Genomic DNA, 230,686 nt, shown 5'->3' on the forward strand with positions numbered 1-230,686 from the left:
CCAATCCTGGGCAGGCCGGCCTGGGCCAGCACGCGCTGGACGGTGCCGCGGTGCACGCGCAACTGGCGCGCGATGGTGCCGCAACGCCACTTCTCCACGTGGTAATAGCGCAGGATCTGCGCCTCGAGTTCAGCTCCAATGGTCATGGGTCGTTTCCTGTTCTGTCAGTAGTAGTACGAACATCACGGAAGACCCGACGGCGCAGTGGCCCGATGCGTACAAGGCCCGAACAGATGCGGCGACAGAAGCAGCAAGGCGTCGATCCGGGCGCGGCGACAGTGGATGTCGATGCGGTGGCCGTCGTCGTCGAAGTCAGTGGCAGTAGAGCATTGGCGACGGGTGTCGGGGAACGCTGATGCGTCACTTTATTGAGGCGCTGACGATAGCGACGCATCCGTTCGGCATGTGCAAAGCGGCCACGACGACTGAGTTGATAGCGTTGGCCAGCCTCGCGCAGGCGGGCGCGGCGCGAGGCCTGTGAGCAGTCGCCACCGCAGTAAATCTGGCCGCGATCGCAACGGCGGCACACGACGACCTGCGCCCGGCAGCGGGCGCACAGAAAGAGGCGGCCAGTGGCCGGCATCGGCAGTCCCCGTCAATGCCGAAGCGGAATCGACGAGGCGGATCAGCCGTGCCATACTGGCCCGGCACCCGTACCCCGTTGTGCGCGTGTGGGGCTCGACACTGGAATGAACTTGGCGGTTAGGACCGGTGTCGGGCCTGTTTCTTCGGCGGTCAGTTGTAGTCGTTCTTCTACCGCATCCCGATTCCCGCGTCATCCCCCTGCCGAACCGAACATCCCCGGTGCGTCTGCGCTCGCCCTACGGGCTCCCTCCGACGCACCCGAATGTGAGCCTCATGAAACGTCCCAGAGTCGCCGGGCTGAACAGCAATCGCGTCGCCCGGCTGTCCGACGCCGCCATCCAATGTCGGATTCCGACCGCCATTCACACCTGTCACCGATGTCGCTAGAACCGCATACTTCGCATCCCACCGGATGATGGTGACGTACATGATCGAGTCCGCACCGACCATGGGTCATTTTTACATCGGCGCTAACACGAAAGGGAGGGCTTGCCTGCGCATATGACCGCAGCCTTCTCGACGCGATGGCACCAACTGCCAGATGTGGGTTATTATGTGGATAAACATGCGCATTGTTCGCACGGAGAATTCACCATGGCACATGCAGCAACAGGCGGGGCGCGCAAGGCGACGAATGTCACGCTGCCCGTGGATGTGTATGAACGGGCGAGAAGTCTCGGCATCAACTTTTCCCGCACCTGCGAGCAGGCCTTGCGCGAGGCGATTCAGGTCGAAGAAGGCCGTCGCTGGGCTGAGGAACACGCCGAGTTCATCAGGCACACGAACCAGTGGGTCGAAGAGAACGGACTTCCCTTGGCGCAATACCGGATGTTCTGATGGCGCGATTCGACGTCTATGCCAACAGCGGTAGAGGCCGCGCCAGTACACCGTATCTTGTCGACGTGCAAAGCGACTTTCTAGACGGTCTGTCGACCCGCGTCGTCGTACCGTTGATTCAGGCTGATGCTTTTCCGCCCGGGAAGCTCCCGGCGGACTTCTCGCCATCATTCGATATCGGCGGCATCCGGTGCATCCTGCATCCGGCGTTCGTCGCGGCCGTGCCCTTAAGCGAACTGGGGCCGAAGACCGGTTCGCTTGTCGAACACCGTGACCGGATCACGGCCGCGCTGGATCGCCTCCTGGGCGCTTACTGATTATTCTGGACGGTAGACACGCCGGGGCAGGACATTCCCGCTATCTCAGGCGGGGGAATACCAGAGTCGCCGAGCTGCGCCGTCTAGCTTGTCGAGAAGTGTGGCAGCGTGCGAGCACGGTGTTTATGCAACCGGCTGTTGCACAAATTCCCAACGGCGAAAGGCTTGCGCGCGCATGTACGCAGTATTGGCGCACTCTATCGCATCGAAGAGCACATTCGAGGCAAGCCGCCCGAAGAGCGACGGCCCATCCGCCAGGCACACGCCGTTGCGCTGCTTGATGACATGAAGCGGTGGGTTCGAGGCGACGCTTCTCACACTCTCAGCGAAATCGGACACCACCAAAGCGATCCAGTACTCGTTGAATCGCGATACCGCTGGATGCAGAGATAGCCTATCAGCACGACGGCGATCGACACGATCAGCAGTTTTCTCACTTGCTCTCCTGTTTCGATTTTGGTCGGAATCCCATACCGTTTACATCGGGTAGGTCTTGATGTTGATATCGGCTGCAGAGCGATGACGTGCTGATCGCACTGAACGCACAGGAATTGACTGGTTCCGAGACACGCGCGAAGGGGGTGTCTGCCTATATAACGGACGGATCCTGAGCGAAATCAGTGACGTAGTGCCATGCCGAAAAGCGTTCGTCGAGTTGTTTGCGGTAGAGGGCGGCGCAGTGAATGTCTTCGCTCGGCCTACGCTTGTACATCTCGCACCGACTATCTGTAGTACTTGGCATTCTCTAGCCACGCCGCTTAAAGCGCGTCGATGTCAGAAGGCTCGCATGCGCATCGTCTATCTGAGCCAAGCCGCGCTCGATCAAACGCGGCTGGAGATAACTGAAGCTTAAGCGTACACGGGCTGCACCGCTCGGTCCATGGTGCTTTCCATCGACGAGTTTCACATTGTGCTTCCGGCGCACCTCGCCGACCAATTCGGCGGAATCGACGCCTTCGGCAAGCGAGACCCAGAACGAAAATCCACCACTCGGAATCTCGTAATCCGGTTTGCAGAATCGGCAGGCCTGTAACAGCCGATGCATTGCGTCGCGCTTGCTCCGGTAGTGCGTCCTTAGGTGTTCGACGTGAGCGTCCAATGACGACGACTGCAATAAGGCGAGCGCCATATTGCTGACAATGGGACTCACACCTCCATCGCATTTCAGGTGGGCTAGGCGGTCGACAATTTCCGGCTCGGCCAGCACCCAGCCTACGCGAAGCCCGGGGCCTGAGATTTTGGAGAAGCTATGCACATTGATGATGTTGCCACCCGCCTGCAGAATCTCGGGTGACGCGCCATCATAGGGCAACTCGCTATAAACCAGATCCTGCACCAGCCCCACGCCGTTGCGGGACAGTAGAGCCTCCACCTCGACCATATGCCGGTGTGCAAAGTATCGTCCAGTCGGATTGTGGAACGCCGGAGTGGTGTAGTACAACTTGGCTCGCCCCTTTGCGTGCCGCAATGCTTGTTCGAGCAGATCGAGGTCGACACCCGAGGAATCCGCACCTACTTGAACCACCGTCGCGCCCGCAATAGAGAAAATGCGCAACGCGCCGAGATAGGACGGGTCCTCGGTCAGCACGACGTCTCCTGGGTCGATAAAAGCATCGGCGAGCAGTTGCAGGGCTTGTGAAGCGCCGTTCGTCAGAATGACATTGCCACGCGCCATCCGGTACCTTTGGCCAAGCTGTCCGCGCAGTTCGGGAAGGCCATAGGCGTCGGTGTACTGCGGTAGGTCGGAGATGCTGACGCCCGTCTCGACGGAAAGCGGGTCCGGCCATTGCAGGCGGGCGAACGTCAAAGGATCGGGAAGCCCATAGGCGAAGTCGACTGTGTCCTTGCCTGAGGTGTAGTCGAATACCCCATAACTGAGCGAAGTGCGACTGCGCATCGACATGACTGGCTCCATCGTTGGTTACGCGGCATCGACGGCGCGCTGGAAGCGCGATTGATATTGACGGATGAACGAGTCGGCAATCGGCATTCCGAACGGCGGAAATTCGGCCGTCGCTCGGGGAGGCGTAGCCAATAGCGTGGCGTTTGCGCCGAGTGCCGGTGTCCAATTCTCGCCAAAGAACACGTTTCCATAGCGTTCGGCCAGCACTGGCATCACGGGATGGAGCATGCTCAAAAAGACGGATACGTGCACCGGCCGCCACGTTTCCGGGCTCGTGCCGAAGCCCGTCGCGACGAAGTATTCGTCAATCAGATCGAGGGCGTTCCAGAAGCGTACCTGGTCCATCGCGGTGATATAACGTTGGACTATGTCGTCGTGCGCCGGCGTAAGACCGCTTCCATCGACATTCGCCGAGTGCAGTGAATCGCGGCGGAGGGCGCTTTCCCACGCAAGGATGTGCGAAGCCGACCGGATCAGTTCGCCGATCTGGAAATCGTTATTGTTGGTGCCGAACGGCTTGGCAATCCGAGCGAGCGCATAGCGCAACACACTCGGGTCGACCTGCCGGGATACTTCATCTGCCCAGAGTGCATGGTCGCGGCTGGTCGAGAATTTCTCGCCCTCCAATTTATAGAAGTCCTGGATCGAATGATTTGCCGGAAGCGGGTAGCCGCGCGCAAGCAGGCTGCCAGTCACGCCGATGGTGTAGTAGAAGCGGTTATCCTGGCCCATGAAAAACAGGAGGCGTGTATCGGGGTCGCGCATCACGGTGTCGTAGTTGACCTCGTCGCGCGCGCACTGCAAGCGGATCCCCGTCTCGAAACACCAAAGCCCTTCGAACCACGTCATCAACGTTTGCCCCGCAATCTTCGCGGGCGCTTCAAGTGTCACACCCCGGTCGAAAATGCGCGACATAGGCAGCGGCCGCAATTCGTCACGCAACCATGCACGCGCTTTACGCTGGATCGTTTGATCCCATTCACTCCCCTTGATCGCATCGTCAAGCATGGCTGCCATGCGAGGGATGTCGAAAACCGCCTGTTCGATGGGGCGAAGCGATAGCGGTTTGCCGCACGACGTGTGGACTGGCGCTCGCAATTTCGAGTGCTGTTGCGCCAAACCGCAGTTTTCGCACAAGTTGCTGTCGGTGGACGCATCGCACGCGGGGCAGAGGCCGACGGCAAGCGAATCGGCCACGAACTCGTCACAGTTTTCGCAGTAGAGTTGATGGCCATCACGCACATCAATGTAGCCTGCAGCTTCCAGCTCGCGAAAGATCTTCAGACTGTTCTGCTTGTGCGTAGCGTCCGTTGTTCTGATGAAGACATCGGGCTCGATGTGCATTGCCCGCAAGCAATCCATTATCTCGTCAATATGCAACTGCGCGACTTCGTCAATCGGACGACTGAGCTTGCGCGCCTTCACTACCATATAGGTGCCGTGCTCGTCCGCACCTGTGACGTGGTAGGCGCGGTGACCTCTCATGCGTTGAAAGCGAACGAAAAGATCGGTGAGCAGATAGACCCCGCCGATATGGCCGAGATGCAGCTTGCCGTTCGGGCAGGGCGGTGCGGGGCAAACGAAAAAAGTGCGTGTGTTCACGTTAGTCCCACCATATCGATAGAAATTTCAGGCTCGCCGCCGGATCGGCATTGCGAATCGCGTGCTCCTGATTCGGCTCGATATAGAGCAGCGTTGAATCTGCGACTGGCCGCGCCTGACCATTCACCTCGAAGACTCCCTTGCCTGAAACGAGTACCCACAGTTCATGCTCGGAATGGGAGTGCAGATTGACAGCGCCCGCCGGCACGACCTCAACAATCGACGTGCCGAACGCTGTTGTCAGGCCAGCGGGCAGATGTTCGAGCAGCCGGCAAACAAGAACGCCGTATTCCGGCCGCATCATGGATGGGTCAATCTGCTTTGTGTACACGCACATCCTCCGGTGAATTACATTAGGTGCGATAGAAAATGCCATTTGGCGGCTTCAGATCGTGGATATCCGATTCCTTGCCTTCGGGTGGGTTGTAGGCACGCTTCAGTTTGTTGTATTCCGTACGCGTGGGGCCACCAGTTGAGGCGCGCTGGAACACCAGATAGAGCGTGCGGCGCGAACGGTTACTTTTGTTGGGCTGCGAATAGTGCGGCGCGTAGTCGTCGAAGACGAAGATGTCGCCGGCCTTCCAGGGCACGGGTTCCCACTTGAACGTCTCGGCCACTTCCGGATGAATCACGCCGCCGGCGTCCATCGGAAACACACCTTTCTGATGGTTGCCCGGACTGAAGAACAGGCCGCCGTTGTCCGGATCGGAATCATCGATGCCGATGGCGACCACGGCATGCACCATGCGTTCAGGAATGTTGTGCGGGATGTGATAGATGTCCTGATGCGGACGATAGCCGCCGCTGTCCGGGTACTTGAAGATGAGCAGTTCCTTGAGCATGCGGGTATCTTCATCGAGAAGCGATTCGACAGCCGTCTGGATACGCTTGTCGGCCAACAACAGATCGCGCAGCTCGTTGTTGAAGTCCAAAAAGTTCTCTACCTTTGAAACGATCCTGCGGTCGTCCTCGGTCTTCTCGAACCACATCATCCATTTGCTGTCGCTGATTTCCCAGCGCGAGACATCGTTGACCAGAGCAGAAATCTTTTCGCGGGTGCCCGGATCGAAAAAGCCCTCTACTTTTAGATATCCATCTTCGTGCCACTTGGATTTTTGCGTTTCATTCAGCATACGAACCACCTCGTTAAGGAACGGAGTTTTCAAGGAGAAGTCAGGCGGCGAAATGCGCCTTCATTCGCATGACGCCGAGTAGCACGACATTGGCGAGTACGGCGCCTAGCAGGGCGACGAGCATTGCATCGGCGCCGAAAACGTGAATCAGGGCGCCACATAGGAAAGGGCATCCGAACAGACCGATGAAATAGGCAAGCGTAAAGATTTGCGAAGTCACCGGCACCGAAACGGCGTGGTCTCCGGCGAGGTTCACGGCCATGCCGTTCAGGGTCGAGTAGCTCAGTCCGTAGCCCGTGGCGAACAGCGCGGTAGCGACGATATAAAGCGTCGTGCTGCCGTGGTTCAACAGGAACAGTACGAGCGAGGCGCCGGTCAGCAAAAACAATGCGAGCGCCAGTCGCGCGGGCTTGATGCGTCCCATGGTTCTCGCGAGCGACAAGCGCAGTGCCACGCTGGTTATCGTGAACGTCAGGAAGAACAGGTCTGGCCTGAGGTTACGCGAGACGGCATAGGGTGTCTGGTAAGTCGCCAGCCCGGCGAAGACACAGGCTGCCAATGCGATCATTGCGATCGGCACTGCTGTTCGTGCCCTGAGCAGGGCCAACGTGTCGGTCGCGGTAATGGCCACGCGCGTCATCGGCAAACAGGACCTCTCCCTCATCGCCTCGCTGGCGATCTTGACGCAGACTGCCGCCACCGCGCATGCCGCAGCGAACAGAAGGTAGGCCAGCGCGATCGAGCCGGTATGTTGGGCGATCAGGCGGCTCAAAGGCGCCGCCATGCCCAGGCCGGCCATTTGCGTGCCGGAGACGAAGGTCAGGTACTGGATACGCGCGTTGGGGCACAGATGATGGATGATTTGCAGCGGCGCGAGTATGAAGAACACGGACCACCCAGCGCCCAACAGCAAACCGCCTGCATAGACGGCACGAATGTCCATTGGCGCAGCGGCGAAGCAGAGCATGCTGCCCGCCATGACGAGCGAGGCCAGCGCGATGGTCGGCATGACACCGATACGCTGGGCTATGCGCCCAGCCACGCAGCAGCAGATCATGGTCGAGAGCATGCCGCTCGAAATCACGGCGCCGGCGACATCGCTCTTCATGCCCAGGGATTGCAGGTACTCGGGCAGGAGAAAACTCGTCCCGTACGAAGCGGCGATCACCAGTGACGCGATCAGAAACGGAATGAACGCCCGTAATTGGAGGGATGCCGGCAAGTGCTCGGCGTGTGAGATCGCACGCTCGCCAGTCGATAGATAAATGGAGGAGCCAGTCATGCGCTTACGCCACTGCCGGTTGACGCGAGGCCTGAGGCGCGTCGCACAGTACCGATCCTGCTTCAGTCTCCTGATCCTCAAGGCTGTCGAGCAGTTGCCGGTCCGGAACATCCGGATAGAACGCACGACCTAGCAGACTGTTGATGATGCGGCTGTTCCTGTACGCGACCAGCGAAAGATTGACGCTTTGCAGGCCATGCTGCACGCGGCTTTGGTTTTGCAGATACACGGGACCGGGCATTGGCGCATCGAAGCGCACGGCGTAATCGGGATCGAGCGTTGGCAGACCGTCTTCACGGCTTGCGCCGTCGAGCAGCTTCTGAACGAATGGCAAATGGCGCGGCTGAAAACCGGTTGCCAGGATGATTCTGTCCGCGCTTATGCCGGTGCGCTGCGACGTGACGAGCGAGGTCAACCCGATATGCCAGCGACCGCTGCGGCGTGTGATCTCGTCCATCGTCACCGAAGGCAACAGACGAAAGCAGTCGGCTAGCGTGCCATGGACGCTGCGTTCGTACAACGCTTCATAGAGCCGGTTGCACAGGCTGGCGGAGATGCCGTCGCTGGTGAGCTTTTCGCTTTCGACAATGGCCCGGCGCTGCTGGATCGGCAGCGTGTGAAAGCGTTGGCTATAACTGGGCATGTATGCTTCATTGACAAATGCGTTGTCGTCCATCGCAAACAGATTGGCGCGCGACGTCGCCCAAGTGATCTTGTCGGGACCTGACTCGGTCAGCATGTGCTCGACGACTTCCGCGCCGCTCTGCCCGCCGCCCACCACCAGCACATGTTCGTCTTCGCTGAACGGTCTCCGGTTAAGGTAGTCGTCTACGTGATAGACCGTCTCGCCAACCACCTGCCGCGCACATGCCGGCACCTTGGGTTCGACGCCGACCCCGACCACTACCGCGCGCGCATGATATGTGCGCGCGGTAGTGGTCACGCAATAGCCCTTATTGCAAGGCCTGATATCGATCACCTCCTCGCCGAATCGAAGCGTGTCCAGGCATTGCGCGACCCATTGGTAATAGTGGGTGAACTCACGTCGCGACGTGCTGTTTCCACCTTTATTCACGAAGCTGTACAGGCGTCGATGTACAGCGAGATAGTTGAGAAAGGAATATGGGCTTGTGGGATTCACCAAGGTCACACAATCCTTGAGCGGCGACACCTGGAGTTGACTTTGGGGCAGCATGAGCCCCGGATGCCAGGAGAATTTGATGCGCTTCTCAAAGAAGAGCGCTCGCAAACCGGTGGGCTGAATGAGCGCCGCGAGGCTTAGATTGAACGGTCCGATACCAATACCGATGACGTCTAGCATGTCCATAGGAACTTGTTCCGCCGTTAGAGGGGAATTGGCCAACCGAGATAGTGCAGCGCAATTCCCGTGGACTAAGATTGAGGCGGTGATGCCGACGTACTGCGTAGCCGATGCCCGCTGCAGGAAAACGAAAGCCGTAGATGACGATCGCCTTTCTTCCCAATGGCGGCATTCTGACCAGCACTATGCTTGGTTTGACATTACCTCGGGCCGCCTGAGTGAATCATACGAGGAATTGAGAAGCTGAACACTTTGAACATACGCAAACCTTGCGGTGCGTCAATTGTTCACGCGGCGTTGTCGGATTCAGACGCCGGATCACCCGCAGTCCAAAGAGAGTTGTCACGTTGCTCAGTGGTTCGGATAACATCCGGGACTCAGAACATCGAATCGGTCTATCGTGGCCGTCGCCTTCCGGCGATCGTCATCAATCGTGTCGTGAGACGGTGAGGCCGGTTGAAAAAAGTGGACGCCAACATTCCGTAAAATTGAGGAATGGAGGCATTGATGAACCGAATCCCAAGGCTGTGTACACGAAGGAATTTCGTGAAGAAGCAGTAAAGCTGGTAACAGCCGATGGCCTCGGCGTGTCCGAAGCCGCGTGTCGATTGTCAATTTCGATGAAGACGTTAGCAAACTGGGTTCTGCTGCGAAGGACGGCAAGCTGGAGAATGTTGGGCAGCATCAGAGACCACTGACAGAGGTTGAGGCCGAGCCGGGGCGGGTCAAGCGGGAATTGGCCGAAGTAAAAATGGAGCGCGATCTGTTAAAAAAGTTCGCAATGTACTTCGCGACGGAGTCGCGGTGAAGTACGGCGTAACTGAACAGATGCGACAGCAATATCCAGTGCGTTTAATGTGCCGCTTCCTGGGCGTGTCCATCAGTGGCTAGTTTGCCTGGCGCAAACGGCCGCTGTCGTTACACGCTCAGCAAAAGCGTCGACTCGAAGCACAGGTGCGTGCAGCTCACGAGCGGACGCGAGAAACCTTTGGCCCGGAACGGCTACAGAACGATTTGGCGCACCACGGCGTCCAGATTGGTTTTCACCGCATCATGCGTTTGCGCACGAAGCTCGGCCTGCGCTGCAAGCAAAAGCGCAAGTTCAAGGCGACGACGAATTCAACGCACGACCTGCCAGTCGCGCCGGATATACTAAACCAGGACTTCCGTGCGAGCGCTTCGAATCAGGCCTGGCGTGGTGACATCACTTACGTCGCGACCGATGAGGGATGGCTGTATCTGGCCGGCCCCAAGGACCTGTTTACGGAGAAGTAGTCGGCTATGCGATGAGCGAGCGCATGACAAAACAGCTGGTAATGCGTGCGCTTTTTCGTGCCGTCGCGTCGCACTTATCACCGGCCGGTCTAATTCAGTATGCGGACCGCGGCAGTCAGTACTGCGACCATGCCTATCAGAAGCTCCTCAAACAGTCCGGCATGCAGGCATCAATGAGCAGACGCAGAAATTGTTTCGATAACGCACCAATTGAATCATTCTGGGGCTCACTGAAAAATGAGCTCGTCTATCATCGCAAGTTCGCGACCCGCGACCAGGCCCGCAACGAGATCACTGAATACATCGAAATCTTTTACAACCGGCAGCGCACACAGGCGCGTCTGGACTATCTGTCGCCGGCCGCTTTCACGCAGCGATTCCATTTGAGTAAAACCGCTGCTTAACCCATTGGCGTCCACGAATTCCGACAGACCTCACAGTTGGTCAGGTCGGCCTGTCGCACCAACGGGTGCTTCAGGCTGATCTGCTCTCGCAGCGGCTGGCGGAGAAATCTTGTTCCGGCACAGGCGTCTTCGGACGCATCTGCACCTCGTCGAAAAATGCAGGATTTACGCGTCAATATGCCAGGTTCCCGCAATTCCAACGACACCATTTCGGCCCCAAAGCCATGCCATATAAGGCTCGCCGGATTGTTCAGGCTCGACTGATTAGCCGCCGATTTTCAACTTTAATCTAGAAGGTCGTTCGCATTCCGAATCTAAACACGCGTGCCGTGGAGTTGGGGTATGCCGGTTCCCCGTAATATAGGGCTTGCCCCAACGTGTAAGCGGACCCGTTTTTATTTTTTGTTTGTGCGTACCCGATATATATACTGGTGTTTTTCAAAAGAGAATAAAAAACACCTAGTCCTACAATGTACGAATTTTTTGACTGAGTAATTCCATTCGAGGTGTCAATCAATTTGATAACTTGTGCCATTAATACGGTCGAATGGGTGATTTGGTAGCTCGCCCCAAGATTGGCGATTGCATACCGCAACGAATTATTCAACGATGCTGCGCCAGGTATGATTGAATAGTCATCTTTAGTGTATCCGAGATACACCCTTACCGCGCCCAATCCCATAGTTACCGCCGACACCCCATGCTTTGTAATATCCCTGATCCAATGCGTCTCTCTGATAGACATATCCGGCATGAAACGTTGCGGGCCCATTGGTGTAATTGATTGCCCCGCTAAAAGTTGTTCCGCCACTTGTAGATTTCGCAACACCGCCGAGACCGTACATCAACCCAACCGAGAATCCATAAATTTTCGGAGATGAGTAAAGAACGGAATTATTAACGCGGCACGTAATGACCTCGGTAAGGAGCGTAGCTTGGACGGTACCATTAGGCAAAGTGCGATCAACGCCCCAGATGCTCCCTCCTAAGCCTCCCAAAAAAACGTCGTTGTCACTCATAGCAAGAAACTCTGGCGAGTATTGACGACCAAAAGTTAAAGTCCCTTCAGGACCTTCGAAGCCAATATACGCTTGCCGGCCGAAAAGTGCACCGCCCTGCTGTATGGTGCCGGCATTAGGCGCGAAACCACTCTCAAGTCTGAAAATAGCTTTGTAACCGTCACCGAAGACTTCGCTACCCATAAGGCCAAGTCGCGATCCGAACGTGCCGCCATTCGACATTTTAGTTAAGGTTCCTCTGCCCTGATTTGAGATATCAATGAGAACATCTAATGCTCCATATAGCGTAACGCCACTCTGCGCTCGGCTTGAATCGCACGCTAATCCAAAAAATACTCCCATCAACACTGCGTATACCGATTTTATCATTTGGAAGCCGAATTTCTTTTTGCTTCTGATGAGCCAATATCGTGGTCATTGAACAAATCCGACAGAGAGTGGAGTTGGATGGAGTAACCGCCAAATCTATGCCATGCGCACTCCGTTACTATCTTCACGCCTCGATAACTGAGAATTGGGAATCCAGGCCCGGCATGATGCTCCAAGTTGCAGTCGTGAGCCGGGGGGCACCGGGCCTGGCGGGGCAGGTGATCGCTAATAGGAGTTCAGCCGGAACATCGTTAGGCCATCCAGTACGTGAATGCGGAGACTTGCCGCCGATGTTGCAGACCGAGCCGTGCAACGTGCGAAGCCCGCGATGCATGAAAAGCCAACAACATCGGTTAGTCGACCCATTCATGAGCGTTGACGTAGGCAAAGGTCACCATCACCCCGTAGCCCTCGGCCGAACCCGAAAGCGTTGGTACAGCAAAGCGCTGGCCCGACGATGAGGCCAAGCTGTGCACTCATCTCCGAACTGAAGACGTTCGGTGAAATTTTGTTCGTCGTAGATCACCCTCACCATCGAAGCATTGTCCGTGACAGTCGCTCCTGACCTTGGTGTCCTAGTCGCATCCTTACCAGCCTGGCTATGCGCCGCATTGCCGACCTGCTCGATGGCAATGCCAAGATTGATGCGCTCAATGCCGCTTACACTGCGCTGCCTCCGACTGGCTGATGTACTGCTCGCCGCTATCACCATGCTGTGCGGCCGCCACAACCCACGCAGCATGCAGAGGTGTGGAAAGAGGACGCTCGGTTCATCGTCAAGGCCGAGCCTCAAGGGTTCACTCCAACTACAGGCTCCGGTAGCTCAATGCGGATGCACCACGCAACGAACTGGAAGATGCTTCGGGCCGCTCACGAAGCTGGACGCAACGAATTCGATTTCGCCCGCCGGCTCAATAAGCCGTAACCTCGGGACCAGTTCCTCAAACAAGATGCGCATTTCCATGTTCGCGAGATGCTGACCCAAGCACACGTGGGCGCCGACGCCGAAAGCGAGATGCCGGTTCGGTTTGCGGTCGATATTGAATGCGAACGGCTCAGGGAAGACTTGCTCGTCACGATTTGCCGAGCCATAGCAGAGCATCAGCCAATCGCCCTTGCGGATTGTCCGACCCCGGACGTTGGTGTCGGCAGTCGCTGTACGCATGAAATGACGCACCGGCGATGCGTAGCGAAGGGTTTCGTCGATAAACTGCGGAATCAGCGAACGATCCGCCTGTAGTCGCGGCAGTAGCTCAGGGAAGCGGCTCAACGCCCACATCGCGACCGATATGGACGACGAAACCGTATCATGTCCTGCTGCGGCGATGATTACGTAATAGCCGAGACGGGTCGCTTCATCGATAGGCTGTCCATTGATCACCGCGTTGGCCAGCAAGCTTGCGATATCGTTACGTGGGTTCTTCCGGCGGTCTTCGGTCAGGCGGTCGAAATAATCCTTGAAGTCGGCCACAATGGACAGCAGAGCCTTGCCCATCGCACCGCCCGCATCGCCTTGGCGCTGCACTTCGCGCTTGTATTCGGCATCCTCGCTTCCGAACATCTCCTGAGTCAGCGTCAACATGCGCAGGGAATCTTCCTGCGGAACGCCGAGAATATCCATGATCACGTTCAGTGGGAAATGCAATGCAAAGTCATTCGCAAAATCGATCACTTGCCCGCTGTGATGCAACAGCTTCGCGATCGTCATATTTGCCAGCGATCGAATGCGGTCGTCAAGCTCGAGAATGCTGTTCGGCATGAACCACGACTGTGTCAGCGCACGTAGACTCTTGTGCTCGTCGCCGTCGACGTGCACGAGCGATCGGACGATGTTTGGACTACCGGTGGTGGAAATGACATGCTCAATCGACGCTCTTGGCCTGCAGACGACAGAATAGTCGCCGTTGCGGAACAAGACATTGTCTCGTGAGATCATGGAGACGTCGGCGTGTTTCGTGACCACCCAGAACGGATCATGTCCGTCCGCCATTGCACGCCCGACAGGGTTGTTTGCACGCGCCCAAGTATAGGTTTCATGGAGACGATTGAGGTTGGTATAGGACTGCGGATCAACCAGATGGTTTGCTATGTCTTTCGGTAAGTCGTAATTTGGCATGCTCATGATATTGATAGTGCGGTTTGTTGGTGGACGGGCAGCACCGTCCAGGCAAGAGAAGGGCGCCACTTCCCGCCCCATTTCGCTATTGGGCTCCCCGCGGACTCAATGACTGGTCTCAACTGCGGATTCAACCGGCCGCTCGCTCGCGTGTACTGAGATCCTTTCCACGGGCTTTGAAGTAGCATTTATGTATAGAGCTTGCTGTCACCAGATATCTGCAGAACGGTCCCCCGTTGGCGTAGGCACTGCAGCGTTCGCATCGGTAATGTGGGTGAACTGGCGTGACGGACGTCGATATCCGCCCGTCGTATTCCTTCATACTATCCGCGGTCTCCCTGAGTACCCTTAATCTAGGTCAACTCTTCTTGGTTAAGTGATCGCTCAGGTGGTCCTTGAGGGCTACTGTTTGTCGGGCCAGTACGCAACAATCTGAGCCGGCCCCAGAGGAGGCGAGGCTTGAGCAGTTTGTGTTCGTGACCAAATGCGCTGGCGCATCGAGCGCGACTATCGGGACCTGAAACAGGAGTTTGGGCTCGGTCACTACGAGGGGCGTGGCTGGCGTGGCTTTCACCACCACGCCAGACTGAGTACCACTGCATATGGGTTTATGATGGCTCAGCGACTCAGGATAGGATCAGATGAAGGCGATAAAAAAACTTCCTTGAACGCACGCTGCCTGTCCTTCCCCCGGATTACATCCCACGGGGCAGTCGAGCGCGCACAACGCCACGTTCCTGATTTGTTACCACGTTGCGTATTCTGCTTGGACTACGCCTCATACAAAGATGGCACTCTTCCTGTGCGGAAATAGAATACACAACTAATTATATGATGCAGTAAGACTTAAGCCTGATGCGATCGGTTTTTTCGCTTCGTTCGCTCCCGCACAAACAGTCTTTTCGTCGAATTGATTGAACATCTACTGCAGCCGCTTCATCGATGCAGATACCCGGACGTCGGGTGTGGACGTTTGCATTCGTAGCCCATCTGGCTGGCACTGTCAACTTGAGACCGCTGCCAGATAGAATGTCGGGATGAAGCAGAGCAAATCACCGTACCACGGCTTTCATTTCCCGGCGGCGATCATCAGTTGCGCGGTTCGTTGGTGTTGATATGACTTTGCATGTCAATCACGACATTGGTTTTCAGGTTGTTGCCTCGACGCATGAATTTCCTGAGGGCGGCGCAGCAGTATGTCTCGACGGTGGATCACACTTCTATGAGCGAAACTCTGTCAAGACCGCCTATGCCAGAGGTCGGGTGCACATTCGTCAGTTCGCGCACATCTCGCCGAACAGCATCGCCTGGTGACCGAGGCGTTGGGGCGAAGTGGACCTCCTGAATCTTCCAGTGTTAGCAATCGTGGGGAAGATGGCGTATCGGAGAAGCCGGAAGCATCTACCAGGTGACGAACTAAACGGCTCGCTCCGGACCGAACTCGGCCAGATGTTATCTATGGCCGGAACCTGTCCGTGGCCATCGAACTCAACAACCTGGTAAGGCCGCGTAGCTGCCGGCGTGGTCGCCCGTCGATACGCGGCAGCCCTTTAAGGTGCGAGGCGCCGGCAGCGCCTGCTGCCGTGCCGAAGCCGCTCAAAAATTCCACCTTTACGCGCGGTGACAGCGACCGGATAGCGCGGTTTGAGTTGACCCGGTTCGACGGATAGACTTGCAGTCGAGTCTAATGCGGTGCACGCCCGAACAGGTCACCTCGGTGAGCGTTGACATGTCGCCGGCGTTCATCAAGGGCGTGGGCGAACATCTGCCCAATGCGCGGCTGACATTCGACAAGTTTCACGTCGTCGCCCACGCGTCCAGGGCGCTCGATACGGTCCGCCGCCAGCAGCAGAAAGCCGATTCGGAACTCAAGGGGATGGGCTGGACGCTGCTCAAGGACGTGAACAAACTGAATCTGGCGCAATTGACCGACCTCGAGGCGCTGGTCAGGCAGTACGCCACCAAACGCACCGCCCGCGCCTAGCTGTATCGCGAGCAACTGCGCGAGATTCTCGAGCGCAAGCAAATCCATGTTGTTTCCGCGATGTTGCGGCAGTGGTGCACCAACGTCATGCGCTCGAAGGTCGAGCCGATAAAGGAAGTGGCGCGAATGATTCGCCAGCACTTCGACGGCATCGTCGTCTGGACTCAGACCCGCCACACCAACGGCTTCATCGAGGCCATCAAGGCTTGTTTCAAGCTGCCAAGCGCAAGGTTCGCGGTTACACGCGCTTCACGACGATGCGCACCGTCCTCTTTCTCATCGCTGGCAAGCTCGATTTCTCCAGCTTCAACCCGGATGCCCCGTGAGCCCCGTTACCTGTTGACGGCGGCGTAAATCCGCACATAAATGGCGGCACAAGGTTCACCAGGACCGTCAACAATGAAGCGCCGTTGACGGCCTCGGTCGGGGTGGCCGGTCCCAATCAGAATGGATCGCCGATGTCGTTGAGATTGGGATCCTCGGGAGGGGAATGCTGTTCGTGCAGCAGGTCATGCAGGGCGAGGTCATAGTGCATGCAGATCCGGGCACGCAGATCCCCGATGAGTTCGACGACGGCGAGCGCCTGTTCCGGCGACCAGTTGTCCGGTATCAGGAAGTCGAGCCCACGGGTGATGCCCGAAGGCAGGTGTGCCAGGCGCTTCATGATTTCTTCTCCGCACGCGCGCTACTGCGTCTGCTGGCGCGTTGCTCGGCCCTCTCGCGCGCTTCCTTGACCCGGTAGGACTCGCCCTCGATGGCAATGACTTCGGCGCGATGGACCAGCCGGTCAACGAGCGAGACGACACAGGCGGCGTTCGGGAACACCTCGTGCCATTCGGAGAACGGTCTGTTGGTTGTGACCACGGTACTTGCCGATCCGTACCTGCGGCTGACCAGTTCGAACAGCAGATCGGCGTGGCGGTTTGAGTACGAGAGGTAACCGACCTCATCAATCACCAGGACGTCAGGGGATGCATAGCGGCGCAGGCGTCGACGCAGCGCCGAATCGCTGTCCAGTGCGGCCAGTTCGCCGAGCATCTGACCGGCGGTAGTGAACAGCGCGGTGTGACCGTGCACGAGCGCCTGATAGGCGAGATTGAGCGCGAGGGTTGACTTGCCGACACCATTCGGGCCGATCAACACGACGTTGGCGGTATCCCTGACGAACCCGAGCGACATCAACTCTTCAACGGCAAGCCGGTCGCAGCGCGTGGGCCAGCTCCAGTCGAAGTCGCACAGCGGCTTGAAGTTGCCCAGGCGGGCATCGCGGATACGTCGCTCCAGTGATCGGCGGGCGCGCTCATCCTCTTCCCACTGCAACAGCGGCGCGACCCACTGTTCGGCGGCCACATCGGTCCAATGCGCGAGCAGTCCGTACAGACGCAGGGCGTTCGCGCGCCCATGAAGGTTCTCAGGCGTGTTCATCGGCGCCTCCCGCAAGCTGGTCGTAGATGTCGAGCCGGTGTGGTGTCACCAGCGTGTCCTTGTTGCGCACGTGTTCGGGCAGGATGAGGGTGACTGGCGGCGGGGCCTGCCGTGCCTCGCGCCGGCGCTCAAGCGCCAGACGTACCGGATTGGGATGAGGCGCCGCGTCGCTGGCAAGGGTTTCCTCGATCGCGGCCTGCAGTTCGGCCGGGCCATAGCGGTCGAGCAGTCGCAGCAGGTGCGTGGTGATATTGCCCAGATTGCCGCCACGCTCAGCGGCGTGCAGCATCAGGGTCCGGCTGGCCGGCGCAGCCCGGGCCAGATGATCAAGACCGCGATGGTGACGGGCCTCGTGCTTCCTTGCGACGAGCGCATCGATGTGTGCGGCAATCTCGATCTGCGCGCCGCGATCGTAACTGCGTTCATGGGTGGCGAGCAGATCGGCGCCGTCGAGAATGCGTACGCGCCGGGGATCAGCTCGTACCGTGAGCGTGCGTCGCACATGGGTATACGGGATCGTATAGTCGTTCAGGTCGAAGCGCACGTAGGGCGTCTTGCCGACCTTCACGGCGAGAAGCAGCTCACACGGGTACGGATTCTCCGGCAACGTGAGCAGGCTGGGCTGTTCGCGCCCGAAGGCCTCGCGCACGGTGATCATGGGTTCTTCGCGGCAGGGCCGCTCAGCAGCGGGTCCCGCGCACCAGATTGCCGCCTGGGCGTTGAGATCGTCGAGGTCCGTGAATCTGCGAGCGGCAAAGAAGCTCTCGCGTACAAAGCGGATTGCCCGTTCAACGCGCCCCTTCTCGTTGCCCCGTGCGACAGCCACCGGACGAGGCTCATAACGATGATGCGCGGCGAACGCGAGCAATGTCGGGTGGAAGCGGATCGCATCGCCCTGACGCTCAAGCACGGCGCTACGCAGGTTATCGTAAAGCAGAACCCTGGGGACCCCGGACCATGCTTCGAAGGCGCCGGCATGTCCTGCCAGGAAACTGTCCATACGGGCATCGAGGAAGAAGCGCAGATAGATCTGCCGTGACCACGACAGCACCATCACGAAGGCCATCAGCGGTCGTCGTGCCCGACCGATCTGCAGGTGACCGAAGCTGGCCCAATCGACCTGCGCCTGTTCCCCGGGCAGCGTGCGCAGGCGCAGGTAAGCCTCAGGTACCGGGCGTGGCCGGTGCAGCGAGATCAGGTGCCGGAAGTGGTGGTGACTGCCCCGGTAGCCGCGCTCATACACCATCGCATACAGGCGACTGGCCGTGAGCGAGGGAAACTTCTTTAGCGTCTCGTGGATGAACGGCAGGTAAGCATCGATCTGTGAGGCTCGCTGCACGGCGCCAATCCTGGGCAGGCCGGCCTGGGCCAGCACGCGCTGGACGGTGCCGCGGTGCACGCGCAACTGGCGCGCGATGGTGCCGCAACGCCACTTCTCCACGTGGTAATAGCGCAGGATCTGCGCCTCGAGTTCAGCTCCAATGGTCATGGGTCGTTTCCTGTTCTGTCAGTAGTAGTACGAACATCACGGAAGACCCGACGGCGCAGTGGCCCGATGCGTACAAGGCCCGAACAGATGCGGCGACAGAAGCAGCAAGGCGTCGATCCGGGCGCGGCGACAGTGGATGTCGATGCGGTGGCCGTCGTCGTCGAAGTCAGTGGCAGTAGAGCATTGGCGACGGGTGTCGGGGAACGCTGATGCGTCACTTTATTGAGGCGCTGACGATAGCGACGCATCCGTTCGGCATGTGCAAAGCGGCCACGACGACTGAGTTGATAGCGTTGGCCAGCCTCGCGCAGGCGGGCGCGGCGCGAGGCCTGTGAGCAGTCGCCACCGCAGTAAATCTGGCCGCGATCGCAACGGCGGCACACGACGACCTGCGCCCGGCAGCGGGCGCACAGAAAGAGGCGGCCAGTGGCCGGCATCGGCAGTCCCCGTCAATGCCAAAGCGGAATCGACGAGGCGGATCAGCCGTGCCATACTGGCCCGGCACCCGTACCCCGTTGTGCGCGTGTGGGGCTCGACACTGGAATGAACTTGGCGGTTAGGACCGGTGTCGGGCCTGTTTCTTCGGCGGTCAGTTGTAGTCGTTCTTCTACCGCATCCCGATTCCCGCGTCATCCCCCTGCCGAACCGAACATCCCCGGTGCGTCTGCGCTCGCCCTACGGGCTCCCTCCGACGCACCCGAATGTGAGCCTCATGAAACGTCCCAGAGTCGCCGGGCTGAACAGCAATCGCGTCGCCCGGCTGTCCGACGCCGCCATCCAATGTCGGATTCCGACCGCCATTCACATTACCCACTGCATTTTGAAAAGATGCCAAGTTTCCGAGGATGGCACCGAGGTTCCGCGGGTCGATGAGCAACCTCCGCACGGGATAAGTGCTTGCGAAAATCGAGCCGAGGGAGGCCGGCTGATCGTCTTCGGACCGTAGCGATAGAGCGAGCTGCCGGGACAATTGACGGCGTCGTACTGACCACTGAGCTGCAACGTCAGCGATCTTCGAACGGCGACGTAGCGAAAAGTGTTTCGTCGACGGACGGCGACAGACCAGTCCTGGTCAGTAACAAACCATCGCACCACACACGTTCGACGCGTCCCCACGCACAGGCTGAAGCAGCGTCCGGGAAGAAACCTCGTCCGTGATAGTTGGCGCTCGTGTTGCAGAGCAACGGAATACCCGTCAGTTTTTCGTATTCGACCAGAAGTTGCGCCACCGGATGCTCGGAAGTTCTTGAAATGGTCTGCAATCGGGCAGATCCGTCGAGATGCACGATGGCAGGGATTTTTTCTCGCCATTCCGCGCACGTCTGATGATCGAACAACATATAGGGATCAGGGCTCCCCGGGCTAAAAATGGTCGGCGCACGATCCTCAAGGCAAATTGGTGCCACGGGACGGAAGTGCTCTCGAAACTTGATGTCGTTGAGATGATCCTTCATTGTGTGCAAAGTCGCGGCGGCCAGAATGCTTCTGCCCCCCAATGCTCGTGGTCCGAGCTCGGCTCGGCCGGCAAGGAAAACGACGGGCTTGCTACTGGCGAGTATGCTGGCGAGTTCTGCAATGGAGCAAGTAGACGCCGTCCATCCGGGCGGTACTTGGCAACCTTTTAAGGCCGGTCCGCTATATACCGACCACTCCAGCGGCACGAAGCCCTTCTCGGCTGCCAGCGCGCAACAAGCGGCGCCAATCGCCGACCCGCTATCGTTGGGAAACGGCGGCACCCAGATTGCGTCGAACAAACCGCTCGCGCGCAGGGCGCTGTTCCATTTGATATTGAGTCCGCATCCGCCAGCGATGCACAAATTTTTCGGGCCCGCAATCGAATGGCGCTGCAGCGCGATACCCATTTCATGAACGAGAAGACGCTCGAGGAATACATGGAACGAGGCGAGTACGTCTTCGGGCGGCTTGGCTTCCAGTCGCAGCGCGCTTGCTTCGAAGAACTCTCCCACAGCCGCTAGTGACGCGTCCGCGCTGTGGATGTTCTCGCGATAAGCTTGCGCACACTCCGTGTCGCCAGCAAAGCGTGCCTGATAAAGCCCGCGAAATACCTCAACGATATCTTCGTCAACGGAGCCCAGCGCGATGTAAGCCATCAGCTTGCCGGCCACACCCAGATCCCACCGGGCGCCGCCCGGCTTCTTATAAGGACCAAAGTGATGACCCGCCGCAGCATAGATGTGACCTATTACGGGGAAAAGGCAGTCAACATGGCGGGCGTGGTGGCGTTCTACATGATAGAGGCGTGGGACGATGCCACCATCCCACACCAAACAGAATGCAGGTTGCCCGCTTTGGGCAAAGGGACTGGTGCAGTACGCGGAGGCCACATGGCCTGACACGTGAGGATAGCTTTTATAAGGAAAGGACTGGCCGCCGACAAGCAGTCCGGAGCCGTCGAGCGAAGCGAGAAGATCATCGGCTCGGCGTTCGGCATAAGGGGCCCCTTTCAGGCTGACGGGAATCGACCCACTGAGGACCCGAAACTCCGACTCGACTACTCCGTCCCAGCCGTCGATGACAAACTGATCGATATCGTGCGCATCGAAACCATGCTCGGCCAATGCGATCGCGATCGCATCGAGGTCGTCGATCGCCTGATACCGCGGATTGTTGTCTAGCTTTTCCTGCTCCACGCAAAAAACCAGTTTTCCATCCTCGACAAGGGCGATCGCTCCGTCGTGCGTCAGTTTGATCCCACAGATGCGCATAATATCTCCCGGCCTAAGGCTGGTAAGTTGGTCCACACGAAGGCGAAGCCGCGTTTCGAAAACAGGCGAGCAGACAGTCTTCATTCGACGACTGACCGACGCACCTCAAGCGATCGATTTCAACCAGCTCTTCTTCCAGGATGGCTATGACCGTCTCGGCTCCGGCAATGTGGCCCCATCGCCGGCAATTGGCGTCACGTGCCGATCCGAAAACCAGCTGTCCAGCGGGCGCAAGCATCCGTGCTAAATTGCGGACAGCCGCGCGCACCTCGGCGCTGCCGTCGAGGTAATAGAGAACCTCCGCCACCACGATCAGATCGAACTGTTGCTCAGTCGAAAAATGCTGGACATCGGAGACGATCCAATTGATGTGTGGTGAGTCCATCATGCGTTCGCGTGTCCTGGCAATTGCGCTTGGCACGATATCGATCACGGTGAGCCGTTGGCAGTGCGGTGCCAATTTTTCCGTGAAGGCTCCGCCTGCGCATCCGACTTCGAGCGCATTTGTGACGGATCCCTGCGAAAGGGCCATCCGAAGCATTTGCCTGTGGCGCTCGTGCTCAAAGGGATTGCTGTCGAGCCGCCATGGATCGTCTGCGTCCAATTCCCGACGCAGCAATTCGAAGTTCGTTTGATGTGTCAATTCCGTCTACCTTTATGGTGCGCCGCTGCGAGTGTCCGGACCTTGGGCCGGGACTGGTGCTCCGTTGAAAACCGGCGTGTTGGTACAAGAACTGCACGGCGGCCAAACGCTATTGTTTAACGTTCTGGAAAAATAGCTCGCGAGTGCTGTTACCTAGTTTCAGACCTTCAGCAACTCATTGGAGGCGCGTCGTTACCGTGACAACGCCCGTGAGGGATGTAGCCGAACCCGACGCTGTTCCCACAATCCGTGCAGCTCCTTGACGAGGGCTTCACGTCGAGTCTGCTCAGGCGTAATTGAATCGAGAAGATGTCCGAGCACGGCTTCGCCTTCGATCCGCATCAGCAGATCGAACAACTCATGTGAAATACGCACACTGTCATAGTTGGAGCCGCCGGTGCGAATTTCGCACACCGTCTCCTGACGATCCAGCGCTGTGTGAGCGCGGACCCGATAGAGCGATGCATAGGGCGGCAGTGAAACCGCGAGCGCAGTCCAATGTTCCTGCGTTGCGAGCCGCTTTTTGACGAGGAACGGCCCGACCACAAGTCCATCCAGCTCTGTCGTCAGAAATGTGGCAATTGCGTCTGCAACCGAATCTACGATCGGCTCAGCGTTGTTATTAAAGGAAGTATTGAGCAGAATTGGGATTCCTGTCCGCTTCTTGAACGCATTAATAACCTCCCAGTAGGCGGGATTGGTCTTGCGCGATACTGTTTGCAGCCGCGCTGTACCGTCAATGTGCGTGATGGCGCCGAGCAAGGCACGCTTGGAGTCGCGCACGCGAACTACAAAATTCATAAAAGGGAATTCGCGGGTGCCCTCTGGGAGGTCAAAAAATTCGCGCGCATCGTCCTCGAGCACTGAAGGCGCGAACGGTCGGTAACCCTCACGCTTTTTGACCATGGCGTTGATCCGGTCCTTGTTTGCCGCCGGCCTGGGATCGGCAAGAATGCTGCGGTTGCCAAGCGCGCGTGGCCCGAACTCCGAACGACCCTGCACCCAGCCGATCACGGCGCCATTGGCCATCCAGTCCGCTGCTCTGCCTGCCACGTCATCACTGCGTTCAACGTCGAGATGTCCGGCCCACGCATTCAATTCTTGCTCCACGACCAGATCGCTCCCCAGATCGGGCCCCCAATAAACCTCCTGCAATCGCTCACGCGGCGCGGGCCGACCGAAGTCGTTTGACATCATAAGGGCAGCGCCTAATGCGCAACCGGCGTCATGCGCTGCGGGCTGCACGAAGATGTCTTCGAAAAGTCCCGAATACAGCAGCTTACCGTTCATGGTGCAGTTATGAGCTACTCCTCCGGCTATACACAGCCGCTTCATACCGGTGACCTCGCGATGATGGCGGAGAATGTGAAACACGATCCGCTCCAGCGCTTCCTGCAATGAAGCACCCACATCTCGATGCTGCTGTGTGAATGGCATTCCCTTTCGCCGGACCTGGATGCTGCGGAGCAACGTCGGACCGATGCGGTCCAGGTGGACGCGGTACTCACCGTTGGCGGACAGTTGATAGAATTGCTCGAAGAGCCCGCGATAGGGAGCGGGATCCCCATAAGGTGCAAGCCCCATGACCTTGTATTCGTCGAACAAGCCGTAACCGAGATACCGGATTGTTTCGAGATAAAACAGCCCTAGAGAATTATGCTCTGCGAAAGTCGCGAGTTGCGTAATTTCGGTTCCAGATCCGAGCGCCAAGAGCCCCGAGAGGAAATCACCGCCGCCATCGACCGCGAGGATCAGACTTTGCTCGAATCCAGACATCGCAAACGCGCTCACGGCATGCGCCAGATGGTGACTCACGAATGAGACTCGCGAAGGATCGACCTCGGTACCGAATTCCCGCATTAGTAAGTTACGCAGAAACAGCTTGGCATCCACCGGAATGGAGATGTTCGGCTGGGAGAGGAACAGGCGTTCGAGCATGACGTTGCAATAGGCCTCGGTAGCGTAAAACGCGATGTGGTCGATATCGCTGAGCTGAATCCCTGCGGATGCGAGGCAGTATTGAATTGAACTGCTCGGGAACTTGTTAGAGTGCTTGATCCGGTTGAGGCGCTCCTCTTCGACGGCCGCTATTACGCGTCCGTCCCGGACAAGCACCGCAGCGCCGTCGTGCAGAAATGTGTTCGGCAGTTCGAGTGAATTTTCATGAACTTTGTCTAGCCCGCCGCTCACTCCTAAGCACAGCATGTTTCTCTCCTTCATCGTGGTAGGAAGGCCCTACTGGCAAGACTCGAACCCCTACCACATAAGTAAGGTAGGGTATCGCTCGCCGCTGCGAACACTGGTCAGAGGTCACCAGCCCAAAGAATCTCGCGTAGGGTCCGTCTGCAAAATGGCGCCGCAATTCATGAAAATTCTGTACCGTTTGGTCCAGGGTCGCGTTTCCTGGCGCTGAAGGATGGCGCGACCAGAAAGCTGAAGCGCTGGAACCTCGAGGAAATCCGCAATCGTTGCCAAACATGCGGCGGGTTCGCGAGGAGGGCTCCCGATGCATGTGATTGATCGACAACTGCTGCAACGTCATTTCCTCGGCTTCGCTCAGTTCTGCGACACACTTCATCCACTATCCCGGCACCACGAAGGCGCCAGCAGGTTGCGAAATTTAAACGGATCTACCAGGAACACTATCCTCCATGCCGTACAATTCGTAAAATCGATTGTTTTGATGGAACACATCTACATTATGGATAACTTGGGATCATGCGTTTCAAGGGCCTCGATCTAAATCTCCTCGTCGCGCTCGATGCTCTGATGACCGAGCGTAATCTCACCGCGGCGGCACGCAGCATCAACCTGAGCCAGCCGGCCATGAGCGCGGCCGTCGCCCGGCTACGCGCCTATTTTTGCGATGAACTATTTACGATGAGGGGCCGGGAATTTGTCCCAACACCGCGTGCAGAAGGGCTCGCTGCTCCAATCCGCGAGGCGCTGGTGCACATCCAGCTCTCCGTTATTTCCCAGGACGTCTTCAACCCAGCCAAATCGGATCGCCGCTTCAGGATCATCCTTTCCGATTTCATGGCAGTCGTATTTTTTCGAAAGATCGTGGAGCGTATTGCACGGGAAGCTCCCGCCGTCAGCTTCGAGTTGCTGCCACTTGCCGATGACCCCGATGAGGTTCTCCGGCGCGGCGAAGCCGATTTTCTTATCTTGCCGGAATTGTTCATGACGAGCGCGCACCCTAGAGCGAAGCTGTTCGAGGAGACGCTCGTGTGCGTAGGCTGCCGCAGGAACAAGCAGCTATCAGGGCAGCTTACATTCGAGAGATATATGTCGATGGGGCACGTTGTGGTCAAGTTCGGGCGTACGCGGCAGCCCTCCATCGAGGAATGGTTTTTGCGTCAGCACGGTCTCAAGAGACGGGACGAGGTCATCGTGCAGAGCTTTAGCATGATCCCGCCTATGCTATTAAACACTGACCGTATAGGGACGATGCCCTTGAGGCTGGTCAAGTATTTCGAAAAAACGATGCCTCTGCGGATCGTCGAACTTCCGCTGCCACTTCCCGCATTCACCGAGGCCGTCCAATGGTCTGCCCTTCACAACAGTGATCCGGCAAGCAATTGGATGCGGGAGATAATATTGCAGGAGGCGTCACGCATGACTCCTCCGCGTGAGACCACGCGAAGACCAATCCACCCAAGTTAGAAAATGGCATTTTTCAGCAAGGTTTTTGCGGCATGGATTTGTGGGGTTTCGAGGGTTTTGTGGCGATAAGTGTTCCTGGTAAAACGGTTTGACTTTGGCTAACCTGGCGTCTTGGTCGGTGCCGGGGTCGTGGATGAAGTGTGTCGTAGTGTTGAAGGCAGTCGAGGAGCTGACATTGCAGCAGATGTCGATCAATCACCGTCATCGGGATACGCGCACACGCGCGGCGGGCCTGTTGATGCTCGGACGTGGCCTCAAGGCCCGCGCCATTGCGGCGCAACTGGGCGTGAGTGGCCAGAGCGTCTACAACTGGTCGCACGCATGGCGCGAGCGGGGCATATGCGGCTTGATGGGCGCACATAACGGCGGCCGGCATGCGCTGCTGACTGAAGCCCAGATCGCTGTGGCCCTTGAGATCGCCCGCGCCGAACCGCTGACCCTTGGTGGCATTGCCCAGCGCGTCGAAGCCGCGCTCAACGAGCCGCTGCCCTGCAAGGTCGAAACGCTGGGCGAAGCTCTCAAGCGCAACGGCTTTTCGTTCAAGCGCAACCGCTACGCGCTCAAAAAAAGCGCAACGAAGAAGCGTTCGCAATGAAACAGGCCACACTCGAGAAACTCCAACAGGCTGCACGCGGGGACGCCGTGCGGTTGGTGTATCTCGATGAGGCGGGCTTCCATGGATCGCCGCCGGTTCAACGTAGCTGGTCACCACGAGGCTTGCCTCACCAGGTCGAACCGAACCATCACTGCCGCCGCAGCGTGATCGGCGCACTGGACTTCGGCGAAAACACGCTGATCCACGCCGCGCATACCGGCACCATTAAAGCCCAGGATGTCGAGTGCTTCATCGACAGTGTGCTCGCCACCGGGAACGGTCTGCCCACGGTGATCGTGCTGGACAATGCCAGCATCCATCACGGTATCAGCGACGCGACGCGCCAACGTTGGCTGCTCGAACATAAGGTCATCCTGTTTTACCTGCCTGCCTATAGCCCCGAGCTCAACATGATCGAGATCGTCTGGCGGCACCTGAAATACCGATGGCGTCGAGCCCTCACCTGGACGCGCGAGACCATCGATGCCGAACTCGCAGCACTGCTAAGCAGGTACGGCGCCGATTTTCAAATCAATTTTTCCTGAACACTTATAACGTATATCGTCACACCACGCCTGATTCAGCACGGTGACGGCAAACGCCTGATCGAGCAGGTTCGGCGCGATCGGCAAGCTGTGTGTCAATCTGGTTGTTGCATGAATGGCGCCGCGGTGATGGACAACGCTGCAACTGCGCGATCGCTGGGTGCTGAAGATCATCATTAATGAAGTCTATCGCTCACAGTACGCGTGCGGTGCGCCACGGGGACTGTCGCCGGTCGACGCTAGCGGCCGTTATGTGATACAGGTTCTCGGACGGTTGTGAGTGATCGCGATGGTTCGGCAGCCTGCCACCACTCCGTGCACCGAACTCACGACTTAACGCCGGACTTCCACGGCCAGCGGGCGCTGGTTTCAACATTTTCTCGGTCCTTCTGGATCTGCTCGCCGTTGAGCCTGGCTTCGCTGGGGGCCTCAACCTGGTTCGTCGAGATTCGGTCGGCGTCGGCTTCAGTCGATGCCGCATGCACCTCCTCGCTAGCCCTCAACAACGGCAGGCCGACGCCAAACCGCGAAACTTCGCCCTTTAACGCGGCGATATCCGCCCGCCATGTCTCCGCGTTACCGACAAGCAGACTGCGCTGGACTGTGGAAGTGAGACGCTTGCGATTCAACTCAGGCGCCAGCTTCACTCCCTACAGGGAACAAATACTTGGTAATTTGTTCCCGAGTATGTTCTATCTCGATGACATCAGTAATCAGCCCATTAATTTTCAACAATTCGGGGTTTTCAATCTCGTCGGTCAGTTTTCGCATTATGGATCTGGTGGTCTCATCAGATTCACACATTACTTTCTTCATCGTGTCCGGGCTGAAAACCCCGATGTGGGCCTGCGGATACGCCAGTACTGCCACAGGGTCAAATCCAGGACCACACATGGCGTACACGCCTCCCGTATACGCTTTTCTGGCAACGAGCAGTAACTTTGGTACCTTGCATCGAACATGTGCTCTGAATAATTCCGCTGCAGCCGAAAATATGCCACTATTTTCAGCTTCTCTGCCGATCATAAATCCCGGGATATCGGCAATGAATATGATTGGCATGTTGGTTTTTGCGGCAATATTTATCATTTTTATCATTTTTGAGGCGGATTTCCGATAAATTGCACCTCCATTATGTCGAGGGTTGTTGGCAATAATTGCAGCGAAATTTCCTTTGATGCTCGCGTAGGCGGTCAACACTTCCTCCGCGTATTCGGCGCTTATTTCCGTAAAGCTGCCTTTGTCGATAAAGGAATGCAGCAAATGATGCATATCATAGGGTGCGCGATGATCTGATGGAATTAATTTTTCAAAATCAGCCGCGTCGGGTTCTTCATATTCAAGACCATGGGGTGCGTTGCCTTTGAAACTTCCGTGCAGTAATTTTCTTATGCACTCGAATAAACCTTCTTCATCTTTGAATACCAGTTGAACCGAGCCCGAGCCCTTGCTGTGAACGTCTGTTCCACCTAGCGAATAGAGATCGGACTCCTGGGCCAGCATTGCCTTCACCATATCCGGACGGCCCATACATAGAGCGCCTTTCTCAGTCATCAACACCAGGTCTGCGAGCATCAACGGTAAAGCAAGTGGACCTGAGGTCGGACCGAGTATGGCGGAAATTAGCAAATTCCCTTCTGCAAATTCGGCGAGGGATGCACTGACCCTGCCCATTCCAAATGGGGATAAAAGTAGTCTGGCCATGTCCGGCGAGAGCACTTTCGTGGTGTCGAAACTGCCTGTCCCTCCTGCCTTGTCCTGAATGTAGATTAAGGGGGCGCATTTATCCCGGGCCTGAGTTACTGTGCTGATGATCTGCTCGGCAGTGCGCCACTGTCCGCCTCCCTGAAATTCACAGTCTCCTCCGCGATTCATGACCAGAAACGTTTTTACCGAATTTATGGTCCCTTCGCCGCAGATGAAATGACTTTTTGCGGCAGGTTGACGGTCAACAAAACTATCTGCGTCAAAGAGCACGTTTATTCTTTTCAACGAAATTTGCATTAGCTATCTGCCTCCTGGCAATGCGTATGAATGTTTGCTGTTATCGGTGCCGTGCGTCTGTGCGGTGTTGAATAGCAGCCTCATTTTCAGGAAGCCAAAATGTCTTCTATAGACGTTGCTGCGGCCAGAAGACGGCGGTCCTGACCCCGCGCGGCGTCAATACTCAACCCCACCGGTAATGCATCATCGGGAGCAACTGGAAGGGTGATAGAAGGTATCGCGGCGTTGCTGGCCAGGTCGGTGTTACGTATCACTTCGGCAAACAGTCCCGGCCTGCTGGCATCGCTCAGATGAGGGACGCTACGCGGAACTGTCGGGTACACGAGAAAATCGATGCCTTGAGTGCTGAACAGCGAGTCTATTTGTAGACGTAAGACGCCTATATTCTGGATCGCTGATGAATAATCTGCGGCAGAGATAAGCTGTCCACCAAGATTGGCGTGAATGATGTCGCGGACAATTTTGTCGCGAATGTTATCAAATACGGCATTTATCCTGTTTCCCCATCCTAGGGAAAGCAATGTGCGGGGAAAGTCCGTGAAGAATTCGTAAACCGGAATGGTGAAGGTTCCGGTTCTATTCAGGTCAGCAACAACCGCGTCATCCAGTTCAACGCACTGGAAACCAGCGCGGGTCAATCGCTTGACGGCATGCCAGCAATACTTTCGGACATCATCCTCCAGGTCAGTCCACATGGAGGCCGGAAGGCCTATTCGGCCGCGAGTATTTTTCTGTTTTGTCGGAAGGTGGCTATCGGGGGACAGCAGATCATATAGAAGCAATGCATCTTTCGCCGTCCGCGTCAGAAGGCCCGGCGAATCCTTCGTGCGAGAAACTGGAATGATTCCGGCCGAAGACCAGCGACCACTTGTGGGCCTGAAGCCGGTGATACCACAGAAGGCGGCCGGTATCCTTACGGAGCCGCCGGTGTCCGTTCCGATCGCCATCGGAACGATACCGGCTGCCACGGCAGCGGCACAGCCGCCACTGCTGCCACCAGCCAAATGCCCTGGAGCCGCTGGATTTCCGACCGTTCCCCATTGAGGATTGACCGATGTGATACCAAAGCTGAGTTCATGCATGTTGTTCTTGCCGGCAACGACAGCACCGAGCGATCTCAGCTTTCTGACAACAAGCGCATCGCGCGTGGCTATACAACCTTCCATCCCCGGTGTCCCGGCGGTAACAGGGAGCCCCTTAACACAAATATTGTCCTTTAAGGAAAAGGGAATGCCGTAGAGCGGTGCGCCTTTCAGGGCATCATTCGCTTTAGCGAAATGCGCGTCCGGGCCGCAAGCACGGATGAAGCAGTTGAGCTTTTTCAGATGCGCATCAGCGCTGAGTGCACGCTCCCGGATTTCAGCCGCAGAAAGTGCACCGGTACGTATGCCACCGCAAAGCGATTCCACAGTGTTTTTCGAATACATAAAATTTCCACGAATAGGAGGTCATCGTGTGCGATATCAGTAACGATAAGCACTGCGGATCTCGTCAAGAGGATTGCCCGGTAAAAGATTTCCTCCTGCGCTGCGTATGACGGCGCAGGCGCTATTCACAGCCGTCTGCACAGCTCCCTCAATCCACCCTCCGGTAAAAGAGCAGCCACATCCTGCCAGATAAAGGCCGGAATCCCATGCGGGATCATTCGCGGTCTTGAACTGAAAGAAGAGACGCTGCGAGTAAACATCTTCGCCCGGATAGTTGAGCTTAAAGGCACCCGAAGAATGCGGATCGGTCAGCCAGTCATGGTGCAGGACGCTACGTTCATAGTCATCATCGGCGGGAACAAGGTGGCGCGCAAGTTCTGGATGGAATGTTGCAAGGTCGTCAACAAAGCACTCACACCGCTGTTTTTTGTCGGGAACACTCAGTAGCTTGTGAGCGTCATCCTCCCAAGTGTAACTAAGCAGAACCACACCCTGACCATCTGGCTTATCGGGTTCGTAATCAAGGCAATATACTCCTCTCGCAAAACTGTCAGACTGGATGGTGACTGGCAGGTCTTTCGTGATCCAGAACTTGTCGCGGGTGAGCATGAACAGCTTTGAGGAACCCGTAAGATGCGTTTCCCTGACGGCTCGTGAGACGTCGCGGCTGAGAAACGTTTCGTCGTCGGTCAGGCAATGAACCATCTGCATTGCCCTGTTGTTGCTGGTGACGATTACTCGGTCGAAAACCAATGCCTCGTCTTCATCAGTTACCAGCTTTATCTTTCCATTTTCTTTGTAGATGCGACCCACGCTATTGAAGCGAACCCGTTCAGCAACGGAGCGCCCTGCGATCTCCGCTTCCGCCAGGCGCTCAGCCAGTGTAGAGATTCCGCAGGAAATCAGGCGTTGATCATCCAGATAGCCGTTAACGACCAAGCGCAGTATTTCGGTGAATCCGGCCTGATAAACAGGTAGGAAACCGCCGGATCCTATTCCCAGAGAGCCAAACAGCTCAAAGTCATAAGGCCTTTCCCAAGGGACGCCTCCGGGGGGGCGAGGACCAGTGAAAATCGCGACAATGGCGGCATAGAAAGAACTGTCACGGAAGACATCGAGCCACGTTTGCCATGCCGCACGCGCTTCCTGAAAGCGATGTGACTTCAACATGACCGTGATTTCTGCCGGCGCTACAAGAGATGTGCCATTGATCACGCACCCATCCTGCAAAAAGGCCCTCCAGCCTTCATGAACGAGCCTGAACAAAGGCGGCGGCGAATCCCCCGCCGGCCAGGTATGGCGAGTGCCGCGATAATGCAATTCGGTATCAACCACTCCTGGATCGGGGAAAGACGCGGTCGTGGAAATGCCGTGTTTGTTCAAATAATGGAAAAGACCGGTTGCACTCGGAGGGACCCGCATTGCGCCCATTTCAGCAATAAGGTGCGGGTGGCGCGGATCAAATACTTGTGACCATATTCTTCCTCCAATGCGATCGCGGGCCTCAAAGACCGTAACGTCGTTTACGCCTGCCCGCATCAGTTCAGTGGCCGCCACAAGACCGCTGATACCGGCCCCTACGATGGCAACGCGCGGAGTTGGGGTGCGTGATGAAAAGGAGCCGATTCCCCCTTCAGACTCGCAGAGCTGGAGGAATGGCGCGTAGTCATACAATAGGTCAACAGTCGGTGATGGACTTTGTGAAGATGCGACATGATTCTTCATGGATTTTCTCCTTTATGGCGATGCATCCACCTGAGGAACGATCATGGCTGGAAATAGCGCAGGGACCTCTTCCGGCGGCGATTATCGGGACGCGGACTGTGCGAGCAAGGCTTCCACGACGTCCAAGCCTATGCAATCGATCGGGTCCAGCCTGCGCAGCTTGGCGATCAGCTTCAGTGCAACGGCGCGCTCACCGCGCCGCACGCTAATGAACGCAAGCGCCTTCAGTGTGAAGAGCCAGAAGCGGCCCGGACCAGGAATGGTGAAGTCGGTGTCGCCCGGCTGTACCGCACACCAGTCGCTGTCGAGCGACGCTTGCCGGGCGGCGACTGCCAAAGCCTTGGTCGCGACCTCCTGCGCCTCGCCAAGTTCACCCCGGTTCGCATGGAACTTATACAGCAGATAGTAGGGTGGCAGGCAGCGCGGGTACGACAGGACCGCAGTCCACAACGCGGCGGCCACATCGTCATTGCTGCCGCCGTGGGTTCTCTCGATCAACTGTAGCAAGGGGGGAGGGACGTTGCCGCCGAACAGATCGGTCGATTCGATACCAGTAGTGAGATTCATCAATTTGCTCCGATATGGTGAGGCGTCCGGCCGCTTTTGCGGCGCTCGGAAGCCGATGTGACGATGGATGTGTTTGTCTACGCGAACCTGAACTGGATGCGATGCCCGCCGCGCGGACACGCCCATTCGAGGTTGTGATGGTCCGTGCACAGAATGCGGCAACTACGGGTCAATGTTCAGCTCAGTGCAGTCGGCGGTGAGGCCGGTCAAAAGCGTCGTTGCGACAGATCCGGCGAGATCCCGGGCCATCGAGGTTGCACCGAGCAGCAGAATCTCGGAGCGGTACTTGTTGACCGGGTCGGTCAGCCCCTTCGTGAACGGTTCGTTGCGATAGCCGAGCGACACAGGGTCGTGAATCACATACGCTTTGTCCGCGCCGAAACTGAACGCCTCACTGGCAACCTGCTCAAGCGGCTCGTCGGTACCGCCGAGCACGGCCACAGCGACACGAGTGCCGAGTTTGTCGGCGGGCTTGCGCGCCTCACCGGGCAGCTCCCACGACACGCTATGCACGTGGCCGCGGTCGTGCTCGAGAAAGACCCAGACGCCCTGGTAGGCTTTCAGACGTTCGGGCAGATCGAGGTTACGGCCGGCGGCCCGATTGACCGGCGCGGCCGGCTTCTTTTCCGAGGCAGCGGGCGAGTTCATGGGGCCCTCTTCATCAACAGGTCCGCCTCCAATGTCGGATGGCGAGCGAATATCTTGTGCACGAGTTTCAGCGACACGTCGCGCAGGCTGGACGCTTTGAAGACCTTTTGCTCCGCGGGCGTGGATACAACGAAGTCGTTGTCGGCCTTCTGCAGTAAGCATCGATAGACGGCGAGCACGGCCGTCGCGTTGTTACGCGGCAGTTCTTTCTGTTGCTCGATATACTGAAAGAAGCGCTTGAGGATGTGCAGGCGGCTCACGTTCACCACCTTCTCGTCGAATGCGATGTCGAAGAATTGCAGGAAATCCTCGGCCGACGAAAGGTGACGCAGTTGTTCGATAACTTCTTGCATGTCGTTATTTCTATTGGACAAGTTTGGCCGCCATCACCACACTCACGACACCTTCACCCGCGTGCTGTGGGCTTGGGTCAGGAAGCGGCGCAGATCGCTTGCATTCGGCGCCTGCTTGTGCTGCGTGACGAAAGAGCGGATGCGCGCAAGCAGAAGCGGGATGAGCCGCTCCGACACGCTCACGCCTAGAGCGTCGTAGGCCTCACGCACACTTTGAGATCCAGAATGTTTCCCGAGTATCGTCGACCGGTGCCGGCCGAGCTCTGCTGGATCGAATCCCTCGTAGGTCGTGGGGTGCTTCGCGAGGCCGTCGGTGTGAATGCCCGACTCGTGAGTAAAGATGCTCCTACCGATGATGCTCTTGTTGAAGGAAACTGCGCGGCCTGAGGCTTGTTCGACCAACGACGAAATGTCGGGCAGCGCTCTGGTGTCGACGCCAGTGTCTCGTCGCAGCAGGTGCCGCGCGCCCATCACGACTTCTTCCAGCGCTGCATTGCCGGCGCGCTCACCCAACCCGTTGACGGTGGTGCTCGCATGGGTCGCGCCGGCCCCAAGGGCGGCCAGTGTGTTGGCTGTGGCGAGCCCGAGGTCGTCGTGCGCATGGATTTCGATCTCCAGATCGACGGCGACGCGCAGCGCTGCAATGGCGTAGAAGGTCTTAAAGGGGTCCAGGATACCGACAGTGTCGGCAAAGCGCACGCGCTGGGCCCCGTGCTGCTGCGCGCATTGAGCCACTTCTATGAGAAATGAGGGATCCGCGCGCGAGGCGTCTTCCATGCCGAGGGAAATCTTGGGATGGTTTTTCGCTGCCTCGTCGACGACGCGTGCGATCTGCGCTAGTACCCAACTGCGCGACTGCCGCAGCTTGTGTTGCAAATGAATATCCGAAACGGGAACCGAGAGATGAACGATATCGGCATCGCAGCGCAATGCCGCGGTGAGATCCTCGTCGGTGAGGCGCCCCCAAACCGTCAGGCGGGCGTCGAGGTTCAGGTCGACGATTGCAGCGATGCACGCCATTTCGTCTTCGCCCATGGCAGGAATTCCGATTTCGAGTTCGGCCACGCCGGCTTGCGACAGTGCGGCGGCGATCGCGCATTTTTCCTCGGTGCGAAACGCGACGCCGGCGGTCTGTTCGCCGTCACGAAGTGTCGTGTCATTGATGATCGGATTGAGCATGTCAGGTCTCTTGAGTTGTCGGCGATGGATCGCAAGCGTTGTGCCAAGCGAGCATCTACAGTCGGAGCACAATTTGCGGAATGTTGACCGGCACAATGTCGGGTTATGGCGGTGCATCGTCCGATTGTTCGTGTTGCGAATGTTACGTTCCGGACAATGCGGCCCCGCGCTGGAGGTGGCTCGATCGGTTCCATCCGCTAGCGGACAGAATGTCGAACTGATGTCGGTGGCGTCCCGCAGCGTTTTCGGAATTTCCGGTAGCTCGGCATCCCGATACGCGTCGCCGACAAGCGGGTCTGGCAATGCCAGCTTCTCGTCGATGCCCGCAAGACCCGCCGCGATCAGGGCCGCAAAAGCGAGATACGGATTGAGATCCGCACCGCCAATGCGGCACTCCACGCGGACGGCGTCCGAGCCTTCGCCGTAAAGGCGGAAACCGACCGTCCGATTGTCTTGGCTCCGTGCGACCTTGGTCGGCGGAAACGTACCGATCTGGAATCGCTTGTAGGAGTTGATGTGGGGCGCCAGAAAGAGGGTGATGTCCTTCGAATATTTCTGCAGGCCCCCAAGGTAATGGTGCATCAGATTGAGACGTTTATATGCGGATGTGGTACGAACGCTTTGCCGCGCGGCAACGTTTCACAGGGGAATCTTCCTGTCCGCGCAAAATCTGGCGGTGGGCGAGTGCCGAACTGCTTGCGGTAGGGCTCAGTAGCTCCCAGTTTTCACGGAGTCGACGGATGCACAAATCGTTAGTCGGTAAAGGATCTCGATCAACCCGGTCAACAAGGTGTCGCTCCGGTTGCTGGCGGTCAACTGACCCATGGCCGCGCCGATCGCTGGATTTTGCATTTTCAATGCAAGCTTCGTGACCTCGTCTGAGCCGATTATCGTGTCCGAGTCGACGTTAAGCACCAAATCTCCTAACGAGCGGCGTATCGAGATTCGCAGAACCATCATCAACCACATAGACGCGCAGTTTTCCGGCGTAGTCCTGGTTTGCAATGGACTCCAGGCATGCCGAAAGCGTGCGCGGGTCCTCGTTGAAGCAGGGAACGATGACATCCACGCCCGGCAGAGTGTCGGAGTCGACCAGGCCGTCCGACAGCGATGACACGTTTGTCGGCTGAGCATAAAGCGCGTGCGTGCTTTTATAGACAGTCGAGAGCAGCGCATAAAACGAGACAGCGACAGTGCTAGTTGCGGCAAGCATGTTCATAGGGTGTCTGGTTTGTCCGGTTAGGTTGAGGAAGCGATCGGATTGCAAACCCCCGGTCATGCAATGCTGGAATCATGAGGGAAAGCGCCGTGAGGGTCTGCTCGCGCCGACCAGCGTGAGTGCATCGTCCCAGCTCATCGGGAGGGCATCCGTCGTGCAAGAGCACAATTGCACCCGGCCGGACAGAGGCCAGCACCGCACTGACAATCGCGTCCACGCCGGGACGAGACCAGTCTCGCGGGTCTACCGACCAGTGGAGGGGCGCCAGACCAGCGCTCGCTGACGTAGTGAGCACTGCTTCACTCCACATGCCATACGGGGCACGCATATACCGCAGCGAAGCATGGGGGCTCGCCATCCTGATGACCCGGCTTGCCGTTAGTATTTCCTGTTGCACTTCGGTGGGTTCGCATCTGGACAGGTCCGGATGAGTCATCGTGTGGTTTGCGACCTCGTGCCCTTCTGCGATCATCCGTCGGATCAGCTTCGGCTGGTCCGCTGCGTACGCACCGATGACGCAGAAAGTCGCTGGCACCCGGTGTTCCGCCAGCACATCGAGGACGTCCGGTGTGCAAAGTGGATTGGGGCCGTCGTCAAACGTCAAATAAACGCTGCGACGTCCGGTGGTGTCAGCGCACTCGCTGCGCGCTTCGGATAAGCAGTGCCTCACAGCTCTGGCCCGTTCCGATCAATTATCGTTCCGGTCGGCCAATCGCTCATTGACCGTCCAATCGGTAAGACGACAATGAGCACGTCCTCGATGCGCGTGGGCGGCCTGTCGAGATGCACTTCTCGAAGGGTCGACCTCACGCGAACTCCAGACACAATAGTCGCCAGACCGGGTCGGCCGAGCAGCCTTGCAATATGTTGCCGCAACGCGAGGCGAACCGTGCCGAAGCCGAATGGAACGTCAAGTTCCTGCAACACGGGATACATCACGCGCATTAATTGAGGGATTCCGAGTCCCTCAAGATCCGGACGTACCGCGTACAGTCCTAGTTCGGCCACTAGTAGATCGACTGCGCCAACCTTGATGAAACGACGCAGTGCGCCGACATGAGCCGCTACGCCGCGCGCGTCGTAGCCGATTGCACGGACCTCTGGCCTCGCACCAGCCCAACTGTGATTGCCTTCGAATGGTTTTGCATTAAACGCCCCGGTCGGTCCGTAGGTCTTTCGGAAGAACTCGGACAGTTCGATGTGGTCGGCGAGTCGCAACTCATTTTCCCAAACCAGCCTCCACCGCACCTGAGAGCGCATGGAGAGAGGTCCTCTATCTGTGGACACGGCCAAATTCACGACTGCCTCCTATGCGCCGTCCGGCCTTTGAGGATGGACCTGACACACGCGAAGGACTTGCTGAGAAAGCGGTGCGATTTCAAGAAATCATCTGCACTCTGGAACAGTTCTGGGATGAAGCCCGAAGAAAAGAGTATTTCCGTCAACGCTTCACGGACCGATTGAACCTCTTCCACGATGGAGATTACATCGAGTGCGCGTGCCTTTCGCACCGGATCTACCAAAGACTTCCCCCGCATCTTTCGCACGATCTGACCGCGATTGACACGAGATCCATTTGGCCGGGTCGCTGAAGCATTTGGCACCTGCAATCGGCTGCTCCCGATTTGTCGCGAAGCCCAGCCGAAGTCGAGGGTTGCCTCAACTGTACGAAGGTAAGCGGCCGATATAGAAAGGGTTTGGAGAACTATGCGAAGTTTTGCCGGTAGTAAGCGCCTACGCGACCTGCCAGACGCTTGTCGCGTCGTGTCGGCGCGATCCAGCTTGCCCACGCCGCCAAAGACCGTGCCCGCATTGGACATGTGCCTCGGTTGATGCTCGGCGTACCCCTGAGGATTTTTCTCGGCGTCAGGGCAAAGATCGACAACCATCTTGATATGCCCAAAGTCTATTTCTCCGGCCCGACGTTTTGCTACAGTATTCATGAGAGCGTCCACGAGAAATTGACTTGAAATTCGGTGCCGTATCCGCCGAGAAAGTTCAGCGAGTTCGGCATCGGCGGTTTCCTTCGTCCAGGTGATGAAGCGTCGCGAGTGGTGCTTCATGTGCCCACCGTTATGGCCGCCCATCGGGCCGGACACGCCGCTGTTGCGCCATGCGTGAGCCAGTCACAGATCGACTGCCCGCTCACACCGAGTTGCTCGGGGGTGAGCTTGCGCTTGATCCTGTGTCCGAGCGGCGACAGGGCCGCCGCTCGCGTGCGCGTGTCCCGATGCATGTGATTGATCGACAACTGCCGCAACGTCATTTCCTCGGCTTCGCTCAGTTCTACGACACACTTCATCCGCTACCCCGGCACGGCGAAGGCGCCAGCAGGTTTGCGAAATTGAAATGGATTTACCAGGAACACTATCCTCCATGCCGTACATTTCGTAAAATCGATTGTTTTGATGGAACGCATCCACACTATGGATAAGTTGGGATCATGCGTTTCAAGGGCCTCGATCTAAATCTGCTCGTCGTGCTCGATGCTCTGATGACCGAGCGTAATCTCACCGCGGCGGCACGTAGCAAGGCCCAACTCAACGTCGTTCGCTACGCCGATGACTTTATTGTGACCGGTATGTCGAAGGAAGTGCTCGAATTCGAGGTGCTTCCGGCGCTCAGGCAGTTTATGGCCGCTCAAGATCTGGAGCGCTCGGAAGAGAAGACCCGGATCACGAACATTGCAGACGGTTTCGATTTCCTTGGCCAGAACGTGCGCAAGTACGACGGCTACTGGCCCAGCGCCTGTGAAGATACTTGGGGTCGCCAAAACAATAGAGGTATGAGGATGGCTGGCACCTAGAGTCCGGCGGGGCCTTTCTTGCACTTGAAACGCTACGCTAACGCAGCCATGACTTACCAAACCAGATTGATCGGACCGATAGGCTCGCATCTAACGATCTGAAAACAGTTTCCCTACGTCCTCGGCCAGTTCAAGACGGACATTTTGTCGCCCGACACGGAAGCGCTTCTTGTGCCAAATATCCCGCTGCGCCGGGTGGGCACGCCCGAAGCGGTCGCAAAGATAGATCATCTTCGTCCTATGCTCGGATGCGGCGAGTTATCTCACGGGCGCCGAGGCAGCAATCAATGATGGACGACACCTGTAATCGGCTGCACCTGGAGTAGACAAATCGCAGTTGATTTGAGCGACATCAAGGGAACTCGCGTTCCTAACGGAATCCACGCAGCGAAATCGCAAAAGCAGAAAATAAGTACATCAGGGCACTACAGTTTCACCGTCCTTCCATGAAAGGGCATTATCTTTTGAAGTCAGCCCGTGAAATTGGGCGCTAGATCGAGGATGATATGCAACACAATGCCCGCAAATCCGAACAAGGTGACGGGGAGCACGGTCCCCACAACGGGGACGTCGTCATGCTGCATATCGCTTCCGTACGCGAAAGGCCTGGCTCAAAGTCCGAGACGGACCACGCGGTTCCTATTGTGCAGTGGCACGAGAGCGTGCTTACCGGCATCTTCGAAATATCGAAGGTACTCACCGCCCCCTACCGGCTCGAAGTCACGTTGGCCAACGTCATCGATCTCCTGCAATCGTTTGTTCAGATGCGGCTCGGTATCGTCTCTCTCTTCGACGATGATGGCGTACCGGACATTACCGTTGGCGCGGACTGGAGCGAAGGCAGCGATGAGCACTACCGGATGCGCCTGCCGCAGAAGGCAATTGACCAGATCATGGCGACGGACAGGCCGCTCGTCGCCGAGAACATAGCGGTGCATTCGGGCTTCAGTGCCGCCGACATGGGCGTGCTCGGTGCCTCCGACAACATGCGAGTATCGTTCATTGGCGTCCCTATTCGCATCGACGCGAAAGTCATCGGCACGCTGACCATCGACCGCATCCTGGACTATGGGTCGAACTTCCGGCTCGATTACGACGTGCGGCTGCTTACCATGGTCGCCAACCTGGTGGGGCAGACGGTGAAGCTGCATCGCTTTTTCAAGAGCGACCGCGAGCGATTGATGGCGGGGAAGGACGGGCTGCAAAAGCCATTGTCCGAGCTCAAGCACCCTGCAGGTGAGCGTGAGAAGTTTCAGATCGAGGGGATCATTGGCGACAGCCCGGCGCTGCGCGGGCTGCTCGCGAAGATCGCGGTGGTAGCCGAATCGAACAGCACAGTTCTGTTGCGCGGCGAATCCGGTACCGGGAAGGAGCTGGTCGCCAAGGCCGTTCACGAGCTGTCGCCGCGCGCCAAGCGGCCCTTCATCAAGCTCAATTGCGCGGCGCTCCATGAGACGGTGCTGGAATCCGAATTGTTCGGTCATGAGAAGGGTGCCTTTACCAGCGCCTTCAATTCGCGCAAGGGGCGCTTCGAGCTCGCCGACAAGGGGACGCTGTTTCTGGACGAGATCGGCGAGATCTCGGCCTCGTTCCAGGCAAAGCTGCTGCGCGTCCTGCAGGAGCAAGAATTCGAGCGCGTCGGCAGCAACCAGACCATTAAGGTCGATGTTCGCGTGATTGCCGCCACGAATAAAAACCTGGAAGAGGCGGTGGCAAGCAACGAGTTCCGTGCCGACCTTTATTATCGCCTCTGCGTGGTTCCCTTGCTGTTGCCGCCGTTGCGTGAAAGGCGCAGTGATATTCCGCTCCTCGCCGTTGAGTTTCTCAAGAATTTCAACAGCGAGAACGGCCGTACGCTGACCTTCGATGCGAGCGCGATTGAAGTATTGATGAACTGCGGTTTTCCCGGCAATGTCCGCGAGCTCGAGAATTGCGTGCAGCGGAGCGCGACCCTGGCGCCGGGACCAGCGATCGTGAGAAACGACTTTGCCTGCTGCCACGGCCAGTGCCTGTCCGCGATGCTGTGGAAGAGCCGATCGGACGAAATTGCGCTGCAGCCCGGGCGAATCGTACCAGTGCCCGTGAAGCCGGCTACGCCGCGGGCTGAGGCTGTCACGTCGGGCGCAGTTGCGGTCCAGCCTGTCGGCAGCGAGCGGGCTCCGTTAGCGGCTGGCGGCGCAGTCCTCGGAAGTGATGCGAAGATGACCAACCGCGAGCGTCTCATCGCCGCCATGGAAAGATCCGGCTGGGTGCAGGCAAAAGCGGCGCGGCTGCTTGGACTGACGCCGCGCCAGATTGGCTACGCGCTGAGGAAATACGGTGTCGAGATCAAGCGTCTCTGAAAGTACTGTCGGACTTGCGGGGTGTCGGGGCCGCGACATCGCGACTGAGGCGAATGGCTCGGAGAAGTCAAATCTGGATTTGGCGCGGACCTTGGCACGATCACGATCGGAAGTGGCCCCCGTGTCGGTGCTAATTCGGTAAGCGTCGAGAACGGCACGTCCAACCTTCAAGGGCGGTCCGTATCTCGACTAAGGTGATGCGAACGCGGCGCTGTCATCGCCGGTTCGTTGGCCATGTCGCGCTCAGCGCACGGTCGACTGCTGCCACGCCGCCGGCTGCCAGATTGTCGCCGGCCAACGATGCGATGGCGGGCTGTTTGGACATCGTGTGTCTCCTCAGACGGACCGTTGCAGCAACGCTTCCACTACGCCGAAGCCGAGCTGATCCGCCGGATCGAGCTGCCGTAGTTGTGCGATCAACTGTGTGGCGGTTTCGCGTTCGCCGCGCCGCAGGCCGATGAAGGCGAGCGCCTTTAGCGTGAACAGCCAGAAGCGGGCGGGACCGGGCGCGTGGAAGTTCGCGTCGCCGGCTTGTACCATCGGCCAGTTCTCATTCAACCCGGCGGCATGCGCAGTTGCTATTGGTCCCAGATGGGCCGCGCGGCGGCGGCCGGTTCTCGGTGCAAGCAAACACATGTCGTTCTGGTCTGGCAATGACGATGTTCCTCAACCGAACTTGAACAGGATGCCGTGACCACCGCGCGGGTAGTCCCACTCGATATTCTGGTGGTCGGTACAGAGGATGCGGCAACTGCCGCATTCGAGGCAGCCGTCGGTGATCAGCGTCACCGCGCCGTTGCCTTCGGCTTTGTAGCACGAGGCCGGGCAGACGAAGGTGCAACTCTTCGCGCTGCATTCGCTCTGGCAGACGTCGGCATCCTTGATGTGGACGTGCGGCCGTCCTGCATCGACGCGATAACGGTTCTGGAACAGCTTTTCCTCTACGTTGACGGGTAGGGTGCTCATCGGAAGGCCCTCAGGAGTTTGTAGGCGTCGCCCACGATGCCGGAAAGCGAACGGGCTGTGCGGAAGCTCGAAAAAATCTCGCGCTCCTTGCTTTTCTTGTCCTTACCGTCGACCGTGATCATCGTGCGCGCGGCGCGCGCCATGAGGTCGGGGTAGGTCGTGAAGAACTGCGGATTCTGGTGCAGCACGGCCGGCATGTCGCGGTACTTGTGCAGGTCTTTCATCACGAAGCTCTGATCGAGCGCGGCCTTGTAGGCCTTGAGCGTGCCGGCGCGGTAGCCGTGGCCCGCGGCTTTCGCGTGGATCACCGTTTCGGCGGCGAGGCGTCCCGTGGTCATCGCAAGATTCGATCCTTCTCGGTGCGCGGCGTTCACGAAACCGCCTGAATCGCCAACGATCATCCAGCCGTTGCCGTAGACCTGCGGGATTGCGTGAAAACCGCCTTCGGGAATCAGATGCGCGCAATACTCCTTCATCTCGCCGCCCGCAATCAGCGGTGCGATCGACGGGTGCTGCTTCATCTTTTCGAGGAGCACGTAGGGGCTCGTGCGGTTGGGGTTTTTCTTGAAGTCGCTCAGCATGCAGCCCACGCCTATGGTGAGCGATTCATTGTTGGTATAGAGGAAGCCAGTGCCCATCATGCCGTCGGTGATCCTGCCGACCATCTCGATCACGACGCCGTCGTCCTCGCCGACGTTGAAGCGTTGGCGGATCGTCTCCTCTGGCATGAAGAGAATCTCCTTGACGGCGAGCGCAACGTTGCCGGCCCCGATCTCTCCATGAAAGCCCGCCTTGCGCGCGAGCGTCGAATTCACGCCGTCGGCGAGCACCACCACGTCGGCATAGACATCGCCGTGCTCGCGGTCGCACTGCACGCCGACCACCACGTCGCCGTCCATGATCAGTTCCTTCACCGTGGTCTCGCAGAGCAGCAGTGCGCCGGCTTCGCGCACTTTCGATGAAAACCACTTGTCGAACTGCGCGCGGATGATCGTGTAGCGGTTATAGGGCGGCTTGTTGTAATCCTCGCTGCGCACATGTGTACCGACAAACGACGTATCGTCGAGCATCCACATCCGCTGCTCGATGATGTGGCGCTCCAGCGGCGCATCGTCGCGGAAGTCCGGGATGATCTCTTCGAGCGCCTTCGCGTACAGGATCGCACCCTGAACGTTTTTGCTGCCCGGATATTCGCCGCGCTCGATCTGCAGCACTTCCAGACCTGCCTTGGCCATCGTGTAAGCGGCAGCGTTGCCGGACGGACCGGCGCCGACCACAATCACATCGAATTGTGAAGGTTTTCTCATCGTGATTCTCCTCAGGCAGCCTGCTTGCGGCGCCGGCTCAAATGCTCCGCAAAAGCCTGCTTCAGCGCGGGCAACACTTGCAACGCATTGCCGACAATCCCGTAGTGTGCGAAATCGAAGATGGGTGCGTTCGGGTCGGTGTTGATCGCCACGATCACATCTGCGCTTTCCATGCCCACGCGGTGCTGGATCGCGCCGGATATGCCGGCGGCGATGTAGAGCTTGGGCCGCACCGTCTTGCCGGTCTGTCCCACCTGGCGCTCCCCCTCGACCCAGCCGGCCTGCACGCATGGCCGGGTCGCACCCACTTCGCCGCCGAGCACGTTCGCCAGATCGAACGCCAGCTGGAAGTTTTCCGGGCTCTTCAACCCCTTGCCGCCGCTCACAATCACATCGGCATAGGACAGGTTGATCCGGTTGCTGCTCGCATCCGGGATAAAGTCGAGCAGCCTCGTGACGATGTCCGTCTCGATCATCCCCAGCGTTCCATGGACGATGTTGCCGGTGCGTTCGGCGTCGCGCAGCGGCATCGGCATCACGCGCGGGCGCACCGTCGCCATCTGCGGACGGTACGCGAGCGTCATGATCGTGCACAACAGCGAGCCGCCGAAGGTGGGGCGCGTCGCCGCCAGCGCCCGCGACGCGGGATCGATGTTGAGTCCGGTGCAATCGGCGGTCAGCCCGGTCAACAGGGTCGTCGCTACGGAGCCGGCGAGGTCCCGGCCCATTGACGTCGCGCCCAGCAGCAGGATCTCGGGCTGATGCCGGTTGACGAGATCGGTCAGCCCTTTCGTGAACGGCTCGTTGCGATAGCCTTGCAAGACCGGGTCGTGGACGATGTACGCATCGTCCGCGCCGTAAGTGAAGGCTTCTGCGGCGAACTGTTCGAGCGGTTCATTTGCGCCACCGAGCACCGCGATGCCCACTCGGCTGCCGAGCGTGTCGGCCAATTTGCGCGCCTCACCGAGCAGTTCCCACGAGACGCTGTGCACGTGTCCACGGTCGTGCTCGATAAAGACCCAGACGCCTTTGTAGGCCTTCAGGTGTTTCGGCAGTTCGAGATTGCGTCCTGCGCGGCCGGCGGGTTTCTTCGCGGGGGCGGCGGGTGCGTTCATGAACCCTCCTTCATCAGCAGGTCAGCTTCCAGGGTAGGATGGCGCGCGAAAATCTTTTGCAGCAGGTTCACCGACACGTCGCAAAGACTCGATGCGTCGAGGTCGAGCATCTCCGCTTTCTCGCTGCGCGGCGTCGGTCCAAAGACTTTGCTGACCACTGTCGGCGAGCCCTTCAGGCCGATCTTGCTGAGATCTTCGATGCCGGCCTGTTCGCAGTTCCATTTGTGCACCGGATAGCCGGCCGCATGAATCATCGCGGGCAGCGTCGCAAAGCGCAGTTCGTTGGTGTTCTCCAGCATTGTGATCAGGCACGGCAGCGCAGTCCTGAGCACGTGCACGCCGCCCTCGGCGCGGCGCTCGACGGTGATCGTGCGCGCATCGAGAGCGGTCTCGACGATGCGCGACACGTAGGTCAGCAGTTGCAGCCCGAGGCGTTTGGCGATACCGGGGCCGACTTGCGCGGTGTCGCCGTCGATCGTCTGCTTGCCAGTGAACACGATGTCCACCGCCTGCTCCTTCGCGATCTGCTGGATACCCGCTGCCAGCGCGTACGACGTAGCGAGCGTATCCGCGCCAGCGAATGCACGGTCGGTGAGCAGCACGGCGTCGTCCGCGCCGAAGCTGATGCACTTGCGCAGCGCTTCCTCGGCCTGCGGCGGGCCCATGCAAAGCAACGTGACCTTGCCGCCGAAGCGGTCCTTCAGTCGCAGCGCCTCTTCGAGTGAAAACAGGTCATACGGGTTGACGATCGCCGGAACACCCTGGCGCATGATCGTGTTGGTGACCGGATGAACGCGGATCTGCGTCGAGTCCGGGACCTGCTTGATGCAGACGACAATGTGCATGGTCTTAACGATGTGCATGGTCTTGCTCCACCTGTCAGGCAAGGGTGCGCGCGGGCAGCGACGCGCGCAGACTGTCGAGTGAAACGTGCTGCTGCCCATTTGTGTCCCGGAACACCTTGAACACTTTTTCCTGCGCCGGCGTGGAGGTGACGAAGTCGCCGTAAGCCTTCAGCAGCAGCGCGTGATATGACGCGAACAGCGCGGGTTCGTCGCCTTCCGGCAGCGCGTCCTGTTGCTGGATGTACTGAAAGAAGCGCTTGAGGATGTGCAGTCGACTCACGTTGACGACCTTCTGGTCGAACGGAATGCCGAAGAACTGCAGGAAGTCCTCGGCTGAGGACAGCGCCTTGAGTTGCTGGACAAAGCTTTCCATCGCGTTTACTCCTTGCAAGCGGATGAGGATAGGTGTGGACAGAACGTCGGCTCGGCGAAGTACTTGTCGCAGGCGCCGCTGGTGGCGCACGGCGTCGTCGTGCCCGACTGTTCGGGTTTCGCGACGCACCTCGTGAAGCCGACCACAGCGCCGCTCATGACAATTCTCCGACGGTGTAGCGCACCTCGATCAGGAAGCGATACAGGTCGGCGGCGCTGGGCGTTTGCTTGTGCTGGGCGGCATGGTGGCGGATACGGGTCAGCAGCAGCACGAGCAGCTTTTCACTGACGGCCAGGCCGAGCGCGTCATAAGCCCGGCGCACGCTTTGCGAACCCGAATGCTTGCCGAGCACGACCGAGCGTTCGCGACCGAGTTCGACGGGATCGAAGCTCTCGTAGGTCGATGCATTCTTCGCGAGCCCGTCTGTGTGGATGCCGGACTCGTGCGTGAATACGCTGGCGCCGACAATACTTTTGTTAAGCGCGACCGGGCGTCCTGAAGCCCGTTCGACAAGCCGCGAGATGCTCAATAGCGCGGTCGTGTCGACGCCGGTGTTGCGACCCATGATATGGCGCACGCCCATCACGATCTCCTCCAGCGCGGCATTTCCGGCGCGTTCGCCGAGACCATTGACAGTGGTGTTGGCGTGGGTTGCGCCGGCGCGCAGTGCGGCAAGGGTGTTCGCGGTCGCGAGCCCGAGGTCGTTGTGCGCGTGGATTTCGATTTCCACATCGACCGCGTCGTGCAATCGCGCAATCGCTTCATAGGTCGAAAAAGGATCGAGGACGCCGAGCGTGTCCGCAAAGCGGATGCGTTGCGCACCGCACTGTTGCGCGTGCCGCGCCACGTCGGCAAGGAACGAGGGGTCCGCGCGCGAGGCATCCTCCGCGCCCAGCGAAACCTTGCGGCCGCTTTTGACGGCGGCGCTGACCACGCGATTCACCTGCGCGAGCACCCACGAGCGCGGCTGGCGCAATTTGTGTTGAAGTTGGATATCGGACACGGGAATCGACAGGTGAATGATGTCGGCATTGCAGCACAAGGCCGACGCCAGGTCCGCGTCGGTGAGACGGCCCCAGACCATCAGATCGGCGTCGAGATTCTGTGCGACGATGGCCTGGATGCAATCGATTTCCTCGGCACCCATCGCGGGGATACCGATTTCCAGTTCGGGTACGCCGGCGCTTGAGAGCGCCTCGGCAATCGCGCATTTTTCGGCAACCGTGAATGCGACGCCAGCGGTCTGTTCGCCGTCGCGCAGTGTGGTGTCGTTGATGGTCGGATTCGACACGGGAAGTTGTCCTTTAGGCATTTGATCATACGGTTTGCAAGTACTGCGCCATGCACGGTTAGTGCGAATAGCCGCTTGCCGCGGGGCTTTCCGGTGTTCGCTGGCGCTGTGATGAAGCGGTTCCAACGAAGACCTGTCGCGAATGTCCTGTTTCGAACAGCCAGGTGTAGCGATGAACACGGCGCTGCAGAAAGCGATGCGCGATGCGATGGGCGTGGTCAGCCAGGATGTGCGGATGCGGTCGGCGCGATGCAAACGCTGTAGGGATTGGCTATCCATCGGCTATCCAAGGCCCCACGCATTGTCGAACTGGTTGTTCCCCTCGTCGTCGGGAGGCGCCAGTCAGTGAGATTTCATGATTGCCTCACACGGAAAACGAACTGCCGCAGCCACAGGTGCTCTGCGCATTGGGGTTGTGAATGACGAAGCGCGAACCTTCCAGGCTGTCTTCGTAGTCGACGCGCGCGCCGGGCAGGTATTGCTGGCTCATCGAATCGACCAGCAGCGTGACGCCGTCCGTGACGATCTGCACGTCGTCGTCCGCCACCTGGTCGTCGAACGCGAAGCCGTACTGGAAGCCCGAACAGCCGCCGCCGGACACGTACAGCCGCAGCTTCAGGTTGGGATTGCCTTCTTCCTCGATCAGCGAGGCCACTTTCGCAGCGGCCTGAGGCGTGAATTCGAGTAGGTCGGGCATGACGCCGGGTGTGGCGGAAGCCGATTGGGTGAGCGTTTCCATGGAGGTTCCTCTCAGGCTTGAATGGACTCACTTCGGGTTAGACGAGCAGGTCGGTTGCTCGGCGAGTTACAGGTCGTCGGCTGCTGCGCCTCGAATCGTCTGGCGCGAGCGAAAGTCAGACACGGCCGACTTGATCGCGTCCTCGGCGCGAGAATCGAGCAGTGGATCTCGACCGGCGGCAATGGCAGTTCCTCGACGATCTGATGCGTGCACAACGTCCCCGAACGCATGCCGCGCTCGTGGACGCCGCCGTGCATTTGGCACGCGATCCGCATGCGCGTCCGGAGCCCCACGAGGTCCAGACAATCTCGTGCGGGTCCCCGTTGACGAGCGAGCTGACCTGCTCGCGGGCCAGTTCCACCGCTTCTTCGCCGACCCAGCCATAGGCATGCGAACGGCCGGCGGGATTGCCGTACATCTCGGTCAGGTAAGGCAGCATGCGTCTGATCACGCGCGGATCGACCGGCGTGGTGGCGGCATGATCCAGATGCACCGGGTTGGCGCCGCGCGGATGGAGGCCGGTACTCACGCGTTGGAAATCCGACATCGCAGGCTCCTGAAAGCGGGGTAATGCGACCTTCAGGGCAACTTCCATGCCAATGGATTTTCACGCTCTAGTGGCCTCTTTCAACTGGGCCGCTGTTGTTTCGCTGTTGTTTTTGTGTCGATGCGCCCGACGAGTGAGGATTGCCGCCGTTCTTTTTGTCGGATTTGTCGTTACGCGCGCGGGATTGACACGCGCGATGGCTGAATCGTCAGGCGTAGAAATGCGCTTACTTCAAACGCTGTGTCTTTGGGTCGATCGTGCGCCTTGCGCTGGTACATCGAAAGCGCGCAGCGCACGAAGGGGAAGTCAACGGTGAACATTCAGGCAAGCGTTGGACGGCGTCTACGAGGTGAGCAAGACGCTGGTTTCGTCGCTCGATGTGGCGAAAGCCTTCCGCGAGTCCCTGAACTATCTTGTGCAGACGATGGAGTGGCGGCGCGCCTTTGTGGTGCTGGCCGAACCGGAGGGGCAACTGCGCGGCCTGAGCGCTACGGGTCTTTCGCGTGACGAGCAGCAGCGGACGATTACACGTTCGCGACATCGCAAGCCGGGGAAGCCGGAGGGTGAACGCGAACGATTGATCTGGTTTGTGCGGGTCCATCTCGCTGGTTCAGAACATGCTGTCCGGGTCGTGTGAGATTTGTCGCAACACCGACACGACGCAACGAGATTGTAGGGATACGTCGCGCGCCGGGATCAAACAGAACTGCGAAATATATCCTAACCCGTTGATTCCTGGCGTTCTTGTCGAGTGGCATGGATCTGGCTCTATGGCTTGCGCGCGGCCGCCGTTGGTTGCGAGGAGATATCCATGCAAGCGAGTTCTAATGCGAGCGACTTGCCCGCAGCGGCCTATATCAGCATCGGGCAGATTAAACCGCTCGGCGTGAAGATCGAAGACCCGTCCACCGGTGGCGGCTGCGGCACGCACGGTGGCGAGGGTAGGGCCAGCTGCGGCGCGTCGGATAGTCTCGACGACATGCCGCCGGACATCTGGGAGAAGGTCAAGAATCACCCATGCTACTCGGAAGAAGCCCATCATCACTATGCGCGCATGCATGTGGCGGTGGCGCCGGCTTGCAACGTCCAGTGCAACTACTGCAACCGCAAATACGACTGCGCGAACGAGTCGCGTCCCGGCGTGGTCTCTCAGAAGCTAACGCCGCAACAGGCAGTGAAGAAGGTCGTGGCGGTCGCAAGCGAGATTCCACAGATGACGGTGCTTGGCATCGCCGGTCCCGGTGATTCGCTGGCGAGCCCGAAGAAGACCTTCGAGACGTTCAGGATGCTGCAGGAACAGGCGCCGGACATCAAGCTGTGCCTGTCGACCAATGGCCTGGCGTTGCCCGACCTCGTGGACGAAATCTGCAAGTACAACATCGACCACGTGACAATCACCATCAACATGGTCGACCCGGCGGTGGGCGAGAAAATCTATCCGTGGATTTTCTGGAAGCACAAGCGCGTGACCGGTTACGAAGCAGCCCGCATCCTTCATGACCGGCAGATGAAGGGTCTCGAGATGCTCACCGCACGCGGCGTGCTGACCAAGATCAACTCGGTGCTGATTCCCGGCATCAACGAGGAGCACCTGATCGAGGTCAACCGCGACGTCAAGAAACGCGGCGCGTTCCTGCATAACATCATGCCGCTGATTTCGGAGCCCGAGCACGGCACTCACTTTGGCCTGAGCGGCCAGCGCGGACCGACTGCGCAGGAACTCAAGGCCGTGCAGGACGCCTGCATGGGCGGCGCCAACCTGATGCGTCATTGCCGCCAGTGCCGCGCGGATGCGGTTGGCCTGCTGGGCGAGGACCGCAGCGAGGATTTCACGCTCGACAAGATCGAGCAGATGGAAGTGGTCTACGACCTCGACCGCCGCCGTGAATACCAGAAGCGCGTCGAAGCCGAGCGTCAGGCGCAGCACGACGCGAAGCAGGAAGCGCTGGCTGTCTCTCGCGAGATCGACGTCGCCGACGACATGAAGGTGCTGGTCGCGGTCGCAACGAAGGGCGGCGGCCGGGTCAACGAGCACTTCGGCCACGTCACGGAGTTTCAGATCTTCGAGGTCTCGGCGGCCGAAGCGCTGTTCGTCGGCCATCGCCGGGTGGACCTGTATTGCCGGGGCGGTTACGGCGACGACGAGCAACTACCGTCGGTCGTGCGCGCGCTTCGCGACTGCCACGCGGTGCTGGTCGCGAAGATCGGCGCCTGCCCGAAAGACGAACTGGCGCAAGCGGGCATCGAGCCGGTCGATCAGTACGTCGGCGAATTTATCGAAAAAGCGCTGCTTGCCTGGTTCAACGACTACCGCAGTCGCATCGCCAGCGGCGCCATCGAGCACCGGGACCGCGGCGATGCTTCGATCCGCCAGGGTGCTTACACCTCGTCAGCCTCAGCGGCGTGACAACCCACACCCTTCCAGACAGGACAACAGGAGAGCCTCCATGCCTCTGAAGATTATCGCGTCCACCTGTACGGGATGCTCGGCCTGCGAACCGGAATGCCCCAATGTCGCGATCAGCGACAAAGGCGGCGTGTTCGCGATCGACCCCAAGAAATGCACCGAATGCGAAGGCCACTTCGACGACCCGCAGTGCGTCGCCGTGTGTCCCGTGGACGGCTGCATCGTTCAGGTTTGAGTCTGGCTCGTGGCCGGGCCGGCCATTCATCCATCAGGAGACTACGCATCATGCTGTCCAACGTAACTGTTACGAGCGCCGCCGAGAAGTTCATGCGTCGTATCGTGCGCTTTTCGGGCCTGCCGGCTGGCGCCGGCTTTCGTCTGGTGGTGAGCGCCGGCGGCTGTTCCGGCTATACCGCGAAATTCACCGCCGAGCCGGCGCTGCAACCAGGCGAACAGGAACTCGACATCAACGGCCTGCGCGTATTCCTGCCGGCTGAGAGCCGGCCGATGCTCGAAGGCATAACGATCGATTTCGCCGACACGCCAACCCAGTCCGGCTTGATCTTTTTCAATCCGAACCAGGCTGCTTGTGGTTGCAGCAGCAGTGCGGAATCGGCGCCGCCGGGCGTGGCGACCATCGATGTCAGCGCGATTGGCCGTGGGCGGCCGCCGCTGCCGCGTCAGATCTCCTGAAGAGGAGCGATGGCGATGGAGTCCGGCGACCGTGCCCTCGACGACGTAATGACCGCGTTTGCGAAGAGCGCGATTGGCGGCGGCTTGCCGTCGGGCGTCAATGCATTGATCGCCGAGGCGGGTCGGTTGCGCGAGCGCCCCGACGAGGCGCTCGCGCTGTTGCAACGCGCCCGCGCCGCTGCACCGCGCCATCCGGTGCCGTTGATCGCGCTGTACCGCTTTTACTTCTACGGCCATCAATTGGCGCAGGCGCGTGCGATCGGCGAAGACGCGCTGGCGGTCGCCCGCACCGCGCTGGGCTCAGATTTCGGCGACGAACCGCTTGCGGCCGCGATCGTGACCACGCGTTATGACGCGGCCGCGCGTTTTTATCTGTTCACGCTGAAGGGCCTCGCGTACCTCAACATGCGTCTCGGCGACTTTGAAGAAGCGCGCATGCTGCTGCGCGAATTGCGCCGGCTCGATCCCGAAGACCGGGTGGGGGGCGCGCTGCTTTCGCAAGTCTTGGATCGTCATGAGACCGGCGTCGGGTCCGACGATGTAATGAATGCGCTGAGTGCGTATCCGACGCGCGGCTGGACGGGGACGCAACCATGAGCGTACAGAACGTGCGCGAAGAGGTGCGCGCGCTCGCGCGGCAGCGCCGGCAGTCGGGCGAGGTCGCTAACCTGATGACCACCGGACAGACGCAACGATCAGCAGGAGTGAAGCATGGCTGACATCAACCGCGACGACGACCTGATCGAGGTCGCGTTTCCCCCGCGCTTCAACTACGGCGAGCGCGTGATCGCACGCGCGGTGATCCGCAACGACGGCACCTACAACGGCAAGGACATCGGCGAAGTGCTGGTGAACAAGGGCGAGATCGGCTACGTCACCAACATCGACACCTTCCTTCAGCAGTTCTATATCTACGCGGTGTATTTCGTCGAGAGCGGCCACCGTGTCGGCATGCGCGCGAAAGAGCTATGCACGCTCGACAACCTGCCGGACGACGTGCTGCAAGGCTTGGGCGAGCGGGCCGAAGCGCTGCACAAGATCGGCACGCGGGTCCAGCCGGAAACGTCGCAACCGCAGGAGCCGTCAGCATGAGTATCGAACCGGTTCAGCCTGCTTATCAGTGGGGCATGCGCGTGATCGCGCTGGATGACCTGTGCAACGACGGCAGCTTTCCGGAGCGCGGCCAGGACGATTGTCTGGCCGAGGCGGGTACGGTCGGCGAAATCGTCAACGTCGGGCAGCTGGTTGAGAGCGGCGAGCCGGTCTATCTGGTGGAGTTCGGCAACTGTGTCGTCGGATGCACGGAGAATGAAATTGCGCCCGCACCCGCCGGCCTGCTACCCGAAGAAGGAGCCATGTCATGACGGTTCAGGCGAGCGCGCCAGAAGCGGCGCCGCCGCGCGACGGTTTGCGCGCGGGCCGCCCGTTCGACCTGACCCAGCGCCAGATCGAGCAAGCGTTGCGCGAGCGTACCCGCTACCGCTATGTGCTGCCGCGCGTGCTGCGCGACGGGCAGGGGTTCCGTGTCGAGAGCCCGTGCTGCTCCCGCAATGTCGACGCGAATGGCGGGCTGATCGACATAGCCTGGCTCACGCGCGATGAAGACGGTATGTGGCACCTGAGCGCGCGCGATCATGCGTCGCACCGATGGATGCCCCAGCATGAGAGCACCGATCTGGCCGAGCTGCTGGACACGCTGTGCATCGATCGCGAATGCGTGTTCTGGCCGTGAAGCAAACTAACGGAGCCGGGCGACGATCTATCTCGACCACAACGCGACCATGCCGCCAGCCTCCGCCGTGGCAGGCGATGCTGTCCATCCTGACGGATGTGTGGGGCAACGCGTCGTCGCAGCATGCCGTCGGGCAGCAGGCGAAGGGCACGCTCGCTGCGGCCCGCGCGACGATCGCGCGAGCGCTCGATTGCAAGCCCGCAGAGTTGATCTTCGCCGGCGCAGGCACCGCGTCGGCCCGGCACCAGCTACCTGCGCTTCGGCGAGCTTCCCGCCGAGGTCGTGTTGCAGCGGTGCGGCTGTCGCTCGGCGAAATCACTACGGCGCAGGACATTGAGTACGTGCTCGCCCATCTACCGCCGTTGCTTCGTCCACTGCTGGAGGAAGCAGCGCATCCCGCTTGAAGCTGGTTTGAACCTGTCATCAATCTCCGGAGTCCGCAACCATGAAAGTCATGATCCGCAAGGACAGCAAGGGCGCGCTGAGCGCCTACGTGCCAAAGAAGGACCTGGAAGAGCCCATTGTCGCGATGGCGCAGCCCGGGATGTGGGGCGGTCTCGTCACGCTCGCGAACGGCTGGCAGCTCGAATTGCCCGCGATGGCCGACGATACGCCACTGCCCATCACGGTCGAAGCGCGGCGCATTGCTGGCGTGGAGGAGTGAGATGAGCCTGAACGCCGAGCAATTGGACTTCGCGGCGGACCTGCTCCGCACGGCACCGACGCTACGCGACGCTGCCGCGCAATGGCACGAACGTTATCCCGAGGTGCGCACAATGCATGTCAGCGCAACGGTGATGCGCGACGAGACAGCAGCGCTCCGGTTCAGTGTGCGCAGTATCTATTTCGCGATATCGGCCGGGTATTACAGGACCATCGCGCAGCGGCCTGAAGAGGCCGATGCGTTGATCCTGACCGAGGACAAGGCGCATGGAAATCGATGAGATCGCGCTGAGCGAACCGGCTTGCGCGGCGCGCGAGATCGATCTCGTCAACGCGGTGCTGCAATCCTCGCGTTGGAGCGACGGGCCGATGCTTGATTCGTTCGAGCGCGCGTTTGCGGGCTGGGTTGGCCGGGAGTATGCGGTCGCGGTCGCGAGCGGCACGCTCGCCACCTGGATTGCGTTGCGCGCGACGGGGATCGGCCCGGGAGACGAGGTGGTCTGCGCGTCGCACACCTGGCATCAGGTGGCGCAGGCGATCACGCTGGCGGGAGCCGTGCCGGTGTTCGCCGACATCGACTACTGGAGTGGTTGTCTGAGCGCCGAAAAAGCCGCGCAGAAGATCGGCCCTCGCACGCGCGCCATCCTCGCCGGCAATACCAACGGCCACCCGGCCGCGTGGGCGCTGCTGCGCGAACTGGCCGACGCGCAGCGCTTGCGGCTGATCGAAGACAGTACTGAGGCGTTGGGCTCGCGCTACCGGGGCCGCAACGTCGGCTGTTTCGGCGACGTATCAGTGTTCGACTTCTCCAGCCCGTCCGCGCTGTGCACAGGAGCGGGCGGCATGCTCGTCACCGACGATGACGAACTCGTCCATGAGCTGCGCTATCTGCGCGAGCGGCGCGTCACGGACCGCGCGTCCGTCTCGGTCGGCTCGCGGGTGCCGCTGCAGGCGGGCATCAGTGATCTGACCGCCGCGCTCGGTCTCGCGCAACTGGCCGAACTCGACACGCGCCTCGCACAGCGAAAGCAGGTCGAGACCTGGTATCACGAGGAGATGCAAAGCTTCGAAGGGATCAAGCCGGCCTACGTGGCCGAGGACGTCGAAGAAGTGCACTGGATGCTCTATGTTGTGCATTTGGGCAAGCGTTTTACGCAGAGCGCGCGCGCCCAGATGATCGACGACATGAAATCTTGCGGCATTGAGACGGTGGCCTACAGCCATCCGCTGCATCAGCAGTTCCACTACATGAACGCGGGCGATGCGATCGGCCGCAAGAGCGGCCTCTTGCCCGACACCGAGCGCATCGGCGATCGCGCGCTGGCGCTGCCGCTGCACACGCTACTCGACACCGACCAGGTCAAGTACATCGTCAAGACGCTGAAAGACACCGCGACCAACGTGGGCGCCGGCGCCGCCATTTATCTGTGAGGCTGCCCGACGACCCGACGCGTATGGAGGCGCGCTTTCTCGAAGAGCAAGGCATCACGTGCATCGCGATGCCGCTGGGCGGGTTCGCCGAAGCGTTGGTGGATGCCTTGCAACCCGCACTGGCCGCGTGAAGCGTGGCCGCTATCCATCGTTCTTTATCCGTAGCCCTTTATCAAGATCGCCGTCATGACCACATTGACCGTACTGCCTTCGGGCAAGACCTACGGCGTTGCCGCCGGCGCGACCCTGCTGCAGGCAACTCGGCCTCGCGCTGGCGCGCGTACTGCATGCGCAGGACGTTTCCGTCGTGGTCATCGAAGCGCGCGAGCGTGAGGGCGGCCGTGCTGACGCAATGTTGCGAAGCCACGCGTCGAGATACGGGCAGATGCCCTTCGCGCGTTCCAGCAGGCTGTCGGCGGTGGCCTGATCCAGCGTGCCGGCCATCAAGACGGTGAGACTGAGTGCCATCCCGTAGGCGCCCTCGAGGTTCATATACATCGACAGCGCGATTCCCCGTTGGGCTCAGCGCAGCAGCTTGTGGCGCTCGGCCGGCGAATAGTTGCTGAGGTGCCCTTCGCGCGCCGCCTGACGCCGCGCGCGGGAGATGATCGCGCGGCTCTTGCCGGGCGAGGCCGGCGCGCTGACCTGCTTGTCCAGCGCGGTGCCGCCGCATTGCGGGCAGACGGGCGTGTGGCCGGCGCGCACCAGCGTTTCGAATGCGTGGCCGCAGGCCGCGCAGCGGTAGTCGTACAGGGGCATAGTGATCAGATCTCCGTTTCAGGTGGATGGGGCGCAGCGGATCGCCCGTTGGTGCGAACTGTGGTCCGTCATTGCGCCCTCGCTAGAACTTCATCCCGACGCCTATTCCCAGTACCAGTGGGTCGATGTCCAGCCGGCCCAACGAACTATCGCCGAGCGAGGCGTCCGTGTGCATCCAGATCTTCTTGATATCCGCGTTGAGAAAGACGGTCTTCGTGATCTGCACGTCGACGCCAGCCTGCACCGCCGGACCGAAGCTGCTGCGTGACACCTGGATGCCTACGGGGCCCGCGCTCAGGCCGTCGTTGTAGAAGTACGTGTAGTTGACCCCCGCGCCGACATACGGTCGGATCATGCCAGCATGGTTGAAGTGATATTGCAGCAGCAGCGTCGGTGGCAGCACGTTCACGCCACCGAGATCGCCGAGGTCGGACGTCACGTGGTGCCGCGAGGTGGCGAGAATCAGCTCGATGCCGATCGCGTCGCGGATCATATAGGTCAAATCCAACTCCGGCACGAGTGCGTTATTGACACCCACGCCGAGCGACGACAACGTGCCGCTGGTGTGTACTTCGGGCTCGATCGAGATGGCACGCAGACGCACGAGCACGTCACCGGCGTGGATCCCATCCGCCGGCACCTGGCCTGCCATCGTGCTTCCGTTCGCGCTTACGTCATCCGCGTATGCCAGCACTTCGAACAAACCGGTAGTGCACAGGCTTGCCACGATCATGACGGCCTTAATCATGTGCTTCATCGCTTTCCCCTTGTTGACGTATGCGGGGAATTGTCGACGCGCAAATCAGGGCTGCCCTTGCGCAGGATCAACCGGTCCCGATCCCGAAGTCAAGATGCGACATCGGGTCACGCGTAGGAATGTCGAGATAGCGGGAGCCTTGAGGCCGGACCGGCTGCAGCCGCCGAACGGCACGCAGATCACTCTGCTACTTCTGCGCATGCAACAAGGTCATTACGCAGGACCATGGCTGCAGCGCTAGATATCTGAGCTACCTCGTTCGTGAGATGGACCTGGTCGCGTCACATCTCGGACCTGACCGGCGAACCGTGCAGCTGCATCTGGGAGATGGAACGCCGACCTTCTTCCCTGTTGCCGAACTCGAAGAGCTTGTCCAGCAACTGCAGAACCGCTTCGCGTTCTCGATCGACGCAGAACTTGCCATCGAAATTGATCCGCGAACCGTCAGCACCAAAACGCTTTCACCACTCGCGCGCCTCGGCTTCAACCGGGCGAGCTTCGGCGTACAGGACTTTGCTACCGACGTTCAGCAGGCTGTCAATCGCATCCAGCCACTCGATGTGGTGAAACGCGCACTCAGCGGCGCACGCGATGCGGGATTTCTCTCAATTAACGTCGACCTGATCTACGGTTTGTCGCAGCAGACTGTCGCCTGATTTAGCCCGCGCACTGCGTCAGTGCACCGCACCCCGCCGCTTTGTTCGTCCTTGATCGACATCAATCACAAAGCTGGCCGGTTGTCGGACCATGATGCTGCGAGTGTGATGCCGCATGCGTCAAGCCAGCTTCAGGTCAAAAGTGCCACAACCCGGACTTAACCACTATGACAGACAGAAAAGCCTTAAGGAAACGGTCGATAGCCATCGTCACGACATTGAGCGCCTGTCTATCGGGATGTGATCTGACTGTGCTTGATCCAAAAGGGAGCGTCGGCGCGGCCGAGAAGTCGCTGATCGCCACCGCCACGTGGGCGATGCTGATCGTCGTGATCCCGGTGATCCTGCTGACGCTGTTCTTCGCGTGGCGCTACCGTGCGTCGAACCGTCACGCGATCTACGCACCCAAATGGGCGCACTCGACGGCGATCGAGATCGTCGTCTGGACTATCCCCGCCCTGATCATCCTGTACCTCGGTATCCTGACGTGGCGCACCACGCATGAGCTCGACCCGTACCGGCCGCTGCAGTCGAGCGTGAAGCCGATCGACGTCGAGGTGGTCGCGCTCGACTGGAAGTGGCTCTTCATCTACCCGGACCTCGGCATTGCGTCGGTGAACCAGCTCGCCGTGCCAGTCGATACGCCGGTGAATTTCCGGATCACGTCGGACTCGGTGATGAACTCATTCTTCATCCCGCAACTCGGCACCCAGGTGTATGCAATGGTCGGCATGCAGACCCGTCTGCACCTGATCGCGGATGCACCGGGAAATTTCGAAGGCATGTCCGCCAACTTCAGCGGCAAGGGATTCACCGACATGAAGTTCCGCACGCTCGCGACGAGCGCCACCGGCTTCGACGCATGGGTGCGGAAGGTCAAGGCTTCGCCGGACCGCCTGAGCATGGACGAATACGCCGAAGTCGCGAAGCCGAGCGAGAAGCAGTCGGTACGCTACTTCTCATCGATCGACCAGTACCTGTTCCGCAACATCGTTGCCCGATACAACAACGGCAACGTCACGGCCTTCCGCGACGCCGCCTGTCGCACGCAGACCACGGAGTAAGCCATGTTTGGAAAACTCACGCCCGGCGCGATTCCGTTCGATCAGCCGATCATCATGGGCGCGGCCGCGTCCATGGCGCTCATCGTACTGGCGGTCATCGTCACGCTCACGAAGCTCGGCCGCTGGAAGTGGCTCTGGACCGAGTGGCTGACAAGCGTCGATCACAAGAAGATCGGCATCATGTACATCATCGTCGCGGTGCTGATGCTCGTGCGCGGTTTTGTCGACGCCGTAATGATGCGGCTTCAGCTCGCGATCGCGTTTCACGGCCCCGGTTACCTGCCGCCGCACCACTACGACCAGATATTCACCGCGCACGGTGTCATCATGATCTTCTTCATGGCGATGGCGCTGATGGTCGGCCTCTTCAATCTTGTCGTGCCGCTGCAGATCGGCGCGCGCGACGTCGCCTTCCCGTTCCTGAATTCGCTGAGCTTCTGGATGACGGCGATCAGCGCGATCCTGATCAATCTGTCGCTCGTGATCGGCGAGTTCGCGCAGGTCGGCTGGCTCGCGTATCCACCGCTGTCGGAGCTGCAGTTCAGTCCCGGCGTCGGGGTCGACTACTACATCTGGAGTCTGCAGCTCTCCGGCGTCGGTACGCTGATTACCGCGATCAACTTCTTCGTGACGATCGTCAAGCTGCGCGCGCCCGGCATGACGCTGATGAAGATGCCGGTGTTCACGTGGACCGCGCTGTGCTCGAACGTGCTGATCATGGCAACGTTCCCGATCCTAACCGTGACGCTCGCACTGCTCGGCCTCGACCGCTACGCAGGCATGCACTTTTTCACCAATGAGCTCGGCGGCAACGCGATGCTGTACCTGAACCTGATCTGGGCGTGGGGCCACCCGGAGGTGTACATCCTCGTGCTGCCCGCGTTCGGCATCTACTCGGAAGTGATCGCGACCTTCGCGAAGAAACCGCTGTTTGGCTACAGAACGATGGTCTACGCGTCGTGCGCGATCACGGTGCTCGCATTCCTCGTGTGGGCGCACCACTTCTTCACGATGGGTTCCGGCGCGGACGTCAACGCGTTCTTCGGCATTATGACGATGGTCATCGCGATCCCCACGGGCGTGAAAGTCTTCAACTGGCTGTTCACGATGTACCGCGGTCGCATCGAGTTCACCGCACCCGTGCTGTGGACGATCGGCTTCATGGTCACGTTCACGATCGGCGGCATGACGGGCGTGATGATGGCGATCCCGGGCGCGGACTTCGTGCTGCACAACAGCCTGTTCCTGATCGCGCACTTTCACAACGCGATCATAGGCGGCGTCGTGTTCGGCTATCTCGCAGGCTTCCATTACTGGTTCCCGAAGGCGTTCGGCTTCAAGCTTAACGAGAAGCTCGGCAAGCGGGCGTTCTGGTGCTGGTTCGTCGGCTTCTACGTGTCGTTCGTGCCGCTCTACGTGCTCGGCTTCATGGGCATGACCCGGCGCCTGAATCACTACGACAACCCGACCTGGCATCCCTGGCTGTTCGTCGCCGCATGCGGCGTGGTGCTGATCGCACTCGGTGTCGTGCACCAGATCGCCCAGGTCGTCGTGAGCGTGATCCATCGCAACGAGCCGGAATACGGCGACCTGACGGGCGACCCGTGGAACGGCCGCACGCTCGAATGGGCCACCGCGTCGCCGCCCGCTGTCTACAACTTCGCGCGCATACCGGTCGTCCACCAGCTCGACGCGTTCGCGCACATGAAGGAAAGCGGCGCAGCAAATGCCGCACTGGCGCATTACGAGGACATCCACCTACCGTCGAATACCGCGGACGGGTTCCTGATCGGCGCATTCAGCCTCGTGCTCGGCTTCGCCGGCGTCTGGCACATCACGTGGCTCGCCGCGCTGGCCTTCGTCGCGATCGTCGCCGCGCTGATCGCGCGTAGCTTCCGCGACGACCATGGCTACGTGATTCCGGCCTCGCGCGTGCGCGAAATCGAAGCACGACGCGGCAGCGCACCCACCCCGGCCGCCCTTGAATTACCCGAATCCGCGGAGACCTGATCCATGACGCAATCTGCATTACTCGTCCATCACGGCAGGTCGAGCGCTGACCACGGCCCAACGCCCACCGTGTTCGGCTTCTGGCTGTACCTGATGACCGACTGCATGCTGTTCGCGTCGCTGTTCGCCGTGTTCGCCGTAATGGCGCACCAGTTCGCGGGCGGCGCGTCCGGACGGGACCTGTTCGACATCCCGGGTGTTGCACTTCAAACCGGCGCGCTGCTGCTGAGCAGCACTACCTACGGCTTCGCGATGCTCGGCGCGCAGCGCCAGGGGCGTGGTGCCGTGATCGGCTGGCTCCTCGTGACGTTCGTGCTTGGCGCGCTGTTCCTCGCGTTAGAGCTGCGCGAGTTCTCGCACCTGGTCGCCGACGGTGCTGGGCCCAGTCGCAGCGCCTTCCTGTCGTCGTTCTTCACGCTGGTTGGCACCCACGGCCTGCACGTGACAGCCGGCCTCGTCTGGATGGCCGTGCTCGTCGTGCATGTCGTCCGCTCGCCTGAACTGTCCGGTCGCGACCTCACGAGTCTGACGTGCCTGAGCCTCTTCTGGCACTTCCTCGACATCGTGTGGATCTGCGTGTTTTCGTTTGTCTATCTCGGGAGCATGCTCTAAATGGTCCATTCACACTCGACGTCCACGACCGCCTCGCGTGGTGACGTCGCCGGTTATATCACCGGTTTCGTGCTTGCCGTGGCGCTGACTGCTGGCTCATTCTCGATCGTCACGCAACGGTTGCTGCCGTCCGGCTCCGCGATTATGGCGCTCGCGTTGCTGGCGTTCGTGCAGATCGTCGTGCAACTGGTGACGTTCCTGCATCTCGACCTGTCGCGCGGCCAGCGCTGGAACGGGCTGGCGTTATGCTACACCGCGCTCGCCGCGCTGTTCCTGATCTTCGGCACGATCTGGGTGATGCACAATGTCAGCATGAACATGATGTCGCGCTGACTCGCCACCAGCGCGAAACGGTCTGGTCACATCATCGCGGACACGGCATGCAGCCGTCGGCCGCGTGCGTAGTGTTGTGCTGCACCGCTCTACCGGTCTTTCTTCATGAACAGTCCGAATCACCCCGTTCCCGCCAATGAGCCATTGCCCCATCGCAAGGTCATCCGCTCGTGGCTGACACCGTTCGCCGAACGCCGCACCGCCTACGCGCTTCTGCTGCTCGTGTTCGACTACGTTTTGCTATTGTGTGCGCTCGCCGCGAGCGTGTTCGCGCACGGGTTCGTGCTGAAGACCGTATTCGGATGCATGGCGGGCTTCGTCATCGGACGGCTCTTCGTCATCGGTCACGACGCATGTCATGAGAGCCTGACCCGGCACCGCACGCTCAACCGCTGGCTGGGCCGGATCGCCTTCCTGCCGTCGCTCACGCCGTACAGCCTGTGGCAAGTGGGTCACAACGTGGTGCATCACGGCTACACGAACCTGAAAGGCGTCGATTTTGTGTGGGCACCGCTGACGATCCAGGAATATCGCGCCTTGAGTGGGCCACGGCGCGCACTGGAACGTATCTATCGCAGCGGCTGGGCGCCCGGTCTCTACTACATGATCGAAATTTGGTGGACGAAGATGTTTTTTCCGTCGCGGGCCGCCATGCCGACGCGGCGCCCCGTGTTCTTCCGTGACTGCACGCTGGTATCGGTGTTCGCACTGCTGTGGATCGGCGCGCTCGCGTGGATCGCTCGCGCGACGCAGCGGGGGGTGGTCCCGTCAATCGCATGCGGGTTCGGGGTGCCGTTCCTGTTCTGGTGCGCGATGGTGGGTTTCGTCGTGTACGCGCACCACACGCATCCGCAAATCCGCTGGTACGACGATCGCGCGAAATGGGGGCGTTCGGATCCGTTCGTATCCACGACGGTGCACTTGACCTTTCGCTGGCGTTTTGGCGCGCTGTTTCATCACATCATGGAGCACACCGCGCATCACGTCGACATGAGTCTCCCTCTATACGGGCTCGTCGGTGCTCAGCGAACCCTCGAAGCGATGCTTCCGGAACGGATCGTCGTGCAGCGGTTTTCGTGGCGTTGGTACTTCGACACCGCACGAGGCTGCAAACTATACGATTTTTCGACTGATCAGTGGACCGATTTCGCTGGTCGCGCGACGCACGTTCCTTTTACTAATTGAGTTCGTTACGTGCGGCCACTTCAGGTCGCGTTCAATGCAATTTGAATTTAATAGCGAGGGTAAAAATGCCGGATATCAGCGGAAATGCGACAGCAATTGGCGATGCAAACACTCAGCAAATGGGTGCTGCCCTGACCGTTCAAACCTATGCAAATAGCGTTCTCGAACAGCCCCAGGTGGATTTTTCTGGCATCGACGGTCTGTCGCAATACCAGACACAAATCAACGACGGGCTCACCACCGCGAAAGGCCATGCGATCTATTATCTGGACACGCTGCAGCCCAGCCTGATCGAAAACATGGCAAACATCGACAACTACTACCAGCTCAACAAAGCACTACCGGCGACGCTGCCGGCAGGCTCGACTGTTGCTGAGTGGACAGCCGCCCTCACGGCGGTGCAGCAGGAGTCGGTGAAATACCAAGGCGCCGCGAACCAGATTGTCACCAACCTCCAGACGCTTGGCGCGAATCTAACGACGGACTCAGCGGACTTCACAACCACCGTTACCAATATGAATAGTGCGGTTGGCGGAGCAGACGGGATTCTCGACACCATCAAAGGAGAACTCAGCAAAGCTCAGGCAGAAATCGACGGCGCAATCGCCGGAAGCGTTCTGAGCGGGCTGACTGTCGTAGGCGGCGTATTTGTCATCTGCGTAGGGGCGATCGCTGATTTTGTCACCGCTGGCACGTCTACCACTGCAGTCATCGGCGGCATTGGCATTGTCGTGGCGGGAGTCTCCGGTGAAGCCGGCTCGGCAGCCGTGCTCGTCGCAGCGAATAAGGCGAAGGCGTCGCTGCTCACTGAACAAGCGGACCTGAAGGAAGAGGTAAAGCTCGCTACGGCGATTAGTGGCGGCTACACATCACTTTCTACGCAGGTCAATGGTGCCATTACTGCAGCATCGGCGATGGCAAACGCGTGGGAAAGCATCACATCTGATCTGGGCGACATCATCGCCGATTTGAACAACGGGATTTCGAATGCGGACGAGATCCGCACCCTGTTCATAAACGCGGCAAACGACGAAATCGGGACGCTCCTGGCGGACATCCAGACGGTCAAGGGCCAAATGGCTGGCGTAACCGTGCAATCGGCCGCCGCGCAACAGACCGTAAGCGATCTCATCGCGAAGGTCGCCAATCTGCCCGCTTCAGCAGGAGTGGCGTAACGCGATCCGCTAGCCCGTGCGGCCTCCGTCGGGATTGATTCCAACGGAGGCGGCCCCGTCATACCACAACGAAGGAAAGAGACAACATGGGTCCTTTTTCACAGACTTTGGCCGCCCTGAACAGTAGTGTCTCCAAATTGCGGTCCATCCAAGGATTGCCCGGCGACGCGGTGCCAATTCAGAACTCCGTCTGCAATTCTCTTATCGGCATTCTGAAGGACGCCGCTCCTTTTTAGACGGCCCTGCTCGGCTATACCGGTTCGGCAATCACCGCGCTGAATGGTGCGCTCGCTGACCTTAAAAAAGGTGCAAGTCCGGGCTCGATAGCCAAAACTGTCTCGGACGTCGCTGCCACCATCAGTACGTACCAACAAAGCGCGACATCACTACTCACCCAATCGAACGCTGCCGCGGCTCTCATGTCGTCGTCGGTTACGCAGCTAGCCCACGTCGAAGGCTCTATCCAGAGTCAGATGACGACATTGCAGGCACAGGAAGGCGCGGCACGGGGCCAATTGGCTGCCGCCGAGGCCTCCAGCCTTAGCGACCTGACAAATCTGAAGACCGCGATCGATGACACTGCCGCAGACTTCACCGTGATTATTAACGATCTCAATCAGGACCCGTCTCCCTTCGTCGTTGAGCTTCGTTTAACCACTTGTATCGCAATGCTCGGCGTTCTACAGGCCGACGCTTCCTGATAGTTCGAAGCTTTCGCGCTACTCATCGGTGGCGGAAGCCACCGATGAGTAGCAACCAGCGTGCCATACTGAACGCATCTCAAGACGTGCCACCGGGGCTCGGGGTGAACATACCGTGTTTACGCCGACCGAAAATTCGGCCACATGCCACATGTAGGGATCGCGCCGACTGAAAATTGAGCCGGGCAATCAACCTATCCTGCTAGTTTTTCTGGCAGGGTGTTTGGGGATGATCCCGATGACGATGATTGGCAAGGTGCGGCGGATGTTCCACCGCCAGAACAGGTCGGTACGCGAGATAGCACGTCTCACAAGCCTGTCGCGCAACACGATTAGTAAATATCTGAACATGGATGTTCAGGAGGAGCCGAAGTATCAGCGGCGCTCCCAGCCGACCCGGTTGACGCCGTTTCATGAGGCGCTGGTGCAGGCGCTCAGTGTCGACGCGCGGCGGTTGAAGAAGGAGCGGCGCACCGCCTGGATGCTGTTTCAGGAGATCAAGGCGGGCGGCTACGACGGCTGTTACTCGCGGGTGACCGATTTCATCCGGGGCTGGCGGCAAGGCGAAGGCAAGGCGGTTTCGAAATCGGCGTTTGTGCCGTTGCGATTCGAACTGGGCGAGGCATTCCAGTTTGACCGGTCCGAGGAAGGACTGGTTGTCGGCGGCATTTACCGCAAGCTGCAGGTGTCGCACATGAAGCGATGTGCGTCGCGGGCGTTCTGGCTGGTTGCCTATCCGAGCCAGCGGCACGAGATGCTGTTCGATGCCCATACGCGCTCGTTCGCGGCCTTCGGCGGGATGGCCCGCCGGGGCATCTACGACAATATGAAAACGGCCGTAGACAAGCTTCACAAAGGCAAGGGTCGCACGGTCAATCCGCGTTTCGCAGTGATGTGCTCGCACTACCTGTTCGATCCGGACTTCTGCAACGTCGCCAGTGGCTGGGAGAAAGGCGTCGTCGAGAAGAACGTGCAGGACAGCCGTCTGCGCATCTGGATTGAGGCGCGTGCGCAACGCTTCGGCAGTTTCGCTGATCTGAATGCATGGCTGGCGACCCGGTGCCGGTCGTTGTGGGATCAGGTGAAGCATCCGGACTATCGTGACCTGAGCGTCGCCGACGTGTTCGAGCAGGAGCGCGCCCATCTGATGCCGATGCCGACACCGTTTGACGGTTACTGTAAGACTCGCTAACAAAGCCTGTCATCCGAAAGCAAGCAGCAGTTGCAGCCCGAGGTCGGCTGCCATGTCGTGCGCGCTGCGGCCATCCGGTGCGCACAGTTCTGCGTTCGCCCCATGCGCAAGCAGCATCTGCAGGACGTCGAGGCGAGCGCTCGCGGCTGCCTGCATCAGGCATGTGATGTCGTCGTCGTTCACATGGTCGATCGGCGCGCCGGCGTCGATCAGCCGCAGGATGGTCGCGGGGCCGCCGTGCAGGCACGCGAACCAGAGCGCATGGTTGCCGTCGTCATCGAGCGCGTCGGCGCGTGCGCCGAGTGCGAGCAACGCTTCGACCACCGCGTCCTCGCCATGCTGCGCGGCGCGCATCAACGGCGTTTCGCCGTTCACGCAGCGCGAATGGGGAGCAGGGAAGCCGTGGTACGCCAGCCAGGTGGAAAGTGCGGCGGGCACGATCGTTTCGAGTTGTGCATCGGGGTTCCGGACAACGCGCGAGGCCAGGCGTTCGCGGACGACGAAAGCAGTGTCAGTGTGCATGATCATGGTCGCGTTCGGGTGCAAGGGAACATCGGTTGGCGCAGCCGCGCGGGCGGCAGCCGCAGGGACCCGCGCCTCAGACGGGCCGGTTCTCGTTGGGGTTGCGCACTGGCCCCATCAATTCAAGTCCTTCGCTGTAGGTGATCGTCTCGAAGGTCACGTCGAACTTGATGGCCGCGTCCGCTACCGCATCCAGCTTGCCGCCTGAGTCCTTTTTCTTCAATTCGTTCTTTTCGAGGTACAGCAGTTCGAGCATCTCGTTGTAGACGGTGGACTCGAGAATCGGCAGCACATAGAACATCGCGCCCTTGTACGGCACCTGATATCGCTTGCTCAGGTCGATGTTGTCGCAAAACAGAAAGTACTTGCCATCCGCCGAGAGCGTGTCGCTGAGCACCTCGGCCACGTCCTTCAGATGCTCGAAGCTCAACAGATACCCTGCGAAGAACGGCAAGTGCTTATGGCCGATCGTCGCGCATGCCATCACCTGATCGCAGGTCAGCTCCGGCGGCCGCGCTTCGTCGGCGAGCTTTGGGGCAAACCGCAGCGCAAGTTCGCCGCGGAAGCCGACCCGGCCGAACTTGTTCGTCAGCCCCTTGAGAACCGGGTTGAGCAGACGGCCTTCATGTTCGAGACGGGCGAACGCGGTGTCGTCGATCTCCTTGTGCGCGAGCGTTTCGGTCATCACAGATCCTTGGGTTAAACAGCGTTGAAGAGGGATTCACGTCTGCGTATTGCGCATCCGGTCGGCGATTTTGAAAAACGCCTGCATCAGTTCATCGCGTAGCACCGGATCGACACCCGTCTCGTCGAACGCGGCGCGCATGCAAGCTAGCCACGCATCCCGTTCGGCGGTGCCGATCGCGAATGCGGCATGACGCGTGCGCAGCCGTGGTTGGCCGCGCTGTGCCGAGTACCGCTTGTCGGCGCCGAGCCATTCGCACAGATACAGCACCAGCACGGCCTTCGTCGAAGACAGGTTCGGGTGATGCATCGCGCGAATGCGCTGCGCGTCGGCCCGCATATCCATGTGCCGATAGAACGCATCGACCAGGCGGATGACGGCGGTCTCGCCGCCTAGACGGTCGAAGTGCGTCTCGCGCGGTACCGGTCGCGAAGCTTGGGTGGCTGGTGTGTCCATGGCGCGATCAACGCAATAACCGAACCAGGCCGCAACCCGGCGATTGTCCGGCTGCACGCAGGCCAATGCGACAGAAATCGCACGACAAACGCGCCCGAATGGTTTCATTGGCGACGAAGTTCGCGTGGTTTGTCGCGAAATCGACAAGACAGAAGAGGAGTCCGCAAAAGTCCCGAACCAACCGCCGCAGCGCGGCGGGGCGGACGCGTCGCAGTACCGCTGGTGACGTGGCACAGAAGCTGCGTTTGGAGTCCAGCGCGGACACAGGTCCGGCCGATGCGTGGCTCGATATAAGAAGACCCATACAGGCACGACAGGCTGACATGGTCGCGGTTACGCAACCCTGATTTCAACCCTTCTTCCTGAATGGAGAAATGCAATGTCTAAACTTCGGCAAATCGCGTTCTACGGTAAAGGCGGTATCGGCAAGTCGACCACCTCGCAGAACACCCTGGCAGCCCTGACTGAACTCGGGCAGAAGATCCTGATCGTCGGCTGCGATCCCAAGGCGGACTCTACCCGCCTGATCCTGCATGCAAAGGCGCAGGACACCATCCTGTCGCTAGCGGCCGAAGCCGGCTCGGTGGAGGACCTCGAACTCGAGGACGTGATGAAGATCGGTTACCGCAACATCCGTTGCGTGGAGTCCGGCGGTCCGGAACCGGGCGTCGGCTGCGCGGGCCGTGGCGTCATCACGTCGATCAACTTCCTCGAAGAAAACGGCGCCTATGACGGCGTGGACTACGTGTCGTACGACGTGCTCGGCGACGTGGTGTGCGGCGGTTTCGCAATGCCGATTCGTGAGAACAAGGCGCAGGAAATCTACATTGTGATGTCCGGCGAAATGATGGCCATGTATGCGGCCAACAACATTTCAAAGGGCATTCTGAAGTACGCGAACAGCGGCGGTGTGCGGATCGGCGGGCTCGTGTGCAACGAGCGTCAGACCGACAAGGAACTCGAACTCGCCGAAGCGCTGGCGAAGATGCTCGGTTCGAAGCTGATCCACTTCGTGCCGCGCGATAACATCGTGCAGCACGCCGAGCTGCGCCGCATGACGGTGATCGAGTTCGCGCCCGAATCCAAACAGGCGGAAGAGTATCGCCAGCTCGCCACCAAGGTGCACAACAACGCGGGCAACGGCACGATCCCGACGCCGATCACGATGGATCAACTGGAAGACCTGTTAATGGAGCACGGAATCATGACGTCCATCGACGAATCGCAAGTCGGCAAGCCTGCAGCGGAACTGACCGCCTAAGCGAGCGCCGCTGCGCGCGGCCCGGTGTTCTTCTTCACGCGATGAACCGGGCCGTGCCGGCTACCCGCTGCCAGGCTTGATACTCACCCTATGGAGCATTCCCATGAGCGTCACTGTTGAAGAGCGCAAGGCCGCGAACAAGGCCCTGATCGATGAAGTGCTGAAGGCCTATCCGGAGAAGATGGCCAAACGGCGCGCCAAGCATTTGGGCACCTTCGAGGACGGCAAGCCCGACTGTGGCGTGAAATCAAACATCAAGTCATTGCCGGGCGTGATGACGATTCGCGGTTGCGCGTACGCCGGCTCGAAGGGCGTGGTCTGGGGGCCCATCAAGGACATGATCCACATCAGTCATGGTCCGGTCGGTTGCGGTCAGTACTCGTGGGCCGCGCGTCGCAACTACTACATCGGCACTACCGGTATCGACACCTTCGTGACGATGCAGTTCACGTCGGACTTCCAGGAAAAGGACATCGTCTTCGGCGGCGACAAGAAGCTCGACAAGATCATCGACGAGATTCAGGAACTGTTTCCGCTGAACAAGGGCATCTCGATCCAGAGTGAATGCCCGATCGGCCTGATCGGCGACGACATCGAGGCCGTCTCGAAGACGAAGAGTGCGCAGTATGAAGGGCACACCATTTTGCCGGTGCGCTGCGAAGGTTTTCGCGGCGTCAGCCAGTCGCTGGGCCACCATCTGGCTAACGATGCGATTCGAGACTGGATATTCGACAAGGCCGATCCGGACAAGCGGCCCGAATTTGTTTCGACGCCTTATGATGTTGCGATCATCGGCGATTACAACATCGCCGGCGATGCCTGGTCGAGCCGGATTCTGCTCGAAGAGATCGGCCTGCGCGTGATCGCGCAATGGTCGGGCGACGGCTCGATCGCCGAGCTCGAGAACACGCCCAAGGCCAAGCTCAATTTGCTGCATTGCTACCGCTCGATGAACTATATCAGCCGGCACATGGAAGAGAAGTACTGCATTCCGTGGGCGGAATACAACTTCTTCGGCCCGTCGATGATCGAGAAGAGCCTGCGCGAGATCGCCAGCCACTTCGACGACACCATCAAAGCCAACGCGGAGAGGGTGATCGCCAAGTATCGTCCCCTGGTCGATGCGGTGAACGCGAAGTTCAGAGCGCGCCTGCAGGATAAGACCGTGATGCTGTTCGTTGGGGGCCTGCGTCCGCGCCACGTGATCGGCGCCTACGAAGACCTCGGCATGAACGTGGTCGGCACCGGCTACGAATTCGGCCACAACGACGACTATCAGCGCACCACGCACTACGTGAAGGACGGCACACTGATTTACGACGACGTGACCGGCTACGAGTTTGAGAGGTTCGTCGAACAGGTCCAGCCCGATCTGGTCGGCTCCGGCATCAAGGAAAAGTACGTGTTCCAGAAGATGGGCGTGCCGTTTCGCCAGATGCACAGCTGGGACTATTCCGGTCCATATCACGGCTACGACGGCTACGCCATTTTCGCGCGCGACATGGACATGGCCATTTCCAGCCCGGTGTGGGGGCTCGCCAAGGCGCCCTGGAAGAAAAACCCCTAACGCCGGCCACCGGACTGATCACCGGACGGCAGGCCATTGAATTGAATATCAGGAGCATCCCGTGCCCCAATCCGCAGACCAGATTCTCGACCAGGAACTCCTGTTCCGTGAGCCCGAGTACCAGAAAATTTTTCGCGCGAAAAAGGAAAATTTCGAGTTCAACCATTCAGACGAGCAGGTCAAGCAGATCGTCGAGTGGACCAAGAGCGAAGACTACCGGCAAAAGAACTTTGCACGCGACTCGCTCACCATCAACCCGGCCAAGGCCTGCCAGCCGCTCGGCGCAGTGTACGTGGCCAACGGCTTTCACAAGACGCTCAGTTTTGTGCATGGCTCGCAGGGCTGTGTAGCCTTTTACCGCTCGCACTTCTCGCGTCACTTCAAGGAGCCGACCTCGTGCGTCAGCTCGTCGATGACCGAGGACGCGGCGGTGTTCGGCGGCATGAACAACATGATCGACGGCCTCGCAAATGCGTACAACCTGTACAAGCCCGACATGATCGCGGTCTCCACGACCTGCATGGCGGAAGTGATCGGCGATGACCTCGACGCGCTCATCAAGAGCAGCAAGCAGAAGGGCAGCGTGCCGGAAGACTACGACGTGCCGTTCGCGCACACGCCGGCCTTCGTCGGCAGCCACGTGACCGGCTACGACAACGCGCTGCTCGGCATCCTCAGGCACTTCTGGGACGGCAAGGCCGGCACAGCGACGCCGCTTGAGCGCGTGCCCGACGAGAGCGTCAACTTCATCGGCGGCTTCGACGGCTACGTGGTCGGCAACATGAAGGAAATTCGCCGCATCTTCGATCTGTTCGGCGTGACGGTGAACCTCATCTGCGACCCATCCGAAACGTGGAATACGCCGACCGACGGCGAGTTCCGGATGTACGAAGGCGGCACGACTAAGGAGGAAGTCGAGCGCGCGTTGAACGCGAAGGCGACCTTCGTGTTCCAGGAATACTGCTGCGAGAAGACCAGCAAGTTCATTGGCGAGCATGGCCAGGAAGTGGTGGTGCTGAACTCGCCGGTTGGCGTCGCGGGCACCGATCAGTTCCTGATGGAAATCTCGCGCGTGACCGGCAAGCCGATTCCGGCGCAACTGGAGAAGGAGCGAGGCCAGCTCGTCGATGCGATGGCCGACAGCCAGGCTCACCTGCACGGCAAGCGCTTTGCACTCTACGGCGACCCGGACCAGATGCTGGGCTACACGCGGTTCCTGCTGGAACTCGGCGCCGAGCCGGCTCACGTGCTGGCGACCAACGGCAACGAAACCTGGGCTGCGAAGGTGCAGGCGCTGTTCGACGCGTCGCCCTACGGCGCCGGCTGCAAGGTGTATCCGAAACGCGATCTGTGGCACATGCGCTCACTGCTGTTTACCGAGCCGGTGGATTTCCTGATCGGCAACACCTACGGCAAATATCTGGAGCGCGATACCAAAACGCCGCTGATACGCATGGTGTTCCCGATCTTCGATCGCCACCATTACCATCGCTTCCCGACCTGGGGCTATGAAGGTGCGTTGCGGGTGCTGGTCACGCTGCTGGACGAGTTCTTCGAAGCGCTCGACGCCAACACGATCGACGTGGCGAAGACCGACTACAGCTACGACATCATTCGCTGACGAGGAGAGCGCGGCCATGGCAGACACAGCGGATGCATCGGGCGCGGCAGACGCAGCTCTGGTCAAGATGACGCAGGACGGCCATAACGTCGAGGTCATCAACGACTAGGTTTGCCTGGCCGGTGTGGGCGAGGCCGGCCACCTCGTCCCGCTGCCCGAACACCGGAACCCGCAGATGATCGCCCACGTGCTGCCCGGGGGCCCGCGCATGTGGCCGGCCGGCTGCCATTGACGCACGAGGAGATTGCGATTGCACAGGGTGCGATGTCGGCGGCTCGACGGCAGTTCGACGCGAGCCCGGCGGGCATCGCGCCGCGGTTACCTCGTGCGGTGTGGGCGAAGATTGCGGCGGAGGGTGTCGAGTAGCGGGGCACCGCTGAAAACGAAATTGCTGCGCTGTATGTAGCTAGCTGTAGCGACTCGTTGTTGCGCGTTCGCATCGGTACTTGGCGCCCCATCTAATATCAAAGAGTCCGTTCATGAACCAGTTCACCGATATTGATCACAAGAACCTTGACCCGGTAAGGCAGCAATTTGCATGGGAAGCGCTAGCTGCGCATTTTGATGATCGGTCCCCGGAAGAGCTCACCTCCTCGCAGCGGCAGTTTCCCCATCACACGCGCCCCGAGCTTCAACAGACGCTCTCCCGCCTGCTGACGCCGTTCGCTCCGCGCCTTCTCGGCCTCAATCAGGTTCATGAGCGGTTTCCGTTGACAATTTCCTCGCTGTTTGTGCAGAGTACCGGCCCGATGTCTACCACGGTGTCCCTTGCTCCTGTGAAATACCGGGATGTCGATGTCGGAGAAGAAACACCGGTCGCGGTACTCGACAACGGCTTGTGGCTGATCACCGATGGCGAGCTGAGAGCCGCTGTGCTGTTCGAGCAGCACATGGAAGGAATGAACACGTCTATCGCGAGCGTGGAGATTGTCAGTCTGCCCAACGCGCGCGGGCTGGCCTTCGGCAGCGAGGTGTATGCGGGGCTGGAGCAGGCAATTCGCGAGTCCCGTCTGTACCGGGGCAAGGTTCTTTCCCTCGAGGTAACCGAGGATTATTCAGGCCAGCCCCGCAGCATCGTCGTGCACCGTCTGCCTGCCGTGGAGCGTCAGGACGTCATCCTGTCACCGCAAACCATGGAGCTGCTGGATCGCAATATTTTTGAATTCGCACGCACCAGAGAAGGATTAAAGATATTACGCCAGTCGTTGCAAAAGGGTGTCCTGCTGTACGGGCCGCCCGGAACGGGCAAAACCCATACGATCAAGTACCTCGCCAGCAATCTGCCAGCGCATACCACCCTTCTGATCAGCGCCAATCAAGTGGGGCAACTCGACAACTATATGCTGCTGGCCCGGTTGCTACAGCCAAGCATGGTGGTCATCGAGGACGTCGATCTGATCGGGAGACATCGCACCGAGATGCGCGGCCCGAAGGAAGAGAGTCTGCTCAACCGCTTGCTCAACGAAATGGACGGACTTCACCAGGACGCCGAGATCCTGTTCGTGCTTACCACCAACCGGCCGGAGGAAATCGAGGAGGCGCTCGCGGCCCGTCCAGGCCGGGTTGATCAGGCCATTGAAATACCGGCACCTGATGCGGATTGCCGGGCGCGCCTGCTCCGGCTCTACGGTTCGAGGATGAGCATCCCGGCAGACGTCGCAGCGTTTGCAGTGGAGCGGACTGAAGGCGTCAGCGCTGCATTCATCAAGGAACTGGTGCGCCGGTTGGCCCAGCAAAGTATTGCGCGTAAGGCACAGGGCGAAGTGAGCATGGAGGATGCTGAAAACGCGTTGCAGGACATGCTGGTGCGCAGCGGATACCTGAGTCAGGCGCTCCTTGGCGGCGCACCCGCACGGGAAAAACCGCAAGTACGAATCGTGGGTGACCAGTGCTTCTGAGCGTTGCAGGGAGCGAGGGGTCCGGTCCGGAAGAATGATCGGAAAGGGCCGGCGGCCCATATGCCGCCCCTGACTCACCATTTCATCTGCTGGCTACCGGCGTGCCCGTCGAGCATTCTCACTGATTGTGGATCCTGGCCGATGTTATCGAGCCGTTCTCAGTTAACGTGACCCCGTTCTCACTTAATGTGGACCTGGACGCGCCGATATTCCCAGCCAATGTAATCCCGAAAAAACGCTGTTATCGGGCCTTGGAGATTTATGTTATCGAGCCGCTACAGCTAGCCTGCGTGACGAACCTCAGCGAGGGAGGGGGGCATGATTTATGTAGTCGAGCAGTCTGACTCAGTGCCGCTGCGTGCGTGGTTCGCCTACGACGACTTTGAGCGCGAGGTGGCGGCGTCCGACCCGTTGAGCCTCGCGGAGATCAATGACGAGGTAACGCCGCGCGAACTGCTCGCGCTGGTCGACGACGACTGAGCCGCCCAGCGGGGCAGGCGGCGCGAATGGCGCATACACACTGGAAGAGCGTTCGGGATATGCGCGCAGGCGCGCTCGGTGCATTGCTCGAACGCGTACCGGCCGAGATCAGGCCTGAGCGCTTCGAGCGCTTGCTGGAAGTCTGTCTCTGCGACTTTGCGGCGTATCCCGGTCATGGTAGACGGACTACGCGAAAGCTCCACGGATGCGCCGCGCGCTGACTGCTTACCTGGCGGTTCGCGAACCCTTGAGGCCGGATGCGTTGCTGGAGGCGCGCGCGAATGCGATCGCACGGGTCCTGCTCAATACGGAACGGCAAGGCAGGCAGTGAACGTGTGTTGTCGTTTTCTGTGTCGCGAACCGTCTGTCGCAAACCGTTCAAACTCGCCATGACGATGCGCGCGAGCGACTGCTTCAGCGCCAATTGGCACGTTTTCAAGGCGTTTCCCGGTGGTATGGAACTTGCCACTAGAGAAACGTCCATCCATCAGGAGCACGTCATGTCTGCTTCACTCAATGCCCAAATCGCCGAAGTTTTCGACGAGCCGGGTTGCGACAGGAATCAAGGCAAGAGCGAGAAGGAACGCAAAAGGGGCTGCACGAAGCAGCTTTCGCCGGGTTCGGCCGCAGGCGGGTGCGCGTTCGACGGCGCGAAGATCGCTTTGCAGCCGGTAGTGGACGTCGCACACCTCGTGCACGGGCCGATTGCCTGTGAAGGTAACTCGTGGGACAACCGGCACGCCGCTTCGTCCGGTTCGCAACTCTATCGCACCGGCTTCACCACCGATATCAACGAACTCGACGTGGTGTACGGCGGCGAGAAGCGCCTGTTCAGGAGCGTGCGCGAAATCATCGAGAAATACGATCCGCCCGCAGTGTTCGTCTACCAGACCTGCGTCACCGCGCTGATCGGCGACGACATCGAGGCAGTCTGCAAGCGCGCCACCGAACAATTTGGCAAGCCGGTGATTCCGGTCATTTCTCCCGGTTTCGCCGGGCCGAAGAATCTGGGCAACAAGCTTGGCGGCGAGGCGATCCTCAACCATGTGATCGGCACGCGCGAGCCCGAGTACACGACGCCGTATGACATCAACGTCATTGGCGAATACAACCTGTCGGGCGAACTCTGGCAGACCAAGCCGCTGCTCGACGCGCTGGGCATCCGTATCCTCTCGTGCATCTCCGGCGACGGGCGCTACAACGAGATCGCAAGTTCGCATCGCGCCAAGGTCAACATGATGGTCTGCTCGAAGTCGATGATCAACGTCGCGACAAAGATGCAGCGGCGCTACGGCATCCCTTACTTCGAGGGCTCGTTCTATGGGATCGGCGACATGAGCGACACGCTGCGCCATATCGCCAGCCTGCTCGTGCAGCAGGGCGCGCCGGACGATCTGCTCGAGCGGACCGAGCGCCTGATCGCCGCCGAGGAAGCGCGCGCGTGGGAGCGCATCGCGCACTACAAAGCGCGCCTTACCGGCAAGCGGGTGTTGCTCATCACAGGTGGCGTGAAGTCTTGGTCGGTGGTTTCCGCGCTGCAGGAAGCAGGGCTCGAAATCGTCGGCACCAGCGTCAAGAAGAGCACTAAGGAAGACAAGGACAAGATCAGGGAGATCATGGGCGACGACGCCCACATGATCGACGGCATGACGCCGCGCGAGATGTACGCGATGCTCAGGGACGCACGGGCCGACATCATGCTGTCGGGTGGCCGCTCACAGTTCGTCGCATTGAAGGCCCGCATACCGTGGCTCGACATCAATCAGGAACGCCACCACCCTTATGGCGGCTACGAGGGGATCGTCGAGCTGGTGCATGAGATCGACCGCGCGATCTACAACCCGGTGTGGCAACAGGTGCGGATCCCTGCTCCGTGGGGCGACGACGAGGGAGCGCTCGGTGTGGTCCAGGCGCAATCCGCCCGCCCGCTGTCGAGCGCCGCGGGGTAGGGGCGATGAGCCTCGAACCCGGTATACCGACCTGACGCCCCCGAACTCGAGAACATGCCATGGCCGATGTCGTCGAATCTATGAAAGCCTGTGCGGTCAATCCGCTCAAGCTGAGCCAGCCGCTGGGCGCGAGCCTCGCGTTCCTTGGGCTCGATGCCTGCATACCCGTGATGCACGGCTCGCAGGGCTGCACGTCGTTCGGCCTCGTGCTGCTGGTGCGCCACTTCAGGGAGGCGATCCCGTTGCAGACGACAGCCATGGACGAAGTCACCGCGGTGCTCGGCGGCTACGAGAACATCGAGGCCGCGCTGCTCAACATCCGCAAGCGCGCTGCGCCGAAGGTCATCGCGATCTGTTCAACAGGTCTCACCGAGACCGAGGGCGACGACGTGGACGGCTATCTCGTTACCGTGCGCAAGCGCAAGCCCGAACTCAACGACACCGAGATCGTCTATGTGTCGACCCCCGACTATGTCGGCGCATTCGAAGACGGCTACCGGCATGCGATTACCGGCATCGTCAACGCGCTGGTCAAGGCGTTGCCAACGGTGGCCAATCAGGTGACGCTGCTGCCCGGCAGCCATCTGTCGCCTGGCGACATCGACGAACTGCGCGAGATCATCGAAGCGTTCGGCTTCGATGTCATCGTGCTGCCCGACATTTCCGGCTCGCTCGACGGCCATATCGCGCCGGACTGGCGCGGCACCACACTGGGCGGTACCACGCTCGCGGAGATCCGGGCCGCGGGTGCATCGGCATTTACGATCGGCGTGGGCGAGCAGACGCGCGACGGCGCCGAGGCATTGCATGCTATCGCCGGCACACCGTTCGAAGTGTTCGGGCGGCTCACCGGACTGGAACCCAACGATCGTCTGCTGCAATTGCTCGCGCAGCGCTCCGGACGACCCGTTCCCGCGAAATACCGGCGTCAGCGCAGCCAATTGCTCGATGCGATGCTAGACGGCCATTTCTACACCGGAGGCATCAAGGTCGCGATCGGCGCAGAGCCCGATCTGCTGTTCGCGCTCGGCAGCATGCTGCACGAGATGGGCGCGCAGTTGCGCTGCTGCATCAGCACGACGCGATCGCGCGCGCACGCGTTGCTGCCCGCTGATCAGGTCGTGATCGGCGATCTCGAAGACATGGAGCGCGCCGCGGCGGACTGCGACCTGCTGATCACCCATTCGCACGGCAGGCAGATGGCCGAGCACCTGCAAAAGCCGCTCTTCCGGATCGGATTTCCGGTCTTCGACCGGGTTGGAAACGCACATCGACGCTACGTCGGCTACCGCGGCACGATGAACCTGATCTTTGAGATCGCCAACCTGATGATCGAGCAGATTCCGCATCACGATCCGGGCGACTGGCCGCTGCCGCAGGCCGCTATCGATCTGGCCGCGCGCGATCCGGCGCGCGAAGCGAACATTCCTGTCGTCGCGGCCGGTGCTTGACCCACCTAAAGGAGCACACAGCATGAAGATCGCGTTCGCCACCCAGGACAGGCAGTTCGTCGATGCGCATTTTGGCTGGGCGAGGAGCATCGTCACCTACGACGTCACACCGGACGGCTACCAGTTCGTCGAGGCGTTCGACTTTGGTGGCAAGCTCGAAGAGGACGGCGACGAGGACAAGCTCGCGCCCAAGCTCGAAGCCGTCAAGGATTGCGCGATCCTGTACGTCGCCGCAATCGGCGGCTCGGCCGCGGCTCGAGTGGTTGCGCTGAAGATTCACCCGATCAAGGTGCCGCGGCCCGAGTCCATCGAGGAGACTCTCGGCAAGTTGCAACAGGTGCTGAAGGGCACGCCGCCGCCGTGGCTGCGCAAGGCGCTGGCGAAGGATGGCGAACGTGTATACGACTTTGAAGACGATGAGGTATCCCATGGCTGAAACATCCGCAATTCCGTCCAAGGCCAGCGACGAAATGCTGCTGGTCGCACCGTTCGTGCAGCAGCTCGTCAAGCAGTTGCGCGCGCAGGACACCCACGGCGTGTGGGACGGAAAGACCGACCTGCAACTGCTCAAGCCGTACATCCACACGCCGGAGGAACGCCGCGCGATTCCGATCATGGGCGACCCCGACCCCGAAACGCTGTGGCGGCTCGAGCTTTTCTATAGCGCGATTGCGGTGGCGATCGAGCGTGAGACCGGCCAAATGGTTTCGCCGATGATGAAGATGAGCCACGAGGGCTTCGGCCGCATGGTGTTGATCGCGGGGCGGCTCGTTGTCGTCAACACGCAGTTGCGCGACGTACACCGGTTCGGCTTCGCTTCGCTGGAGAAGCTCGCCCAGGCGGGCGCAAAGCTTCTCGACGAAGCGGTCGAGGTGATCCGGATGTACCCCGCCGTCGCACAGTACGGCGCCTGAAGGAATCGCGAGGGGACCGAGACGATGAGCACCGATGCCGATGAACTCAAGGCGCACCTGAAGAAACTCAACGCGCAAGCGACCCGGGCGAAGTTGGACCTGCACGACCTCTCAGAGGAACTCCCGACCAACTGGGAGAACATTCTCGCTGTCGCCCAGCGCTGCCATGACGCCCACGCCGCGCTGATGGCAGCCCGCAAGGCTGCCGCTGCGGCAGCGGCCTGAACCAGCGAAGCCATGGAGCCACATCATGAGCGATACCTTCAGCGTTACGCTGCCGAGCGGCGCCACCTGGACGCCGACGTTCGTCAACAGGCTCGACGAAGAAAAATGCATTGGTTGCGGACGTTGTTTCCGTGTCTGTCCGCGTGGCGTGCTGCAACTCGTCGGGCTTAACGAGGACGGCGCGCACATCGCACTGGACGGCGACGACGAAGACGAAGACGACGAGTACGAGAAGAAGGTAATGATTATCGTGCATCGGGAACTGTGCGTCGGCTGCACCGCGTGCGCGAAGATCTGCCCGAAAAAGTGCTACACGCACGCGGCGGCCGTTCTCTGAGCGATGCCGCGATGGACGCCTATGCAACCCTGATGGCGTGTGCGGTGGATGCGGGCGATCCCACCGTGCTGGCACTGGCCGGCGTGCTGTCGAGCGGGTTCGAGCACCACGGCGTCGATGTGCTGCCGATGCCCGGACTGGACGCCGATCAGACGCGCCGAATGCTCGCGCGCTGGTTCCCGGGTGCCGGGCCGGCGCTCGGTCTTACGTGCGTCTTGTCGCCCGCCACGATGCCGCGTGACGACGAACTGGAAGACCTCGTGGCATTGCTCAATCACCATGCCGATCCGCGCGCCGGCCCGGCAGACGAGGCGAACTGCGTGGCCCATGCATTGGCCTGCGCGAGCCTCGGGCAAAACCACCTTTGGCAAGACCTGCTTCTGCCGTCGCGGCGTGAGTTGTCCGCATTGATCAGCCACTGGTTTCCGCGGCTGGCCGCGAAGAATACGCATGACATGAAGTGGAAGAAGTTCTTCTACAAGCAACTGTGCGAGCGCGAGGGCCTGTCCATCTGCAAGGCGCCGAGTTGTGGCGTCTGTTCGGACCACGCGCTTTGCTTTGGAGCGGAGTAGGCAGCACGCGTCGGTCACCGCTTCGATTGTGTCGCGTCGCGGGTGGCCGACTTCGTGGTCGAGTCCCGCGGCGGGCTGCTGTATTACGGCGAGCGGCATGCGCATCTGCAGGCGGGCTCCGGGCCGCCGTTGCTGCTTGACGAAGAGGGCCGCGAACCCTGGCTGATTCAACTTTGGCACGCGTTCGACGACGTCGGTTTCCCGCCCGCGCTGCGCGCCGACTTCTGGGGCTGGGCGAAGCCGCTGTCCGAGCATCGGCTGGCGCCGCACGCGCGTCATGCCGGCCGGACGCGCTACACGAACGACGCGGTGCGTAGCTGGTTTCTCACCCCGGCAGCGGGCGAACGGTTCGCGGGCCATGTCACGAGGCGCTCTCCATGAGACCCATGCCGCCTGCCGTTGCCGTAACGGTGCGATCCGAAGCGCAGCCCGTCATGAATCAGAACCGCGGCACATGCCTTCCCGACAGCAGTGCGAGCCTGTCGCTGGAGCGCGCGCGGGCACATGTCGCGAGCCTGCAGCACGAGTTGTTCGCGGTTGAGCAGGCGCTGCTCGACGACCGCGCATTGACGCGCGCATTGAGCGGGCGTCGATGGGTTTATGTGGGCGGGCGGCCAAGCATCAACGCCGTGCTGCGTGCGCTGGTGGAGGCGGCCGGAGGCGAGTTCGTTCATCACACCGGGACCATCGACGACGATAGCCGTGCCGAAGGCTTCGAGGCTTTGCTGTCAGGCGCCCACCGGGTGCTGTGCCCATTGGATCTGATCGACCCGGACTCGCTGGTCGCGCTACGGCGATTGTGCGCGCGTCACCGCGCGCCGTGGTCCGCTTTGCGTTCGTCGAGCGTGACGAGCTTCATCGCGGGCGTGTTGCGGGCTCGGCCTGCCCAGCCGCACGGCGGCGTGGTCGCAGCGTCGCGCTTCTGCCTGAGGCATGGCTGACGTCGTCATGACTTTACGTACCGCGAGATGTGGGCGCAAAACTTGCCTTTGACGTGGCCTTTCCACGAGAGGGCCTGCCATGTCGGATTCCGCACAACGCTACGGCCTTTTCCTCAACGTCGAGAACCCCGACGGCGACGCGCGCGATGCGCTGACGCAAACCGTGCGTAATGCGCCGGCCGCCCAAACGTTCGGCTGCCACGAGGTGTGGCTCGCCGACCATCGCTGGCATTAAGACATGAGGCGTCGACGTAACAGCGCCACCGACAGGAAGAACGGCAACACCGTGCAAATGCAGAGAGCGCCGGTATGCACGGCAACACTGCCCACCGGGCGTCCGAGCATCGCGGGACGGATAAGGTCGACGGAATGTGCGAGCGGCAAGAAGCGCGCTACGTCGCAAAAAACGGCAGGTAGCTTACTGATCGGGAAGATCACGCCGCTCAGGAGCACCATGGGCGTGAGAACGAGCGTTTGATAGAACACGAAGTAATCGTGACTGGGTGCAAGCGCCGTGAGGATCATCGCCAGACTCGCGAAGGCGAGGCCAGTCAGGGCGATGGCAGGCAATGCATAGAGAATGGATGACCACGCTGCATAACCCAGCACGGTGGCTACCACCATGACGGCGAGGCCGGCAAAAAAGGCCCTGGTGGCGGCCCATGCCAGTTCACCGAGAACGATATCGCCGAGCGTGAGCCGTGTACACAGGATCGCTTCCCACATGCGCTGAACATGCATGCGAGAGAAAGCTGCGTAAATCGTTTCGAAGGTCGCGGAGGTCATCGCGCTCGTGGCGACCATACCCGCCGCGAGAAACGCGATATAAGACGCGCCGTCGACGCGACCTACCATTATCCCGAAACCAAAGCCGAGGCCGAACAGATAAATCATAGGATCGGCAAGGTTACCGAGAATCGAGGCAAACGCGACTTTTTTCCATGCCAGATAGTTGTGGCGCCACACTGCAACCCAGTTCCACACGTTCGCGGGCAGGGCCGCTGCATAAAACTCTCTCATCGTTTACTCCTTCATCCCGCGCCCGGTTAACTGCAAAAAGACATCCTCGAGATTTGCTGGACGCTGTAAAAGGCGCAGCGCCGCGCGCCCGCGCAACTGTACACACACCCGTTCCGGATCGGACACATAGCAGAAGAGGGTCTCACCACTGACCTCGATACGCTGCGCGTGCGGCGCGATCAACGCGCGCAGCTCATGCGGATTGCCGCCGTGGACCTCGACCACGTGGCTCCCGATCTGTTCTTCGATCAGCACGCGAGTCCCGCCTTCGGCGATTTTTCGCCCCTCCTCCAGCACACACAGTCGGTCGCACAACCGCTCGGCCTCTTCCATGAAATGGGTGGTCAAGAGGATCGTCTTGCCGCGCGCCAACAGGGAACGCAGGCTTTCCCAGATCAGGTGGCGCGCATGCGGGTCGAGACCCGTTGTAGGCTCGTCCATGACCAACAACTGTGGATCGTTGATCAGCGCGCGTGCCAGCATCAGCCGCCGCTTCATGCCGCCGGATAGTTCGGTGACGCGCGCATCGACCTTGCTTTCGAGGCAAGCGAATTCGAGCAGCGACGGCACGACCGCTTCAATTTCACGTGTGCTCATGCCGAAGTAGCGCCCAAACACCAGAAGGTTCTCGCGCACGGTGAACCCGGGCTCGAGGTTGTCGAATTGCGGCACCACGCCAATGCTCATACGTGCCGAGCGAGCGCGCGCCGGCACTGGCTCCCCGAGCACGATGATCTTGCCTGCGTCGGGCGGCGCCATGCCGAGAACCATACGCACCGTCGTGCTCTTGCCCGCGCCATTTGGCCCTAGCAGACCGAAGCACTCTCCAGGCGCGACGCTGAACGACAATCCGTCGACTACGATCTTGTCGCCATATGACTTCCTTACGCCGGTGAAGCTGATTGCTGCTTTGGACATGGAGATAAGAAGGAAAATTACGCACTCGTCTTGGAGAAAAAGAAGCCGTTCTGCTGCCGCGGCCCGATCGAAAACGCCCTGGTCGATAGAAGATCCTTGCCTGCCAAGCGAGAGAGTTACTGACAATGGAGTACCAGGATTTCGGTGAATGCACTGGCGTTGGGAAGACGACAATCGAGCCTTTGCGTGAGACGATCGCACTCAAGCGGACCAGTGCCGATGGTGGGCGGTGCTGGTTTGGCGCAATATTCGAGATCTATATGTAGGATTAACTAATTGTCATCGAATGCTTCGTCAGACGTCGCTAATGTTGAAGAATCACACGCGTGATCCTGCCGACGGTGCGGAGTCGCAGCTCTTGACGCTGAAGTCGCGTTCGGCTTTGTAGCCGGATTCGGCGTATCGACCTGTTTTTCACGAACGTTCGATGCGTTTCCTGCAGAGCCACGGGACAGCCAATCGCTATTGCTCAATGTACACAGCGCATAGACTTTCAGGGGGAGCAAGAGAAAGAGGTTGATGGGTGTGTGAAGAGAAAAGCCAAGAAATCGAATCTGGCGAGCGCGAACCGAAGCCACGCTACAGCGGATCATGGTCAATGATGCGATTATCAGGGCAGTCCACCACGGCACTGTCGCTGTCAATGCGAGCTGCGCGAGCCCCGCTAGAACCGATAAGGCGAGAAATAGCGAGCCCAGATTCAGTCCGATCACGTCCAGCGTAAGGTAGCGATCGAGACAGGGCAGTAGGCGCAGCGAAAGCAACGTGTCCCGATACGTACTGCGCGCCCAGCGCAGTTGTTGGCGCAGATACGCCCCCAGTCTGTCCGGAACCACTGTCGCCGCAATGGCGTCCGGAACGTACTCGGTGCGATAACCTGCCGCCAGCATGAGAATCGTGAGATGGCGGTCCTCGCCGAAGTCGCTTGGTTTCCCGCGAAAAAGTTGCGTCTCGTACTGATCTAGCAGCAAAAGGAGCGCGGACCGGCGGTACATGGTACACGGACCACAGCAACACATAACAGCGCCGAAGCGAGCCTGTGCGGCGCGTTCTTCGTTGCAAGCTAACCAGTACTCCATATCGATCAGACGGGTCAACCAGGTGTCGCTCCGGTTGCTGGCCGTCAACTGCCCCATGGCGGCGCCTATCGTCGCGTCTCGCATTGTCAATACGAGCTTCTTGACGACATCGGGCGCCAGCGTCGTGTCCGAGTCGACGTTAAGTACCAGTTCCCCGGATGAAGAGCGTATCGCGGCGATCTGTGCCTTGCGCTTTCCCATATTTTGGGGAAGCGTAATCAAGTTGAACCTCGGGTCGCGCGTGTAGGCATCGTATACCGGCCTCACGGCGTCGAGATTGCCAGAGCCGTCGTCGACCACATAGACGTTCAGGCATCCTGCATAGTCTTGAGCCGCGATGGACTCCAGGCACCTCCGAAGCGTGCGCGGGTCCTCGTTAAAGCACGGCACGATGACGTCCACGTCCAGCAGAAAGTTGGGGGCGGCGGCATTGGGCGACTTCAGCGGACCACTCGTCGGTAGGCCATGGAGGGCCTGTGCGCTTTTGTAAACAGTCGAGAGTAGTGTATACAATAAAACCGGGGCAGTGCTGATTGCGGCAATGGCATTCATAGATGTCGGTTTGTTCAGTGTGGTTGGGGTAGCGAGCTGATTACAAATCCGCTCTCATGCAGTGCTGGAATCAGGCGGGAATGCGCCATGAGGGTTTGGTCGCGCAGCCCAGCATGACTGCACCGTCCTGACTCGCCGGGAGGACATCCGTCGTGCAAGAGCACAATTGCGCCAGGCCGGACAGAGGCCAGCACTGCGCTGACAATCGCGTCCACGCCGGCGAGACCAGTCTCGCGGGTCTACCGACCAGTGGAGGGGCGCCGGACCAGCGCTCGCTGACGTAGTGAGCACTGCTTCGGTCCACATGCCATACGGCGCACGCATATACCGCAGCGAAGCATGGGGGCTCGCCATCCTGATGACCCTGCTTGCCGTTAGTATTTCCTGTTGTACTTCGGTGGGTTCGCATCTGGACAGGTCCGGATGAGTCATCGTGTGGTCTGCGACCTCGTGCCCTTCTGCGATCATCCGTCGGATCAGCTTCGGCTGGTCCGCTGCGTACGCGCCGATAACGCAGAATGTTGCCGGAACCCGGAATGGCCCGAGTAAATCGAGCAAATTCGGTATGAAAAAGGAATTGGTACTGTCGTCAAAGGTTAAGTAGACGTCGCGACATCCGGCGCGATCGTGGCACTCGTCGCGTGCCTCGGATACGCAATTGAGGGCCTTCACAGCTCTGGACCGTTTCGTTCAATTATCGAGCCAGTAGGCCGATCCACGGTCGATAGTCCCAACCGAAAGGCTGCGACGGGCACGGCTCCGGTAAGCTTAGGTAGCGCGTCGAGAGATACATCTAAATGTATGGTCATCATGGAGACACGTCTAAACATTGTCGTACTACTTATAAATTTGAAGTATTCGATCAATCAACTTCGATTCCGATTTCCGCAACGAGAGGCTTCACTGTGCAACACAAAAATTGATTTGTAAAATCGATTGCGTTGATGCCTTGCATCTATAGCGTGGATATGTTGAGAAATGGGTTTTAAGGGTTTCGATCTAAATCTGCTCGTTGCGCTCGAGCGCATAGACCAATCCGCTGGCGTTAAGGGAGCTCCGTTTTTGGAGCGACCGACGATGCCGGCTCATCGGACAACCATGCGCAAAGTCAAGGAAGGACTCCGCCTGAAGTGGGCATGCGATCTCACGCACCGCCAGCGTGCAGGGCGCCCTCAGCGTCGGTCTGGGGCCGATCACGCAGTATCTTCAGCTTGCCGCAGCGGCAGGACTGGGCTGGGCGTCGGTCGAACATCTGGAAGAAGACGAGCTTGAGCGGCGCGTCCTGTCGCTCGCGTCGTCACCTTTGCGGTACTCGACTGCGAAAGTCATATCAGTATCTGGTCGTGGTCATGCGCAGATTGCTCTGTCACAAAGGATCATTTAGGCGCGACACGACAGGTAGAGCACACTTGCAATGATTATGACCGTTCCGAGTGCTACCTGTAGAGAAATGACCTCCCCCCAAATCAAATAGTCGAAAATGATTGCCCATACAATGCTAAGGTAACCAAATGAGGCGACGATTGAGGTGGCGACAGTCGCGACTGCGATCGTTAGCATAAGTTGCGCTACACCTGCAGTCAGCCCAAATAGAACCATGTACCCGAAATCCCTTAGATCTGGCGTTACCCAAGCGACGGAAAGTGACACTCCGCTAACAATCGTCGCTATGATTGTGTAATAGAAGACGATTGTCGCTGGCTCGTCAGTTCGCGAGAGTCTCTTGACTTGGATGACTGAACCGGCGCTAAACATAGCACTTAGCAGAATTAGAATCATTGCGCGCAGCGACCCGCCATTGGCGCTAAATGGTGAGGAGGCCACCGCGACTCCCACGAATCCGGACATCGACGCTATCGCCGTAGGTAGACGAAAACGCTCACCCAAGAACACGATCCCGAAAAAGCAGACAAAGATTGCTTCTGTCTCCTTCAGCGTTACAGCAGTTGATAAAGGCAGATATGGCACGCCGGCAATGAAAAATCCTACTGCGGCAAGCCCTGTGACGGCTCTGATGAAATGACCGCCTAAGCGATATATCGTGAGTTCCTTCCATTGAATGCGGCGAGTCCCGAACACGAACGCGGCGGGAATTAATCCGGATAGCATCCGAAAGAACATCATCTCGTTCGCCGGATATCTTGCCGGAATGAGCCTCGCAACCGCATTGCTTATTGCGAAGAGAAGAATCGCGTAGAACATGAACGCAATCCCGCGCAGCTTTCTAAATCGTGTGCGAAAAAGCCGATTTTGGGTTGCCAACTTGTAGCCAGACTGCTCCGATGTCTCAAAAGAATCGTGACTTATATAAGGATTTCTTAACGTGACACGATTCAAACCGACATACCGCAGAAGGCAGAATTTCGTTGTGCGCGTCATCACGAAAAGTTTTCTCATGTTGCGAAGGTCCCGCGAAAAAGGAGTGCCAGCGCGATCGCGTGTGGTAACGAAGCCCACACGGCGCATATCGGCTAACTGTCGGGGCCATTTCAGCGTGGACGGAATTGAGCCGCGTTACGGGACGTCGCGGTTTGTCGAAATATCCCAGGTCGGATAGCTGTCTGCATGCAGCTTTCGCACCATGTCGGCCTGAAAGCTCGAAATCCCCGGTGAATGAACTTTTGGCGCATTTCGCGAAATTGCCTCGGCTGAAATGGCCGACGTCGGATTCCCGACAAACGGCGCGCGGTTTGTCGCAAGCGGTGCCTTCGTGTCCCGTCCTGGCGCGCGATTGGGTCTGTAACACTTCACGACGGATGACCCAGTCGCGCAGCGTCGGCTACTACGCGACGACAAATGGAATGAACGCCCCTACGTACAGAGTGGGAGGCTCTATTGGAGGTGTTCGCGGGCCTACGGCACCAGGGCGCCAAATTGAAGATCATTGAGATGTATCCGACAGCGGAACTCGTGTTGTAAGAAGCTCGCACCAACATACCTGCGCGATCCGAGTGCCAAAACACCGTTTTGGCCTTATAACCTTTCCGCACAGATGATTGTTCAGCGGTGGTTAATACGCATTGCCTTACAAACACGTCGAGATTCGGACAGATCTAACTCAAGATGCTGGATTTGTAACGTTCGCGACATGATCTGCACTGGACGAGGAATCGCGTCTTGTTCTCCTCACCACATTAACCGGTATATGAGCCGTTTAAAGAGGTGGCCTCGTTCCGCGGTGGCACGTTCGTTGCGTGCCGTCGTCGTGCTAACGCACAACTACTGATCGGCGTTCAGCCTTGCATGACGTCGCAATATTGGGTGGCGTCACAGAAAACTTCTGTTTGTTTATGCGGAGAGGACATGCCATTAAGGTTTCCAGTTTCAATCATCGGTGCCGGAAATTGTGGATGCGCTTTCGCGGCCGATTTGGCTAGTCGTGGATTCGAAGTTCTCCTTTACGGGAAGCCAGATCATCGTCGTAATATTGATGCGATCCGAGCGAACGGTCGCTTGTTGGCTAGCATGGCTATCACGGGTGAGTTTTATCCGACTGTAACTACTGATATGGATGAGGCCGTAAACTTCTCGCGTTTTCTCGTGATTGCTGTTCCAGCATACGCGCATGACGATCTCATTGGTGATCTAAAAGGTTTCGATTTGAGTCGACATGTCATCATAGTCAATAATGCCAATTTTTTTTCCCCAATGGGTTCAAGAGAGCTAAACCCGCAGGCAGTTCTGGAGACAAATTCCTCGCCCTATGCGTCGTCGGTCAGGGACGGCGAAGTCCGGATCACTGGAATTAAGAATTGTTTGCCGATTGCTGCTTTTTCGAACGCCATGGATGAGAAACAGTTATCGCAAATCACCGCAATCTTTCCGGAAAGGCTCTTGTGGTGGGATAACATTTTCGCAATTGGAATGCAGTCGAATAATGGTGTCATCCATCCTGTCGGGGGTATTTTAAATACGGGATGGATAGAAAGTACAAAAGGAGATTTTTTATTCTATCGTGACGGGATCTCACCCTCTGTCGGAAGGGTCATAGAGGCGTTGGACAATGAGCGATTGAAAATCGGAGAGGCTTTCGGTTTTCGACTGCCGACAGTCCTCGAGGAAATGATCGGCTTTTACGGCGGAGATTGTGCCAACTTCTCCGATTTCGCTTTCCAATCCAAAACCCATAACTCCACGAAGGTCAAAACGCCTAATCGTATGCAACATAGATATATATGTGAAGATATTCCATATATCCTGGTCCCGTGGTACGAACTCGGCGCCAGAGTGGGCATAGAGTCTCGGGCAATCAAAGCCGTGATTGAAATCGCTTCCTCCATCAACGGCGTTAACTATTTTCAAACTGGCCGTAATCTGAAGCGCCTCGGTGTAGACCACATGTCGAAGGCGGAGCTTTTGCGATTCGTAGATAGCGCGACTTTCCGATTGCCGTTAGCTTCGGCTACCAAGAAGTGACAGGATCCATCGGGTAACTTGAATCGCCTTCGGAATCGTGGAGGCCGCCTGGTTTAAGTCGATACCGGCTGCAACAGTATTGTTGAATTGCCGGTAGTAGTTTGCTTCAGCATCGTCAGGCGGGGCGGGATATGGTTGAGCCGTTCCATCACCCTATGGCAGTTGGGCGCCGAAGAAAGGGCCGACGCAGGCACGCGCTGATGCGACGAACGCGCGCCTACATGTGCAAGCGCAAACACACTCGCAGGAGATCACCGCGGAGGGCCGGCATGTGGGTGCGCTTGTGAGGACGCTCTCCGCTTCTGTAGGAACCGGGCTGGCGCAAGGCGCCGCCCAACAGGTTCGCTCGGAACGTGGACGAACGCCAATCGAGCGATATCTGGCCCGGTTTAGAATTTATGACGCAGGCCGACGCGCGCAACCACCTGATTGCGATTCGACGATACGTCATCGGCCACCGGCACAAAGGCGAAGTCGAGGGCGCTGCCAGTACGGTCACCACCGACGTGCTGATACGCACTCTGTACATAGACGTCCGTGCGCTTTGACAGTGAGTAATCAGCCATCAGCCCCGCAGTTTCGTAATTCGGCTGTAGCTTTCCAGTGGTGGCGTTGAAACCGCTCAGGGTGTACGTATACATCGCCCCGACGAAGAAGGCTGGCGTGAACTGGTACTTGCCGTTGATTTCGAAATTCTGGTAACGCAGGTTGGAAAGCGTGCCCGAGGCTGGCGTAATCTTGCCGACGTATCCCGAAGACACCGGATTGGCGACGAAGGTATTCGAATACGAGATGCCCACGTTGGCCGAACCAAACGTGTAGGTTGCCCCCGCGCCGAAGATGCGCAGCTTGTTCCCCAGAAAATTTTCATCCGCAGCGGGATTGTTCCCGATTGCACCACCGGCGGTGGACGACTGGTTGTTCGCCTGCAGATAGGCGGCTTCCAGCAGCAGGCCGCCTATGACGTATTGGACGCCCATGCTGTACGCGCGATTGTTGGCGAAGTTGGTGTCGTTGCTAAAGCTGTACGTGCCGCCAAATTTAAAGCCGGCAATCTCGGGGCTTGTGTACTTGACAGTATTGTTGACACGGAAGGTGTTGTCCGTGTTGTCGTTGTCGTACGGATGGGAGAACATGCCCCCGCCCCATGTGCCATTCGCCGTCGTTTGAGCCAGATAGTTGACGACGGAGTCGTACTGTCGACCGAGAGTAACCGTCCCGTATTGGTTGGATGCGACGCCGACCCACGCCTGTCGCCCAAACATCAGGCCACCCTGACCGAGCTTGCCATTATTGACATTAAAGCCGCTCTCCAGCTGGAAAACTGCCTTGAGACCGCCGCCGAGATCCTCCGCTCCCTTCAAACCCCAACGACTCCCTTGGACCGTACCGCTCTGGAGCTCGAACAGCTTGTCGCCACCGACGTTATTCGTATAGTTGATTCCTTCATCGATCAGACCGTAGAGCGTCACCGTACTTTGGGCCATTGCGGGAGCTGCGGCGGCTGACATCACGAAAGCTGCAAAAATTTTGATTTTCATTGAGGTCTCCAAACCTTATATTGTGGGTCTCGATGCTTTTTTATGCGCAACCCTGGGTCGGGCACGCGGTCTGTTTTGCTGGGCAGTTGAAGTCGATTAACTGCCGTAAATGTCGAACGTGAAGTACTTCTTTGCAATTCGGTTATACGTCCCGTCCTTGCGGAGACTGTCGATCGCACCGTTGATTGCTTCGAGCAGGGCCCTGTCACGCTTTCTCACACCGATGCTGACGCCGGGACCGAAGATGGCGGCGTCGTGGACGGCCGGACCTCGCGCGAAACCGAAATCACGACCCTGCCCAGATCGATGTCAAATCCAACGAGCTCGCCACTCGAGGTTGTCGACTCAATTGGCGGGTAAGCGCTGTCGACTCCGAATTAAGTTCCTTTCCATCGTACGCGAATGCCGCAACTGGAATGGACGTTGCGCACAGGGCGACCAGCAGCGTTTTAATCTTCATTTTGGTTTCTCATAAACTCCAAGTCGGATTTGCGGCATAGTACTTCTGCTTCTATCGCGTCGGTGGCGTCGGACTCGGGCGCCCATCGAGCGCCGCGCCGGATGTAATTGCATCTAGGTTGGAACGGCATAGCCGTCGACCACAAGCCTCTTGAGGGTGTCGATTTGAAGCGGTCCAATCTCGGGAAGAATGTCGTTGTCCGCCACAAAGTCCCGACCGTAACAGGCGCCGAGAATTACCACGCCGCTCTCGTGCAAGGGTGCTCTCACCCCAGCCAGTTCGGCGAGTCGAAGCGTCGGTACCAACCCGAACGGCACGTCTTCGAGCACGTAGCGCGTGGCGATGTCTCTCGGGCCGAGCGGATCACTCCCTTGCCGGACCAGTTGCTCCGATATTGCCGAAAGTGAGTCACCAACCACGCCAAAGGACAGCCTGCAATGATCAAAGGTCGTTCTCACTGACTTTCCGAATGCTGCTGCGATGGCAAGTCTCTCTTGGTCTAGAGCCTCAAGGAGCCTCCCGACTGTCGGTGTCAGATTGGAGTTTTGGCTCCAGCTTTCGCCCTTCTCAATACGGGTCAAGTTGGCTAGCGCAATACCCATGTGATCTTGCGGATTAATGTTGCTGAGCGTCAGCGTCAGCATGTCGTCCTTCAGTGCGAACCGGTCTCCGAAGAGTGAAACGCAAGTGGTATGAATCCGGTGGATGTGGCGGCTTGGAAATGCGGCCATGTCGACCTTGGCGCGGATCGTGCCTACCGTGATAGCTTTCGCAGACTGAGTCTTGCACGTTAGCACCGTGGTGCTCCAAGCTGCTATGGGGATGACGAGCCCCCGCGCCGCAAGGCGCTGGGAAATGTAGAGAGCGGCAAATGAAAGATGAGCGCTGATGATTACGCTATGGTGTGCGCGGATATGAGGGATGATGCTGTCGAGGACGAATCGGTATCCGTAGGCCGGCAATGCCAAAATAATGACATCGGCGCCGCCAACATCTTCCGCTTTCCCGCAGACTTCCAAGTAGAACTCTCCCTCGACCGCTCCCTTCACGTGAAGGGGGAGTCCAGCAACGAAGTCTGCAGTCCGGGCTCCCGATGGAGACCAAACTTTCGGTTTATGTCCATTCTGTATGAGATACGCCGCATAACCCAAAGCGATTGCGCCGGCTCCCACGATTGTCACTTGCATGTACCTTCTACCTTGGAATAGTCCACTGGCCGTGCACGACCGGGGCGGTTATGTACTAAATTTCTCAGCCCAAGCCCGAACCCATCGTCTTTAGGAGAGGGCAAACGAAACGTTACGTAGACGTTCTTCGCATATGAGATAGCATCGATCTGCAAAACTACATTGAGTGTGGTGGGTTTTGGTGCTCAATGCGATGCTCTTACGTGCGAAAACACTATCGGTTGCAAAACAAGCGTTTGTCCTTGTAAAGGCTTTTATTGGCTGCATCAAACTGCGGCAGAAAAGGCACGTTCCGTCTTATCCAGTGAGAAGCAAAGCTAATGGGGCTCAGAATAGAGAGACAGAAATCTCGTGTCAAAGTCCGGTTTGATCGTGGATGTATTCTGGGAGGTTATGGGTGCGGAGTTGCCTTTAGGGAAGCGAGCAACTCAGGCAGTTCACCTCGCACCTTTGCTCCAAGCCATTTGTCTTCATCGTTTCAGCAACCTCTGCAGCTTCGTGATCTCCCGCGCTGGACGTCGAGATCAGTGCATCATTCGGTACGCTGCGCGTGGAAAGGGGCTTCGGTCCCGGACAAAAACGGCGTCCCGTCCGTAGTGCACCGACATATCCTCGCCTTTTTCCGGCGTTATGCAGAGACGATGTACTCGCCAATAGACCCTGCATTTTGTTAAATGCTCGGGAGAAAGCAATGCAGCGCTATAACCTTCTGGAATGTTGACGTTTGAAAATCGGACTTTGATTTTTCGACGAGACGCGCCTAACATGTCTCGTCACTCGAGTGAGCGTCGGGAGGGTTGGCAGTAGCATCAGCGCACAATTGTTATTAAGGACGGTCGGGCGTCGCAGATCGGCGTAGATGTTGCCAGAGGTGGTCGGGTTCGGGTTACTTGCGAAAAGCGGCATTCCGATCTTTCACGGCAAGTACTCGCATGCTCATTGACAAAGCTTCGAGTCCCCTTGGAGACGTTACGACCCGTCCGTCGTATCCGTGGCGACGACCAGGGGCTTCCATCGGATCCCTGGGCGGTCGCACGCGGTGCAATCATTTTGAACATGGATTTGTGCGTTACGCACGTTTGGTCGGTCACATAATTCTGGAACGTCATGAACAATCCTCCGCCTGATGACGAGCTTTCTCTGCAGCAAAGCACGATTCATCGTATTGCATCTTATGTCGTCGAAGCTCGCGGTAGGCGGGTGTCCGGGGTTGCCAGGGAATCTGCGCTAAAACGCATCCTCGACCTCTTATGCGCGGTGGGGGCAGGGGCTAGCGAGCCAGGTGCTGTCGCGATTCGCGCGACAGCATGTAAATATCTGGGATCGGGCGATATACCGATGTGGTTCACTGGAACGGGCAGTTCGGTCGTCGGTGCTGCGTGGGCGAATAGCGCGGCTGCGTCGATGCTAGATCTCGACGACGGGCATCGACGCGCGCGCGGGCACCCGGGCGCGGCGGTCATTCCGGTGGCCTTTGCGGTTGCGGCTGAAATGGGAGCCGGGCTGGAAGATTTGATTGCGTCAATTGTCATCGGTTATGAAGTCGGCGTATCGATCGCTGCGGCCCGTACAACATACGGTACGACAGGTACGTGGTCATCCTACGCAGTTGTCGCAACTGCCGCGGCCTTGAGGTGTGCCTCGTGTAGTGTAGTCGAGCATGCGTTGGCTATCGCAGGCGAAAGCGCGCCCAATTCGTCGTTCATGAGCGCGCCACCGCTCTCCTTCCCAACACCGGAGAGCAGCGACATTAAGGAAGGCATACCATGGTCCGTAGTGACCGGGATGCTCGCGCTCGATCTCGCAGAAGGCGGGTTCACCGGTCCCCGGAACATACTTGACAGCGGTCTGCTCTATAGGTTTGCCGACGTATCGCCCCTCGGGGAGTCTCTGCATATCTGCAACGCCTACTACAAGCTTTATTGCTGCTGCCGGCACGTTCACCCGCCCTTGGAAGCCACCCTGAGGCTGATCGAGCAATATCGACTCGACGCGAAGGCGATTGAGGCGATCGACATCGAGACGTACGGCGGCGCGCTGCGCATCGCGAATCAGACCTGCCCAGCTACCCTTGTTGACGTTCAGTACAGCATCCCTTATTGCGTGGCCCTCGCCGCCCTCGCGGGACGAGAGTCGCTTTTGCCCCTCACGATAGACTGCTTAACTTACGAGGGAGTGAGCGCACTCGCCAACAAGGTCTCGCTAACGGTCGACGCCGAAATTGATAAACAATTCCCTGCCAGAACACTCGCGCGAGTCACAATCGTGTGCGGGGGACGTCGGTATGTATCGGAGGTTACCGAGCCACGCGGCGAAGCCGGTGACTCCCTCTCCTGGGAAGAACTCAAGGCAAAGTACGTTGCGGCGACGCGGTTTCACGCCACTGGTGCGCAGCAGGAGCAACTGCTCGCCGCGGTTGAAGAACTGCGCTCAAAAGCTGACTTGGAGCCGTTAAAGGCCTGTATGAGTACTTCGTTCGAAAAGAGTATTGCGCGTCCGAATGCCTAAGAAGCTCTAATAATATGATTTTTGGGGGGGATAACTTCAAGGATTGAGGTTAGCCTCATCATCGTTTCGGTGATGAAATGCGTGCGAATCGGCGAAGACATCCGGGAGAAGCTCGACTACGCACCGGGTGTATTTACGTTAGAGGGACATATCGGGGGCAAATGGTATGCCGCCTCGGCTACAGCCGTGCGAGCTTCGTGCGCTTTACCGCCGGCGAAGACGCGCGTATCGGCCGGTGGCTTACTACGCTTCGCGCAACTCAATAGGCAAGACCCGCACGCAATCTCAAGGACATCCTCACGCGCCTGCCCACGAGGGCCAGCCCATCGCCGCATTATTGCCGCATCGCTGGCAGCCCGAGGCAAGCCAGCGCCTACCTCGCCCCTCAAGAGATCATTGGTCGCTTATGACATTGGTAGTCAAATTGCGGGCGGCCCTGCCGATCGGCCGAAGGCAAACGAAAACCTTGGAACAATTTCGACCCTCAAGCGATCGTTAAATTGGATCGAAGAGTAAAAGGGGCTCGATCACGGAAGGTTCTGTGATGCGTTGGCGCCTGGAGACGGCCATTTTCGGAGGGGTGCGGCGGTCTCCTTGACATCAGAATGCTCGCATTGCGTATGCGGTGCAAATTGTGCCAAATCCAGAACGGGCACGCGACCGAAGTCTTGGGGCGCAACCTCAACATGCGCTCGTGCGACCCGCAAACGTACCCGATGTAACGCAAGGTGGTATAACCCGGAGGAATACCATCGTGTCTCAACTCGACTTTGACACCCAATTTGGGCATACGTATTCTGAGCTTATCCGCAATCGCTGGGCGCTGAGACGGGCGTAAATCGAGCGAACGACCGGCCGGCCGCCTTTTTTCGTCCGTCGAGTGTGCTTGGCGCTTCCATCGCGTTCATTGCAGGTCCGACAGCGCAAGGCAGTACAACGTTTAATTAATATCTATAACGATAATTCTTCTCAGGTTGACGTAAATGTCAAACCTGAGATGTTCAGTCATGAGGAGATGAGATGAAGGTGGCTAATGCACTTCGATCGGCGTACCAATCTGCGAGTTACGCCTTGTCAATGACCCCAGAGGCGGGCGGGACCACGATCGGCATGGTGGGCCATAAAACACCGGCTCTCGTAGCCGATGGCATATACAAAAGTTACGGCGTTCACGAAGTGCTCAAAGGGGTCTCGCTTCAGGCTGAGCGGGGCGACGTGATCTCGTTAATTGGTAGTTCTGGGTCGGGAAAAAGTACGTTTTTGCGATGCATGAATCTCCTTGAGATCCCTACCAGAGGCCGCATCGCGGTGGGGCAGCGCGAGATCAGCGTGGAAACCGACGCAACCGGTCGCGTCGTCGGGATCCCTTTTATCGGATATGCGGCAGATAACCGGACGACTAGTGCTTTCAATGACGCTATCCGTTCCTACGGCGTCGACCTCAACGTCGTGCTAGAAAGCGAAACTACGCCCGCCTCGTTGAAGAATCTGGTGAGCGAGCGTTGCTCGAGAAATCGCTCGCCGTTTTTTCGTGGAGCTCTATCGCCTACCGGGGGGCGCCCGCGTTTTGGACCATAACCGCTGAGAATACCTCGTACTTGAAATTCGACTTTGACGCCTTGCTGCGACGATCATAGAGTTAACCAAATCATTCAGGAAAAGAGGCGGGCTTGATACGCGAAAACCATGACGTCATCATAGTTGGCGGCGGTGTTGTCGGCTGCGCATTGGCGCACGGGATGCTGGGGCGAGGGAAGCGTGCGCTTGTGCTCGACGGGGGTGATTGCGACCCGCGCGCGTCGAAAGCGAATTTCGGTCTTGTCGGCGCATACGGGAAGGGATATGGCGCGCCCCGCTACCAGCAGCTGTCACGCGAGAGCGTCGCACTTTGGTCCGTTTTCGCAACAGCGCTGCACGATGAAACTGGCATTGATGTCGAGTATGAAAACGATGGCTGCTTGCGCTTTTGCCTAAGTGAAGCGGATTTTGAAGAGGAAGCCGAATTCCTCGCGAGCTGGAATGCGCAAAGCCCGAAAATCGACCCGTGTTCGCGCATGATCGATCGATCGGTATTAGAAAGGCTGCTGCCTGGTACACGGCTCGGGCGGGAAGTGGTGGGGGCTGGAATTGGCGTTGCCGATGGCCATTGCAATCCGCTTAAGCTGTTGCGGGCGCTGCAGCAGGCCATTGAGTTACGTGGCGGCACTCTAGCTGGCAATCACACGGTGTCGAAGATTGAGCCATGTCCTGACGGTAGTTTTCGTGTTCATGTGCAAACCTCGACAGGTCCGCGTTGTTTCGAAACGGGACAGTTGATCATTGCGGCCGGGCTTGGTTCCACAGCCTTGGGGGCAATGGTGGCGCTCGACGTCCCGTTGCGTCCCCAGCGTGGCCAACTGCTGGTCACTGAACGGCTCGACCCAATTCTGCGCCTCCCCGCTAGCGGCATTCGCCAGACTCGCGAGGGTACAGTAATGATAGGTGTAAGTCATGAGGAAGTCGGTATGGATCTCGGTACTACTACCTTCACCGCCGCCAAGATGACAAAGCGAGCCCTACGAATTTTGCCGGACCTTGCTATGGCTCGCCTTGTTAGGCATTGGGCATGTCTGCGCATCATCACCCCGGACGGGCATCCTGTGTACGCACAATCTTCGACGTATCCTGGTGCTTGGATCGCGCTCTGTCATTCCGGCATCACCCTCGCGGCGGTTCATGCTGGACCAGTTGCGGATGCTCTCGCGCGCAACGTACTGCCAGAAAACTTCGAGTTCTTCCATCATAGGCGCTTTGATGTTTCGCAAGTTATCTAGTCCCGCCGAGGACGCCGTGGTCACGGTATCGATCGACGGCAGGCGTGTGAACGCCGAGCGAGGCGAATCCGTGGCGGCAGTCCTCGTGCGCGAGGACAACCCCGTCGCTCGCACCACGCCGCGAAGCGGCAGTCCACGCGGACCTTTTTGCATGATGGGTGTGTGCTTCGAATGCCTTGCTGTCGTCGATGGTGTAGCGTCCACGCAGACCTGTCTGACGATCGTGCGCGACGGGATGCGCATCCAACGCCAACACGGTCGCCGCAATCTCAGTGAGGCGATCGCTGAGTCAGACGACGGTGGTGGCGATCTTCCTGGTGGTGAGGTGCATTTGTGATGCGAACGTTCGATATTCTGATTGTAGGTGCAGGACCTGCCGGCATGAGTGCCGCAATACGTTCTGCTCGGCTTGGAATGACCACGATCCTCGTAGACGAACAGCCAGCACCGGGCGGTCAGATATGGCGCGCCATCGAAGAAAACGTCCGACGTGGTGTTCATCAAGGGTTAGGCGCTGCGTACAGCGCAGGCGCGGCAGTGGTACAGAACTTTCGCGAATGCGGTGCACACTACCTGCCGGAGACCCGTGTATGGCAGATCGAGCGAGCGCCTAGCCCAGGGAAACCCGCCGGTTCCGCGGAGTGGATTGTCTTTTTGAGCCGCGCGGATGGCGCCGAAAGTATTCGCGCGCGCCATGTGTTACTAGCGACGGGCGCACAGGAACGGCCCATGCCTTTCCCAGGTTGGACGCTTCCGGGTGTAATGACAGTCGGTGCCGCGCAGATTCTGCATAAAAGCGCTCACCAGATACCCGATCAACCCGTCTGGATAGCCGGTAGTGGTCCATTGCCACTGCTCTACATGACCCAGCTGCTCGACGCCGGCGGTAGGATTGCAGGTTGGCTTGACACGACTCCCCGCGGCGCCCTCCGTCGGGGCCTTCCGACTCTACGTGGTGCAGTTGACGGCTGGCATGATCTCCTTAAGGGGCTACTGTGGTCGGCAAGATTGCGCGGGAGGGGGTTCCCCATTGTTCGAAACGTCAGTAGCCTTCGCGCTTTCGGTATCGGCCGTCTTGAACAGATTGTCTATCGCACCGAGAACGGGCTGTCGGGCGATGTGGCTGCCGACATTCTTCTGGTTCATGAAGGCGTCGTGCCGTCTATCCACTTCACTCAGGCGATGGGATGCAGCCATCGATGGAACGAAGCACAACTTTGCTTTGAGCCCGAAGTTGATACGTGGGGTGAAACCAGCATGACTGGTCTCTATGTCGCAGGCGACGGCGCCGGCATCGGCGGCGCGAAAGCCGCGTGCACACGCGGTGAACTTGCTGCTACCGGCGTCGCACTTTCCTCGGGCGCACTCTCAGTCGAGCGCGCAAGCGAGCTTGCAGCGCCGCTGCATCGGCGGCTCGGACATGAGCTGGCGATGCGGCCTCTGCTTGATTCGATCTATCGGCCGCGTACGGAGATTTTCACGCCGCCCGATGAGACGATTGTCTGTCGCTGCGAAGAGGTAACCGCTGGCGATGTACGGCTGGCCGCGCAGCTCGGCCAGCCGGGGCCGAACCAGCTAAAAGCGTTCACGCGCGCGGGCATGGGCCCGTGTCAGGGTCGTCAATGCGGCTACACCGTTGCTAATTTGCTGGCATCTGCGCAATGTCGCTCCGTTGCTGCGGTTGGTTTCCAACGCGTGCGGCCCCCACTAAAGCCGATAACGCTCGCGGAGCTCAGTGCACTTGAAGAGTCGTCATGAGGGCGTGTGGGCATGCCTCGGAGCTCACGGCATGGCAATAAGAGAGTGTGGGTGCGGATGTTTCAGGTCCCGGAAAGGTGGAGCGTGCCGCGAGACTAATCGGATTTCCCCCTTTCTGAGAAGTGTGCGCCGCCGATCCGGGCATGAAGATAGTGCTAGTCGAACGATATTCGGCGTTGCGCTGCGTGTGCCTGAACGTTGATGTAGTCGATCGGAGTGCGCCGCTGCACACGGCGCTCGTCGTCGAAGTTGCCGAGATGTCGCGTGACGCTAACTTGGAAGTCACCTTAAGAAGCTGACGGGCGGGTTCGCCGGGATGGCGAAAACGCTTTCGACGGCAGACCGCGCATTTATACTCCGGCGCACTGTTTGATCACAACTGACGGGGGCGCGGGAAAACGACGACTCCACCTAAAGTCTCTACGAAACAACCTCAGCGCGTTTTGTTCCATCTAATGCACGATTTATTTGTCGAAAAGCCCCGATGCGGCGATATCAAAATACATTCGGTGGATTTTGGGAGAATTCCATAGCAACTTTGCGTTGATCCTATGAAACCCGACATTCTCATATTGCCGCTACAACACAAATGTTGATAAATTACATTATGTCAAATGTAGTTGCGCATGGACGCACCGCAGATCGCCGCCGGACCCTTAATGGTTTAAATTTGGTCCTGTGTGATCCTCACCGGAGCGCTTGACGCATCTCGCCGACCATGTGAAGCCAATCAGCTACCTCAAAAGCGAAGCGGCGCAAATCGTCAAGGACCTGACTGATTCGGGAGAGCCGCTCATCATCACGCAGAACGGTGAAGCGAAGCTCGTCGTCCAGGATGTGCGAAGCTACGAATCGACGCAGCAGACCCTCGCGCTCCCGAAAATCCTGGCTATCGGCCAGAAGCACATCGAGCGCGGGGATCACGTCGATGGCGACGAGTTCTTTGCGGGGCTCAACGAGCTCGATCGTCAGGAAAAGCTCCGCTGATGGCGGCACCGCTGCTGAAATACCGCATCTTCCCGACGGCGCGGATCGGCATTGACGAACGCAGAAGCTATGGTGTCCGCACATTCGGATGGGAAATGTGGCGTCAGACATCGACGCAACTGCAGGAGACGATCACGCACATTCGCCAGTTCCCCGCTAGCGGTCATGCGCCTGCCGAGCTTGAGGGCTTCTTCGAGGACGGTTTCCGGCAAGGCCTTTCCGGCAAGAACCGGATCATTTATCAGGTCCGCGACGAGACCGTTTTCGTTCATCTCGTGGTCGACGCTCGACGCGACCTGCCCTCCCTCCTTCAGAGAATCGTGCTTCGGCTGATGTAACGGCTCAGGACGGCCGCCTTGCGTTTCACACGCATTGCATGCGCGCGCTGCGCGCCCGACTCAGGAAGCCGCCGGATCCGTGCGAAACCCGAAAATGTCCAGCACATGCGGCGCGCGTGCAACGGGTATGCTAATCAGCATTCTCTCCGGCTAACGGCCTTCCCTCGACAATCGCCAATGAACCAGAACAAACAATGGAGCATCGACGACATCACGCCTCAGCACGGCAGACGCGTCATCATCACGGGGGCCAACAGCGGCATCGGCTATCACGTCGCTGCAATACTGGCTCGCACAGGCGCGGAAGTCGTACTCGCCTGCCGTGACGAACAGCGCGGCGCCGATGCCCTGTCCCGTCTGCAGAGGGAACTGCCCGCCGCCCGATTGCGGCTTGAACGACTGGATCTCGCAAGCCTTGCTTCGGTGCGCGCCTTTTGCGATCGCGAACTCGCGCAATGCCGGCCGCTCGACATCCTCATCAACAATGCGGGCGTCATGGCGCCCCGCCGACGCCTCGAAACGGTCGACGGCTTCGAATTGCAGTTCGGCACCAATGTACTCGGGCATTTCGCCCTGACGCGCCTGCTGTTGCCTGCGCTCGAGATGGCGGCAGGAGCGTCTGCCGAGCGGCCGCGCGTGGTCACGGTTGCCTCTATCGCACACAAGACCGGGCGGCTCGACTTCGACGACCTTCAGGCAACCCGTCGTTACCGTCCGATGACCGCCTATCGACAGTCGAAGCTCGCCAACCTCATGTTCGCGTTCGAACTCGATCGCCGGTTGCGCGCCGCACGATCGCGCGTGATGTCCGTTGCCGCGCATCCCGGCGTTGCCAATACGAATCTGTTCCGTGCCGACCATTTTGCCGCAAGCCCGATCGTCCGCTCTGCGCTCGGCGGACTGATCGATATCTTGTTCAACAGTGACCAGACCGGCGCGCTTTCCACGCTCTATGCCGCAACCGCAGCCGATGTCGTCGACGGCGGCTACTATGGTCCGCTCGGATTGTTCGAAACACGGGGTCGAGACGTGGGACCAGCGAACGTCGCCAGTCAGGCAAGAAACGGAACCGATGCAAGACGCCTCTGGCAGGCCTGTGAATCGCTGACTGGAACAGCGACCGGATAGCGCATGGATCGCGGAACGCGGGAAACGCTAACCGCGAGATACGGATTACTCATTCAACCATGACCGCACCCCGGCTCGCGCTTTTCTCATATCTGATCGCTCAATGGCGAACTCCGACGCAGATAAAAAACGCCGACCGGTTTGCACTCGAACTACCGGGGCGCAACGCGAATCCTGTCGCGTCGAGCCCCCGATTTCCCCTGCAGCGCCTCCACGCGTTGCCGTGTTTATTGTGGCGCGTCACCTTCGCGATGCACCGGCTGCGTCTGCTTCAGGCTCTTCGCGAGGCGCGACGCCTGCAGATAGCCGGGATTCGCGGGCCGCTTCAGATAACGCCCGGCTCCGCGCCGCGCGCGCAGGTCGCCGTCCGCCCACACGAGTTCGCCTTGTGAGACGGTGTGTGTCGGCACGCCGCGAACCGTCATCCCTTCGAACACGTTGAAGTCCACGTTCTGATGATGCGTCTTGACCGATATCGCGCGCGTGGCCTCGGGATCCCAGACGACGAGATCGGCGTCGGCACCCACGGCCACCGTGCCCTTGCGCGGGTACAGGTTGAAGATTTGCGCCGCATTGGTGGAGGTGACGCGCACAAATTCGTTCGGCGTGAGCCGGCCGGTGTTCACACCTTGATCCCACAACACCGCCATGCGATCTTCCACGCCGCCGCAACCATTCGGAATTCTCGTGAAATCATGGCGGCCCATGGCTTTCTGCGAAGCGCAGAACACGCAGTGGTCGGTTGCGGTGGTGTGCAGCAGGCCGCCCTGAAGCCCGCGCCAGAGCGCGTCGCGATGCTCCTGGGTACGGAACGGCGGACTCATCACGTGGGCGGCGGCGCGCGTCCAGTCCGGGTCGCGATAGACCGACTCATCGATCACGAGATGCCCCGCGAGCACTTCGCCGAATACGCGCTGCCCTTCGCCGCGTGCGCGCGCGATCGCCTCGAGCGCGTCTTTCGCCGAGACATGCACGATGTACACCGGCACTCCAAGCACCTGCGCGATGCGGATGGCGCGATTCGCTGCCTCGCCTTCGACTTCGGGTGGCCGTGAAAGCGGATGCGCCTCGGGCCCCGTGAAACCGCGCGCAAGCAACTGGCGTTGCAACTGGAATACGAGCTCGCCGTTTTCCGCATGCACGGTAGGCAGCGCGCCCAGTTCGAGTGAGCGCGCAAAGCTGTTCACGAGAACCTCGTCGTCGGCCATGATGGCGTTCTTGTAGGCCATGAAGTGCTTGAAGCTCGAGACGCCATGCTCGTTCACGAGGAGCCCCATGTCCCGATACACGCTTTCATCCCACCACGTCACCGCCACGTGAAAGCCATAGTCGGAAGCGGCTTTCTCTGCCCAGCCGCGCCACTCGCGAAAGGCGTCCATCAGCGGTTGCTTCGGGTTGGGGATGACGAAGTCGATGATCGATGTCGTGCCGCCCGCAAGCCCCGCCGCCGTGCCCGTGTAGAAGTCGTCGCTGGCGGTCGTGCCCATGAAGGGCAGCTCCATATGCGTGTGCGGATCGATGCCGCCAGGCATCACATATTGGCCACCGGCGTCGACCACGGTCGCGCCCGCAGGCGCGTCGAGGTTCTCGCCAACGCTCTGGATCACGCCGTTTTCGCAGAGCACGTCCGCACGCCAGCTCTTGTCTGCATTGACGACGGTGCCGCCTCGAATCAGGATCGCCATGATGCCAAGTCTCCTTCAGTTGAACATTCACGCTTGAAACGCTCACGCGCTCGCAACACGTGGGCGCCGGCTCTTGGCGAGCTTCATCATCACGCCATAGACGAGCGCCGCAATGGCGAGCCCCACGAACCACGCATAGGTGTAAATGCTTTTGAACGCATCGGGCACGGTGGCAAACGCATTCGGGAACGCGACATTGAGAAAGCCCGGCAGGTTCGGCAGCACACCTGCGATCAGCGCGATCACGGCAGCCGGATTCCAGCCGTTCGAGTAGGCGTATTCGCCGTTTTCCTCGAACAGCTGGGCCGTGTCGAGGCGTGTGCTGCGAACGAGAAAGTAGTCGACCATCAGGATGCCGGCCACAGGCCCAAGCAGCGCCGAATAACCGACGAGCCACGTGAAGATGTAGCCCTGGGTGGTGGCAAGGATCTTCCACGGCATCATCACGATGGCGATACCCGCGGTGATGAGACCGCCCGTCTTGTACGAGATGCCCTTTGGGCCAGAGGCTCGAGAAGTCGTAAGCTGGTCCGACGAGATTCGCGGCGAGATTGCAGCACATCGTGTCCAGTGTGAGGATGATGAGCGCGATGCCCACACCGACGCCCTCCATGCGACTCGTGAGGTCGATCGGGTCCCAGATCGCCCTTCCGTAAATCACAACCGTTGCCGAGGTCACGACCACGGAGACTACCGAGAGCAACGCCATCGGAATGGGCAGGCCGATGGCCTGGCCCACGAACTGGTCTTTTTGCGTTTTTGCGAAACGCGTGAAGTCGGGAATGTTGAGCGCGAGCGTGGCCCAGAAGCCCACCATGGCCGTGAGGCTCGGCCAGAACGTCGCCCAGAAGAGGCCCGCCTTCTTGCCGCCGGCGGCGAACTGTGACGGTTGCGACAGCATCGAGCCTACGCCGCCTGCCTTCGAACATGCCCACCACACGAGCACTGCGCACATCACCACCTTGATGGGCGCGGACCAGCTTTCGAGCCAGCGGATCGAATCGGTGCCGTGCAGAATGAAGTACAGCTGGAACACCCAGAAGACGAGGAAGCAGCTAGCCTGTCCGATCGAAATGCCGAGCCACGGCAGTGCGTCGCCCACCAGCGCGTTGTGCGTGAGGATGTTGACGAGCGTATAGATGGCGCTGCCGCCAAGCCATGATTGAATCCCGTACCAGCCGCACGCCACGACGGCGCGCAGCATGGCTGGCAGCTTCGCGCCCTGGGTGCCGAACGACGCTCGCACGAGCACCGCATAAGGAATGCCGTACTTCGTACCCGCATGACCGATCAGCAGCATCGGCATGAGCACGATCAGATTGCCGAGCAGCACGGTTAGCACGGCCTGCCATGGCGCCATGCCCTGCTCGGTGAGGCCGGCGGCGAGCATGTAGGAGGCGATGTTCATCACCATGCCTACCCATAGTGCCGCGAAGTGATACCAGCGCCATGTGCGCTGCGCAACGCCGGTGGGCGCGAGGTCATCGTTGTATAGCTCGCTTTCGGCGCGGCGCGCATTGGCGTCGACTGCAAAGGGCTGGCTCATGACGTGGGTTCTCCGTGCTTGTCGTGGGTCCGGCTCGATCCGGCTTCGAAATGTCAGGCGGCTTTCGGGTCGGCGACACGCGCCGGGTTGTTCGGGTGCGTGGTCCAGTTCTCGTAGCGCTCGCCCGAATCGACACGCTCCATCGTGATGCATTGATCGACCGGGCAAACATGCATGCATAGATTGCACCCGACGCAGTTCGCATCGACCACCTCGAAGTGGCGCTTGCCGTCGCGCGCGGCGGTGATCGCCTGATGCGAGGTGTCTTCGCAGGCGATATGGCAGAGCCCGCACTGGATGCAGCGGTCCTGATCGATACGCGCCTTGATGTCGTAGTTGAGGTTCAGGTATTGCCAGTCGGTAACGTTCGGCACGGCGCGGCCGCGAATCGCGTCGAGGCTGGCGTACCCGGTGTCGTCCATCCAGTTGGAAAGGCCGTCGATCATGTCGCTGACGATCCGGAAACCGTAGTGCATCGCCGCGGTGCATACTTGCACGCTGCCCGCTCCCAGCACGATGAATTCCGCGGCGTCGCGCCAGTCCGAAATGCCCCCGATGCCAGAGATGGGCAAGCCTTGCGTTTGCGGGTCGCGCGCAATCTCCGCGACCATGTGCAGTGCAATGGGCTTCGCGGCAGGACCGCAATAGCCGCCATGCGTGCCCTTGCCGTCCACGGTGGGCAGCGGCGCCATGACGTCGAGATCGACACCGACGATCGAGTTGATGGTATTGATGAGCGAGACGCCGTCCGCACCACCCTTCATCGCCGCGCGCGCGCCGTGACGAATGTCGGTGACGTTCGGTGTGAGTTTCACGAGGCAAGGCAAGCGCGTGCCTTCCTTCACCCAGCGGGTGACCATTTCGATGTACTCGGGCACCTGACCCACCGCTGCGCCCATGCCGCGCTCGCTCATGCCGTGCGGACAGCCGAAGTTCAGCTCCACAGCGTCCGCGCCAGTGTCTTCCACCTGAGGCAGAATCCACTTCCAGTCGTGCTCGTTGCAAGGGACCATCAGCGAGACGATGAGCGCCCGGTCGGGCCAGTCCCGCTTCACCTGCGCGATTTCCTTCAGGTTCACGTCGAGCGGCCGGTCGGTGATGAGCTCGATATTGTTCAGACCCGCCATGCGCTGGCCGCGCCAGGTGGTGGCGCCATAGCGCGAGCTTACGTTCACCACGTGCGGGTCGAGCCCGAGCGTCTTCCAGACCACGCCGCCCCAACCCGCCTCGAAGGCGCGATTGACGTTGTAGGCCTTGTCGGTGGGCGGCGCGGAAGCGAGCCAGAACGGGTTGGGCGATTGAATGCCGGCAATCGTGCAGCGCAAGTCGGCCATGATGCGACTCCTTCGTTTTATCTGGATTCGGTGCAGCTATCACGCGGCTCGGGCGGCCCTGGCGGACTGACTCGCAAGGAAGCGGTCGATCGCGTGCGCGGCAAGCTTGCCGTCCTGCACGGCCTGGACGGTCAGATCGGTGGCGCCGTGGCCGGCACAGTCGCCGCCTGCGAAAACGCCCGCAAGGGACGTGGCGCCGTTCGCATCCACCGCGACGCGCCCGCCTTCCTCGGTGAGTTGCAACCCGTCGAGGCCTTCGGGTAACAGCGTTTGGCCAATTGCCTTCAGCACCATATCGGCCTCCACGCGCACGATCTCCCCAGTGCCACGCAATGCGCCGCTCATATCGAGCCCGGTGCGCTCGAATTCCACGGCCCGCACCTGCGTGTCGCCGACGATTCGCAGCGGCTTCATCCACTCGGCCAACGTCACACCCTGGCTACGCGCGAATTCCAGTTCGGCCCAGGTGGCGCTCATCTGCGCCGCGCCGCGACGATAGGCGAGCGTCACTTGCTCCGCGCCCAGCTTGCGGCTTTGCACGGCGGCGTCGATTGCCGTATTGCCGCCTCCGAGCACCACCACCTTGCGACCGACGGGCACGCTGGCCAGATCGTCGGCCTCGCGCACGCGCGCGATGAAATCCACGGCATCGAGCACGCCGTCGAGCAGTTCGCCTTCGATGGAGAGCGTATGCGTGCCGCCAAGGCCCACGCCGATGAACACCGCGTCATACGCCGCGCGTAACTCCGCAAGCGTCACGTCATGCCCCAGTCGCTGGCCCTGGCGCAGTTCTATCCCGCCAACGGAAAGAAGCCACCGCACTTCGCGCTGCGCGTAGCCGTCGACAGTCTTGTACGCGGCTATGCCGTACTCGTTCAGGCCGCCCGGCTGTTCGCGCGCGTCGAAGACGCTCACGCGATGCCCGGCAAGCGCGAGCGTGTGCGCGCAGGCGAGACCCGCGGGACCCGCGCCGACCACGGCAACATGACGGCCTGTCTCGCTGGCGCGCTTAAAGAGCGCAGGGGCACCGGCGGCTTCGCGGGCCATCTGGAAGTCGGTGGCATGACGTTGCAGCGCGCCGATCTGAACGGGCTCGCCATCCTGATGATTTCTCACGCAGGCGCCTTCGCAGAGAATCTCGGTCGGGCACACGCGTGCGCACATGCCGCCCAGCGGGTTCGCGCTGAGGATATCGCGCGCCGCGCCCTTGAGATTGCCGTTGCCGATCTTGCGGATGAAACCGGGAATGTCGATGCCCGTGGGGCATGCGTTCACGCAAGGCGCGTCGTAACAGTAATGACAGCGGTCGGCGGCGATCATGGCCGCATTCGCGGAAAGCGGCGGCGCGACGTCGGCGAAATTGCAGCCCAGTTGCTCGGCACTGAGACGGCCTGGCGCGATGCCGTTGGCGGCATTCGAGGTGGTCTGGGACATCCGGATGCTCCTTGCGCGGCGAAACACGGGTCCGCCGGCCGTGTGCGTGACGTGCGCGGCCGGTACGTGGGGAATCGTTGGAAAGACAGCGCGGCGCTGAGACCGCTTGCGTTCGATCGAAATTGCGTCAGCCGGGCTCGCTCGCGCGTTCGAGCATGGCGTGCAGCAACACGTTCGCGCCGGCTTCGATCCATTCGATCGTCGCGTCCTCGACTTCGTTGTGGCTGATGCCGTCGATGCACGGTACGAACACCATCGAGGTCGGCGCGACCGTCGCGAGATAGCACGCGTCGTGACCTGCGCCCGAAACGATATCGCGATTCGAATAGCCGAAGCGCTCGGCCGCCGCGCGCACGGACTTCACGCACGCCTCGTCGAACGGCACGGGCGCGTAGTAGAAAATCTGCTCGACGTCGGCTTCGAGCTTGCCCTGTTCCGCGATCTTCGCGATGCCTTCGCGCAGCTCTGCGTTCATCTGCGCCAGCACCTCGTCCTGCGGATGGCGAAAATCGATGGTGAAGAACACGCGGCCCGGAATCACGTTGCGCGAATTCGGATGCACCTGCATCATGCCGACCGTCGCGCACGCGAGCGGCGCATGACGCAGGCCGATTTCGTTGACGAGCTGCACGACGCGCGAGGCGCCCAGCAGCGCGTCGCGGCGGCGCGGCATGGGCGTGGGCCCCGCGTGCGCTTCCTGGCCCGTGAGCACGACTTCGTACCAGCGCTGACCTTGTGCGTCGGTGACCACGCCGATCGTCCTGTTTTCGGCCTCGAGTATCGGCCCCTGTTCGATGTGCAGTTCGAACGCCGCGTGAATCTTGCGGCCGCCGCACGGCAACGCGCCCGCGTAGCCGATGCGCTGCAATTCCTCGCCGATGGTCTTGCCGTCGACGTCCTTGCGCGACAGTCCGTACTCGAGCGCAAACACACCCGCAAATACGCCCGAGGCGACCATCGCCGGCGCGAAGCGCGAGCCTTCTTCGTTGGTCCAGATCACCGTTTCAACAGGGCGCTCGGTTTCGATGCCGTAATCGTTGAGCGAGCGAATCACTTCGAGGCCGCCGAGCACCCCATAGATACCGTCGAAGCGCCCACCGGTTGGCTGCGAGTCCGCGTGCGAGCCGGTCATCACGGGCGGCAGGTCGTTGTTGCGCCCCGCGCGGCGCATAAACACGTTGCCCATCTGATCCACACTGATCGTGCAGCGCGCCTCTTTCGCCCATTGCACGATGAGATCGCGGCCCTGCTTGTCGAGGTCGGTCAGCGCAAGACGGCACACGCCGCCTTTGGGCGTGGCGCCAATCCTGGCCATCTCCATCAGGCTGTCCCACAATCGCTGACCGTTCACGTGGATCGCGGTCGTCAGCGCGGCTTCGCTTACTGCGTTCATGCGTGTTCTCCTGTCCGTGCTTGTCAAACGTGCATGCATGCCACCGTGTTGGGGCGCGAAGGATCACAACGGTGCACGTCTCGATGGCACTGCGCTGTCCCTGAAACCCAGCCCTTCGAATCCTGTCCGATTGGACAGGTTTTAGACGAGAAACTTCGCGAATTCAATGCGGAGTTACGAGCGAAAAGCGTGCCATTGATGCTGCAGTGCGTGAAAAAACCAGCCGTCCGTGCTGCGCGTTTCTCCTGATGTCGGTGAATTCGCGGCGCACTTGCATCGTGGCTACAATGATTCCCGCATGCGCGCGGCCGCCGCGCTCCTTTTCTCTTCCGAATGGACCGAACATGCGCGACGACGAACCCACCACGCGAGCCGCGCCCCTCGCGACGCGCGGCACCGTGCAGGCGCAACGAGCCGCCGACACATCGCACAAGCCACATCGGCGCAAAGCCTCCATTCGTGCGTCGAATGAATCCCATCTGCTCGCCTGTGCCGAAGCCGTGTTCGCCGAACGCGGCTTCGAAGGCGCGAGCACGGCGCTGATCGCCGAGCGCGCGGGTTTACCGAAGGCGAATCTGCACTATTACTTCCCGACCAAGCTGGCGCTGTACTGGCGCGTACTCGACGATGTGTTCGAGGAATGGAACGCCGCCGCCAACCTGTTCGATGCAAGCGACGATCCGGTCGAGGCGATTGGCGGCTACGTGCGCGCCAAGATGGCCCTGTCACGGCGCCGCCCACTTGGATCGAAGGTGTGGGCCAACGAAATAATCAGCGGGGCGCTGCACATGCAAGAGATCCTGCTCGAACGCGTGAAGCCGTGGATGGACACACGCGTGAAGCTGATCGAGCGATGGATAGCCAAAGGGTTGCTCGCACCCGTCGACCCTCGGACGCTCCTCTTCATGATCTGGGCGACCACGCAGCACTACGCCGATTTCGAGGCTCAAATATGCGCGCTCTCGGGCAAACGCGCGCTCTCGACGAAGCGCTTCGAGGCTACGACGGAAGAAGTGGTGAGCATGATCCTGCGGGCGAGCGGAGCGCGATCGCCGGTCCGATGAATTGTTTTGGGGAGTTTCCCTGATGACGTCATTGTCTCGTTGCCGCGGTCGCTGTTTTGCGCGCTAATGTAAGCGCTAACATTCGATCTGCGGACCGGCATTCCTGGGACCGAATCGTCGTGGTCGGCAGTGCGAACATGGATCTCGTTGTCCACGCAGAGCGACTTCCGGCGCGCGGCGAAACCTTGCTCGGTGGCGCGTTCGCTACATTCGCCGGCGGGGGCGGCTTCGCAGCCGAGCGCGTGCGCGGCGCGAGCATCCGCGGCGCGATCGACTTCGCTCAGCGAGCCGCGGCGCTCAGCGTCACGCGTGAAGGCGCGCAGGCATCCATCCCGACACAGTTCGAAGTGCGGGCGCAACCCACGTTCGCGGCGGCGGTTTCATAGACCCGGCTGCGCGACGTCCAGCAGCCTGCGCGGGCCGATGCGGTCGACGAGGCCGGCGCCGATCGAAAGCGAACCGGAACCGGGCAGCCCGGCACGGGCACCCGCTTGATGAACTGCCCGTTCAACCCTGCCAAGGACAACACCGACATGACCCTCCCCACTTCTTCGACGCGCCCGTCGCAAACGATCGAAGGCATCGTGCCCGTGATGCTGACGCCTTTCGACGACGACGGCGCCATCGACTATGCCGGGCTCGAACGGCTGATCGAGTGGTATCTCGCGCACGGCTCGGACGCGCTGTTCGCCGTGGCGCAGTCGAGCGAGATGCAATTTCTCAGCCTCGCGGAGCGCGCGGCGCTTGGCCGCTTCGTGGTCGAGCGCGTGGGCGGCCGCGTGCCGGTGGTGGTCTCGGGCCACATCAGCGATGATCCCGACGCGCAGGCCGAAGAGCTGAACGCCGCCGCGGCGACCGGCGCGGACGGGATCGTGCTGGTGACGAACCGGCTCGATCCGGCCCGCGACGGCACGCAAGCGTTCTCAACGAACTTGCGCCGCCTGATGAGCCGCTTGCCTTCCGACATACCGCTCGGGCTATACGAATGCCCGGCTCCCTACCGGCGCCTGCTATCCGACGACGAGCTCAAGATGTGCATCGACACCGGCCGCTTCGTGATGTTGAAGGACGTGAGCTGCGATCTCGACACGGTGAAGCGCCGCGTTGCCCTGGCGAAGGGTTCGCCCATGAAGATCCTTAACGCGAATGCCGCGATTGCCTGGGATGCGATGAAAGCCGGATCCGCGGGATTCAACGGCGTGTTCACGAACTTCCATCCGGACCTGTACAACTGGCTGCGCAATCGCGCCGACGAGAACCCGGCGCTCGCCCGCGAGCTCTCGATCTTTCTCGTGGTCGCGGCGGTATCCGAGGCACTCGGCTATCCGGCGCTCGCGAAGATGTACCACCAGCGCATCGGCACGTTCCAGTCCATTCGCTGCCGCGCGATCGACTACGACGTGCGCGAACGCTTCTGGGCGCTCGACGCGGTGCTCGACAAGATCGTCGAAGGTACCGAGCATTTCCGCTCGCGCATCGCAGCGGGGGCCTGACGGATGCGCCGTTGTGTCGCGCCGCGAGTAAGACGACGGGCTCCCTGTACGAAACCTGAACGTCGATGCCTCGCTCTTGCGCCTCTGACTCTGCTCTCGAAGAAAAACCGTCACCTGCCGGGCGGGCGGCCGGGGCGCGCTCCCGCCGCAGCACGGGGCGCACGGTGCTGTCCGACGTGGCGAAGCTCGCGGGCGTGTCCACGGCGACGGTATCGCGCGTCTACAACGAGCCCAGCAAAGTGTCGGACAGCGTGCACGAGCGCGTCGAGCGGGCTGCGCTGGAGCTGAACTGGTTTCCGAATGCAGCCGGACGTGCGCTCGCATCCACACGCAGCCACATTGCGGGCATCGTCATTCCGACGCTCGATGATCAGGTGTTTGCCTCGCAGGTGAGCGGCATGCAGGCTGCGTTCGCCGCGCGCGGCATCACGCTTTTTCTCGGCTGCTCGAACTACGATCCTAAAGAGGCTCTCTCCCAGGTTCAAGCGATGCTCGCGCGCGGCGTGGAGGCGATCGCGGTGGTGGGCGAAGCGCATCCGCCGGAGCTCTTTGATGCGCTGCGAGTCTGGCGCGTGCCCTACGTCGTGCTTTATGCGTGGCGCAAAGGCAGTCCGCACGTTTGCATCGGCGTTGACAACCGCGCCGCGTATGAAGCGATCACCGAGCATCTCGTCGCGCTCGGTCATCGGTCGTTTGCGGTCTGCATCCAACCGACGCGCGACAACGACCGTGCGCAGGCGCGGCTCGCAGGCATTCGCATCGCGCTGGAGCGTCATGGCCTCGCGGTGCGGCCGGAGCACCTCGTCGAAGGTGAATCCACGCTCGATTTTGGCCGGCGCGCGTTGCGCGCGCTCTGGCAACAGCCGGGGCCGCGTCCGACAGCGATCATCTGCGGCAACGATCATATTGCGCTCGGCATTGTGCGGGAGGCGGAAGAGTTGGGCATCGCCATTCCTGGGCAACTTTCCGTCACCGGCTTCGACGATCTCGCGATCGCACGCGAAGCGCGCCCGCCCCTCACGACGATGTACGTGGACACACGCGAGATCGGCACGGTCGCCGCGAGGCATCTGCTCGACGCGCTGGACGGCCGGGCAACGCGACAAGGATATGCGCTGCCTGCGGTGCTAAAAGTACGCGGGTCAACAGGGCCGTATCTCGATGCGGCTGGCAAAAGATGATGTCCTCGTGTGCGCTTGCGGAAGCAGACGTGCATTTTTCGAAGAATTGCTTATCGCTATTAGGCCAGCCGGCTTTGCAGGAAGGTTGTCGCTTTCATGTACCGAACGGCATGAACGGCTGAAAGCTCAATGACGGCGTTGAGTCCAGAGGCGGCGCGAGTACTCAAACGTCTGAATCATCCGCTCGCGTTCCGTGCAAAAAGCTGGTCTCCCCCGACTTGGATATTCCGCCAGGCGCCCTATACTAGAAGAGAGCCGCGCGGAAGCCGGCCCCTGATGCAGAAGCGGACGAGAAATCGTTCATTGGGGCGCGGTAGCGGGGCCACGGAAACGCCCGCGTGAATAACGCGGGCGTTTTCTTTTTTGTGCCCCGATCGTGCAGCCGCCCTGCCCTATGGCATGGTGCCGAAGGAATGGTGGTCCGATGTCCGCGGGGTGCGCCAACGCAAGCGTGTGCGCATTCCACGCCGGCGACTACGAGGAAGTCGAAGATCCGAGGGCTCGTCGGTACTTCGCGGTTCGTCGGTTGAGGCTAGCTGCTCGCTCGAGTCCCAGCCGACACGCGGCAGGTTTCGACTTCTCAGTGTATGCGCGCGAGGTTACGAAGGAGCGAATCGCCGTCCTGCGTCACGCGAGGTCGCACTGCCCCGCAGGCAAGCCTCTCCATGGTGACGAGCTGACGTTCAAGCAGCGTATCGAGTTCTTCCCGCTCGGCAATGTGGTCAGCCGAATCCCTGACCAGCATCAATGTCGCAAATTCATGGGCGCTGAGCATGCTTGCCTCCTGATAGCTTGAGTAGGTGCTGTATGGATTGTGTTTGGCTGCGGCACTCGCTTTTGACGTACTCGCTGCAATGGCGCGGGGAATTGATGGTAGGGGAGCGCAGCGGCGCGGCAATCCAGGGTCGTCCCGCATATTGGGTCGATTGGGGAGTGCCGCACTGCAACAGATGCGGTGGCGATCACGCAAAAACGGGTTTCGGCACGCTGGAGATCGGGAGAATCGTCGACGTAGCCGTTCGGGCTGTAAGCCGCCTTCTCGAGTTGAGCCAGTTCGGCCGCCAATGACTACAATTCAGGGATCGTCGCATTTCCCAAGGAGGCTGCCATGACTCAATCAATGATCAGTTTTTGGGTTGGCCTTGTGGTTCTCGTTGTCGTTGCATCGGCCTTGTCCAGGCGCTACAGGCGCGATCACCCGGGAGAGAGCCTGAGTCAGTGGCTCGACACACATCATATGAGCTGGATGCATCGCAAGCACTAGCTGGCGGCGCGGGCTGACGCCGAGGAGCGCACCATGGCCTTCACCCTCACCTCACACGCTTTCCACGAAGGAAGCGAGATTCCTCGGCGCTACACCTGCACGGGCGCGGACGTCTCCCCACCGCTCTCGTGGTCCGGGGTACCCGCCAACGCGAACAGCCTCGTGCTGATCGTCGACGACCCCGACGCGCCCGACCCGGCCGCGCCACGGATGACATGGGTCCACTGGGTGCTTTACAACATCCCGACGACGGCTCCTGGTGTTCAGGAGGGCGTCACTTCGGGCGCGCTTCCGGCAGGCACACTTGAAGGCACCAACGACTTCCATCGCACCACGTATGGCGGCCCATGCCCGCCCACTGGCCGTCATCGGTATTTCCATAAGCTCTACGCGCTCGACACCGTGCTGCCCGATCTTCACAAGCCCACGAAGGCGGCGTTGGAAAAGGCGATGGAAGGCCATGTCGTGGCGCACACCGAACTGCTCGGCACATTCAAGAAGTAACACGCGGACCCCTGGACGCTACTTGTCCGGGATCGTCGATTCCGCGTCGATGCTGCGCAAGCTCGTTCACGTCGCATTCGGTGTTATCAGGTCAGGCAAGTGCTTCGATCCCGAACTACAAAATGCTTGACGGGGAGGGGGGTGCGACATGAACAGCGTTGCTGTCGCAAAAGGATGAATGAAAGCCTACTCAGCAGAAAGAAAAGAAGCGTTAGTGCGCCGCATGATGCCGCCAGAAAATGCGCTGGTTTCGGCGCTGGACAAGGAGTCGCAGTGCCGGGCGATGGGAAGAATCCCGAAGGATGGTCTTCGGAAGACAAGTTTGCGGTAGTGCTGGAAACCGCGCCGCTCAACGCAGCGGAGCTGGCCGAGTATTGCCGCCGCAAAGGTCTTTATCCCGAACAGATTGCGGCGTGGCGGGCTGCTTGCCAGGCGGCCAACGCGAATGCTGCCGCGCAGGCGCGCGAGCAGCGTCATCAGTCGAAAGATGACAAGAAGCGCATCCAGCAGCTTGCGAAGGAATTGCAGCGCAAGGAGAAGGCGCTGGCGGAAGCGGCTGCGCTTGTGATTCTGAGAAAAAAGTCCAGGCGATCTGGGGATGTCCGCGCCGGATCTGGTGAGGGCTATTGCATATGGCTCGCCACTACATGGCCGCGCGGCGCTCTCCTACCCCATGTCCAAAAACTCTCTGTACGGCGACGGCGTCAATTCGCGAATTTACGTCGAGCTTTTCGAAGATATTTTTCAAATGCCACTTGACCGTCTCGGGTGCCAGTTTCAACGACCGGCCGATTTCCTTGTTCGAAAGACCGCGGGCAACGCACTCGAGCACCTCAAACTCCCTCGCACTAAGAACATCCGGTGACAGCGGCACGGCCTCAACATGCGTGGGCGACGCAGCCGGTGAATTGCCGAAGGCATCAAAAGCTGTAAGCAGCCTGTCGACATACGCCGTTTCTGCCGTAGGAACATTCGCTGAAGCGAAGCGAAATTGCTGTAGCAACGCGCGCACGGGTGGCCCCTCATCCACGAAGCTGTTAATCATGCCGCTCTGCCTTCCGAGCCGTAGCGCTCGTTCGAGCGCACCAAGCGCCTTTTCGGACGCTCCACATTGCGCGAGCGCGCATGAGAACAGCAGGGAAACCACAGCCTCCGAATAGCGCCTGCCCGTAGCAGCCAGAGTATCGAGCAAAGGTGTGAAAAGCGTGACGGCTTCATCTGCACGATCCCCGGCGATCAGTACGCGAGCCTGCAGGAGACAATAGCTTGTCCAGGTGTCTACCGCGCACCCAGTCCGCCCTTCGCACATCATTGGCACGCTCTTGCTCAGCTCGTCGGCGATCTGCCTCGCTTGAGCAACGTTGCCTTCTACAAGGAGCAATCTTACCGTTTCGGCATCCAGCGCCAACTTCAGACGTAGCCAGTGTCGGGTTACGGCGGCCTGTCGACCGTCTTCGAGAATAGCCAGCGCCGAACCCATCTCCCCGTCGCGCCACAGCAAGCGTGCTGCAGACAGTATATGGCGCATCAAACCAGTTAGCGGCGAGGTTTCCAGTGCAGCGGTCGTGCGGCCCGCGATCATCCTCCGCGCTTCAGGCAGTTCGTTGCACTCATAGTAGATCGCAGCAAGGCAACTGGCCGCCCAGGTCGCGCAGGATGACGAGTGGCCCCATGCTTTTTCGATGCGGTGGAACATCGCCTCAAAAATTCGCCTTGATTCAGACAGCTCGCCATGCACAAATGCAGCAACACCGAACGACGAGCGTCGAAACATATCCGAGTAGTCGGGCTCCTGACCCTGTTCAACTCGCTCGCCGACGGCGTCGCGTATTTCACGTATCTGGTCGAACCTGCCCCGGTGCATCAAGCCGAAGAGCTGCGCGTATTGCGCGCAGCGCTGCACCCAAGGCGCCGTAGGCGCCACTGAGGTTTGAGCAGCATGGCCCAGTTCGAGTGCCCGCTCGCTGTCCTCTACCATAGTGGCGATCAGTGCGCTGACCGCGTTGATCTCCGCCAATGCCGCTTCCTCTACCATGCGGGTATCCTTGCGACGCCCCCGAAAGAATTCGTTGGTAACAGCAGCAACCTCCCTCGAGGCGGCGTCCGGCTGAATCGAGAACACGAGCGCCCATGCTTTCGTAAGGCGCAAACGAAGCCGTCTCTGGATGACATCCGGTGGCAGTTTTCCGATCCATCCCAGCAACGTGTTCAACTCACCGCGCTCGAGCATCTCCGTCGCACAGTTTTCAACCCACTGTGCCGCCTGCTCGAGTTCGCCTGCAGCCAAGGCATGTCTGACTGCCTTCGGGCCACAGACGTGCTCCTGCAAACCATTGGGACGCACGACGGTGCAGCAACGGGACGTGTTGCGGCATCTGGCGAAGAAGGCGCCGACGAAGTGCGTCGGACAGGAGCGCATGATAGCGGTACCAGTGCCGTGTTTCATCCAGCGGCCGGATGAACACGCTGTGCCGCTCGAGCCAGTCGAGCTCGCCCCCGCTTCCACTTCCCTTACCCATGATGGCATCGCACAACTCAGGGGCGAGTCGTTCAAGAATCGACGTGTACAGCAGAAACTTCAGCATATGGAGCGGCAGATGTGCGAGCACGGTATCGTTCAGGTACGAATCGATTCCGGAGCTGACTCCGACCAGCGCACCGGCGACCTTGGCCGCATCGCCCACATCGCGTAGCGCTAGAGCAGCAAGTTGCAAGCCAGCGACCCACCCCTCCGTTGCCTCGTTCAGCAACTCAACACTGGTCCGGTCAAGCGGCACGGTGCCTGTCCGGTCAAAAAATGCCTGCGCATCGGCGATCGAAAAACGGAGATCGTCGACATCAATACGTACTAGTTCCTCCGGAGCTCGAAACTGGTGAGCCGACCGGTGCCTCCGAGGCCGGCCGTTCGTCGTGGTGGCGCGCGAAGGCTCGTGCCCGGGTCCACACCTGCCCCACTCCGTAACAGGCGGCCCCAAGCAGGCCAACGAAGAAACCGACTGGCCAGTTGGAGACATAGGAGAGGGCGATCGATGTCCACACCGTGACGAGCGAAATTCCAACCGACACGCATATCGCAAGAATCGGCCGGTCAGTCAGCGAGCGGGCCGCAGCCGCGGGTCCAATCATCAGGCTGAACACTAGCAGCGCGCCCACTACGGGGAGCGCCATTGCCGTCGCAAGCGCCAGGATGCTCATGAACGCAAGTTCCATCGCGCGGCTCGATACGCCTCTCGCCTTCGCCAGATCGGGCGATACCGAACTGAGCAGGAGTGACCGGAAGAGCACAAACCGCAACCGCAATCGAGAACCCGCTGATCGCGGCAACCGGCGCGAGATCGGTGTTGCTCACGCCCAGTACTTCGCCGAAGAGAAGGGCATAGACCGCTTGTGAATACTCGCTCGTCATGCTCAGGAACAGCGCCCCGAAGCCTAGCAGCGTGACGAGGCACAGGGCGGTTGCGACTTCGTGTCTTCCGCGCCGGCTCAGCCAACCGATTCCGATCACGCCGAGAGCAGCGAAGACGATCAGGCCGAAGAGCGGATTGATACCGAGCAGGCTTGCCGCTGCAGCACCCGGAAAAGTGCCGAGCGGCAAGGCGTGCGCGGCGAACGAGGCGCCTCGAATCACCACGAAGAAACCGATGAATCCGGCGACCGCTGCCACGATGCTCGCCACGATCCACGTGTTGGTCATGAAGCTGGAGAACATGGTCAGGCCTCACCCGGTTCACGGGCGTTCAGGGCGATCCGCGCGCCCGTTGGGGGCTTCCGTGCAGGTCCGGCGCGACCTGTGATGACATACAGGGCGAAGATAAGCGTCACCACGAAGAAGCTCACTGGCCAGCCGTGCCCGGGGGTCCAGTAGTAGCTGTCGTACGCGAGGAGGATGCCACCCCAGGTCGTGCCCAGGCCGATTAACGCGGACAGACCCGTGGCCCAGCCTGGCCGCTTTGCCGCCCTCAAGGCGATCGCCGCCGGACCTATCAGGAGTGCGGTCGACAGGATGGCGCCGACCGTAATAGCTGATAGGGAAACGGCCAGCGCCAATACCAGCAGGTGCAGGAGTCCGACCGTCCGTACCCGCACGCCCATGACCGCAGCCAGCTCTGGGTCAACGGAGCTGAGCAGCAAGGGACGATAAAGCACGCCCGCGGCAATCAACGCCCCCGTGCCCACCGCCAGTGCGAGCGGAATGATCGATGCCGGAATGGCGAACATTGATCCGAACATGACGGTGATCGCCGCTCCAGTCGTGCTTTTCGATGTCACGTCGAGGTAAAGAAACAGCGCGGCAAGGCCAAGCCCCGCGCCCAGCACGACGCCGGTCACAAGATCGCGCTCACGGGCGCGGCGCACCCGCACCAGTTCCATGCCGCCCGCTGCCATGACCGCCATGATGAGAAATCCCAGCAACGGGTTGATGCCGAGCAGGAACGACGCAGCACCGCCCGCGCTGCTCACATCGGCCAGCGCATGGCCGGCGAAGGACTGGCTCCTCATGACGGTGAATACGCCAATTACGCCGGACACGACTGCGGCGCCGCCGCCGACTACCATCGCGGTATGCACCGGTTCACTGCTAAAGAAGCCCGGTTCAAAGATGAGGGTGAGCAGGGAATCCATCTTGAATCAGGGAACCTGCACAATGTGGGCGGGGTCTCGCCGAACGGCGGCAAGCATTTCGGCCTCGGTGCCGGCGGCAATCACCAGCACGCGGCCGTGCACGCGGACGACATCGATGTGATAGCCGTACAGTCTGCTCAGGACCTCGGTACGCACCACTTCGTCCGTCGCCCCGCTCGCTGCGTGGCCATTGGCGAGGTAGACGATCCGGTCCATCACCGGCAGCAAGGGATTCATGTCATGCGCCGAAAGCAGGACCGCGAGCCCGTGCTCGAGGCTCAGGCGGCGCAACAGCGCGACAATTTCGGCGACGCTGCGCATGTCGAGGTTGGCCAGAGGTTCGTCCAGCAACAGCAGCCGCGGACGGCGAACCAGAGCGTGTGCGATCAGTACCCGCTGCTGCTGGCCTCCGGACAGTTCCCCGATGCGCTGGTCCGCGAAAGGCTCTGCATCCACGACTTTGAGCATCCCGTCGACCGCCTCGCGGCGTTTTTTCGACGGTAACGGCAAGCCGAGCCTGTGGCCCTCGAGGCCGAGCGACACCAGATCCCGCGCACGCATCGGGAGGTAGGGGTCGAGCGCGATCTTCTGCGGGACGTAGCCCACCGAGGTCAGGTTGCGCGCACCATTGATCCTGATGCTACCTGCACTCGCTACCTGGAAGCCGAGGATCGTACGCAGCAGCGTGGTCTTGCCCGAACCGTTCGAACCGATAAGGCCGCAGAACTCTCCCGCTTCCAGACTGAAACTCACCGCATGTAGCACGCTGTGCCCCGGGAAAGAGACGCTCACCCGATCGACCGCAAGGACCTCGTTGCCAGGGCACATGCCGCTCACTGCACAGCCTGCAAGGTTTCAGTGGACACTTTGGAAGTCACTGCCTTTTCCAGCGCATTGACTTCCGCCAGCATCCACGACTGGTAAGTAAAGCCGGGGGTTGGCATGGTCTCGTAGACGCCGACCACCGGAATACCATTTTTCCTGGCCAGATTGAGAAACGACTGTGTGAGCGCATCCGTGACCTGCTGGTTGTAGACGAACACCTTGACCTTGTGGTCCGTGAACAGGCTGTTCTGTTTCGTCACGTCCTGCGGAGAGGGATCGGTGCCGTTCATGATCGCCGCCTGCAGGCTGAAGGGTGTGGCGATATCGGTGCCGACCGCTTCGAGCATGTAGTTGGCGACCGGCTCCGTCACCGCGACAGGCGTTTGCGCGTAGTGCGCCTTGAACGATGCAATTGCAGCCAGCCAGGGCTTGAGTGATGCGTCGAACTTCTTCACGTTGGCTTGAAAGTAGGCTGCCTGCGCGGGGTTCAATGCGGAAAGGTCCGCTGCCACTGCCTTCGCAACCGCCGGCATGGTTTTCGGGTCGTACCAGAGATGCGGGTTCGGCGTGCTGTCGGGCAGGCCGAGCAGGTGTTGGGCGTCAATGACCTTGCGTTTGTTGTTGGGCGCGGCTGCGATGATCTTGTCGGCCCAGGCGTCGTATCCCACGCCGTTCTTGACGATCAGATCGGCGGAAGCAAGCTGCGCTGCCACCTTCGGGTTGACCTCGAACGTGTGTGGATCCGTATTGGGATCCGTTTCGATCGCGCTCACCTGAACGTACTTGCCGCCGATCTGGGCGATGACGTCGGCGTACTCGTTTTCGACACCGATGGCGTTGATTACGCCAGCCGCTGCTGATGCCGCCATGGCGCTTCCCTGATGCAGGGCAAGCAGTACCAATGCAGCCGAAAGGCTACCGATGGGCTTTAGTGCGGCGCGCCAAACAAACCGGTCTGGCTGTCCTGAACTCCAGGATGCGCGGTGCTGAACGGAGTTGCAAAGCCTGGCGGCGATTTTTTTCATTGGCGTTCCTGGCACGAAAAATAACAATCCGATAGGATTAGATACGTTATAACATAACACATACGGTGTCCAGCGTTCCCGGTAGACAGACTGGCCGTCCCGGAGCGTGGCATCAGCGAAGCGGGCTGTCACCGCATGGGGGCATCTCGACCGTAACCATTTGCTCGGCGCCCGGGCATCTCGACGGGCGAACATGCTTGAGCGCGTGCCGCTCACAGGAGAATGCAATGCAAGATGCAACCGGCTTCCAGCGTATCCCGACGACCATCCTGACCGGCTTCCTCGGCGCCGGAAAAACGACCTTGCTCAACCGCATCCTGAACGAGCATCACGGCGGACGCGTTGCGGTCATCGAAAACGAGTTCGGCGAAGCGGGCATCGACAACGAATTGCTGGTGCAGGACGGTAACGAGCAGATTGTCGAAATGAACAACGGCTGTATCTGTTGTACGGTGCGTGGCGACCTGGTGCGCATTCTTTCGACGCTCGCCGCGCGACGGGAGACAGGAGAACTCGCGTTCGAGCGGGTCATCATCGAGACAACGGGACTTGCCGATCCGGCGCCCGTCGCGCAAACGTTCTTTGTTGACGATGTCGTGCAGGAGAAATACCTGCTCGACGCCATCGTGACGGTGGTCGACGCACGGCATGGCGGCGAGCAGCTCGACGAACATCACGAAGCGCAGGAGCAGGTCGGATTCGCGGACCGTATCCTCGTATCCAAGGTGGACCTCGTTGGCGAAGAGCAGGCGCAGCAACTGATGCGCCGGTTGCGGCAGATGAACCCGCGCGCGACGATCAGGCCGGCACATTTTTGGCGAGACGGACCTGAAGCAACTGCTCGACATCCGCAGCTTCAGTCTGGATGCCATTGTCGACATCGAGCCCGATTTCCTTGAAGACGTTTCGCACGAGCATGACGACGATGTGACGTCCTTCGTCTACCGCACTACTGCGCCTCTGGATCGGGACAAGCTCGAGGCGTTCTTCAGCGCCACGGTTGCGATCCATGGTGCCGCGATGCTGCGCTACAAGGGTGTGCTGAACCTGGCGGGTGTCGAGCGTCGCGCAGTGTTCCAGGGCGTACATATGATTTTTGGCGCGGATATCGGTAAGTCCTGGGGCGCGAATGAAACGCGCGAAACCCGGATTGTTTTCATCGGTAAACAGTTGCCACTGTGAATGGCGGTCGGAATCCGACATTGGATGGCGGCGTCGGACAGCCGGGCGACGCGATTGCTGTTCAGCCCGGCGACTCTGGGACGTTTCATGAGGCTCACATTCGGGTGCGTCGGAGGGAGCCCGTAGGGCGAGCGCAGACGCACCGGGGATGTTCGGTTCGGCAGGGGGATGACGCGGGAATCGGGATGCGGTAGAAGAACGACTACAACTGACCGCCGAAGAAACAGGCCCGACACCGGTCCTAACCGCCAAGTTCATTCCAGTGTCGAGCCCCACACGCGCACAACGGGGTACGGGTGCCGGGCCAGTATGGCACGGCTGATCCGCCTCGTCGATTCCGCTTCGGCATTGACGGGGACTGCCGATGCCGGCCACTGGCCGCCTCTTTCTGTGCGCCCGCTGCCGGGCGCAGGTCGTCGTGTGCCGCCGTTGCGATCGCGGCCAGATTTACTGCGGTGGCGACTGCTCACAGGCCTCGCGCCGCGCCCGCCTGCGCGAGGCTGGCCAACGCTATCAACTCAGTCGTCGTGGCCGCTTTGCACATGCCGAACGGATGCGTCGCTATCGTCAGCGCCTCAATAAAGTGACGCATCAGCGTTCCCCGACACCCGTCGCCAATGCTCTACTGCCACTGACTTCGACGACGACGGCCACCGCATCGACATCCACTGTCGCCGCGCCCGGATCGACGCCTTGCTGCTTCTGTCGCCGCATCTGTTCGGGCCTTGTACGCATCGGGCCACTGCGCCGTCGGGTCTTCCGTGATGTTCGTACTACTACTGACAGAACAGGAAACGACCCATGACCATTGGAGCTGAACTCGAGGCGCAGATCCTGCGCTATTACCACGTGGAGAAGTGGCGTTGCGGCACCATCGCGCGCCAGTTGCGCGTGCACCGCGGCACCGTCCAGCGCGTGCTGGCCCAGGCCGGCCTGCCCAGGATTGGCGCCGTGCAGCGAGCCTCACAGATCGATGCTTACCTGCCGTTCATCCACGAGACGCTAAAGAAGTTTCCCTCGCTCACGGCCAGTCGCCTGTATGCGATGGTGTATGAGCGCGGCTACCGGGGCAGTCACCACCACTTCCGGCACCTGATCTCGCTGCACCGGCCACGCCCGGTACCTGAGGCTTACCTGCGCCTGCGCACGCTGCCCGGGGAACAGGCGCAGGTCGATTGGGCCAGCTTCGGTCACCTGCAGATCGGTCGGGCACGACGACCGCTGATGGCCTTCGTGATGGTGCTGTCGTGGTCACGGCAGATCTATCTGCGCTTCTTCCTCGATGCCCGTATGGACAGTTTCCTGGCAGGACATGCCGGCGCCTTCGAAGCATGGTCCGGGGTCCCCAGGGTTCTGCTTTACGATAACCTGCGTAGCGCCGTGCTTGAGCGTCAGGGCGATGCGATCCGCTTCCACCCGACATTGCTCGCGTTCGCCGCGCATCATCGTTATGAGCCTCGTCCGGTGGCTGTCGCACGGGGCAACGAGAAGGGGCGCGTTGAACGGGCAATCCGCTTTGTACGCGAGAGCTTCTTTGCCGCTCGCAGATTCACGGACCTCGACGATCTCAACGCCCAGGCGGCAATCTGGTGCGCGGGACCCGCTGCTGAGCGGCCCTGCCGCGAAGAACCCATGATCACCGTGCGCGAGGCCTTCGGGCGCGAACAGCCCAGCCTGCTCACGTTGCCGGAGAATCCGTACCCGTGTGAGCTGCTTCTCGCCGTGAAGGTCGGCAAGACGCCCTACGTGCGCTTCGACCTGAACGACTATACGATCCCGTATACCCATGTGCGACGCACGCTCACGGTACGAGCTGATCCCCGGCGCGTACGCATTCTCGACGGCGCCGATCTGCTCGCCACCCATGAACGCAGTTACGATCGCGGCGCGCAGATCGAGATTGCCGCACACATCGATGCGCTCGTCGCAAGGAAGCACGAGGCCCGTCACCATCGCGGTCTTGATCATCTGGCCCGGGCTGCGCCGGCCAGCCGGACCCTGATGCTGCACGCCGCTGAGCGTGGCGGCAATCTGGGCAATATCACCACGCACCTGCTGCGACTGCTCGACCGCTATGGCCCGGCCGAACTGCAGGCCGCGATCGAGGAAACCCTTGCCAGCGACGCGGCGCCTCATCCCAATCCGGTACGTCTGGCGCTTGAGCGCCGGCGCGAGGCACGGCAGGCCCCGCCGCCAGTCACCCTCATCCTGCCCGAACACGTGCGCAACAAGGACACGCTGGTGACACCACACCGGCTCGACATCTACGACCAGCTTGCGGGAGGCGCCGATGAACACGCCTGAGAACCTTCATGGGCGCGCGAACGCCCTGCGTCTGTACGGACTGCTCGCGCATTGGACCGATGTGGCCGCCGAACAGTGGGTCGCGCCGCTGTTGCAGTGGGAAGAGGATGAGCGCGCCCGCCGATCACTGGAGCGACGTATCCGCGATGCCCGCCTGGGCAACTTCAAGCCGCTGTGCGACTTCGACTGGAGCTGGCCCACGCGCTGCGACCGGCTTGCCGTTGAAGAGTTGATGTCGCTCGGGTTCGTCAGGGATACCGCCAACGTCGTGTTGATCGGCCCGAATGGTGTCGGCAAGTCAACCCTCGCGCTCAATCTCGCCTATCAGGCGCTCGTGCACGGTCACACCGCGCTGTTCACTACCGCCGGTCAGATGCTCGGCGAACTGGCCGCACTGGACAGCGATTCGGCGCTGCGTCGACGCCTGCGCCGCTATGCATCCCCTGACGTCCTGGTGATTGATGAGGTCGGTTACCTCTCGTACTCAAACCGCCACGCCGATCTGCTGTTCGAACTGGTCAGCCGCAGGTACGGATCGGCAAGTACCGTGGTCACAACCAACAGACCGTTCTCCGAATGGCACGAGGTGTTCCCGAACGCCGCCTGTGTCGTCTCGCTCGTTGACCGGCTGGTCCATCGCGCCGAAGTCATTGCCATCGAGGGCGAGTCCTACCGGGTCAAGGAAGCGCGCGAGAGGGCCGAGCAACGCGCCAGCAGACGCAGTAGCGCGCGTGCGGAGAAGAAATCATGAAGCGCCTGGCACACCTGCCTTCGGGCATCACCCGTGGGCTCGACTTCCTGATACCGGACAACTGGTCGCCGGAACAGGCGCTCGCCGTCGTCGAACTCATCGGGGATCTGCGTGCCCGGATCTGCATGCACTATGACCTCGCCCTGCATGACCTGCTGCACGAACAGCATTCCCCTCCCGAGGATCCCAATCTCAACGACATCGGCGATCCATTCTGATTGGGACCGGCCACCCCGACCGAGGCCGTCAACGGCGCTTCATTGTTGACGGTCCTGGTGAACCTTGTGCCGCCATTTATGTGCGGATTTACGCCGCCGTCAACAGCCACATGATCTTTTCAAGGCGGGCCTCGACAACTGTATGGTTGGCGAAGTCCTGCAGAACTGACACGAAGGATCGCGCCTGCTTGCCGCGCACCCGCCTCGGCCAGCAGGCTGGCCGTGTCGATTCATGCGATCTTCTTCACCACGTTTGAGGCTCCACTTTTCCCATGCACAAGCTCCCCGTCACCGTACTGTCCGGCTTTCTCGGCGCGGGCAAGACCTCGCTCCTGAACCACGTCCTGAATAACCGCGAAGGCAAGCGGGTGGCCGTAATCGTGAACGATATGTCGGAAGTCAACATCGACGCTCAGCTGATTCGTGACGGCGGCAGCCAGCTCTCGCACATCGACGAAAAGCTCGTCCAAATGAGCAACGGTTGCATTTGCTGCACATTGCGCGAGGACCTGCTGATCGAGATCCAGCGGCTCGCGCGGGAGAAGCGCTTCGACTATCTCCTGATCGAATCCACGGGCATATCCGAGCCCTTGCCGGTGGCGGAAACCTTCACGTTTCGCGACGAACAAGGTCACAGCCTCTCGGATATCTCTCGCCTGGACACGATGGTGACGGTCGTCGACGCCTATAACTTTGTGCGCGACTACGGTTCCCACGACTTCCTGGCGGATCGCGGCGAAACGATGGGCGGGGAAGACCGCCGCACCGTGGTCGATCTGCTGACCGAGCAGATCGAGTTCTGCGACGTGATCGTGCTGAACAAGACGGACCTTGTGAGCGCAAGCGAGTTGGAGTTGCTCAAAGGCGTGCTGCGGGTGCTGAACGCCCGCGCGAAGATCGTCGAAAGCCGCTTTGGCCAGGTGCCGATCGGGCAGGTTCTCGATACCGGCCTGTTCGACTTCGAAGCCGCTGCGCAAGCGCCTGGGTGGCTCAAGGAGATGCGCGGCGAACACATTCCCGAAAGCGAACAATATGGCATCACCAGCTTCGTCTACCGCGCGCGCCGTCCGTTTCATCCGCAGCGTTTCTTCGACTGGATTCAGAGCGAGTGGCCGGGCGTCGTGCGCTCAAAGGGGTACTTCTGGCTGGCCTCGCGCAACCATGCAGTCGGCGAATGGTCGCAAGCCGGCGCGGTCTCGCGTCACGGACGCGCCGGGACCTGGTGGGCGGCCGTGCCCAGGCACGCCTGGCCGCAGGAGCCCGAAGCACAGGCTATCATCCGAAGCCGCTGGCATGAGCGTTTCGGGGATCGTCAACAGGAGCTGGTCCTGATCGGCACCGGAATGGACGAGGCAGCCTTGCGCGCGTCCTTTGATGCCTGCCTGCTAAGCGAGGACGAACTGGCCCGTGATGAAGTCGCGTGGCACAAATTTACCGACCCGTTCCCTGAGTGGACGCAGTAAGGTGTGTCCACCCACGCAGTAACCTGGCACCATGCATACTCAATCGTATTGAGGTACGTCGCCTGCCTGGCGCCGGGCACTCAGGCGAGCTCAACCGGGCCGTGGTCGTCGCAATGATCGCCGTGCGGATAGTGCAGGTGGCCGTTGACCAGGTAGTCGACGTGATCGCCATGCGGTACCGCTTCGTGGCCGCATGCCGGCCCGTGGACATGTCCCGACTCATGACCGCCGCAGTTGGAAGTACATTGATCCGGATTTTTTGCGCTCACCTCCAGCCGGTGTTCGTCCACGTGATCGCCATGGGGATGGTGCAGGTGGCCATCGTGCAGATAGTCAGTGTGATCGCCATGCCTGATCGCAGTGTGTCCGCAGTTCGGACCATGCTGATGGTCATGATGGGCATGATGCGGTTCGTTGCAGGTGCTCATAGTGGTGCTCCTCGACTCACGTGATAGTGAACGCATGACGTGGGCTTCGCGGCGTGCCCCCAATGGGCAACGGTTAATCCGGCCAGATGTTAAAGCGATCCTCCTTACGCACGCCGAAGTCAACGCCCCTTTTTTCCGTCTAGATGATGCCATACCCCCGATGAAGTAAACGCGTCTGTGCTTTAATTAACCGGCGCGGTGGGTTCGATAGCCGGAAAACATCGGGGCTTGCCTTGCGGGTCAGCTGCAAAACGCGTCATTCCTCCTTCGGTGGCTCATCAAATTCGGACGGCGGATGCTCACACTCGTGTTCAGCCATGTCGCTGATGACACGCTCTACGTGCTCGTCAGTTGCTACACAGAAAATCTGTTTTCCGCACCGATCGGCGCGCAGCACCCGGGCTGCTCGCAAAAGCCGCAGGTGATGGCTGACGAGCGTTTGCGCCAAGCCATATTGTGCCGCGATGTAGGAAACGCACATCGGCGCGCGCAGGCATGCTGCAATTATTTTCAGGCGGGTCGGATCGCCGATCTGCCGGAACATCTCTACCAGTTCCGCGACCTGGTCGTCGGTCAACTCGGATGCCTGCATTTTTGCATTCCAAAGAGTCACGTCGCCTATAGATGGCGCACCGCCGCATGCACGGAAATGCCACCGTTGCCCGTCTCATGCCAGGGGCCATCGGGATATCGAAGTCGACCAATGGTTCTCGACACATTAACGTGGCCGGGACCCAGGCGCGACGAAAAGGCTATGTACGAAGGGTCGAATTGGGCGATTAGCTATCCGCAACCGAGCGATGGCGGCTGCACCATCAAGATAGCCCTTCGATCGGAGCCAGGTCGAACGGCCGCGACGGGTTGGCGGATTCAACCGGTATGGTTCAGATAGCGTGAATACGGTCCTTCATCCAATCCCCACAGTGCCAGCCAGGCCGAAAGCATCAGCCCGGCTAGCAATGGCGGAAAAAGCCCTGAGCGCGAAGCGGACTTCATCGCGAGGCTCGGTGGCCGTTGGAGGAGAGTCAGGCCTGGAAGTTGAAATGGCCTTGGGTGGCGTTATGACCCGTCAGGTTGAGGTCGACCTTGAGCAGAGGGTTTTTCATCCGGTAAGCGCTCGCTTTGCTGATGATCGCCGGGGAGCATGGTGTCGTCGAGATGGAATTACCGAGAAGCACCGCGGGGGCGCCGCTCGGACTCCAGTACGGCTCGAGTTCCGCATGAATGTCCACGCCAATATCGAGTTTGCCTTTACCGCCCTGAAGGTCGAAGATAATGGGCGCGCGCTCGATCGAGACGATTTTTCCGTACATATGGGCGAAGTCGGCCAGCGGGCCGCCGCGCTCGCCCCGGTAGACGCTGGAGAGCGCCTCAAACTGCACATCGGTGGCCCGGTCATCGATGTACACGGCTACCTGCCAGTTGCCCTGCAGGATATTGCCAGGAATGAAAGTGGCACAGGCCACCGTCAATCCAGAGACCTCAATGTCATCGATCGAGCCCTTGTCGAAGTGGTGGGCGATCGCGGCGCAACAGCTGCCATTGTCGGCGTCCTCACCTATGCAGCAAGGGCAAAGTACGTTGCAATTACACACTTCCAGAATACTGCCGTCGAGTTTGTAGCTCACGTTAGCCTCCTTGCGCCTTTACACCCCTCGCGCCGTCACCTCGCCTTCAACGGCTACTGGCATCAAGAATAGACCATTGATGCTGGCCTGAAAGGCGCGGATTCACACTAGAAGGCGCGTTCATTGGCGCGAACTGCCGGCTCTCGATCATTAGTGAGCCTGATCCGCGTTCGTCGAAGCGACGGACTGTCGGGGTTCGGATACCCGGGTGATGCGAGCGATGGCTCTAACGTAACCAGGCCTATTCGCCCGAGGGCGCCGTGTGGCCAAGCACACCGGCGGCCGCCAGTACCGCCAGCATGGCGACGGCTTCGACGGCCAGCAGACGGTCGAAGCCGCGTTGAGCGTCAGGGTAAGCGGGACCGCCATCTGCCGTCGCGGCCTGCGAGCGCGGCAAGTGGATCATCCGGTTGTAGCCGCCCAGCAGCACCGCCAGCGTGACGCACACGAACTTAAACGCGAGCGGGCGTCCATACGGTACGCTGAGTAACGGGCAGTGAGGTGGGCCGTATCCTGCGTCACGTTATAAATGGGCTCCGTGTGGCAGCAGGCCGAGACTGCCCGGTGCGGACAAAACGACTGAAAGTGACGTTCGCGAACGTCACTTGTTGGCCGGCGGATTCGCGTAGCGTCGCTCGCAGCATCTGAAGCACGCGGCGCATATTCTTATCACACGATGCTGTGTCCGGCCAGAAGCAGCCGATCACGTCAGGACAACGTATGCCTGCTTCTTCCTGGTGACCGGACGCCAACGCGGCACGAGCCAATCGCAACGATCGCGTGCCTGGCGCGTCCCGGTGGGACGGTGACGCCCTATCGCGTATCGTGGATTCGCTCGCACGTGCCGTCCTCGCGCAAACAAAGTCCATCCATAAAGGCCGCTGCCCGAAAGGCGAAGCCGGGTCTAATGCAGTCAAATTCTTTCAATTCGCCTTCGTTCACCGGGGAGAATTAGCATACCCCTCCACCCGATCTGGCATACATATACTCTCCTGCGATATATCGGAGGTCATTCATGAGCCACACCATTCGTGAGAAACAGAAGCTTCTCAACCGGGTCCGCCGCATCAAGGGGCAAGTGGAAGCCATCGAGCGGGCGCTTGAGGAAGAGCGTGGATGCATCGACGTCCTGCAGCAGATAACCAGTTGTCGCGGCGCGATGAATGGCCTGCTGGCGGTAGTGCTCGAGGAGCATATCCGCACGCATCTCGTCGATGCCGAAACCCACAAAGAGCCGGCCGGCAGCGCGACTGACCAGCTCATCGAAGTCGTTCACAGCTATTTCAAGTAGAGCAGCACATGAGTGATTTCAAAGACTCGGCGTTCGGCGCAGGACACGACCACATCTTTCTGGGCGCGGCTCACGAGCAGAACGAGCGCAGGACCTGGGCGGTCATTGCGCTGTGCAGCGCGATGACGCTGATTGAAATCAGCGGCGGCAATATGTTTGGCTCACTGGCGCTTGTTGCAGACGGTCTGCACATGTCGACGCACGCTGGAGCAATGCTGATTGCAGCCCTCGCGTACACATACGCGCGTAAGCATGCTGCCGACCCCCGCTTCGTTTTCGGTACTGGCAAGCTTGGCGATCTCGCGGGCTTCACGAGTGCCATCGTACTTGCCATGATCGCAGTGCTGATTGGGTACGAGGCTGTGTCGCGCTTTCTGTCGCCAGTATCGATTCATTTCGGCGAAGCGATTCCCATCGCGGTGGTAGGCCTGTTGGTCAACCTGGCGAGCGCGTGGCTGCTCGGCGACCACCACGGGCATGGTTACGAAGACGAGGCGCAGAAGATCTTCGCTCCGTCCGGTGTGTTTGCCGTTTCCATCTTCGAAGATGGCATCATGCGGTGCTCCAGCGCTTTAAGGGATTGTCCCATGTCACGGTCGAGGTCCAGCCTGCTCAAGCGGTGGCGTGATCCACGATGCTACTGGCGCCACACACTTGTATGCCGGGAAACCTTGCGTTGAGCGTGCATAGGGATTCTGGTCGTAGCCGGTTATTGACCAGCTGAACGCGGTGGTATGCGTGGAACTTCGGGCGGCGACAACAAGCGCTCCTCCGGGCGAATCTGGCCGGAATCTCCGACGTACGTCCGACTCTATCTGTTGAAAACACCGTGGGTGCGCGGGCTCGTTCGCAGCCTCTTCAGCACCGTCGCGGGCGCCTGTCGTCAGGTCTCGTCGGCCAATTGACGCAGATCGTGCACAAATGCGTCGACCGGATCGTCGTCCGCACCGATCAGGCGTGCGTGCCCTTTCGCATCGAATATGTAGATCGCCGAGCTATGGGTTACCTCGTATCCACCGTTCGCGCGGGGCTTGTCAGCCTGGTACGCGACGCGATAGCGTTGCGCGAGCGCCTTGATCGCGCTGTCGGAACCGGTCAGGCCGACGTCGTGCTTTGCGTCAAACGCATCGACATACGCATGCATCACTGCGGGCGTGTCCCGCGCCGGGTCGACACTCACGAACAGGACCTTCACATGCTGTGCGGCGCCGCCCAGTTGATGCGTCACTTGGGCCAGTTTGGCCAGCGTCTCCGGGCATACGTCCGGGCAATGCGTATAGCCGAAGTAGACGAGTGTGACATCACCTGCCAGGTTCGCCTGGCTAATCTGCTTGCCGGCGTCGGAGGTCAGCGCGAAATCCAGATCGGGCAAATGCCCCTGGACGTCCGTGAGCTTCCACGGCTCTTCATGGTGGCAGGCGGCAAGTGAAACAGAGAGCGTTGCGCCGACAACGAGACGCACACAGCGATCAAAGAATGGGGGCATGGATTGGTGCGGCATTGCCGTCGCAAAGATCAGGATCGAGAAGTACAGTCTATTGCGGAGAGCTTTCATTCGTCTGCCCGCGTAGTGCCTCATCCGCTTTACAACTCTCAACGACAAGGCTCCATTCGAGGGCCGTTGCGCCACAGGCCGCGTCACCCGAGCGCGCCAAAATGTCGCGCGTAAGGCGGGAAGCGAAGAGCCAGCCGACCGCAATCCGCCCCGTAGTCGCTGACTATCACCACGCAGTTGCCTGAATGCAGGTCTATGTCACAGTTCGAAGAGTGTCTTGCGAACACACAACTTTGCCTCCCGGCTCCAATAAAAAACCCCCTCCAGAGAGCTCAGGATTACCCATAAGTCGCTCGTGACTATGCGATTGAAGGGCGATGGCTTGTAAACGGTGACGACCGATGTTAACTTTGATCCGGTTCGTGATCTGTGATGCCGGGCATTGTCGGACACCTCTGACCTTGATGATTGGGCAAATGAAGAGTTTGGCGCCGCCGAGCTCGGCGACGCTCGCCTGACCAGACGGCTCGTGACGTTGGCACGCAAGCTTTCGTTGGGCCCACATTGCTCTTTTCCGCAGTCGTTCAATGGTTCGGAGCTGAAGGCGGCATATCGTTTTTTCGACAACCCGCACGTGGATGTCGATGGCGTGCTGGGTGGGCACATCGGTCAAACGCTGTGTCGTATGCAACAGGTGCCAGTCGTCCTTGCTGTTCAGGACACCACCGAGTTCAATTTGTCTCATCTGCGGGCAACCGAAGGTCTGGGATATGGCTCCGATCCACACGTGCGTGGTTTCCTGATACACAGTCTGCTTGCGCTCACGCCAGAGGGGCTGCCACTCGGGGTGATCGGGATGAAGACCTGGAAACGTAGGCACGAGGAGTTGGGCAAGAAACATCTGCGCGGGCAACGAACCGTACAACAAAAAGAGAGCGCGAAATGGCTCGAAGGCATCGAGCAACTGGGCGTACTCAAGGCGCACTGTCCGTGCACGCATGTCATCGGCGTGAGCGACCGTGAAGGCGATGTCTATGATGTGTTCCTGGCGCAGCGGCCTGCCGGCGTCGACTGGTTGGTGCGCGCGTCGTGGAACCGACGCGTTGCTCACCCCGATCGATATTTGTGGGAAACCGTGCTGGCCTCGCCAGTGCTTGGAGAGGCCCAACTGCAGGTGCCTGCACGCGAAAACCGCCCGGCACGCACCGCACGGCTGGTTGTGCGCTGCATGCCCGTACGCCTTCGTCCGCCGCAAAATCGTCGTCGCGAGAAGCTTCCCGAAATTGAAGTGTTTGCAATTCATGCACAGGAAACGAACTTGGACGAAGGAGCAGAGCCATTGGAATGGCTTCTACTGACTTCGGTGCCTACGCAAACGCACGCTCAGGCCCTTGAGCGTCTGGCATGGTATGCGCGCCGATGGACGATTGAATCGTGGCATCGTGTGCTTAAAAGTGGCTGTCGCATTGAAGCCCGCCAATTTGGCAATCTCGATCGATTCGTCCGCGCCACCGCATTGTTCGCCGTAGTAAGCTGGAGGATCCTGTACTCCATGTTGCTCGCAAGGCTTGATGGCAACCTGCCATGCGAAGTATTGCTGCAGCCAATCGAGTGGCGAGCCCTCTACTGTCGTACGCATGGCAGTACTGAAATACCTGATAAACCGCCATCACTGGCGCAGGTCATCTTGTGGATCGCCAGACTCGGCGGGTATCTCGCTCGAAAGCATGATCGTCCGCCTGGTCCTACCGTCATCTGGCGTGGATTTCTTGTCCTGCACGAAATCACGATGATGTACCGAATATTCAGGCAAAACGAATAGCACCATCACATTACTTGTGGGTAATCCTGAGCTCCAGAGAGGGGGCGATGAACCGCTCGCGAACCGTGCTTTTCGTATCGGATCAAAGCACCATCAATTTCCCCACAATGAGACTTGCGAGGATCTCTGCGAGCCTTGCCGTCACACCAGCTTGATCGATGTCGGGTCTGCTGTCAGATAGCCGACCGATGCGCCGAAGCGATCCCTGTAATTCGCGCGCACAAGCGGATCGAGCGTGTCCCTGAGCGCCTGCGTATGCTGGCTGCCCCAGTCGCCGGGATGCTGGAAGTTGCTCATGATGTAGGTCCAGCCGTTGAGTTCGTCGACCGCATGCAGACCGGTCGATTCGGCGCCGGCGGGTGTCGACAGCAGACGCGTGAGCTGCTTCGTGTCGACGTTGTACGCCCACAGGAAATTGTTCACGTGGTAGCCGCTGTCCTCGCCGATAAAGAGCGTGCGCAGCTTCTCCGAGAATTTCAGGTTGTCCGGGTTGGCGACCAACTCCGGGTCGGCCTTGTTGCCGAGCGCGTCGGCGGCGATGTCCTTGCCGACCAGCAGCGCGCTGGTGTGCACCGGCACCCACTCGCTGTTGATCGCGGCACCCTGGTTATCCTTCTGGCCGCCCGCGAGCTTGTGCTGAAGCACGCCGCCGGCGTTGATCGCGGCGTCGACGGAAATGTTGCTCTCCGCGTTCCAGCCCTTCGCGTTGCCCTTCACCATCGAGTCGACGATGTTCTGCAAAGCGGAGTACGCGATCTTGTCCTTGATGTTGACCGTCGTCCCTTCCATCTTTGTGAAGCCCATGCTGCCGCCCGCCAGGTAAGCGTAGCGATGGGTTTCGAGGAAAGCCGCAACCTTCTCCTTGCCCGGCATGATCCTGACCCACTGCGCGGTGCCGCCGGCGAAGATCTTCCGGTAGTTAGCGTCGGCAGGATCGGTCCACTTGACGTCGATGACGTCCTGCGGCCGATTCGACTTCGCCATGGCCTCGACTTCCGCGCTCGTCGCGTGACCCAGCCTGATCCACGTCAGGTCCGCGCCCGCCGCGGCCGGATCGACCGAGAAGCCCGCGCCCACTTTCGCCACATACAACGTGCCGGCCGACAGGTCCTTCTCGTTGTCCGCCACGAACATGAAGAGGCCGCTGTTGGTCGCGTCGTCGCCCATCAGGACCGTGCGGTTGTCCGGCATCACCTGCACCAGTTCGTGCGAAATGCGCCCGAGGCAATAGTGCTTTCTGACCGAGCCGGTGCCATCCGCCTTGACCGTGATTTCCGGCAGATGACCATAGAGATACGGGTTGAAAGCAATGTTCGTGTTGCCGTACAGGTTATCGTTGAACGCCTTGTACTGCGCCAGATTGCTCGAGCTGGCCGTGAACGCATCCGGCTCGTATTCCTCGCTCGACAGATGCGTGTTCCACGGCGACAGGCTCGCGCCGCAGGTGATCCACAGTCCATTCGCGGGCGACGTGTCGACGTTGTGATACTTGACGAGCGTCAACTTGCCGGTGGCCGGATCCTGATCCAGCGTCAGCACCGCGATCGGCGACGGGAGGCGGCCATACATGTCACTGCCGGACTGCGAGCGCGTCGTGTATTCGAACTGGACCACAGCGAACACCGTGTTGCCCTTTACGCCGGCGACCTTCGCGCCATCGATCTTCAGCAGCGACGTACCGTCCGGCGAGTCCGAAAAGAACTGGCGCCGTTGCGCGGGCACCGAATCGTCGTCGATCGGCTGGTTGTTGATGTCGAAGTACCCGCCTGCCAGCACGGTGCCGCCGTTGCCGTCCGGGACCAGATCGCCGGTCATGAAGAACGGCTGGTACGCGAGTTTGTAAGCCTTTTGGGAGCCGTCGGAATACGAAACCGTCAGGCCTGAGCCGACCGTGGTGGTTGCCATCAGCGACGGGTTGGCGAGCGACGGCGCCGGCATGCTGGTGAAAGACGCCGAAGTGAAGTTCGCGACCGGGGTGGCAGGCGTAGTAGGCGTGGCGGAATTGGCCGACGGAGTCGCCAGATCGCCGCCGCAAGCGGTCAGCATCGACGCCGTGGCGATGCCGCCTAGCGGCAGCATCGGCGCACCGGCAAGTAGTTTCAGGGCCTTGCGGCGGGAAATGTCGAACGGCTCTGCCATGTTGTCGTGATCCAGGGTTCGGGTAGCGTAGGTGAATGCACAGCCGGCACGCAGTCAACCCGAAACCATATGGTTCACGCTCGCGCCGCCATGACGCGATGATTCTATGAAGTGAATATGAAAGTATCTTGACAGGCTTTAGTAATTTTTGAATCAGCCTGGTCAGCCGGCCTGCCCCGCTTCTAGCCCGGGCGGCGAAATTCGTTTTCGACCCAGGCCGCGGCGCTCGCCTTGCTGAGCTTGAAGCTGGGCGCGACCTGCACTTGCGCCAACTGCTCGCCGAAGGTGTCGAGGGGTTTCGGATCCTTCTTGTTGCGGCCCATCGTGCACGGCCCGACGAGCGCCGGTTCCGCTTCGCCGTCCTTGATCATTTCGACGGCCCAGCCTTCGTCGTCTTCGTTCTTGATGACGCGCGCGGTCCAGCCGTCGTCGCGCCACAGACGTGCTTCGTGCACGGCTTCGCCTAATCCGGACGAGCCTTCCGTCGTGGGATCAGCAGCGGTGTCGGACGATGGAAGGGGTGTATGCAACGCTGCACGTTTGGCGTCGACACGAAGCCCAGCGCGAATGGCTTTTGCGCTTTACTTTTCCGTCCGGCGGACCGGTTCTGTTGCAATAAGGCGGTCGCCTATGATGTGCGGAACAGATGAACGACTGAAAGCTTGATGAGGACTCTGAATCCGACCGTTGCCCGCGTGCCCAAACGCCTGCATTACCCGCTTGATGTGATCCTGACTTGTGTTCGCTGGTATGTGGCCTATCTGCTTAGCCTGCGAAACCTCGAAGAAATGATGGCTGAGCGAGGCATCTCAGTGAATCATTCAACCGTGCACCGATGGGCGCTCAAGCTGCTGCCGGTGCTGGAAAAAGCGTTTCGCCGCCACAAACGCCCCGTGGGCAAGAGCTGGCGCGTCGACGAGACCTACATCAAGGTCAAGGGCCAATGGAAATACCTGTATCGCGCCGTCAACATGGCCGGCAACGCCATCGACTTTCTGTTACGGGCCCATGGGGATAAGACTGCGGCGCGGCGGTATTTCGAAAAGTCGATGGCCCTGAATGGCGAACCCGAGACTGTGACGATCGACAAAAGCGGCGCCAATATGGCTGCGTTGCAAGTCATCAACGCCGAGCGCGAAACGCCCATCAAGATCCGGCAGACGAAGTACTTGAACAATATCATCGACCAGGACCACCGCGCGATTAAACGGCGTACCCACTCCATGCTCGGGTTCAAGAATTTCCGGTGCGCACGCATCCTGCTCGGTGGCATCGAGGTAGCTCACATGATCGCCAAGGGGCAGATGCAAAACAACGGGGCCCGACAAACTTTCGCCGAGCAATTCTATTCGTTGTTGAAATAGGTAGTCCTAGTCATATCCGGCTTTGCTCAAATTGCAATCGGTATCGCGACAAAACCGAACCTCTACTGCCGACTTCCACGCGCATCAATCCGAAGCGATAGCAATTCCCGCCTCCGCCGTCAACGACATTCTGGACGGTACCGGTCTGATGCTTACGATATATCCGCAATGAATTATCTCAAAATCAATTTTGTGATTGATGCGTACTGCATATCAAATAATCTTTCACAGAGATGTCACCATAGCAAATTAATATTCAGTTAAGCTAAAGGTTGTTCAGGATTATGATCTGAACAGGCCTAATTCGCTTCTGTGACGAATTGATAAGTAAGAAGAAAATTTGATTTGGGGAGTCGGTTGATGAAGAAGTTGGCGGATAGATATGTAGTTGGAGAATTGGTACTGGCGGCTGCGGCAGCCTTGATTCTATCGGGGTGTGGAGATTCCATTTCTGACGCAACTTCGTCGTCCTTATCTACTGCGGCGCCCTCCCCGGCGGTCTCATGGCAACTACCCGCGGGCGAATTGCCGCTCGGACCGCCGGGGCTACAGGAAGCGCGTACAACCACACAGGTCAGCCCCGGTGTCACGTATTACCAGATCACTCGCGGCCAGGCGGCCAGCACCGATTCCTGGACGGTCACGGTTCAGTTCGCGAAGACACAGATCGCTGCGGCCCCTGCCGCTGCAGCGATGGCGGCAGCAGGTTATCAGGTACGCTATGACCCGGCGGGAACCGGACCGGACGGGTCGCCACTTGGTTTCAACGTGTCGATCGGCCAGTATGCAACTCAGGCCGCTGCACAGGCTGTTGCAACGGCAATCGCTCAACAAACCAGCAACGCGTATAAGCCCACAGTCCGCAATACAGGTCTTGACGGTAACGCGTCGTCGACCGGGCCATGGCTCGTCAATGTCCTGGCCATTTCACCTACGTTCAAGGGAAACCTTCAGAACATAATCGCGGGCGGCAATGCATCCGGCAGCGGCGGCATGCTGGGCACGGGCGGCGAAACGCCCCAGGCAACGGCCGCGCGCCTGGGGGCCATTGCTGCAATAAACTCCGGTTTCTGGTCGACCAATGCCAACCCCGCCGGTGTCCAGTTGAAGGGTGCAGCCAGCACGATTGTCTCCAACGGCAAACTTGAGGGTATGGCTGCTAATGGAGAGCCGGGTGTTTCGTTTGCGCAGGTGGACGGGCACCCAACCGTCGCTTTCTTACCCAACCTGTCGACGACAGTGACCGTGACCAGCGCGAACGGCACGAGCACGCCAATCGTCGCGTTTAACAGCTCGATTCTTGGTCAGATATTCAATTGTGGCAGCCCGGATGAAACGCCTGCCCCGGAGCGTGCACACGACTACACCTGTACAAACTATAACGATCTCGTGCTGTATGACAGCAATTTCAACGGTGGCCTGACGTCCTCAACCACGGTTGATCCGGGCTACAGCGGGCCGACCTACGAAGTATTGGTGAGCAGCAATGGTCAGGTCCTGTCAGGAAGTGCGACGCTGGGGGCGCCCCCGCCTAATGGCGGTTACGCTTTGCAAGGGCTTGGTACGAGCGCCGCATGGCTGCAACAAAATGCGCCGGTTGGGACGGCGCTGACAGTCGCGTCGCAGGTCCAGTCGAACAACGCTCCGGTGACACTGTCGCCGGGCGTGTCGCTGACCGCTGCCGGCCCAACCTTGTTGCCGGCTGCGACAGTTCAGGAAAGAGCCGTGACAGAAGGCTGGTCGCCCGACTATGCAGGCGTCGATCGATCAAGCTTTTACTGGGGATGGTTCAACGCACGTAACCCGCGCACGATGATCGGCACGGCTGCGGACGGCACGATCCTGCTGGTCGAGACTGACGGACGGCAACCCGGCCTTGCTTTGGGTACGACAATCCAGGAAACAGCAAACGTCATGGAGTGGCTTGGGGCGAGCAAGGCGATCAATCTCGATGGTGGCGGGTCGAGCGCGATGATCGTGAACGGTGCGGATGTCGGTCACCCATCCGACAGTGCGCCGGCGAATCCGACACAACGGGCGGTAGCGTCTTCAATCGTATTGACTCGGTGAGCCACGTCCCTCACGGTGTGCGAGGCGTTGTTGCATAAATCCGGTCGCCGCGCAGTGTTGATCACGGCGAGACGTATGGGATAAACGTGAGGGGCCGTCAGCAGGCGCATGAAGCTGTCAGGAGAAGAATGTGACTTACGGGTACTGCAGTCTGATATGCGCGACCGGGACCGGAGAGCGGCGGGCTGACACACAGGCAGTCGGTAAGAATCAGCAGGTTTGGTTGTCGTAAGGATTGGGAAAGGCCATCGCCAACCCATTTTAAATGACGAGTACATCGAAGCAGCCCGATTTCTGATTTCTCGTTGCAAGAAGTTCTACGAAAAATTGAACTGCTGGATTTTTCATTTTCTCATTTATGGTCAAATCATATGGAAAGATCATGCCAAAACACTGCACGTCACTCGTGAATTCGCTCGCGAGTGCCTTGGTAGTTTCAATCGCCCTTGGAATCAGCGGGTGCACGGGTTTGAATCGGGAGAAGTCAACATCCTCATCGCCCCCCTTGCCACTTGCCGTCGGTAATCCAATTTCAGAATGGCGGACAAGTCTTAAAAAAATACAGGATGAAATCGCGAACAACAAGGATTCACCTTTATTATATTCATTCGATAATAATCATCTCATTCCCGTGGTTAAATATATTTTTATTCGGAGCGCCAAATACGATTACAATTCAAACTCCGACTCCAATCCATATTTCAATCTTTTTCCTATTGCTAAAGTTGAAGTATTGAATCAGCCTGCCACATTACTCATAATACCAAAATTCAGTAATTTAGAAATTTTCCCGGTGTTGCTGGGAGACAGAAATAGTGCTGCCGATGGTTCGAATCGCTGCGAAAATAACCCTTCTGCAAAGACAGTTGCCGACGGCACCCCACAGACGGCGGAAATTTTTACGCCAAGCGAAGCTTATTCAAGATTGAAAGATCCTGAATTCATGATTAACGCAAATTATTTTGATGTGCGCCCACAGCTAAATGGGCAAACATGGAAAACTACGAAATGTTCTGTTCCCCTTGGTATTTATTACGATAACTACAGTAGTGGCCCAACTGGAGGAACCCATAATAGCGGCGCGGGTGACGAAAAATATTTCGCCGGACCACGACATTACATTAACGAAGATGGGAAAAATGTTGCGCCGGTAGACACAATGATCTTTTATGAGAGTGCGCCGTCCAGTGATTACGTTCGTGTTATAAACAATGATCTTAATTCCTCCCAGTCGCTGGGTGTAATCAGGACGCTAACGTCCCGGACCGTTGGAATCTCAGGAAGCAGCCTGTTTGGCAGATCGGAGAGTGGCACTGCTCCAGACGCTGGCAATAAGCAAACGACAAGGGTTGCTCTAGGTTACGATTCGTCACTTGATCGTCTCTACATCTTTGAAGGTGGGAACTACAGCAATGGGGTTTCCCGGGAGCAGGTTGCCGGCCTCTTCCGATCGCTTCATGTCCCTGTCGCACTCGAACTAGATGGAGGAGGGTCTGCTTCACTCGCTGTATCAAGATTTTATGCCAAGAGTGTTGGTGGAACATTACCGACCTCGTCGTGCCAATCACTCACAGGAGTTTGGTGTTCGCCTGTTACGGCCAGCGACGGACCTCGGCCAGTTCCATCCTGGATCGGCTTCCTCCCGACTGCATCTTCATCAAGATAAAATTCTACCAGACGTGACAAGGAGATTTCATGTATCGGTCAATAGTGCCAGCAATATCTTGACGTGGAGCGAGCTCCAATATTTTTGCGCCGGCTATAGCCATCACAACGATCATTGAGTTCGATTGAGCATTGCATTATCAATATTCTTCGCCTTGAAGGTCCACCTTGCAGTTATCAATTCAGGAGATTACATCATGATCGAAAACAAGCTCATTAAATCTGCTTTTTTTCTTTATGCGATACTTATGCCAGTATTGTCATTCGCTGGGCCATATGATGAGACTGGTTACATAACGTTGGTAAAATCTAACAATCAAGGCAACACTTGTTACATCGATTTGGGGAATGCGGCTGGCACTCTTATTCAGAGTGGGCAGTGGAATTGTAATTCGGCCGTCGGGCAAAGCACACTTTCTTTGGCGACAGTCGCCAAAACGCTTGGGCTCAACGTAAGGGTAACCTTCGATGGAAATGGCGCGGTTTCCAAGCCGGTTTTTGCGATTGCTATATTAAAGTAATATTGAGTGTTTCGCGTCGAGCAGGCCTGCGAGCATGGTGCCGGCGAGATCGCGCTCGGCCTCGATCCGCCGGATGCGGTCGTGCGCATCCCCGAGCGCCGCGCGCGCGAACTGCAGTTCGAGTGCCGCGTCGCGCGTACCGGCAGGCACCCGACGCGCAGATAGCGGCGAGGTTCAATCGTGGGTCACCCTCAGGGGGTATCAAGCGATGGGGCGGCCGCCTGAGAACTAATTTATCGCTTGCTGGCGTCGAACCATCGGAGATCGACACAATCCTGCTCACACACGCCCATCCCGACCATGTCGGAGGACTAGTGGACACAGCCGGACAAGTTACCTTTCCGAATGCGGAACTCGTTGCTCGTCAGCGAGAGGTCGAATTTTGGCAGGATGACGGAAATCTAAGCCGTGCCAGCGAGCGTGCCCGCGGTAACTTCCTGATAGCCCGTCAAGTGTTCGACGGCTACCGCGACAAGCTCCGTACTTTCGACGAGGGCGAAGTGCTGCCCGGTATCAGAGCGATGCCGCTACCGGGACACACAGATGGACACTCCGGATATCTTCTCGAATCCCATGATCAGGGCCTGCTTGTTTGGGGAGATATTGTTCATTTTCCTCACATCCAGATTAAACGGCCAGACGTATCGATTGCATTCGATCAAGACCCTTCCCTGGCAGCCACCACACGTTCACGGCTTCTGGACCTGGTCAGCTCGGAGGGACTTTTGATCGCCGGTATGCATTTGGGGGAACTCGGCTTCGCGCGAATAAAGCGAACGAGCGGAAGCTACGGTCTGCTTTACGAGACCGAAGCATGAGGCCGCGAACAGAAGCAACCATGTCTGATACCGGTCCGGCACTCTGCACTGGACCAACGACAAACACTACGATGCCGTGACAACGGCATTGGCCGCTTCGTGCTTTTCGAGGGACATTCCCACTGCACTAACGGAGCGGCCACTTCGGCCGATGAAGGAGTGTTTGTCTTTGTCAATGGGACGGCCGGTTACGGGGTGAAGCCGACGCATGAACGTCCGACCGACAACGCATGTGAACGGCGGCTCCTGCCCGACCTCTGCCCGACGCTGATCGGCCCATCCCGACGCACAAGGGACAGTTGGATTTCTCCGTAACGGACGTTCAAGCGACTGGAAACGTTAAACCTCGCAAATAGCCAGGCACGGGCTGTAGTCGATCCGGGCTAAGCTTGACGCGCCCACGCAGTCTGATGCTGAGTCGCCCCGTTGCCTCCAATCTCGCCCATCAGATAATCGATGAACGACGCTATTCGCGAAGAAACGGCTGTATTGCGGTAATAGACAGCATGGATTGGCTGACGGACGTCCTTGGTCTGACGGGCGAGGATCTGCACGAGACGCCCTGTTTCGCGGTCTCGGTCGGTCATGAAATCCGACAGGCAGACAACGCCCACGCCTTCGAGCGCCAGTTGACGAAGCGTCTCGCCGCTCGATGAACTTGCCACCGGCTCGATACGGTACGGCTCACCGTCGGCACCGAGCAACGGCCAGACATTGAGCGACTCCGGTTGTGTAAAGCCCAGCAGTACGTGCTTGCCAAGGTCAGCGACCTCGCGCGGATGTCCGTGCGCCTCAAGATAGTCGGGACTCGCAAGAACACGCATGCGGCTACTGCCAACAAGCCGGCTATGCAGCGTCGAATCCTTGAGCCGGCCAATTCGAATAGCGACATCGGTGCGGCTCTCGAGTAGATCGATGATGCCGTCGTTCGTGTTCAGCTCCAGGTGAACGTGCGGATAGCGCACGCGGTAGCCTTGCACAAGCGGTGCGATCACGTGCAGCATGAAAGGCGACGCTGCATTGATCCGCAGGAGCCCCGATGGGTTTTCCCGCCGCGCGACCATCTGTTCCTCCGCGCTTTCCACGGAATCGATGATGGCGCGCGCGTGTTGAAGGAACGCGCGCCCTTCCTCGGTCAGCTCCATCCTGCGCGTGGTCCGGCGCATCAAGGTCGTTTTCAGCTTTTCCTCGAGGCGCCCCAGCGTCCGGCTGGCCGCCGACACTGTCAGGTCGAGATGTTGGGCAGCTGCCGTCATCGAGCCGGTATCGACCACGGCCATGAAAGTCGCCAATTCGTCGAGGGTGATATTCATTCTTGATTTTCTTTCAAAAGAATTTTGTTTATAGACCGGTTTGTGAACAAAAGTAAAGCTGGCAGACTCGGTCCGTCAGAATCCTCAATTCCTTCGCGAGGGAATACAGCCGCCGGAGGGCGCAGGCGCGCTGTCGAGTCTGGTGAGACAAAACTTTCTCCAATGTCACGGAGATTTGATAAATCAAACAGGCTGTTTCTGGAGACATACGCCGCGACGTTCAGGCTTGCGCAGACCAGGCGGGCAACTACTCTGCTTAGCCGGAATGCGACTGACATCGGCATAAGCCGGCGCGCAACTCCCCTCGATCAATGCGAGCACAAACATGACGGTTACCGAGCGACCCGCGAATCACGGCACCAGCATGATCGACCTGGGCCGGTTTCAGATCGATTTGGAGATGCGGACGCTGCACCAAAGCGGCACGCTCGTACCTGTCGGATCTCGCGCCTTCGATATTCTTGCCGTGCTCGTGTCGGCCGCTGGACGACTCGTTACGAAAGACGAATTGTTGGATAGTGTCTGGCCGAAAACCGTCGTCGAAGAAAACAATATCCAGGTCCATCTGTCCGCGTTACGCAAAATACTTGGTGAGGATCGCAACCTGATTGTCACGATCCCTGGTCGCGGGTATCAGTTGCGACAACGACCCGTTGAGAACCGGGCTCCTGCGGTCGAGTCCCGAGCCTTCAGACGTAGCCTGCCGCTACGCGAAACCCGGCTCACAGGCCGCGACGCAGCCGTTCGGCAGATCAGCATGTTGCTCCAGACTACGCAGCTATTGACGCTCACTGGAGCCGGCGGTATAGGGAAGACGAGCCTGGCTATAGCGGTAGCACGGCAGGCATCGAACGATTCTTCCCGCGCTGTGTGTTTTGTCGAACTTGCCACGGCAACAACCGAAGATGCGGTCCTATGCGAGGTCGCCGAAGCATGCGGGCTGTCCACGCTCGATGCTGCAGTCGACATTGCGCAACTGGCTGCGGCGGTTTCCGGCAAACGTCTGCTCCTCGTGCTGGATAACGCCGAGCATGTGATCGACGCCGTCGCGCGGATCGTCGACGCACTCGTAGCGGCAAGCGAAATTCTGCGTGTGATGGTAACGAGTCGTGAACCGCTTCGCCTGATGCAAGAGACGGTGTACCGGGTCGAGCCACTCGACGTGCCGCCTTCGCATTCAACCCATACGGAGATCGTCCAGTTTCCAGCGGTAAAGTTGTTTTTGCTGCGCGTCAATTCAATCCAACGGTATGCATACGCCGGCTGCGAGAAAATTCATCTCATCGGCGAGATCTGCCGCCGGCTGGACGGCATTCCTTTGGCGATCGAACTGGCAGCGGCGCGCGTCGCCGGCCTCGGCGTTGAGGGTGTTCATCGCTATCTGCACGACCGTTTCAGTTTGCTGACGGGCGGCTACCGGACCGCTCTACCACGCCATCAAACCTTACGTGCGACGTTCGACTGGAGTTTCTCCATACTGAATCCATGCCATCAGTTACTGTTCAGGCGCCTCGCGGTATTCAGCGGCGGCTTTACGTTCGATGCGATGTGCGCGGTGGTGTGCGACGAGAAATACGCTGTGGCGGACGCGATCGGCGACATCGGCGATCTGGTGGCGAAATCGCTCGTCAACATTGAGCTGAAGGGGCCGGTAAGCAGGTATCGCCTTTCCGATTCGGCACGTGCCTATGCGCTGGAGAAGCTGCATGCGGAAGGCGAGCAGAAGCTGATCGCGGCGCGCCATGCACGCTATGTCTCCCATTGCTTGCGACCGTGTCTGGCTGACAGTGTCGCTGAACAATTGGACCTGGAGATCGATTTCCGGCAGTCGCTGGATGATGCACGCAGCGCTTTCGATTGGGCGTTCTCGCAGCATGGCGATACGCGGATTGGAGTCGAGCTCGCGGCAGGTCTCACAGAGGCGCTGCTCGATGCGGGCCTGATTCACGAATGCTGCACGCGTGCCGAGCAGGCCATCGATGCGCTTGAAGAACTGCCCCTTGCCTCGGTGGACTCAGACACCGAAATGCGCGTACGTGCCACTCTCGCCTCGGCATTGGTCTATGCTCAGGGGCCCGTGTCAAAGTCGGCACAATCGTGGACGGAAGTGCTGGCTCTTGCTGGCGATACAGGCGACGGTTCTGGTGCAAATAGTGAAGGCGAATCGGTTAAAGCGTTGCCCCCCGACCCGATCTCATCATCCGACAATGAGCAAGCTCAAGAGTATGGACGAACTGTTCTCAGGCCGCCACTTCAACCGCGACGATCATTCTGTGCGTGCGCTGGTATCTGCGCTACAAGCTCAGCCTGCGTGATCTTGTCGAGATGATGGCCGAGCGTGGCCTGTCGCTGGCCCACACGACGATCCTGCGTTGGGTGAAGCGTTACACGCCGGAGTTCGTCAAGCGCTGGAACCGTTTCGGCGCGCCAGCGGGCGCGTCATGGCGTGCCGACGAGACTTACCTGAAAATCCGCGGCAAATGGGTCTATCTTTATCGGGCGGTGGATCGGGCGGGTCAGACGGTTGACTTCCTGCTCAGGGCCAAACGTGACGTGAAGGCGGCCAAAGCCTTTTTCAGCGAGGCAACCAAAAAAACATCAGGGCAAGCCGCCAAAGACCATCACGCTCGATGGCTATGCCGCCTCACACCGTGCTGTGCGGGAGATGAAGGCCGATAAGAAATCTTTTCTATAGGAACCATCTCTTCAAGACCGTCTATTTGCACCAGAACCCTCGCCATACCGCCGCGTAGTGCCCCTGCTTTGGCGCGGTCTCCTATTCGAACTCCGCGATCCGCAGGCCAATTTCCCAATGGCTTCATATCCATTCCGTTATACAACACATAACGAATCAATATTTCGGCCTTGATATTGACTCACCATCATCGCTGACGCGACGCAGCCAGTCGTCTGGACGACTGGCGTCGTCTCCTTCCAGTTCCCCATCTTCGGAGACTCCATGAGAACAAACTTCGCTCGCGCGGTGGTGCGCTCACTGCGCCCTGCGGTTACGCTTTTAGCCGCGCTTGGCATCTATGTCGCGTTGAGCCCCACTGCCACCGCCGCGGTGCCGATGGGCGTCGCGTTCGTCTACCTCGGCAACCCCGGTGACGCTGGCTGGACCTACGCACACGAACAGGGTGTGAAGGCGATCGAAGCGAGGTTCGGTGACAAGATCAAGGTCACGCGCGTCGAGAACGTACCCGAATCCGCTGACTCGGAGCGCGTGTTTCGCGACCTCGCGAACAAGGGCAACAAGATTATCGTGGGCTCGAGCTTCGGATTCCAGGACTTCGAACTGAAGACTGCAAAGGATTATCCCGACGTCGTCTTCGAGCATGCGACCGGATACAAGAAGGCCACGAACTTTGCGACCTATGACGTGCGCACGTACCAGAGCGCCTATCTGGCTGGGCTCGTCGCCGGCTATACGACGAAGACGAATACGCTCGGCTTCGTCGCCTCGGTGCCGGTCCCGGAAGTGGTGCGCAACATTAACGCTTTCACAATGGGTGCGCGTTCGATCAATCCGAATGCGAAGGTAAAGGTCATATGGATCAATAGCTGGTTCGATCCAGGCAAGGAGAAACAGGCGGCCGAAACGCTGATTGGCCAGGGAGCCGACGTGCTGATCCAGAACACCGATTCGACGGCGACAATGCAGACTGCCGAGCAGAAGAATGTGCACGCGTTCGGTTGGGACTCGGACATGAAGAAGTTCGGCCCGAATGCCCAACTGGGCGCATGCGTGAGCTACTGGGGCGTCTACTACTCTCACCTGATCGAACAGGTGCAATCCGGCACGTGGACCAACGCGCCGACGTGGTGGGGTCTCAAGGAAAAAGCAATCGACCTCGCTGACATCAACACTGCAGCCGTATCGCCTGCCGCGCAAAAGGCGCTGGCGCAAAAGCGCGACGACATTATCGCTGGCAGATTCGATCCGTTCTCCGGACCGATCAGGGATCAGAATGGCGCGATCAAGGTGGCAGCCGGCACGTCGCTGCCCGACGCCGAGTTGCTGCGGCTCAACTGGTTCGTGCAGGGGGTCGAGGGCACGTTGCCGAAGTAACCCAGCCAACCTGGAGGAGACACACTTTGAGCCTTGTCATTTCCCCGAAACAGAACGCGTCGGCGTTCCCTGAGCAGGGGCTCGCGCCGACACGCGAGCAGATCGTCCGCCATCTGCGTCATGCAAGCGTCATCGCAGAACGTGCGATGCTGTTGGGCCGTCACCCGTTTGGCGCCATACTCGTCGGGCCTGATCAGGAGTCGGTTCTAATAGAACAGGGCAATGTCGATTCCGTCAATCATGCGGAAGCGGTGCTCGCGCGTATCGCCGCGCTCAACTTTACGCCGCAATTCTTGTGGGGTTGCACGCTCTATACGACGGTTGAGCCATGTTGCATGTGCGCAGGCACGGCATATTGGGCCAACATTGGGCGGGTGGTTTTTGCAATGACGGAAGAGCGCCTGCTGCAAGCCACGGGCAATCATGCAGAGAATCCCACGATGAGTGTGTCGTCGCGGTATGTCTTCGACCATTGCCAGAAGCGCATTGAACTGGTCGGGCCCGTGGCCGAGGTCGAGGAAGAAGTGATGCAGGTGCAGCGCAGGTTCTGGGGACGCCGATGAGCATGGCGCATCGCGGCCTTATGTTCGCATCATGCCGCGCGCGGAGCCGCCACCGCCCGCGCAGCGGCCGCCGCAGCCAGCGCGCCCGCAGGGCTCAGTTCGGGCCTTGCGCAGTTGCGGCCGTTCGCCGGATCAGACCACCCGAACGTACCTCCACGCTGAGGTAGGAGCACAAATGCTGAGATGGCGCGGTCAGATCCCGTGAGGTCGCATGCCGGTGCCGAGCACACCACCGGTCTGCGTTGGCGTAGGCGCGGCCACCGCTCGCGCCGCGGCAACTGACGACAACGGTGGACACGAGCGCTGTGCAGACCGGCACGCGGTACCCTCCACCACGCCGCAAACGCGCTACCGCTGCGGTACGCCGTCGCGCCACTCGCCCCAATGCGTGACGATGTCCTGCACGAGCGGATTGCCCGTGAGGAACAGATTGTCGATCGCGATCGTGAAGCCCCCCTGCGACGAGTAGTTGAGCAGATTGTCCGCACTCGACTGGCCCGCGTACGGCCGGTCGAAGTCCGAGCCAGCGCGCAGCACCGCGACACGGTTCAGGTCAACGCGATGCACGGTCGCCGCGCGCGTCAGCGCCTCGAAGGTGGCGTTGTCTTCCTGCTGCGTCGTGCAATAGGTGCCCTTGCCGTCGGTCAGGATCTTCGTCCATTGCCGCGCGCGCTCGCCGAGATCGGTGCCCGACCACCAGGTATCGCCCGCCAGCGTGTCGCACTGGATCACGGTCGGCGGACGGTTCGCGGGCGCATAGTTGTATTTGGCGCGGGCAGCCTGCGCCTGTGCGTCGTCGGTCAGCGTCACGTTGCGCGACAGCGCGAATGCCGCGTTCGAAAGCGCCGGATTGAGCTGGAACACTTCGGTGCGATAGTCGAGCGGCGGCTTCTGCGTCGGGCCCGTCGTGTTGATGCCGAGATAGCCGGTATTCCAGCCCGGCGGAATTTCGCGTCCGTCGATTTCCCATTGAATCCCGAAGTCGACGAGCCAGTTCGCCCACGCAGCGGAACCGACGGTGCCCTGAAGCGGATCAATACCAGCGATGCCCGCCACCATGAAGTACGTATGACGCAAGTCGAAACGCGGCGAGAACGTCAGCGCCATGATCGACGCGGCGGCATTCGCGTGCCCCATGCCCGTCGTCATCACGCAGACCTCCTTGCGATTGCAGTGTACGGCAGGGTAGTCAGGAGACAGGCCCGCGACGGTGATGTCCTGCCACGGGCCGAGATGATCGAGCCACACCTGGCCTTCCGGACCGAACATCGAAATGATCATCACCTTGACCGGCCGGCCATGCGACGCGCCGTCGTCCTGCGCGAAGCTGTCGTCGGCATGCGCGATGGCCGGTGCAACTGCCGCGCCTGCCACGAGCAACGATGAAATCGCTGCACCAAAAGCACGATTTAGCATAAGAGGTCCCACCTGATATGTAAGAACTGCGGTTGCGAAACGTGAGTCGCGTGCCGTGTTGTCGACTGACGTCGTGGTTTTTTGTCGGCGTGCAGCGTGGGACCTGGGCGTGAGCCGTTCAGGTGACAGTGAGTATAAGCAGAGAAAAATCTGTATTGCCAGGCGGCGGCGAATTTTGATGCGGACGAAACGGCAACGGCGGACACAATGTACAGCCACTGGTTCTGGCGCAAATAGTGAAGGTGAATCGATTAAAGTGTTGGCAACCAAACATCAGGGCAAGCCGCCAAAGACCATCACGCTCGATGGCTATGCCGCCTCACACCGTGCTGTGCGGGAGATGAAGGCCGACGTCGAGCAGGACCACCGCCACATCAAGTCGCGGACGAATGTCATGCTCGGCTTCAACCGTTTCAGGAACGCCGCGATCACTCTTGCAGGCATTGAGTTGACGCATCGCATTCGCAAAGGCCAATTCAACCTGGCGAAGCTCGGCCTCAAAGATACCGCCGCGTGAGCACACGTTGTGCGCTCAACTCGCGCAACACGCGCGAAACGGTCATGCGTGCGACTCCGGACTCCTTGACCAACTCGGTTTCCGAAGGGATTGCGTCTCCAGGCTTCCAGGTGCCATCGGCTATGCGCTCGATTACATAGCGCTTTATCTGTTCGTATGCTGGCGCTGCAGCTTCAACCGCTTCGCCTCTCCACCCGCCCGCGCCGCCTCAGTCATGACTGTCCTGGTTGCACCGTGAACGATTTGCGCGGCGCCGCGCGACGCCAGCCTCAAGTACCGACCGCCCCGGTAGCGCGCCAATCGCGGTTTCATCTTGTCTAGACAAGATGCGGGAAGTCGAATTTTGGCGCAAGCGCAATTTCTGAAAATGTCGCCGATTCAGGGTATCCACCAGGTCAGGGTCTCGGATCTGGCGCTTTACCCCGCCTGGCGGCGAACGCACAGTGGCAGTCACGGGTAATCGCATCAGCGACGATGCCGATGCAGTTCGTCGCTGGGCGGATAGCCGGGGAAGGCCTTGTCTACAAGTCGCGACTGGACCTCATCGACGATCTGAAGGCAGGTCGACTGGTGGAGTTGTTTCCGCCGGCGTATTGCGAGCCTTCGCCGCTGCACTTGATTTGTGCTCACCGTGCGCAACTGACACCGACGATCAGCGCGTTGAATGCCTTCCTGCGCGAGCGCTGCTCTGCATTGCTGGCCAGCTGCCCCTCGGGAGGCTCCCGCCACCGACAGCAATCCGCCAGGTGAACCAGCCGTCGGAATGACGACTTTTGTGTGTTGCGCGAACGGCAACTCCCGGCCGAACTGCGCCTTCCGAGCCCCTACCGTTCGGCGTTGAGCAGCCGCATCATCATTCCCACGTTGCGCCGAGCGACATCCCGATAGCAGTTATTGACAAGACATGCGTGCGCCCGACGTTCTTCGCTACTGCCTCGATTTCCGGCGCGCGCGCGCGCAGATCGTCCTCGGAGTACGCCTGGTTGAACCGGTCGGCGGCCGAGTCTGCGCCGCTCCAAGTCTCCGCGTTGCGGCCATGCAGCCGCACGATCGCGAGCTCCGGCGCATCGACAATGACGTGCACGATCCCGCGCTGCCTTTCCATTGCGAGCGTCGACTCCCGCTCGTTCTGTTCGGCAAGAGCCTCGGCGCCGCGGGGGTGGAAGCGCCTGTCGACCAGTTGCATCTCGCCGACGACGTTGCGCTCGCGGTCCGCGCGAACGTCGCGGTCATTACGACGCTCTCCGCACGGATCGCCATCGTGGAAAAGCGTCTTCGGGAAAACGTCGCACACACGCGGACTGCGCCCTCTTTACTCCAGTACCCGGCATTGGACAAACGCTTGCCACCGTGATCGTGCTGGAGACGGGCACACGCCGCCTTCGTGTGGGAAGCCAGTCAGGCCGTAACCAGGTCAGCCCCTATCTTTGTCGCGGGATAGAAGTCAAGATCTGGAATGAAAGGAATTGATGGAGCACGCTTAATTCGCACCCTTTGTCTTATAACAGTTTGACGAATTGATTGAATTAAATGTCATTTCACTTATTCTGTTTCCATAGTCGCGCGATGGTCCAAACCAGCAGTCCTCTCGTCGGAGGTCACAGCCAATGAGTCCCGTCGTCGTCACCCTGCTCGTGCTGCTGGGCGTCGGGCTACTGCTCGCGCTCCGCCTCATGGGCATCTACAACGGGCTAGTGGTCGCCCGGAACCGCTTCGCGAACGCCTTCGCCCAAATCGACGTGCAGCTCAAACGCCGCTACGAGCTGATTCCGAACCTGGTCGAAGCGGTCAAGGGCTACATGGCTCACGAGAGGGAGACGCTCGACGCCGTCATCAAGGCCCGCAACAGCGCGATGGCAGCCGAGCAGAAAGTCGCCGCCAACCCCAGCGACCCGGCGGCCATCAGGGGGTTTAACGAGGCCGAGGCCCAGCTCGGCGGCGTTCTGGGCCGGCTCTTTGCGCTATCTGAAGCGTACCCGGACCTCAAGGCCAACCAGAACATGCTCGCCCTGCAGGAGGAACTGAGCTCGACCGAGAACAAGATCGGCTTCGCCAGGCAAGCCTTCAACGACGCCGCCACCGACTACAACAACCGGCGCGAGGTCTTCCCAGCCGTCATGGTGGCCGGCATGTTTGGTTTCAAGGAAGCGTCACTGCTCGAAACCACAGAGGCCGAGCGCGCAGCGCCCAAGGTGTCGTTCCGGTAACCCGGAACCGCCACATTCCGTGCGCTTCACGCTCTCAAAACCGCGCCGACCATGGCCACCAATTTCTTTCAGCAGCAGGATTCGGCACGGCGCAAGACCTTCCAGCTGGTGGTCTATTTCGTCCTCGCGATCCTGATTCTGATCGCCCTCGTGTACGGTCTGTTGGTGGCGCTCAGCATGTATGGCGCTCACGAGCCAGTGTCTTGGTGGCAACCTGACATGCTCCTGCTCGCGGCGCCGGCGGTGGGCATCCTGGTCGGCGGTGCCAGCGCGCTCAAGGTGGCCCAGCTCGCTTCTGGCGGGCAGGCGGTCGCCTTGATGTTGGGCGGTAAGGAGGTGCCCGGCACGACCACCGACGCGCGGCAGAAGCGGCTGCTCAACGTCGTCGAGGAGATGGCCCTCGCTGCGGGAGTGCCGGTGCCCCCCGTATATGTTCTGCCGGAGACCGGCATCAATGCCTTCGCGGCCGGCTACGCCCCGGGCGATGCTGTGGTCGCCGTCTCCCAGGGCTGCCTCGACTACTTGACCCGTGACGAGCTGCAGGGCGTGGTGGCGCACGAGTTCAGCCATATCCTCAACGGCGACATGCGGCTCAACATCCGGCTGATCGGCCTGATCTTTGGGATCATGGCGTTGTCCATCATCGGCCGCAGCCTCATGTTCGCGTCCCGCGGACGCTCGTCGGGAAGACAGGATTCCCGCGGCGGCATGGTGCTTCTGGGACTGGGCGTGTTTGTGCTGGGACTGGTGGGAGCGTTCTTCGGTCGGCTGATCATGGCAGCGGTGTCCCGGCAGCGCGAGTACCTGGCCGACGCTAGCGCCGTCCAATTCACGCGCAACCCCGACGGGATTGGCGGGGCGCTCAAGAAGATCGGCGGGCTGGCCGAGGGGTCGCGCATCGACACCCCCCGGGCCGCCGAGGCTGCTCACATGTTTTTCGCCAACGCCTTCGCCGGCGAGGGGCTCGCCGGACTGCTGGCCACCCACCCGCCCCTCGTCGAGCGCATCCGCCGGCTCAATCCCCCGTTCGACGGCCAGTTCCCGGAGGTGCGACCGGTCGATGTCGATCGGGAACAACTCAAGGGCACCCGCCCCAGCCGCGTCCCGCCGTTCGCCGGGGTTCCCACGTTACCGGGGCTCCCGCAGGTACCTATGTCGGTCTTGGGCTTCGCCGCCGATGCGGCGTCCCGCGTCGGCCACATTGATCCACAAGTGATTGACTACGCCCACGAGCTGCACGACAGCATGCCCGGGGTGCTCCGGGTCGCCGCACAGGAGCCGTTCAGTGCTCGCGCCCTGGTCTATGCTCTTCTCATGGACCCGCGGGCGGACCTGCGGGAACTCCAGCTGACCCAGCTGAAGGCCGACGCTGAGCCCCAGGACTTCGCGGAAGCCTTGCGGCTGGTTGTCCCTGTCCAGGTACTGCCGGACACGCATCGGTTGCCGCTGCTGGACCTGACCTTGCCAGCCCTGCGGCAGATGTCGCCGCGCCAGCACCGGGCTTTCCGCGCCCAGGTCGAGATGCTGGTGATCGCCGACCAGCGGCTGAGCCTGTTCGAGTACACGCTCCGCTGTGTGCTGCATCGCCATCTCGACGCCCAGTTCCTGCTGCAGCGTCAGACGCGTCCAATGCACAGTTCGCCGCAAAAACTGGCGCAGCCGGTGGCGACGGTGTTAGCGCTGTTGGCCTGGGAAGGCCAGCCGGAACCCGACCAGGCCGCCCGGGCTTTCGATACCGGCATGCGCGGCTACATTGGCGGCGACCACACCCACCGCTTGCCGCCCCGCGAGAAATGCACCCTCGCCGGGTTCGACGCGGCCCTGCAAACGCTCGATCAATCCATCCCGGCCATCAAGCAGCGGATTGTCGCCGCCTGCGCGGGCTGCATCGTGGCGAACCAGCAGGTCACCGTCCGTGAAGCGGAGCTGCTCCGCGCCGTTTGCGACACGCTCGACTGCCCGCTACCGCCGCTCGTCGCGAGCGAATCGGACAGACGATGAACGACATTGCATGCAGGGTTTTGTCGCGGCAAGGAACGCAGAACAACTGCGATCGCTATGCCGCGGGATCGAAGAACCGGGGGTTACGCCCCCTGCTCCGGTTTTCTGATCGCGGATGACCCTGCCTGACCGGCGGCTGCGCCGGTGACCGACGCGGCCGTCGCGCTCGGCACGATGTGCAATTCACGGGTGCGCAACGGCAGCGAACATTGCGCGTCGGTCAGTGTTTGACGCACCCGGCGCGCGAGTTCCCAGCGCATGGTCCAGAACATGTCCGTGTTCGACCAGACGCGGATATTCAGCACCGCCGTGCTGTCGTCGAAGCGGATGACCATCACCTGCGGCGCGGGATCGCGGAGCGCACGCGGGTCGGCGGCGGCGAGCGTGCGCAGCGCCTCAAGCGCGCGATCCACATCGTCACCGATCGAGATCTCCACTTCGAGATCGAGCCGGCGCATCGGATTACGGCTGAAGTTGCGGATCGAATTGCTCCACAACGCGCTGTTCGGCACGTATTCGCAGATGCCGTCGGGTTTGGTGAGACGCGTCGTGAACAGATTGACTTCGTCGACCGTGCCCGCGACACTGCCGGCTCCGCCCTCGATATAGTCGCCGACCTTGAACGGCCGCAACACTAGCAGCATGATGCCGGCCGCGATGTTCTGCATCGTGCCTTGCAGCGCGAGTCCGACCGCAAGACCGGCTGCGCCAAGCACGGCAATGATGCTGGCCGTCTGGATGCCTAACTGCGACAGCGCACCGACGATCGCGACAATGCGAATGCCCCACAGGCCGATGTCGCAGAGGATCGGTCGCAGCGTGGCGTCCATGCGTGATTGACGCGCAAGGAGCCGGCTCAGCGACATCGAAGCGCGGCGCGCGACCCACCATCCGATCACCAGTATGCCCGCAGCGGCGCCCAGACGAATCGAGAACGCGGTGAGCATATCCAGCAGGAAGGCCCATCTGTCCGAACTGATTTCGACGAGAAGATTCTCCATGTGTCTTGACGATCCCTATATTGGACAGCGGGTAGATTGCCGCGCGCGCATCGACGGTATATGTGGACGAACTCGACTGGCTTCCGGGAATTTAACCAGATAACTTCCGTTTTGGGCATTGTCAGCGGTTAAAGCTGCGTGTTTTTTCCGAGCTGTTATCCAGATCGCTTCTGTCGTAACGGCAGCCGCCCGGGCTAGCGGCTGCCCGCCCCGAGTTCCGTGAACGGCCCCGCCGGCGTGACTTCGAGGAGACGGAAACGATGTCCTCACGCCCCGTTCGACCTTCTCTGCAGGCGTTTCGATAACCACTCAAGATACCCACAGAAACTGGGCACAAGCCTGTGGACAACAGGCTCATGACTCGCTCAACTCATTGAGCGCATTGGTTTTCACTCGCATGCTTCCGATAGGTCGGCTGCGTCGCGGCCACACGCGTGTCGGACGAGCCGCCGTCGCCGCAGCGGCGCTCTCGCTCACCTTCATCGTGCGCGGCGCGCTGCACGTACCGATTGAAGGATCGGTCGCGCTCTTTCTCGCTGGCGCGGCGCTGCACCTGTTCGCCACCACTTCGATGGGCATTTTCATGGCCACGCTTGAGCGCAGCATGCCGCAGTTCGCCCAGAACGTCATGCTCGCCGCGCCCACCACGCATTTCGTCGAGCTCGGCCAGGCCATACTCTTTCGTGGCGCGGGCATCGCCGTGGTCTGGCAACCCTTCCGGTGGCTCGCGGCGATAAGAGGTCACGCAGCGCATGAATGAGCGCCTGCTATGCCGCGCCGAGGTCGAGCAGCGTATTGGCCTGACCGGATCGACGATCTATCTGAAGATCGCGCAAGGCAAGTTCCCCAAACCCATCAAGGTCGGCGTGGCGGCGGTGCGCTGGCGTGAAAGCGAGGTCAATCAATGGATCGCAGATTGTGCGGCAGGCACATTGCAGCACAACCCGGACTCAGGCAAGGCGCAGATAAAGCCGCCAAGGAAGGCGAAGCGCCAGCGATCCGAGACCTGATCGCAGGACATCCACCCGACCCGCATCGCGCGGGTTTTTTTTGCCTGCGCGCTGCGCTCGATCAGATCGCAGTCACACTTCCGATGTTTGTTAAATCACGTCAAAGTATTGATAGTGCATAGCATCCCCGTTGCAAATGCTTGCGTAGCCGGGTAAAAAATTGTCCGTTCGTAGCGCATACCTTATTAAAAATGAGGTCGTAACCATGCAGCGCTCATTTAACCATTCAAGGAAAAATTCAAGATGCCAATTCCTGCCCATATGTGGCTGAAAGATGATGGCGGCGCAGACATCAAAGGCTCGTCAACCGTTCAGGATCGCGAGGGAAGTATTGAAATTATCGGCTTCAGCCACGGCGTGAATCTGCCGGTTGATGCGGCTAACGGCAAGATCACCGGCGCGCGTGCGCACTCGCCGATTGCGTTCGAAAAGGAGTTCGATGCGGCGACGCCTTATCTTTACAAGGCCGTGGCGAAGGGGCAAACGCTGCAGTCTGCTGAGATAAAGTGGTATCGCATCAACGATGCAGGCAAAGAGGAAGTCTATTTCGTGATGACGATCGAAGGTGTGAAGGTGCGTGGCATCAACCCCGGCATGGCTAATACCAGGCTGGCGCAGGCATCCGCACTCAATCACGTTGAAGCGGTCTCCATGATGTACGACCGCATCACGTGGCATTACCTTGATGGCAATATCAAATACACCGATTCGTGGAATGAGCGCGGATAAGCGGGAGTGACAATGGCCTATCAGGGTAAGTTTTTGGTGAACAACGAGCAGTTTTCACCGCTCACAATTTTCGGTGTCGGCACGTTCGACGCGTATTCTGGAAACGATCAATACCGCAATCGCGGTGGCTGCACGGCTGTGCCAAGTAACGGTCCGATCCCTGCCGGAAAATACTGGATCGTAGACCGGCCCACTGGCGGTATCGGGTCTCAAGCTTGGGCTTCGATAAAGGACACAGTTAATTCAGCGATTGGGAGTGCGGTACATCATCGCGAATGGTTCGCACTGTATCGGGATGATGGACTCATTGACGACGTGACATGGATTAATGGTGTCAAGCGCGGACAATTCCGGTTGCATCCGGCAGGTGGCGAAGGTATTTCACTCGGCTGTATTACGCTTCCGAGCCGCACGGATTTTCTGAGAATCCGTAACGCGCTGCTGCACACCATGACCATTCCTGCCGGCAATTCGGGGCTTCGCGCCTACGGAACAATTGAGGTCATCACGTATGGCAACACTTGTCCGTAGGCTGTTCAAGGTGGCGCTATTTGTCGGCCTGTTTTGCCTTTCCGTGCCCTACGTCCACACATACCCTATACCGATGCCGGAAAGGCAGGCGCTTGCGTGGTTACACGCTGCAAATCGGCTTGGCATTCGCGACCCGGATGATTTATACATCCCGGTCATGCTGCTGGCTGATCTGCTTGTGGCGACGCTTGCCTATGTGGTGATCATGAGGCTATGGCGGCACTGTCGCGGCAAAAGGCAACGTTGAGAAATAGCGAGTGACGAGCGCACTTGTCCGCAGGCTGTTCAAGGTCGCGCTGTTTATCGGGTTGTTTCTTATTTCCGTTCGTTATATCCCGCTATCCAATAAGTGGACAGCAAGCGAAGCGCGTGCGTGGTGGCGTGCTTCGGATTGGCTCGGTATTGAAGATCCCGGCGATTTGTATTTCGTGGTGTGGCTGTCTATCGAACTGATCGTGGCAGTGCTCGCCTACGCGGTGATCATGAGGCTATGGGGGCGCTATCAACGCAAAAACTAACAGGGTCGATGAGCGGCGATCAGGCCGAATTCATTCCTGCGCGGTCCCGTCCAGTCCGGCGCGTGATGATCGCGTTGCGGGGGTTAACTGGTGGGTCAGAAAGTGCGCGTTTGCTCAGAGACAGGCGGGACAAGGCTTTGCGCGGCGCGCGCGAATTTTGGTCTGGAAGGCGATCCCTTCGATGATCCCGATGATATCCGCGATTCTGGTGGAACTCGTCCTGATCTCGCTCATCGTATCGACCATCGGCGGTGCTCAGCGCAATTTTTCAAATGCCGAGTGGCTTCAACTCCGCGTGGAGCGCTTCCGTAATGCCTTCGACGGCGAATTTCGTCGAGCAATACACCCCGAATCCCGCCGCCGAGCGATACGCTCCGGCCATGTGATCAACGTGTCCTCGATCGGCGGCTGTCCCCGCATCACTGGCAGCACCGCACGCGTGACATTGAGCAGTCCAAAAACGTTGGTGTCGTACCTGCGACGCACGTCTGCGTCGGCCGATTCCTCTACGGCTGCGAGCAGTCCGAAGCCGGCGTTGTTGACCAACACGTCGATCCTGCCAAACTTTGCCAAAGCTGCCTGCGCGGCTCTTTTGGCCTGCTCCTCGTCAGTTACGTCGAGCGCGACCGGCAACAGCGCAGATGATTCGCCGAGACGCTCAATGATCGCCCGAACGTTGCGTCCCGCCGCAACCACTGCATTTCCGTTCGCCAGGGCCGCTTGTGCGATCAGTGCGCCTAACCCGCGTGAGGCACCCGTCACGAACCAGACGCGCTTGAACCGGTGCTGCGTAGCGTTGCTCATGATTTGCTCCCGTTTCGTGGTGAATGTGAAGAGAAGCATAGGGCGCGCGATTAACAGCTACCAGGCACCGAATGCTAGACTCATAATCAACCAATATTTGCGAATGGAGTCAGCCATGAACGAGGTCCGGGCGATTTCGGTGTTCGTCCGTGCAGCAACGCTCGGCAGCTTCCGTCGGGCAGCCGCAGACCTGGGCATCTCGCCGCAGGCCGCGAGCCACGCGGTCATGCAGCTCGAAAAGTCGCTTGGCGTCCGGCTGTTTCATCGGACAACGCGAAAGTTGAGCCTGACCGAAGAGGGGCAAAGACTATTGCAAGGTGTCGAGCCAGCGCTCGCTATGTTGTCGTCCGCGATTGACGATGCTCGCCGTTCAGGGGAAGAAGTTGCGGGGCCCCTACGGATAAGCGCTCCGACGGCGCTCGGGCGAACTGCACTCTGGCCATCGATCCTTGAGTTTGCGGCGCTATACCCTGACGTGCAGATCGATATTCGCTTCGACGATCATTTCACGGACCTCGTCAGCGATCGCGCCGACGTCGGCTTGCGCGGCGGGTCCCCGCCTTCCGAGGGGGCGATTGCCAGGCGACTGCTACCGATTCAGTTGATCGTATGCGCATCGCCAGCCTATCTCGAACGGTACGGCACGCCGAAAACCGTGGACGAGCTCGATGCGCATCGTTGTTCTGGATACCGGCGTGCGAACACCGGCAAGCAGGCGCCGTGGGAATTTATGGTGGGCGGGGAGATTGTGTATCGGGAGATGGTTGCTTCGGTTTGTTCGAACGATATCGACGCTGAAACCGAAGCGGTACTGGCCGGCGTGGCAATTGGGCAGCTTGGAAGCTTCTCGGCCGTCTCACACATCCGGGCTGGACGGCTCGTGCCTTTGCTCACTCAGCATTTGACCCAGCGCGAGTCGATTTACGTCTACTACCGTCGCCGGACGGAACAACCGCTCCGCGTAAGAACCTTCATCGACTTCATCGTTGCGCGCCTCGCGGACAACAGTCAATTTTTCCTCACAGCAGAGGAGTTGGTTACTTCGACGAGCAGAAGCGGCCGCGCCAGGAGCAGACGAAGTGCCGCGTAGGGGTGTCTGTTGCGGCAAGCGTAGCCAGCCGTGGTAATTCATGCGCCAAACGCAGACAAGGCTTCGTAGCGGGACAAGGGCGTGGCGAACGAGCCGTTTCCGCCTGTACATCAATGATCGTGTAACAATCCCTCCAACGACCGCGAGACGCCAGCGAGCGTCGAGCCGGCGGATGCGCACGTCAGCCCGGGAGCATCAGATGAAGCCCATACGTAATGCCGACTCTGCTTCAGGAGAGTGGTACATCGACACTGCATGCATCAATTGCGGTGCATCTCGTCACGTCGCGCCTGGGCTGATTGTCGAGCGCAACGACAAGAGTGTCTTCGTTCGGCAGCCGGCCACACCGGAAGAGCAGCTTGATGCCTGGCGTGCGGTGCCGCGTATGCCCTACGGCGTCGGTACGCAGCGAAACGAAACAGCCTCGTCCTAACGCAGCGATCTTTCCGCAGCAGATCACATCGGGCGTGTGGCGCTGTGGATTCAACGCACGGTCGTCGTTTGGCGCACATTCTTATTTTGCCGCGCGTCCGGAAGGCAATCTGCTCATCGACTCCCCGCGCTATGCGGCGGAACTCGTGAAATGGTTTGACGGCGCTGGCGGTATTGCGCACATTCTGCTGTCGCATCGTGACGACGTCGCAGACGCGGACAAATACGCGCGTCAATTCGGCGCGCGCGTCTGGATTCACCGCGAGGACGTGTCGGCCGCCCCATATGCGACGGATCTGCTCGACGACGGTTCAACACTGAACATTGCGGCCGGCGTGCGCGCGATCCCTGTACCCGGGCACACTCGGGGTAGCGTCGTGTACCAGCTCGATGATCGCGTGCTGTTCTCGGGGGATTCGCTTGCCTGGAGCCCACGCCAGCAGGACCTCGTCGCGTTCAGGGACGCGTGCTGGTACTCGTGGACAGCGCTCACCGAATCGCTCAGCAAGTTGGCCGCGTATCGCTTCGAATGGCTGCTTCCTGGTCACGGTTGGCACGCGCATTTGCAGGCTGAGGAAATGAATGCCCGCTTGCTCGCATTGGTTGCACGCATGCGAAAGGACTGAATTCGCTGTTTTTCGCTAAAACGCGTCGTCCTTGCCTCCGTGGAAACGCTTGAACTCGAACCGCACGTGCCAAACAATCGCCTCGACCAGGATCGACGAAGTCGTCAGCGATCTGGAGCGCGGGGTCGAATGACTCTTCTTGGGTCGCTTGCCGCCTCCAAAGTCCGCAAGAGCCGGGCTCTATAGCCGCTCGATCAAGCGTCGGTCTCCCTGCTCGCAGTATTCATGACACGCCGCACGTGCCGCGTTCGCTGCGCCGTGCACGAAAAGCGGCGCATCCGCGCGTCGGGACATCGACACCACGATGGACGGCGGCGAGGGCTGCAGCGGCAGTTCGACCACCTCGCCTCGCGCGATCAGATCATCGACGAACAGACGCGGAATTGCCGCCACGCCGAAGCCATCGCGCACGAGTTGCACGATCACCGAAATCGATGGTGAACCCGTAATGCGCGTATCCGCGAGCGGCACGCCGTTGGCGAGTGCGAGCTTGCTGACGATGTCCTCCAGCGCGCGATGAGGCGCCGTCCCGCGCCCGAATGTGAGGATCGGATGACGCAGCACGCGTTTCGCGAGTCCGCTGCGCGAAGACGGTAGCAGCCCCGCGCGCGCGATCCAGTGCACCGGATAGTTCGCGAGCGCATCGCAGACGATCGATTCCTCGTCGCTGCCTTCCACGCGAACGATCAGATCGAGTTCGCCCGCCATCAGACGCCGCTGCAGCACCACGCTCACGTCCACCGCAAGCTCCACTTCGAGCTGCGGATAGTCCTTCGAGAGCCGCCGCAGATAGTCGGCAAGCCAGCTATGCACGACCGTCTCGATCACGCCGAGTCGCAACTTGCCGCGCATCGCGCCTTCATGTGACGCGGCGGCCTGCAACTGGCGCGTCGCCTCGACCACGGCCTTCGCGTAGCCGAGCAGATATTCGCCGTTCGGCGTGAGCCGAAAATCGCGGCTCTCGCGATCGACGAGCACGGTATGCAATTCGTCTTCCAGTGCCTTCAGGCGCTGCGAGATCGCCGCCGGCGTGGCGTGAAGCGCGGTCGCCGTAGTGCGGAAACTGCGCAGCTTGGCAAGCGTGACGAAGGTTTCGAGGAAGCGCGTATTCATCAGTCAAAGGTGGGCAATGCAACGGGAGCAAACCGCTCCAAAAATCTCAACGTGACTCGGGAAAACCCGCGATTCCGTTAAGAAATTCTATTCACCTGGCGCAAAGAAAACTAGCTGGCGTCAAATTTTCTTCTTTTCTATGCTTCGCCTGACGGTAGGCAAGACGCATCGCCCACCGCAGACAATCCGATGCAACCGCCAGAGCACGCTAACACCATGACTCCATCCGAATTCCGCCAGGCCGTCCGTCACCGCGACTTCCGTGGCCCGACGGCCGGCCATTGCGGCGACTACGCGCAAGCCAATCTCGCGATCCTGCCCGCTGCGCACGCGCACGATTTCCTGCGCTTTTGCCATGCGAATCCGAAGCCATGTCCGCTGCTCGGCGTGGGCGAGCCTGGCGAGTTCCGCGTGCCGATGCTCGGGCGCGACATCGACATCCGCACCGACGTGCCCGCGTACAACGTCTATCGCGACGGCAACCTGAGCGAGCGCGTCGAATCGATCGAAGCGCTCTGGCAGGACGATTTCGTCGTATTTGCAATTGGCTGTTCGTTCTCGTTCGAGCACATGCTCGCGAAGGAAGGCATCGGCCTGCGCCACGTCGAAGAAGGCCGCAACGTGCCGATGTACCGCACCAGCATCCCCAACCAGCGGGCGGGCGTGTTCGGCGGCGAACTCGTCGTGTCGATGCGGCCGCTGCGCGGCGCCGACGCGATCCGTGCCGTGCAGATCACGAGCCGCTTTCCGGGCGTGCATGGCGCGCCCGTGCATATTGGCGATCCAGCGGAACTCGGCATCGTCGATCTCGCGCGCCCCGAGTTCGGCGAACCGGTGACGATCCGCGCGGGCGAACTGCCTGTCTACTGGGCTTGCGGCGTGACGCCGCAAACGGCACTGATGGCCGCGAAGCTGCCGCTCGCGGTTGCGCACGCGCCGGGCCACATGCTGATGACGGATATCACTAACGCGTCGCTGGCTATTTTCTGACCGTCCCGGCGGCGCGCCGCGCCGTCGTGCAACAAGCGATTCACAGCACCTTGAAGCCATCGGGCCGCGCGGCCCGGAGGGAATGACGCATCCCTACGTTCGTGCGTGGCTTCGATCGTTTCCCATGCGTCTATCCATAGGAGCAGCAGATGGACAGCAAGACACTCACGGCGAGCGTCGACGATGCCGCCGACATGAAGTCAGGAACGGGAAGCCCGCAGCTTTCCTGGTATGCCGAAGCCGGTCCGCACGCGCGTCGCGCGTTCTGGAGTTGCAAGGTCGGCTACATGCTCGACGGCATGGACACGCAGATGCTTTCCTTCGTCATCCCGACGCTCGTCGCTACCTGGGGCATCTCGCTCGCGGACGCCGGCTTCATCGGCACGTTGACGCTGCTGTCCTCTGCGCTCGGCGGCTGGATTGCCGGCATTCTTTCCGATCGCATCGGCCGTGTGCGCACGTTGCAGCTCACCGTCTTGTGGTTCGCCGTGTTCACCGGCCTATGCGGCCTCGCGCAGAACTACGGCCAGTTGCTCGCGGCTCGCGCGTTGATGGGCTTCGGCTTCGGCGGCGAGTGGACGGCGGGCGCGGTGCTGATCGGCGAGGTGATCCGCGCGCGCGACCGCGGCAAGGCGGTCGGTCTCGTGCAGTCGGGCTGGGCGCTCGGCTGGGGCATGGCGGCCCTGCTCTACGCGGTGCTGTTCTCCGTGGTGGCGCCTGAAATCGCGTGGCGCGCATTGTTCCTGATCGGAATCGTGCCTGCCCTGCTCGTGCTCGCGATCCGCCGCTATGTGAAGGAACCTGAAGTATTCGAACAGGCCAGGGTTCAGCAGTACGACACTCAAGACACGCCGCGCTTCACTGAGATCTTCTCTCCCAGGCTGCTTTCGACGACACTGCGCGCCGCACTGCTTACGACGGGCGCACAGGGCGGCTACTACGCGATCACGACGTGGCTGCCGACTTTCCTCAAGACCGAACGTCATCTCACGGTGATGGGCACGGGCGGCTATCTGGCGACGATCATCGCGGGCTCGTACGCGGGCTATCTGTGCAGCGCGTGGCTCACGGACCGCATCGGCCGCAAGCCGAACTTCATTTTGTTCGCGCTGGGCTCGATGGCGATTGCCTTCGCGTATACCTCGCTGCCGCTCACGAATGCATCGATGCTGTGGCTCGGCTTTCCGCTCGGCTTTTTCGCGTCGGGCATTTTTTCCGGCATGGGCGCGTTTCTCACCGAACTGTTTCCGACCCGTGTGCGCGGCTCGGGCCAGGGGTTTTGCTACAACGTCGGCCGCGCGATCGGGGCGCTGTTTCCGGTGCTGATCGGCGTGCTGTCGAGCCGCTTCGGCCTGGGCACGAGCATCGGGATTTTCGCCGTGGCCGCGTATGGCGTACTGATCATCGCCGCGCTTACGCTGCCCGAGACGCGCGGTCGCGAACTCGAATCGGCCTGATTTTCATCTTGCGCACACCACTACCACTTTCGCATCACGACCACGACACCATGAAGCACGATCACGCCTCCGATGTTTGCACGCCGTCCCGCTGGCAGTTCTGGATCGACCGCGGCGGCACGTTCACCGATATCGTCGCGCGCCGCCCGGATGGCACGCTCACCACGCACAAGCTGCTTTCCGAACACCCGGAGCAGTATCGCGATGCGGCTGTCGCCGGGATTCGCCATGTGCTTGGCCTGCGAGCCGGAGAACCCATTACGTCGCGCGACGTCGAGATGGTAAAAATGGGCACGACGGTCGCGACCAACGCGCTGCTCGAACGCAAGGGCGAGCCGGTAGCGCTCGTCACCACGCGAGGCTTGCGCGATGTGTTGCGGATCGCGTATCAGAACCGCCCGCGCCTGTTCGATCTCGACATCGCGTTGCCGGAAGCGCTCTATGAGAGCGTGGTGGAAATCGACGAACGCATGAGCGCGCAAGGCGAAGTGGTCGCGACGCTCGATCACGCGGCAGCGGAGCGCGCACTGCGCGAGGTCTACCACAAGGGCATCCGCGCGCTCGCAATCGTGCTGATCCACGGTTATCGCCACACGTCGCATGAAAGCGAGCTTGCGGATCTGGCGCGCCGAATCGGCTTCACGCAGATCTCGGTTTCCCACGAAGTCTCGCCGCTGATGAAGATGGTCTCGCGCGGCGATACGACCGTGGTGGATGCCTATCTGTCGCCCATCCTGCGCCGATATGTGGATCAGGTCGCCAGCGAAATGCCGGGCGTGAACCTGCAGTTCATGCAAAGCAGCGGCGGACTGACACGCGCCGATGTATTTCAGGGCAAAGATGCGATTCTCTCCGGCCCGGCGGGCGGTATCGTCGGCATGGTGCGCGCGGCACAGGCAGCGGGCTTCGAGCGCGTGATCGGCTTCGACATGGGCGGCACGTCGACGGACGTCTCGCACTTCAACGGCGAGTTCGAGCGCGTATTCGAAACGCAGGTGGCAGGCGTGCGGATGCGCGCGCCGATGATGAGCATCCATACCGTGGCGGCAGGTGGCGGCTCGGTGCTCGGCTTCGACGGCGCCCGGCTGCGTGTCGGCCCCGACTCGGCGGGCGCCAATCCGGGTCCGGCGGCGTACCGGCGCGGCGGCCCGCTCGCGGTCACCGACTGCAACGTGATGCTCGGCAAGATTCAGCCCAACTATTTCCCGCGCGTCTTCGGTCCGAACGCGAACGAGTCGCTCGATCGCGAGGTCGTCGCTGAACGCTTTCAGGCACTCGCCGATGAAATCTTCGCGGCTACGGGTCAGCGTCGCACACCAGAAGAGCTCGCTGAAGGTTTCCTGGAGATCGCCATTGGCAGCATGGCTAACGCGATCAAGAAAATTTCAGTGCAACGCGGCCACGACGTCTCGCAGTATGTGCTGACGACTTTCGGCGGCGCGGGCGGCCAGCATGCGTGCGGTGTGGCCGACGCGCTCGGCATGACGCGGGTGTTCGCGCATCCGCTTGCCGGTGTGCTCTCCGCTTACGGCATGGGTCTCGCGGATCAGACGGCGATGCGCGAGCGAGCGCTCGAAATCTCGCTCGACGACTCATCGCTTGCGACGCTGGAAGCCGCGCTCGATGCGCTCGCGGCCGATGCAACCGGCGCCCTGCTCGAACAGGGCGTGGACGCCGCGCGTATCACGACTGAGCGACGTGTCCATCTGCGCTATCAGGGCACCGATTCATCGCTCGCAGTGCCCGCGGGCAGCGTCGACGCAATGCGCGCCGCTTTCGAAGCGGCCTATCGTCAACGCTACGCGTTCCTGATGGCGGATACGCCGCTCATCGCGGAACTCGCTTGCGTCGAAGCGATCGGCCGTTCCGACGCGCCAGTCGATGCCGGCAGCCTGCCGCAGCGTGCGGCAGGCGACGCGCCCCATGCGCAGTCGGTTGTGCGCATGTATTCGAGCGGTAGCTGGCACGACGCATCGCTCTACCAGCGCGAAACGCTGTGCGCAGGCGACACGCTCGACGGCCCGGCGATCATCGCCGAAAAGAACGGCACGACCGTGGTCGAGCCGGGATGGCAGGCGGTGCTGACCGTTCAAGGCAACGTGGTGATGACCCGCGTGCAACCGCTGCCCACGCGCCGCTCGATCGGCACGGAGGCCGACCCCGTGCGCCTCGAAATATTCAACAATCTGTTCATGTCGATTGCCGAGCAGATGGGATTGCGTCTGCAAAACACGGCGTATTCGGTGAACATCAAGGAGCGCCTCGACTTCTCGTGCGCGATCTTCGATGCTGCGGGCAATCTGATTGCGAACGCGCCGCACATGCCCGTGCATCTGGGATCGATGGGCGAGAGCATCAAGACCGTCATCGAGCGAAATCGCGGCGCGATGCGCGACGGCGATGTGTTCATGCTCAACGACCCGTACCACGGCGGCACACATTTGCCCGACGTGACCGTCATCACGCCCGTGTTCGCAGACGGTTCGGCCGAGCCGCTCTTCTACGTCGGCTCGCGCGGCCACCATGCGGATATCGGCGGAATCACACCCGGTTCGATGCCAGCCGCTTCGTCGCATATCGAAGAAGAAGGCGTATTGGTCGATAACTGGCAGCTTGTTTCAGCGGGCGTGCTGCGCGACGCCGAAACACGCGCGCTGCTCGCATCGGGCCGCTATCCGGCACGCAACGTCGCACAGAACATGGCCGATTTGCGCGCGCAGATCGCAGCGAACCAGAAGGGCGTGGACGAGCTGCGCCGCATGGTCGCGCAATTCGGCCGCGACGTGGTGCTCGCCTTCATGCAGCACGTGCAGGACAATGCCGAAGAAGCGGTGCGTCGCGTGATCGGCGCCCTCAAGGACGGCGCGTACCGTTACGAACTCGATAACGGCGCGGTGATCGACGTCGCGATTCGCGTCGATGCTGCGACGCGCAGCGCGACCGTGGACTTCAGCGGAACGTCCGTGCAACTGCCGAACAACTTCAACGCGCCGAAGGCGGTCTGCATGGCAGCCGTGCTGTACGTGTTCCGCACGCTCGTCGGCGACGACATCCCGCTCAACGCGGGTTGCCTGAAGCCCCTCTCGGTGATCGTCCCGGACCGCTCGATGCTCAATCCGGTTTATCCGGCAGCGGTGGTCTCGGGCAACGTGGAGACATCGTCCGCGATTACAAATGCGCTCTATGGTGCGCTGGGCATCGTCGCGTCCAGTCAGGGCACGATGAACAACTTCACGTTCGGCGACGCGCGCTACCAGTACTACGAGACGATCGCAGGCGGCAGCGGCGCGGGCGATGGCTTCTGCGGCGTCGACGCGGTACAGACGCACATGACCAACTCGCGCCTGACCGATCCCGAAGTGCTCGAATGGCGCTATCCCGTGCGGCTCGAGTCGCACCTGATCCGCGCGGAGTCGGGCGGCGCGGGACGCTGGCGCGGCGGTAACGGCGCGATCCGGCGCATCCGCTTTCTCGCGCCGATGACCGCGTCGATTCTCTCGAACAACCGCATTCACGCGCCTTTCGGCGCGGCAGGTGGACGCGCGGGAAGGCGGGGCAGCAATCGCGTCGAGCGCGCGGACGGCGAGATCGTCGCATTGGGCCATATCGCGAGCGTCGAGATGGCCGCGGGCGACGTGTTCGTGGTGGAAACGCCGGGTGGCGGGGGTTTCGGGGAAGCGTAACGCTTCAAGGACTGCGGATGTTCAATGCCGGACAGCGGCGTCGGCTCGCGTCTCACTCGAACCGGCGCCATATTTTTACGCCATCACGCGTCGACGATCACTTCGAAACCGCCATAGATTAGCCGCTGACCGTCAAAAGGCATCGGATCTTTTTCCGGTTGCAGCCGTTGGTCGGCCATCACCGCTTTCATCCCTTCGTCTCGCGACTGACGCGACGGCCAGACAACCCAGGAGAACACCACCGTCTCATCATCCTTGCGCTTGATCGCCATTGGGAACGACGTCACCTTGCCCTCTGGCACGTCATCTCCCCAGCACTCGACCACCTTCAACGCACCGTACTCCTTGAAGACGGCCGCTGCTCTTTCGGCGAACTGCCTGTAAATTTCGCGGTTGGCCGTAGGTACGGGGACAACAAATCCATCGATGTAATTCATTTGCAATCTCCTTGTTTACACACGCACAGTAGGTGCCGGTTGGCAGCGCATCGCAACACGGCCGCCCATACGCACGACGAGCGGGGAGTCAAAAAATCGACAATAGTCGTGTCCCTTTGCTCTGATAGCCTGCGGCTCTTCGAGGCATGGCGTCGGCCTGCTGACTTAAGCGGTTGCCCGATGCCGAGCAGGTTGCCCACGCTATCTCTGAACCAGGCAGCTCTTTCGCCTACCCCACTGCAACGCGTCCAGCTCATCTCCATCGGCCCTCGCTTCATCTGAATGCGCTGCCCGATTCTGGCGAAGCAACGAAATGCCCCGGCGTCACGCCGACCGCGCGCCGAAAGTGTCGGCCAAGGTGACTTTGATCGAAAAATCCGACTTCGGCAGCGACCTCACAGGGCGGGACGCCGTCACGCAATAGCCGTTTAGCGTGCTGAATTCGCACCAGACACACATAGCGATGAGGCGAAATACCCACCTCTTTGCGAAACAGGGTGGCGAAGCGCGAAACACTCAACCCGGCGGTGGCGGCGAGCGTCGCGAGGCTGACGGGCTGCGCGAACGAACTCTCGATAAAAGCCACGGCCCGCCTGATCGCGCGCGACATCGCCACGGTCCTGTCGCCTGCGCAGTCGTAGAAGACTCCGGTCATGTTCTATCCCCTCGCGCTACGTTTTCGTAGCGGCATCAGACCCGCACCGTGCCGGACTGCGCGAGCACGCTCGCCGCAGCAGCACCGTCGGGCGGCCCGCTCTGGTATCGCTCCAGTTCCGCTTCGCTGCGATGGCACAGCACCTGCGCGCCGCTCGCGAGCGTGCGCACGCTCGGCGACGTGCGATTGCAGACACCGTCGATGCGCATCGGGCATCGCGCGAGAAATGTGCAAAGCTCCGGCTCACGGGTCGACTCACCGATCGGCGGCAACGTCTGATGACAACGCTCGCCCGCTTCTTCGAGCCAGCCGGCGCGAAGCTCCGGCGCCGACGACACGAGCAGATGCGAATACGGGTGATACGGCGGCGCCGACAACGCGTCGCGGTTGCCCGTCTCGACGCGGTGCCCCGCGTACAGCACGACGATGTCGTCGCTGATCGCACGCACCTTGGCGATGTCGTGCGTGATGAACAGATATGACACGCCGAGCTTCTTTTGCAGATCGCGCAGCAGCTCGAGAATGGCAGCGCCGACCACCGTATCGAGCGCGGACGTGACTTCGTCGCACAGGATCAACTTGGGTTCGGCGGCCAGCGCCCGCGCCAGATTCACGCGCTGTTTCTGCCCGCCCGACAGCTCTCCGGTGCGCCGCTGCGCCAGCTCGGCAGGCAGGCGCACCAGGCCCAGCAGTTCGGCGACGCGGCGCCGCGCGGCCTCGCCCTTCATGCCGTGATAGAACTTCAGCGGACGCGCCAGCGTGCGCTCGACGGTGTGCGTCGGATTAAGCGCGGTGTCGGCGTTCTGGAACACGATCTGGATACAGCGAAACTGTTCGCGGCTGCGGCGGCTGAGGTTGGCGGCGAGCGGCTCACCGTCGAGCAGCAGATTGCCGCGCGCCATCGGCACGAGCCCGGCGATCACCTTCGCGAGCGTCGTCTTGCCCGAACCGGATTCGCCGATCACGCCTACCGTCTGACCACGATCGATCACGAGGTCCACGTCGCGCAGAATGACCTTGTGCGGCCAGCCCTTCGCGTCGGTGCGGCCGTAGCCGGCCGTCAGACCGCGCAGTTCGAGCAGCGGCGTGTTCGGCTGGGCTGCGTCGGGAGCCGCCGAGGCGCAGGCAACCGGGGCGACGGGCGTCACGGCAGCAATCAGGCTTTGCGTATACGGGTGCGCCGGCGCATGCAGAATCTGTTCGGTGCGGCCCGTTTCGCGGATTTCACCATTGCTTAGCACGACGATGCGATCCGCCATCTGCGCGACCACCGCCAGATCATGCGATACGTAGACAGCCGTCATTCCGCATTGGCGGATCACGCTGCGAAACGCTTGCAGCACGTCGATCTGCGTGGTGACGTCGAGCGCCGTGGTCGGTTCATCGAGGATCACGAGTTCGGGGTCGGTGATCAGCGCCATCGCCGCCATCAGCCGCTGCAACTGGCCGCCCGACACCTGGTGCGGGTAGCGCCGGCCAATCGTCTCCGGCTCCGGCAGCGCGAGCGCGCGGAACAGTTCGACCGCTTTGGCCCGCGCGGCGCGCTTGCTGAGCGTGCCGTGAATCAGCGCGCTTTCGATCACCTGGTCCATGATCGGGCGCGCCGGGTTGAACGCAGCGGCCGCGCTTTGCGCGATGTAGGCAACCTTGCGGCCACGCAATCCCGCGAGCGCTTTCGGCGAGAGCCCGAGCACGTCGGTGTCGCCCACCCGGATCGCGCCGCCCGCGATGCGGCAGCCGCTGCGTGCATGGCCCATCAGCGACAGTGCGATCGTGGTCTTGCCCGAGCCCGACTCGCCGATCAATGCGAGCACCTCGCCGCGCGCAATCTCGAAGTCGATGTCATGCACGATCGTCGTATCCGGCTCGCCGGGCCGGCTTCCCACCACGCGCAGGCCCCGTACCTCGACCAGATTCGACGGCGGTAGCGGCGCGGTCCTCGAGATGGCCTCAAAGGCCGCGTGAGCACGTCTGAAAAAGGGTGCCTTCATCAGTGGCCTCCATCGGCATCAGGCATGCCCTTGCGGCGGCCATGATACGGCAGTCCGTCGATCAGCAGGTTCACGCCGACCGTGAGCATCGCGATTGCGATCGCGGGCAGGATCACGACCGGCACGCCTTCACCGAGGCCGGCGATGTTCTCGCGTACCAGCGAACCGAGATCGGCATACGGCGGCTGCACGCCGAGACCGAGAAAGCTCAGGCTGCTCAATAGCAGCACGACGAAAGTGAAGCGCAGTCCGGTGTCGGCGAGTATCGGATGAATCATGTTCGGCAGCATCTCGAAGCACGCGATGTAGAGCGCGCTTTCGCCGCGCGCCCGCGCGACCTGCACGTATTCGAGCGTGCCGATATTGACCGCCAGCGAGCGGGCGATCCGGTACGAGCCCGGCATGTAGCTGATCGCCGCGGTCACGATCAGCAACGGCAGTGACGAGCCGAACGCGGCGACGATCATCAGCGCGAACATCTTCGACGGAATCGACGTCACCGCATCGAGCAGCCGGCTCATGGTTTCGTCGATCCGGCGGCCGGCCACGGCCGCGAGCAGTCCCAGCATGGTCCCCGTGAGCGCCGCGAGCAGCGCCGCCGCCAGCGCGAGCACGACCGTCAGGCGCATCCCGTAGATGATGCGGGTCAACATGTCGCGACCGAGGTAGTCGGAGCCGAGCGGCAGCTTCGCGCTGAAGCCCGCGAATACGTCAGGCGTGAGGATCGCGCCGACCGAATGCGGCGCGAGCCACGGTGCGAACGCCGCGACGAACAACGCGCAACTGACCATCGCCAGGCCGATCCAGCCGCCGGTCGACAGGTTCATGCGTTGCGCGAGGCTGCGACGGCGCACCGGTCGAGGCGCCGGGCCTCCGCCGCCGCCCCAGGACCGCGCGGGATCGGCGCCCTGCGGCATCATGCTGCTGCGTTGCACCGGTTCGAGCGCACCGAGCCGGTGAGGCGCATCGGAAGAAGGTCGAAGAATCGTCATGTCCGCAGCCTCGGGTTCGAGATGATGGCGCACAGGTCGGCTAGCAGCACGAGCAGCAGATAGCCGAGGCAGAACAGCAGCGTGCAGGCCTGTACGAGCGGGAAGTCGCGGTTGCTGACCGCGTCGACCATCAGGCTGGCGAGGCCCGGGTAGTTGAAGATGGTCTCGACGACGATCACGCCGCCAAGCAGATAAGACAGGCTCAGCGCGATTGCATTGGCGATCGGGCCGATCGCATTCGGCAGTGCGTGGCGCAGTACCACGCGGGCGGGGCTCGCGCCCTTGAGCATCGCCATTTCCACATACGAAGAACTGAGTTGCTCGATCACCGCGGCGCGTGTCATGCGGGCCATCTGCGCGATCACGACCGCGCACAGCGTGACGACCGGCATCGCGTACGCGCGCAGAAAGTCGTGCAGGCTCTCAATCTCACCGCTGTACGACAGCGCTGACAGCCAGTGCAGCTTGACGGCCAGCACCAGCACCGCCAGCGTCGCGATCAGAAACTCGGGCGTGGCGACCAGCGACAGCGTACCAAGGCTCACGATCCGATCGATCAGCGAGTCGCGCTTGACTGCCGCGAGAATGCCCGCCGACACCGCGATCGGCACCGACACCCCGGTGGTGATCGCCGCGAGGGTCAGCGACTTCGGCAGGCGCCCTTCGATCATCTCGGACACCGGCAGATTGCTCGACAGCGACACGCCAAAGTTCGCGTGCAGCAGACCAACGAGCCAATGGAAGTACCGCAGGTATGCCGGCTGGTCGAGGCCGAACTGCAGCCGCAGCGCCACGACCGTATCCGCCGTCGCCGACTGGCCGAGTGCGGCCTGCGCGGCATCGCCCGGCAACAGGTTGGTGATCACGAAGATGATGATCGAGACAATCAGCAGCGTCAGCGCAGTGACGGCGACGCGCCGGCCGATCAACTGGGCGATATTCCCGTTCATGGGCATGAGCTCCTCGGTTAGGCTGCGCGACACGGCGAGTCATACATGAGCCGTGCCGCTCGGGCGCGCTGCGGCTGCCTGCCGCGAGCGGCGCGGCGGGGGCCACCCGCCGCGTCCGGGCGCTTCAGCGGGTCACGCGTTCCACCACACGTACTCGGCAAAGTTGAAGCCCATCATCGCGCCGGTAGGCACGGGCTGGAGCCCTTGCAAGTGCTTGTCGTTCGCATCGAGCAGGCTCAGGAAGGTCGGGATGCCAATGCCGCCCTGCTCCGATACCAGCACCTGCATGTCGCCGTACATCTGCTTGCGTTTCGCATCGTCGGTTTCCGAGCGGGCCGCGGCCAGCAACTGGTCGAACTTCGGGTTGTTCCAGCCCGACTCGTTCCACGGGGCGTCCGACTTGAAGAACTGCGTGAACAGCACATCGGCGCTCGAGCGCGGATTGACGTTGCCGAACCCGAGCGGATGCTTCATCCAGTGCGTCGACCAGTAACCATCCGCCGGCACGCGGTTGATGTCCAGGTTCACGCCGATCTTCGCGGCGGACTGCTGCAGCAGCACACCCATCTCGATCGAGCCGTTCGCATCGGTGGTCGCATAGATCGGCGGCAGCGTCGTACCGATTGCTCCGGCTTTCTGGAAGTGGAACTTCGCCTTGTCCGGGTCGTGGGGACGCTGCGGCAGCGACGCATCGAAGTAGCGGTGTCCGGGCGGAATCGGCTGATCGTTGCCGATCACCGCATAACCGCGAAATACCGCGGTGCGGATCTGCTCACGGTCGAACAGATACTTCATGCCCTGCACGAAATCGGGGTTGCCCGTCAGCGGGTTGTCGCGGCGCATGATCAGATCGGTATAGAGGCCCGACCTGGTCTCGCGCACCTCGTAGCCCGGCGTCGCGGCAATGCGCTGCGTCGCGCGCGGATCGACGGAATTGATCAGGTGAACATCGCCGGACAGCAGCGCATTCACCCGTGCCGCGTTATCGCCGATACCGATCAGCTCGATCTGGTCGAGGTAAGGGCCGCCGCCGGTCTTCCAGAAACTGTCGTTACGGATGCCGACGGTCGAAACGCCGGGCTTGAACGTCTTCAGCTTGTACGGGCCGGTGCCGACGGCCGTCGTGAAGTCCGTCGTGCCGTCCTTGATGATCACGAATTGCGGCGTGGCAAGAATCACGGGCAGGTCCGCGTTGGCGGACGCGAGCGTCAGCGTGACTTCGTTGGGACCGGTCTGCTTCGCCTCCACGAACTGATCGGCCAGCGTCTTCACCTTCGACGCCGTTGCCGGATTCTTGTGACGCATCAGCGAGTAGACGACATCGGCGGGCGCGAGTGGCTTGCCGTCGTGGAACGTGACGCCTTTGCGCAGTTTGATCACCCACACTTTCGCGTCGCTGGTGTCGATCGATTCGGCGAGATTCATCCTCGGCGTCAGCGACGAATCGAGCTGCGTCAGGCCGCTATAGAACATGAAGAAGCGGATGTAATCGGATCCTGCCGAACCCTTGGCCGGGTCGAGCGTATCCGCGGTCGAGGATGCGTCGTAGGCCACCCGGATCTTGCCGCCTTTCTTCGGCGTGGGTGCCGCGAATGCCGGGCGAGCCCCCGCCAGCAGACCTCCCGCGCCGGTGGCAAGGATGCCGCCGGCGGCCAGCAAACGCATCATGTCACGGCGGCTGAAGCCGCCCGTTTTGATTGGGTCGTCGTACATGCAACTGCTCCTCACTCGTGATTGAACGCGGGGTATCCAGCATTGGTGTTCGACGGCGCTCCGCGTGCTGGTCGCGGCGCGCTGGCATTGCATGAACCGATTTAAGCACTGCAAAAAATGGCGTTGATCGCGTATCGGTGGATTCGACCATTCGAAAACATGGTTTTGAGTGGTCAAAACAGCATGATTTGCCGCTCCTGGCGTTGACCCTGATGTTCTGGACAGGACGCCCCCCCACGATGAGAAGTTCGTACTAGTCAATCAGCGGGCAACGTGCAACAGTCGCGGCACGGCCGACTATTCACGGAGCGCCCCGTGTCCGATCCAACGCCTCACGCACGTTTCACCTACAGACGCCTGACAGCCGACGACATCCCTGCCGCTCAACGCCTGTCCGCCGCGATCGGCTGGCCGCATCGCCGTGAAGACTGGCGGTTCTCGGCGCGCACCGGGATCGGCTTCGTCGCCGAGACGGCGGGCGCGCTGGTCGGCACCGTGGTCTGCTGGAAGTTCGGCGCGGATCAGGCGACGCTGGGCATGCTGATCGTCGCGCCGGAGCATCGCGGCGTGGGTATCGGCCGCACGTTGCTCGCGCACGCGCTCGACGAGCTTGGCAAGCGTGACATCACGCTCTATGCGACCGAGGCTGGCCAGCCGTTGTGCGACGCGCTCGGCTTCGAGCGCTGCGGCGCCCTCGACCAGATGCAGGGTGCGGCGTTCCGGCCGCCGCTCGTTGCGCTGCCCGCCAACGAGCGGCTGCGCCCGCTCGGAGCGAGCGACGCGCAGCAACTCGTCGCGCTCGAATCACGCGCTAGCGGCCTCGATCGCAGCCACGTACTGCCGCCGCTGCTCGATCTGGCCGACGGTATCGCGCTCGATCGCGACGGCGAACTACTCGGCTTCTCGCTGTTCCGCCGCTTCGGGCGCGGCTTCGTGATCGGCCCCGTCGTCGCCAGCGCGTTTCCCGACGCCGTGCGGGCCAAGGCGCTGATCAGCCATTGGCTCGCGCTGAACGAAGGCGCGCTGGTGCGCATCGACGTGCCGCACGGACACGGCCTGCGCGAGTGGCTAACCGGCCTCGGTCTCGCACGCTCGGAGACGGTCGTGAAGATGCGCCGGCTTGCATCCGCGCCAGCCGATGGCGAGTCGAGCCGCGCCGACCCGGGGCTGCATCAGTATGCGGTGATCGCGCAGTCGCTCACCTGAGCCAGGTGAAGCCACGCTGAACCTGAACCCGCTGCACCGCGGCGCATCTCTCTTCCACACGCAAACACGGCCGCTCATGCACGGCAGCGTTGGGGTTCGCCCTGCTATTAAGCACGCCCAGCAGAAAATGCTGTCTGCGGGGTGAAAAACGCTGCGTCGACGCTCTTTAGGCTTTTTTTTGGCTGAACGGCACGCATACGGCTGTCGCTACTATCGAGGGGTGACTCTTACCTGATCGCCACGTGCGGGGAACCACCATCATGTCAAACTCATCGCTGATCGACGCCGACCGCAAGCACCTGATTCACCCGGTCATCAACTATCGCGCGCACGAAGCGCGCGGCACCACCGTACTCGAATCCGGCCAGGGCGCGTATCTGCGCGATATCGACGGCAACGAGCTGCTCGACGCATTTGCGGGCCTGTGGTGCGTGAACGTGGGTTACGGCCAGCAGAGCATCGTCGAAGCGGCGACGCGTCAGATGACGAAGCTGCCCTACGCGACCACCTACTTCCACTTCTCGTCGGAACCCGCGATCGAACTGGCCGAAAAACTGGTGTCGCTTGCGCCCGCTTCGCTGCAGCACGTCTATTTCACGCTCGGCGGCTCCGATGCGATCGACTCCGCGATACGCTTCATCACGCATTACTTCAATGCAACGGGGCGCCCGGCGAAAAAGCAGATGATCGCGCTCGAACGCGGCTATCACGGATCGTCGTCGGTCGGCGCGGGGCTCACTGCGCTGCCCGCGTTCCACCGCAACTTCGACCTGCCGCTGCCGCACCAGCACCATCTGCCGTCGCCGTATGCGTACCGTCAGCCGCAAGGCAGTGACGCGCAAGCGCTGATCGCCGCATCCGTCGCCGCGCTCGAAGCGAAAGTCGCGTCACTCGGGGCGGAGAACGTCGCCGCGTTCTTCTGCGAGCCGATCCAGGGTTCGGGCGGCGTGATCGTGCCGCCGGTCGGCTGGTTAAAGGCGATGCGCGACGCGTGCCGCCGCCTCGACATCCTGTTCGTCGCCGACGAGGTCATCACGGGCTTCGGTCGTACCGGCCCGCTCTTCGCGTGCGAGGCCGAACAGGTCGAGCCGGATCTGATGACGGTGGCGAAGGGGCTGACCTCCGGTTATGCGCCGATGGGCGCGGTGCTGATGTCCGACGAAATCTACCAGGGCATTGCAGGCGATGCGCGCGATACCGCGGTCGTCGGTCACGGTCAGACCTACTCCGCGCATCCGGTAAGCGCCGCCATCGGGCTCGAAGTACTGCGTCTCTATCAGGAGGGCGGTCTGCTCGCGAACGGCATCGCGCAGGCACCGCGCTTTGCCGCCGGGCTCGACGCGCTGCTCGATCATCCGCTGGTGGGCGACTCGCGTCATCGCGGGCTGCTCGGCGCGCTGGAACTGGTCGCGGACAAGAACTCGCGGGCACGCTTCGATCCGTCGCTGAAGCTGCCGGACCGGATCACGGCCGCAGCCTACCGCAACCGCCTCGTGTTCCGCGCATTCGGCGATAGCATTCTCGGTTTCGCGCCCGCGCTGTGCTTCGGCGAGGCCGAGTTCGAACAACTGTTCGGCCGTCTGCGGCGCACGCTCGACGACGTGCTCGAGCAGGCGGAGGTGCGTGCCGCATTGCGCGGCGCGAGCCGCGCGGCCGCCTGAGCGCGTGATAACATCGGCCTGCGCGTTGCTTGACCAAAGCGAAGCGCAACGAAGCGAAAAGCAGAACCTTCGACGGGCAGACCGATACATGACGACAAGCGGCGACACGAAGCTGGACCGGATCGACCTGCGTATTCTTTCGCAACTCCAGAAGAAAGGCCGTATCACGAACGTCGAGCTTGCGGACGCCGTGGGGCTCTCGCCGAGCCCCTGTCTGATTCGCGTGAAAAGGCTTGAAAAAGCCGGCTATATCGTCGGCTACGGCGCACATATCCAACTGCAGAAACTCGGTGACGTGCAGATCGTGTTCACCGAGGTCACGCTCGCCGACCATCGTCGCGAAGACTTCGTCAAGTTCGAGGCGGCGATCCGTCCCGTGGACGAGATCATTGAATGCCATCTGGCGAGCGGCGGCTACGATTACCTGCTGAAGTTCGTCACGCGCAGCGTCAATCATTATCAGAGCGTGATCGAAGGGCTGCTGGAGCGCGACATCGGCATCGAGAAGTATTTCAGCTACGTCATCATCAAGACGCCATTCGTGAAATCCGAATACCCGCTGGAAACCCTCTTCTCTCAGCAGCATCAATGAAGCGGTGACGGTTTCGGCTGCGCGTGCCGGCCCGATCGGGTCGAATGCGTTCGAGGCCACCGGCGCGACGCCGGTGGCCTGTCGACTTGCAGTCAACCATTCGCGCTCAGCCATTCCCCCGGCGTTCTGCCAAGCACACGTTTGAAGTGCCGGCATAGATGGCTTTGATCGAAGAAGCCCACCTCGGTCGCGACGATCGACGGCGGCAAGCCTCATCGCAACAGGCGCTGCGCATGCCGTACGCGCACCAGCCGCACATATTGCTGCGGCGACACGCCAATCTCCGCGCTGAAGCGCACCGCAAACCTCGAAATGCTCAACTGCGCGACGGCAGCCAGTTCGGACAGGCTGATTGGCTCGGCGAAACAGGCATCGATGAAGTCGAGCGCACGCTGCACGGCGCGGCTCACGCGATTCGGCGCGCGCGTCGGATGACGGCTCGCGCCCGCAAGCTCAGGCGCGGATGATGATGAGGTTGGGCTCAGGCTCAGCATCGACGCTCCGCTCATGCAACGCGCGACGTGGGCGGCACTGTCGGTGCCGTCTCCCGACCGGTCGCGAAGCGGCGGATGTCGAACGGCTCGAGCGGCGTGCTGGTGGCGCCGGTGTCGATCAGTTCGGCCATCGTGTCGCCTACGCCCGGACCAAGCTGAAAACCGTGGCCGCAAAAACCGAACGCATAGAACAGTCCGCCGGTCGTCCCGCTTGCACCCATGATCGGTTTGTCATCGGGCATATAGCCCTCCACGCCGCTCCACACCCGGATGATGCTCAGCTTGCGCAGCATCGGCGCGACCCGCTGCAGCTGTCTGAACTGCAGCAACGTACTTGACGGGAGAACCTTCGCGCGACGCTCGTCGAGATACGCAGGCGCGCGCGCGCAGCCGCCGATCACGATATTGCCGCGCGCGACCTGGCGGAAATACACCACCTCTTCGATCTGCGGCGACGACACGCCGACCACCGGCTGGATCGCATACGGCACGGGTTCGGTAACGGCCATCTGTGGACCGTTGACGGCGATCGGCACCGCTTCGCCGAACTGCTCCGACAGCAGGTTGCCCCACGCACCCGCCGTGATCAGCAGCACGGGCGCATGAAACGTGCGGCCGTCGGCGCTCGTGGCGCGAAACTCGGCGCCCTCTTTTTCCACCGTCACGACATCGCAGTTTTCGACGATCCGCGCACCGAGCCGAGCCGCGGCGCGGGCGAACGCGGGCGCCGCGAGGCGCGGATTCGCGTGCCCGTCCATCTGCGAATAGGAGCCCGCCAGCACCTCCGCACCGAGAAACGGAAACCGCGCGCGCAGCGCGTCGCCGCGCAACAGGTCGAGCTTGAGACCGTAGTGCGCGGCCTCCTTCGCATAGGTTTCGAACTGGTCGGCCTGCTCTTCGCGATAACAGACGCGGACATGGCCCGACATCAGAAACTCGGCGTCGTGCTGGATCAATTCCGGCAGACGCCCCCAGATTTCGCGCGAACGGTTCGCCAGCGGCAACTGCGGCAGAAAGCGCCCTTGACGGCGCACGTTACCGAAGTTGGTGCCGCTCGCCTGCTGCCCGACGAGCTGGCGCTCGAGCAGGATCACCGAGCGGCCCCGCTGCCTCAGAAAAAATGCGGCGGACGCACCCATGAACCCGCCGCCCACGATCAGAACATCGGCTTGTGCACGGTTCACTCGGTATCCTCCACGGTTGCGATGGCCAGCGGCTTGACCGGCGCCTGTCCACGAAGTCTGCCAACCTGCTCGAGCGGCACGTTCGCCGCCGCCGCGATCACCTCCGCACCCGCATGGCCGCAGTAACGTCCCTGACAGCGCCCCATACCGACACGGCTAAAGGCCTTGGCACGGTTCGCTTCCTGCGCGCCTTCATCGCGCACCACGCGGCGCAGTTCGCCCGCGGTGATGCCTTCGCACCGGCAAACGATCGTATCGTCGGACAGACGCGCCGCCTGCGCGGCAGGCCACGCAAACGCCTCCACGAGACCGAGTCGGAAGCGATCCATTTTGCGCTGTTCGCGCGTCAACGCGTCGAGCGTGGTCGCCGCAACGGGCCGCCCGAGATCGCTCAGCGCAGCGTGGGCCGCGAGCCGTCCGGCGACCTCGGCGCCGTCCGCGCCGAGCACGCGCGCGCCATCGCCCGCGATATAGACGCCCTTTTCGCTACTGCGACCGAGTTCGTCGATTTGCGGCACCCATTGCCGCGTGATCGCGTCGAAACGGAACGCACAGCGCGCGAGATCGGCAAGCTGGGTCTCCGGCCGCAGGTGATAGCCGAGACCGACCGCGTCGCATTCGACTTGCGCGACGTTGCCGCGCGCATCGCGAAAGCGTACGCCAAGCACGCCGTCGTCCGGAGTGCCGAGAATTTCGAGCGGCTCGATGCCGTTTTCCACCCGCACGCCTGAGCGCTTCAATGCGGTCACGAGCGCGCGGCCCTTGCGCAATACGTCGACGCGCGCCAGCAATTTGGGCAGCGCGCGCAAGCGCGCACCGGTCTTCGACGTGTCGAGTACCGCCGCTACCCTGGCGCCCGCCTGCACATACTGGTTCGCGACCAGATACAGCAATGGGCCGGTACCCATGAAAACGACCTGACGGCCAATCGCGCAGGCTTGCGACTTCAGCGCGATCTGCGCGGCACCGAGGCTGTAGGTACCGGCGAACTGCCAGCCTTTGACCGGCATCAACCGGTCGGTCGCGCCGGGGCACAGGATCAGCGCGTCGTAGCGCAACACGCTCGCGTGTCCTTCATGCACGATATGCAGCTTGCCTTGCGCGACGTTCCACGCCAGCGTCTGCGGACGGTAATCGATCTGCGGGCGCAGTCGCTCGAAAGTCTGATGGAGGTTCTCCGCCCGCGCGGCTTCCGTGCCGTACAGCTTCGAATACGGCCGCGTGAAGCCATCGGGCTGACGCCGGTAGATCTGGCCGCCATCGCGCCTGCCTTCGTCGACGACGATCGGGCGGATGCCGGCCGCCAGCAGCGTTTGCGCGCAGCGCACCCCTGCAGGCCCGGCGCCGACGATTACGATGCGAGGTTCGGCCATTGCGCCTCCGGTTGCGTCGTGACGACGCGCATGCCTGCTTCGACCACCGTGGTGCAGGCGCGCAGCCGCTCGCCGTCCGCGGTCCATACCCAGCAGTCCTGACACGCGCCCATCAGGCAAAAGCCCGCGCGTCGTTCCGCGCCGAACTCGGACTGCCGCACATGCCGCACCGAGCACAGCATCGCAGTGAGCAGCGTGTCCCCGGCCAGCGCTTCGACCGGCGCGCCGTTGATCGTCAGTTCGACTTTGGCGCGAACCGTCTCGCCTACGCGTACGAATCTGCCGTTCATGCCGCGGCTCCTGCCATACCGTCGGGCGCGACGTGAGCGTCGCTGCGATTGGTCAGCACGTGGCGCAGGAACTCGCGGGTGCGCGCCTCGCGCGGCGAGCCCAGCACCTGCTGCGCCGTGCCCTCCTCGATGATGAGTCCCGCGTGTAGAAAACACACCCGGTCTGCCACCTCACGCGCAAAGCCCATTTCGTGGGTGACCACCAGCATCGTCATGCCTTCCCGTGCAAGGGTGCGCATCACGCCGAGCACTTCGCCGACCAGTTCTGGATCGAGCGCCGAGGTCGGCTCGTCGAACAGGATCGCCTTCGGCTTCATCGCAAGCGAGCGCGCAATCGCCACCCGTTGCTGCTGCCCGCCCGACAGTTGATGAGGATAGGCGTGCAGCTTGTGGCCGAGCCCCACCTTGTCGAGCAGTTCAGACGCTTCGCGTTGCGCGTCCGCGCGCGCGAGGCGCTTGACATGCACCGGCCCTTCCATCACGTTCTCGAGCGCCGTACGGTGCGGGAACAGATTGAAGCGCTGAAACACCATGCCGACCTGGGTGCGCAACTGGTTGATGTTACGCGCGCGCTGTTCGACGCGCTCGCCGAGCAGACGGATTTGGCCTTCGTCGTATGACTCCAGCGCGTTAATGCAGCGCAGCAGGGTTGACTTTCCCGAGCCCGACGCACCGATCAGGCAGACCACTTCGCCCTGGCGGACGTTGAGCGAAATGCCCTTGAGAACGGGTACGGTGCCAAAACTCTTGTGCACATTCGTGATTTCGATCATCGCATCCTCACTTCGCACTTATCTCGCCCTGTGCCGACCGAAACGTCGTTCAAGCGTGCGGGTCATGCTCATCAGCGGCAAGCTCATCGCGAGATAGCCGAGCGCGACGAGCGTATATACCGTCAGATTCTGAAACGTCGACGACGCGATCAGTTGGCCTTCGCGCGTCATTTCGGCGACCGTGATGGTCGACGCGAGCGATGAATCCTTCAGCATCATCACGAGCGTGTTGCTGTACGGCGGCAGCGCGACCTTGATCGCCTGCGGCAGGATCACCCGTATCATCGTCTTCACGCGGCCCATGCCGATCGACTGCGCGGCTTCGTACTGGCCCGGATCGACTGCCTCGATACCCGCCCGGAAAATTTCCGCGACGTAAGTCGAGTAACCGAAACCAAGCCCAATGATGCTGGCCTGCAGCGCCGACACCTGGATGTGGATTTCCGGCAGCACGAAGTAGATGTAGAACAGCAGCACGATCATCGGCAGGCCGCGCACGACGTTGATCATCGTGCTCACACCGCGTACGACGAGGGGATAGCGCGACATCTTCAGCAATGCCCAGGTCAGGCCGAGCACCGTGCTCAACACCAGACAACCCAGCGTGATGACGATGCTCATCACCGCGCCTTCCAGCAAAATCGGTACAAAGTCGGCTATATCTTGCCAGTGCATGTCGTGCCTTCCATTGCTCTTCGTATTCGTTCAGTCCGCCGCGCCGCTGCGCGACGGACCTGGCAGGACGAGTCCCGCGTCGCCGCGGGCACGGCTCTTTTCACGCGAAGCCAATCAGCTCACGAGGTGCCACTTTTTGAGGATCGCGTCGAGCGTGCCGTCGGCCTTCATCTTCGTCAGCGCGTCGTTGATCTTCGCCATCAGCGCGCTATTGCCCTTCTTCACCGCGATCGCGATGTCGAACTTTTCCATCGGCACATACGCGTCGTCGACCCGCGTCCCCGCCATCGCGCCCGCGGCTTCCTGGGCCTTCAGGATCGGATAGTCGTTGAAGCCCGCGACGATGCGGCCAAGCGCGACATCGCGCGTCATGTCGGCGGGGCTGTCGTACATCTTCACTTCGGTGAAGATGCCGAGTTTCTTCAACTGATCGCCGTAGTCGGTACCGGTCGGCGCCCCGACCGTCATGCCCTTCAGGTCCTGCACCGAGTGATAGACCGCCTTGTTCGTGTCCTTCACGATGATGCCTTCGCCAAACGCCGTCACCGGCTGCGAGAAATCGACCACTTCGGCGCGCTTCGGCGTCGGCGTCATGCCGGCAACGATGATGTCGATCTTGCCCGCTACCACCGACTGGATCAGCGCCGAGAACGGCACCGCGTCGTACGACACGTTAAAGTTTTCGCGCCTGCCGATCTCCTTGACGACATCCGGCATCAGGCCTTCGATCTGCTGCGTCTTCACGTTCATGAACGTGGTCGGCGCGCTCGACGGCGGCGAGCCCGCCGTGAGCGTCGCCGTTTCGGCAGCGTGGGCGGCGCCGAACATCATCGTCATCGCGAGGCCCGCGCCGGCGGCAAAGCGCTGCACAGTGTTGAAGCGGACGGCGGCTGCAGGCTGGAACATGAAACGCAACATGGGGATTTCCTCTGGGAATAGTGATTTTCAATCTACGCGCTGCCCGACCATCTAACGGTAGCGATCAGTCGATCCATTCAATGCAGTACATCCTGCAACCTGTAATACGCGCCGACGAGCGGCAGAAACCACGCGCGTCCAAAATGTCCTGGAATCGCGGGCCATTCGAGCGTTCGCCACGGATTGCGCGAGGCGGCGCCGAACATCACGTCGGCCATCAGACGGCCCATGTGCACGGACATCTGCACACCGTGGCCGCTGTAGCCCATTGAATAGAACAGTCCTTCGTGCTGGCCTGCGCGCGGCAGCCGGTCGGCCGTCATGTCGACGAGGCCGCCCCAGCAATAATCGATGCGCACGTCGGCGAGTTGCGGGAAATAGCGTGCGAGCCCATCACGCAGAATCCGCCCGCTTTTCTCGTCCGAACGCGGATTCGACATCGCGAAGCGCGCGCGGCCGCCGAACAGCAGACGCTCGTCCGGCGTCGCACGAAAATAGTTGCCGATGTTCAGCGTCGTCACATACGAGCGGCGCGTCGGCAACACCGCATCGAGGCGCGCCTTGCCCAACGGCTCGGTCGCGACGATGAAGCTGCCGACGGGCGCGATGCGGCGCCGGAACCATTGCAGCGGACCGACCTGCGACGCGCCGGTGGCAATCAGCACGCGCTCGGCGCGTACCGTCCCGAGCGGACACTGCACGTCGAACGCGTTGCCGCCGAGCGGTTTGAGGTTCGTCACCGGCGTGTTCTCGTAGATCTGCGCCCCACGCCGTGCCGCTGCCGTGCCGAGACCCACGCCGAATTTGCCCATGTGCATCTGCATGCCGTTGCGTTGCACGAGGCCGCCGAAAAAGCTGTCCGACCCGATCTCGTTGCGAATCTGCTCGGGCGGCACGAGTTCGACATCGGAATCGACTTCGCGCCGCAACACCTCGTACGACTTCGCGAGCGACGCGAAATGCTGCGGTTTCGCGGCGAGTTTGATCTTCCCGGAGTGGCGCAGATCGCAATCGATCTGCTCCTCTGCGATGATCGTTTTCACCGTTTCGACGGCGCCGGCATATGCACGGTAGAACTCGGACGCGCGGTCGCTGCCGATGCGCGCGGACAACGCGGCGTAGTCCTGCGCGACGCCCGTATTGCAATGGCCGCCGTTACGGCCCGATGCCTGCGCCGCGAGTCGGCCCGCCTCGAACACGATCACCGACATGCCACGTTTGGCCAGCTCCAACGCAGCCGACAGCCCGGTGAAGCCGCCGCCGACCACCGCAACGTCGACCCGCTGCGGTAGCGGACCCTGGACGCCGCTGGTAAAGCGTGGCGCAGTGTCGAGCCAGTAGGAGTCGAGCTTCATCGTGATGCGTTCCTGTCGGTTGGTTGCGCCGCTTTCAACGGCGCGCGGGAAGCGATGTCGTGAGAAGGCCGGACGTGCGAATCAGAGGCCGAGCAGCGATGCCAGTTGCGGGATGCCCGACACTTCGTTGACGCCGTAATACGGGTTCAGCGGCTCGTGACTGCGGTTGACGAACGCCTTGTGTTTGATGCCCATGTCGTACGCGGTCATCAGGTCATAGCGGAAGCTCGACGACACATGCAGCACGTCTTCCGGATTGCAGTCCAGTTGCGAGAACATGTACTCGAAGGCTTTCTGCAGCGGCTTGTACGCCTGCGCCTGCTGGGCGGTGTAGACCTTGTGGAACGGCGCGCCGAGCTTGTCGACGTTGCTGTGGATCTGGTCGTCCGACGCATTCGACAGGATCACGAGCTTGTACTTCGAGGCCAGTCGCGACAGCCCTTCCGGCACGTCCGCGTGCGGGCCCCAGCTCGGCACGGCCTCATAGATCTTCAGTGCGGTCGCTTCGTCGAACGGCACGCCGGTGCGTTCGCAGGTGCGGCGCACCGAGTTCACGACCACGTCGCGATAGGGCTTCCATGCGCCCAGCACTTCGTCGAGGCGGTAGCCACGGAAGAACTCGACAAACTCATCCATCTTCGCCTTGTCCAGCTTGTCGCCGTAAAGCTCGCGCGCGGTCTGGCCCATCTGGAAGTTGGTCAGCGTGCCATAGCAGTCGAAAGTGATGTACTTCGGCTCGAAATCGATCATGGTCAACATCCTGTCGTCGTGGCGAACCTGGTTGCAGGCTCGGGGTTCAGTTTCGGGTTGAATCAGTGCGGTTGATGCTTGCGTCTATCAGGTGTAAAGCCGGGCTTCACAGCGTTTCGAAATCGATCAGCACACTCTTGTGCCGCATGCTCGCCACCATCGCTTCGCGGCCGAGATCCTTGCCGATACCGGACTGGCCGAAGCCGCCCGTCGGAATGATCATGTCGCCGCTGCGGCCGTAACGGTTGATCCAGATGGTGCCCGCGGCGATGCGGCGCATCGCCCGCAGCGCCTGACCGATGTCGCTGCTATGGACCCCCGCCGCGAGACCGTAGATCGAATGCGCGGCGAGCGCGATGCCCTCTTCCTCGTCGGCGAATGTCTGTACCGTCAGCACCGGGCCGAATAGTTCCTCGCGCACGGCGGGCGTCTCTGAAGTCACATTGGCGAGCAGCGTCGGGCGGTGGAAATAGCCTTCGTCGGTGCCTTCGAAAAAGCCGCCGCCGAAGATCACTTCCGCGCCGCTCTCGCGGCTCTGCCCGATCAGCGCTTCGATGCGTCGCGCCTGGGCGCCACTGATGATCGGCGAATAAGCGGTGCGGATGTCCCACAGCGGGCCGGGCTTGATCGGCTGCAGTTGCCGTTGAATGGCGGCGATCAGCGGCTCGGCAATGCGCTCGTGCACGATCAGCCGCGTGCCGGCCACGCAGGCCTGGCCGCCGTTGGCCGTAAAGCCGCGGGCCACACAGCGCGCCGTATGCTCGAGGTCTCGCACATGTTCGAACACCAGTTGCGGGCTCTTGCCGCCGAGTTCCAGCGTGACGGGCTTGGTGCCGTGCATCGCGGCGTCGCTCATGATCGCGGCGCCCGTGCGGGTCGAACCGGTGAAGCTCATCTTCGAGATGCCTGGGTGACGCGTCAGCGCGGCGCCCGCCGTCGCTCCACGGCCATTCACCACGTTGAAGATGCCGGGCGGAATGCCGGCTTCGATCGCGAGTTCCGCGAGACGCAGCGTCGAGAACGGCGTCATTTCCGACGGTTTCATCACGACCGCGTTGCCCGCCGCGAGCGCCGGACCGCACTTCCATGAACACATCGACAGCGGAAAATTCCACGGTGTAATCGCACCGATCACACCGTACGGCTCCGATGCAACAAAACCGAGACTGTCGCGGCGCGTGGCCGCGATATCGCCACCGAGCTTGTCGGCCAGTTCCGCGAAGAAGCGGATCGCCTCCGCGGTGAACGGCACATCTGATGTATAGCTTTCCGTCACCGGACGCGTCGAGCTGACCGTTTCGAGTTGGGCGAGACTCACCGCATCGCGATCGATCAGATCGGCCCAGCGGCTCAGCACCTTCGCGCGCTCGCGCGGAGAGCGGGTGCCCCAGCCGCTCGTCTTCCATGCAGCTAGCGCATTGCTGACTGCGTGATCGACGGTGGCGTCCGACGCGTCCGGCACATGGCCAAGCAGCGCGCCGTCCGACGGCCGGTGAACGGCGATCTGCGCTTCGGCCGCCGAATAGTACGCACCGCCAATGAAATGCCCCTGCGGCAACGGCACGGCTGAAGGATCGAAGTCGAGTGACGGAGTGAGCATGTCCGGCCTGATCAGTAGGTTCAAGTGTGTGGTGCCGCGTGCGCTCACGCATTGATGACTGCTGGCACCACTCGGCACTGCTGTTCGTCATCGCGACCGCCGAATGAACGAACATCGGGTGAAGTTCATTTTAATGAACACCAAATGAAATACTAGTGGTCAAAAATAAACTTTTGTGAACAGTTCGTTGTGCGCTGCGATACATTGCCTGCCTCGGAGAGCACACCGCCGCACTGGTGGGCACGGGCCGCAAGCCCACGCGGCTGGGGCGCGCACGAGCGAGGCGACGCGACACGCCTGTTCCGTCGTGCAATGCAAAACCGAAAAGTGAATGAGAGAAAGAACGGCGTTGACGTCAGCCGCCGTCCGTGCGAACCGGACGCGATGCGTCAGAGCGAGCGAGGAAAAGAGAGGGAAGACAGCGCCGCTTGCCACACGACATGCGGCTCCGGTACAACAAACAGATCAAAGATGAATGACGGGCGGCTGCGTGTTCATGATCCACAGCAAACGAGCAGCCTTCCTGCTTTCGTTACGCACGCTATGCGGCACCGTGCTCTTGAACTGGAAGCTGTCTCCCGCGCGCAGTTCGGAGCGCCGGTCGCCGACATTCAGCACGACCGTGCCTTCCAGCACCAGGCCCGCCTTCTCGCCGATGCCCACCAGCACCTCTTCGGAACCGGAGCCGGCCGGCAGCATGATGATCATCATCTGCAAATCGTGATCGCCGTGCGGCGACAGCAATTCTTTCTGCATGCCGTTCTTGCCGACTTCGAACAGCGGCCGCTCGGCCGCCTTGCGCACGAAATCGCCGGTGATCGGGTCCGAGACCGCGTCGTCTTCTTCGAGCAGCGCGGTCAGCGGAACCTCCAACGCCAGGCGCAGGCGCTCGAGAATACGCACCGACGGATTGGCCTTGTTGCGCTCGACCTGACTGACGGTGCCGACCGACACGCCCGCGCGCATCGCCAGTTCGTTGATCGACAGACCCTGCGCGACGCGCAGCGCGCGCAGACGAGCGCCGACGTCGCCGTGACCCGGGTCGGCCGTGCGCTTCTTGCTGAGCTCGGTTCGCTGCATGTGTTTCCCGTTGATGACGGTGCGCCCGGCTGCCTATGTGCTGCCGGTGCGGTTGTTGTGCTGGGCGCGCACGGTCGCATCCGATGAGGCGCCAGCCGCTTCGTTACAATGAACGCCCATTCAATTTTTCAGCATTATATTGAATATAGCACCCGCGGGGTGAACGCCAAAAATACCTGTGCAATTGCGTTGCGCGCCGCTGCCGCCGTGAAGCAGACCCGACCACACACCGGCCCGAATAACAAAAAGATCGTCCTATGAAGCAGGCACCGGGAATGCCACAGTCTAGGCTGATCATGCCGCCAGCAGGAGTTTGCAGTGTCCGAATCAACCGTGAAGAAATCACTGACCTATCGCCGCTTCACTGCCGATGACATCGCCGCCGCGCACGGCCTCTCGGTTGCGGTGCGCTGGCCGCACCGCGCCGATGACTGGCGCTTCATGTACGACGCCGGCACCGGCTTCGTCGCCGAAGACAATGGCGCCGTGATCGGCACCGCGCTCTGCTGGAAATTCGGCGCGGACCGCGGCACGCTCGGCCTCGTGATCGTCTCGCCGGACGAACAGGGCCGTGGCATCGGCCGCAGGCTGATGGAACTGGTGCTCGAAGAACTGGGCAACCGCGTGACCTTCCTGCACGCAACGGTCGCGGGCAAGCCGCTTTACGAAAAGCTCGGCTTCGTCAGCTGCGGCGGACTCACCCAGCATCAGGGCACGCTCGGCAGCGTGGCCGCTGTCGCGCCGCCGCCCGGCGAACAGTTGCGTGCCGCGAGGCCGGACGACACGCCGAAGCTGATCGAACTCGCGTCGCGCGCGAGCGGCTTCGACCGCAGCGCGACGATACCGGCGCTGCTCGGGTTCGCGCAAGCCGTGGTTCTCGAACGTGACGGCGAAGTGGTCGGTTTCTCGCTGTTCCGTCCGTTCGGACGCGGCTACTCGGTTGGACCGGTGGTCGCGCAGCATGGGTCCGACGATCTGCGTGCCCGCGCACTGATTTCGTACTGGCTCGCGCAGCACGCCGGCGACTTCGTGCGGATCGACGTGCCGGACGACGCCGGCATCAACGACTGGTTGACCCATGTCGGCATGCCGCGCGTCGACTCGGTCGAAAAGATGGTGCGCAACGCGCCCGCCGACTTGCGCGAGGCGGCCCCGGACCCGGGCTGGCGCGCGTTCGGCATCATCAATCAGGCGATGGCGTAACCGCCAATGACCGTCCTCTACAAAGCCGATCCGGTGCGTGGAGCGCTATGGGCCGAGCGCTTCGCGCAGCTGGCGCCCGACGTGCCGTTCCGGGTGTGGCCGGACATCGGCGATCCCACGGCCGTGCGCTATCTGGTCGCATGGCAACCGGGAGACCTCGCGCTCACGCTGCCGAATCTCGAAGTGGTGTTTTCGGTCGGCGCGGGAGTCGATCAACTGGATCTGTCGCAGATTCCGGCGCATCTGCCGGTGGTGCGGATGCTCGAGCCGGGCATCGTCGAAGGCATGGTCGAATATGTCACCGAGGCGGTGCTGGCGATTCACCGCGATCTGTTCGATTACGGGTTGCAGCAGCGGGCGCGCGTCTGGCAGCCGATGCCGTTGCGCGCCGCCGCGTCGCGTCGAATCGGCGTGCTCGGCCTCGGCATGCTTGGCCGTGCGGTACTGGAGCGTTTGCGGCTGTTCGGCTTCGCCTGCGCGGGCTGGAGCCGCTCGAAGCATGCGCTCGAAGGGATCGACTGCTATGCGGGCGAGGCCGGGCTCGATGAGTTGCTCGCCCGTGCCGACATCCTGATCTGTTTGCTGCCGCTCACGGACGCCACGCGCGGCCTGCTCTGCCGGCGGGTATTCGACATGCTGCCGCGAGGCGCGTCGCTGGTTCACGTCGGCCGCGGACCGCAACTCGTCAGCGCCGATCTGCTCGACGCGCTGCAACGCGGGCAGATTCACAGCGCGGTGCTCGATGTCATCGACCCCGAGCCGTTGCCCACCGACCATCCGCTGTGGGCGCAACCGCGCGTGCGCATCACGCCGCATATCGCGAGCGCGACGCGGCCCGAATCGGCCGTCGATGCGGTACTGGAAAACCTGCGCCGCTATCGCAGCGGCGAGCGGATGAACGGCTTGATCGACCGGACGCGCGGCTACTGATACCCATGCGCGGCCCGACCCCCGAACGCAACCCCATTTCGCCATCCGCGCGGCGTCAGCAGACGGCGCGCGATCACGGCAAGGAGAGAGACGTATGACCCGCAAATACCGCATTGCCGTGATTCCCGGCGACGGCATCGGCACCGAAGTGATGCCCGAAGGCCTGCGCGTGCTGGACGCCGCATGCAAACGCTTCGACATCGGCATCGACTACCGCCATATCGAATGGGCGTCGTGCGACTACTACGCGCAACACGGCCAGATGATGCCCGACAACTGGAAGGCGCAACTGCAGGACTGCGATGCGATTCTGTTCGGCGCGGTCGGCTGGCCCGACAAGGTGCCCGACCATATTTCGCTGTGGGGCTCGCTCCTGAAGTTTCGCCGCGAATTCGACCAGTACGTGAACCTGCGCCCCGCGCGGCTGTTCGAAGGCGTGCCCTGCCCGCTCGCTAACCGCAAGCCGGGCGATATCGACTTCATGATCGTGCGCGAAAACACCGAAGGCGAGTATTCGTCGGTGGGCGGCACGATGTTCGAGGGCACCGAGCGCGAAGTCGTGATGCAGCAGTCGATCTTCACGCGCCACGGCACCGAGCGCGTGATGAAGTTCGCGTTCGACCTTGCACGGCGTCGAGCGAAAAAACTCACGGTTGCAACGAAGAGCAACGGTATCGCGATCAGCATGCCGTGGTGGGACGCCCGCGCCGATGAAATGGCCGCCCGCTACCCGGATGTGAAGATGGACCGTCAGCACATCGACATCCTGTGCGCGCGCTTCGTACTGAACCCGGATCGCTTCGACGTGGTGGTCGCATCGAACCTGTTCGGCGACATCCTTTCCGATCTCGGGCCGGCGTGCACGGGGACGATCGGCATCGCGCCGTCGGGCAACCTGAATCCCGATCGGCGTTTTCCGTCGCTGTTCGAGCCGGTGCATGGCTCGGCGCCCGACATCGCCGGCAAGGGCATTGCCAATCCGGTCGCGATGATCTGGTCGGCCGCGATGATGCTCGACTTTCTCGGCCACGGCGCGGGTGTCGAGCGCGATGCGCACGACACCATCGTCGCCGCGATCACGCGGGTGCTGAAGGAAGGCCCGCGCACGGGCGACCTGGGCGGCAGCGCATCGACCTTGGAGGTCGGCGCGGCGATCGCGGCTCGGGTCGCCAATCCGTCCTGATCACTCACAGAGCAGGCAGCACTGACTGCCCGGCGCGCGTCGGGCGCTCTGCCATCGCATGCCAACCGGCACGGAGACCTCATATGAGCACGAATCTCGAACAACAGGCCCGCGCGCTGATCCGCACGGAGAACTTCATCAACGGCGAGTGGGTCGCCGCCGCGAGCGGTCGGCGTTTCGCGGTCACCGATCCGGCGACCGGCAAGCTGATCGCGGAAGTTGCCGACAGCGGCCCCAGCGACGCGCGAGCGGCCACGGACGCCGCCGCCAAAGCGCTGCCCGCGTGGCGCGCGAGGCTGGCCAGCGAACGCGCGGCGGTACTGCGCCGCTGGCACGCGTTGATCGTCGCGAATCGCGACGCACTCGGTGCGTTGATCTCACTCGAACAAGGCAAGCCGCTCGCCGAAGGACGCGCCGAGGTGAACTATGGCGCGTCGTACGTCGCGTGGTTCGCCGACGAAGCCACCCGCATCTACGGCGACCTGATTCCGCAGCAGCAGCGCGGCAAACGGATGAGCGCGGTCAAGGAACCGATCGGGGTCGTCGCGGCCATCACGCCCTGGAATTTTCCGCTTGCGATGATCGCGCGCAAGATCGCACCCGCGCTCGCGGCGGGCTGCACGGTGGTCGCGAAACCCGCGGAAGACACGCCGCTCACCGCGATCGCACTGGTGATGCTGGCGCACGAGGCGGGCGTGCCGAACGGCGTGCTCAACCTGATCTCGGCTTCGCGTGCGGCGGCGGCCGAGACGGTCGGCGACTGGCTCGCCGACAGCCGTGTCCGCAAGATCACGTTTACCGGATCGACGCCCGTCGGCAAGCATCTCGCGCGCGAATCGGCGGGCACGCTGAAGAAGCTCTCGCTGGAACTCGGCGGCAATGCGCCGTTCATCGTATTCGACGACGCCGACCTCGATGCCGCGGTCAATGGCCTGCTGGCCGCGAAATTCCGCAATGGCGGGCAGACCTGCGTGTGTCCGAACCGCGTCTTCGTGCAGCGCGGCGTATACGAACGTTTCTCCGCGCTGCTGTGCGCGAAAGTGGCCGAACTGCGGGTCGGACCCGCCAGCGACCCCGCCTCGCAGATCGGGCCCATGATCAATGAGCGCGCTGTGGACAAGATCGCTCGTCATGTCGAGGACGCGCTCGAGAACGGCGCGCTCGTGCTGACGGGCGGACGACGGCTCACCGAGCTGGGACCGCACTACTACGCGCCCACGGTGCTGGGTAACGCCACGTCGTCGATGGTGTTGTGCGGCGAGGAAACCTTCGGCCCGGTCGTGCCGCTGTTCCCATTCGACAGCGAGCAGGAAGCGGTGCAGGCCGCCAACGACACGCCGTTCGGGCTCGCCTCGTACTTCTACAGCGAGAACATGCGCCGTATCGAGCGTGTCTCGCGCGCCCTGGAAGCTGGCATCGTCGGTATCAACGAAGGCGCGCTCGCTTCAGAAGCGGCGCCGTTCGGCGGTGTGAAGGAATCCGGCTACGGTCGCGAAGGATCGAAGTATGGTCTCGATGACTATCTGTCGATCAAGTATCTGTGTCAGGGAGGTCTGGAGTAAACATGGAAGCCTATCCGATCGAAGTCGCATTTCCGGACCTCTCGGTGCACGCCGACGGCAATACCGGCATTGCATACGTGCACTCGTTCGACTCCGGCCAAGCCGGGCCGCACGTGATGATCAATGCGCTCACGCATGGCAACGAAGTGTGCGGCGCGATCACCGTCGACGCGTTGTTGCGCAGCGGCCTGCGCCCGCGCCGCGGCAAGCTCACGCTGTCGTTCGCGAACGTCGCCGCGTATGCGCGGTTCGATCCCGCGACACCAGACAAAGCGCGTTTCGTCGATCAGGACTTCAACCGCGTCTGGACCGCCGCGAAGCTCGACGATCTGGCGACCCGCTCGTCGGAACTCGATCGTGCGCGCGCGATGCGGCCGGTGATCGACACAGTGGATCTGCTGCTCGACCTGCATTCGATGCATGAAAAAAGCGCACCGCTGATCGTCGCGGGGCCGCTGCGCAAGGGAGCCGAACTGGCCGAGCGGCTCGGCACGCCCGCCACCGTGATTCAGGACGAAGGCCATCCCGAAGGCCGCCGGATGCGCGACTACGAGGGCTTCGGCGACGACGCGAGTCCGAAGAATGCCCTGTTGATCGAATGCGGCCAGCACTGGCAAGCCAGCGCGGTGACGGTTGCGCGCGACTGCACCGCACGCTTTCTGTTGCTGTCGGGCATCGTCGACGCAGCCGACCTGCCGCCCGGCTGGATCGCGCCATTGCCCGACGAAATGCGCATCGTGCGCGTGACCGAACCGGTCGTCGCCAGGAGCATGGATTTCCGTTTCGCGGGTCCTTATACAGGCCTCGAGACGTTCGACAAGGCCGGCACCGTGATCGCATGGTCCGACGGTCAGCCAGTCTCGACTCCGTACGATGACTGCATGCTGGTGATGCCCTCGCTGCGCCAGTTGCGCGCCGGCGTCACCGTGGTCCGGCTAGGCCGGATCGAACGACGTATCGACCTCCGCTCACGACAACAGGAAACAGCGCAATGAAAGTTCAGCAGATCAGGCAAGCCGCAGAAGTCTCCGCACTGGAGGATTGGGGAACCGCGGGCCTGCCCGGTACCGAACCGTCGCGCGTATCGGGACGCCAGTACGTCATTCCCGGTCACGAAGCAATCGATACCGGCGTGTTCGAGTGCTCGCCCGGCACCTATCGGCGCTCCGTCAAGCAGGCGGAGGTGATGCATTTCATCAAGGGCAGCGGCACCTTCACGCCCGACGGAGAAGACACGGTCCGCTTCGCCGCCGGCGACACGCTATTTTTCCAAGCCAACACGGAAGGACTCTGGAACATCGATGAAACGCTGCGGAAGATCTACGTGATCTTCTGACAGCGTACGCACCCGGTATCCGGCTGCTCATGTCAATCATGGTTGCTCAAACATGCTAAGAATCGACGAAGTCCCGAATAGCGAGGGGTTCCCCGATCGCTGCGACGTAGCCGTGATCGGCGGCGGCATTATCGGCGTCAGCACCGCTTACGAGCTGGCACGGCGCGGCGTATCGGTCGTGCTGCTCGAAAAAGGCATCATTGGCGCGGAGCAGTCGGGGCGCAACTGGGGTTGGGTGCGTCAGCAGAACCGCGACCTTTACGAGTTGCCGCTCGCGATGCAGAGCCTGAAGCGTTGGGGCGAGTTGAGCGACGAACTCGGCGAGGACATCGGTTTTCGGCGCAGCGGCATTCTGTACGGAAGCGAGCAGTCTGCCGATGTCGCCCAGTGGGAAGCATGGCTCGGCAAGGCGCGCGCGCTCGGCTTCGACAGTCAGCTGCTGTCGGCTCGGGAACTGGCCGCGCGCGTTCCGCATAGTCGGGCGAAGTGGGCGGGCGGCGTGTGGTCGCATTCCGATGGACGCGCGGAGCCGTCGCGAGCAGCGCCTGCCATCGCAAGAGGCGCGCAACGACTCGGCGCGCGCGTGCATCAGACCTGTGCGGTTCGCGGACTCGACAGCAGCGCGGGTCGAATCTCCGGCGTATGGACCGAGCGCGGCCGGATTGGCGCGAGCAGCGTCGTGCTGGCCGGCGGCGCGTGGAGCGCCCTGTTCTGCCGGCACCATGGGATCGATCTGCCGGCGGTCAATGTGATCGGCACCGCGCTGCGCACGGCGGAAGCGCCGGCCGTGATAGACGGGTGCTTCTCCGGCCCGAACTTCGCGTTGCGGCGGCGGCTGGACGGCGGCTACACGATCGCGGTGCCCGGCTATGGACGCATGGAGATCGCGCCACAGAACCTGCGGCACGCGGTCAAGTTTCGCCAGATGTTCCGCAGCAAACTCACCAAGAAGCTCAAATTCCGGATCGCGCAACCTTTCTTCGGCGGCCCCGAAGGAAGTGCGGACTGGCGCCACGACGACATCTCTCCGTTCGAGGTGACGCGGGTTCTCAATCCCGTGCCCGATGCCGAGTGGCCGACCCGTGCACTCCAAAACGTTGCGACGGTCTTTCCCGAACTGTCGGGATTGCGTATCGCTCATGCGTGGGCAGGCGCGATCGACACGATGCCCGATCTGGTGCCGGTGATGTCACGCGTGGAGAGCAGGCCGGGCCTTGTGATCGCTTCGGGGTTCAGCGGTCATGGATTCGGGCTGGGACCGGGAGCCGGCATGCTGGCTAGCCGCATCGTGACGGACGACGCGACAGGGATCGAGACACAGCCATATCGATTGACGCGCTTTAGCGATGGCACCCGGCTGGCGAAACCCGAGATGATGTAACACCCGACGTCGCCCCGCGAAAGCGGGCCTTCAGTGCTGTACAGCCGCGCTCAGCGTACCCCGCGAAATCTCATGTTTATGGCTTGCGATCGATGAACGATTGATCGCGCAATCGTGGCAAACACTGACCATCAGACCATTGCAGTTGAGTGCCGACCACGCTTGATCCGATCTGCGCCAGCGCATGACCGATGACACGCGGGAATCGGCTTGTAATATCCTGCTAAAAAGGTCATCCGCGAGCGGCTTTGGGCAACCCCAATCGACCTCGACGGAGCCCATGGGGGGAACAGCATGAAAGGGCTTCCTTCTGGCATTGGCTTGCGCGTGTGTGCTGCCGGCCGCCGCGGCGCAGGATTTATTGCCTGGCCCTGCGCCCGGAGCCCCGGTCGCCGCGACGGACTTCCTGGCCCTGGCCAGGCGAGTGGTCGACGCCGCTTCGCGATCCGCTGCACCCTGGAAGGGGCCACGCAACGGGCCACCTGCGCAATCTGGAAAACACATCGCGGTCGTCGCCGAGGATTTGCGCAACGGCGGCATCCTCGGTGTGGTCGATGGTGTGCTGGAGGCGGCCAAGGTGATCGGCTGGCGCGTGAGGATCTTCGATTCCGCGGGTGCGGCCGACCTGCGTCTGAAGATGCTCGCGAATGCGCTGGCAAGCCACCCCGACGGTCTGATCCTCGCCGGCGGCGACGCACGCGCGCTGCTCCCCGCGCTGCGGCCGTTTGCCGAGAACAACATCCCGATCGTCGGCTGGCATGTCGCGGCCCGGGCCGGACCGGTGCCCGGCACGCCCGTGGCGATGAACGTGTCGACGGATCCGCTCGAGGTCGCGCGCGTGACCACGCTCGCGGCCATCGTGCAGTCCGGCGGGCATGCGGGCGTCGTCATCTTCACCGATTCCAATTTCCGAATTGCGCAAGGCAAGGCGGATGAAATGGCTGCCGTCGTTCGCGCGTGCAGTGGCTGTACCCTGCTTGAAGTGCGCGACGTGGCGATTTCGCGCAGCCGGGAACTGGTGCCGGGGACGACACGCGCCCTGCTCGCGCGTTACGGCCCGCGCTGGACCTGTGCGCTGGCGATCAACGACATCTACTTCGACTACGCCGCCCCGGTGTTGACCCAGGTGGGAATGCCGAACGCTGCAATGATCATGCTGTCGGCTGGCGACGGCAGCGAGTCCGCCTTCCTGCGCATCCGCACCGGCACGTTCCAGACCGGCACCGTGGCCGAACCCCTGAATCTGCACGGCTGGCAACTGGTCGACGAAATGAACCGACTTTTCGCGGGCGTTGGCGTCACGGGTTACGTGACGCCGGTGCATCTCGTGACGGCGGACAACGTCGCCGCGGACGGCGGCGATCGTCTACTCTACGACCCTGACAACGGCTATCGCGACATTTATCGTCAGATCTGGCAACGACCGTGAAACTGCCTTTCCCACAATCGCTCACCGCTCAATTTGCGCTCGTTGTTTCGTGCCTGGCCGCGCTGGTGGTCGTCGTCGGAGCCACGACGATTTACTCGTTGACCGGTTCGGCCCACTCGATCCGTGAGCTGGCCGAAGAGCGGCTCACGCGCCTCGCGGATGCGCAGGATCTGGTACAGCACACGCTGACCATTGAACGCCTCGCATTGCAGTTGTCTCGCGACGATACGATCGATGCCGTGCGCGAGACCCATCGGCATGTGCTCGAACAGCTGGCATCCTTCGACCGCCTGGTTGACCGCCTGGCCTCCGCGGCCGCAAGCGACGACCCAGGGGTCGACGCGCTGACGCTTTATCGGTCGAGCCAACGCTTTCGCAACATCGCCAACATCGAGGCGCAGGTGCGCGAGACCGCGCTCGGCCCCCGGGGTGCGCCGGCGGATGGGCAGCGGCCGGGCGTGTCGCTGACCAGCCTCGACAAGGACCTGCGCGGCGCGGCCGAGGCTCTGGCCGTCGCGGCGCAACGGCAGTCCGATTTTTTGACGCGCGACTACCGCGAAGCAGTCCAGGATCTGGCCGTTCGCGCAGATCGCACACGCAAATGGGTGGCGGGTGGAGTCGCGGTGAGCCTGCTGCTCACCTGGCTAATCGCCCGCGAATTCCTCGGGCGCCATGTCGTGGCGCGCCTGCGCCGCGTCAGTCACTTTCTGCGGCACGGCGATGCCGGGAGCACGCAAGCCGGAGTCCCCGTGCACGGCGGCGACGAGATTGCCGATATGGCGCGCGCAGTCGAGCAGTTCCTTGAAGACCGGCGCCAGCGCCGCCAGGCCGAGGATGCGTTGAAGGAGCTCAACGCCGGACTCGAGGCGCGGGTCGCACAGCGCACGGCCGAACTCAGTACGGCGCTTGCGGGTCAGGCGGCCGAGATCGCCGAACGTCAGCACGCCGAAGATGCCGTCCGGGAAAGCGAGAACTTTCTTAACAGCATCGTCGAAAACATCCCGGACACGATCTTCGTCAAGGAGGCCGCGACCTTGCGCTTCGTGCGCTGCAACAAGGCGGCGGAGCAACTTCTCGGCTACCGGCGCGAGGAGCTCCTCGGCCGGTCCGTCCACGATCTGTTTCCCGCGGCGGAGGCTGAATTCTTCGCGCTCAAGGATCGGGCCGTGCTGGAGTCGCATCACATGATCGACATACCGGAAGAGCCGGTTCATACGCGACATGGCGTGCGCCTGGTGCACACGATGAAGATCCCGATCGCCGATGTGCGCGGCGTGCCGCAGTTCCTGCTCGGCATCTCACGCGACATCACGGAGCACAAGCATGCCGAAGCGGAATTGCGGCGCTATCGCGAGCACCTCGAAGACATGATCCGAGAACGGACAGCGGAACTCGCCGTGGCCAAGGAACATGCAGATACGGCCAACCAGGCAAAAAGTAACTTTCTCGCGCACATGAGCCACGAACTGCGTACGCCGCTGAACGCGATTCTTGGTTACGCGCAGATCCTCACACGCGACACGACTCTCGATCAACGCCAGATCGACGGACTCGCAGTCATCCAGCGCAGCGGCGAACACCTGCTGATGCTCATCGACGACATCCTGGATATAGCCAAGATCGAAGCTGGACGAATGGAACTCAATCTTTCCGACGTTCCGCTCGAACAGTTCGTCTACTTTGTCGCCGAGACGATGCGGGTCAAGGCAACCGAAAAGGGACTCGCCTTCGCTTGCGAGATGCAGCCCGATCTGCCCGCGGCTGTCCGGGCGGACGAAATACGGCTGCGTCAGGCGCTGCTCAACCTGCTTTCCAACGCGATCAGATTTACCGAGCAGGGGAGCGTGCATCTGAGCGTCGCTTTTACGCCGCCCTCGCGACTTTGTTTCAAAGTGCAGGACACCGGCATTGGGATAGATGAAGGGCGCCTGGAGGAAATCTTCAGGCCTTTCGAGCAAGTGAGCGACGACCGGCACCGCTTCGGCGGCACGGGGCTCGGGCTCGCCATCAGCCGGCAACTCGTACGCCTGATGGGCGGCGAGATCCATATCGAGAGTCGCCGCGATATCGGCAGCGTCTTCTCGATCGAACTGGATGTCCAGGTGGTGGCGCCCCCGGCGGCTGTCGCCGCGTCCGGACGGATCGTGAGCGGCTACAAGGGGCCGCGCAAGGCTATCCTGGTCGCGGATGACGTGGCGGAGAACCGTGCCGTGATGGTCGATATGCTGGGGCCGCTCGGATTCGACATGGCGGAGGCTGGCAACGGATCCGAAGCTCTGGAGAAAACCCGCTCCCTGCATCCTGCGCTTGTCCTGATGGATGTGGTCATGCCCGGGATGGACGGGCTCGAAGCCACGCGTCGCCTGCGCCAGATGCCCGAGTTCCGGGATCTGCCCATCGTCGCAGTCTCCGCAAGTGCCTCGGGGACCGATGCGGCGCAAAGTCTCGCGGCCGGCGCAAACGCTTTTCTTGCCAAACCGATCGATTTCGGCCGGCTATTGTCCCATGTCGCATCGCTCATGAATGTCGAGTGGATCGACGAAGCGACCAAGGGGCAAGTCACTGGCGCGGACCACACGGCTGTACCCGCTGCCGCTCCTTTTACCGGGCCCTTGATGGCACCGCCGCAGGGCGAGATCGAAGCGCTGCACTACCTGGCGCGACTCGGCGACATGCGTGCCATCGTGCAACACGCCCGACACTTGAGCGAGCTCGACGAGCGCTATCGACCCTTCGCAGACCACCTTTGCCGATTGGCGAAGGCTTACCGGTCCAAGGCGATCCTCAGCTTCGTCGAGCAATATCTGGAAAGGAGGCTACTGCGGTGATTCGCGCCTCAGAACGCGAACCGCATCATCCTTCGTTTTCTACTCGACGATCATGCCGTGCCGGATCGCGTACCGGATCACCTCAGCGTTGTTGGAAAGCCCGAGTTTCTGCATCAACCGCATCTTGTGTGTGCTGATCGTTTTCGCGCTGAGGGCACATGCCTGGGCAATTTCATTGATGCTCCTGCCTGCCGCGAGCATCTGCAGGACCTCGAATTCGCGGTCCGACAGTACTTCATGCGGCGGCACGTCGCCGCGCTGTGTATCGAACACCATCGCATCGACGAGCTTCGGATCGATGAAACGGCCGCCGTCCGCGAGCTTGCGGATTGCCGCGAGCAGCACCTCCGGGTCACTGTCCTTGGTCAGATATCCCGTTGCTCCCGCGCGCAGCGCGCGAGACGCGACCTGAGCCTCGTCGTGAATGCTCAGCACCAGCACCGGCAACGAAGGATGTTCCGCCCGTACCCTGCGGATCAGAGCGACGCCGCTGATGCCGGGCATCGTCATGTCGAGCAATAGAAGATCGAGCGCGCACGAGCGCAGCTTGTCGATCACTTCCGCTCCTTGCGCCGCTTCCGCCGCAACAACGATATCGCTCGTGGTCGCGATGATCTGTCTGAGTCCGCCACGGACTATCGCATGATCGTCCGCAATGAGTATCCTGATCATGTTCGAGCTCCGCCATCGAGCGGGATATGAATCGAAACCATGGTGCCCGCGCCCGGCGAGCTGTCGATCGAAAGCGATCCGCCGATCAGCCGCGCGCGCTCGTTCATGCCGAGCAGGCCATATGAATAGTCGCGACTCACCACTTGCTGATCGAAGCCGCATCCGTCGTCTCGCACATGCAGCAAGAGCTGTGCAGCCGTCGAAACAAGCGTCACCTCGACACGCGTGGCGGCGGCATGACGCGCGACGTTCGTCAGCGAAGCCTGTGCAATGCGGAACAGGGCCGTCGCATGGGCGTCGGACAGCGCGGGTTCGCCGCCTTCGATGCGCAATTCACACGCAATGGCATTGCGGCGGTTGAACTCGTCGACAAGCCATTCGAGCGCAGACACGATGCCGAAGTTAAGCGCCGCGGGCCGCAGGTGGCTCGCGACATTGCGCACCATCGAGATCGTGCCTTCGACCAGTTGGCGCATATCGTCGGCTTTTTTTGTCGCTTCCGCGTCGTGCGCGATGCGCATTTTGAGCAGAGACACGTCCATCTTGAGCGCGGTCAGCAATTGCCCCAGCTCGTCGTGAATTTCCATCGCAATGCGCTTTCTCTCGTCCTCGCGAATCGCCTCCATGTACGCGGACAGTTCGCGCTGCTGCTCGCGCGATTCGACGAGTTCCTGTTCCATCTGCTTGCGCCCCGTAATGTCATTGAGGCCCACATAGATCGCGGGAGAATCGTCGTAAGTCGCGACGCGCGCCGTCGCGATCGCCCAGAACCGGGTACCGTCCTGGCGCCGGAACTGTATCTCCGTGTTGCGCAAGCCACCCTTGGTCCGCAGATGTTCGATCAAACGCTCGCGCTCGCCCCGCTCGGCGTAGAAATCCGCGATATTGGCGGACGAGCCTTCGTCCATGCCGAAGAGTTCGCGCAGCGGCGGGTTCGTGTACAGGATGTGCCCATCCGGCATCGAGGTGATGCACAGCGGCACCGGACTCGTTTCGACAATCGCGCGAAAGCGAGCCTCGCTTGCCTGCAGGCGCGCGTCCGCGCGCCGCCGCTCGTCGATCTGCGCCCGCAAGTTGGCGTTGGCGCGCGCCAGCTCTTCGGTGCGCAATGCGACACGTCGCTCCAGATCGTCGCGCGCTTGCGATAGCGCGGCCTCCGTTTCCTTGCGCACGGCGACTTCCGCCAGCAGTTGCCGGTTCTGCGCGAGAACCTGCTTGTGCATCACCCGCAGCTCGAGGTGCACGCCAACGCGCGCGACCATCTCATCGACGCGCAATGGCTTGGTCACATAATCGACACCGCCCACCAGAAAGCCTTCGACGCGGTCCTCGTTGTCCATCAGCGAGGTCATGAATATGACGGCGATATCGCGCGTGCGCTCATCGCGCTTGAGGCGCCGACAGGTCTCGAAGCCGTCGATGCCCGGCATCTTCACGTCGAGCAGGATCACATCGGGCTGCGAGAAGGCTGCGCGCTCCAACGCTTCGATACCGTCGAGCGCCACCAGCACGCGAATGCCGCGCGCCTCGAGACTGTCGACAACCACGCCGAGATTCCCCGGCGTATCGTCGACGATCAGAATCGTGCCCGTATACGCGACCGGAGCGGCGAGATGGCTCATGATGCGGTGTTCCCTTCGAGATACCGCTCAGCGGGTTGCAGGAGCCCGCTCCACCATGCGTCGAAAATGTCGAGCGCCATATATCCCCGCGAGTGCCGCCGTTGTGGTCGTCCTATTCTGCACTCGATGCCGGCGCCTGGTCCATCACGCCCGCTCCGGGTTTCAAACGTCCGATGAAACGGCGCGCCCCCTGGTCTCACAGCCGCCGCATGCGTGCCTGTAAGCAGTTGCGCGCCTGGCCGGCGTTGCCGTTCGCTAGTGCGACACCTCGCCCGCCACCGCGATCAGTCGGACCGTGCGCGGCAAGGTCAGTTCGTCGATGAGGTCGGCCACCTCGCACAGCGCGCGAAAGTCATACTCGTCGATCTGGTCCGCGTGATTGCGCCGCAACTCGCGCATGGTTTGGCCCAGGCGCCTGAGCGCGTTGGTCGTGCTGTCTATCAACGGCCAGCAGTGCATCAAATACGCAAGCGATGTCACGCTGCGCGTCTCGCACCAGGTGTCGAACAGTCGCAGACATATCACGTCGATTTGCTCGATGACGTTTTCCCGCTCCGATAGATAGCCGATCATGTTGCATCAATTCGACATTGCATTTCGATGGCTCATCATCTACGAGCAGAATGTGTGTCGCATTCAGCGCAGGCTGGAAAATCAGGGTGTGACTTCCTGATTCGCGTGTCAGGAAATCCTTAGTGTCATTCATGGCGAAAGCCCCCGCAGATGGGCAAGGACCCTTAAATGCCGTTCTACATGCTGCTCCGGTTCAGGAAGTCCTGACGGCTAAAACCAGTGATTCCTGAAACGACATTCCGGCCGGCGCCGATTGGACGCACGCACCGATCGCCATAGCATCGAATCATCGTGCATCGCGGGGAAAATCATGGCGGGGAACACATCGCTGCGTTCTCAGGTCGAAAAACTCGTTGGCCCGACCGGGGGCCGAGGGGCGCGCGTGCGTCTGCTGAACCGCTCGCGCTCGGGTGGAACATGCCGGGTGCGCATTCAAATCGATCTGCCGACCGGGGCGTTTTCACTCTTCTTCTTTCGCCATGCCGACGGCACATGGCACGTGTTTCCGCCGGGCCAGCGCCGTCCGGAAATGGGGATAGGCCGCATGGCGGCCTGATCGTTCAGCCAGCCGGGGAAATGCACATGCACGACGATGCTTCGAACACACTGCCGCAGGACGTGATAGAACTGCGCGCGTGGCTCAACGACTGGTACGACCATGCATTCGCCGTAGGCTATGTCCATCCGCCCTTCACGCTCGATGAAGCGACAGCCGACCGGCTCGAAGGCTACTTCAAGGCGGGCCTGACGCCGGCCGAAGGCGCAATTTTGTTCTTTGGCGTCGTGCATTGAGAGGCGAGCGATGAAGGCGAAAGACCGTGAAGTCAATCAATGAAACATCACATTGTCGGGCGTTATCGCGGATTCGTCATCGAAGCGCACATGGAGCCGCGGACGGCCCGTTTGTCCGATGGAATCGCGCTGACATATCGCGTCACATGGTCGTTGCGTAGAAGGACACGAAAACAGCACGTCACCGGTGACTTAGCCGATGCCGTTACCTACGGGTCGGAAAGTGTTGCTCTCACGTGCGTCGACCGCAAGGCTCGCGCTCTTATCGATGCCATGCTGGCTCGCGCAGCGTCACGCGGACTCGAACGGTCATGAAAGAAATACGGCTCGACTAGCCGCGGACATCCCTGCCGAGATACGCAGCGACCGCGCCTGTCACGGCGAAGCCAGGCAATTGCTCCGGCGACGCCAGATGCGCGGCGACGATCTCGCGATTATCGAGCCGCAGTTCGGGTAAGCAATCGAGGCGCAGTTCGAAGAAATGTACCCGGTCTCTTCGCCCGTCCCACATGCCGGCGGCGCTGCCTGCCGGCAGTAAGGGGTGAGACGCAAGTCCGATCTCCTCTTCCATCTCGCGCAGCGCCGCAGCAGCAGGTGTCTCACCGGCCCGGATACTGCCGCCCGGAAGTCCCCATTCGGCGCGGTACGACGACTTCAGCAGCAGCAGCGACTGACCGACGTAGATTGGGCGGATTCAACCGGTCGATGCAACGCAATGAACGCCGGATGAGCGGCTCACGGTGCAGAGGAAAACATGAGCGGACCTACGAGTAGGCGATGGACCTTCTCATGGCCGCAGACTTCAATGTGAGAGCTAGTCAGGAAGATTGGAAAGCAATTGGTCGCGCTGGCCAAACGTATCGTTGCGGCTCGCTCCGACCGGTCGGCGAGTTACGATCCACATACGTTTTCGCCCCGGCGCCCGCGTACGAGAGAAAGAGCGGCTTCATCATCGGTTGTGAGGAGTTTTGCTCCCACGAGCTTTTCCCTACACACGGCTTTAGCCATGCTCTGACCTCGCTTCTGCATGAGCCATCGGATAGGCCACACCCGCGCGGTCTGATCCGCGGACGCAGTTACCACCCGCTGGCCGTCCGGGCTGAAGGCGGCGGAGAAAACCGGTCCCTGATGTCCGGTGAGCTTCGCGATCACCTCGCCGGTCGCCGCGTCCCACACCCGCGCGGTCCCGTCCGCGGACGCGGTCACCACGCGCTCGCCGTCCGGGCTGAAGGCGGCGGAGAAAACCGCTCCCTGATGCCCACCGAACTGGGCGATCTGTGTGCCGGTGGCCGCGTCCCACACCCGCGCGGTCCTGTCCGCGGACGCGGTCACCACGCGCTGGCCGTCCGGGCTGAAGGCGGCGGAATAAACCAGATCCTGGTGCCCGCTGAGCTGCGCGATCTGTTTGCCCGTGCTCGCGTCCCACACCCGCGCGGTCCTGTCCCGGGACGCGGTCACCACGCGCTGGCCGTCCGGGCTGTAGGCGACGGAATCAACCGGGCCCTGATGCCCGCTGAGGAGCAAGATCTGTTTGCCGGTGGCCGCGTCCCACACCCGCGCGGTCCCGTCCCGGGACGCGGTCACCACCCGCTGGCTGTCCGGGCTGAAGGCGGCGAAGCAAACCCACCCCTGATGCCCGCCGAGCTGAGAGACCTGTTTGCCCGTGGTCGCGTCCCACACTCGCGCGGTCCCGTCCCGGGACGCGGTCACCACCCGTTGGCCGTCCGGGCCGTAGGCGACGGAATCAACCGGGCCCTGATGCCCGCTGAGGAGCAAGATCTGTTTGCCGGTGGCCGCGTCCCACACCCGCGCGGTCCTGTCACGGGACGCGGTCACCACCCGCTGGCCGTCCGGGCTGAAGGCGGCGGAAATAACTGACCCTTGATGCCCTCTGAGCAGCAAGATGCCCATCGCCGCGTCCCATGCGCGCGCGGTCCTATCACGGGACGCAGTCACCACCCGCTGACCGTCCGGGCTGAAGGCGGCGGAATTCACCGGCCCCTCGTGTCCGGTGAGCTGCACGATCACCTGGCCGGTCGCCACATCCCACACCCGCGCGGTCTTGTCATCGGACACGGTCACCACGCGCTGGCCGTCCGGGCTGAAGGCGGCGGCGCTCACCGGTCCGCGATGTCCAGTGAGCTGCACGATCGCCTGGCCGGTCGCCGCGTTCCACACCCGCGCGGTGTTGTCATCGGACGCTGTCGCCACGCGCTGGCCGTCCGGGCTGAAGGCGGCGGAGAAAACCGCTCCCCGATGCCCTGTGAGCTGCGCGATCACCTGGCCGGTCGCCGCATCCCACACCCGCGCGGTCTTGTCATCGGACGCGGTCACCACGCGCCGGCCGTCCGGGCTGAAGACCGCGGAGCTTACCGGTTCCCGATGCCCGGTGAGCTGTGCGATCACGTGGCCAGTCGCCGCATTCCACACCCGCGCGGTCCTGTCCGCGGACGCGGTCACCACGCGCCGGCCGTCCGGGCTGAAGGCGGCGGAGAAAACCGGTTTCTGATGCCCGCTGAGCTGCGCAATCTGTTTGCCCGTAGCCGCGTCCCATACCCGCGCTGTCCTGTCCGCGGACGCAGTCACCACGCGCCGGCCGTGCGGGCTGAAGGCGGCGGAATAAACCAGATCCTGATGCCCGCTGAGTTGCGCAATCTGGTTGCCCGTAGCCGCGTCCCATACCCGCGCGGTCCTGTCCGCGGACGCAGTCACCACCCGCTGGCCGTCCGGGCTGAAGGCGGCAGAATAGACCAGATTCTGATGGCCACTGAGCTGCACAATCTGTTTACCCGTGGCCAGATCCCACACCCGCGCTGTCCCATCCCAGGACGCGGTCACCACCCGCTTACCGTCCGGGCTGAAGACGGCGGAATCAACCGCATTCTGATGGCCGCCGAGCAACGCAATCTGCACTGATGCTTGCGCACCACGCATAAGCTCAAGCTCTGCTTCTGCCGATCCCGGCGAGAGCCAACCGTTGCCCATCGCCAGCATCGCGAAGCGCATTGCGCGGTCATAATTTCCCGCGTCGTTCGCCGTTGTCGCGGCCGACGCCAACGCCAGGGAAGTCTGGCGTGCGACCGTCCAAGTCTGGTGAATGATCCACCCGGCAGTCACAATTAGAATGAATACGATTGTGCCAATCAGTACCTGGATGCGTCGCTGCGCGCCCTGTCCGTGCCCGCTCTTCGTTGACATGGGCTTGATCCTCAACGATTTGTTGCAACTGCGACTCGCGCTCCGCGCGTGCAACCTCGTTGCGCCCGCAGCAAGTCCATCGATAGGAAAGGTCGTCCGCGCCCAGCCGAAAGCAATTTGCACATGTCCAATTCGCAAAGAAATCGCTCGCCCCACGCCGTCGCCCAGACGTCTGGGGGCTTCCGGTCGCATCGTCTCACGCCACGCCACGCACCCGATTCCAGGAAACAGCACATCAGTGCGCACCAGTGTCCGCTGCGGGCCGGCAAGCGGTTCTCAATTCAGCTATCGGTCCGGGTTCGGCCAACTCCCGCCATTCGACCTTAGGTGCAGGAAGACATTCGAATGTCGGTACCACCCAAAAAAAACAGCCTCTCAGTCTGGGGAAGATCGGCGCCGCTTTCTCGGCCTTATGCGAAAGGGTGAGCCGACCAGGATGAGACGGAGGGCTGCCCGCACAAGAAAAGCCCGCAAGGGATCGCAGGCTGTGGGACAGTCATTCGCGGTTGCGGGCCGTACGAATGGCGCTGGTAACTATAGGTCTCGTGGCGTGCACGCCCTTCATTTGGGGCTGACCGAGTCGCACGCACTCTGCACGACGGCGTCATACGCACTGCTCGAATGACCAGCGACGCGGTAACTCACCACCTTTTCATTGCGGATGAAAACTTCGGTAAGCAGGTTGCCAACATAGCCGTTGTAACTGTTTTTCGCATTGACTATCAGATACACGCGATAACCGAACACAGCAGGCGCTCCAAGTGCGGCTCGCGTCCATCCCGACGATGGTTCATTCAGATATTGCACCACGGCGCTCGAAGGTTCATTTAGCATTGTCTGCCGATAGGCATCGATCAGGGCTTCGTAGTCGTCAGGGTACGTGCCGTAGGTCGCTGCCTCCGGCGTGTTCTTGTCGCACATCGGCGCAACCCGTGAGCACGCCTGCGATCAACACACCCGCGCTCGCGGCCCTCAGCTTCGTTTTCATCATTTCACCTACGCGGACAGGTTTTTCATACGGCTTCTTATCTCTTGTCTGTACTTTTTGTGGCGCAGTATAGCCAGAGCAAAGGGGCGAGTGCCACTGATCGAGGAGCTAGACCTTCGTTGTTAGAGACTTCCACTCTTTACTCCTTGCCGGTCTCCCGGCGCACTGACAAGTTTATTGCGCTCTACGGTTCTGATCGGGACTGGATCGCAGTGGCCAGGTCAGGCCCTAAAAGCCGGGCGGGGGCGGCAAAGGTAGGCCGGGTGGGGGGGGCAGCGATGGCAGCGATGGCGGGGACGACAGCGACGGAGGGGACGGAGGGGACGGAGGGCGCGGCAGGGACGGACGGGACGGCAGGGACGGAGGGGACGGCAGCTTTGGCAACCCACCTACGGGCGGCTTGAGCATATCGATAACGGATTTCAGCTTTTGGGCGATGGCCTCGGTGACCGCCTTTTTCGCTTCGTCCGCGAGCGCCTCGCACACGGCACGGATGATCTCGGGCGGCGTGGCGCCGTTAGTGGTCGCGCCGATATTGGCGAGATGCAGCGGAGGCAGCGGTACCGTAAGCGGGCCTCCGGGCAGGTGCATGTCAAGTGAGAGTGTGCCGCCCATGACGGTGAGGTTGCGGATGATGACCTTGCGCGCGTTGCTGCCGGCCCGGATGGCGGCCGGGGTGGTGGAATAGGCCTGGGCGTTATTCTTGATGGTCTCCAGGTTGCTGGTGGCGGTGGGACTTTGCGCCTTGTAAGTAATCTGCGGCGCAATGACTGTGGCGGAATCAACAATGACAGGGCCGCCGCCGAGAAGTGAGCCGCTTTCCACCTGCAAGGCGATACGGTCCACCACTACGGCGTAGGGCGAAGAGAAACCAGTGGGGTTGCCCACGGTAAGTCCATCAAGCGCGCCCACGCCGGTTAAGGGCGAGAATTCGACGCTACCCACGAGCACCTGCGTCTGGGTCGCAAGCGCGCCTTCCGTCTCGATGGCGGACTTGATGGATGGTTCGAACCGGGCGAGCAGGGTCCACAGCGCAATAGCGGCGACGGCGAGCAGGGCGGCAACGGCAAGTCCGAGGGTTTTTTGCATGGTGTTGGGTGATCCATGAAAGGCGGTGGCCCGTCCAGACGCGCGGCCGTGTTCATCAGCAGTCGCCAATATTGACTACAGAAGTGGCTTGGAAATGGAAAAATGGGAAGGCGGTCTGAAGGGGCTTTGTTCGGATGGGGCTACTCTGCAATACCCCCATCCGAACAGCGCGGGGGCCGGGTGTTGGGTGTGCAGCGTAAGGGGGACTGAAGGGGCAAGCGGTTGAGCGCGAAGCTCGAGTCCGGCGATAGGTCGTTGCGACTGACCTTGCCAGCCGCAACGACCTCAGCTTAGGACTGTTGAAAACAGGTCACTCTGCCTGAACCTTCTTCGGCTTAGGCGGCGATTGCACCTTCGCGTACTGGAACTCGGGCGTTGCCTTCAGGGCGTCCTTGGTGGCGCCCGGCAGATATAGATTGCCGCCGCGCACGTCGAGTGCGGCGATGGGCACCGCGACGTCATGCGTGGCGACGCCGAGGAAGCCGGCTGTAGCGACGATGGCCGCCGACACGGAGCCGTCCGGGGCCACGATCAGATCTTTGACCGCGCCGATTTTTTCGTTCTGGTCGTTGTAGACCGATTTGCCCAGCACGCTCTTCTTGACGCTCCATCCCTGCAAAAGCGCCTGGGACTGGCTAATAGTGACGCTCAGAGTCTGTGTGCCGGCGACCTGTGCGTGCGCATCGATACATGCTGCAAGTGCCACTGCTACCAATACTGCCTTGTGCAAAGCCATACGTTCACTCCATGGTTAGATTCGGTTTCTGGCACGTTCTTCGGCCCCGGGGCGCGACGCCGGCCAATGTCCCTTCGCTACCGCGGGCAATGTCCCAATGCCAGTTAAAAGTTGGGACGGCGGGAGTCGCATAGGTTAGTGAAACACCGGTTCGGCGCGGCCGAGAGCCTGTATGCCAGATCGTTGGGCGCCAGTTTATCCACTTGCTGTCGGCTTACAAGCCCCGTGGCGCCAATTCATAGTTCCCCTTTTTGCAACCTTGCCGGCTACCGTGCGACAGAACCAACGACGCTTAAGCAAGTCGAGCAGCCGACCCAGACCGTGTACCATCCATTGCCAGCGCAAGGCGATCGTTGTCACAACTGGCTGCCACAGGACGAAGCCCGTGTGTCGGAACGCCGGCAAGTATTCGATGTGCCCCCGACAGCCTGTGATGGGATCGAGCACGTGTCCCCCGTCCGGTTGACGATGAACTGCTACCTGTAGACCGTGCCTGACGAACTTACGTGTATGACCGACGTAAGTTCGATAGCTGCCGTTGATGCCGCCCGGAGTCGAACGGCTCAACTGGGTCGACACTCGACGATGGCGCCGCCATCGAACAGGCTGCGGCGGATGGTCGGTTGAACCGGCTCGTAGTCCGCAACCCAGCGGGACCCGATACCCCCTACATTTCGCTTCTTTTCCCCGGTGATCTGCTGGGTCGCCTCGAAACACTGTGGCCCAGGCAATCCGCAATCTTCGACGACACCTCCGGTGAGGGATGAACTCTTCGTCGTTTGCGCTTGATCAGGCGCCGATCAGATCGAGTCGCGCGGGCGCTTCGGTCAGGGAGTTGAAAAAGCACCCGCTACTTAAGCTCTTCGGAAGGAAACGCGGTGAGAAAATCAAAGTCGCACCCTGCCGCGGCGGAGAGCACGTGATCGTGATACAGCCGCTGGTAACCGCGCGCATACATCCCTTGCGCCGGACGAATCTCAGCGGCACGACGCGCCAGTTCGACCTCGTCGACCAGTAGATCGATCCGCTTGTCCCGCGCCGAGAGCCGGATCCGATCACCGTTGCGCACCAGCGCCAGCGGGCCACCGAGCGCCGCTTCTGGCGTCACGTGAAGCACGATGGTCCCGTACGCCGTGCCCGACATGCGCGCATCTGAAATCCTCACCATGTCCTTCACCCCCGCCCGCGCAAGTTTCTGCGGGATCGGCAGATAGCCGGCCTCGGGCATGCCTGAAGCACTGCGCGGCCCCGCGTTCTGCAATACGAGAACGTCGTCCGCGCGAACGTCCAGACCCGGGTCGTCGATGCGCGCGGCCAGATCTTCGAGCGAGGTAAATACCACGGCACGCCCTTCGTGTTCGAGCAGTTCGGGAGTAGCGGCGGCGCGCTTCAGAACCGCACCGCCGGGCGCCAGACTCCCGTTTAGAACAATCAGCCCGCCATCGGGACTGACCGGTTTCTCCCTCGAGCGGATCACGGCCGTATCGATCGGGTCGGCAAGCGGCCTGTTCAAACGCTCCTCGAGACTGTGCCCGGCGATATCGCGACAAGTCAGATCGAGTTGGGGCATCAGTCCGCGCAGAACGCCCTCCAGCCCGCCGGCTGCATGGAAATCTTCCATGTAACCGCTGCCTACCGGCTTGAGGTCCACGAGTACGGGCGTTTCATCAGACAGCCGGTTGAACTCGTCGTAATCGATCTTCAGTCCGATACGACCAGCAATCGCCGCCAGATGAATCACGGCGTTGGTCGAACCGGAGACCGCGAGCAGCACGCGCAAGGCATTGCGCACCGACGCGGGCGTCACGATCCCGGCCGGTTTCGGTCCGCCATTGAGGGCCATGCGCGCAACCAGCGCTCCGGTTTCTTCGCAATTGCGCAGACGATCCGCGTGCACGGCCGGAATCGCCGCCGAACCGGGCAGCATCATGCCCAGCGTTTCCGCGATCAGCGCCATGGTCGACGCCGTGCCCATGACCGCACACGTTCCCGCTGTGACGGCCAGACGCCCCTCCACTTGCCTGATCTCCTGCGCCGAGACGTTCCCCGCGCGGAAATTCGACCAGAAGCGCCGGCAGTCCGTGCACGCGCCAAGCCGCTCGCCGCGATGTCGCCCGGTCATCATCGGACCGGCCACCACCATTGCGGCGGGCCGCTCCGCGGAGATCGCGCCCATCAACATCGCCGGCACGGTTTTGTCGCATCCGCCGAGCATCACCACCGCATCCATCGGCTGGGCACGAATCATTTCCTCGACGGCCATCGCCATCAGATTGCGATAGACCAGCGAAGTCGGCGAAAGGAAGACCTCGCCAAGCGACATCACCGGAAATACGACCGGCAATGCGCCCGCCGCGAGCACGCCGCGTTCGACCGCCTTGATCATTTCGGGAAAGTGGCGATGGCAGTTATTGAAACCGCTCTCCGAGGTGCAGATCCCGACGATCGGCTTGTCGAGCGATTCGCCGGTGTAGCCCATCGATTTGGCAAACGACCGGCGCAGATAGCGCGCGAAGTCGTGATCACCGTAGTTCGTCAGGCCATTGTCCAGGCCACGCGGTTTTTGATTCATGTCCAGTTCCTTACGATCAGGCGATGCAGCGCGGATACAGCGAAAGAAAACGTCAGATGAAACCAGGAACGAGGCGGCCTCCGACCTCGATAAGTCTAAACGACGCCTATCATCCAGATACCGCCCGGCGCCGCACGCGTGACGGGATGGGCGGGACTCACGCACTGAACGTGTTCGACGGTCGATCCCGGTTTGGGAGGTCACATGTCATCGCTACGCGCAAACGATCTGCTCCATTCGAAGGAAGGGTTCCGTCTGCATGGCCAGGACCTCGACTGCTGGCGCCGCTGGGGGCCTTATCTGAGCGACCGGCAGTGGGGCACCGTTCGCGAAGACTACAGCGACTACGGAACCGCATGGGAGTATTTCCCCCACGAGCATGCGCGCAGCCGCATGTACCGCTGGGGCGAGGACGGCATTGCCGGATTCGGCAACGACCCGCTCGACTGGTGCGTGTCGCTCGCGCTCTGGAACGGGCGCGATCCCATCCTGAAGGAGCGGCTGTTTGGCTTGACCAATGCGCAAGGCAATCACGGCGAGGACGTGAAGGAGCTTTACTTCTACGTCGATGGCACGCCGACGCACTCGTACATGAAGATGCTGTACAAATACCCCCACGATGCGTACCCGTATCAGGACCTGATCGAGGAAAACGGCCGGCGCGGCGCCGATCAGCCCGAATACGAAATCCTCGATACGGGCGTGTTCGACGACGATCGCTATTTCGACGTCTGGGTCGAGTACGCGAAGCACACACCCGACGACATCGTGATGCGCGTAACCGTCGAAAATCGCGCGGATCAGCACGCGCCACTCCATCTGCTGCCGCTCTTCTGGGCGCGCAACCGCTGGGCGTGGTCAGGCAAGCCCGGCAAGCCGTCGCTCACGCTCGAGCCGGAGTCCGCCGAGGGCGCGCGCGTGATCGCGCACAATCCCGCGCTGGGCACGTTGATCGTCACGGCCTCGGCGCCGCAGCCGATCGAATGGCTGTTCTGCGAAAACGAAACCAACGTCCGCCGCCTTTTCGGCATCGCCGGCGCAGGCCCGTTCAAGGATGGCTTCAACGATTACCTCGTCGATGGCGAGGAGCACGCGATACGCCGCGACGCAGGCACCCGCGCTGCCGCGCACGTGGCCCTGTCGCTCGCGCCGCACGAGCGCGCGGTGCTGTATCTGCGCTGGCGTCCGGCGGCACTACCGGGCATCACGCGCGACGACGTGCCGCTCGACTTCGAAGCGCTGTTCGCGCGCCGGATCGCGGAGGCCGATGAGTTCTACGCGGCGCTCCAGCACGACATCAGCGACGCCGATGTGCGGCTCGTGCAACGCCAGGCGCTCGCCGGCATGCTATGGACGAAGCAGTATTACCAGTTCGACGTGACGCGCTGGCACGACGGCGACCCCGGTCAGCCGAAGCCGCCGAAAGGACGCCGGCACGGGCGCAATGCCGACTGGCGGCATATGTGCAACGGCGACGTCGTATCGATGCCGGACAAGTGGGAGTACCCGTGGTACGCGTCCTGGGATCTCGCGTTTCATGCCGCCGCGTTCGCCATGATGGACCCCGACTTCGCGAAGAAACAGCTGCTGTTGCTCGTGAAGGAACGGTACATGCATCCGAACGGGCAGTTGCCCGCCTACGAATGGGCATTCGGCGACGCGAATCCGCCCGTTCATGCATGGGCGACGTGGCGCGTGTACGAACTCGACCGTGAAGTCACGGGCGTCGGTGACCATAAGTTTCTCGAGGTGATGTTCCACAAGTTGCTGCTGAACTTTTCGTGGTGGGTCAACCGCAAGGATGCAGAGGACCGCAACATCTTCCAGGGCGGCTTTCTCGGGCTAGACAACGTCGGCATCTTCGACCGCTCTTCCCCGCTGCCGACGGGCGGCCGCATCGACCAGGCGGACGGCACCGCCTGGATGGCCTCGTATGCGCTCGACCTGATGCAGATCGGACTCGAGCTCGCGATGACGAACAACGCGTACGTCGAAATCGCGGTGAAGTTTTTCGAGCATTTCCTGTATATCGCAGAAGCCGTCGGTTGCAGCGAAGGTTGCAGAACGGGGCTATGGGACGGTCACGACGAATTCTTTTATGACGTACTGCATCTTCCAGACGGAACCCGTGTGCCGATGCGCGTTCGCTCGATCGTCGGCCTGATTCCGTTGTTCGCCGTGCATGTGCTCGAAGAACGCATATACGGCCACCTGCCCGGCCTGCGAGAACGGCTCGCGTGGTTTCTCGATCACCGGCCCAATCTGGCCAAACTCGTATCGCGTTGGACCGAACCGGGCAAAGGCAACACCACGCTGCTCTCGCTACTGCGCGGATACCGGATGACGGCACTGCTGCGCCGCGCGCTCGACGAAGACGAATTTCTGTCCGATCACGGCGTGCGCGCGCTGTCACGCGTGCATCGCGATACACCGTACGAGTTCGATCATGGCGGCGCGCATGTCTGCATCGCGTATCAGCCGGCCGAATCGGACTCGCGCGTATTCGGCGGCAATTCGAACTGGCGCGGGCCTGTGTGGATGCCCGTCAACTATCTGCTGATCGAATCGCTGTATGAATTCCATCGCTACTACGGCGACGAGTTCCGCATCGAATATCCAACAGGATCGGCCAACCGGTGCTCGCTCAGCGAGATCGCCGACGGTCTCGCGCGGCGTGTCACTACCCTCTTTCTCAAGGACGAGCACGGCGTGCGGCCCGTGATGGCGGCTTATCCGCAGTTGCAGGCCGACCCGCACTCGTCTGATCTCGTGCTGTTCCACGAGTACTTTCACGGCGACAGCGGACGTGGCGTCGGCGCTTCGCACCAGACCGGCTGGAGCGGTCTCGTCGCGCTGCTGCTTCAGCCGCGTCTGATGAAGCTGGCCCACGTGGCGACCGATGTCACTGCCGAAAACGCGCCGGCAGGCGCGCCCGTCGCCGAAGATTCGCTGCCCGCGATGGCGCGATAGACGGGCTCGAAAATCCGGAATCGATCGAGACGCGATTCCGGAAACGCTATGTCCTCGACCTATCGGACCAAAGTCTGATTGACCGACCTGAAGGTCACGTGCATCGTCAAAGGCGAACCGCGAACGTTTCGGCCTCCGCTGCCGCATGAATCGTAGGAAGAGCGCAAACATGGACTGGAACCGCTGGTACAGCTTGAAGAGTTACCTCAGATCTTCCCTGTGGACTGTACCGCTCGTCGCGGTGGCGATCTATGCCGTGGTAAAGCCGCTCACTGAAATGCTGGGAAGGTGGATGATCGGACACGACATCCTCGATCCGAAAACCGGCCTTTTTGCGCTGTCCATGACTGGAGCGCGGTCACTTGTCGGCGACATCGTTTCCGCAGACCTGGCGTTTCTGGTGTTTACCTTCGGTTCGCTGCTCGTCGCAATCCAGGTCGCTGGCGGTCAATATACCCCGCGGATCATCGCGACGACCTTGCTGCGCGATAACGTGATCCGCAGCATCTCGGGACTGTTCGTATTCACGCTTCTGTTCGCCAACAGAACCCTGGGCTGGATGGGTGATAGCGAGGTGCACCAGCTTCAGGTATTCATTGCAGCGCTATTCGGATTCGCTTCTGTCGTCGCATTCCTTTTCCTGATTGATTATGCGGCGAAATGCCTGCGTCCAGTAAGCCTCGTGGCTCGGGTTGGGGAGCACGGGATCGCGGTCATCGAAAGCGTCTATCCCGACCCGGCGACGGGTCGAATCACCCCGCCGAGACTTGACCACGAGCGAGGCGTACCTGGCCGCATTGTTCGCCATAGCGGTACATCCGGCATCGTTCTGGCCGTGAATCTCGAAAGACTTGTCGCCAAGGCGAGGCGCACTAACTCGGTTATCGAATTCGTGCCGCAAGTCGGCGACTTTGTCGCGGTGGACGAACCCTTGTTTTACTTGTACGGAGACGCTGACGCAATCGATGAAAACCAGCTGCGTACACTGGTTGCTTTTGGGACTGAACGCACGATGGAACAGGATCCTATGTTCGCGTTTCGCATCCTTGTTGATATTGCGCTGAAAGCGTTATCGGCTGCGATCAACGATCCAACAACGGCCGTGTTGGCCATCGATCAGTTGCAGCGGCTATTGCGTGTAGTCGGAAAACGGTCTTTGTACTCCGAAGAGATGACGGATAAGTCCGGACTTGTGCGCGTCATCTATCGAACGCCGAACTGGGAAGATTTCGTGCATATCAGTTTCCGCGAAATACGTCAGTACGGCGCGGGCAGCATTCAGATCGCGCGGCGTCAGCGCGCGGCGATAGAGAATCTCCTTCAGTGCTTGCCGGAGCATCGTCACGACGCCTTGCGTGTCGAGCTGACCCTGCTGGACCGTGCGATCGGCTCGAAGCATCCATTTCCGGAGGACCTGGCGCTGGCCCGTATCCCCGACTCGCAAGGGCTTGGAGGCTCGGAAAGCTTGACAGCAAGGCAACCGGTCCTTTGAGAGGCAAACCATGCGAAAACTCATCATGGGCATCGTTGAATTCCGGGAGAAATTGCTGCCGCAATACGCGCAGCAGTTCAGCAAACTCGCGCTCGCGCAGACACCTGATGCGCTCTTCATAACGTGCTCGGACAGCCGGGTCGTGCCGGATCTGCTTGCATCGACCCATCCCGGCGATCTCTTTACGATGCGCAACGTGGGCAATCTGATACCACCGGCGACTGCGGAGGGCGTCTCTACCGGAGATCTTTCCGAGGCAAGCGCGATCGAATATGCCGTGCTGGTGTTGAAAGTCGCGAATATTGTCGTGTGTGGACATTCGGAGTGCGGCGCGATGAAGGCCGTATTCTCCAGGCACGCCAAGCTGAAATCACCAAACCTCGATAAATGGCTATGCCACGCCAACAACGCAGCGTTTCGCCTCGAACAGGAAGGTCCGCTCGACGACAGCTTGAAAGCGCACGATCAATTGTCGCAACTCAACGTACTCGTGCAACTCGAGCACCTGATGACCTACCCGATCGTCCGCCAGCAGGTCACTGCCGGGGCACTCGTATTGAGCGGCTGGTGGTTCGACATCGCGACGGGCGCCATGTATGCCTATGAGCGCACGAGCCGCTCATTCGCAGTCATCGATCGCACAATGGCTGATCGGATGATTGCGCGCCTTGCCGCACGGGCAAGGTGACGGGTTGCGAAGCCCGCGACGGGACCGGCATGTCGCTAGGGCCTGTTCACGCTAATAACGGGCTTGCGAACGTGCCTTTGCGCGCGTAGTGCAAGGAGAGAGGAGCGCCGTTTGGCCGAGCCAAACAAGCGACGACCGACGCCGCAATACGGGCGCAAAGGCACGTTCCCCTGTTTTAAAAAAATCCTTCCCGGGGCTGGCCGCCAGAAGGGCCCGTTATTAGCGTGAACAGGCCCTAGCGACCAATGCAATCCCTGCGTCGCGATGCAGACGGCAAGTTCTGTTTCAATGTTCGCTTCCGCACACTTTCTGGCAGAAGAACATGTCACCGCGAATATTGCTATCTACAGTTCATGCGTCGGATCTTAAGAGGCGCGCGTACGCAATCTACATGCATGAAAACGGGCGATGTTTCGCAGTCGGCATGGAGATGAGATAGGGGAGTGATTGAAGTCGAAATGCGATCACCGAACTTTGTGGCAAGCGCAGTTCTGGTTGCCAGAACGTGGCATGCAGCGCCTGTTGGCAACGGCATTGAACTCACACTGACGAGGCCTACATGACCGATTTGAACACGCTGTGGACATACATCAAAAAGCACGCGCCACCCGGCGGCATCGAGGACATTGACGGCAGTCCCGGAAAATTTCGTGACTTGCAGCAGTACCACGAAAAAAAGGTCTCCCAATGGGAAAACGCGGGGGGCGCATCAGTCAGGAAGGCGGGTGAGTTGATTACCGATCCTCTGGCGGTTTGCGGTCTACGGCGCGAAAGCACGCTGCTTTCTACACCGGACAATCCTAAGAGAATCGCCGTCGCGGCCATGCTGCTGGCGATGTCGATCGTCCTGAATCTCGATGAGGATACGCTCAGAAAGGCTAAACCCATTCTGGAAAGGCGCGATATTCTCGACCTCGAGATGCGGTTGAAAATTCTTCTGTCGACGGGCGATGTCTTCCAGTCGAAGCGATTTCCAAGTCTGCAGTTGAAGAACTTCAACAGTGTGTCGATCGGCTTCGAAAGTGTTCAAACGACTTTCCTCCTCGGCGCGGAAAATGCCTTCAAGAGCGCCACCGATCTGCTGACGTTGATGCATCAGCGGCTTTTGCACGCTTCGTCCGGCATACCGGAACAGTACAAGGAAACATTCACCAGCTATTTCGGTAATCCAGACGACAAAGTGGATGTCGCGACGCTTGGATTCCAAGGCGGCTCAGAACTGGGCTTGTCCGGTAGTCAAACCAGAAGCGCGTTGGTGCGCGCGGTGCTGCAATGCGTCTGTAAGGGCATCCGGATGAGGCCAGTGCGCCTCTATTACGGTGGCGGCAGCGTCATCCCCAATGTCCGGGCCTATGCCCCCGACCTCAAGACAGTTCGCCGTGACGGGAAAATAAGCATACACCTGGCGATCGACTTCTTCGGTCTCGAACAACAGGTGATTCATGACGGAACGAGCATTAGCCGTGGCGCGGGCCTTATTCACGAGTTCACTCATGCACTGGCCGGGACGATAGACGTCGACCAGGCATTTATGCCAGGCCGATGCCGGGCGCTTGCAAAGGATACGGATTTCGGACCGCGCGTGCTCGCCAATGCGCAGAGTTATGCATCGTTCGTTGAGGACGCATTCGGCTGACGGTTGCGCAGTCGACCGCATTCAGCCGCCCGCTGTTTGCATGGCCGAGAAGGGGCCCTTATGCACTTTTGAGCGGCGCATCGAGCGGGTCTCCCGCCTTCAGGCGATCATGCGAACGGCCAGCGCTTAGGTGCACCTTCCGTTCCATTGATCGCAAGCCCCTCACTGTCCCCCGGCGTCATAGTAGTTGTCGCCTCTGAACTTTCTTATCAAGAAGAGTCAGAGGTACAAGTTGAAGACGAAACAAACGTATTCTGTTGAGTTCAAGGAGCAGGCGCTGTCGAAGGTTCTGCAGCGCGGGAGCCGAACGGTTGGCGCCGTGGCTGACGAATTGAACGTGAACGTACTGACATTAAGGAATTGGATGAGAGGCACCGCCGCCGCGAACCGGAGCTCGAGTTCTGGGCACACAAGGCGTCCGGAAGACTGGTCGCTGGAAGAACGCCTGATTGCCTTGCAGGAGAGCCACGGCCTGGCGGACGAAGCATTGAACGGCTGGTGTCGGGAGCGCGGCCTGTTTTTGCATCATCTCGCGCAGTGGCGAGCGGATTTTTGCGCCGTTGGCGCAGCCGGTAGCCGACGTGAGAGCGCCCAGGAAGTACGGGATCTGAAGCAGGCCAATGTTCAACTGCGGCGCGAACTGAAGCGCAAGGAGCAGGCGCTGGCCGAAGCTGCGGCGCTACTGGTGCTGCAAAAAAAGTACCGCGCGCTCCTCGGGGACGAGGCCGAATGACGGCCCCTGAAGAGCGCAAGGCATTGATCGGCCTCATCAACGAGGCGACCCTGGCCGGGGCTCGGCAGGCGCACGCGTGCGAGATTCTGGGGCTCAGCGCGCGCACAGTTCAGCGCTGGCAGCGGGGCGAGCCTGACGCGATGGACGGGCGCTCGTTACGGCACCACGAGCCGCGCCACAAGCTCTCTGCCGAGGAACGCGCCGAGCTTCTGGCAGTCGCGAACTCGGCCGAATTCGGTCATCTGCCGCCAAGCCAGATCGTGCCGCGACTGGCAGACCAGCAACGCTATATTGCCTCCGAATCGACGTTCTACCGGGTACTGAAGGCCGAGAAGCAACTCGCCCACCGGCGCAGCGAACGGCCGGCCCACGCTCGCAGCAAACCCCGTTCAGTTTGCGCCGACGCGCCGAACCAGCTGTATTCCTGGGACATCACGTATTTGCCGACGACGATCCGTGGACAGTATTTTTATCTCTACCTGTTTCTGGATGTCTTCAGTCGCAAGATCGTCGGCTGGCAGGTCTATGCCGAGGAAAGCAGCGTACTGGCCAGCGAAGTCCTCAGGGACCTCTGCGCGCGCGAAGCGATACGGCCCAACCAGGTGATTCTGCATTCGGATAACGGCGGCCCGATGAAAGGCGCGACGATGCTCGCCACCCTCCAGGCGCTGGGCGTCATGCCGTCGTTGAGTCGCCCGGGCGTGAGCAACGACAACCCTTATTCCGAGTCGCTGTTCAAGACCCTGAAGTACCGGCCCGCTTACCCGCTCAAAGCGTTCGATACCCTGCTGGCCGCACGTACCTGGGTCGGCGCACTGGTGCGCTGGTACAACGATGAGCATCGTCACAGCGCAATCCGGTTTGTGACGCCCGCGCAGCGTCATGCCAACCTCGATCAGGATATTCTGGAACGACGCACGGCGCTTTACGCGAGTGCTCGGCAGCGCAATCCGCTTCGATGGAAGGGCCGCACGCGCAACTGGCAGCGCGTCGATGCTGTGCATCTGAACCCTGATCGCATCGATGACCAGGGCATCCATCAACAACGCCGCAATCTGGAGCGAAAGGCCGCCTGAAATTTATTCGTTGAGGCGACAACTAGCTTGAAAATTTCCGCTGTTACAGCAAAGGCGTAAGCACCTGGTCAGATAGAACGAGGCTTCGGCGTCGTCAGCACAACGCTGCGATATCGCGAATTGGGTGCAGTGCCAGATTATTCGTCATCGTTCCCGTGATGATGATGGTGCTCCCAGCCCCTGTGCCAACCATGATCATGGTGCCAGTGCCTGTCACGGTCGTCGTTGTATTCGTACCCATAGCCATATGTGTAGCTCTAGTTGGCAGATAAACGTGAAGTGTCAGCCTGGTAACCGTTTGTAAGGCGCTGTGCCCTCCGGTTCTCTGCGTGCTTACGAAGCACTCAGCGAATCGCCATAGACACGCACACGCTCACCAACCTGAACGGTAGGCTGCGTGTCGTAGTTGAAGTTTCGATAACTGCCATCCTGCACTCTGACTTGCACCTGGTACGTGGCATCTTTGCGTACGGCATGTTCGATACTTGCCGCTGGCGAGAATCACAGCAACGGCAGCTCCGGCGACCAGAGGGTGAATGCGGCTGTGCGGGGACGAATCGGAAGGCAGGTTTGTGTTCATTGCTGGCTCCATGGTATGTGCCTGCAAGAACGCCAATGCCATCAAACCGGTGGACCCTGCTATTGTGAGATTTGTAAGCGGTTGTCGCTCGCCGGGACGCGTTGGCATCACCCGCTCCAACGGGCCACGATACGTCACGCGCCTGCAAGCGATCCGCGTGCGGTGCGCGCCTCCGGTAGAGTCGTGAAAAGGAAAAGTGCTTCGGCTACTGTAGACCGCATTCGGCAGTAGCCGGCCATGAAGCGACATTGGTACGGCATTGTCGAACGTCGGTTCACAGGTGCCAAAGCAGCCATTGCGGTTTCCGACTCGCTACCAGGGCAAATGCTCCTCAATGACAGATATCGACGATTAACGTTCGCGCCTGCCTGAACCGCTCCAAGTTTTCCCGGGGGCGGTTCAGCCGGTCCGGTCACTCGCACCTTCTTGACTGGACTGCCCGGCCGTCAGCCCGAGGGCCTGAATCAGCCACCGATAGAACTCTTCCTTTGTTCTCGCTTCAATTCCCGAGCTTCATCTGCACCTTGCGGCCGACGCGTCCTTGTAACTACGTCGTCGCCGCGGCCGCAATCGAAGTGCCGACTGTGGGCCCGAGGGCTTGTGCAAACTCGACGACGGTTTGAAGTTGTATGCTGTTTATCGCGAATTGGGGAGGCACGATCTTGCCTGCCTGCGACTCCACTACCGTCACAAGCTACTTCAAGTCACGTGCATATTGCCTGCCTTGGCCGTCAAATGGGTCGTCGTCTCAAGAGGAGGAGCGCAGGGCGAGCTGCGGCCGATCGGATGAATCCATGCTGGCTTCCTTTACGCGCGGTAACCTGTTTCCTGTATCAAGCTCGTCAAGTAGGTGCGAGCGCTGCTTCACCGCTTCGCCTCCATCGGCTCGCCGAGCACGAATGGGCCGCCCTGGAAGCGTTGTGCGGGATCGTCGTGCGAGTCGCCCGGTGCAGTCGCGGGGAAACGTTCTGCGAACTGCACAGCGCTGTCGCGCGGGTTGAAGCCGAGGAAGCTGGCTTTCGTATTGTCCCACCACTTGACCGGATTGTTCGACGCGCCGTACACGACCACGTGCCCGACGCGGTTCGTGAACAGCGAACACCGCACCAGTTCGATGAAGTCGCGATAGCTCAGATACGTGACGAGCATGCGTGGATTCTTCGGCTCTTCGAACGACGAGCCGATTCGCAGGCACACCGTCTCGATGCCGAAACGATCGTAGTAATACCGCGAGAGCGCCTCGCCGAAGCACTTCGTCACGCCGTAGAGGCTGTCCGGGCGCTGCGGCGCGTCGGTGTCGAGCACTTCGGTGACCGGATGAAAGCCGATCGCATGATTGGAGCTCGCGAACACGACGCGCTTCACGCCGTGCCTGCGCGCGGCCTCATACACGTTGTATGTGCCGGCAATGTTCGCTCCGAGCAGATCCTCGAACGGGGCGTCGATGGAGATGCCGCCGAGATGCACGATCGCATCGACGCCCTCGACGAGCTGCATCACCGCCCGCCGGTCCGCCAGATCGACGATGGTCGTTTCCTCATGTGGCGCGGGTTCGCTGAGCTTCGCGATGTCGCTCACGCGCACGACGTCGGCCCAGTTGGCGAGCGCGCCGCGCAACTGGCGGCCCAGGTTGCCGGCGGCGCCGGTCAGAAGCAGACGCCGGAAGGGCTTGAGCGACGCTGTGGTTGTTTGGCTCATCAAGAAAATTCCTGAAAAATGATATTTTGGAAAACGTTTTCCAGACTATAACGACGGGCGACATACAGCGTCAATTGTCGATCACGCCGCCACCAGGTAGCGGTTTAACCTGGTGGCATTTGCCCGCTGACCGCGTTTCCTGCGACAATCTGTTAACAAAATGGAAAACGTTACCTTCCGCATGAAAAAACTTTCCCCAACGATTCGTGACGTCGCCGCTGCGGCCGGCGTGTCGGTCGCCACGGTGTCCAAGTACATGAACGGTGCGCAGCGCTTCTCCGCGCCGGTTGAGGCGCGCCTGAAGGCGGCGATCGAGGAACTCGGCTACCGCTCGAATCCGCTTGCGCGATCGATGATCACCGGCCGCTCACGCACCATCGGGCTGACCATTCTTGACATCAGCAATCCGCACTTCACGAACGTCGTGAAGGGCGCCAACCGCGTCGCGCTGCGCCACGACTACACGCTGCTGCTCGTCGACACCGACGAAAACCAGGCGCGCGAGCGCCCGCTGATCGAAGCGCTCGCGCAGCGCGTCGACGGCCTGATCGTCAGCTCGCGGATACCAGACGACGAGGCGCAGTGGCTGCTCGATCTCCACAAGCCACTCGTGCTGTTGAGACGCAGCGATGCGCTGCCGATCCCGAGCGTCGGCATCGACAACCGGCTCGCAACGTACATGCTCGCGCGGCATCTGCTCAACCTCGGGCATCGTCACATCGCCTACCTCGGTTTCGGGCAGGCGCGCATCAACGACGAGCGCATTCGCGGTGCGCGCGAGTGTCTCGAGGAAGCTGGCCTCACGCTCGACGTGTACGACGCGCACGCGCCGACCGCGCATGCAGGCGAGGACGCGTGCTCGCGCGTGATGCTCGGTCCGCGCAGGCCACAGGCGGTAATCTGCTACAACGACCTGATCGCACTCGGCTTCATGAAAGAGGCGGCGTCGCTGGGCATCAAGGTGCCGCAGGAACTGTCGGTGACCGGCGTCGACAACGTCCCGTACGGCGAGTACGCAGCGCCCGCGCTTACCACCGTCGACATCCAGAGCGAGAAGATGGGCGAGCTCGCGATGCAAAAGCTCATCGACGCGCTCGCGGGCCACGCGGTGGCCGGGCATTCGACGTTCGAGCCGAGGCTCATCGTCCGTGAATCGACCGCAGCCTGTGGCTGACACGCCTCGCGCTTTCACGCGTCGAGCTTCGCGGGCGTCATGCGCGGCGTCAGCATCTGCATGACGGCCAGGGCGACGAGGTAGGCAAGCGCGCCGATCGCGAACAACACCCAGTAGTGGCCGGTGCGTTGCAGGACCTGCCCGATCACTTCCGAAAACAGCACCGCGCCGATCGAGCCCGCCATCCCGCCGATGCCGACCACCGCGCCCAGCGCGCGCTTCGGGAAGAGATCGGACGCCGTGGTGAAGAGGTTCGCGGACCAGCCCTGATGCGCTGCCGCCGCCAGTCCGACGATCGCGACCGCGCCCCAGAGGTTGTCGACTTGTGAGACAAACGCGATCGGCAGCACGCAGCACGCGCAGATCAGCATCGCTGTCTTGCGCGCGGCGTTCACGCTCCATCCGGCACGCAGGAGCGCCGAAGAGAGCCAGCCGCCGCCGATGCTGCCCACGGTCGTCATCGCATAGATGCAGACGAGCGGCAGGCCGATGTGCTGCATGTCCATACCGCGCGACTCGTTGAGCCACTTCGGCAGCCAGAACAGATAGAACCACCACACCGGATCGGTCAGGAACTTACCGATCAGGAACGCCCACGTCTGGCGCTTTCTGATCAGTACACCCCAGCCCGGCGCGCGGGCATTCACGTTGGCGGCATCGAGCACCTCGACTTCGTCCTGCCCCTCCTCGTGGGAGCGCGGGTCGGCGGACCGGTAGAGCGCGAACCATACGGCCAGCCAGACGATGCCCATCGCCCCGATGATCACGAACGCCGCGCGCCAGCCGAACGCCAGCGCGAGCGGCGGAATGATTGCGGGCGCGAACACCGCGCCGATATTGGCGCCTGAGTTGAAGATGCCGGTCGCAAGCGCGCGCTCGCGGCGCGGGAACCATTCGGCAGTCGTCTTGATGGCGGCAGGGAAGTTGCCGCCCTCGCCGATGCCGAGCAGCGCACGCACCATGGCGAAGCCGGTCACCGAGCCGACCGCTGCGTGCAGGACTGCAGCCACGCTCCATATCAGCATGGCGAGCGCGTACGAAATGCGCGTGCCCAGCCAGTCGACGATGCGGCCGAAGCACAACAGGCCGACTGCGTAGAACGCCGAGAAGGCGATCACGATGCGGCCGTACTGCACCTGGGTCCAGCCGATGTCGTGCTGCAGCACTGGCGCGAGCAGACCGAGAATCTGACGGTCCATGTAGTTGATCACGGTCGCGAAGAAGAGCAACGCGCAGACCGTCCAGCGGTAGCGGCTGGCGGTGCGGGCGAGCCCGATGACGGCAGTTTGCATGTAAGTCTCCGTTGCGCGGCGTCGCTCGTCGCGTCGCGCTATGTGTCATTGATGGCGATGAACGCCGAGCCCGCGACGCATGGCACTGCGGGCGGCGTTACGTCACGAGCACGTCCAGTTAGGAAAACGTTTTTCTAGGTTAGAATATTTGTGATGCTTTTACTAGCCCATAGTTTACCTAGTCTTGCGCATCAGGTACCAACGGTGTGACCATCCCGTCCTGACGTTTAGTTAATCGTTTTCGTTGGCGTCCGCGGCAGCCTGAGTCAGGCCGAGATGGTGGGACGTCGACGGAGATCGAGGGGACGCAGCGGGCGGAATACGCGGGCGGAATACGGGTCGTTCATGTCGGCGCGAACAGACTGAAACGACGTGAGCGGATTTTCGTAGGGTTTTTCTGACTTCCGTCGAGCTGGTGCTCAGTTGCAAACCCAAGAGAACGAATAGCCAGACACGTTTGTGAAATTGCTAATTTCGGCGTCGATCCACTTACAATCAGGAGACAAAAATGCGTTCATCACGAAAATCATCCGTTATTTTTGCGTTCAGTACACTGACGCTTCTTCTCGTTAGTGCCTGCGGAGGCGGCGGGAATGATGGTCTGAAAAATCCAGTTTCTTCTGCAGCTACAGTGTCTCTTCATGGAATTGTCTATGGAGCGACGGATACGAGCGTCCCTTCAGGCGCAGGGGTGCCCATCACCATGATGGGACAGATGAGAGCGCTTTTTGACCTCATCAGGAAGGCACCTGATTTCACGCAAGTGGTCATGGACTTGGGCGACGGCAGCCCGGTGCACGTGCTCGATACCAACACGGGCGATAAATTCCTGCCTGGCAAACTGGCGCTCGGTCTGTCGTACATACTGATCGATATGAAGGCGAAAGGGGATCCGAAATACGCGGATTACCTCGCGACGTATCAAAAGATAACGACCGCGATGATGGCGCAGACGAGCGGCGCCAGTTACACGTACGCAAATACGTCATGGGGTGAGTACTACTACCTCGTTGCGCTCAATAATTTCAAGGCGCACGGTATGCTCAACGAGGTCTTCAGCGACGCCATGCTGGCTACGCTGCAGAATCGCCTGACCTTCTGCGATATGTTCGGCGCGGATGCAAGCGGCACGAAGAATACGTGCCCCGCCACAGGTGTGCCGATCGACGTTGCATCGCTTAATACCGCGCAGAATTACTATGCGGTTTCTTACGGCATTGCGGGGCTGAGACAGAAACTCGGGTGGAGCAATCCGACTTTCTCTTCCGCCACCGACCCGGCTGTGGCATCGATGGGCGCGCGGGACGCGCTTCTGTACACACTCACGAATCACATTAGAAAAGACTCGTCCGGTGGTTTTTCCGACGAGGCCTCGAATACCCATACCACCTATTATGATCGGGCACGCTTCGATCGATACAGCACGCTGCTCATTGGCGAAGTCGTTGAGCGAACGTTCGAAATGGGCAATGAGGCCAATCTAACACCTGAATTGAAATCCTATCTGCGCAAGTCAGTCGATCTGATTCTTCCCCAACTCAACGCAGACGGGCAGGGTTTCAACTATGGCCGCTCCATCGGCCCATACGGCGACACAGCCTTCATGGAAATTCTGACCGCGGCGGCCAATGCAGGCGTGTTGACCGCGCAGGAAATGCAGGTCGCCTATTCGTTCATCTATAAGGCGGCTTACCGCTTTGACACGTTCTGGTACGACCCGGCCCTGCCCACTCCGTCCGTGAATATGTGGGTCAAAGGCCGTGGGACCGATTCGTATCGCGGCAAACCTCGTGTGATGGGCGAGAATTTCAGCCTTTTACACCAGTACATGTATGTGAATGCCTGGTGGAACAAACTGGGTTTTGGCGGCAATGCACCCATGGCTGATTCCGACCTGCAAGCCTGGCTGGATGCGAGGCCGCATTACACGCTCACCTGGTACAACCTGCCCACGGATACGGCTCACCCTTACAGCGCAGCGCTCATCACGGTGCGCGACGGCAAGCGCGTCATCAATCTCAACCTGAGCCAGGCACCCGACTACAATTCGTACACGCCCTATTACCCGACGCCGTTCTCCGACAACCTGATTTATGGCACAACGGATCTGGGGTATGCGTTGCTGATTCCGCAAGTTTCCTATAACGGGAAAACCTACATTCCGGTCACGTACTATAAGAACCTGAACGTTCAGGAAAATAACGGCCAGGTGGTCGTCTCTTTCGACACGACCAAGTTCCGGCAGGCCGTTAAGAATGCAACCTATGCCACGGATATCGACCTGCAGGTCCACACGGTCCTAACGTTTGGTCAAGGCACACTGACGCGAGCCGATACGCTGAATTCTGGAACGTTGACCGGCAACATCGCGGTCGAGACGGACTTCACGTCTTTTGCAGATTTCCAGCACGCCACAGCGAGTAGCGATGGTTTCTCGGTTAGCTACTCCAATAGTAATGCGACCAGCTATGGCACTACGGGTTTTGACAGTTGTGTCCTGTCTAACTTCGAGATGGCGGGCGGGGTCACCAATCCGTTGTCGACCACTCCGATCGGGCAGTTGCATTCGAATTTCGCCTGTACGACGCGCCCCTTCGCACTCAACGCGGGCAGTAATCGTACGTTCACCTGGACTCTGAAGTACGCCGGTTCGAATTGATCCTGTGAAGTGCGCCGGCCTTTGTAAGGGCCGGCGTTGCCCTGCAAGGAAGTTTATTATCTGAAAAGCTTCCCATGGTCGAATTTTCCTGATGTGTAATCTGGTGTTCAACTTTCCTCTCACACAAAAGGGAGTGCTGTGCCTGTTAGTGAATCATTCGCAGACGACTCATCAGAATCTGCCTGAAATATTGATGTCGTCCGGCCGACTTCCAGATGCAGTTCGGGCAGCCCAAAGCCCGACGAAGGACTGTTCGTTACTCGAAAGCGGTCAATGGTCCGAGCGGTTCGACCGGCTGCAGTGGGTCGGGAGTGTGAGTTCGCGATGCCGGAAGCTGTCGCCCGGCTGCTCGACGCCGCTACCGTCGGCAATCAATCACATTGCCGACGTAGAATCCAGCCCGCCCCGAGGTCGGCAATGGCCGAAGGGACTAAACCGCTCGCGCGGTAGGGGGCTGCGGCCCGTCTCTGGCGGCGAATGGGAGGCCAGTGGCGCCGGCGCTTATGTTGGTGGTTGAGGCAATCCGCCTCGTCCTCCAGCAGGAGCCCCATCATGACCTCCTCCGATCCGGGCATCAGCCCGCTGCGCCGCCGTATGCTTGAGGACTTGCGCATGCGCAAGTTCGCACCCAAGACCCAGGCCGCCTACCTACGTGCCGTACGTCAGTTCGCCCGATACCTCGGGCGTTTACCCGATACCGCCACTGTCGAGGACCTCCGGGACTACCAGCTGCATCTGGTCGATCACGGCGCGTCGCCGGTGTCGCTGAACGCCGCGATCAGCGGTCTGAAGTTCTTCTTCGAAGTCACGCTCGGCCGGCCTGAGCTGATGGCGCGGATGCAGCCGGTACGCGTGCCTCGCACGCTCCCGGTTGTGCTCAGCCCCGAGGAGGTGCGCCGGCTCATCGCGGCAGCCGGAAACCTCAAGCATCAGACCGCGCTGTCGGTCGCCTATGGCGCCGGGCTGCGTGCGAGCGAAGTGGTCGCCCTCAGGGTCAGCGACATCGACAGCCAGCGCATGACCCTGCGCATCGAGCAGGGCAAGGGCCGCCGTGACCGCTACGCGATGCTCTCGCCGGTCCTGCTCGAACGTCTGCGCGTCTGGTGGCGCGTTGCCCGTGCCCAGGGCTGCATGCTCGATGGCGGGTGGCTCTTTCCGGGCCTCGATCCGATCGACCCGCTCAGCACGCGGCAACTGACCCGCGCCATCCATGCGGCCGCCGAGACCGCAAACATCGACAAGCGCGTATCCATGCACACGCTGAGGCATTCCTTTGCCACGCACCTGCTGGAACAGAAGGAGGATATCCGCGTGATCCAGGTGCTCCTTGGACACAGGCAGATCGAGACCACCACGCTCTATACCCAGGTTGCCACTGACCTCCTGCGCAAGGTGGTCAGTCCGCTGGACCGCCTGCCCGCCGGCTAGCCCGGCCGCACGCGGAGCACCCCGTGCTGGAGGTCGCGGATATCTTCCGCGCCTGCGGGCCGGCGTGGCGGCGCACGGTAGCGCTGAGCCTGGGGCAGCTGAAGGTCATGTCGGCCATCGAACAGTGCCGCAGTGCGGCACTCGGGGGGCATGTGCTGCGCTGCGCCGGCTGCGACCGCATCGAGGTTGCCTACAACTCCTGCCGCAACCGTCATTGCCCGAAGTGCCAGG

204 protein-coding genes and 35 pseudogenes (2 of these 239 only partly in view) are annotated in these 230,686 nt (G+C 60.8%); 127 read left to right on the forward strand and 112 right to left on the reverse strand.

Annotated elements, in window-relative coordinates; translation table 11 throughout:
* On the reverse strand, positions 1–146 hold the 5' end (the start) of the coding sequence (gene istA / locus OKW30_RS00275) for an IS21 family transposase (RefSeq protein WP_429345680.1). Its footprint begins 1,357 nt before the window's first position; the window shows 146 of its 1,503 coding nt (coding positions 1–146); its start codon is at positions 144–146; its stop codon lies beyond the left edge, outside the window.
* Positions 147–212: 66 nt separating this feature from the next.
* Between istA (OKW30_RS00275) and OKW30_RS00280 the strand changes: the two genes are divergently transcribed.
* From OKW30_RS00280 to OKW30_RS00300, 5 genes and pseudogenes are all read left to right on the forward strand, one after another.
* Positions 213–356 (forward strand): hypothetical protein, encoded by a 144-nt coding sequence (locus tag OKW30_RS00280; protein WP_176133875.1) that lies wholly within the window; start codon positions 213–215, stop codon positions 354–356.
* Positions 356–481, forward strand: a complete 126-nt coding sequence (locus tag OKW30_RS00285; protein ID WP_256211476.1) for a hypothetical protein — start codon at positions 356–358, stop codon at positions 479–481. The genes OKW30_RS00280 and OKW30_RS00285 overlap by 1 nt, the downstream gene beginning before the upstream one ends.
* A 605-nt stretch (positions 482–1,086) precedes the next feature.
* Positions 1,087–1,422, forward strand: a complete 336-nt coding sequence (locus tag OKW30_RS00290; protein ID WP_429345681.1) for a type II toxin-antitoxin system CcdA family antitoxin — start codon at positions 1,087–1,089, stop codon at positions 1,420–1,422.
* On the forward strand, positions 1,422–1,739 hold the full coding sequence (locus OKW30_RS00295; RefSeq protein WP_184072256.1) for a CcdB family protein: 318 nt from the start codon (positions 1,422–1,424) through the stop codon (positions 1,737–1,739). Before OKW30_RS00290 ends, OKW30_RS00295 begins: the two co-directional genes overlap by 1 nt.
* Before the next feature lie 177 nt (positions 1,740–1,916).
* Positions 1,917–2,109 (forward strand): annotated as a pseudogene (locus OKW30_RS00300) (IS66 family transposase); the annotation flags it as partial.
* A 375-nt stretch (positions 2,110–2,484) separates the two neighbouring features.
* On the opposite strand, the gene OKW30_RS00305 reads toward OKW30_RS00300, so the two are convergent.
* Genes OKW30_RS00305 through OKW30_RS00330 form a run of 6 tightly spaced genes read right to left on the reverse strand, consistent with a single transcriptional unit; the run spans position 2,485 to position 8,986 of the window.
* Entirely contained in the window at positions 2,485–3,642 is a 1,158-nt protein-coding gene (locus tag OKW30_RS00305) for a PLP-dependent aminotransferase family protein (RefSeq protein ID WP_429345682.1), read from the reverse strand.
* An 18-nt stretch (positions 3,643–3,660) separates the two neighbouring features.
* Positions 3,661–5,244: a class I tRNA ligase family protein gene (locus OKW30_RS00310; RefSeq protein ID WP_429345683.1), complete on the reverse strand. Its 1,584-nt coding sequence runs from the start codon at positions 5,242–5,244 to the stop codon at positions 3,661–3,663.
* A gap of 1 nt (position 5,245) precedes the next feature.
* Positions 5,246–5,620, reverse strand: coding sequence for a cupin domain-containing protein (locus OKW30_RS00315; protein WP_429345684.1), 375 nt, complete (start codon positions 5,618–5,620; stop codon positions 5,246–5,248).
* Entirely contained in the window at positions 5,598–6,377 is a 780-nt protein-coding gene (locus OKW30_RS00320; protein WP_429345685.1) for a phytanoyl-CoA dioxygenase family protein, read from the reverse strand. Before OKW30_RS00320 ends, OKW30_RS00315 begins: the two co-directional genes overlap by 23 nt.
* A gap of 40 nt (positions 6,378–6,417) precedes the next feature.
* On the reverse strand, positions 6,418–7,659 hold the full coding sequence (locus OKW30_RS00325) for an MFS transporter (protein WP_429345686.1): 1,242 nt from the start codon (positions 7,657–7,659) through the stop codon (positions 6,418–6,420).
* A gap of 4 nt (positions 7,660–7,663) precedes the next feature.
* The gene (locus OKW30_RS00330) at positions 7,664–8,986 is read right to left on the reverse strand and encodes a lysine N(6)-hydroxylase/L-ornithine N(5)-oxygenase family protein (protein ID WP_429345687.1); all 1,323 of its coding nucleotides are present in this window, start codon (positions 8,984–8,986) and stop codon (positions 7,664–7,666) included.
* 501 nt (positions 8,987–9,487) lie between these two features.
* On the opposite strand from OKW30_RS00330, the pseudogene OKW30_RS00335 reads away from it, so the two are divergent.
* A pseudogene (locus OKW30_RS00335) lies at positions 9,488–10,659 on the forward strand (IS3 family transposase).
* Positions 10,660–10,948: 289 nt separating this feature from the next.
* On the opposite strand, the gene OKW30_RS00340 reads toward OKW30_RS00335, so the two are convergent.
* Positions 10,949–11,413 carry a porin gene (locus OKW30_RS00340; RefSeq protein ID WP_429345688.1) on the reverse strand — a complete coding sequence of 155 codons (465 nt, stop codon included), beginning with the start codon at positions 11,411–11,413 and terminating at the stop codon, positions 10,949–10,951.
* On the reverse strand, positions 11,301–12,020 hold the full coding sequence (locus OKW30_RS00345) for a porin (RefSeq protein ID WP_429345689.1): 720 nt from the start codon (positions 12,018–12,020) through the stop codon (positions 11,301–11,303). Before OKW30_RS00345 ends, OKW30_RS00340 begins: the two co-directional genes overlap by 113 nt.
* A 298-nt stretch (positions 12,021–12,318) precedes the next feature.
* Here OKW30_RS00345 and OKW30_RS00350 point away from each other — a divergent pair.
* Positions 12,319–12,769: pseudogene (locus OKW30_RS00350) on the forward strand (IS110 family transposase); the annotation flags it as partial.
* Between the two features lie 101 nt (positions 12,770–12,870).
* Here the strand turns inward: OKW30_RS00350 and OKW30_RS00355 are convergent.
* On the reverse strand, positions 12,871–14,169 hold the full coding sequence (locus tag OKW30_RS00355) for a cytochrome P450 (RefSeq protein WP_429289827.1): 1,299 nt from the start codon (positions 14,167–14,169) through the stop codon (positions 12,871–12,873).
* Positions 14,170–14,644: 475 nt separating this feature from the next.
* Between OKW30_RS00355 and OKW30_RS00360 the strand changes: the two are divergent.
* The 3 genes and pseudogenes from OKW30_RS00360 to OKW30_RS00370 all read left to right on the forward strand — a co-directional run.
* Positions 14,645–14,904: pseudogene (locus OKW30_RS00360) on the forward strand (IS701 family transposase); the annotation flags it as partial.
* Between the two features lie 375 nt (positions 14,905–15,279).
* Complete coding sequence (locus tag OKW30_RS00365) at positions 15,280–15,477, forward strand: hypothetical protein (RefSeq protein ID WP_143037370.1); 198 nt, start codon at positions 15,280–15,282, stop codon at positions 15,475–15,477.
* Positions 15,478–15,862: 385 nt separating this feature from the next.
* A pseudogene (locus OKW30_RS00370) lies at positions 15,863–16,473 on the forward strand (transposase); the annotation flags it as partial.
* Positions 16,474–16,589: 116 nt separating this feature from the next.
* On the opposite strand, the gene OKW30_RS00375 reads toward OKW30_RS00370, so the two are convergent.
* The 3 genes from OKW30_RS00375 to istA (OKW30_RS00385) are packed head-to-tail and all read right to left on the reverse strand — an operon-like array spanning position 16,590 to position 19,061.
* Positions 16,590–16,811 carry a hypothetical protein gene (locus OKW30_RS00375; RefSeq protein ID WP_429345678.1) on the reverse strand — a complete coding sequence of 74 codons (222 nt, stop codon included), beginning with the start codon at positions 16,809–16,811 and terminating at the stop codon, positions 16,590–16,592.
* Positions 16,808–17,572, reverse strand: a complete 765-nt coding sequence (gene istB / locus OKW30_RS00380; protein ID WP_429345679.1) for an IS21-like element helper ATPase IstB — start codon at positions 17,570–17,572, stop codon at positions 16,808–16,810. The genes OKW30_RS00375 and istB (OKW30_RS00380) overlap by 4 nt, the downstream gene beginning before the upstream one ends.
* Complete coding sequence (gene istA / locus OKW30_RS00385; RefSeq protein WP_429345680.1) at positions 17,559–19,061, reverse strand: IS21 family transposase; 1,503 nt, start codon at positions 19,059–19,061, stop codon at positions 17,559–17,561. The genes istB (OKW30_RS00380) and istA (OKW30_RS00385) overlap by 14 nt, the downstream gene beginning before the upstream one ends.
* Before the next feature lie 66 nt (positions 19,062–19,127).
* Between istA (OKW30_RS00385) and OKW30_RS00390 the strand changes: the two genes are divergently transcribed.
* Positions 19,128–19,271, forward strand: a complete 144-nt coding sequence (locus OKW30_RS00390) for a hypothetical protein (RefSeq protein ID WP_176133875.1) — start codon at positions 19,128–19,130, stop codon at positions 19,269–19,271.
* Positions 19,271–19,396 carry a hypothetical protein gene (locus tag OKW30_RS00395; protein WP_256211476.1) on the forward strand — a complete coding sequence of 42 codons (126 nt, stop codon included), beginning with the start codon at positions 19,271–19,273 and terminating at the stop codon, positions 19,394–19,396. Before OKW30_RS00390 ends, OKW30_RS00395 begins: the two co-directional genes overlap by 1 nt.
* A 669-nt stretch (positions 19,397–20,065) precedes the next feature.
* Here OKW30_RS00395 and nodU read toward each other — a convergent pair.
* The 3 genes from nodU to OKW30_RS00410 form a co-directional block, all read right to left on the reverse strand.
* Positions 20,066–21,787, reverse strand: coding sequence for a nodulation protein NodU (gene nodU, locus OKW30_RS00400; protein WP_429345690.1), 1,722 nt, complete (start codon positions 21,785–21,787; stop codon positions 20,066–20,068).
* Between the two features lie 13 nt (positions 21,788–21,800).
* Positions 21,801–22,430 carry a nodulation methyltransferase NodS gene (gene nodS, locus OKW30_RS00405; protein WP_184072273.1) on the reverse strand — a complete coding sequence of 210 codons (630 nt, stop codon included), beginning with the start codon at positions 22,428–22,430 and terminating at the stop codon, positions 21,801–21,803.
* 192 nt (positions 22,431–22,622) lie between these two features.
* Positions 22,623–24,635, reverse strand: coding sequence for a carbamoyltransferase family protein (locus OKW30_RS00410; protein WP_429345691.1), 2,013 nt, complete (start codon positions 24,633–24,635; stop codon positions 22,623–22,625).
* 513 nt (positions 24,636–25,148) lie between these two features.
* Between OKW30_RS00410 and OKW30_RS00415 the strand changes: the two genes are divergently transcribed.
* The 3 genes from OKW30_RS00415 (at position 25,149) to OKW30_RS00425 (ending at position 27,236) form a co-directional block, all read left to right on the forward strand.
* Complete coding sequence (locus tag OKW30_RS00415) at positions 25,149–26,096, forward strand: LysR family transcriptional regulator (RefSeq protein ID WP_184072277.1); 948 nt, start codon at positions 25,149–25,151, stop codon at positions 26,094–26,096.
* 133 nt (positions 26,097–26,229) lie between these two features.
* Positions 26,230–26,691 carry a helix-turn-helix domain-containing protein gene (locus tag OKW30_RS00420; protein ID WP_429345692.1) on the forward strand — a complete coding sequence of 154 codons (462 nt, stop codon included), beginning with the start codon at positions 26,230–26,232 and terminating at the stop codon, positions 26,689–26,691.
* A complete protein-coding gene (locus OKW30_RS00425; RefSeq protein ID WP_429345693.1) occupies positions 26,688–27,236 on the forward strand; it encodes an IS630 family transposase in 549 nt (182 codons plus the stop codon). Before OKW30_RS00420 ends, OKW30_RS00425 begins: the two co-directional genes overlap by 4 nt.
* Positions 27,237–27,562: 326 nt before the next feature.
* On the opposite strand, the gene OKW30_RS00430 is transcribed toward OKW30_RS00425, so the two are convergent.
* The 15 genes and pseudogenes from OKW30_RS00430 to OKW30_RS00500 form a co-directional block, all read right to left on the reverse strand.
* Positions 27,563–27,865 (reverse strand): hypothetical protein, encoded by a 303-nt coding sequence (locus OKW30_RS00430; RefSeq protein ID WP_429345694.1) that lies wholly within the window; start codon positions 27,863–27,865, stop codon positions 27,563–27,565.
* A 1-nt stretch (position 27,866) separates the two neighbouring features.
* On the reverse strand, positions 27,867–29,240 hold the full coding sequence (locus OKW30_RS00435) for a carboxyl transferase domain-containing protein (RefSeq protein ID WP_429345695.1): 1,374 nt from the start codon (positions 29,238–29,240) through the stop codon (positions 27,867–27,869).
* 86 nt (positions 29,241–29,326) lie between these two features.
* Positions 29,327–30,667, reverse strand: coding sequence for an amidase family protein (locus OKW30_RS00440; protein WP_184072284.1), 1,341 nt, complete (start codon positions 30,665–30,667; stop codon positions 29,327–29,329).
* Between the two features lie 36 nt (positions 30,668–30,703).
* The gene (locus OKW30_RS00445) at positions 30,704–32,392 is read right to left on the reverse strand and encodes an NAD(P)/FAD-dependent oxidoreductase (protein ID WP_429345696.1); all 1,689 of its coding nucleotides are present in this window, start codon (positions 32,390–32,392) and stop codon (positions 30,704–30,706) included.
* An 81-nt stretch (positions 32,393–32,473) separates the two neighbouring features.
* Complete coding sequence (locus OKW30_RS00450) at positions 32,474–32,959, reverse strand: hypothetical protein (RefSeq protein ID WP_184072288.1); 486 nt, start codon at positions 32,957–32,959, stop codon at positions 32,474–32,476.
* 165 nt (positions 32,960–33,124) lie between these two features.
* Positions 33,125–33,607 (reverse strand): annotated as a pseudogene (locus tag OKW30_RS00455) (electron transfer flavoprotein subunit alpha/FixB family protein); the annotation flags it as partial.
* Positions 33,604–33,960: a nitrogenase-stabilizing/protective protein NifW gene (gene nifW, locus OKW30_RS00460; protein WP_429345697.1), complete on the reverse strand. Its 357-nt coding sequence runs from the start codon at positions 33,958–33,960 to the stop codon at positions 33,604–33,606. The pseudogene OKW30_RS00455 and the gene nifW (OKW30_RS00460), both read right to left, overlap by 4 nt.
* A gap of 42 nt (positions 33,961–34,002) precedes the next feature.
* Entirely contained in the window at positions 34,003–35,139 is a 1,137-nt protein-coding gene (gene nifV / locus OKW30_RS00465; protein WP_222946166.1) for a homocitrate synthase, read from the reverse strand.
* A gap of 234 nt (positions 35,140–35,373) precedes the next feature.
* A pseudogene (locus OKW30_RS00470) lies at positions 35,374–35,721 on the reverse strand (glutamine synthetase); the annotation flags it as partial.
* Between the two features lie 126 nt (positions 35,722–35,847).
* The gene (locus OKW30_RS00475) at positions 35,848–36,054 is read right to left on the reverse strand and encodes a hypothetical protein (protein WP_429345698.1); all 207 of its coding nucleotides are present in this window, start codon (positions 36,052–36,054) and stop codon (positions 35,848–35,850) included.
* Positions 36,047–36,358: a glycosyltransferase gene (locus tag OKW30_RS00480; protein ID WP_429345699.1), complete on the reverse strand. Its 312-nt coding sequence runs from the start codon at positions 36,356–36,358 to the stop codon at positions 36,047–36,049. The genes OKW30_RS00475 and OKW30_RS00480 overlap by 8 nt, the downstream gene beginning before the upstream one ends.
* The gene (gene nodB, locus OKW30_RS00485; protein WP_184072291.1) at positions 36,336–37,028 is read right to left on the reverse strand and encodes a chitooligosaccharide deacetylase NodB; all 693 of its coding nucleotides are present in this window, start codon (positions 37,026–37,028) and stop codon (positions 36,336–36,338) included. Before nodB ends, OKW30_RS00480 begins: the two co-directional genes overlap by 23 nt.
* Positions 37,025–37,618: a NodA family N-acyltransferase gene (locus tag OKW30_RS00490; protein WP_187629755.1), complete on the reverse strand. Its 594-nt coding sequence runs from the start codon at positions 37,616–37,618 to the stop codon at positions 37,025–37,027. Before OKW30_RS00490 ends, nodB begins: the two co-directional genes overlap by 4 nt.
* A gap of 35 nt (positions 37,619–37,653) precedes the next feature.
* Positions 37,654–38,421, reverse strand: coding sequence for a hypothetical protein (locus tag OKW30_RS00495; RefSeq protein WP_429345700.1), 768 nt, complete (start codon positions 38,419–38,421; stop codon positions 37,654–37,656).
* The gene (locus OKW30_RS00500) at positions 38,418–38,660 is read right to left on the reverse strand and encodes a hypothetical protein (RefSeq protein ID WP_429345701.1); all 243 of its coding nucleotides are present in this window, start codon (positions 38,658–38,660) and stop codon (positions 38,418–38,420) included. The genes OKW30_RS00495 and OKW30_RS00500 overlap by 4 nt, the downstream gene beginning before the upstream one ends.
* A 231-nt stretch (positions 38,661–38,891) precedes the next feature.
* Between OKW30_RS00500 and OKW30_RS00505 the strand changes: the two are divergent.
* Both OKW30_RS00505 and nifA read left to right on the forward strand, forming a co-directional pair.
* Positions 38,892–39,164, forward strand: a pseudogene (locus tag OKW30_RS00505) (reverse transcriptase domain-containing protein); the annotation flags it as partial.
* A gap of 506 nt (positions 39,165–39,670) precedes the next feature.
* On the forward strand, positions 39,671–41,506 hold the full coding sequence (gene nifA / locus OKW30_RS00510; protein WP_429345702.1) for a nif-specific transcriptional activator NifA: 1,836 nt from the start codon (positions 39,671–39,673) through the stop codon (positions 41,504–41,506).
* A 336-nt stretch (positions 41,507–41,842) separates the two neighbouring features.
* Here nifA and OKW30_RS00515 read toward each other — a convergent pair.
* From OKW30_RS00515 to OKW30_RS00555, 9 genes and pseudogenes are all read right to left on the reverse strand, one after another.
* Positions 41,843–42,085 (reverse strand): annotated as a pseudogene (locus OKW30_RS00515) (hypothetical protein); the annotation flags it as partial.
* A gap of 87 nt (positions 42,086–42,172) precedes the next feature.
* A complete protein-coding gene (locus OKW30_RS00520; RefSeq protein WP_018423212.1) occupies positions 42,173–42,472 on the reverse strand; it encodes a ferredoxin family protein in 300 nt (99 codons plus the stop codon).
* Entirely contained in the window at positions 42,469–43,779 is a 1,311-nt protein-coding gene (locus OKW30_RS00525) for an FAD-dependent oxidoreductase (protein WP_429345703.1), read from the reverse strand. The genes OKW30_RS00520 and OKW30_RS00525 overlap by 4 nt, the downstream gene beginning before the upstream one ends.
* 11 nt (positions 43,780–43,790) lie before the next feature.
* On the reverse strand, positions 43,791–44,894 hold the full coding sequence (locus tag OKW30_RS00530; RefSeq protein ID WP_429345704.1) for an electron transfer flavoprotein subunit alpha/FixB family protein: 1,104 nt from the start codon (positions 44,892–44,894) through the stop codon (positions 43,791–43,793).
* Positions 44,891–45,739 carry an electron transfer flavoprotein subunit beta/FixA family protein gene (locus OKW30_RS00535; protein WP_090811342.1) on the reverse strand — a complete coding sequence of 283 codons (849 nt, stop codon included), beginning with the start codon at positions 45,737–45,739 and terminating at the stop codon, positions 44,891–44,893. The genes OKW30_RS00530 and OKW30_RS00535 overlap by 4 nt, the downstream gene beginning before the upstream one ends.
* Positions 45,740–45,773: 34 nt before the next feature.
* Positions 45,774–46,112: a nitrogenase stabilizing/protective protein NifW gene (nifW, locus tag OKW30_RS00540; protein ID WP_187629749.1), complete on the reverse strand. Its 339-nt coding sequence runs from the start codon at positions 46,110–46,112 to the stop codon at positions 45,774–45,776.
* 154 nt (positions 46,113–46,266) lie between these two features.
* Positions 46,267–47,403 carry a homocitrate synthase gene (gene nifV / locus OKW30_RS00545; protein WP_429345705.1) on the reverse strand — a complete coding sequence of 379 codons (1,137 nt, stop codon included), beginning with the start codon at positions 47,401–47,403 and terminating at the stop codon, positions 46,267–46,269.
* 364 nt (positions 47,404–47,767) lie between these two features.
* The gene (gene erpA, locus OKW30_RS00550; RefSeq protein ID WP_429345706.1) at positions 47,768–48,142 is read right to left on the reverse strand and encodes an iron-sulfur cluster insertion protein ErpA; all 375 of its coding nucleotides are present in this window, start codon (positions 48,140–48,142) and stop codon (positions 47,768–47,770) included.
* A 292-nt stretch (positions 48,143–48,434) separates the two neighbouring features.
* Positions 48,435–48,689 (reverse strand): annotated as a pseudogene (locus tag OKW30_RS00555) (aminotransferase class V-fold PLP-dependent enzyme); the annotation flags it as partial.
* Between the two features lie 331 nt (positions 48,690–49,020).
* On the opposite strand from OKW30_RS00555, the pseudogene OKW30_RS00560 reads away from it, so the two are divergent.
* From OKW30_RS00560 to OKW30_RS00625, 14 genes and pseudogenes are all read left to right on the forward strand, one after another.
* Positions 49,021–49,209, forward strand: a pseudogene (locus OKW30_RS00560) (nif-specific transcriptional activator NifA); the annotation flags it as partial.
* A 291-nt stretch (positions 49,210–49,500) separates the two neighbouring features.
* Positions 49,501–51,096 (forward strand): nitrogenase cofactor biosynthesis protein NifB, encoded by a 1,596-nt coding sequence (gene nifB, locus OKW30_RS00565; protein WP_429345707.1) that lies wholly within the window; start codon positions 49,501–49,503, stop codon positions 51,094–51,096.
* A gap of 40 nt (positions 51,097–51,136) precedes the next feature.
* A complete protein-coding gene (locus OKW30_RS00570; RefSeq protein WP_090811334.1) occupies positions 51,137–51,331 on the forward strand; it encodes a 4Fe-4S binding protein in 195 nt (64 codons plus the stop codon).
* 50 nt (positions 51,332–51,381) lie between these two features.
* Positions 51,382–51,789 carry a HesB/IscA family protein gene (locus OKW30_RS00575; RefSeq protein WP_429345708.1) on the forward strand — a complete coding sequence of 136 codons (408 nt, stop codon included), beginning with the start codon at positions 51,382–51,384 and terminating at the stop codon, positions 51,787–51,789.
* 15 nt (positions 51,790–51,804) lie between these two features.
* Entirely contained in the window at positions 51,805–52,386 is a 582-nt protein-coding gene (locus OKW30_RS00580; protein ID WP_429345709.1) for a hypothetical protein, read from the forward strand.
* Positions 52,383–52,508: a hypothetical protein gene (locus tag OKW30_RS00585; RefSeq protein WP_260336622.1), complete on the forward strand. Its 126-nt coding sequence runs from the start codon at positions 52,383–52,385 to the stop codon at positions 52,506–52,508. The genes OKW30_RS00580 and OKW30_RS00585 overlap by 4 nt, the downstream gene beginning before the upstream one ends.
* A complete protein-coding gene (locus OKW30_RS00590; protein WP_429289814.1) occupies positions 52,501–52,881 on the forward strand; it encodes a nitrogen fixation protein NifZ in 381 nt (126 codons plus the stop codon). Before OKW30_RS00585 ends, OKW30_RS00590 begins: the two co-directional genes overlap by 8 nt.
* Complete coding sequence (locus tag OKW30_RS00595) at positions 52,878–53,153, forward strand: nitrogen fixation protein NifZ (RefSeq protein WP_429289813.1); 276 nt, start codon at positions 52,878–52,880, stop codon at positions 53,151–53,153. The genes OKW30_RS00590 and OKW30_RS00595 overlap by 4 nt, the downstream gene beginning before the upstream one ends.
* The gene (locus OKW30_RS00600; protein WP_184072322.1) at positions 53,150–53,521 is read left to right on the forward strand and encodes a hypothetical protein; all 372 of its coding nucleotides are present in this window, start codon (positions 53,150–53,152) and stop codon (positions 53,519–53,521) included. The genes OKW30_RS00595 and OKW30_RS00600 overlap by 4 nt, the downstream gene beginning before the upstream one ends.
* A gap of 77 nt (positions 53,522–53,598) precedes the next feature.
* Positions 53,599–53,925 carry a hypothetical protein gene (locus OKW30_RS00605; RefSeq protein WP_262413377.1) on the forward strand — a complete coding sequence of 109 codons (327 nt, stop codon included), beginning with the start codon at positions 53,599–53,601 and terminating at the stop codon, positions 53,923–53,925.
* Positions 53,926–53,966: 41 nt separating this feature from the next.
* Entirely contained in the window at positions 53,967–54,185 is a 219-nt protein-coding gene (nifT, locus tag OKW30_RS00610) for a putative nitrogen fixation protein NifT (protein ID WP_007177241.1), read from the forward strand.
* Between the two features lies 1 nt (position 54,186).
* Complete coding sequence (locus OKW30_RS00615; protein WP_429345710.1) at positions 54,187–54,465, forward strand: hypothetical protein; 279 nt, start codon at positions 54,187–54,189, stop codon at positions 54,463–54,465.
* Positions 54,452–55,615, forward strand: coding sequence for a DegT/DnrJ/EryC1/StrS family aminotransferase (locus tag OKW30_RS00620; protein WP_184072326.1), 1,164 nt, complete (start codon positions 54,452–54,454; stop codon positions 55,613–55,615). Before OKW30_RS00615 ends, OKW30_RS00620 begins: the two co-directional genes overlap by 14 nt.
* Positions 55,616–55,617: 2 nt before the next feature.
* A pseudogene (locus tag OKW30_RS00625) lies at positions 55,618–55,746 on the forward strand (SIR2 family protein); the annotation flags it as partial.
* Positions 55,747–55,756: 10 nt separating this feature from the next.
* Here OKW30_RS00625 and OKW30_RS00630 read toward each other — a convergent pair.
* The 3 genes from OKW30_RS00630 to OKW30_RS00640 all read right to left on the reverse strand — a co-directional run bounded on the left by OKW30_RS00630 (position 55,757) and on the right by OKW30_RS00640 (position 57,131).
* Entirely contained in the window at positions 55,757–56,113 is a 357-nt protein-coding gene (locus tag OKW30_RS00630; protein WP_429345711.1) for a hypothetical protein, read from the reverse strand.
* 24 nt (positions 56,114–56,137) lie between these two features.
* Positions 56,138–56,374 carry an FmdB family zinc ribbon protein gene (locus tag OKW30_RS00635; protein ID WP_429345712.1) on the reverse strand — a complete coding sequence of 79 codons (237 nt, stop codon included), beginning with the start codon at positions 56,372–56,374 and terminating at the stop codon, positions 56,138–56,140.
* A gap of 82 nt (positions 56,375–56,456) precedes the next feature.
* Positions 56,457–57,131, reverse strand: coding sequence for an OmpW/AlkL family protein (locus tag OKW30_RS00640; RefSeq protein ID WP_429345713.1), 675 nt, complete (start codon positions 57,129–57,131; stop codon positions 56,457–56,459).
* A gap of 164 nt (positions 57,132–57,295) precedes the next feature.
* On the opposite strand from OKW30_RS00640, the pseudogene OKW30_RS00645 reads away from it, so the two are divergent.
* The 9 genes and pseudogenes from OKW30_RS00645 to istA (OKW30_RS00685) form a co-directional block, all read left to right on the forward strand.
* A pseudogene (locus OKW30_RS00645) lies at positions 57,296–57,784 on the forward strand (radical SAM protein); the annotation flags it as partial.
* Between the two features lie 170 nt (positions 57,785–57,954).
* Complete coding sequence (gene cyoA, locus OKW30_RS00650; RefSeq protein ID WP_429289809.1) at positions 57,955–58,851, forward strand: ubiquinol oxidase subunit II; 897 nt, start codon at positions 57,955–57,957, stop codon at positions 58,849–58,851.
* Positions 58,852–58,854: 3 nt separating this feature from the next.
* Positions 58,855–60,861, forward strand: coding sequence for a cytochrome o ubiquinol oxidase subunit I (gene cyoB / locus OKW30_RS00655; protein ID WP_429345714.1), 2,007 nt, complete (start codon positions 58,855–58,857; stop codon positions 60,859–60,861).
* Between the two features lie 3 nt (positions 60,862–60,864).
* Positions 60,865–61,473 (forward strand): cytochrome o ubiquinol oxidase subunit III, encoded by a 609-nt coding sequence (gene cyoC, locus OKW30_RS00660; protein ID WP_184072334.1) that lies wholly within the window; start codon positions 60,865–60,867, stop codon positions 61,471–61,473.
* Positions 61,474–61,806 carry a cytochrome o ubiquinol oxidase subunit IV gene (gene cyoD, locus OKW30_RS00665; protein WP_184072336.1) on the forward strand — a complete coding sequence of 111 codons (333 nt, stop codon included), beginning with the start codon at positions 61,474–61,476 and terminating at the stop codon, positions 61,804–61,806. It begins immediately after the preceding gene.
* Positions 61,807–61,911: 105 nt separating this feature from the next.
* Positions 61,912–62,991 (forward strand): fatty acid desaturase, encoded by a 1,080-nt coding sequence (locus OKW30_RS00670; RefSeq protein WP_260336625.1) that lies wholly within the window; start codon positions 61,912–61,914, stop codon positions 62,989–62,991.
* Positions 62,992–63,056: 65 nt separating this feature from the next.
* Positions 63,057–64,166, forward strand: a complete 1,110-nt coding sequence (locus OKW30_RS00675; RefSeq protein WP_429345715.1) for an HBL/NHE enterotoxin family protein — start codon at positions 63,057–63,059, stop codon at positions 64,164–64,166.
* Positions 64,167–64,639: 473 nt separating this feature from the next.
* The gene (locus OKW30_RS00680) at positions 64,640–64,867 is read left to right on the forward strand and encodes a hypothetical protein (RefSeq protein WP_184072340.1); all 228 of its coding nucleotides are present in this window, start codon (positions 64,640–64,642) and stop codon (positions 64,865–64,867) included.
* A 238-nt stretch (positions 64,868–65,105) separates the two neighbouring features.
* Positions 65,106–66,044: pseudogene (gene istA, locus OKW30_RS00685) on the forward strand (IS21 family transposase); the annotation flags it as partial.
* Between the two features lie 24 nt (positions 66,045–66,068).
* Here the strand turns inward: istA (OKW30_RS00685) and OKW30_RS00690 are convergent.
* The 3 genes from OKW30_RS00690 to OKW30_RS00700 all read right to left on the reverse strand — a co-directional run bounded on the left by OKW30_RS00690 (position 66,069) and on the right by OKW30_RS00700 (position 67,722).
* The gene (locus tag OKW30_RS00690; RefSeq protein WP_184072342.1) at positions 66,069–66,587 is read right to left on the reverse strand and encodes an ankyrin repeat domain-containing protein; all 519 of its coding nucleotides are present in this window, start codon (positions 66,585–66,587) and stop codon (positions 66,069–66,071) included.
* A 70-nt stretch (positions 66,588–66,657) separates the two neighbouring features.
* A complete protein-coding gene (locus OKW30_RS00695; protein ID WP_184072344.1) occupies positions 66,658–67,266 on the reverse strand; it encodes a hypothetical protein in 609 nt (202 codons plus the stop codon).
* Positions 67,267–67,302: 36 nt separating this feature from the next.
* Entirely contained in the window at positions 67,303–67,722 is a 420-nt protein-coding gene (locus OKW30_RS00700; RefSeq protein ID WP_429345716.1) for a group II truncated hemoglobin, read from the reverse strand.
* Between the two features lie 379 nt (positions 67,723–68,101).
* Between OKW30_RS00700 and nifH the strand changes: the two genes are divergently transcribed.
* The 15 genes and pseudogenes from nifH to OKW30_RS00775 all read left to right on the forward strand — a co-directional run bounded on the left by nifH (position 68,102) and on the right by OKW30_RS00775 (position 81,173).
* Positions 68,102–68,983, forward strand: coding sequence for a nitrogenase iron protein (gene nifH, locus OKW30_RS00705; RefSeq protein WP_018423167.1), 882 nt, complete (start codon positions 68,102–68,104; stop codon positions 68,981–68,983).
* 103 nt (positions 68,984–69,086) lie between these two features.
* Complete coding sequence (gene nifD / locus OKW30_RS00710) at positions 69,087–70,550, forward strand: nitrogenase molybdenum-iron protein alpha chain (RefSeq protein ID WP_133667172.1); 1,464 nt, start codon at positions 69,087–69,089, stop codon at positions 70,548–70,550.
* 61 nt (positions 70,551–70,611) lie between these two features.
* Complete coding sequence (gene nifK, locus OKW30_RS00715) at positions 70,612–72,171, forward strand: nitrogenase molybdenum-iron protein subunit beta (RefSeq protein WP_184072348.1); 1,560 nt, start codon at positions 70,612–70,614, stop codon at positions 72,169–72,171.
* 479 nt (positions 72,172–72,650) lie between these two features.
* A complete protein-coding gene (locus tag OKW30_RS00720) occupies positions 72,651–74,069 on the forward strand; it encodes an AAA family ATPase (RefSeq protein ID WP_184072350.1) in 1,419 nt (472 codons plus the stop codon).
* A gap of 318 nt (positions 74,070–74,387) precedes the next feature.
* Entirely contained in the window at positions 74,388–74,549 is a 162-nt protein-coding gene (locus OKW30_RS00725; RefSeq protein WP_018423161.1) for a hypothetical protein, read from the forward strand.
* 500 nt (positions 74,550–75,049) lie between these two features.
* Complete coding sequence (nifE, locus tag OKW30_RS00730; protein ID WP_429345717.1) at positions 75,050–76,498, forward strand: nitrogenase iron-molybdenum cofactor biosynthesis protein NifE; 1,449 nt, start codon at positions 75,050–75,052, stop codon at positions 76,496–76,498.
* A 59-nt stretch (positions 76,499–76,557) separates the two neighbouring features.
* Positions 76,558–77,949 carry a nitrogenase iron-molybdenum cofactor biosynthesis protein NifN gene (gene nifN, locus OKW30_RS00735; protein WP_429345718.1) on the forward strand — a complete coding sequence of 464 codons (1,392 nt, stop codon included), beginning with the start codon at positions 76,558–76,560 and terminating at the stop codon, positions 77,947–77,949.
* 22 nt (positions 77,950–77,971) lie between these two features.
* Complete coding sequence (nifX, locus tag OKW30_RS00740) at positions 77,972–78,385, forward strand: nitrogen fixation protein NifX (RefSeq protein WP_184072356.1); 414 nt, start codon at positions 77,972–77,974, stop codon at positions 78,383–78,385.
* On the forward strand, positions 78,378–78,863 hold the full coding sequence (locus OKW30_RS00745) for a NifX-associated nitrogen fixation protein (protein WP_184072358.1): 486 nt from the start codon (positions 78,378–78,380) through the stop codon (positions 78,861–78,863). Before nifX ends, OKW30_RS00745 begins: the two co-directional genes overlap by 8 nt.
* A 24-nt stretch (positions 78,864–78,887) precedes the next feature.
* Positions 78,888–79,088, forward strand: coding sequence for a CCE_0567 family metalloprotein (locus OKW30_RS00750; RefSeq protein ID WP_105512102.1), 201 nt, complete (start codon positions 78,888–78,890; stop codon positions 79,086–79,088).
* A gap of 25 nt (positions 79,089–79,113) precedes the next feature.
* Complete coding sequence (gene fdxB, locus OKW30_RS00755) at positions 79,114–79,425, forward strand: ferredoxin III, nif-specific (RefSeq protein ID WP_429345719.1); 312 nt, start codon at positions 79,114–79,116, stop codon at positions 79,423–79,425.
* Between the two features lie 11 nt (positions 79,426–79,436).
* Entirely contained in the window at positions 79,437–79,997 is a 561-nt protein-coding gene (locus OKW30_RS00760; RefSeq protein WP_184072362.1) for a nitrogen fixation protein NifQ, read from the forward strand.
* A 3-nt stretch (positions 79,998–80,000) separates the two neighbouring features.
* Positions 80,001–80,378 (forward strand): annotated as a pseudogene (locus OKW30_RS00765) (hypothetical protein); the annotation flags it as partial.
* Positions 80,379–80,431: 53 nt separating this feature from the next.
* Positions 80,432–80,938, forward strand: coding sequence for a DUF2325 domain-containing protein (locus OKW30_RS00770; protein ID WP_260336626.1), 507 nt, complete (start codon positions 80,432–80,434; stop codon positions 80,936–80,938).
* 79 nt (positions 80,939–81,017) lie between these two features.
* Complete coding sequence (locus OKW30_RS00775) at positions 81,018–81,173, forward strand: hypothetical protein (protein ID WP_260336627.1); 156 nt, start codon at positions 81,018–81,020, stop codon at positions 81,171–81,173.
* Here the strand turns inward: OKW30_RS00775 and OKW30_RS00780 are convergent.
* The 5 genes from OKW30_RS00780 to OKW30_RS00800 form a co-directional block, all read right to left on the reverse strand.
* On the reverse strand, positions 81,170–81,958 hold the full coding sequence (locus OKW30_RS00780; protein ID WP_429345720.1) for an ABC transporter permease: 789 nt from the start codon (positions 81,956–81,958) through the stop codon (positions 81,170–81,172). The two genes, OKW30_RS00775 and OKW30_RS00780, sit on opposite strands and share 4 nt — an antisense overlap.
* A 3-nt stretch (positions 81,959–81,961) precedes the next feature.
* Positions 81,962–82,876 carry a nodulation factor ABC transporter ATP-binding protein NodI gene (gene nodI / locus OKW30_RS00785; RefSeq protein WP_184072400.1) on the reverse strand — a complete coding sequence of 305 codons (915 nt, stop codon included), beginning with the start codon at positions 82,874–82,876 and terminating at the stop codon, positions 81,962–81,964.
* A 272-nt stretch (positions 82,877–83,148) separates the two neighbouring features.
* Entirely contained in the window at positions 83,149–84,507 is a 1,359-nt protein-coding gene (gene nodC / locus OKW30_RS00790) for a chitooligosaccharide synthase NodC (protein ID WP_184072366.1), read from the reverse strand.
* A 54-nt stretch (positions 84,508–84,561) separates the two neighbouring features.
* Positions 84,562–85,179, reverse strand: coding sequence for a polysaccharide deacetylase family protein (locus OKW30_RS00795; RefSeq protein WP_429289800.1), 618 nt, complete (start codon positions 85,177–85,179; stop codon positions 84,562–84,564).
* Positions 85,180–85,887: 708 nt separating this feature from the next.
* The gene (locus OKW30_RS00800) at positions 85,888–86,769 is read right to left on the reverse strand and encodes a DMT family transporter (RefSeq protein WP_429346085.1); all 882 of its coding nucleotides are present in this window, start codon (positions 86,767–86,769) and stop codon (positions 85,888–85,890) included.
* Between the two features lie 1,041 nt (positions 86,770–87,810).
* Between OKW30_RS00800 and OKW30_RS00805 the strand changes: the two genes are divergently transcribed.
* Positions 87,811–88,923: an NAD/NADP octopine/nopaline dehydrogenase family protein gene (locus tag OKW30_RS00805; RefSeq protein WP_429345721.1), complete on the forward strand. Its 1,113-nt coding sequence runs from the start codon at positions 87,811–87,813 to the stop codon at positions 88,921–88,923.
* Between the two features lie 389 nt (positions 88,924–89,312).
* Here the strand turns inward: OKW30_RS00805 and OKW30_RS00810 are convergent, their stop codons facing one another.
* The 3 genes from OKW30_RS00810 to OKW30_RS00820 form a co-directional block, all read right to left on the reverse strand.
* Complete coding sequence (locus OKW30_RS00810; protein ID WP_429345722.1) at positions 89,313–90,464, reverse strand: porin; 1,152 nt, start codon at positions 90,462–90,464, stop codon at positions 89,313–89,315.
* A gap of 96 nt (positions 90,465–90,560) precedes the next feature.
* Positions 90,561–90,710, reverse strand: a complete 150-nt coding sequence (locus tag OKW30_RS00815; protein WP_184072404.1) for a transporter substrate-binding domain-containing protein — start codon at positions 90,708–90,710, stop codon at positions 90,561–90,563.
* A gap of 327 nt (positions 90,711–91,037) precedes the next feature.
* The gene (locus OKW30_RS00820; protein WP_429345723.1) at positions 91,038–92,111 is read right to left on the reverse strand and encodes an NAD/NADP octopine/nopaline dehydrogenase family protein; all 1,074 of its coding nucleotides are present in this window, start codon (positions 92,109–92,111) and stop codon (positions 91,038–91,040) included.
* 1,107 nt (positions 92,112–93,218) lie between these two features.
* Between OKW30_RS00820 and OKW30_RS00825 the strand changes: the two genes are divergently transcribed.
* From OKW30_RS00825 to OKW30_RS00865, 9 genes and pseudogenes are all read left to right on the forward strand, one after another.
* A complete protein-coding gene (locus OKW30_RS00825; RefSeq protein WP_429345724.1) occupies positions 93,219–94,619 on the forward strand; it encodes an MmgE/PrpD family protein in 1,401 nt (466 codons plus the stop codon).
* A 240-nt stretch (positions 94,620–94,859) separates the two neighbouring features.
* Positions 94,860–94,977, forward strand: a pseudogene (locus tag OKW30_RS00830) (transposase domain-containing protein); the annotation flags it as partial.
* Positions 94,978–95,639: 662 nt separating this feature from the next.
* On the forward strand, positions 95,640–96,197 hold the full coding sequence (locus OKW30_RS00835) for an ATP-binding cassette domain-containing protein (protein ID WP_429345725.1): 558 nt from the start codon (positions 95,640–95,642) through the stop codon (positions 96,195–96,197).
* Between the two features lie 92 nt (positions 96,198–96,289).
* Positions 96,290–97,432 carry an NAD(P)/FAD-dependent oxidoreductase gene (locus OKW30_RS00840; RefSeq protein ID WP_429345726.1) on the forward strand — a complete coding sequence of 381 codons (1,143 nt, stop codon included), beginning with the start codon at positions 96,290–96,292 and terminating at the stop codon, positions 97,430–97,432.
* Positions 97,413–97,769: a (2Fe-2S)-binding protein gene (locus tag OKW30_RS00845; RefSeq protein WP_184072383.1), complete on the forward strand. Its 357-nt coding sequence runs from the start codon at positions 97,413–97,415 to the stop codon at positions 97,767–97,769. Before OKW30_RS00840 ends, OKW30_RS00845 begins: the two co-directional genes overlap by 20 nt.
* Positions 97,769–99,190 (forward strand): FAD-dependent oxidoreductase, encoded by a 1,422-nt coding sequence (locus tag OKW30_RS00850; protein WP_429345727.1) that lies wholly within the window; start codon positions 97,769–97,771, stop codon positions 99,188–99,190. Before OKW30_RS00845 ends, OKW30_RS00850 begins: the two co-directional genes overlap by 1 nt.
* Before the next feature lie 699 nt (positions 99,191–99,889).
* A complete protein-coding gene (locus OKW30_RS00855) occupies positions 99,890–100,177 on the forward strand; it encodes a type II toxin-antitoxin system Phd/YefM family antitoxin (protein WP_429345728.1) in 288 nt (95 codons plus the stop codon).
* Entirely contained in the window at positions 100,177–100,515 is a 339-nt protein-coding gene (locus OKW30_RS00860; protein ID WP_429345729.1) for a type II toxin-antitoxin system RelE/ParE family toxin, read from the forward strand. Before OKW30_RS00855 ends, OKW30_RS00860 begins: the two co-directional genes overlap by 1 nt.
* A gap of 18 nt (positions 100,516–100,533) precedes the next feature.
* A complete protein-coding gene (locus OKW30_RS00865) occupies positions 100,534–101,643 on the forward strand; it encodes an oxidoreductase (protein WP_429345730.1) in 1,110 nt (369 codons plus the stop codon).
* 227 nt (positions 101,644–101,870) lie between these two features.
* Here OKW30_RS00865 and hydA read toward each other — a convergent pair whose 3' ends face one another.
* The 5 genes and pseudogenes from hydA to OKW30_RS00890 all read right to left on the reverse strand — a co-directional run bounded on the left by hydA (position 101,871) and on the right by OKW30_RS00890 (position 109,035).
* Positions 101,871–103,328, reverse strand: a complete 1,458-nt coding sequence (gene hydA / locus OKW30_RS00870) for a dihydropyrimidinase (protein ID WP_429345731.1) — start codon at positions 103,326–103,328, stop codon at positions 101,871–101,873.
* Between the two features lie 42 nt (positions 103,329–103,370).
* Positions 103,371–104,874 (reverse strand): annotated as a pseudogene (locus OKW30_RS00875) (NCS1 family nucleobase:cation symporter-1).
* Positions 104,875–104,927: 53 nt separating this feature from the next.
* Positions 104,928–106,208, reverse strand: a complete 1,281-nt coding sequence (gene preA / locus OKW30_RS00880) for an NAD-dependent dihydropyrimidine dehydrogenase subunit PreA (protein WP_429345732.1) — start codon at positions 106,206–106,208, stop codon at positions 104,928–104,930.
* A gap of 39 nt (positions 106,209–106,247) precedes the next feature.
* Positions 106,248–107,642: an NAD(P)-dependent oxidoreductase gene (locus OKW30_RS00885; RefSeq protein WP_429345733.1), complete on the reverse strand. Its 1,395-nt coding sequence runs from the start codon at positions 107,640–107,642 to the stop codon at positions 106,248–106,250.
* 127 nt (positions 107,643–107,769) lie between these two features.
* Entirely contained in the window at positions 107,770–109,035 is a 1,266-nt protein-coding gene (locus OKW30_RS00890) for a Zn-dependent hydrolase (protein ID WP_184054146.1), read from the reverse strand.
* A 344-nt stretch (positions 109,036–109,379) separates the two neighbouring features.
* On the opposite strand from OKW30_RS00890, the gene OKW30_RS00895 reads away from it, so the two are divergent.
* From OKW30_RS00895 to OKW30_RS00910, 4 genes and pseudogenes are all read left to right on the forward strand, one after another.
* A complete protein-coding gene (locus OKW30_RS00895; RefSeq protein ID WP_184071848.1) occupies positions 109,380–110,099 on the forward strand; it encodes a TetR/AcrR family transcriptional regulator in 720 nt (239 codons plus the stop codon).
* A 221-nt stretch (positions 110,100–110,320) separates the two neighbouring features.
* Positions 110,321–110,485, forward strand: a pseudogene (locus OKW30_RS00900) (PfkB family carbohydrate kinase); the annotation flags it as partial.
* A gap of 147 nt (positions 110,486–110,632) precedes the next feature.
* Complete coding sequence (locus OKW30_RS00905) at positions 110,633–111,592, forward strand: dihydrodipicolinate synthase family protein (protein WP_429345734.1); 960 nt, start codon at positions 110,633–110,635, stop codon at positions 111,590–111,592.
* A gap of 65 nt (positions 111,593–111,657) precedes the next feature.
* Positions 111,658–112,773: a LacI family DNA-binding transcriptional regulator gene (locus tag OKW30_RS00910; protein ID WP_184071852.1), complete on the forward strand. Its 1,116-nt coding sequence runs from the start codon at positions 111,658–111,660 to the stop codon at positions 112,771–112,773.
* Positions 112,774–113,353: 580 nt separating this feature from the next.
* Here OKW30_RS00910 and OKW30_RS00915 read toward each other — a convergent pair.
* Positions 113,354–113,548 (reverse strand): hypothetical protein, encoded by a 195-nt coding sequence (locus OKW30_RS00915; protein WP_429290746.1) that lies wholly within the window; start codon positions 113,546–113,548, stop codon positions 113,354–113,356.
* A gap of 522 nt (positions 113,549–114,070) precedes the next feature.
* Between OKW30_RS00915 and OKW30_RS00920 the strand changes: the two genes are divergently transcribed.
* Positions 114,071–114,541 carry a YbhB/YbcL family Raf kinase inhibitor-like protein gene (locus OKW30_RS00920; protein ID WP_429345735.1) on the forward strand — a complete coding sequence of 157 codons (471 nt, stop codon included), beginning with the start codon at positions 114,071–114,073 and terminating at the stop codon, positions 114,539–114,541.
* Between the two features lie 178 nt (positions 114,542–114,719).
* Positions 114,720–115,154: pseudogene (locus OKW30_RS00925) on the forward strand (IS3 family transposase); the annotation flags it as partial.
* A 30-nt stretch (positions 115,155–115,184) separates the two neighbouring features.
* Here the strand turns inward: OKW30_RS00925 and OKW30_RS00930 are convergent.
* From OKW30_RS00930 to OKW30_RS00960, 7 genes and pseudogenes are all read right to left on the reverse strand, one after another.
* Complete coding sequence (locus OKW30_RS00930; protein WP_429346086.1) at positions 115,185–116,828, reverse strand: LuxR C-terminal-related transcriptional regulator; 1,644 nt, start codon at positions 116,826–116,828, stop codon at positions 115,185–115,187.
* A complete protein-coding gene (locus OKW30_RS00935) occupies positions 116,788–117,318 on the reverse strand; it encodes a hypothetical protein (RefSeq protein WP_429346104.1) in 531 nt (176 codons plus the stop codon). Before OKW30_RS00935 ends, OKW30_RS00930 begins: the two co-directional genes overlap by 41 nt.
* Positions 117,319–117,379: 61 nt before the next feature.
* Positions 117,380–117,826: a metal ABC transporter permease gene (locus tag OKW30_RS00940; protein ID WP_429345736.1), complete on the reverse strand. Its 447-nt coding sequence runs from the start codon at positions 117,824–117,826 to the stop codon at positions 117,380–117,382.
* Positions 117,827–117,887: 61 nt separating this feature from the next.
* A pseudogene (locus tag OKW30_RS00945) lies at positions 117,888–118,250 on the reverse strand (metal ABC transporter permease); the annotation flags it as partial.
* A gap of 2 nt (positions 118,251–118,252) precedes the next feature.
* Positions 118,253–119,164, reverse strand: coding sequence for a metal ABC transporter permease (locus tag OKW30_RS00950; protein WP_184071860.1), 912 nt, complete (start codon positions 119,162–119,164; stop codon positions 118,253–118,255).
* A gap of 6 nt (positions 119,165–119,170) precedes the next feature.
* A complete protein-coding gene (locus tag OKW30_RS00955; protein WP_429346087.1) occupies positions 119,171–119,992 on the reverse strand; it encodes a metal ABC transporter ATP-binding protein in 822 nt (273 codons plus the stop codon).
* A gap of 5 nt (positions 119,993–119,997) precedes the next feature.
* On the reverse strand, positions 119,998–121,014 hold the full coding sequence (locus tag OKW30_RS00960; RefSeq protein ID WP_260336599.1) for a metal ABC transporter solute-binding protein, Zn/Mn family: 1,017 nt from the start codon (positions 121,012–121,014) through the stop codon (positions 119,998–120,000).
* Between the two features lie 227 nt (positions 121,015–121,241).
* On the opposite strand from OKW30_RS00960, the pseudogene OKW30_RS00965 reads away from it, so the two are divergent.
* A pseudogene (locus OKW30_RS00965) lies at positions 121,242–122,196 on the forward strand (CobW family GTP-binding protein).
* Between the two features lie 466 nt (positions 122,197–122,662).
* Here OKW30_RS00965 and OKW30_RS00970 read toward each other — a convergent pair.
* Entirely contained in the window at positions 122,663–122,788 is a 126-nt protein-coding gene (locus tag OKW30_RS00970; RefSeq protein ID WP_256211476.1) for a hypothetical protein, read from the reverse strand.
* On the reverse strand, positions 122,788–122,931 hold the full coding sequence (locus tag OKW30_RS00975; RefSeq protein ID WP_176133875.1) for a hypothetical protein: 144 nt from the start codon (positions 122,929–122,931) through the stop codon (positions 122,788–122,790). Before OKW30_RS00975 ends, OKW30_RS00970 begins: the two co-directional genes overlap by 1 nt.
* Positions 122,932–122,997: 66 nt before the next feature.
* Here OKW30_RS00975 and istA (OKW30_RS00980) point away from each other — a divergent pair, with 66 nt between their 5' ends.
* The 4 genes from istA (OKW30_RS00980) to zigA all read left to right on the forward strand — a co-directional run bounded on the left by istA (OKW30_RS00980) (position 122,998) and on the right by zigA (position 126,932).
* Positions 122,998–124,500 carry an IS21 family transposase gene (gene istA / locus OKW30_RS00980; RefSeq protein ID WP_429345680.1) on the forward strand — a complete coding sequence of 501 codons (1,503 nt, stop codon included), beginning with the start codon at positions 122,998–123,000 and terminating at the stop codon, positions 124,498–124,500.
* The gene (gene istB, locus OKW30_RS00985) at positions 124,487–125,251 is read left to right on the forward strand and encodes an IS21-like element helper ATPase IstB (protein ID WP_429345679.1); all 765 of its coding nucleotides are present in this window, start codon (positions 124,487–124,489) and stop codon (positions 125,249–125,251) included. The genes istA (OKW30_RS00980) and istB (OKW30_RS00985) overlap by 14 nt, the downstream gene beginning before the upstream one ends.
* Entirely contained in the window at positions 125,248–125,469 is a 222-nt protein-coding gene (locus tag OKW30_RS00990) for a hypothetical protein (protein ID WP_429345678.1), read from the forward strand. Before istB (OKW30_RS00985) ends, OKW30_RS00990 begins: the two co-directional genes overlap by 4 nt.
* A 272-nt stretch (positions 125,470–125,741) precedes the next feature.
* Entirely contained in the window at positions 125,742–126,932 is a 1,191-nt protein-coding gene (gene zigA / locus OKW30_RS00995; RefSeq protein WP_429345737.1) for a zinc metallochaperone GTPase ZigA, read from the forward strand.
* Between the two features lie 80 nt (positions 126,933–127,012).
* Here zigA and OKW30_RS01000 read toward each other — a convergent pair whose 3' ends face one another.
* From OKW30_RS01000 to OKW30_RS01015, 4 genes and pseudogenes are all read right to left on the reverse strand, one after another.
* Positions 127,013–127,360, reverse strand: a complete 348-nt coding sequence (locus tag OKW30_RS01000) for a hypothetical protein (protein WP_429345738.1) — start codon at positions 127,358–127,360, stop codon at positions 127,013–127,015.
* A gap of 256 nt (positions 127,361–127,616) precedes the next feature.
* Positions 127,617–127,952 carry an ArsR/SmtB family transcription factor gene (locus OKW30_RS01005; protein WP_429345739.1) on the reverse strand — a complete coding sequence of 112 codons (336 nt, stop codon included), beginning with the start codon at positions 127,950–127,952 and terminating at the stop codon, positions 127,617–127,619.
* Positions 127,953–128,385: 433 nt separating this feature from the next.
* Complete coding sequence (locus tag OKW30_RS01010) at positions 128,386–128,988, reverse strand: DUF1326 domain-containing protein (RefSeq protein ID WP_184071866.1); 603 nt, start codon at positions 128,986–128,988, stop codon at positions 128,386–128,388.
* 241 nt (positions 128,989–129,229) lie between these two features.
* Positions 129,230–129,466: pseudogene (locus tag OKW30_RS01015) on the reverse strand (CopD family protein); the annotation flags it as partial.
* A 537-nt stretch (positions 129,467–130,003) separates the two neighbouring features.
* Here OKW30_RS01015 and OKW30_RS01020 point away from each other — a divergent pair.
* Together OKW30_RS01020 and dmeF are read left to right on the forward strand one after the other, a co-directional pair.
* Entirely contained in the window at positions 130,004–130,279 is a 276-nt protein-coding gene (locus OKW30_RS01020; protein ID WP_187614476.1) for a metal/formaldehyde-sensitive transcriptional repressor, read from the forward strand.
* A gap of 8 nt (positions 130,280–130,287) precedes the next feature.
* A pseudogene (gene dmeF, locus OKW30_RS01025) lies at positions 130,288–130,830 on the forward strand (CDF family Co(II)/Ni(II) efflux transporter DmeF); the annotation flags it as partial.
* A 332-nt stretch (positions 130,831–131,162) separates the two neighbouring features.
* On the opposite strand, the gene OKW30_RS01030 reads toward dmeF, so the two are convergent.
* Positions 131,163–131,765, reverse strand: a complete 603-nt coding sequence (locus OKW30_RS01030) for an SCO family protein (RefSeq protein ID WP_090811184.1) — start codon at positions 131,763–131,765, stop codon at positions 131,163–131,165.
* A 451-nt stretch (positions 131,766–132,216) separates the two neighbouring features.
* Between OKW30_RS01030 and OKW30_RS01035 the strand changes: the two genes are divergently transcribed.
* Positions 132,217–133,596, forward strand: a complete 1,380-nt coding sequence (locus tag OKW30_RS01035) for an IS4 family transposase (RefSeq protein WP_429345740.1) — start codon at positions 132,217–132,219, stop codon at positions 133,594–133,596.
* A 141-nt stretch (positions 133,597–133,737) separates the two neighbouring features.
* On the opposite strand, the gene OKW30_RS01040 is transcribed toward OKW30_RS01035, so the two are convergent.
* Together OKW30_RS01040 and OKW30_RS01045 are read right to left on the reverse strand one after the other, a co-directional pair.
* The gene (locus OKW30_RS01040; RefSeq protein WP_429345741.1) at positions 133,738–135,735 is read right to left on the reverse strand and encodes a PhoX family protein; all 1,998 of its coding nucleotides are present in this window, start codon (positions 135,733–135,735) and stop codon (positions 133,738–133,740) included.
* 182 nt (positions 135,736–135,917) lie between these two features.
* A complete protein-coding gene (locus tag OKW30_RS01045) occupies positions 135,918–136,265 on the reverse strand; it encodes a hypothetical protein (protein ID WP_429345742.1) in 348 nt (115 codons plus the stop codon).
* Positions 136,266–136,400: 135 nt separating this feature from the next.
* Between OKW30_RS01045 and OKW30_RS01050 the strand changes: the two genes are divergently transcribed.
* The 6 genes and pseudogenes from OKW30_RS01050 to OKW30_RS01075 all read left to right on the forward strand — a co-directional run.
* Positions 136,401–137,099, forward strand: coding sequence for an IS6 family transposase (locus OKW30_RS01050; protein WP_429345743.1), 699 nt, complete (start codon positions 136,401–136,403; stop codon positions 137,097–137,099).
* A 360-nt stretch (positions 137,100–137,459) separates the two neighbouring features.
* Entirely contained in the window at positions 137,460–139,169 is a 1,710-nt protein-coding gene (locus OKW30_RS01055) for a phosphodiester glycosidase family protein (RefSeq protein WP_429346088.1), read from the forward strand.
* Between the two features lie 469 nt (positions 139,170–139,638).
* Complete coding sequence (locus tag OKW30_RS01060) at positions 139,639–140,835, forward strand: phosphodiester glycosidase family protein (RefSeq protein WP_429345744.1); 1,197 nt, start codon at positions 139,639–139,641, stop codon at positions 140,833–140,835.
* Positions 140,836–141,031: 196 nt separating this feature from the next.
* On the forward strand, positions 141,032–141,355 hold the full coding sequence (locus tag OKW30_RS01065; RefSeq protein WP_429345745.1) for a hypothetical protein: 324 nt from the start codon (positions 141,032–141,034) through the stop codon (positions 141,353–141,355).
* A 6-nt stretch (positions 141,356–141,361) separates the two neighbouring features.
* Entirely contained in the window at positions 141,362–141,520 is a 159-nt protein-coding gene (locus OKW30_RS01070; RefSeq protein WP_429345746.1) for a hypothetical protein, read from the forward strand.
* Positions 141,521–141,546: 26 nt separating this feature from the next.
* Positions 141,547–142,173 (forward strand): annotated as a pseudogene (locus OKW30_RS01075) (MBL fold metallo-hydrolase); the annotation flags it as partial.
* A 383-nt stretch (positions 142,174–142,556) separates the two neighbouring features.
* Here OKW30_RS01075 and OKW30_RS01080 read toward each other — a convergent pair.
* Positions 142,557–143,486 (reverse strand): LysR family transcriptional regulator, encoded by a 930-nt coding sequence (locus OKW30_RS01080; protein ID WP_187619893.1) that lies wholly within the window; start codon positions 143,484–143,486, stop codon positions 142,557–142,559.
* A gap of 400 nt (positions 143,487–143,886) precedes the next feature.
* Between OKW30_RS01080 and OKW30_RS01085 the strand changes: the two are divergent.
* From OKW30_RS01085 to OKW30_RS01100, 4 genes and pseudogenes are all read left to right on the forward strand, one after another.
* Positions 143,887–144,588, forward strand: a pseudogene (locus OKW30_RS01085) (winged helix-turn-helix domain-containing protein); the annotation flags it as partial.
* 1,105 nt (positions 144,589–145,693) lie between these two features.
* Positions 145,694–146,163, forward strand: a pseudogene (locus tag OKW30_RS01090) (IS6 family transposase); the annotation flags it as partial.
* Between the two features lie 282 nt (positions 146,164–146,445).
* On the forward strand, positions 146,446–147,558 hold the full coding sequence (locus tag OKW30_RS01095) for a BMP family ABC transporter substrate-binding protein (protein ID WP_184033114.1): 1,113 nt from the start codon (positions 146,446–146,448) through the stop codon (positions 147,556–147,558).
* Positions 147,559–147,584: 26 nt separating this feature from the next.
* Positions 147,585–148,121, forward strand: coding sequence for a nucleoside deaminase (locus tag OKW30_RS01100; RefSeq protein WP_184058649.1), 537 nt, complete (start codon positions 147,585–147,587; stop codon positions 148,119–148,121).
* Positions 148,122–148,469: 348 nt separating this feature from the next.
* Here OKW30_RS01100 and OKW30_RS01105 read toward each other — a convergent pair whose 3' ends face one another.
* A complete protein-coding gene (locus OKW30_RS01105) occupies positions 148,470–149,537 on the reverse strand; it encodes a purine-nucleoside phosphorylase (protein ID WP_184044550.1) in 1,068 nt (355 codons plus the stop codon).
* A 262-nt stretch (positions 149,538–149,799) separates the two neighbouring features.
* On the opposite strand from OKW30_RS01105, the pseudogene OKW30_RS01110 reads away from it, so the two are divergent.
* A pseudogene (locus OKW30_RS01110) lies at positions 149,800–150,054 on the forward strand (DDE-type integrase/transposase/recombinase); the annotation flags it as partial.
* Here OKW30_RS01110 and OKW30_RS01115 read toward each other — a convergent pair.
* A pseudogene (locus OKW30_RS01115) lies at positions 150,047–150,202 on the reverse strand (GntR family transcriptional regulator); the annotation flags it as partial. The pseudogenes OKW30_RS01110 and OKW30_RS01115 overlap by 8 nt on opposite strands.
* 332 nt (positions 150,203–150,534) lie before the next feature.
* Here OKW30_RS01115 and OKW30_RS01120 point away from each other — a divergent pair.
* Positions 150,535–150,804 carry a hypothetical protein gene (locus OKW30_RS01120; RefSeq protein ID WP_429345747.1) on the forward strand — a complete coding sequence of 90 codons (270 nt, stop codon included), beginning with the start codon at positions 150,535–150,537 and terminating at the stop codon, positions 150,802–150,804.
* 103 nt (positions 150,805–150,907) lie between these two features.
* On the opposite strand, the gene OKW30_RS01125 is transcribed toward OKW30_RS01120, so the two are convergent.
* A complete protein-coding gene (locus OKW30_RS01125) occupies positions 150,908–151,240 on the reverse strand; it encodes a hypothetical protein (protein WP_429345748.1) in 333 nt (110 codons plus the stop codon).
* Positions 151,241–151,661: 421 nt separating this feature from the next.
* Here OKW30_RS01125 and OKW30_RS01130 point away from each other — a divergent pair, with 421 nt between their 5' ends.
* The gene (locus tag OKW30_RS01130) at positions 151,662–152,261 is read left to right on the forward strand and encodes a LemA family protein (protein ID WP_184071880.1); all 600 of its coding nucleotides are present in this window, start codon (positions 151,662–151,664) and stop codon (positions 152,259–152,261) included.
* Between the two features lie 51 nt (positions 152,262–152,312).
* Positions 152,313–154,262, forward strand: a complete 1,950-nt coding sequence (locus OKW30_RS01135; protein ID WP_429345749.1) for a M48 family metallopeptidase — start codon at positions 152,313–152,315, stop codon at positions 154,260–154,262.
* Positions 154,263–154,345: 83 nt separating this feature from the next.
* Here OKW30_RS01135 and OKW30_RS01140 read toward each other — a convergent pair whose 3' ends face one another.
* Entirely contained in the window at positions 154,346–155,263 is a 918-nt protein-coding gene (locus tag OKW30_RS01140) for a mechanosensitive ion channel family protein (RefSeq protein WP_184071884.1), read from the reverse strand.
* A 436-nt stretch (positions 155,264–155,699) separates the two neighbouring features.
* Here OKW30_RS01140 and OKW30_RS01145 point away from each other — a divergent pair.
* From OKW30_RS01145 to OKW30_RS01170, 6 genes and pseudogenes are all read left to right on the forward strand, one after another.
* Positions 155,700–156,023, forward strand: a pseudogene (locus OKW30_RS01145) (hypothetical protein); the annotation flags it as partial.
* The gene (locus tag OKW30_RS01150) at positions 156,016–156,273 is read left to right on the forward strand and encodes a helix-turn-helix transcriptional regulator (protein ID WP_184071886.1); all 258 of its coding nucleotides are present in this window, start codon (positions 156,016–156,018) and stop codon (positions 156,271–156,273) included. The pseudogene OKW30_RS01145 and the gene OKW30_RS01150, both read left to right, overlap by 8 nt.
* Before the next feature lie 243 nt (positions 156,274–156,516).
* On the forward strand, positions 156,517–157,002 hold the full coding sequence (locus tag OKW30_RS01155; protein ID WP_429345750.1) for an Hcp family type VI secretion system effector: 486 nt from the start codon (positions 156,517–156,519) through the stop codon (positions 157,000–157,002).
* A 12-nt stretch (positions 157,003–157,014) separates the two neighbouring features.
* A complete protein-coding gene (locus OKW30_RS01160) occupies positions 157,015–157,533 on the forward strand; it encodes a DUF2778 domain-containing protein (RefSeq protein WP_184071890.1) in 519 nt (172 codons plus the stop codon).
* Positions 157,514–157,780: a hypothetical protein gene (locus tag OKW30_RS01165; RefSeq protein WP_184071891.1), complete on the forward strand. Its 267-nt coding sequence runs from the start codon at positions 157,514–157,516 to the stop codon at positions 157,778–157,780. Before OKW30_RS01160 ends, OKW30_RS01165 begins: the two co-directional genes overlap by 20 nt.
* Before the next feature lie 10 nt (positions 157,781–157,790).
* Positions 157,791–158,051 carry a hypothetical protein gene (locus OKW30_RS01170; protein WP_184071894.1) on the forward strand — a complete coding sequence of 87 codons (261 nt, stop codon included), beginning with the start codon at positions 157,791–157,793 and terminating at the stop codon, positions 158,049–158,051.
* A gap of 271 nt (positions 158,052–158,322) precedes the next feature.
* On the opposite strand, the pseudogene OKW30_RS01175 reads toward OKW30_RS01170, so the two are convergent.
* Positions 158,323–158,855, reverse strand: a pseudogene (locus tag OKW30_RS01175) (SDR family NAD(P)-dependent oxidoreductase); the annotation flags it as partial.
* 115 nt (positions 158,856–158,970) lie between these two features.
* On the opposite strand from OKW30_RS01175, the gene OKW30_RS01180 reads away from it, so the two are divergent.
* Both OKW30_RS01180 and OKW30_RS01185 read left to right on the forward strand, forming a co-directional pair.
* Positions 158,971–159,945, forward strand: coding sequence for a LysR family transcriptional regulator (locus OKW30_RS01180; RefSeq protein ID WP_429345751.1), 975 nt, complete (start codon positions 158,971–158,973; stop codon positions 159,943–159,945).
* A 199-nt stretch (positions 159,946–160,144) separates the two neighbouring features.
* Positions 160,145–161,003, forward strand: a pseudogene (locus OKW30_RS01185) (MBL fold metallo-hydrolase).
* A 180-nt stretch (positions 161,004–161,183) separates the two neighbouring features.
* Here the strand turns inward: OKW30_RS01185 and OKW30_RS01190 are convergent.
* The gene (locus tag OKW30_RS01190; RefSeq protein ID WP_429345752.1) at positions 161,184–162,116 is read right to left on the reverse strand and encodes a LysR family transcriptional regulator; all 933 of its coding nucleotides are present in this window, start codon (positions 162,114–162,116) and stop codon (positions 161,184–161,186) included.
* 189 nt (positions 162,117–162,305) lie between these two features.
* Between OKW30_RS01190 and OKW30_RS01195 the strand changes: the two genes are divergently transcribed.
* The 3 genes from OKW30_RS01195 (at position 162,306) to OKW30_RS01205 (ending at position 168,246) form a co-directional block, all read left to right on the forward strand.
* A complete protein-coding gene (locus OKW30_RS01195) occupies positions 162,306–163,106 on the forward strand; it encodes a putative hydro-lyase (protein ID WP_429345753.1) in 801 nt (266 codons plus the stop codon).
* Positions 163,107–163,255: 149 nt separating this feature from the next.
* Positions 163,256–164,563: an MFS transporter gene (locus OKW30_RS01200; protein ID WP_429345754.1), complete on the forward strand. Its 1,308-nt coding sequence runs from the start codon at positions 163,256–163,258 to the stop codon at positions 164,561–164,563.
* A gap of 50 nt (positions 164,564–164,613) precedes the next feature.
* A complete protein-coding gene (locus OKW30_RS01205; protein ID WP_429345755.1) occupies positions 164,614–168,246 on the forward strand; it encodes a hydantoinase B/oxoprolinase family protein in 3,633 nt (1,210 codons plus the stop codon).
* 83 nt (positions 168,247–168,329) lie between these two features.
* Here OKW30_RS01205 and OKW30_RS01210 read toward each other — a convergent pair whose 3' ends face one another.
* From OKW30_RS01210 to OKW30_RS01235, 6 genes are all read right to left on the reverse strand, one after another.
* Positions 168,330–168,683 (reverse strand): DUF1428 domain-containing protein, encoded by a 354-nt coding sequence (locus OKW30_RS01210; protein WP_187630688.1) that lies wholly within the window; start codon positions 168,681–168,683, stop codon positions 168,330–168,332.
* Between the two features lie 274 nt (positions 168,684–168,957).
* On the reverse strand, positions 168,958–169,338 hold the full coding sequence (locus OKW30_RS01215) for a helix-turn-helix domain-containing protein (protein WP_184071904.1): 381 nt from the start codon (positions 169,336–169,338) through the stop codon (positions 168,958–168,960).
* Between the two features lie 35 nt (positions 169,339–169,373).
* Complete coding sequence (locus OKW30_RS01220; protein WP_429345756.1) at positions 169,374–171,329, reverse strand: ABC transporter ATP-binding protein; 1,956 nt, start codon at positions 171,327–171,329, stop codon at positions 169,374–169,376.
* Positions 171,329–172,321, reverse strand: a complete 993-nt coding sequence (locus OKW30_RS01225; protein ID WP_429345757.1) for an ABC transporter permease — start codon at positions 172,319–172,321, stop codon at positions 171,329–171,331. The genes OKW30_RS01220 and OKW30_RS01225 overlap by 1 nt, the downstream gene beginning before the upstream one ends.
* Positions 172,318–173,271 (reverse strand): ABC transporter permease, encoded by a 954-nt coding sequence (locus OKW30_RS01230; RefSeq protein WP_429345758.1) that lies wholly within the window; start codon positions 173,269–173,271, stop codon positions 172,318–172,320. The genes OKW30_RS01225 and OKW30_RS01230 overlap by 4 nt, the downstream gene beginning before the upstream one ends.
* A 132-nt stretch (positions 173,272–173,403) precedes the next feature.
* A complete protein-coding gene (locus OKW30_RS01235) occupies positions 173,404–174,984 on the reverse strand; it encodes an ABC transporter substrate-binding protein (RefSeq protein ID WP_429345759.1) in 1,581 nt (526 codons plus the stop codon).
* Between the two features lie 315 nt (positions 174,985–175,299).
* On the opposite strand from OKW30_RS01235, the gene OKW30_RS01240 reads away from it, so the two are divergent.
* The 3 genes from OKW30_RS01240 to OKW30_RS01250 all read left to right on the forward strand — a co-directional run bounded on the left by OKW30_RS01240 (position 175,300) and on the right by OKW30_RS01250 (position 178,443).
* A complete protein-coding gene (locus OKW30_RS01240; RefSeq protein WP_184071912.1) occupies positions 175,300–176,190 on the forward strand; it encodes a GNAT family N-acetyltransferase in 891 nt (296 codons plus the stop codon).
* Between the two features lie 260 nt (positions 176,191–176,450).
* Positions 176,451–177,851: an aspartate aminotransferase family protein gene (locus OKW30_RS01245; RefSeq protein WP_429345760.1), complete on the forward strand. Its 1,401-nt coding sequence runs from the start codon at positions 176,451–176,453 to the stop codon at positions 177,849–177,851.
* A gap of 88 nt (positions 177,852–177,939) precedes the next feature.
* Positions 177,940–178,443 (forward strand): Lrp/AsnC family transcriptional regulator, encoded by a 504-nt coding sequence (locus tag OKW30_RS01250; protein WP_429345761.1) that lies wholly within the window; start codon positions 177,940–177,942, stop codon positions 178,441–178,443.
* A 92-nt stretch (positions 178,444–178,535) separates the two neighbouring features.
* Here OKW30_RS01250 and OKW30_RS01255 read toward each other — a convergent pair.
* From OKW30_RS01255 to OKW30_RS01305, 11 genes and pseudogenes are all read right to left on the reverse strand, one after another.
* Positions 178,536–178,937: pseudogene (locus OKW30_RS01255) on the reverse strand (helix-turn-helix domain-containing protein).
* Positions 178,938–178,948: 11 nt separating this feature from the next.
* Entirely contained in the window at positions 178,949–180,121 is a 1,173-nt protein-coding gene (locus OKW30_RS01260; protein ID WP_184071918.1) for an NAD(P)/FAD-dependent oxidoreductase, read from the reverse strand.
* Positions 180,118–181,494, reverse strand: coding sequence for an FAD-dependent oxidoreductase (locus tag OKW30_RS01265; protein WP_429345762.1), 1,377 nt, complete (start codon positions 181,492–181,494; stop codon positions 180,118–180,120). The genes OKW30_RS01260 and OKW30_RS01265 overlap by 4 nt, the downstream gene beginning before the upstream one ends.
* The gene (locus tag OKW30_RS01270) at positions 181,473–181,784 is read right to left on the reverse strand and encodes a (2Fe-2S)-binding protein (RefSeq protein WP_187630696.1); all 312 of its coding nucleotides are present in this window, start codon (positions 181,782–181,784) and stop codon (positions 181,473–181,475) included. The genes OKW30_RS01265 and OKW30_RS01270 overlap by 22 nt, the downstream gene beginning before the upstream one ends.
* Positions 181,781–182,557: an amino acid ABC transporter ATP-binding protein gene (locus OKW30_RS01275; RefSeq protein ID WP_184071923.1), complete on the reverse strand. Its 777-nt coding sequence runs from the start codon at positions 182,555–182,557 to the stop codon at positions 181,781–181,783. The genes OKW30_RS01270 and OKW30_RS01275 overlap by 4 nt, the downstream gene beginning before the upstream one ends.
* A gap of 18 nt (positions 182,558–182,575) precedes the next feature.
* A complete protein-coding gene (locus tag OKW30_RS01280; RefSeq protein ID WP_184071925.1) occupies positions 182,576–183,232 on the reverse strand; it encodes an amino acid ABC transporter permease in 657 nt (218 codons plus the stop codon).
* Positions 183,233–183,346: 114 nt separating this feature from the next.
* Positions 183,347–184,150 (reverse strand): ABC transporter substrate-binding protein, encoded by an 804-nt coding sequence (locus OKW30_RS01285; protein ID WP_184071928.1) that lies wholly within the window; start codon positions 184,148–184,150, stop codon positions 183,347–183,349.
* Positions 184,151–184,227: 77 nt separating this feature from the next.
* Positions 184,228–185,505 carry an NAD(P)/FAD-dependent oxidoreductase gene (locus OKW30_RS01290; protein WP_429345763.1) on the reverse strand — a complete coding sequence of 426 codons (1,278 nt, stop codon included), beginning with the start codon at positions 185,503–185,505 and terminating at the stop codon, positions 184,228–184,230.
* 81 nt (positions 185,506–185,586) lie between these two features.
* Positions 185,587–186,255, reverse strand: a complete 669-nt coding sequence (locus OKW30_RS01295) for a haloacid dehalogenase type II (protein ID WP_184071932.1) — start codon at positions 186,253–186,255, stop codon at positions 185,587–185,589.
* Between the two features lie 106 nt (positions 186,256–186,361).
* The gene (locus tag OKW30_RS01300; RefSeq protein ID WP_429345764.1) at positions 186,362–187,855 is read right to left on the reverse strand and encodes an aldehyde dehydrogenase family protein; all 1,494 of its coding nucleotides are present in this window, start codon (positions 187,853–187,855) and stop codon (positions 186,362–186,364) included.
* Between the two features lie 465 nt (positions 187,856–188,320).
* Positions 188,321–188,935: a cupin domain-containing protein gene (locus tag OKW30_RS01305; protein WP_184071936.1), complete on the reverse strand. Its 615-nt coding sequence runs from the start codon at positions 188,933–188,935 to the stop codon at positions 188,321–188,323.
* 318 nt (positions 188,936–189,253) lie between these two features.
* On the opposite strand from OKW30_RS01305, the gene OKW30_RS01310 reads away from it, so the two are divergent.
* The 9 genes from OKW30_RS01310 (at position 189,254) to OKW30_RS01350 (ending at position 200,787) form a co-directional block, all read left to right on the forward strand.
* Positions 189,254–190,138, forward strand: a complete 885-nt coding sequence (locus OKW30_RS01310) for a GNAT family N-acetyltransferase (protein ID WP_429345765.1) — start codon at positions 189,254–189,256, stop codon at positions 190,136–190,138.
* A 6-nt stretch (positions 190,139–190,144) separates the two neighbouring features.
* Positions 190,145–191,068 (forward strand): 2-hydroxyacid dehydrogenase, encoded by a 924-nt coding sequence (locus OKW30_RS01315; RefSeq protein ID WP_184071940.1) that lies wholly within the window; start codon positions 190,145–190,147, stop codon positions 191,066–191,068.
* A gap of 94 nt (positions 191,069–191,162) precedes the next feature.
* Entirely contained in the window at positions 191,163–192,251 is a 1,089-nt protein-coding gene (locus tag OKW30_RS01320) for a tartrate dehydrogenase (protein WP_429345766.1), read from the forward strand.
* 83 nt (positions 192,252–192,334) lie between these two features.
* Entirely contained in the window at positions 192,335–193,813 is a 1,479-nt protein-coding gene (locus OKW30_RS01325; RefSeq protein ID WP_429345767.1) for an NAD-dependent succinate-semialdehyde dehydrogenase, read from the forward strand.
* Positions 193,814–193,815: 2 nt separating this feature from the next.
* The gene (locus tag OKW30_RS01330) at positions 193,816–194,808 is read left to right on the forward strand and encodes a M14 family metallopeptidase (protein ID WP_429345768.1); all 993 of its coding nucleotides are present in this window, start codon (positions 193,816–193,818) and stop codon (positions 194,806–194,808) included.
* A complete protein-coding gene (locus tag OKW30_RS01335) occupies positions 194,805–195,149 on the forward strand; it encodes a cupin domain-containing protein (protein ID WP_018422376.1) in 345 nt (114 codons plus the stop codon). The genes OKW30_RS01330 and OKW30_RS01335 overlap by 4 nt, the downstream gene beginning before the upstream one ends.
* Positions 195,150–195,201: 52 nt before the next feature.
* A complete protein-coding gene (locus OKW30_RS01340) occupies positions 195,202–196,530 on the forward strand; it encodes an NAD(P)/FAD-dependent oxidoreductase (protein WP_429345769.1) in 1,329 nt (442 codons plus the stop codon).
* Between the two features lie 331 nt (positions 196,531–196,861).
* Positions 196,862–197,959: a substrate-binding domain-containing protein gene (locus tag OKW30_RS01345; RefSeq protein ID WP_429345770.1), complete on the forward strand. Its 1,098-nt coding sequence runs from the start codon at positions 196,862–196,864 to the stop codon at positions 197,957–197,959.
* Complete coding sequence (locus tag OKW30_RS01350) at positions 197,956–200,787, forward strand: ATP-binding protein (protein WP_429345771.1); 2,832 nt, start codon at positions 197,956–197,958, stop codon at positions 200,785–200,787. The genes OKW30_RS01345 and OKW30_RS01350 overlap by 4 nt, the downstream gene beginning before the upstream one ends.
* 39 nt (positions 200,788–200,826) lie before the next feature.
* Here OKW30_RS01350 and OKW30_RS01355 read toward each other — a convergent pair whose 3' ends face one another.
* The 3 genes from OKW30_RS01355 to OKW30_RS01365 form a co-directional block, all read right to left on the reverse strand.
* On the reverse strand, positions 200,827–201,459 hold the full coding sequence (locus OKW30_RS01355) for a response regulator (protein ID WP_184071954.1): 633 nt from the start codon (positions 201,457–201,459) through the stop codon (positions 200,827–200,829).
* On the reverse strand, positions 201,456–203,081 hold the full coding sequence (locus OKW30_RS01360) for a response regulator (RefSeq protein WP_429345772.1): 1,626 nt from the start codon (positions 203,079–203,081) through the stop codon (positions 201,456–201,458). The genes OKW30_RS01355 and OKW30_RS01360 overlap by 4 nt, the downstream gene beginning before the upstream one ends.
* A gap of 255 nt (positions 203,082–203,336) precedes the next feature.
* Positions 203,337–203,654, reverse strand: coding sequence for a hypothetical protein (locus OKW30_RS01365; RefSeq protein ID WP_187630710.1), 318 nt, complete (start codon positions 203,652–203,654; stop codon positions 203,337–203,339).
* A 310-nt stretch (positions 203,655–203,964) separates the two neighbouring features.
* Between OKW30_RS01365 and OKW30_RS01370 the strand changes: the two genes are divergently transcribed.
* Positions 203,965–204,210, forward strand: a complete 246-nt coding sequence (locus OKW30_RS01370) for a hypothetical protein (protein WP_184071958.1) — start codon at positions 203,965–203,967, stop codon at positions 204,208–204,210.
* A gap of 26 nt (positions 204,211–204,236) precedes the next feature.
* Positions 204,237–204,446 (forward strand): hypothetical protein, encoded by a 210-nt coding sequence (locus tag OKW30_RS01375; protein WP_090811076.1) that lies wholly within the window; start codon positions 204,237–204,239, stop codon positions 204,444–204,446.
* 331 nt (positions 204,447–204,777) lie between these two features.
* On the opposite strand, the pseudogene OKW30_RS01380 reads toward OKW30_RS01375, so the two are convergent.
* The 6 genes and pseudogenes from OKW30_RS01380 to OKW30_RS01405 all read right to left on the reverse strand — a co-directional run.
* Positions 204,778–205,131: pseudogene (locus tag OKW30_RS01380) on the reverse strand (NUDIX domain-containing protein); the annotation flags it as partial.
* A 206-nt stretch (positions 205,132–205,337) separates the two neighbouring features.
* Complete coding sequence (locus OKW30_RS01385; RefSeq protein ID WP_429345773.1) at positions 205,338–207,644, reverse strand: WD40 repeat domain-containing protein; 2,307 nt, start codon at positions 207,642–207,644, stop codon at positions 205,338–205,340.
* A gap of 561 nt (positions 207,645–208,205) precedes the next feature.
* Positions 208,206–208,565, reverse strand: coding sequence for a hypothetical protein (locus tag OKW30_RS01390; protein ID WP_184071960.1), 360 nt, complete (start codon positions 208,563–208,565; stop codon positions 208,206–208,208).
* Between the two features lie 295 nt (positions 208,566–208,860).
* The gene (locus tag OKW30_RS01395; protein WP_429345774.1) at positions 208,861–209,721 is read right to left on the reverse strand and encodes a hypothetical protein; all 861 of its coding nucleotides are present in this window, start codon (positions 209,719–209,721) and stop codon (positions 208,861–208,863) included.
* A gap of 310 nt (positions 209,722–210,031) precedes the next feature.
* Positions 210,032–210,457 carry a PRC-barrel domain-containing protein gene (locus OKW30_RS01400; RefSeq protein WP_184071963.1) on the reverse strand — a complete coding sequence of 142 codons (426 nt, stop codon included), beginning with the start codon at positions 210,455–210,457 and terminating at the stop codon, positions 210,032–210,034.
* A gap of 850 nt (positions 210,458–211,307) precedes the next feature.
* Complete coding sequence (locus OKW30_RS01405) at positions 211,308–213,029, reverse strand: dihydroxy-acid dehydratase (protein ID WP_429346089.1); 1,722 nt, start codon at positions 213,027–213,029, stop codon at positions 211,308–211,310.
* Positions 213,030–213,233: 204 nt separating this feature from the next.
* Here OKW30_RS01405 and OKW30_RS01410 point away from each other — a divergent pair, with 204 nt between their 5' ends.
* The 5 genes and pseudogenes from OKW30_RS01410 to OKW30_RS01430 all read left to right on the forward strand — a co-directional run bounded on the left by OKW30_RS01410 (position 213,234) and on the right by OKW30_RS01430 (position 221,624).
* Positions 213,234–215,999, forward strand: coding sequence for an MGH1-like glycoside hydrolase domain-containing protein (locus OKW30_RS01410; protein ID WP_429345775.1), 2,766 nt, complete (start codon positions 213,234–213,236; stop codon positions 215,997–215,999).
* Between the two features lie 169 nt (positions 216,000–216,168).
* On the forward strand, positions 216,169–217,491 hold the full coding sequence (locus OKW30_RS01415) for a DUF2254 domain-containing protein (protein WP_429345776.1): 1,323 nt from the start codon (positions 216,169–216,171) through the stop codon (positions 217,489–217,491).
* 10 nt (positions 217,492–217,501) lie between these two features.
* Positions 217,502–218,179, forward strand: coding sequence for a carbonic anhydrase (locus OKW30_RS01420; protein WP_184039512.1), 678 nt, complete (start codon positions 217,502–217,504; stop codon positions 218,177–218,179).
* A 559-nt stretch (positions 218,180–218,738) separates the two neighbouring features.
* Positions 218,739–219,815, forward strand: coding sequence for a hypothetical protein (locus OKW30_RS01425; protein ID WP_429345777.1), 1,077 nt, complete (start codon positions 218,739–218,741; stop codon positions 219,813–219,815).
* 232 nt (positions 219,816–220,047) lie between these two features.
* Positions 220,048–221,624, forward strand: a pseudogene (locus OKW30_RS01430) (IS3 family transposase).
* Between the two features lie 333 nt (positions 221,625–221,957).
* Here the strand turns inward: OKW30_RS01430 and OKW30_RS01435 are convergent.
* A pseudogene (locus OKW30_RS01435) lies at positions 221,958–222,107 on the reverse strand (glycine zipper 2TM domain-containing protein); the annotation flags it as partial.
* A 961-nt stretch (positions 222,108–223,068) separates the two neighbouring features.
* On the reverse strand, positions 223,069–223,902 hold the full coding sequence (locus OKW30_RS01440; protein ID WP_429290303.1) for an NAD-dependent epimerase/dehydratase family protein: 834 nt from the start codon (positions 223,900–223,902) through the stop codon (positions 223,069–223,071).
* A gap of 160 nt (positions 223,903–224,062) precedes the next feature.
* On the opposite strand from OKW30_RS01440, the gene OKW30_RS01445 reads away from it, so the two are divergent.
* A complete protein-coding gene (locus OKW30_RS01445) occupies positions 224,063–225,076 on the forward strand; it encodes a LacI family DNA-binding transcriptional regulator (RefSeq protein ID WP_260336517.1) in 1,014 nt (337 codons plus the stop codon).
* Positions 225,077–225,090: 14 nt separating this feature from the next.
* Here OKW30_RS01445 and OKW30_RS01450 read toward each other — a convergent pair whose 3' ends face one another.
* The gene (locus OKW30_RS01450; protein ID WP_429290302.1) at positions 225,091–226,368 is read right to left on the reverse strand and encodes an MFS transporter; all 1,278 of its coding nucleotides are present in this window, start codon (positions 226,366–226,368) and stop codon (positions 225,091–225,093) included.
* A gap of 508 nt (positions 226,369–226,876) precedes the next feature.
* Here OKW30_RS01450 and OKW30_RS01455 point away from each other — a divergent pair.
* The 3 genes from OKW30_RS01455 to OKW30_RS01465 form a co-directional block, all read left to right on the forward strand.
* Complete coding sequence (locus tag OKW30_RS01455) at positions 226,877–229,027, forward strand: hypothetical protein (RefSeq protein WP_429290301.1); 2,151 nt, start codon at positions 226,877–226,879, stop codon at positions 229,025–229,027.
* 552 nt (positions 229,028–229,579) lie between these two features.
* A complete protein-coding gene (locus tag OKW30_RS01460; protein WP_184062687.1) occupies positions 229,580–230,455 on the forward strand; it encodes a tyrosine-type recombinase/integrase in 876 nt (291 codons plus the stop codon).
* Positions 230,456–230,478: 23 nt separating this feature from the next.
* Positions 230,479–230,686, forward strand: partial view of an IS91 family transposase gene (locus OKW30_RS01465; RefSeq protein ID WP_429345668.1) — the 5' end (the start) only. The gene runs 962 nt beyond the window's last position; the window shows 208 of its 1,170 coding nt (coding positions 1–208); its start codon is at positions 230,479–230,481; its stop codon lies off the right edge, out of view.

Source organism: Paraburkholderia sp. Clong3 (assembly GCF_050436485.1).
In the GTDB taxonomy this organism is placed as follows: domain Bacteria; phylum Pseudomonadota; class Gammaproteobacteria; order Burkholderiales; family Burkholderiaceae; genus Paraburkholderia; species Paraburkholderia tuberum.

Coding starts and splice junctions, on each gene's coding strand:
- OKW30_RS01160 (WP_184071890.1), top strand. CDS start 157,015: ATGGCCTATCAGGGTAAGTTTTTGGTGAACAACGAGCAGTTTTCACCG.
- OKW30_RS00970 (WP_256211476.1), bottom strand. CDS start 122,788: ATGCGTCACTTTATTGAGGCGCTGACGATAGCGACGCATCCGTTCGGC.
- OKW30_RS00750 (WP_105512102.1), top strand. CDS start 78,888: ATGAGCACCGATGCCGATGAACTCAAGGCGCACCTGAAGAAACTCAAC.
- nifD (WP_133667172.1), top strand. CDS start 69,087: ATGAGCGTCACTGTTGAAGAGCGCAAGGCCGCGAACAAGGCCCTGATC.
- OKW30_RS00675 (WP_429345715.1), top strand. CDS start 63,057: ATGCCGGATATCAGCGGAAATGCGACAGCAATTGGCGATGCAAACACT.
- OKW30_RS00845 (WP_184072383.1), top strand. CDS start 97,413: ATGTTTCGCAAGTTATCTAGTCCCGCCGAGGACGCCGTGGTCACGGTA.
- OKW30_RS01245 (WP_429345760.1), top strand. CDS start 176,451: ATGTCAAACTCATCGCTGATCGACGCCGACCGCAAGCACCTGATTCAC.
- nifV (WP_222946166.1), bottom strand. CDS start 35,139: ATGCTCAATCCGATCATCAATGACACGACACTTCGTGACGGCGAACAG.
- OKW30_RS00690 (WP_184072342.1), bottom strand. CDS start 66,587: ATGATCATGCACACTGACACTGCTTTCGTCGTCCGCGAACGCCTGGCC.
- OKW30_RS00825 (WP_429345724.1), top strand. CDS start 93,219: ATGAACAATCCTCCGCCTGATGACGAGCTTTCTCTGCAGCAAAGCACG.
- OKW30_RS00895 (WP_184071848.1), top strand. CDS start 109,380: ATGCGCGACGACGAACCCACCACGCGAGCCGCGCCCCTCGCGACGCGC.
- OKW30_RS00535 (WP_090811342.1), bottom strand. CDS start 45,739: ATGCACATTGTCGTCTGCATCAAGCAGGTCCCGGACTCGACGCAGATC.
- OKW30_RS00915 (WP_429290746.1), bottom strand. CDS start 113,548: ATGCTCAGCGCCCATGAATTTGCGACATTGATGCTGGTCAGGGATTCG.
- OKW30_RS00305 (WP_429345682.1), bottom strand. CDS start 3,642: ATGTCGATGCGCAGTCGCACTTCGCTCAGTTATGGGGTATTCGACTAC.
- OKW30_RS01250 (WP_429345761.1), top strand. CDS start 177,940: ATGACGACAAGCGGCGACACGAAGCTGGACCGGATCGACCTGCGTATT.
- OKW30_RS01370 (WP_184071958.1), top strand. CDS start 203,965: ATGGCGGGGAACACATCGCTGCGTTCTCAGGTCGAAAAACTCGTTGGC.
- OKW30_RS01120 (WP_429345747.1), top strand. CDS start 150,535: ATGCAGTTCGTCGCTGGGCGGATAGCCGGGGAAGGCCTTGTCTACAAG.
- istA (WP_429345680.1), top strand. CDS start 122,998: ATGACCATTGGAGCTGAACTCGAGGCGCAGATCCTGCGCTATTACCAC.
- OKW30_RS01190 (WP_429345752.1), bottom strand. CDS start 162,116: ATGAATACGCGCTTCCTCGAAACCTTCGTCACGCTTGCCAAGCTGCGC.
- OKW30_RS01460 (WP_184062687.1), top strand. CDS start 229,580: ATGACCTCCTCCGATCCGGGCATCAGCCCGCTGCGCCGCCGTATGCTT.
- OKW30_RS01320 (WP_429345766.1), top strand. CDS start 191,163: ATGACCCGCAAATACCGCATTGCCGTGATTCCCGGCGACGGCATCGGC.
- OKW30_RS00695 (WP_184072344.1), bottom strand. CDS start 67,266: ATGACCGAAACGCTCGCGCACAAGGAGATCGACGACACCGCGTTCGCC.
- OKW30_RS01425 (WP_429345777.1), top strand. CDS start 218,739: ATGACCGATTTGAACACGCTGTGGACATACATCAAAAAGCACGCGCCA.
- OKW30_RS00520 (WP_018423212.1), bottom strand. CDS start 42,472: ATGAGCACCCTACCCGTCAACGTAGAGGAAAAGCTGTTCCAGAACCGT.
- OKW30_RS00605 (WP_262413377.1), top strand. CDS start 53,599: ATGCTGTCCATCCTGACGGATGTGTGGGGCAACGCGTCGTCGCAGCAT.
- OKW30_RS01405 (WP_429346089.1), bottom strand. CDS start 213,029: ATGAATCAAAAACCGCGTGGCCTGGACAATGGCCTGACGAACTACGGT.
- OKW30_RS01095 (WP_184033114.1), top strand. CDS start 146,446: ATGAGAACAAACTTCGCTCGCGCGGTGGTGCGCTCACTGCGCCCTGCG.
- OKW30_RS01290 (WP_429345763.1), bottom strand. CDS start 185,505: ATGAAGCTCGACTCCTACTGGCTCGACACTGCGCCACGCTTTACCAGC.
- OKW30_RS01330 (WP_429345768.1), top strand. CDS start 193,816: ATGGAAGCCTATCCGATCGAAGTCGCATTTCCGGACCTCTCGGTGCAC.
- OKW30_RS01195 (WP_429345753.1), top strand. CDS start 162,306: ATGCAACCGCCAGAGCACGCTAACACCATGACTCCATCCGAATTCCGC.
- OKW30_RS00890 (WP_184054146.1), bottom strand. CDS start 109,035: ATGAACGCAGTAAGCGAAGCCGCGCTGACGACCGCGATCCACGTGAAC.
- OKW30_RS01020 (WP_187614476.1), top strand. CDS start 130,004: ATGAGCCACACCATTCGTGAGAAACAGAAGCTTCTCAACCGGGTCCGC.
- OKW30_RS01300 (WP_429345764.1), bottom strand. CDS start 187,855: ATGCTCACTCCGTCACTCGACTTCGATCCTTCAGCCGTGCCGTTGCCG.
- istB (WP_429345679.1), bottom strand. CDS start 17,572: ATGAACACGCCTGAGAACCTTCATGGGCGCGCGAACGCCCTGCGTCTG.
- OKW30_RS00330 (WP_429345687.1), bottom strand. CDS start 8,986: ATGGACATGCTAGACGTCATCGGTATTGGTATCGGACCGTTCAATCTA.
- OKW30_RS00420 (WP_429345692.1), top strand. CDS start 26,230: ATGAAGTGTGTCGTAGTGTTGAAGGCAGTCGAGGAGCTGACATTGCAG.
- OKW30_RS01445 (WP_260336517.1), top strand. CDS start 224,063: ATGGAAAACGTTACCTTCCGCATGAAAAAACTTTCCCCAACGATTCGT.
- OKW30_RS01390 (WP_184071960.1), bottom strand. CDS start 208,565: ATGTGCGACAAGAACACGCCGGAGGCAGCGACCTACGGCACGTACCCT.
- OKW30_RS00425 (WP_429345693.1), top strand. CDS start 26,688: ATGAAACAGGCCACACTCGAGAAACTCCAACAGGCTGCACGCGGGGAC.
- OKW30_RS01315 (WP_184071940.1), top strand. CDS start 190,145: ATGACCGTCCTCTACAAAGCCGATCCGGTGCGTGGAGCGCTATGGGCC.
- OKW30_RS00955 (WP_429346087.1), bottom strand. CDS start 119,992: ATGTGCCCTGGCAACGAGGTCCTTGCGGTCGATCGGGTGAGCGTCTCT.
- nifN (WP_429345718.1), top strand. CDS start 76,558: ATGGCCGATGTCGTCGAATCTATGAAAGCCTGTGCGGTCAATCCGCTC.
- erpA (WP_429345706.1), bottom strand. CDS start 48,142: ATGGAAACGCTCACCCAATCGGCTTCCGCCACACCCGGCGTCATGCCC.
- nifE (WP_429345717.1), top strand. CDS start 75,050: ATGTCTGCTTCACTCAATGCCCAAATCGCCGAAGTTTTCGACGAGCCG.
- OKW30_RS01165 (WP_184071891.1), top strand. CDS start 157,514: ATGGCAACACTTGTCCGTAGGCTGTTCAAGGTGGCGCTATTTGTCGGC.
- OKW30_RS01400 (WP_184071963.1), bottom strand. CDS start 210,457: ATGGCTTTGCACAAGGCAGTATTGGTAGCAGTGGCACTTGCAGCATGT.
- OKW30_RS01005 (WP_429345739.1), bottom strand. CDS start 127,952: ATGCAGGCATCCGAGTTGACCGACGACCAGGTCGCGGAACTGGTAGAG.
- OKW30_RS01150 (WP_184071886.1), top strand. CDS start 156,016: ATGAATGAGCGCCTGCTATGCCGCGCCGAGGTCGAGCAGCGTATTGGC.
- OKW30_RS00950 (WP_184071860.1), bottom strand. CDS start 119,164: ATGGATTCCCTGCTCACCCTCATCTTTGAACCGGGCTTCTTTAGCAGT.
- OKW30_RS01305 (WP_184071936.1), bottom strand. CDS start 188,935: ATGCAGCGAACCGAGCTCAGCAAGAAGCGCACGGCCGACCCGGGTCAC.
- OKW30_RS01080 (WP_187619893.1), bottom strand. CDS start 143,486: ATGAATATCACCCTCGACGAATTGGCGACTTTCATGGCCGTGGTCGAT.
- OKW30_RS00410 (WP_429345691.1), bottom strand. CDS start 24,635: ATGCTGTGCTTAGGAGTGAGCGGCGGGCTAGACAAAGTTCATGAAAAT.
- OKW30_RS01275 (WP_184071923.1), bottom strand. CDS start 182,557: ATGATCGAAATCACGAATGTGCACAAGAGTTTTGGCACCGTACCCGTT.
- OKW30_RS00580 (WP_429345709.1), top strand. CDS start 51,805: ATGGAGTCCGGCGACCGTGCCCTCGACGACGTAATGACCGCGTTTGCG.
- istA (WP_429345680.1), bottom strand. CDS start 19,061: ATGACCATTGGAGCTGAACTCGAGGCGCAGATCCTGCGCTATTACCAC.
- OKW30_RS01420 (WP_184039512.1), top strand. CDS start 217,502: ATGCGAAAACTCATCATGGGCATCGTTGAATTCCGGGAGAAATTGCTG.
- nodC (WP_184072366.1), bottom strand. CDS start 84,507: ATGAATGCCATTGCCGCAATCAGCACTGCCCCGGTTTTATTGTATACA.
- OKW30_RS00630 (WP_429345711.1), bottom strand. CDS start 56,113: ATGTATATGAACCTCGAGGGCGCCTACGGGATGGCACTCAGTCTCACC.
- OKW30_RS00375 (WP_429345678.1), bottom strand. CDS start 16,811: ATGAAGCGCCTGGCACACCTGCCTTCGGGCATCACCCGTGGGCTCGAC.
- nifW (WP_429345697.1), bottom strand. CDS start 33,960: ATGCAAGAAGTTATCGAACAACTGCGTCACCTTTCGTCGGCCGAGGAT.
- OKW30_RS00920 (WP_429345735.1), top strand. CDS start 114,071: ATGGCCTTCACCCTCACCTCACACGCTTTCCACGAAGGAAGCGAGATT.
- OKW30_RS00450 (WP_184072288.1), bottom strand. CDS start 32,959: ATGAATCTCACTACTGGTATCGAATCGACCGATCTGTTCGGCGGCAAC.
- OKW30_RS00445 (WP_429345696.1), bottom strand. CDS start 32,392: ATGAAGAATCATGTCGCATCTTCACAAAGTCCATCACCGACTGTTGAC.
- cyoC (WP_184072334.1), top strand. CDS start 60,865: ATGACGCAATCTGCATTACTCGTCCATCACGGCAGGTCGAGCGCTGAC.
- OKW30_RS01155 (WP_429345750.1), top strand. CDS start 156,517: ATGCCAATTCCTGCCCATATGTGGCTGAAAGATGATGGCGGCGCAGAC.
- OKW30_RS01455 (WP_429290301.1), top strand. CDS start 226,877: ATGCGTTCATCACGAAAATCATCCGTTATTTTTGCGTTCAGTACACTG.
- OKW30_RS00590 (WP_429289814.1), top strand. CDS start 52,501: ATGGCTGACATCAACCGCGACGACGACCTGATCGAGGTCGCGTTTCCC.
- hydA (WP_429345731.1), bottom strand. CDS start 103,328: ATGGCGATCCTGATTCGAGGCGGCACCGTCGTCAATGCAGACAAGAGC.
- OKW30_RS01200 (WP_429345754.1), top strand. CDS start 163,256: ATGGACAGCAAGACACTCACGGCGAGCGTCGACGATGCCGCCGACATG.
- OKW30_RS01340 (WP_429345769.1), top strand. CDS start 195,202: ATGCTAAGAATCGACGAAGTCCCGAATAGCGAGGGGTTCCCCGATCGC.
- OKW30_RS01295 (WP_184071932.1), bottom strand. CDS start 186,255: ATGATCGATTTCGAGCCGAAGTACATCACTTTCGACTGCTATGGCACG.
- OKW30_RS00885 (WP_429345733.1), bottom strand. CDS start 107,642: ATGTCCCAGACCACCTCGAATGCCGCCAACGGCATCGCGCCAGGCCGT.
- OKW30_RS00910 (WP_184071852.1), top strand. CDS start 111,658: ATGCCTCGCTCTTGCGCCTCTGACTCTGCTCTCGAAGAAAAACCGTCA.
- OKW30_RS01335 (WP_018422376.1), top strand. CDS start 194,805: ATGAAAGTTCAGCAGATCAGGCAAGCCGCAGAAGTCTCCGCACTGGAG.
- nifB (WP_429345707.1), top strand. CDS start 49,501: ATGCAAGCGAGTTCTAATGCGAGCGACTTGCCCGCAGCGGCCTATATC.
- OKW30_RS01365 (WP_187630710.1), bottom strand. CDS start 203,654: ATGATCGGCTATCTATCGGAGCGGGAAAACGTCATCGAGCAAATCGAC.
- OKW30_RS01270 (WP_187630696.1), bottom strand. CDS start 181,784: ATGAACGGCAGATTCGTACGCGTAGGCGAGACGGTTCGCGCCAAAGTC.
- OKW30_RS00960 (WP_260336599.1), bottom strand. CDS start 121,014: ATGAAAAAAATCGCCGCCAGGCTTTGCAACTCCGTTCAGCACCGCGCA.
- OKW30_RS00615 (WP_429345710.1), top strand. CDS start 54,187: ATGAGCCTGAACGCCGAGCAATTGGACTTCGCGGCGGACCTGCTCCGC.
- OKW30_RS00500 (WP_429345701.1), bottom strand. CDS start 38,660: ATGAAGTGTGTCGTAGAACTGAGCGAAGCCGAGGAAATGACGTTGCGG.
- OKW30_RS00720 (WP_184072350.1), top strand. CDS start 72,651: ATGAACCAGTTCACCGATATTGATCACAAGAACCTTGACCCGGTAAGG.
- OKW30_RS01440 (WP_429290303.1), bottom strand. CDS start 223,902: ATGAGCCAAACAACCACAGCGTCGCTCAAGCCCTTCCGGCGTCTGCTT.
- OKW30_RS01125 (WP_429345748.1), bottom strand. CDS start 151,240: ATGCAACTGGTCGACAGGCGCTTCCACCCCCGCGGCGCCGAGGCTCTT.
- OKW30_RS00365 (WP_143037370.1), top strand. CDS start 15,280: ATGACTTTGCATGTCAATCACGACATTGGTTTTCAGGTTGTTGCCTCG.
- OKW30_RS00990 (WP_429345678.1), top strand. CDS start 125,248: ATGAAGCGCCTGGCACACCTGCCTTCGGGCATCACCCGTGGGCTCGAC.
- OKW30_RS00340 (WP_429345688.1), bottom strand. CDS start 11,413: ATGCCGGATATGTCTATCAGAGAGACGCATTGGATCAGGGATATTACA.
- OKW30_RS00700 (WP_429345716.1), bottom strand. CDS start 67,722: ATGGACACACCAGCCACCCAAGCTTCGCGACCGGTACCGCGCGAGACG.
- OKW30_RS00640 (WP_429345713.1), bottom strand. CDS start 57,131: ATGAAGCACATGATTAAGGCCGTCATGATCGTGGCAAGCCTGTGCACT.
- OKW30_RS00760 (WP_184072362.1), top strand. CDS start 79,437: ATGGACGCCTATGCAACCCTGATGGCGTGTGCGGTGGATGCGGGCGAT.
- OKW30_RS01205 (WP_429345755.1), top strand. CDS start 164,614: ATGAAGCACGATCACGCCTCCGATGTTTGCACGCCGTCCCGCTGGCAG.
- OKW30_RS00315 (WP_429345684.1), bottom strand. CDS start 5,620: ATGGCATTTTCTATCGCACCTAATGTAATTCACCGGAGGATGTGCGTG.
- OKW30_RS00860 (WP_429345729.1), top strand. CDS start 100,177: ATGGCGGCACCGCTGCTGAAATACCGCATCTTCCCGACGGCGCGGATC.
- OKW30_RS00480 (WP_429345699.1), bottom strand. CDS start 36,358: ATGAACATGCTTGCCGCAACTAGCACTGTCGCTGTCTCGTTTTATGCG.
- OKW30_RS01220 (WP_429345756.1), bottom strand. CDS start 171,329: ATGAAGGCACCCTTTTTCAGACGTGCTCACGCGGCCTTTGAGGCCATC.
- OKW30_RS00345 (WP_429345689.1), bottom strand. CDS start 12,020: ATGGGAGTATTTTTTGGATTAGCGTGCGATTCAAGCCGAGCGCAGAGT.
- OKW30_RS00670 (WP_260336625.1), top strand. CDS start 61,912: ATGAACAGTCCGAATCACCCCGTTCCCGCCAATGAGCCATTGCCCCAT.
- OKW30_RS00295 (WP_184072256.1), top strand. CDS start 1,422: ATGGCGCGATTCGACGTCTATGCCAACAGCGGTAGAGGCCGCGCCAGT.
- OKW30_RS00325 (WP_429345686.1), bottom strand. CDS start 7,659: ATGACTGGCTCCTCCATTTATCTATCGACTGGCGAGCGTGCGATCTCA.
- OKW30_RS01215 (WP_184071904.1), bottom strand. CDS start 169,338: ATGACCGGAGTCTTCTACGACTGCGCAGGCGACAGGACCGTGGCGATG.
- nifW (WP_187629749.1), bottom strand. CDS start 46,112: ATGGAAAGCTTTGTCCAGCAACTCAAGGCGCTGTCCTCAGCCGAGGAC.
- OKW30_RS01000 (WP_429345738.1), bottom strand. CDS start 127,360: ATGAGCACCTGCAACGAACCGCATCATGCCCATCATGACCATCAGCAT.
- OKW30_RS00835 (WP_429345725.1), top strand. CDS start 95,640: ATGAAGGTGGCTAATGCACTTCGATCGGCGTACCAATCTGCGAGTTAC.
- istB (WP_429345679.1), top strand. CDS start 124,487: ATGAACACGCCTGAGAACCTTCATGGGCGCGCGAACGCCCTGCGTCTG.
- OKW30_RS01385 (WP_429345773.1), bottom strand. CDS start 207,644: ATGTCAACGAAGAGCGGGCACGGACAGGGCGCGCAGCGACGCATCCAG.
- OKW30_RS01395 (WP_429345774.1), bottom strand. CDS start 209,721: ATGCAAAAAACCCTCGGACTTGCCGTTGCCGCCCTGCTCGCCGTCGCC.
- OKW30_RS01280 (WP_184071925.1), bottom strand. CDS start 183,232: ATGCACTGGCAAGATATAGCCGACTTTGTACCGATTTTGCTGGAAGGC.
- OKW30_RS00525 (WP_429345703.1), bottom strand. CDS start 43,779: ATGAGAAAACCTTCACAATTCGATGTGATTGTGGTCGGCGCCGGTCCG.
- OKW30_RS00570 (WP_090811334.1), top strand. CDS start 51,137: ATGCCTCTGAAGATTATCGCGTCCACCTGTACGGGATGCTCGGCCTGC.
- OKW30_RS00395 (WP_256211476.1), top strand. CDS start 19,271: ATGCGTCACTTTATTGAGGCGCTGACGATAGCGACGCATCCGTTCGGC.
- OKW30_RS00620 (WP_184072326.1), top strand. CDS start 54,452: ATGGAAATCGATGAGATCGCGCTGAGCGAACCGGCTTGCGCGGCGCGC.
- OKW30_RS00435 (WP_429345695.1), bottom strand. CDS start 29,240: ATGCAAATTTCGTTGAAAAGAATAAACGTGCTCTTTGACGCAGATAGT.
- nifX (WP_184072356.1), top strand. CDS start 77,972: ATGAAGATCGCGTTCGCCACCCAGGACAGGCAGTTCGTCGATGCGCAT.
- OKW30_RS01105 (WP_184044550.1), bottom strand. CDS start 149,537: ATGCTAAATCGTGCTTTTGGTGCAGCGATTTCATCGTTGCTCGTGGCA.
- OKW30_RS01225 (WP_429345757.1), bottom strand. CDS start 172,321: ATGACGATTCTTCGACCTTCTTCCGATGCGCCTCACCGGCTCGGTGCG.
- OKW30_RS00680 (WP_184072340.1), top strand. CDS start 64,640: ATGACGACATTGCAGGCACAGGAAGGCGCGGCACGGGGCCAATTGGCT.
- OKW30_RS01265 (WP_429345762.1), bottom strand. CDS start 181,494: ATGGCCGAACCTCGCATCGTAATCGTCGGCGCCGGGCCTGCAGGGGTG.
- OKW30_RS01360 (WP_429345772.1), bottom strand. CDS start 203,081: ATGAGCCATCTCGCCGCTCCGGTCGCGTATACGGGCACGATTCTGATC.
- nifH (WP_018423167.1), top strand. CDS start 68,102: ATGTCTAAACTTCGGCAAATCGCGTTCTACGGTAAAGGCGGTATCGGC.
- OKW30_RS00725 (WP_018423161.1), top strand. CDS start 74,388: ATGATTTATGTAGTCGAGCAGTCTGACTCAGTGCCGCTGCGTGCGTGG.
- OKW30_RS01230 (WP_429345758.1), bottom strand. CDS start 173,271: ATGAACGGGAATATCGCCCAGTTGATCGGCCGGCGCGTCGCCGTCACT.
- OKW30_RS01065 (WP_429345745.1), top strand. CDS start 141,032: ATGATCGAAAACAAGCTCATTAAATCTGCTTTTTTTCTTTATGCGATA.
- OKW30_RS01140 (WP_184071884.1), bottom strand. CDS start 155,263: ATGGAGAATCTTCTCGTCGAAATCAGTTCGGACAGATGGGCCTTCCTG.
- OKW30_RS00595 (WP_429289813.1), top strand. CDS start 52,878: ATGAGTATCGAACCGGTTCAGCCTGCTTATCAGTGGGGCATGCGCGTG.
- OKW30_RS00585 (WP_260336622.1), top strand. CDS start 52,383: ATGAGCGTACAGAACGTGCGCGAAGAGGTGCGCGCGCTCGCGCGGCAG.
- OKW30_RS00745 (WP_184072358.1), top strand. CDS start 78,378: ATGGCTGAAACATCCGCAATTCCGTCCAAGGCCAGCGACGAAATGCTG.
- cyoB (WP_429345714.1), top strand. CDS start 58,855: ATGTTTGGAAAACTCACGCCCGGCGCGATTCCGTTCGATCAGCCGATC.
- zigA (WP_429345737.1), top strand. CDS start 125,742: ATGCACAAGCTCCCCGTCACCGTACTGTCCGGCTTTCTCGGCGCGGGC.
- nifT (WP_007177241.1), top strand. CDS start 53,967: ATGAAAGTCATGATCCGCAAGGACAGCAAGGGCGCGCTGAGCGCCTAC.
- OKW30_RS01130 (WP_184071880.1), top strand. CDS start 151,662: ATGAGTCCCGTCGTCGTCACCCTGCTCGTGCTGCTGGGCGTCGGGCTA.
- preA (WP_429345732.1), bottom strand. CDS start 106,208: ATGGCCGACTTGCGCTGCACGATTGCCGGCATTCAATCGCCCAACCCG.
- OKW30_RS01355 (WP_184071954.1), bottom strand. CDS start 201,459: ATGATCAGGATACTCATTGCGGACGATCATGCGATAGTCCGTGGCGGA.
- OKW30_RS00780 (WP_429345720.1), bottom strand. CDS start 81,958: ATGAGAGAGTTTTATGCAGCGGCCCTGCCCGCGAACGTGTGGAACTGG.
- OKW30_RS00390 (WP_176133875.1), top strand. CDS start 19,128: ATGCGTACAAGGCCCGAACAGATGCGGCGACAGAAGCAGCAAGGCGTC.
- OKW30_RS01410 (WP_429345775.1), top strand. CDS start 213,234: ATGTCATCGCTACGCGCAAACGATCTGCTCCATTCGAAGGAAGGGTTC.
- OKW30_RS00975 (WP_176133875.1), bottom strand. CDS start 122,931: ATGCGTACAAGGCCCGAACAGATGCGGCGACAGAAGCAGCAAGGCGTC.
- OKW30_RS00355 (WP_429289827.1), bottom strand. CDS start 14,169: ATGAGCATGCCAAATTACGACTTACCGAAAGACATAGCAAACCATCTG.
- OKW30_RS00770 (WP_260336626.1), top strand. CDS start 80,432: ATGAATCAGAACCGCGGCACATGCCTTCCCGACAGCAGTGCGAGCCTG.
- OKW30_RS00635 (WP_429345712.1), bottom strand. CDS start 56,374: ATGCCCCTGTACGACTACCGCTGCGCGGCCTGCGGCCACGCATTCGAA.
- OKW30_RS01050 (WP_429345743.1), top strand. CDS start 136,401: ATGAGGACTCTGAATCCGACCGTTGCCCGCGTGCCCAAACGCCTGCAT.
- OKW30_RS00600 (WP_184072322.1), top strand. CDS start 53,150: ATGACGGTTCAGGCGAGCGCGCCAGAAGCGGCGCCGCCGCGCGACGGT.
- OKW30_RS01135 (WP_429345749.1), top strand. CDS start 152,313: ATGGCCACCAATTTCTTTCAGCAGCAGGATTCGGCACGGCGCAAGACC.
- nodI (WP_184072400.1), bottom strand. CDS start 82,876: ATGTCCAAAGCAGCAATCAGCTTCACCGGCGTAAGGAAGTCATATGGC.
- OKW30_RS01285 (WP_184071928.1), bottom strand. CDS start 184,150: ATGTTGCGTTTCATGTTCCAGCCTGCAGCCGCCGTCCGCTTCAACACT.
- OKW30_RS01415 (WP_429345776.1), top strand. CDS start 216,169: ATGGACTGGAACCGCTGGTACAGCTTGAAGAGTTACCTCAGATCTTCC.
- OKW30_RS00850 (WP_429345727.1), top strand. CDS start 97,769: ATGCGAACGTTCGATATTCTGATTGTAGGTGCAGGACCTGCCGGCATG.
- OKW30_RS00280 (WP_176133875.1), top strand. CDS start 213: ATGCGTACAAGGCCCGAACAGATGCGGCGACAGAAGCAGCAAGGCGTC.
- OKW30_RS00820 (WP_429345723.1), bottom strand. CDS start 92,111: ATGCAAGTGACAATCGTGGGAGCCGGCGCAATCGCTTTGGGTTATGCG.
- OKW30_RS00905 (WP_429345734.1), top strand. CDS start 110,633: ATGACCCTCCCCACTTCTTCGACGCGCCCGTCGCAAACGATCGAAGGC.
- OKW30_RS01180 (WP_429345751.1), top strand. CDS start 158,971: ATGAACGAGGTCCGGGCGATTTCGGTGTTCGTCCGTGCAGCAACGCTC.
- OKW30_RS00415 (WP_184072277.1), top strand. CDS start 25,149: ATGCGTTTCAAGGGCCTCGATCTAAATCTCCTCGTCGCGCTCGATGCT.
- OKW30_RS00810 (WP_429345722.1), bottom strand. CDS start 90,464: ATGAAAATCAAAATTTTTGCAGCTTTCGTGATGTCAGCCGCCGCAGCT.
- OKW30_RS01450 (WP_429290302.1), bottom strand. CDS start 226,368: ATGCAAACTGCCGTCATCGGGCTCGCCCGCACCGCCAGCCGCTACCGC.
- OKW30_RS00320 (WP_429345685.1), bottom strand. CDS start 6,377: ATGCTGAATGAAACGCAAAAATCCAAGTGGCACGAAGATGGATATCTA.
- OKW30_RS01235 (WP_429345759.1), bottom strand. CDS start 174,984: ATGTACGACGACCCAATCAAAACGGGCGGCTTCAGCCGCCGTGACATG.
- OKW30_RS00290 (WP_429345681.1), top strand. CDS start 1,087: ATGACCGCAGCCTTCTCGACGCGATGGCACCAACTGCCAGATGTGGGT.
- OKW30_RS01210 (WP_187630688.1), bottom strand. CDS start 168,683: ATGAATTACATCGATGGATTTGTTGTCCCCGTACCTACGGCCAACCGC.
- OKW30_RS00805 (WP_429345721.1), top strand. CDS start 87,811: ATGCCATTAAGGTTTCCAGTTTCAATCATCGGTGCCGGAAATTGTGGA.
- fdxB (WP_429345719.1), top strand. CDS start 79,114: ATGAGCGATACCTTCAGCGTTACGCTGCCGAGCGGCGCCACCTGGACG.
- OKW30_RS00495 (WP_429345700.1), bottom strand. CDS start 38,421: ATGAAGCACCACTCGCGACGCTTCATCACCTGGACGAAGGAAACCGCC.
- OKW30_RS00490 (WP_187629755.1), bottom strand. CDS start 37,618: ATGCGCTCTCAGGTGCGGTGGAGGCTGGTTTGGGAAAATGAGTTGCGA.
- cyoA (WP_429289809.1), top strand. CDS start 57,955: ATGACAGACAGAAAAGCCTTAAGGAAACGGTCGATAGCCATCGTCACG.
- cyoD (WP_184072336.1), top strand. CDS start 61,474: ATGGTCCATTCACACTCGACGTCCACGACCGCCTCGCGTGGTGACGTC.
- nifA (WP_429345702.1), top strand. CDS start 39,671: ATGCAACACAATGCCCGCAAATCCGAACAAGGTGACGGGGAGCACGGT.
- OKW30_RS00775 (WP_260336627.1), top strand. CDS start 81,018: ATGTCGGATTCCGCACAACGCTACGGCCTTTTCCTCAACGTCGAGAAC.
- OKW30_RS01030 (WP_090811184.1), bottom strand. CDS start 131,765: ATGCCCCCATTCTTTGATCGCTGTGTGCGTCTCGTTGTCGGCGCAACG.
- OKW30_RS00285 (WP_256211476.1), top strand. CDS start 356: ATGCGTCACTTTATTGAGGCGCTGACGATAGCGACGCATCCGTTCGGC.
- OKW30_RS01375 (WP_090811076.1), top strand. CDS start 204,237: ATGCACGACGATGCTTCGAACACACTGCCGCAGGACGTGATAGAACTG.
- OKW30_RS00440 (WP_184072284.1), bottom strand. CDS start 30,667: ATGTATTCGAAAAACACTGTGGAATCGCTTTGCGGTGGCATACGTACC.
- OKW30_RS01325 (WP_429345767.1), top strand. CDS start 192,335: ATGAGCACGAATCTCGAACAACAGGCCCGCGCGCTGATCCGCACGGAG.
- OKW30_RS00575 (WP_429345708.1), top strand. CDS start 51,382: ATGCTGTCCAACGTAACTGTTACGAGCGCCGCCGAGAAGTTCATGCGT.
- OKW30_RS01055 (WP_429346088.1), top strand. CDS start 137,460: ATGAAGAAGTTGGCGGATAGATATGTAGTTGGAGAATTGGTACTGGCG.
- OKW30_RS00530 (WP_429345704.1), bottom strand. CDS start 44,894: ATGAACGCACCCGCCGCCCCCGCGAAGAAACCCGCCGGCCGCGCAGGA.
- OKW30_RS01040 (WP_429345741.1), bottom strand. CDS start 135,735: ATGGCAGAGCCGTTCGACATTTCCCGCCGCAAGGCCCTGAAACTACTT.
- nodU (WP_429345690.1), bottom strand. CDS start 21,787: ATGCGCATCTGTGGGATCAAACTGACGCACGACGGAGCGATCGCCCTT.